We start from the raw sequence: 230,686 nt of genomic DNA, 5'->3' as shown, positions 1-230,686 counted from the left end.
CTGGTGCAAAAGATATTATTGCAGAGCGTATTTCTGATGATGCAGATTTGAGAAAAATGCTCAGAACAGAAACCGTAAAAAACGGATTTTTAACTGCAAAAGCAAGTGATGAAACAGCACAATCTGTATATGAAATGTATTATGATTTTAAAGAACCTATTAAAAAAGTAGCAGGACATAGAGTACTAGCAATTAATAGAGGAGAAAAAGAAGACTTTTTAACAGTAAAAATTGCTTTAGAAGACGAAAATGTTTTACTTCAAAAGCTAGCTTATAAAATTATTATAAAAAATAGCAATACAAGAGAAATATTACAAGAAGTTATAGCAGATAGTTATAAAAGACTGATTTCTCCTTCTTTAGAAAGAGAAATACGAAATGATATGACAGAACAAGCAGAAGAAAATGCAATAAAAGTGTTCCGTGAAAATTTAAAACAACTTTTATTACAACCTCCTATTAAAGATAAAGTAGTATTAGCATTAGACCCTGCTTTCAGGACAGGCTGTAAAATTGCTGTAATTGACCAAACAGGAAAAACATTAGATACTGCTGTTGTGTACCCTACAGCACCTCAAAAGAAAACAGAAGAAGCAAAAAACAAATTAAAAGATATGATTGAAAAATATCATGTAGATGTTATTGCTATAGGAAATGGTACTGCTTCCAGAGAGTCAGAAATTTTTGTAGCGGAAACATTGTTGAAGGCAATAGATAGAGCTGTTTTTTATGTTATTGTAAATGAAGCTGGAGCATCTGTATATTCTGCTTCTAAATTGGGAGCAGAAGAATTTCCTGAATTTGATGTTGCATTAAGAAGTGCAGTTTCTATAGGTCGCCGTTTGCAGGACCCTCTTGCAGAACTTGTTAAAATAGACCCTAAATCTATAGGTGTAGGACAATATCAGCACGATATGAACCAAAAAAGATTAGGAGAAGCATTAGGTGGTGTAGTAGAAAGCTGTGTAAATGCCGTTGGCGTAGATTTGAATACAGCTTCTCCTTCATTACTCTCTTATGTAGCAGGAGTAAGCAATGCTGTAGCAAAAAATATATTAAAATATAGAGAAGAAAACGGAAAATTTAAAACAAGAAAAGAGCTTTTAAAAGTACCAAAATTAGGACCAAAAGCATTTGAACAATGTGCAGGTTTTTTGAGAATACCAGAAAGTGAAACGGTTTTAGATAATACAGGAGTACATCCAGAAAGTTATAAAGCAGCAGAAGCACTTTTAAAAACAATAGGTTATACATTAGAAGATGTACAAAAAAAGAATGTCAAAAATATTTCTCAAAAAATATTTTCTAAAGAAAAAACAGCAGAAGAATTAGGTATTGGTGTACCTACATTAGAAGATATTATAAAAGAGTTAGAAAAACCAGGACGTGACCCTCGTGAGGAAATGCCTTTGCCAGTATTAAGAAGTGATGTTTTGTCTATGGAAGATTTAAAAACAGATATGGTATTAAAAGGAACAGTAAGAAATGTTATTGATTTTGGTGTTTTTGTAGATATTGGTGTACATCAAGATGGATTAGTACATATTTCAGAATTATCTGAAAAATATATTAAACACCCTCTAGAAGCAGTAAGTGTTGGAGACATTGTGCAGGTAAAAGTGCTTAATGTAGATATGGCTAAAAAAAGAATATCATTAACTATGAAAAATATACAACAATAAAATGAGGAGTATTATGAAATTTATACATTTATCAGATTTACATATTGGTAAAAAAGTAAATGAATTTTCTATGTTAGAAGACCAAAAATATATTTTTGAAAAAATTATTTCCATTATAGAACAGCAAAATGTAAATGGTGTGTGTATTGCGGGAGATATTTATGATAAATCAATACCACCAAAAGAAGCAGTACAAGTATTTGATGATTTTTTAACTAAAATAGCAAAAAAGAATATACCTGTATTTGTTATCAGTGGAAATCATGATGCAGCAGAGAGAATTGCTTTCGGAGCAGAATTAATGAAACAAAGTAGTGTTTATTTTTCCCCTGTATTTGACGGAAATGTCAATGAAATTATATTAAAAGATGAGTATGGTGAAATAGCAATATATATGCTACCATTTATAAAACCTGCTACAGTAAGACCCTTTTATAGTAATGTAGAAATTAACTCTTATAATGATGCTGTAAAGATAGTAATAGAGAATATGAATATCAATAAAAATAGAAGAAATATATTAATTGCTCATCAATTTGTAACAGGAGCGGAAAAAAGTAATTCAGAGGATATTTCTGTGGGAGAAATTGACAATGTAGATGCAGATGTTTTTAGTGATTTTGACTATGTTGCTTTGGGGCATATACATAAACCACAGTATGTAGGGCGTGAAACAATACGTTATTGTGGTACACCTTTAAAATATTCTTTTTCAGAAGTAAATCACAAAAAATCTGTTACAATAGTAACATTAAAACAAAAAAATAATGTTTCTATTGAAAAAATAGAGTTAATACCTCAAAGAGATATGTGTGAAATAGAAGGATATTATCAAGAAATTACTTCTTTATGTTATTATAAAAATATTAATGTACAAAATTATATGCACATTATATTGAAAGATGAACAAGATATTATAGATGCTATTGCAAAACTTCGAAGCATTTATCCCAATATTATGCGATTAGATTATAACAATAAAAGAACACAAAATAATCAAACAGTTCCTGTAACAGAAAATATAGAAAACAAAACACCTTTACAATTACTACAGCAGTTTTATGAAGCACAAAACAACTGTGCTATGACAGAACAACAAACAGTATTTTCTGCTCGCATTATGGAAAAAATATGGGAGGTGGAACTGTGAAGCCAGTAAAATTAACAATATCGGCTTTTGGACCTTATGCAGAGAAAGTGAATATTGATTTTGAGAAATTAGGAGAAAAAGGATTATATTTGATTACTGGAGATACAGGTGCAGGTAAAACAACTATATTTGACGCTATTACATTTGCTCTTTATGGTGAAGCTAGTGGTAATGTAAGAGAAGCAAATATGTTTCGCAGTAAATATGCTAAAGAGGACACCCCTACTTATGTAGAATTTACTTTTTTATATCAGAAAAAGCAATATCATATTTATAGAAATCCAGAATATATCAGAAAAAGAGAAAAAGGAGAAGGATTTACAACACAAAAAGCAGATGCAGTGTTGACATTTCCTGACGATAGAACACCTATTACAAAATCAAAAGAAGTTACAAAAGCAGTAATAGAGTTAATAGGAATTGACAGAAATCAATTTATACAAATTGCTATGATTGCACAGGGAGATTTTTTAAAATTACTTCTTTCTAAAACGGAAGAGCGTAGCAAAATATTTAGAGAAATATTTAATACAAAACCTTATTTTTTATTTCAAGAAAAAATAAAAGAGGAAGCAAATATTTTAAAACAACAATATGATGATATGAATAAAAATATTGTAAGATATGTAAAAAATATTTGCTGTAATGAGAAAGATGATTTTTATATTCCTTTAAGTAATTTACAGTCAAACAACACAATAGCTTCTATAGAAGAAGTGACTGATTTAGCACAAAAAATCATTATGAAACAACAAGAGGAGTTGACTGTTTTAAAAAATCATTTTGAAGAGATAGAAAACAAATTAGAAAAAGTAAATAAATTGTTAGGAAAAGCAGAAAATATTTCAAAAGCGAAAAAAGATATACAAAGAGCAAAAAATATATTAGAACAAAAACAGCCACTATTATATCAGTTAAAACAGAATGTAGAAATGGCTCAAATGCAATCACCAAAAATAGAGGAATTAGCAGTTATCATTGAAACAGAAAATAATAAATTAACAGATTATGATGAACTAGATAGATGGAATGATACAATAAATCAATACCACCAAAATATGAAAATATTAAAACAATATATAGAAAATGATACTTTAAAATTAAAGCAAATAGAACAAGTGCTATTCAATGAAAAACAAACAGTCAATGCACTAAAAGACATAGAAACAATACAGTCAAAGCTAGAAGCAGAAAAAAAAGAACTAGAAACCACAAGAGAAATTTATAGAGAAATTTTTAGTTCTATTAAAAAGTATGATACTACAATAAAGCAATTTCATATAGCACAGCAAAAATATGAAAAAACAGCATCAATTTGTGAAGACAAAAAACAGCAGTTAATTCTAATGGAAAGAGCATTTTTTGATGAACAAGCAGGAATATTAGCATCTAAATTGCAAAAAGGAAAAAAATGTCCTGTTTGTGGTTCTATAGAACACCCTGAAATTGCAAAAATGACTGAAAAAGCACCTAGTAGAGAAGAATTAGAAAATTTTAAAAATGATATTACGAATTTTGAAAAAGAAATGTCTTATTTTAGTATAAATGCAGGAGAAATAAAAGGAAGAGTAGAAACATTATACCAAAATATTGTAGTCAAATCAGAAAAAGTAATTGGAAAATGTCCTTTTTCAGATATTTCAATGATAATAGAACAAAAAGGAAAGCAAAGCACAGAACAAATTAATGCAATACAATGTCATATACAACAAATTAATGACGAAATAAAACAAAAAATTTCTTCAGAAAAAAGTATAGAACAAAATGAAAAAAAACAATTACAAATGACAGAAAAATTACAAAAAGCAGAAAGAGATAGTATTATTTTACAAAAAGAAATAGAAAATATTACTATACAAATAGCAAAGCTAAAAAGTAATTTAAAATATGAAAATAAAAAAGTTGCTTCTGCTAAAATTTTAGAAATGAAAAAAGAAAAAAGTGATATAGAGCAAAAAATACAGCAAACACAAATGGAATTTGAAAGTTGTACTGCATTAGTAGAACAACAAAAAATAGCAATAGACACATTAGAAAAACAAATTTCAAATGATATAGAATTAGATATAGAACAGTTACTTCAAAAACAAAAACAACTTACTATAGTAAAAAATGATACACAATATCATATAGATAATATAAATGTGCAATATACTTCTAATCAAAAAATACTTTATGAGATACAAAAATATGGTAATGAAATAGAAAAAATAGAAAAAGAGTATTATTTTGTAAAAAGCTTATCAGATACTGTAAATGGAAAAATTACAGGAAAAGATAAAATAATGCTGGAAACATATATACAAATGAACTATTTTGAAAGAATAATAGCAAAGGCAAATGTTAGATTTATGATAATGAGTAATGGCCAGTATGAATTAAAAAGAAAAGTAGATGCAGAAAATCGTGTTAGTCAAAGTGGTTTGGAATTAAATGTTATTGACCACTATAATGGTTCAGAACGTAGTGTAAAAACATTATCTGGAGGAGAAGCTTTTAAAGCTTCACTTTCTCTTGCATTGGGTCTTTCTGACGAAATACAATCATGTGCTGGAGGTATACAAATAGATGCTATGTTTATTGATGAAGGGTTTGGCTCTTTAGATGAAGAGTCGCTTAACCAAGCCATCAATGTACTTCATCATTTGACAGAAGGAAATAGAATAATAGGTATTATTTCTCATATTTCAGAAATAAAAGAGCGTATTGAAAAACAGATTGTTGTAAAAAAAGCAATGATAGGAGGCAGTTATATCACAATAGAAATATAAATGTTTTTTAACTAAATAAGGAGTATATTTTACTAATATTCCATAAAAAAATTATATAGCATCGTTTAAAATATCATATGTTTTTTGTAGAACTGTACAAATATTTAAAAATAAGAAGGATTTTTATAAAAAATGTCGAAATAAACTATATGGTTATATTCTGCTATTTGAATATTAACCACAATGTTGCTTATTTTAATATAATAAAATAATAAGCACAACAATTAAAATGAGGTGGTGCTTGTGCTGTATCCCCAAGAAATATTAGAGGAAGTACGGGTTCAAAACGATATTGTAGATGTCATATCAGAATATTTGCCATTAAAACAAAAAGGAACATCTTATTTTGGTCTTTGTCCATTCCACAATGAAAAAACACCTTCTTTTTCTGTCAGCAGTGAAAGACAATTTTATTATTGTTTTGGCTGTGGTGCAGCAGGAAATGTATATACTTTTATTATGCAGATGGAAAATGATACTTTTCCAGAAGCAGTAAAAAGGCTTGCAGATAGAGTACACATTACATTGCCTCAGCCACAATATACACAACAAGCAAAAGAACAAGAGATGCAAAGACAAAGACTTTTTGATTTACATAAAAAGGCAGGACGATTTTTTTATGAAAAATTGCATGAGCCTGTTGGAGAACAAGCAAGAGCATATTTACAACAACGTCAAATGAATAACAACATACAGAAAAAATTTGGTATAGGTTATGCACCAAAAGGACAACAAGAATTATATCAACATTTACAAAAACAAGGTTTTTCTCAACAAGAATTACAAAAAAGCGGATTAATAATAGAAAGAAAGGAACAAAAAGGATATTTTGACCGTTTTCGAAATCGCTTAATGTTTCCGATATTAGATATACAAGGTAGAGTAATTGGATTTGGAGGCAGAATATTGTCCAAAGGAGAACCAAAATACTTAAATTCTCCTGAAACACTTCTTTTTAATAAAAGCAGAAATTTATATGGCCTTAATTTTGCAAAAAATACAAGAAAAAGAGAAATAATATTAGTAGAAGGTTATATGGATATGATTTCTCTCTATCAAGCAGGTTTTAGAAATGTAGCAGCATCTTTAGGAACTGCATTTAATCAAGAACACGCAAAAGTATTAAAAAAGTATGCAGATAGTGTCATACTTCTTTATGACAGCGATGATGCAGGCACTGTAGCAGCACAAAGAGCAATTCCTATATTGACACAAAATGGCTTTCATGTGAAAGTGTTACAAGTCCCTAACGGAAAAGACCCTGATGAATTTATAAAACAAAATGGTGCACAAGCTTTTTCTCATTTATTGGCAAATGCTCAGCATTATATTACATTTCAAATACAATGTTTAAAAAAACAGTATGATTTCACACAAATACAGCAAAAAGTGGAATTTACAACACAAACAGCGAATATTTTAGCAAAATTAGATAACGATATTGAAAGAAATGTTTATACAAATGAAATTGCCAATATGACAGGAATTTCACAGCGAGCTATAGAAAATGAGATTATTAAAATAGTAAAAAAAGAAAATGAAGTGTTTGCACAAAATGCACAGCAAAAAAGAAAAACACAATATTATCAAAATAATAAAGATTTGATAACAAAATCATCAGGCATATTTGCTGCACAAAAAGATATTTTATTTTTATGTGCTTCTAATATACAAATTTACAACAAAGTAAAGACAATACTGTTAGCAGAAGATTTTGCAGAAGAAGTTTATAAAAGGGTTTATGAAAAAATAGATTTGCTTCATCAAAAAAGTGCTGTAGTATTTCCGGCGGAATTGGTCAATTATTTTGAGTTACCAGAAGAGCAAAAAATGGTGACAGAAATTTTTGCCGTTGCTTTGGAATATCAGTCTACAAAAGAAATAGAAAAAGCACTGACAGAAGAAGTCAAAGCTGTAAAAAAAGCCAGTTTGGATAAATTAGCTTCTCAAGCACAATCTGTTGAGCAAATTAAAAAGCTAATAGCAGAAAAAGGAAAACTAGACAGTTTGTATATTACAATAGCAGATGGTTAAAATACTAGAGAACAGAAAGGAAGGATCATATTGAAATCTGTCGATGAAAACACATTAATTACTCGATTGCGAGAACTAATTCAAATCGGCAAGAAGAAGAAAGGGGTACTGGAATACAAGGAAATTATGGATTACCTTGGTGATATAGACCTAGATTCAGACCGTATTGACAAAATATATGAATTTTTTGAAGCGAAGGGCATTGATGTGTTGAATACCATTGAGGCAGAAGATGAAATCGAAAAGGATTTGGATTTGACACTTCCTGAAGGTATCAACATTGATGACCCTGTTAGAATGTATTTAAAAGAAATCGGAAAAGTACCACTTTTGAGTGCAGAGGAAGAAATTGAATTAGCAAGGAAAATGGAAGATGGCGATGAATATGCCAAAAAGAAACTAGCAGAAGCCAATTTACGTCTTGTTGTAAGCATTGCAAAAAGGTATGTAGGGCGTGGTATGCTTTTTTTAGATTTAATTCAAGAAGGAAATTTAGGATTAATTAAAGCAGTAGAAAAGTTTGACTATCATAAAGGTTATAAATTTAGTACCTATGCTACATGGTGGATACGTCAAGCAATTACAAGAGCTATAGCTGACCAAGCCAGAACAATTAGAATACCTGTGCATATGGTAGAAACTATAAATAAATTAATTCGTATTTCAAGACAATTATTACAAGAATATGGTAGAGAACCAACTGCGGAAGAATTGGCAGTAGAAATGCAAATGCCAGAAGAAAAAGTGCGTGAAATTATGAAAATAGCACAAGAACCTGTGTCACTGGAAACACCTATTGGAGAAGAAGAAGACAGTCATTTAGGAGATTTTATACCTGATGATGATATTCCTGCTCCAGCAGAAGCTGCTGCATTTACATTACTTAAAGAACAGCTTATTGAAGTACTAGATACTTTAACAGATAGAGAAGAAAAGGTGTTACGTTTGCGTTTTGGTTTAGATGATGGACGTGCTAGAACATTAGAAGAAGTTGGCAAAGAATTTAATGTTACAAGAGAAAGAATTAGACAAATTGAAGCAAAGGCATTACGTAAATTAAGACATCCAAGTAGAAGCAAGAAGTTAAAGGATTATTTGGAATAAAGTGCATATAAGGTTTTGAGGGCATACACCCTTGAAACCTTTTTTCAATAATGGAAGAAGAGATGCCAGCATGAAACATCAAAAAATTTTTGCTATTATGATTATAGTTGTTTCTTTTATTATGATAGTTGTTTCTTTTAATATAAGACAACAAGCAGTTCAAATAGAAGAACAAACAACACAAGTGTCATCTAATATATTGTTAACAATATTAAAATATCAAAATATAGCAAATATACTGTGTGGTGTTGCAACAGTATTACTTTGTTTGTTGTTGTTTGCATTTGCTCATAAAATATTAAAAAAGCAACATAAGAGAGGTGAATAATGTTGGAATTGTCACGAAGACTGCGTTGTGTAGGAGATTTTGTAACACAAAAAACAGTAGCAGATATTGGAACAGACCACGCATATATTCCTATTTATTTACATAAAAAAGGAAAAGCAGAAAAAATAATTGCTTGCGATATTAATCAAAAACCTTTACAAAAAGCACAACAAAATATAAAAGCACATCATGCAGAAAATGTGATTGTAACTCGTTTAGGAAATGGATTACAGACTTTACAGCCAAATGAAGTAGATACAGTTATTATTTCAGGTATGGGAGGAATGCTTATAATAGAATTACTGAAGCAGTCAAAAGAGATAGTGGATACTGTAAAAGAATTTGTACTTTGTCCTCATTTAGATGTACCTGCTGTAAGAAAGTATTTACATTACATTGGCTATAGTATTGTAGATGAAAAAATGATACTAGAAGATGATATTTTTTATACAATATTAAGAGCAATAAAAGGAGAACAAAAATATAGTAAAGAAATAGAATATTTATTTGGTAAAATATTACTGGATAGTAAAGATACTGTTTTAAAACAATTTATTTTAAATGAAAAAAATCGTTTACAAAATATACAATTACAATTGTGTGATAAAAAAACACAACAGTCACAAAAAAGATTACAAGAGATTTTACAATATCAAAAATTAGTAGAGGAGGCGGAACAATGGCTGTATTGTGCAAAGAAATTATAGAACAAATAGAAACATTTGCACCACAATATTTAGCAGAACAATGGGACAATGTAGGATTGACAGTAGGAGATAAAAACAAAGAAGTTAAAAAAGTTTTGGTAGCATTAGATGTCATGACTCCTGTAATAGAAGAAGCTATTCATATTGGTGCAGATTTAATTGTAACACATCACCCTATGATATTGTTTCAAAAAATAAAGAATATACAATCAGATACCTCTTTAGGAAAAAAAATATATAATTTAATTAAAAATGACATTTCCGCTTATTGTGCTCATACCAATTTAGATATTGCTTTTGGCGGAACAAATGATGTTTTGGCAAATTTAGCAGGACTAGAAAACATAAAAATATTAAAAAATACAAATGCAGAACAATTAAAAAAAATAGTGGTGTATGTACCAAAGGAACATCAACAAACACTTCGAGAAGCAATATGTGATGCAGGAGCTGGTTTTATTGGAAACTATTCACATTGTACATTTTCATCAGAAGGAATAGGCACGTTTTTGCCATTGGAAGGTACAAAACCATATTTAGGAAAACCAGGACTATTAGAAAAAGTACAAGAGGTTAGATTGGAAACTATTGTGCCAAGTTCATTATTGCATACTGTTTTAAAAACTATAAAAAAAGTACACCCTTATGAAGAACCAGCATATGATATTTATGATGTGGAACAAAAAGGAAAACAATATGGTATAGGTAGAATTGGAACACTAAAAGAAAGTATGACATTTGAACAGTATAGTGTTTTTTTGAAAAAGCAGTTGTCATTAGACAGTATACGTATTGTGGGAGAAAAAAATAAAAATATTAAAACAGTTGCTCTCTGTACAGGAAGTGGCGTAGAATTTATGGAACAAGCCAAAATAATGGGAGCAGATGCTTATTTGACAGGTGATATTAAATTTCACGAAGCACAAAGAGCGATAGAAATGGGACTTTGTGTAGCAGATGTAACACATTATGCTAGTGAAGTTATTGTAGTACCTATATTAAAACAGTTTTTAGAACAAAAATCAAAGCAATATCATTGGGATATAGAAGTAATACAATCTTCTGTCAATGGACAGGTGTTTGAGCATATATCATAAAGGAGGGTTTATTATGTTGTCTATACAAGTATTAGGAAAAAATTTAGAAGTGCAAGAAGGAACTTCTTTTGAAACAATAGCAAAACAATTTCAAAGTGATTTTAAATTTCCCATATTATTAGCAAAACAAAATAACAAATTGATAGAGCTTTCTAATAAAATTCAACAAGGTGGAGAAGTAATATTTTATGATATTACTTGTATGGAAGGTATGAGAGTGTATCATAGAAGCGTTTCTTTTTTGATGATAAAAGCAGTAAAAGAAATGCTAGGGAAAAAAGCTTCTGTAGTGATAGAACACTCTTTACACAAAAGTTTATATTGCGAAATAAGAGAAAAAGATGTGCAAGTCAATCAAAAGTTTTTGGATACATTAACAGAAAAAATGAAAAGTTTGGTAGAAAAAGATATTCCTATTAATAAATATGCTTTTTATAGAGATGATGCTATAGAAAAGGTTAGGGAATTTGGTATGGAAAATAAAGCAAGATTGTTCCGTTTTAGACGTGCTTCTAATATTAACCTTTATGAAATGGATGGTGTTTATGACTATTTTTACGGCTATATGGTACCTTCTACAGGATATTTAAAAAGTTTTCAACTCATGCTATATGAAAATGGCTTTTTGATACGTTTTCCTGACAGAAAAAATCCTAATGAAATATTAAAGTTTACAGACCCTGAAAAAGTTTCTAGTGTTTTTATGGAGCAAATGAAATGGTGTTCTCTCATGAAAGTAAACAATGTTGCTGACTTGAATGAAGCAATTACAAATGGAAAATTTGGTGATTTGGTACGTATTAATGAAGCACTTCATGAAAAAAAAGTAGCAGAAATTGCGGATAAAATTTATCAAAAAAGAGATAAGGTAAAAGTAGTATTGATAGCAGGGCCTTCTTCTTCTGGAAAAACAACATTTGCGAATAGACTTTGTGTACAACTTCGTGTGTTGGGTATTATTCCTTACGCTATTTCATTGGACGATTATTTTATCAATAGAGAAGATGTTCCTATAGATGAATTTGGAAATAAAGATTTTGAAGATATTAATACGCTAGATTTAAAGTTGTTTAATGACCATATTACAAGAATGATAGCAGGGGAAACAGTAGAAATGCCTCACTATAATTTTGTGACAGGAAAAAGAGAGTATAATGGAAATTATATGACATTAGAAAAAGGTGGTATATTTGTAATAGAAGGTATACATGGGCTGAATGATTTATTGACAGCTTCTATTGCCACAGAAAATAAATTTAAAATATTTATTAGTGCTATGACACAATTAAATATTGATGACCATAATAGAATATCTACATCAGATAGCCGTTTGATACGTCGTATTGTAAGGGATAATCAATTTAGAGGTAGAGATGCTACTACTACTATTGCTGGTTGGGATTATGTTACAAGAGGAGAAGAAAAAAATATATTTCCTTTTCAAGAAAATGCAGATGCTATATTTAATTCAGCTACAATATATGAATTAAGTGTGTTAAAACAATATGCTGAGCCACTTTTGTTTAAAATAGAACAGTCACAAAGTGAATTTGTGGATGCCAAAAGATTAATTAAATTTTTAGATTATTTTTTAGGTGCAAATGGCGACGCTATACCAAATAATTCTATTATAAAAGAATTTTTGGGAGGTAGTTGCTTTAAAGTATGATAAAATAATAAAGAGCAGTATTTTTACTGCTCTTTTTATATTATGTATAAGTAATATCTTGCCTTTTTGCATTACGAACAGAGTAATTATTTATTTTTACAATATACCCACTAAGCTCCATATCATTTTTGTTTTGTTCACAACTATCTATATTTTGAACGCTTTCTATAATAAATTGATGAGAAGGAATAAGAAATCTTTTATTGTTAGGAGAATGTACATATTTTTGATAAAATAATTGTATCTCTGATATTGTACCAGACAAAACAAATAATGTTTTCCATTTATTACTATGTGCTTCGTAAAAATAGTCTATATTGATATTAGCAGGAGTAAAATTTTCTGAAGTACATACTGTCCATTCAATGACATCGCCAATTTTAAATTCTGTACCACAACACTGCATTTGCCAACTTTCATAAAATATAGTACAATATGCCATTTATTATTCCTCCCATAAAATGATAGCATTATTTTAGCACATATAATTACTTGCAACAACAAAATGTATTAACATAAATAAAATATAATAATTGACAAAAGTAAAATATATAACATATAATAAATAAGAGTAAGTTGAATGGTCGCATTTTTTTAAAAAAGTGAGGAAAGTCCGGGCTTCATAGAGCAGAGTGCCAGTTAACGGCTGGTGGAGGCGACTCTAAGGAAAGTGCAACAGAAATAAACCGCCTATATTATATAGGTAAGGGTGGAAAGGTGGAGTAAAAGCCCACCGCTTTGCTGGTAACAGCAAAGGCTATGTAAACCCCACTTGAAGCAAGGCGAAAGGAACAATAAAGAATGGCTCGTTCTGTTCCGTAAAAAAGCCGCATGATGATACTGGTGACAGTATACCAAGATAGATGACCATTCACGACAGAACCCGGCTTATAGACTTGCTCTAATAAACAAATTAAAAAACTGGCACATTTTTTGAAATGTGCCAGTTTTTTATATTTTTAAGAAAGTTGAAAACGTTTGATTTCTTTTTCCATTACTTTTGCTTGGGAAGAAAGTATATTTACGGCAGCGGAAGTTTCTTCTGCTGAAGCAGAGTTTGTAGATACTACAGAAGAAATTTGTTCAATGCCTATTGTAATTTGTGATATAGCATGAGATTGTTCTAATGACATTTTTGAAATTTCATTTAATTCTGCAATAATGGAGTTTGCTCCTACTACTACCTCATTCATAGCGGAAGCAGCTGTGTGAGCAATTTTTGTACTGTCTGCAACAGCATCTATTGTTTGTATAATTAATTGTGTTGTATTTTTAGCCGCTTCTGCACTTTTTCCTGCAAGATTTCGTACTTCATCTGCAACAACAGCAAATCCTTTTCCTGCTGTACCTGCTCTAGCCGCTTCTACTGCAGCATTTAAAGCAAGTATATTTGTTTGGAAAGCAATATCTTCAATTGTTTTAATGATTGCTTCAATTTGAGAAGAAAATTCATTAATATGTTGTATAGAATATAATACTTCCTTCATTTTTTTATCACTAACACTAATATGTTCTCCTACAGCAATAGCTTGCTGATTTGCATTTTCTGCTCTTTGTGCACTTGCTTCTACATGATGAGAAACGTCATTAAGAGAGGCAGCAAGTTGTTCTACTGCACTCGCTTGTTCTGTGGCACCTTGTGCTAAAGCAAGTGCATTATCTGCCATATGCATAGAGTTTTCTAATACTTTATCAGAAGAGTTTGAAACATGACTTAATGTAGTAGTTAAATTGGTTCTAATATCTAAAAGAGAGTCCTTAATTTTAGAAAATTCTCCTGTATAGTCATTTTGAAGAGAAAAAACAAGGTTACCTAATGAAATCTGACTTAATACACTTGCAATTTCATCTATATAAACAATATATTTTTTTAATTGTTCTACTGTTTTGGAAAAAGCAATAGAAACTTGACCAATTTCATCAGAAGAATGAGTATCCATTGTAATATTTAAATTACCTTCTGCAATAGACTGTGCTGCATTTCTTAATGACATCAAAGGCCTTATAATCATTTTAGAAAGTATGAAAACGCAAATAGCCATTATGATTAAACTAATAAAAAATGCTCCATCAATTTGTTTTGTAATGCTTTTATAAACGCTCATTGCTTCATCTTCAGGCATACAAGTTAATACCATAAAACCAGTATCACCAATTTCAGTTAAGGAACCATAATATTCTGTGTTGTCAATATTAAAAGTATAATCATCAAAAGCTGAATTTGCAACTGCAGATTTCATATCAGATGAAAAATCTGTTTCTGAGAAATTTTGATTTATATATGCACTATTTGGATGGTATAATATTGTTCCTGCTGGTCCCATGCAAACCAAAAAACCAGTATCTCCTACTATGTAGTTATCCATAATCTTAACAATACTTTCTAAACTCATATCAATAGCAGCGACGCCAATAACATTACTTGTATTTGTTTCTGTAATAGGAGAAGCAATTGTAACTACAATTTCACCTGTGTTAATATCTGTATAAGGCAATGTAATGAATGTTTTATTAGAAGTAACCGCTTCATACCAAGGTCTGGAAGCAATATCGTAATTAGGGCCTGTGACATAACCATCAGACATCATAAATTGAGATGAGTCAACGTCAGCGATAAAAACAGATAATACAGTATCAGAGTCTACTTGTTGTTGTTTTGTTACAGTTTGTTGGACAGAAGGAAATAAAGGTGCATCAACGAGAGCTGTATTTGGCAATGTTTGAATTAATAATTGTTCGATATTGCAATCTGCCGCAATGGTTTCTACTTTTGCGATATGCTGTGAAAAGAATTCGTTCGCTTCGTTGGAAACTGCAATAGCATCAGCGGATAATCGTTCTACTATAAGCCCTTGCGTAGATTTTCCAACAGAATTTGTAATAAACATACCCATTAATACGCATACAATAAGGTTTGGTAATAATATTCCCCCTAACATTTTAAAGTGCAAACTAATAAATTTTTTTTTCATTTTCATGATGTCCAACCCCTTCAATTTTATCCTTTCAATAAATAATATAATAATAAAATTATAAATAATATAATAACAAAATTATAACAAAAAACAATATATTTTTCAATATAATATAACAAAATCTCTAATATATTATCATAGAGATTATCAATATTGAATAACTGTTTTTTTATTAATACAAAAAGTGCTACATAAAATATAAAAACAATACCATAGTTATATAGTATTTTTTAGTTAATATACCACAAAAATATAGAAATATTGTAATGATAAATATTTAACAATATGTGAGTTTATACATTACTATAATACCACTCAAATCGTAAGAATTTTGTAATAACTCTATAGTAAAATTATGCTATAATTTGTTATAAAGTAAATAATATATGAAATACAAAGGAGAGTGTGTATAAAATGAAAAAGAAATTTTTTAAAACAATGCTAGTCTGTTTGGGAATATTGGCAAGCTGTTGCAGCACAATATTTGCTATGGAGAAGGCAGATGTAGATTTATATTATTTAGGCAGAAACACTAAATTGAATAATGCTATTTATATAGAAGATAATACTTATTTTATACCACTAAGAGAATGTGCAGAACAGATTGGTTATACAGTAGACTATACCCCTTCTGTCATTACATTGACAGACAAATTTGAGAAAAAAATAGAGTATCGTTTAGACATAAATACGATTTTTGTACATGGAAAACCAGCGGGTAAATTTGATATAAAAAATATAAATGGTGTATCTTATGTAAAACTGAATGATTTTTATGATTTAATGTCTATTGATATAAAAGAAATACAAAATAATAATAAAAAAGCATTACGAATTTCAAATAGCAGTAAAGTGTTTAAAAAGAATAATTTTTATGACAGTATTTCATTATTGAATGTAATAGAGAAAAATAAAAATGGTGTTATTTCTCCTATTAGTATGAAAATGTCATTAGCTATGATAGCAAATGGTACAACAGGACAAACACAACAGGAAATATTAAATACATTAGGATATTCTAATATAGAACAATGTAATCAATTTGTTTCAGAAGTATTAAACTGGACAGTAGAAGAAAGAAAGTCAGATTATATAGATTTAAACGATAATCAAGGTAGCATTTATTTTGCAAATAGCTTGTGGTATAACAACAATACACAAAATACAAAAAACACTATTTTTAATGAAAATTTTAACAATCGTATACAGTCTGTTTTTAAAGGAGTGGCGAATGTTGTCACACCAGATACAGCAGTAACAGTTATAAATAAATGGATAGAACAGCAAACAAATGGTATGTTAAAAAATATGATTTCAGATGCAAATTTTCAAACAGCTTTAATTAATACAACTTATTTTAAATGTAGCTGGGAAGAAGAATTTAAAAATGAAAATACTAAAAAAGACATTTTTTATAATATAGATAATACACAGTCAGAAACCGATTTTATAAACGGAACACCACATAATGAACCATATTACTGTGAGGTAAATGGTTGGCAAATGTTAGGTTTACCTTACAGTGACAAAAAATATACTATGTATTTATTTTTACCTGAAAAAGGAAAAGAATTAACACTTGATAATGATACTATAAACACATTATTGACTTTTCAAGAAAGACTAAAAGTAAAAGTGACTATGCCAAAATTTACTACAGAACAAAGCTATGACTTTAAAGATACACTAAAAGCAATGGGTATCAATGCAATGTTCCAAAATAGTGCAGATTTCAGTAATATGTATACAGAAGGAAATCAGATGTGTATATCAGATGTATTTCAAAAAACAAAAATTATAGTAAATGAACAAGGTACAGAAGCAGCAAGTGGTACAGTATCTACTGCCGGCAGGGGAATGAATATGGAACAACCAGTAGTATTTAAAGCAGACAGGCCTTTTATTTATATGATTACAGCACATACATATGATACAGAAGAAGTACTTTTTATAGGGCAATATGTTACAGCAAAACAATAATATAAAAGTATAAGGAGTATTATTTATGAGTGAATTTTTCGAATATAAATTTTTAGCAATGGAATATTTTTATAAATATGTTTGCGAAGAAGAATTTACTTATATACAAGCAGCAGCAAGGTGCTTTGTAGATTTTACTTTGCTATTATCAGAAAATACTGTAAAATCATTAGCTTTTTATAGTACCGTTTTAGTTCAGGTAACAAGATATATAAAAGAAGATATACGACAAGAAGTCAAGCAACTCTTTAAAAACGAATATAAAAGACTAATAGAACTATATACTTTTACTTTATTAAAAAATCTTTTATCAGAAAATGAAAGAGATTATATTGATGATGATATTGATTTTATTAAATATAAATTGGAATATTTTTGACATATAGAAAAAGGCTTTACTCCTGATATAGAGAAGCCTTTTTTTATATTTATTTTGGTTTATTTGAGTGAAGTAATTTTTCAACATCTACTGTTTCGCTTGCCTGATAAACTGCTTTGAGCAGTACAGCAAGTATAGGACCTATAATCATGCCCAAAAATCCAATACATTTTAGCCCAATATACATTGAAATTAATATCAATAAAGGGTGCAATCCTATTTGCGTGCCTAATATTTTAGGCTGCATAATTTGCCTCATAAAATTGACACAAAGATATATAATGATGTAGCCTACAGCAATAGAAGGTTTTCCTATCATTACAGAAATAACAGCACCTGGCCACAATATAAAGCCACTTCCAAAAAAGGGCAGAGCGTCAATCAAACTAATAATAACACTTAAAAGTAGTGCATAAGGAGAATGAAGCAATAGCAATCCTATAATACAGATAGCAAATGTATAAAACATTAATATACATTGTGTTTTGATATAACCTAATATAGAGTATTTTAACTGTTCTTTTGCCTGTTTGAACTGTCCTTCAAATAGTGTATGAAAATGTTTATGAAAGAAGGCAGAAATTAATGCCCTATCTTTTGTAAAAAAATATGCTGAAATTAGTGCCACAATAATAATCATAACAATATTTGGTATTGTTTTTAAAATATTAAAAGATTGACTTCCTCCGCTTTGTATGATAGAAGGTAAAACGCCTAAAATAGCATTCAAAGAGGAAGTCAAATAAGGACGTAAATCTACAGGAAAATGCTGCATAATAGTATCTACATCATAAGATATTTTTTGTATTGAAATTTGCAAATCTTTAATATAAACAGGTAAATTTTGATAAAAAAGCTGTGCTTCTGTATACAGTTTTTTCCACAAACCAAATACAATGATAGCAAAAAATCCTATCAAAAGTAATATAGATATAAAGCTGCCTATCCAGCGAGGAATACTTGCCTTTTTTTCTAAAAAATTAACAAATGGTACAAATAATAAACTAAATAGCCAACCTATAAAAAAAGGTGCTATAAATTGAAATAAATATTGAAAAAAGATATAAACAGAAAATATAGTAATCAATAATATACTAATATGTTTTAATAATATTTTGTTTTGATTTAAAAAATTTTTCATAATACGAGTACTCCTTTGTTTCATTGCCTTAGTACTTTATATATTGCTAAAATTTACACATAAATATGAAAACAAAATTTTGAGATTTATTTATGTATTATTTTGAAGGAATATGAAACATAGATTGCGGTAATGACAATATTAATATAGAGCCTATAGCAATTGCTGCTGCTAATTTTAAAGCTATAACACCTTGACCAAAACAATATAAAAGGTCATTACTCAATATACCCGACATAGCATTATAAATATTCATACCTGGTACAAGAGGCAATATACCTGCAATATGATACATTGTAGAAGGTTCTAAACGGATAGAAGAAAGAAAACGACATATAATTGTAACAACCAATGTTGCGAGAAATGTAGCAAGTACTTGTTGAGAAAGCATTTGATTTACAAAGAAATAAACTCCCCAACTAATACTTCCAGAGATACCACAAAAAGGTAATTCTTTTCTAGGAGCATTAAATATAATAGAAAATGCAACACAAGCAAAAAAAGCCATTATAATTTGAAATATAACTTCCATAAATTAGATACCTCCTAATATAGATAGTATATCATGATAAAATGTCAACACAATACCAACACCTCCTGCAATAGAAGTTGCAATTAAAAATGCTTCCATAATTTTAGAAGTACCACTTAAAAAATTAGACTCCATAATATCACGTATTGCATTTGTTAATGTAACACCTGGCAGTAATGTCATAATACTACCTACAATAATTAAGCTGTATTGATTACCTAGCCCCAAAATATAAAAAAGTACTGCAAAAATTGCAGTATATGCCCCTCCAAAAAGAGAACGCAAAAAATAAGGTACATTTTTTTGGGATAAAAAACTCATAAAAAGTCCCAATAAAATACCTGTAATAAAAGCACTAATACTATCTTCAATAGTACCTTTTAACATCAATGTAAAAGCACCAGAAGCAATGCCATAAGAAAGTATATTTAAAAAACCAGAAAAAAGTGGCTCATTATATATGGTATATAATTGTTGATAGGCTTCCTCAATAGGAATTTCTCCTGATGTAAAGCGTCGAGATAAATCATTAACACGGCATATTTTAGCAAAGTCAGTACTGCGAGAAGGTGCTTTTCTTGACATAGTAAGACAGCCAGAAAGAGGGCTATGAATACTTACTATTAGTACATTTGAAAATGTAATTGCTTCTGGGAGGTTTTCTCCTCCCATAGAAAGTATACGTTCCATGGTATCTTCTACTCTATGTGTTTCTGCACCAGCAGCTAACATAATTTCTCCTGCATCTAATGCTAAATTTAAAAGCATATTATCGTCCATAGTACATCTCCTTTTTATGTAATGATGTGGTGAAAGTACTGTATTGATACTATTTTCGCCATTTTAATACGATGTGTTTGTTAGTAAAGACATTATACTGCAATCAGAAGCAAAAAGAAATGACAGCATATTGTGAAATTTATTTTTTGTTAGAAATAGATAAATAAAACAAATAAAATAAATATAAAAAAGTAAATGTTGACAAAATATGTTTATCATACTATACTTGTATATAATAAAATAAATTCTGCTAGGGGGGCCTTTTATTGGCTGAGAAAGCATATTGCTTGACCCTTTGAACTTGACGTGGTTAGTACCAACGAAAGGAAGCAAATTGTCAATTATAAGGGCAAAAATAAACTTTCTTTTTTGGGAAGTTTTATTTTTTGTCTTTTTTTATTTATAAAAATGAAAAGAGGAGTTGTGAAAATGAAGCTATCAAAAATATTATATGAAAGTGTAGAAGAAATTTGGAAAAGCTATTTAGAACACCCTTTTGTAAAGCAGTTAGGAGAAGGAACGCTTTCTACGGATTTATTTCGCTTTTATATGGTACAAGATTATTTATATTTGTTGGAATATTCTAAAGTATTTGCATTAGGTGTCATAAAAAGCAAACAAGAGGAATTGATGAGAAAATTTGCTTCTATGGTACATAGTACATTGTATGGTGAAATGAGCATACATAAAATATATATGCAAAGACTTGGCATTTCAAAAGAAGAAATAAAAGAAGCAAAACAATCTCTTGCAAATCGCTCTTATACAAGCTATATGATGGAAGTAGCTTATAATGGTGATGTATTAGATGTTTTAATTGCGATATTGTCCTGTGCATGGAGTTATCAAGTAATAGGAGAACATCATGCAAACATACCAAATGCAACACAACACCCTCTTTATGGAGAATGGATAAAAGGATATTCTTCTGAACAGTATAGAAAAGATACACAAGAATTAATTGATTTAACAGATAAATTAGGAGAAGATATTTCACAGAAAAGAATAGAAGAATTGAAAACAATATTTATTAATTGTAGTCGTTATGAATATGCTTTTTGGGATATGTCCTATAAAAAGGAGTGTAAATTGTGCTAGAATTTCAAAATGTATTCTTTCAGTATGCACAAGAGGAACAGGTAATGATGGAAAATTTTAATTTTTCTGTAGATAATGGAGATTTTATTTCTATTATTGGAAAAAGTGGCTGTGGCAAAAGTACAATATTTCGTTTGATAAATGGCTTAGAAAGTCCACAAAAGGGACAGATACTGATTGATGGTAAACCTATACAACAAATAAAACAATATAGTGCTTTTATGCCTCAAAAAGATTTACTTTTTCCTTGGAACACTATTGAAAAAAATATCTGTTTACCTATGGAATTACAAAAAGTGCCTAAAAAAGAACAACAAAAAAAATGCTATGAAGTATTAAAAGAAATAGGACTTTTGGAATATGCTAATAAATATCCTAGAGAATTGTCTGGAGGAATGAAACAAAGAATTTCTTTTGCAAGAACATTATTAGCTGGAGCAGAAATGCTATTGTTAGATGAACCTTTTAGTGCATTAGATTATTTGACTCGTGTAGACATGCAAGAATGGCTTTTACAGCAATGGCTTCACTTTCATAAAACAATATTGTTTATTACACATGATGTAGAAGAAGCTATATTTTTATCAAAATTTGTATTTATTATAAAAGACAGCCCTTTTTGTTGTATGGAAAAAATACAAGTACCATTACAATATCCCAGAAAAAGAGAAGATTTAAAAAAAGTAGATATTGTAGAACTAAAAGAACAGCTTATCAAAAAATTAAGACAATAGGAGGGGAATAGACTATGAAAAAAAATATGCCTGCTTTGGCATTAGGCATTTTTATAATACTGTTTTGGCAATTTATTGCTATGAGTATTGGTGCAGCATACATATTGCCTTCCCCTTTGCAGATACTTTTAAAAATGTGGCAACTAAAGGAAATATTGTTGTTAGTACATTTGCCAGCAACAATGGGAGTTACTTTTTTAGGTTTGTTAATTTCTATTATATTAGGTATTTTTTTAGCTGTAATTATGGATAGTAATACCAATATTGAAAATGCTCTTTATCCAATCATTGTAGCATCTCAAACAATACCAACTACAGCAATTGCACCTCTTTTTGTACTTTGGTTTGGATATAGTATATGGAGTAAAGTACTTGTCACAATATTAATTACATTTTTCCCCATTACTATTACAGTATATGATGGTTTAAAATCTACCAAAAGAGAAATGGAAGAATTACTTATTACTTATGGTGCAAATAAAAAAGATATTTTTGTAAAATTAAAATTTCCTACAGCATTACCCTATTTTTTTTCCGCTATTAAAATGGCAATTCCTATGAGCATTATAGGTGCAGCAATTGCAGAATGGTTAGGAGCACAAAGCGGATTAGGTTATTTCAGTAAAAGAATGATGACACAGTTAGATGGTGCAGGAGTGTTTGCACCTGTGGTATTACTTTCATTTGTAGCAATGATAAGTGTTGCTATTGTAAATATGATAGAAAAAAAGTTAATTACATGGAGAAAGGAGATTTAAAAAATGAAAAAAAGAATAACAGCAATATTTTTAGTGGGTGTTATGATGCTAATGGCGGCTTGTAATACACAGCCTGCACAGCAAACAGAACAACAAACAGCACAATACAATGAGGATTTAGAAGAATTTGATATTGTATTAGACTGGTATCCTAATGCAATACACTCTTTTATTTATGTTGCTATGGCAAAGGGATATTATGCAGAAGAAGGACTTCATGTGAATGTAAGATTTCCTGCAAATACAAATGATGCACTTTCTTTAACAGCTGCAGGTAGAGCAGATATGGGTATTTATTATTTACATGATACTATTATAACAGTAGCAAATGAGAATATACCAGTAAAATCAGTAGGAGCTTTAGTACAATCTCCTTTGAATATTATATTATCATTAAAAGAGAAAAATATTTCTTCTCCAGCAGATTTACAAGGCAAAAAAGTAGGACATAGTGGTTCTGTAATATCAGAAGGTATGATAAAATCAAATTTAGAATATGTAGGAAAAAGTGGTAATGTAGAATTAGTAGATGTTGGATTTGATTTAATGTCTTCTATGACAACACAAAAAGTAGATGCAACAATAGGCTGTATGATAAACCATGAAGTACCTCAAATGGAACAAGAAGGTTTTGAAATACAATATTACTATCCAAATGAATATGGTGTACCAGATTATTATGAATTGGTATTGCTGGTAGGAAATGATACATTACAAAATAATAAAGAAAAAATACAGAAATTTTTAAGGGCATCTAAAAAAGGTTTTGAATACACAAAACAACATACAGAAGAAGCATTACAAATATTATTAGATAATCAAAATGAAGAAAATTTTCCACTAAAAAAAGAAGTAGAGCAGAAAAGTATGGAAATATTACTACCTGTTATGGAAACAGAAAACGCAGCATTTTTGTCACAAAATACTCAAGTATGGCAAAATAATATAGATTGGCTTAAAAAAGAAGGATTAATTCAAAATAATATTACACCAGAAGATATATTTGAAAACATAGAATAATACAAAAGAACCATCAGTTATACTGATGGTTCTTTTGTATCCCAATTTAATATTACATCAACAACATCTTGAGGTGTTTGTACAATAACATCTGCACCATACTTTTTAAATTCTTCTATTTCACCATAGCCATATAATACAGCTATTACTGTTACACCTGCTTTTTTTCCTCCTATAATATCATACATTCTGTCACCTACAAGTACAGCAGAATTTGCACTTACTTGAAGCTGTTCCAAAGCATAACAAACAACTTTTTCTTTGCTATCTCTTGTATTTGAATAATTTCCAGCAACACAATCAAAGTATTCAGACAAGCCAAAATGTTCTATAATTTGTTTTGCAAAATCTTCTGATTTTGATGTAGCTACAGCAAGTTTTTTGCCTCGTTTTTTGAGTTCAGAAAGCATTTCTTTTACTCCTTCAAAAACACTGTTTTGATACATTCCTTTTTCAGTATATTTTTGACGATAGTCTTGATAAGCCTTTTGTGCTGATTGTTGTGACATATGAAAAGTATTTATAAAAGTATCCATGAGAGGAGGGCCTAATACAAACTGTAAGTCATCAGGTGGTGTAATATTTTGTTTGTTTAATGCGTATTTTAATGTTTCAATAATGCCAGGTGCAGAGTCTGTTAATGTACCATCTAAATCAAATAATATTGCTGTTTTCATATAACTTTTCCTTTCTAAAGTATGAAAAAGAAAGAGATGTGATATTACATCTCTTTCTAGTTTATTTTATCAAAATTATTTTATTATAAAAGACGTTTTTCTAATTCTTCTTTTCTATCTTCAAATCCTGGTTTACCAAGAAGTGCAAACATATTCTTTTTGTATGCTTCTACACCTGGTTGGTCAAATGGATTGATGCCAATAAGATAACCGCTGATACCTACTGCTTTTTCAAAGAAGTATACAAGATAACCAAAGTTATAAGCGTCCATTTTATCTATTTCAACAATGATATTTGGTACTCCACCGTCCATATGAGCAAGTAATGTGCCATTAAATGCTTTGTTATTTACAAAGTGCATATCTTTACCAGCAACAAAGTTTAATCCATCTATATTTTCAGGGTCTTGCTGTATTGTAATATTAGATTTTGGCTCTTTGCTCCAGATAACAGTTTCAAACATAAAGTTGTTGCCATCTTGTATAAACTGACCAATAGAATGTAAATCCGTAGAGAAGTTAGCACTTGTAGGGAAAATCCCTTTTCCATCTTTTCCTTCGCTTTCTGCAAAGAGTTGTTTGTACCATTCTCCAAAAGATGTTAGATGTGGCTCATAGTTTGCAAGAATTTCAACATTTTTACCTTTGTTAAAGAAAATATTTCTGTAAGCTGCATATTGATAGCTTTCATTTTTTGTAATGTCATCAACACTGTATGCTTCACGAGCATCTGCAGCACCTTTCATAACAGCATCAATATCAATACCTGCTACTGCCATAGCAAAAAGACCAACTGGAGTTAATACAGTAAATCTTCCTCCTACATCATCAGGAATAACAAATGTTTCATAACCTTTTTCGTTACAAAGGTTTTTCAAAGCACCTCTTGCTCTGTCTGTTGTTGCAAAAATTCTTTCTTTTGCACCTTCTGCACCATATTTTTCTTCTAATTTTTGCTTGAAAATTCTAAAAGCGATTGCTGGTTCTGTTGTTGTACCAGATTTAGAAATTATATTTACAGAAAAATCTCTGTCACCCATAATATTCAATATATCATTGATATATGTAGAGCTAATATTATTACCTACAAAGTAAATGTCAGGTGTTTTTTTAGATTTATCTTCATTATAATATGGAGATTTAATAAAATCTAAAGCTGTTATTGTGCCAAGATAAGAGCCGCCAATACCAATTACAATCAGAACTTCGCTATTTTTTTGTACTTTTTCTGCGGCTTTTTTAATTCTAGCAAATTCTTCTTTGTCATAGTTTACAGGAAGGTCTATCCAACCTAAAAAATCATTTCCTGCACCTGTTCTGTTATGCAGTTGTTCATGGCAAGCCTTTACTAATGGTGCCATATATCCCAATTCATGTTCTCTTACAAAAGGTTTTACTCCTTGTAATTTTAATTTTACTGCCATTTGAAATTTCTCCTCTCTGTATTTTACTTACTGTAGTACAGTAATTTACAATATTTATTATACCATATTTTATATAAAATGGTACAACTTTATACAATAATTTTTTATGAATTGTTCCTTTTTTGTTATTTTGTTCCTTGTACTATGATTTCGTCAACAGGTTCTACTGTTGTTTTTTCACTAACAATTTCTTCTGAAACAATTTCATTGTTAACACGAATAATTTTTTTGGTTACTTCTTTTTGTCCATCTTTGCCTGCTTCTGTTACTTTTTGATAGCCTTTGTTTTTTGTAGCATCTTGTTGATATACTGTTTTTCTTTCTTGTACTTCTGTCAATACTACAGTTTCTTCTGTTCTTACAGAAACCATAGGTTCTTCTGCCATTACTTTGAGTTCCCAACCTACCATGATATTACCATTTGATGGTATTTTGTCTGTGTTCATTGCTTTCAATTCGTCTTGTGTCATATCAAATTGTGCAGCAATTTTATAAAGAGCATCTCCAGGTTGTACAGTATAGGTTTTTTCTACTTTAGTACCCTTTTGTAATGTTTGTACAGCATTTTCTTTTGCTACAATGACAGAAGGGTCTACATATTTTAATTGAACTTGTACATTTCCCTCAAAACTAGCTGTAATATCTCTTGTTTCATCTTCTGGAATATATTCTGATTGTACTTCTGTGAATACTTCATCTGCTACAGACTGATTTGCTACAATGATGACATCTTTTCCATCTACTGTAATTGCAGCAGCTTCTACTAAATAGGTTACTTTTTGTCTAAGCAAAGGAGCTAAAGAGTCCATTTGATAAATATCTTTTTCACGTGATTTTGATATATGAATTGGTTTTATTGTAATAGTTTCATTTATTTGTACATTTGCACCAACTTCCTGCACTAATTGTGCTGTGAGTGACTCTGTTAAAGATTCTGCTGTAATTGCTTTATCTTTTATAATTCCCATGCTTGTTTCTCCAATAAATACTTCTTTACCATTTTGACGAAATATAACAAGAAAAAGTAGCACAACAGCAAGTATACTAATAATAAGTGTCAGTAAACGACGATTTTTTGCAGGCATAACTCTTTTAGGTATTTTTTTACGTTTTACAGGCTTAATATTGTGTTGTGCATTATATTTTTGTCTGTAGGGAGATAACTTTTTTTTACTTTTTTTATTCGTTTTTTTAGGGGGTTCGTTTGGTATGGCTCGACCATAAGGTATACGCTCTTCCCTTTTTGGAAAATTTCCCTTAGAGTCCATTCACACACTCCTTTCTCTACAAATACATTTGACATATTATATTTCATTTTATGCTATCTATTGTACTAATGCAAGAAAAAAGGATAAAAAAAACAACGAAAAAAACAACAGATTGCGACATAATATTACAATATAAATATAACTTTATTATATACTAGTAATACCTCCGCCTTTTTGGGCGGAGGAAATTTACATTGTAGAATATCATCTGTTATATCCTTTTTTATACAAATATAGGAATATTTATTCGTTGTTCTTTTTTTGTAAAGCATCTAATATAAATTTTGTATGGTATTGAATATGTTTTTTTGCTAAATCTTCTCCTTCTACAGCATTTTTATTTTCAATAGCAGATAATATAGCTCTATGTTGTACAATAATATTTTCTATACCAGTATCTAATTTGACATGAGCCATACGATAACGATATAGTTGTATTTTTAAATTATTAAAGATTTGTATTAATCTTTCATTTTCTGTAGAAGCAAATATAATATCATGAAAACGTTCGTCTATACTTACCACTTTTTCAAGGTCATTTTCTTTAGCAAATTGTTCAAATTCTAGTTCTGCCTTTTTTAATTCTTCTAATATTTCAAAAGTCATTTTTTTGCAAGCAAGCTGTGTTGCTAGCCCTTCTAACACTTCCCTAATTTCTAATACATTAATGATATCTTTTTCACTCATATCTAATACTTGTGCTCCTTTTCTAGGAGTTAATTCTACAAGATTTTCTAATTCCAACATACGCAATGCTTCTCTGATAGGAGTACGACTTACACCAAGCTTTTCAGCTAATTGATTTTCCATAAGCCTTTCGCCAGGCTGTAATTTTTCTGTTAATATCGCATCTCTTAATGTATTAAATACAACATCTCTTAAAGGTAAATATTCGTTTGAATTGATGCTAAATTTGTAATCTATCATTTTTATCCTCTCCTTCTATGTTGCTTTTTGTTCCATATTTCTGTTACAAAAACATCTCTTAATGTAAATTCATTTTTTATTATTTTTTCTGCTTCTATAGCTTTTTGCTTATCTAAAAACAAACCAAATACAGTAGAACCACTACCACTCATGAGTGCTCCTGATGCCCCCAATGTCATCATTTTTTGTTTTAAAAGTGCAATTTCATGATATTTTGAAATGGTAACGGTTTCTAATACATTACAAAGAAGTTTTCCCATTTCAGTTATATTTTTTTGCTGCATTTGAGAAAGCATTTCTTCTGTATTAGGATGTTGTGTTATTTTGTCTAATTCTAAACTTTGATAAACAGATGCTGTAGAAATATTAATATTAGGTTTTGCTAATAAAACATAGCAAAAGGGACAGCCAGTTTTAATAGGCATTAATTTTTCTCCTATTCCTTCTGCAAGTGCTGTTCCTTGTAATATACAATAAGGAATATCAGCTCCTAATTGTAGAGATAATTTCATAAGCTTTTTTTTAGAAAGACCTATATTAAATAATTTATTGATACCTACCATAACTGCGGCACAATCTGCACTGCCTCCAGCTAATCCAGCAGCAACAGGTATTTTTTTGTTTAATTGTATAAATATGCCTTGTTGTATATGGAATGTATTTTTTAATAATTCTGCACCTTTATAAGCTAAATTTCTTTCATCAGTAGGAAGCCAATCCAAGTTACTTTTTACACGAATAACAGGCTTATCAATTTTTTTTATATATATGCTGTCATAAAGGGACAATGTCTGCATAATCATACGTACAGTATGATAACCATTTGACTGTTTTCCTGTAACATCTAGCGTTAAATTGATTTTTGCTCTTGCTTTTAGTCTAATTTCTTCCAAAATTGTCCCCTCCTATTTTATACTGTATACCACCTTATTACAATATTGTATATTAAAATATACAAACAGACAAGAAAAAAATACATAAAATTGTTTTATATTTTTTGGAAGAAGCAAAATAAAAAGACCACCATAATAATATGATAGTCTTTTTGTAAAATGCTGAAAATTAAATTTCTGCTAATTTTTTATCTACTGCTTCATCAAGTGCTTTAATTTTTGCATCTGCATCTGCAATGCTTGTACCTGTTACACCATAGTAGAATTTTAATTTTGGTTCTGTACCAGAAGGACGAACACAAATCCATGTACCATCTTCTAATGTGTAATGTAATACATCAGATACAGGAAGGGTATCTTCTTCTGTTTCGCCAGTTTTTATATTTTTAAATACTTTTGTTTTGTAATCTCTTGCCCATGTTACAGCAATGCCTGCAAATTCTGATGGAGTATTTTCTCTAAAAGTAGCCATAATTTTTTGTATTTTTTCAAGACCTTCAATACCTTTTAATGTCAAAGATTTAATGCCTTCTTTAGAGAAACCATATTTTTGATACATTGCTAAAAGACCATCATATAATGTCATACCTTTAGATTTATAATATGCTGCCATTTCACAAATTAAAAATGTTGCTGCAACAGCATCTTTATCTCTTGCATATGTACCAGGTAAAGAACCATAGCTTTCTTCAAAACCAAATACATATTGATATTCGTTGCTTTGCTCAAATTCTTTTATTTTTTCGCCAATATATTTAAAACCTGTTAATACATCAAATAATTTAACGCCATATTCTTTACAAATAGGACGAATGATTTCTGTAGAAACGATTGTTTTGATAACTGCACCATTTGCAGGTAATTTACCCTGTGCTTTTCTTTGAGAAAGAATATATTCTGTAAGTAATGCACCTGTCATATTTCCTGTTAGTACAATATAATCTCCTTTATCATCTTTTACAACAGCACCAACTCTATCAGCATCTGGGTCAGTACCAACAATAATATCTGCATTTTTCTCTTTTGCCAATTTAATAGCCAATGTAAATACATCTGGATTTTCTGGATTTGGATAGCCTACTGTTGGAAAGTTTCCATCTGGTTGTTCTTGTTCTTTTACAACATATACATTTTTAAATCCAGCTTCTTCTAAAGCACGACGTACAGGGACATTACCAGAACCATGTATCGGTGTATATACTACTTTAAAATCGTCACCTAATTGTTTTACTAAATCACTATTGAGTGCTTGTGCTTTGATATTTTCAATGAAAGCATCATCTACAGAGCTATCAATTACATTGTAAAGTTTTTTGGATTTTGCTTCTTCTAAACTAATTTTTTTGATGTCTTTATAATCAGTTACATTATTTACTTCTGTTATAATTTCGCCATCACGAGGTGCAGGTACTTGTCCACCATCTGACCAATATACTTTATAGCCATTGTATTCTGGAGGGTTATGGCTGGCTGTAATAACAACACCTGCTGTACAACCCAAATGACGTACTGCAAAAGAAAGCATTGGTACTGGACGAAGGGAAGGATAAATGTGAACAGGTATTCCATTTGCTGCCATAATTAAAGCAGTTGTTTCTGCAAATTCTGGTGACATATTTCTGGAGTCATAAGCAATGGCAACTCCTTTTTTTACTGTTTCTTCTCCCTGAGATACTATATAGTTTGCTAAACCTTGTGTTGCTTTTCCTACTGTATAGATGTTCATGCGATTTGTACCAGCACCAATAATACCTCTCAAACCAGCAGTACCAAATTCTAAATCTTTGTAAAAACGTTCTTTGATTTCTTTGTCATCTCCTGAAATTGATTGAAGTTCTTTTTTTGTTTCGGCATCAAAATAATCGTCCTCTAACCATTGAGCATACTTTTGTTTGTAATCCATTTTTGTTTCCTCCTCTTTTTTTCATTTTTTTCTATTGTGATTGGTTTTCCTCTGCTGTATTTTGTTCAGCCGTTAAATGAGATGTGACTGTAACAGCAGATTTATCCACAACAACCGTTTCTAATTGAGGTTTATATCCCTCTAATATCACATCTACAGTATAAACACCATAACGCACTTTCTGGTCAAATGGTGTTACACCTACTTCTTTGTCATTCCATACTATTGTAGCACCTTCTGGCACACTATGAAATGATATAATACCCTCTTGTATATCTTCTTCCATAAAAGCATCTACTGTTATGGAAGGTTCTGTCAATTCTATTGTTTGGCTCCAAGGCTTATATCCGTTTTTCAGTATTGTAATATCATATTTGCCCAAAGGCAACACAATAGGCTTTGACCCATTTGCTTCTGCTCCATTGATATATAATTTAAAGTCATATACATTAGCACGAATAATCACAACACCTGTTTTAGATTGTGCATTAGACAAATCATATACAAAATCTTCTCTAGGCACAACAAATATAGTGTCTTCAAAAGACTCTATATTGTCGCCTGTTACAGAAATATTATGTACACCTTCTGTAAGAGCTAAACTACCAAACCCTTCCAAAGCATATCTTTCTCTATTATCAACGGTTAAAACACCATTAACAATATCTTGTTCATTTTTTAATGTCATAGTTCCATGTGACTCTAGTACTTTAATAGACCATACTCTATCTCCTCGTCCCTGCATTGTAATAATATCACAGGCAGCAATACTTTGAGGAGGGATTTCTCCATCTTTATATAAAAATAAATTATCGTCAGTATAACGATATGTTTTCGGTTCTGTTCCATCTACAAATGTAATAGAAACTGTTTTTTGTTCGGTATTTACAGAAAGGCCACTTACTTCTTGTGCAGTCCAAGTATTTACAGAATAATGTATTTCTTGTGCAGTTTCACCATCTTCAGCCATTGTAACACAAATTAAATCCCCTCTTTGTATTTTGGTAACAGAAGATTGTTTTCTAATACGGTCAAGAAATTTTGTATCACTGTTTGTTTTTATAATATATTGTTCATCTGTATTAATATCATGTACAGATAATTCTCTGTTTGTAGCAACAGTACGTACCATAACATATCTCTTATCAGCTAGAGCCGCAGCTTGTTGTTGTTTTTGTCTTTCTATTTCTAGTCGAATTTCTCTCTGGTGCATACCCATTATCATATAACCTACCAGAAAAACAACAATTCCAACGGTAACAGAACAAAGCAATATGATTTTTAAACGTCTTTTTTCTGCTTGATATAAAGCAAAAGAAGTTTCTTCATCATAATACATATCATCATCATATTGAGTATATTGTTCTTCAGAATTAGTATCATCATCTTCAAAATTTTCAGTTTCAAAAGTGTCTAAATAGGCATTTTTATCTCCTAAATCATCATCATCATTTTTATTATTTTCTATTAAATGTGAAAATTTTCCTTTTTTAGTTGTGTCTGATTGTATGGCTTCTAAACGTTGTGTTTTATCTGTTGCTTCTGAAGCATTTTGCTGTATAGGAGTAATGGCTTTTGTTTGTTCCATATTTTCTTCTATATCAGCATCTGTATTATGTACCACAGATGTTTTTTCTGTTATATTTGTATCATTATTTTGTATGTTTTGTTTTTCTATTTCCGTTGTATTAATTTTTGAAGTTTGTTGTATAGTAACATCTGCTGTATCTGTTTTATTTGCAGAAAGTATTACACTACTGATTTCTACTGTTTTATCTGTATTTGTATCTGTATTATTGTTACATTGTGTTGTTTCAGTAATTTCTTTATTTGTAGAAAGAATAACACTATTAATTTCTACTGTTTTTTGTGTGTCAGATAATTTATTTATGTTTTCATCATCATTATTATCATTTATATTTTTTGTTTTTTCCATAGAGGCAGTTGAAGTTTTTGTTTTTTCCAATACAGTTTTTGTTTCTACTTTATCAAAATCTTCCCAAAACATAGGTGAAATGGCATCTGATTTTTGTTCTGTATTTGTACCATTTTCTGTATGATTTTGCTTTTGATTATTTTCCAAGTTTCATGACCTCCCACTGATTGGGAATTTACCTGTCCCTTACTTGCACAACATTATCATTGTACCAATTTTATTTTAGCTGTTTCAGTAAAAAAGTGCAAGAGAAAATTAGAGAAAATAAAATATAATGATAAATTTAGTCAAATTGATATTCAATATCATTAGTATACTCTAAATATTGTTGTTTTATTGCAGGAATATAATAAACATCATAATGACGCAAACCATCTCCTTCTATATGAGGTAACTGTACAAAAAATTTATAACAAGGCATATAAATGCTATCATAAATAGTATTTCGGTATACCAGTTCTGTTTTTACTATCGTCATATTTTGAGAGAAAGTATTAGACAGTGTAGAGGTATATTTTCCGCTATACAACAGTTGTTTTGCCTGTTCTGATGTAATAATAGCATATTCTCCTATTTTGTCAGAAAGGTCAGTTTTTTTGAATAAAGCAGAAGTAATTTCATTTTTTTCATTTGTAATAATACAAACATTATTGAAATGATAATTTAATAATTCCTGTTCTAGTGTATTTCCTTTCTCGTAGGCATATAATAAAAAATATTTTTTTCCTTCTATACTATAATCAAAATGAAGTGCTTTTTCGGCTTCTTTCCAACCGAAACAGTCTTTATAATTATCAATAAAATAAGAAATTATTTTTTCTGATTGTTCTTTGTTTTGCTGTGTGTTTTCAAAAGGCAATTTTATAGGCTTTTTAAATGTTATCAAAATAGTATTGTCATAAATATAGTTTTGAAATGAAATTTCTTTATTCTCAAGTTTTCCTTCTTCTGTACCATATTTAATAGTATAGTTATCAGTCACACCAAAATTTTGAGCAATTTCTTCTAAATACTTCATTTTATTCTTCATAATATTTATTTTATGTTCATAATTTTCTGCATTACTACTGTTTTTAAAATCCACATTATAAAAAACGGGAAGTGTTGTAATATCCCATTCTTCTTTCCAAGGACTTCCATTGTAAATTTCAGAAATGTCATATGCTAAATATCCTTCTGAAGCAGAATAAGTTGCATAATCTTCTACAGGTAATGTAGGTAATGATACTGTTTTTGTTTCTGTATTTTTCCATAAAAAAACAATATAAAAAGTAAACATACAACAAATTAATAATATGCTTATGCAAGCAATAAAATACTTTGTTTTAAAAATTTGTTTTAATTTTAACATATTAATTCCTCCTTTGTTATGTTAGACGAAACAATAACAAAATTGTATTCAAAAAAATAAAAAAATAGTAAATTTTTTTTAGTTCTTTTTTTATACTTTATACATACACTGTAAATAGGGTTTTACTATCTATATCAAAAGGGAGGCGATAGTATAAAATGCGTTTTCAGCAGTATCAATTTAAAAAAATTGTAGTACAGTGTCTAATAGGTTTTTTTGCTTGTTTTATACTATCAGCTTTTTTTGTAACAAAAAAAACATATTCTACATTGATACAAGAAGCAGTTCCTAATATAGCAGAAGTAAAAACCTCTGTACCTATGAATAAATTTTTTCAGCAAGACGATAGTAAAGATGAAAAAAATCCAGAACTAGTACAAGAAATTTCTGAAAATGTAATTGGATTTGATGATATTAGTTATCAAACTCCAGAAAATACCGCTTCCAAAACAACGACAAAAATTACACCAGAACTATTAAAACAAATGGAGAGTATAGATTTTTTAAAACAAAATTATTATTTAGTAGACTCCAGAACTGCTTTGCTTGATGGAGATATAAAACCAAAACAGTTTTTAGAAAAAGATTTTACTATTGATAATAGTGGACAAGAACCCAAAGTATTAATATTTCATACCCACTCTACAGAGGGTTTTATAGACAGTGATATGTCAAAAGATATGAGTGAAGGTATATGGGGAGTAGGAGAAGAATTAAAAAACATATTAGAAAAAAAATATGGTATTGCTGTACTACATGATACAGGACGATATGATATGGTAGATGGCAAAGGTCAAATATTAGGAGCGTATGAAAGAATGGAAACTCCTATACAAAAAATATTAAATGAAAATCCTAGTATACAAGTTGTTATTGATATGCACAGAGATGGTTTACCTGAAAATGTACATTTAGTGACAGAAATCAACGGCAAACAATGTGCTAAAATTATGTTTTTTAATGGTATGTGTCGCCTTAATAAAGATGGTGTGCCTCAGCCTACAGAAGGACTTAGCAATGAAAATTTAGAAGATAATTTAGCATTTAGTTTACAAATGCAGACAACAGCACAATCTCTTTTCCCAGATTTTACAAGAAGAATATATATTCATGCTTATCGTTATAGTTTACATATGAAACCTCGTTCTTTATTGATAGAAGTAGGTAGCCAAATGAATACAAAACAAGAGGCTATCAATGCTATGACACCTTTAGCAGAGGTTTTAGCAAGTGTGATACAGTAAAAGTAAGTCAAAACCACATTGTTTTATGGGTTTTGACTTGTTTTATTTTGTTTCTTTTTTAAAAATGGAATAGTAACAGAAATATTGATATTAATTTGATTTTCAGAAACAGAAATCCATTTCTTTTTTGTATTTTGTTGTTTTGTTATATATTTGTCTGCTGTAATATGTCCTGTTCTAAACACTGACAACAGCATTCCCATCATAGCAAAAAATACAATATTTACACTGTCACTTGTAGAAAAAAAGGGTATTCCTAAAGGATTATCTATTGTAAAAACTCCGCTGTTAGAAATAATATTCCATATACTTATGATAAAAAATGTTAATAATATTGCTGTGGCAGTCATAAAACCTAATTGACTTTTTTGTTTTTTTATCAATAAAAAACCTCTTACTATAAAAAAGAAGTATATTATTAGTATAGGTAGTAGTACAATACAGCCATAACAGTGCAGCAAATAAGCAGGAAAATATTCTATATACTGTTTTAAAAAATCAATGCCATCTATTAATAAACCATTTTTATTTTGTATAAAAATATAGTTACCTTCTCCTATGAAGCGACTGCCTTTTATATTACTTTGTAGTATTGTATGTATACTTTTAACATAATCATAAAAACTACTTCCTCTAAAGCTATAATCTACAGTATTTAACCACATCATAAATAATATAGCAACTATTGTTACAATACCAACAATTAACATAGCATAATACTTTTTGATAGCAAACCAATTTTTAGTAATACTAATAAGTATTAATAGTAAGCTGACTATAGAGACTATAATACAAGGTATTTTTAATAAATTACCATAACAAAAAAATAGTATTGGAAATATAGAGCAACAGCACCAAAATAGTGCATTGTAACTTTTTGCTCTACAGTGATACAATAATCCTACTAATATAATAGGAAAAATATATATCAATACAGGCAGTTTAATAGCAAAGTCATTATTTGATGTACCAAATACAATAAAATAAATATCTGTAAATGCTCCTATAACAATACCAGCCGGTTTTGTGAAATCTATTGACATAAAATAACCAGATTGCCATGTAAAACCATTAGTAAAAAACAATATTAAAGTATAAATGCTATAATATAATTTGCTATGATTTGCTAATATAGTAAAATCAATATGGTAAAATGCTATCATAATACCTATATAAATAAGTAGTATAATGCTATTTTGAAACAATGGTGCAGTATAAAATACTCCTTTCAAAAAGAAATAAGGTATTGCAAAATGGGCAATACAAAGCAAAGCAACAAAAAATATAATGCTCCATTCTAATTTAGGGCGATGTACTCTATCTAATTCTGTACCCACTAATACGGGGTCGCCCATTTGTTCAATGGCCTTTTGTATAGCAATTTCTTTTTTTATTCCCTGCTGTATCAAAGCATCTGTTTGGTCAGTAATGTGATTTTGCAGTTCTTGTTTAATAATATTATGAGATTTTTGAAAACGAATTTGTTCACAAACGGTATCTAAATAGTTTTTAATATCATTCAAGCAAATCTTCCCCCTTTTGGCAGTTTTGGCTTTTTGGGGCTTTTTTCAAATGTATGGTAATTGAAAATTCTTCTTTATTTCTTTTTAATTCAAACAAACCATTATTTTTATGTACTGTTTGAATACATTCTATTGCTTCATCACTTGTATATTTTCCTATTCTAAATACAGAAAGTAATATTCCCATTAATGCACAATATACTGTGTTAATAGTGCTCGCACTAGAAAAAAAGGGTAATTCTAAAGGATTTATGGTTATAAAATATCCACTTGTACAAACAATATTCCAAACTGCTATAACAGATATAGTCAAAAGTATAGCATATGCTGTCATAGAACCTAACTGACTTTTTTCTTTGTGAGCAAGTATAAAAGCTTTTACTATAAAAAATGTATATATTGCTAAAGACAATATAAAAACAATCCAACCAAAATAGTGTAAGGCATAATTTACAAAGTATTCGGTACCTAAATACTGTACAGTAGGTGTTAACTCTATAAATTTTCCGTCAGCTCCATAATAAGAAAATGAATTTCCTTCACCAAATAAAGCGGCCCCCTTGACATTATGTTGTAATGTATTTCTTATCCAATCCGTATTTATGTCTTTTATACTAATATATATTCTACTTATTCTATAAATAAACTCAGGTGATAAAAAACAAACAAACACACCAGATAATACCATAAGTACAAATAATATCAATAAGGCGTTGCGTTTATTTATAGAAAACCAGCCTTTACAAATGGCATATAATATTAATAAAAGGTTAATACCAGCAATTATAAAAGTAGCAGTTCCGTTTGCCATATGTATAGAAAAAAAAGCGGGCGGCAAAAAAGAAGCAGCACACAATAATATTGCACTATAAGATTTTCCCCTACAATCATATAGTAAACCAGTTAATATTACAGGGAAAAAATATATCAAAGGTGGTATCATAAAACCATATAAAAATATGCGACTTCTATACTGAATACCATATACTGGCCCATAAAAAAATAAAAATCCTATAAGTAATACATAACAAAAATAAATTTTAAAAGAACGATTTGCTAATACTGTAAAATCAATTTTATAAAATAATACAATAGTAATAGTACTTGTCAATATACCCATCACAGTTCTAAGTATTATTTTGGTAATAGGCATATTAAGTTCTGCATTTTGTGGTAATATTATCCATTTTAAAGCAAAACTAGCAAGTGAAAATAATATTACAAATACTATAAAACTCCATTTCATAGCAGGACGGTGCACTCTATCTAGTTCTGTACCAACTAATACAGGGTCGCCCATTTGCTCAATGGCTTTTTGCACAGCGATTTCTTTTTCAAATCCTTGTTGTATAAAAGCATCTGTTTGGTCAATGATATGATCTTGCAGTTCTTTTTTGACAAAATTATGAGCCTTTTGAAAATGAATTTGTTCACAAACAGTATCTAAATAACTCTTTATATTAGTAAGCAAATGTTGCACCTCCTTTCAATACTTTATCTACAGCAGTACTGTATTGTTTCCATTCTTGTTTTTTCTCTTTAAGATGCCCTTTCCCTTTTTTAGTAATGCTGTAATATTTTCTTTGTCTGCCACTTTCGCTATTTGCTTCATAAGATGTTACAAGTCCTTTTTCTTCCATAGCATGAAGCAAAGGATAAAGTGTACCTGCTCTTAATGAAAAAGTATCATCTGACTTTTTTGATAATTCTTCTATCATCATATAGCCATACATATCTTTTTCCTCTAATAATTTTAACAAAAGCATTGTAGTAGAGCCTGTTATTAAACTTTTATCTATTGCCATAATATTGCCTCCTATTATATATAGATTATCTATATATAATATATATTGGTTATCTATATATGTCAATACCATATTTGGCAATATTTAGACAATTATTTTATGATACTTCTCTTTCTTTTTCTATTTTTTCTATCATAGCAGTAATATTTTCATTTGCTGTAATTGCTGTTCCATCAATGCTATTATCAGTTTGTTTTGCCAATATATCCGCTTCTGCTTTCAATCTAATAACATCTTTTTGAGAATGCTGTTTTAAACGTAGTCCTATTAGTGCAGTTTTTCCTTCTATAATTACTGCAGCACTTTGTATTTCATCTAGCTGTAATAGTTTATTTTTAATTTCTTGTGCTCTTTGTGCTTTTGTTTTTTGTTGTTCTAATTCTGCTGCTTTGGCAATACGTATTTGAGAAATATTGTTTTGGAGTGTACGAGATTGACAACCACAAAGTAATGTAGTGAAGCAAAATAGTATAAGTAGTATTTTTTTCATATTTTTCCAGCCCCTTATTTTATTAATCATATTAAAATTAGTATGATGTCATTTTTATATTTTATAATCATAAAATTTTGGTATGCTTTTAAAATGTTATTCTGTTTTTGATAAAATTGTGGTATACTACATATACTTACTATAGCATTTTAGAATATACTATAGCATTGTAGTAAATATTTTATATTGGGAAAGGATTTGATAATTTATGAGAGAAAATGCAAAAAAACATTCTTACGAAAATACAAGAAGACATTACAGAGTGGCACAAAGAGAAATTTATGAAGACCCATATGAAGGTGTTTATGTCACAAAGGAAGAACAACAAAAATATTTCATTGTAACTGCTGGTTTAGTGTTACTTTCTTTTATAGGTGCTGTAGCAGTAATATTAAAAAAGAAATAAAAAAGTGATTGTGCTGCCTCTCTTTTTATGAAGGCAGCTATTTTTTTATGTAAAAAAGCAATAAAATAAATATTAGAAATATAATACTGATTACTTTTTTGTATGGAACACACTACTATATCATATAATATATAGAAAGGGTGTGTTTTTTTGGTAAAAAAAATATTTTCAATGGTTTTTATTTATATCATTGTTGCTATGATAATACTACCTGCACTGATTACATATTGCTCTAATCACTCTCAAAATAAGCAACAAACACAAGTACCACCACAACAACAAAATGAACAGGAAAAAGCAGAAATTGCTTCTCCTGAAATCATACGAACTTCTTCTGATTTTGAAGCATATATAAAAGGAGTAGTAGCGGCAGAAATGCCTGCGTTGTTCGAAACAGAAGCTCTTAAGGCACAGGCTGTTTCTGCTCGAACATATGCCGCAAGAAAAATGTATGAAAGCAATGCTAGTGTTGTGCCTTATGACATAGGACAAGCGTATATTACAATAGAAGAAATGGAACAAAAATGGGGAGAACATTTTACACAATATTATAATAAAATAAGCAATGCAGTAGAACAAACAAAAGGAGAGATTATGGTATATGAAAATGAACCAATATTAGCAGTATTTCATTCAGAAAGTGCAGGCAAAACAGAAGATGCTGAAAATGTATGGCAAAAACAAATTCCTTATTTAAAAAGTGTAGACAGCAGTTTAGATAAAAATGCTCCTGATTTTGAAAAAAGTGTTTGTTATACATTTGATGAAATAACAAGACGTTTTTCTAATACATACAAAGATTTTTCATTAGAAAACAATCAAATTAAAATACTAAGCCATACCCCTGCAGGATATGTAAAACAAATACAAATAGGCAACAAAACATTCACTGGCAGAGAGGTAAGAGAAATATTAAATTTACGCAGCAGCAATTTTATAGTGGACATACAAAACAATACCATAGTATTTACAACAAAAGGCTACGGTCATGGTGCTGGTATGAGTCAATATGGTGCAGAATTCATGGCAAGAGAGGGAAAAACATATCGTGAAATATTGCAACATTATTATACAGGGATTTCTTTTTCTAACTATGCACCTTCTATTTAAATTTGGCAAATACTATGAATAAAAAACAGTCTATTAGGGCAATACTATTGCTGGAGGTGTTACAAATGAACAAAAATTATTACCGTATACTGTGGGGTTGTCTTGCTGTTGTGGTAATTGCTGGAGGAATTTATTATTTTGCCAGCAGAAACAGTAACACAGAGCCATATACAACACCCCCTCAGACAACGGAACAAGCTAGGCATCAAACTGCACATCAAGTCATTGTAAACAATACACCAGCATTAGAAGAAGCAGTTGCACAAAGAGAAACAGAAATTTTAGAACAAACACAGCAACAAACTGCCGATGTGCCAGAACAAGAACAAAAACCATTAGAAACTGCTAATGCACAAACACAGCAAAATACAGAGCAAAATGTGACACAACAACAAAATACAGAACAAGCAAGTATTTTTGAAAATGAACCACTTTTTGCTATGCCTTTGGCAGGCAATATTGTAATGGATTATAGTGCAGACCATGCAATATATGATGCCACATTAGACCAATATCGCACAAATGACCATATTTCTATTGGTGCTAAAAAAGGAGAAGCAGTAAAAGCATCGGAAGATGGTACAGTAGAAAGTATTAAAACAGATGATGAAAGAGGTATTACTGTAGTAATTAACCATGATAACGGCTGGCAGACTACATACAGCCAATTACAAGAGGATGTAGTAGTCAAAGAGGGCGACAAAGTAAAAAAAGGACAAGAAATTGGTTTTGTAGCAGAGCCTACAAAATATAGTGTTGCATTAGGAGAACACGTAGATTTTTCTATTGCAAAAGATGGCATTAAAGTTGACCCTAAAAGTAATGTATCAGAATAAAAATACCATAAATAAACATCACTTATTACAACAGCATATTATCTATAATAGATAATATATAAAAAATACTCCCTATATAAAAAAGGTGTTCCAGAAGTTACGCCATAGCTTTGGAAACACCTTTTTTGTTATTCTTTTTTTTCATTTTGTTTTGTTACAATAGGCTTTCCATTTTCATCTAAAAGTGGTGTAATTCCGCCTACATTGCCAGAAGCCAGAAAAAGATAATTAATACCTGTTACAGTATCTACCCAAATTTCAGCATTATTAATGACACCTTGATTATAAACTTTTTTGAAACGTCCCATAAAAGCGTCCTCCTTATATTATAATGGCATTATTTTAGCACAGTATGGTACAGAATGACAATATACAGTAAAAACTGTTTTCTATTTACAAACGACAGCAATTTCTCTATAATAAAACATATCATTTTCAGACAAAGGAGGAAACAAAAAAATGATAAAACTTTATAATACTGGTGCATATTTATTAAATGGCAATGAAATTGTGGCAGATGATGAAAATGCTGCTGCAATATTAAAACAAAAATTGGGAAATGCTCCTTCTAAAGAACAAGCTTCTCAAAATACTATGGCTTATAATATACTAAAAAATCACAATACATCAGATAACATGGAGCATTTGAAAATTAAATTTGATAGAATGGCTTCTCATGATATTACTTATGTTGGCATTGTACAAACAGCTCGTGCAAGCGGTTTAGAAAAATTTCCTATGCCTTATGTATTGACAAACTGCCACAATTCTCTTTGTGCTGTAGGAGGTACTATAAACGAAGATGACCATTTATTTGGATTGTCTTGTGCTAAAAAATATGGTGGTATATATGTTCCAGCACATCAGGCAGTAATCCATCAATATATGAGGGAAATGATGAGCGGTGTAGGTAAAATGATATTAGGTTCAGATAGCCATACACGTTATGGTGCATTGGGTACTATGGCAATAGGAGAAGGTGGACCTGAATTAGTAAAACAACTTTTGTGTAAAACATATGATATTGACCGCCCACAAGTAGTAGGTGTTTATTTGACAGGAAAACCTATCGCTGGTGTAGGCCCTCAAGACGTTGCACTTGCTATTATTGGTGCTGTATTTGAAAAAGGCTATGTAAAAAATAAAATTATGGAATTTTTCGGAGATGGTGTTGAAAATATCAGTGTAGATTATAGAAATGGCATTGATGTTATGACAACAGAAACCACTTGTTTGTCTTCTGTATGGAAAACAGATGATAAAGTAAAACAATGGTATGCTTTGCACGGTAGAATAGAGGAATTTGCTTTACAGCAACCAGGAAATATTGCTTATTATGATGGTATGATAGAAGTAGATTTATCTAAAATACGCCCTATGATTGCTATGCCTTTCCACCCAAGTAATGTATATACTATAGAAGAATTAAACGCCAATTTAATGGACATATTAGACGAAGTAGAAAAAACAGGTGCAAAACAACTTGATAGTGATAAAATTACATTTACATTAAAAGACAAAGTAAAAAATGGTGCTTTATATGTAGAACAAGGTGTTATTGCTGGTTGTGCTGGTGGTACATATGAAAATATTTGTGATGCAAGAGATATATTAAAAGGACATTCTATTGGTACAGATGAATTTGCATTAAGTGTATATCCTTCTAGTCAGCCTGTATTTGTAAGCTTAGCGGAAAATGGAGCGATTGCAGATATTATGATTGCTGGTGCAACAGTACGTTCTGCTTTTTGTGGGCCTTGTTTTGGTGCAGGAGATGTGCCTGCAAATAACTGTTTAAGTATTCGTCATTCTACAAGAAACTTCCCTAACAGAGAAGGCTCTAAAATTACAAATGGACAAATTGCTTCTGTAGCTTTAATGGACGCTCGTTCTATTGCAGCAACAGCTATAAACAAAGGAAAATTGACACCTGCAACAGAAATTGATGTAAACTATACTAGACCAGAATACCATTTTAATGATGAAATTTACAAAAACCGTTGTTATTTTGGCTTTAATGCTCCTGATAGTACTACAGAATTAAAATTTGGCCCTAATATTACAGATTGGCCTGCTATGAGCAATTTAACAGAAAATATCGTATTGAAAGTGGTATCTGTTATTACAGACCCTGTTACAACAACAGATGAGTTAATTCCTTCTGGAGAAACCTCTTCTTATCGTTCCAATCCTTTAGGTTTGGCAGAATTTACATTATCCAGAAAAGACCCTACTTATGTAGGTCGTGCAAAAGAAGTACAAAAAGCAGAAAAAGCACGTATTGCGGGAGAAGCTCCTACACAAGTTTATGAAGAATTAAAAGAAGTATTTGCTACGATACAAAAACAATTTGACATTAGTGAAAAAGATACTGGTATTGGCTCCACTATTTACGCTGTAAAACCAGGTGATGGTTCTGCAAGAGAACAAGCTGCAAGTTGTCAAAAAGTATTAGGTGGCTGGGCAAATATTGCTAGCGAATATGCTACAAAACGTTATCGCTCTAATCTGATTAACTGGGGTATGCTTCCTTTATTGTTAGAACAAAAAGAATTGCCTTTTGAAAATGGTGATTATATATTTATACCAAATATACGTAATATCATTTTACAAAAACAATCAGAAGTAACTGCTTATGTTGTGGGAAAAGATATGAAACAGTTTACATTAAAATTAGGTGATTTGACAGATGACGAAAGGAAAATAATACTTTCTGGTTGTTTAATTAATTTCTATAAAGAAGCATAAACGACATATTTCTATAATACATTTTTTAGGAGGTTTATTATGTTTATTTTTAATTTAACTTATATCAAACCAATTTCAGATGTAGAACAGTTTTTGCAGGAACATATTCAATATTTAGAAAAATATTATACTAGCAAAAAATTTATTTGTTCTGGAAGAAAAGTTCCAAGAACAGGAGGCATTATTCTTTGTAATTGTGCTACAAAACAAGAAGCAGAACAAATTATAAAAGAAGACCCATTTTTTAAGGAACAAATTGCTGAGTATGAAATAATAGAGTTCATACCTTCTAAATCATTAGAATTATTTAAAACAATTATGGAAGAAACAAAATAATATAAGGGGGACTTTTTCACTTGTGAAAAGTCCCCCTTTATCATATTTCATTTTTTTAACTTCATAAGTGATTGTTCTATATCAGAATAACGTTTTACATTTATATTATATGCAATATGTTCTGCTTCAAGCATAGCTTTTATTGTTTCTTTATTGTATCGCTCTAATTCTACATCAAAATTTGTTGTATTTGTTATAGTATCCTCCCTATACATTTCATTTTATTGCTGTTATATCATTCTGATTGACATACCTCTAGCATCATTTTCACACCAATACGAAAGCCATAACAAAATGCTTCTTCTACTTCTGAATTGATTGTATCAAATTGTTCGTCTAAAATGACATTAAATTCTTCTTCAAACTCCCTTCCTATTTTTTCTATAAAATTCTCATAGTGTTTATATTGTTCTTTGTACAACTGTTTTTTCTTTTTTATTTCAGAACGACATTGTTCTATTGGTATCAAATTGCCATTGTAAAAATCTTTTAATAATTTTTCCATGGGTATTCTCCTCTTTATTAGATATTAAATTAGATATCAAATATCATATTATATTTTAAATATATAAAAATAAACACTATAAATATATAATGATATTAAAATGTAATATCATTATATACTATAGAGGTGAAATAATGTCTGAAAAATTTATTGTAACATCTAAAACTGTAAAATATAAAGAAGAACTATATGATATAATAACATTAAGAATGCCTAAAGAGATAAGGAAAGAATTTGATAAATTAGCAGGAGAAAGTGATTATTCCAGAAATCAGTTAATGTGTATGGCTTTACAATATGCACTAGATAATTTACAGTTTATTTCAAAAGATAAAGACAATGAGCAATAACAAAACAAATACAAACTACTTTAGAAAGTTAATCGCTTTTTGCAAGCTCAAACATTCATTTGAGCTTGTTTCTTATATTTTTTAATATGAAAATAAAACATTATAGCAATTATTGTAACAATACATTCTGTAGCTGCATAACAAAGCCATACACCTGTCATATTCCACAATGCAGAAAGTAAAAAAGCCATAGGAATAATTAATATAAGCCCTTTAAGTAATGATAATATATGTGCAGGTATTACATTTTCTGTAGAAGTAAAAAAGATACAAAATACAATATTCATTCCTGCAAATAGTGTTGCTGTAAAATATAATTTTAAGCCATAGACTGCTGTAGACTGCATTTGTAAATTATTTTCGCTATTAAATAATTGTACAATATTTTCTGAAAATATAAATACTGTGCTATAAATGACAATACTACTCAATATTACTGTAATTACAGCATATTTTAATATTTTTATAGTATTATGTTGCTCATTGCAAGCATAGTATTGGCTAAAAAGAGGTTGTATTCCTTGCTCTAGTCCAGAAAATACAGTAGTCATAACAAGCGATAAATTGGCTATTACACCATAAGCAGCAACACCTACATTTCCCTGCAATGAAAGTATTATTTTATTAAATGTTATCATAACAATACCATAAGAAATTTGTGCTACAAAAGAGGGAAATCCCATCAAAAAAATGACTTTTACATTATTGAAAAGCAGTTTTGTTTTTACAATATAAAATCCTTTTGTTTTTGAAGTATAATAATATGACAACAAAAGCATACTTACAATAGGAGAAAATCCTGTAGCAAGCACTGCACCAAATATTCCCATTCGAAATGGAAATATGAATATATAATCCATTATGATATTAAATAAACTGCCTGCCAGCATTGCTGCCATTGATAGTTGTGGCTTTCCATCATTTCTTACAAAACAAATCAGTACATTGTTACATAAAAAAGCAGGAGAAAACAAAAGTAATACTTTAACATAAGTGTTTGTCATAGCAAACACTGTTTCATCAGCACCTAAAAACAAACAGAGTTTTTGAGAAAAAAATATTCCTATAGATATAAATAATAAGGCTAATAGTATTGTAATATATATGGTGTTTGTAAATATAATATTTGCATTTTTATTGTCTTTTTGCCCTTTGCAAATGGCATATTTTGAAGCACCGCCCATACCTAAAAGCAATCCTGTACCATGTATAAAATTATATACTGGTATTGCTAAATTTAATGCAGTTAGTCCATTCGTGCCAAGTCCTTTTGATACAAAAAAGGTATCTGCAAGTATATAAACAGAAAGTCCTATCATACCCAATATACCAAAAAAGGTATAATTACAATATTGTTTTAATATACTATTTTTCCCTTCCATAGTTTTCCCTTCCTTTATTTGATTATTTGTGATAAAAAAACGCCAGTATTTTCTATCTTCTAAGGTCTAACGATAGAAAAACTGACGTAATTGTCTTTCACCCGACGGCGAATATATACTATTAATTTTAAAACTATTTTATCACAGTATCATTTTTAAATCAACTCTTTTTCTGTTATTTCATTACATTGTTTTAGTAATGTCATAAATTCCTGCCCTGTAATAGTTTCTTTTTCTAACAAAAATGCTGCAATGGTATGAAGTGCCTTTTGATTTTGCTCTAACAGTTCTATAGCTTTTTTATGGCATTGCTTTATAATACGTAATATTTCCTCATCTATTTCAGCAGAAGTTGTTTCAGCACAGTTTCGCACATTTCTACCGTCCAAATATTTGTTTTGTATGCTTTCCAGTGCCACCATATCAAATCTGTCACTCATACCATATTGTGCCACCATATTTCTAGCCAATTCTGTCGCTTTTTCAATGTCATTAGAAGCCCCTGTTGTAATATTATGGAATATGACTTCCTCTGCGGCTCTACCCGCTAAATAGGTTGTAATTTGGTCTAATATTTCCTGTTTATTCATTAAATATTTTTCTTCTTCTGGCATTTGCATGGTATAGCCTAATGCTCCCATTGTTCTAGGTACAATAGTAATTTTTTGTACAGGCTGTGTATTTTTTTGTAATGCCGTTGCTAAAGCGTGCCCTACTTCGTGGTATGCTACAATTTTTCTTTCGCTTTCTGTCATAATGCGGTCTTTTTTCTCTTGTCCTGCTATAATAATTTCTACTGCTTCCATAATGTCAGACTGTTCTACCATATTTTTGCCAAAACGTACTGCTCGCAATGCTGCCTCATTTACAATATTTGCCAAATCTGCACCTGCTGCGCCACTTGTACCTAATGCAATTTGGTGTAAATCTACATCATTGCTTAATTTTACATCTTTACTGTGTACTTTTAGTATGTCCTCTCTGCCTTTCAAATCAGGCTTGTCTACAATTACCCTTCTGTCAAAACGTCCTGGACGTAAAAGTGCCTTGTCTAATACTTCAGGTCTGTTTGTTGCTCCCAATATTACAACACCTTTAGAAGCGTCAAAGCCGTCCATTTCAGATAAAAGCTGATTGAGTGTTTGCTCTCTTTCGTCATTACCACCCATTTGATTGTCACGACTTTTCCCTATAGCATCAATTTCATCTATAAAAACAATACAAGGAGCATTTTCTAATGCCTGTTTAAACAAATCTCTTACACGAGAAGCTCCTACTCCCACAAACATCTCTACAAAATCAGAACCAGAAAGAGAATAAAAAGGAACATTGGCTTCTCCTGCAACTGCTTTTGCAAGCAATGTTTTACCTGTTCCTGGAGGGCCTACAAGTAATGCACCTTTTGGCAACTTTGCACCAATTTCTGTATATTTTTGAGGCTGATGCAAAAAATCCACAATTTCTCTGAGTGACTCTTTTGCTTCTTCCTGCCCTGCTACATCAGTAAATGTTACACCTGTTTCTTTTTGAGCATAAATTTTTGCTGTATTTTTACCAAAGCTCATAGGGCCACCCACGCCACCCATTTTTTTGCTTACAGAACGAAGTATCAGACCAGAAATGACATATATCAATAAAAATGGCAACGCCCAAGATGCTAAAAATGTAACAATAGGAGAGTTGTTTTGTACTTCTCTATATTGTGTTGCACCTGCTTGTATAATTCTATTTGTTAATTCTGGGTCATTTACAATACCTGTATAATATTGTTTTCCAATATTAGCATAAAATCCTGTATTGTTTGTATTTTGTTCTGCTTTTTCTGTAATCACTAAGCGGTCTGACTGTATTTCTACACTGTCTACTTGTTTATTATCTAGCATAGTTAAAAATTGTGTGTAAGTAATTTCTGTTGCTTTTCTCATTGTAATGGAAGATACAAAAATATTAAATATAGATGTAAATATTACAGCCATAATAATAAAACTAATAAGCACTTTAAAATCACTTTGATTTGAATTTTTTTGATTGTTGCTTGATGGCATAATTTTCCTCCTTGCTATAAAAGCATTATGTAACATCATACGAAAGTGTTTTATATTTGTCTGAAAAAGAGTAAGACATTGGAAATTTATCCAATGCCCTAATACAAAAAATGATAAAAAATACTTTCAAAAAATAATCCTACACCAAACCAAATAGGAGCATAATCCAAACGTATTAAACCATTTATGTGATATTTACTTTGGCTATAATCCCAAGGACAAACACCTGCAATTCTTTGTAATCCCCAACCAGAGGTATATTCTGCCATGTATATGCAAAGCATATAAATCCCTCCTCTCACCACTGGCGGAAATTCAGCTAAAAAAAGAAACAATGGTTGTAAAAATACAGCTGTACCATATATAGGAAACATCCAAAGAGAAGTTTGTCCCATAAGAGAGTAGTCTTTTTTTAACAGAGAATGAAGTCCTGTCCACAATATTTCCATAAACCAACCTAACATACCATATATAAAAAATCCTGTTATCATATAAAATAGTATGATGGAAATATATTATTTTTATACCTATATCAAATTGTAAAATATAACAAAAAGAGAAATCTTTTTACAGATTTCTCTTTTTTCATTTAAAAACTTAATTCGTCTACATCTAATGTTCCTACAGGTATAGAATTACCACATTTTGGACAAACAAGTACTTGTTCTTTTTCCATTGTTTCATCTTCTACTTGTACTTCCTGACCACATTCTGGACAAATAAAAGAATACAAATATTGTATTTGTTCCTCTTCATCGTCGCACGTCATATCATCAAAGTCGTCTACTTCTTCCATATAACTTTCTAACATAAAAGCCATATCGTCCAATACGTCTAATATGCCATGAAATATTTTGCCTTCTTTACTGTCTGAGGGATAGCCGCTGCCGTCACAAAGTCCTCGCAAATAGGTGATTTTTTTTTCAAAATATTCCATATTTCAGCCTCCCTTTGGGATAATTATGCTTCTTTTGCTCTACCTAAATATTCTCCTGTACGTGTATCAATTTTTATAATTTCATTTTGATTGATAAACAAAGGTACTTGTACTGTTGCACCTGTTTCTACTACAGCAGGTTTTGTTGCACCTTGAGCAGTATTGCCTGCAAAACCAGGTTCTGTATCTGTAATTTCTAATTCTACAAATAATGGTGGTTCAATACCGAATACTTGTCCTTCATAAGAAAGTATTTTTACCATTTCATTTTCTTTTACAAATTTTAATGTATCTCCTACATCTTGTGCATTAATAGCAATTTGGTCAAATGTTTCAGAATTCATAAAATGATATAAATCTCCGTCTGTATAAAGATATTGCATATCTTGTCTATCAATGTGTGCTCTAGGCATTTTTTCTGTAGGACGGAATGTTTTTTCTACAACACTACCTGTTTTTAAATTTTTAATTTTTGTACGAACAAAAGCGGCACCTTTGCCTGGTTTTACATGTTGAAATTCCAATATAATAAATATATCGCCTTCATATTCTATTGTTACACCGTTTCTAAATTCACCTGCTGAAATCATGTATTTTCCTCCTTGTCATTAAAAAAACAAACATATTATTATTTTACTGAAAAATGATAACTTTTTCAATAAAAAAATATAATTTTACAGCAAAATGTTAAAATATAAGCTGTTTGATTACTATATTTTAGTAACATTACTGTTCTGCTGCTGTTTTTTTAGTTGTTTAAAATAAATTTTCATTACTTGTTTTTCTAATCCTCTTTTTATTTTTGTAACAAATTGGTCGCGATTGCATATCGGTGCTGTCATAATACAATATAATCCTGCATTGTGTCCACACCACATATCTGTAAATACTTGGTCGCCTATCATTGCTGTTTCTATTTCTGTCAATTTCATAGCGGATATAGCTTTTCTTAATTTTTTGATACCAGGTTTTCCTGCTTTGTGTATGGCTAATACTTTTAGTTTTTGATTAAATATTTTAACTCTTTTTTTATTGTTGTTAGAAAGTATGCAAATGCGAAACCCCTGTTTTTTAAGCATTTGAAACAACTCAACAATATTTTCATCTGGTTCTGCTACATCATAAGGAGCAATTGTATTATCAATATCAAATACAAGTCCTTTAATTCCTTTTTTTTTCAATTCATTTAAAGGCAATTCATAAACAGACGGAATATAAATATCTGGAAATATAGTATTTAAAATAGACAACATAGTTGTTTCCTCTATTCTTATAGTTTAATGATGGTCACAACATTCGTGTCCGTCTTGTTGATGATGAGTACATTCTGTATCTGGATTACCCATTTTTTCACCACTTAAATATTTTACAATCATATCATCTGCTGTTCCAGAAACACCAGGGATTAATTCAATTCTTTTTTCACGAAGTGCATTTTTTGCACCGCTTCCAATGTTACCACATATTACGACATTTACAGAATGTACTGTTAAAAAATCTGCTAATGCTTCATGTCCAGAACCGTCTGTAGAAACAAATTCTTTGTTTTTGATTAATTCTGACTCTACTTCATAAATAGTAAATTCTGGTGTGTGTCCAAAGTGTTGATAAACCATACCGTTTTCTGATGGTATTGCAATTCTCATTATTTATTCCTCCTCCTAATTTGCTTCACATACAAATTACTATACACGATTGATATTGTAAAACAAACAATATAGCTTGTCAAATCAAATACAGAATAAAAATGTACATTTGTATATTTTTTGATATAATTGTAAAATACTATACTTTAAAAAAATAAAAAGGAGCAAATAAAATTATGGACGAAAGAATTAAAACATTAGCAAAACAATTAGTACATCATTCCTGTCAATTGCAAAAAGGAGAAAAAGTACTTATCAGTTGTAATGGTGTACACCCTATTCCTCTTGTAAAGGCACTTATAAAAGAAATTTATGCTGTAGAGGCTATTCCTTTTGTAGAATTAAACACAAACAGCATAGAAAGAGAGTTGTTATTAGGTGCAACAGCAGAACAACAGAAATTGATGGCAGAAGTAGACTGTATGAAAATGAAACAAATGGATGCTTACATTGGCATACGTGGAGAAGACAATTTAGCAGAGCAATCAGATGTTCCTAGTGATAAGCTTTCCCTTCATACAAGATTATATTCAAGTCCTGTACATCATGACATTAGAGTACCTCATACAAAATGGGTAGTATTACGTTATCCTACTAATTCTATGGCACAGTCTGCTCATACCAGTTTAGAAGCATTTGAAGATTTTTATTTTAATGTCTGCAATTTGAACTATGAAAAAATGTCAAATGCTATGGATAGTTTAGTAGAATTGATGAATAAAACAGACAAAGTCAGAATTGTAGCAAAAGATACTGATTTGACATTTTCTATTAAAGACATTCCTGCTGTAAAATGTGCTGGAAGATGTAACATTCCTGACGGAGAGGTATATACAGCACCTGTTAAAAATTCAGTCAATGGTACTATCACATATAATACACCTTCAGAGTATAACAGTTTTACATTTCAAAATGTAAAGCTTACATTTCAAAATGGTAAAATTGTAGATTTTGATGGAAATGACAAACAACGTCTTGAAAAAATATTCCACACAGATGAAGGAGCGAAATATATAGGAGAGTTCGCTATAGGAGTCAATCCTTATATTACAAAACCTATGACAAATATACTTTTTGATGAAAAAATTAGGGGCAGTATCCATTTTACACCAGGTAACTGCTATGATGATGCACCAAATGGCAATAAATCTGCTATACATTGGGATTTGGTACTGATTATGACACCAGAGTATGGTGGAGGTGAAATTTATTTTGATGATGTTTTAATTAGAAAAGATGGTATATTTGTATTACCAGAATTAGAAGTGTTAAATCCAGAAAATTTAAAATAAATAATAGTATAAAGCCTTGAGTATAGTATTCTCAAGGCTTTTTATAATACTATTCATTATTATGATAATAGTATTGTATTAATTTCTTTTTGGTATTATGTTTTATTTTTCCGTTTGTTTTGTGTTGATAATTTTGACGTCGCCAATTCTTTTTTTGAGTAGCATTGTTTGGGCTTATATCAGAAAAATAATAAACTTCATATGGTGTTTGAGGTCTATTATTGCAATAATAACAATTTTCATCACCACAAACATCATCAAGCCATTCGTTACATAGTATGCAACATTTTGCATCATATTCATATACTTGCCAAACTGTTTTTTGACTACATTTAGGACACTTTGTATTTAAATAGTAAGCTATTTGTTCCCATTGTATTTTTTTTTTCGATATTTCAAAGCATTTTTTCTATTTCTCATAATTATCTTTCTCTAATTTTAGTCACTTGGTTACTACTGTTTATAGTTAATTCTACATCGATATTGCCTTCGTCATCATTATAATCGTCTAAGTCATCTAAGTCATCACATTTTCCAGCATCAATATCTACATTACTTTTACATTTATAAGTAGTTTTTCCAGAGTCAAATTTTACTGTAATTTTATTGCTGCCAACATCAGTTAATTCACCTTTAGCTTTTGATACATAGCCTTTTACTTTTGTGACCTCGTCACTTTTTACAGTCACTTCTACTTCTACTGTTTTACCATCATCTACTGCTTTTTCTAATTCTTTTATGCTATCAATGGTATCTTCGCCATCATCAATATCAAAATCTGTATCACTTGTTGTAGTATAAGATTTGCTTCCTACAGTCATTTTTTTGCCACTGACACTTTTTACAGTACCACTTCCACTTTTACTACTACTAGAAGATTTTGATTTGATTTCTATTCTTTCTACATAATCGTCATCATCTTTATCAATGTCTACTTCTGCTGTAAATGTATCATCTTTGTCTGCATCATTGATTTTATCAATCGCTTTTTCCAATGTAGAAGAACCACCATCAAGTTTTACAGTAACGTCTTTTTCTCTAATTTTATATTCTGTACCATTATCAAATAAAATTCTTGTTTTAGTCAATTTTTTAATAGTACCTGAGTCTTCATAGCTTTTTTCTTTTGTTTTTGCTACAATTTTAGAAACATCTCCTCTAGAATCCAATGTCAATTCTACTTCAATATTATCTACATCTTTATCGTCAAATTCTTCTATTAAGTCCTTTACTTTTTTACTTTTACCATTGATTGTAACATCAACATCTCCTGCTAAATAATATGGCTGACCTTTTACAACACGAATTTCATCTCTTGTAATATTAGCAAGTTGTCCTTTTAATACTTGGTCTTTTACTTCTTCTTTTTTAGGTGCTGTAGTATTTATTACCATTTTTGTAATACGAGAACCATTGTATGTAATTGTTACACTTGTACCTACAGCAACATCATCAAAATTACCCGCTGTACCATCTTGATATGTTGTAGGTACACTACTATCACCTAAATAACCCATTACTTGAGAGCCATTGTAAAGAGCTAACATTTTGTTGCTTCCTGTTACTTGCATTTGTTCTATTTGTGCTGTAAAAGTACCTGTTGTTGGTGCTTCTGGAACAGTAGGTATAGTAGGAGATGTTGTTGAAGAAGAACCTCCTGCTGATGTATTAGGTGTTGTTGGTGTGTTAGGTGTTGATGTATTAGGTGTTGATGTATTAGGTGTAGTAGTTGTTGTATTTTCCGCTGGTTTTGTTACACTTTTAAGTACATCATTGCTTTTTGTCATCATAACAGCCATTTCTGCTCTATTGATTTTATTTTTAGGATTAAAATTACCTAAATCATCTCCGGAAAGTATACTTTTTTCAGAAAGTAATGCAATATAAGCAACTTTGTCTGATGAAATTGCACTGTTATCACCAAATTTTGTAGTAGTACTGTTTGCATTAACACTATTATCTACAGAAGCAATTGCTTTTCCTATCATACCTGCTACTTGCTCTCTTGTGGCTTGTACACTTGTTGTACCAGACATAAATGTTTTTACTTCTGCCTCTGTAGTGATATTTGTTTCTAAGCAATAAGATACACTAGTGTATGCCCATTCAGGAATATTTGCTGCTGTTAATGCACTGTTCCATTTTGTAGGTAAATCTGTTTTGTTTTCTAAATGGTTTGTTGCTTTTAATAAATTGTAAACAAGTTGTGCTGTTTCTACCAATGTAACAGGGTCTTTTGCACGAAATATCATTTTACCATCAATATTTTCTCCTACCATTAACTGGCTATCTGCTACTTGATTGATATATGTTTCTACACCTGGCCAAGGTACATTATTAATATCAGAAAAATTTGCACCAAAACTAACTGTTGTTACAGAAAGTGTCATAGCACCTGCCAACAGAAAACTTATATATTTTTTCATTGTACAACCTCCTATATAAATATCATTTTAATATAGAATTTATGTAATTTTAACATAAATTTAATATTATTTTTATGTTTATTATAACAGGATTTCAATGTTTTGTCATTGTTAAATAAACAAAAAAAGTTTTCAAATTTATTACAATTTTGTAATATAAAACAAAAACATTGTCAAAGGCATAAAATTGCTATTTTGTGTTATTTTCAGTATAATGTTTGTACAGACTATCATATAAAGGAGATGATGTATTTTGAAAGCGTTGATAACAGGTGCAACATCTGGTATAGGCAGAGATTTTGCTGTATTATTAAGTCAAAAGGGATATGATTTAATTATCGCTTCAAGAGATACAAAAAAAATGAAACAGGTACAAAAAAAATTATATACTAATGTACAAATAATTACAGTAGATTTATCTTGTGAAAAAGACTGCTATAAATTGTATGATATGGTGAAAGAGCAAGATATTGATATAGTAATAAATAATGCAGGTTTTGGTGCATTTGGGCAGTTTTGTAATATTCCTTTACAAAAAGAGCTCAATATGATTGATTTGAATATAAAAGCAGTGCATATACTAACAAAATTATTTATACAATATTTTAAACAAAAAGACAAAGGCTATATTATGAATGTTTCATCTTCTGCAGCATTTTTAGCAGGGCCTCTCATGGCAACATATTATGCTACAAAATCTTATGTACTTCGTTTAACAGAAGCGGTTTATAAAGAACTACAAAAACAAAACAGCAATATTAAAATATCTGTACTTTGTCCAGGGCCAGTAAATACTGCATTTAATGAAAGGGCAAATGTGTCATTTAGTTTAAAAGGCATGAAAAGTAAAACAGTAGCAAAATATGCACTGAAAAAAATGTTCGAGGGAAAAATGATTATTATACCAGGCATCACTATGAAAATAACACATATAGTAGAGCGATTTTTACCAGAAAAATTATTGTTAAGTTGTGCTTATCATTTTCAAAATAAGAAAGGATAATTAATATGTCAAAAATAGTAGTATTAGCGGAAAAGCCTTCTGTAGCAAAAGAAATAGCTAGAGTGCTTAAATGTACTAAAGTGGCTGGAGGATATATAGAAGGAGCCCAATATATTGTAACATGGGCATTAGGGCATTTAGTAACATTAGTAGAGCCAGAATATTATGGAGAACAATATAAACAGTGGTCTATGGAAACATTGCCTATTATGCCTGATAATATGAAATTAAAAGTCATACCTCAAACAGCAAAGCAGTTTGGTATTGTTAAAAAGTTACTTTTGAGTAAAGAAGTATCTTCTATTATCATTGCAACAGACTCTGGCAGAGAAGGAGAACTTGTTGCAAGATGGATATTGGAAAAGGTAGGGGTAAAAAAGCCTATCAAAAGACTTTGGATTTCTTCTCAGACAGATAAAGCAATCAAACAAGGTTTTTCTAATTTAAAAGATGGAAAACAGTATTTGTCATTGTATCGCTGTGCACAAGCCAGAGCAGAAGCAGATTGGCTAGTGGGACTAAATGTGACAAGAGCATTAACTTGTAAATATAATGCACAACTTTCAGCAGGACGTGTACAAACACCTACATTAGCTATGATTGTACAAAGAGAACAGCAAATCAAAAAATTTGTTCCTAAAGACTATTATATTGTAAGGGCAGATTTAGGCAAATTTTTTGTGACATATCAAAATGATAAAAAACAAACGAATATTTTTGAGAAACAAAAAGCAAAAGAAATTGCAGAAAGTATAAAGAATAAAAAATTTGTGGTAAAACAAATTAGCAAAACAAAAAAAGTAACCCATCCTCCTATGCTTTATGATTTAACAGAGTTACAAAGAGATGCTAACAGATATTATGATATGTCAGCAAAAGAAACATTAAATACTATGCAAAATTTATATGAAAAGCACAAAGCACTCACATACCCCAGAACAGACTCTCGCTATTTGACAGATGATATTGTACCAACATTGGTAGAAAGATTAAAGGCAGTATCAAAAGGAGATTTTGTACCTTTTGTATCACATATTATAAAAAATAAACAAGCCATTTCAAAACATTGTATCAATAACAGTAAAGTAACAGAGCATCATGCTATTATACCTACAGAACAAAGTGCTAATATGATTTCTATGACTACAGCAGAAAAAAGAATATATATGCTTGTAGTAAAAAGATTTCTAACTTGTTTTTATAACAATTATGTATATGAAAAAATAAAAGCAATATTGGAATGTGATAATAAAATATTTACAGCATCAGGTAGCGTTATAATTGAAAAAGGTTGGAAAGAAATTACAGAAAACACATCAGAACAGGAAGAAGAACAACAAAATTTGCCTGCATTACAACAAGGAGATAGTTTTGTATGTCAAACAGTGCAGCTCAAACAGTTACAAACAACACCTCCTTCTAGATATACAGAGGCGACACTTCTTTCTGCTATGGAAAATCCTTCTGCTTATTTAAAAGATAACACAATGAAGGAATATATAGAAGGAGGACTTGGCACACCTGCAACAAGAGCAGATATTATTGAAAAGTTATTTTCTTCTTTTTATATTGAAAAAAAGGGAAATGCCCTTTATCCTACTTCAAAAGGAATACAGCTTGTTAACTTAGCACCTTCTGATTTAAAAGAACCGCTTTTGACAGCAAAATGGGAAAAAGAATTAGAAGCTATAAGCAAAGGAAAACAACAAAAAAAGGAATTTATGGAAAATATAAAACAATATACACATACACTTATCAAAGAGGTTAAAGACAACACAGAGCAATATAAACATGACAATATTACTAGAACAAAATGTTCTGTGTGTGGTAAGCCTATGCTTGCAGTAAATGGTAAAAAGGGTAAAATGCTTATTTGTCAAGATAGAGAATGCGGACAGCGTATTCATATTAGTATGGCAACAAATATGAGATGCCCTACTTGCCATAAGAAAATGGAATTATTTGGAGAAGGCGACAAAAAAACATATGTTTGTGTATGTGGGTTTAGAGAAAAAGCAGATACATTGCATAAAAAAATTTCAGAACAAAAAGGAGCTTCTAAAAATACTGTACAAAATTATATGAGAAATCAAAAAAAGGCAGAAAAAGAGGAGAAAAAAGAATTGAGTGCTTTTGGTAAGGCATTGCTAGAAGCATTAAGGGAGGAATAATGTGAATTTAAAACAACGATACAAAGGAAATAAAAAATGGGTATTGTTTTTTATAGAATTAATAGAAAAATATCAACATGATAATGTAGCAAAATCTGCCGCAGCATTAACATATTACATGATATTTGCACTATTTCCTTTTTTGCTTTTTGTGAGTACATTGTTAGGTTTTTTAAATATTCCTTTGGTATCTTTGTCTGGACATTTGTCACAATTTTTACCAGAAGATATGATAATGCTTTTAAATGTATGTATTGTACAAGTGACAGAAAATAGAAGCAGTACTGTATTGGCATTTTCATTTATTTTTGCTCTTTGGTTTCCTTTGAGAGCAATCAATGCTATTATGGACGCAATTAATATTGCATATAGAGGAAAGCCTCGAAAGTCACCTTTAAAACAGAAATTATTTACATTTGTTTATATGATAGTGGTTATGTTATTTATTATTGTTGCACTTTTTATTGTAGTAATAGGAGAAAATGTATTGCAGTGGGCAGGAAATTATTTACCTTTTTCAATACCAATACAACTAATAACACTTTGGAGCAAACTACGTTTTTTACCTTTGACAATAATATTATTTTGTGTATTATCATCACTATATTATGCTTCTCCAAATGAAAGACCAAAAAGAAAATATGTATTTTCAGGGGCATTTATGGCTTTAATTAGCTGGCTTGTATTTTCTATTGCTTTTGCATATTATGTAGATAATATGGCAAATTATTCTGTAGTATATGGTTCTATTGGTGCGATTATAGTGCTTTTGATGTGGTTTTATTTTAGTGCGATTGTTATATTGATGGGAGCAGAATGGAATGATGCTTTGTTGTCTGTATATGGAAAATAAATGACAGAGTGAAACGTTGGTAATGAAAGGAGAAAAAATGAAAATACTACTTACTGCATTAAATGCAAAATATATACACACAGCATTGGCATTATATTGTTTAAAAGCCTATGCAAAAGAGTTTCAACAACATATAGTAATAGAAGAATATACCATAAATCATCAAGAAGATTTTATACTACAGCAGATTTACAGACAGCAACCAGATGTAGTTTGTTTTTCATGTTATTTATGGAATATTAGTCAAATAAGTAGAATTGTAGACAATTTAAAAAAAATATTGCCTCATGTTATGATTATACTGGGAGGAGCAGAAGTGTCTTATGAGCCAGAACAGACATTACAACAAATACCTGCAGATATTATAATAAGAGGAGAAGGGGAAGCAACATTTTATGAAATTATAAAAGGACTTATTACAAATACACTTTCATTAGAAAATATAGATGGCATTACATACAGAAAAGGAAATACCATTATTAGTAATGCAAACAGAGCAGCCATTGCTTTAGATGATTTGCCTTTTGTTTATGATGATATAAAACCATTCCAGCATAGAATACTGTATTATGAAACACAAAGAGGCTGCCCTTACAACTGTCAATATTGTTTATCTTCTATTGAAAAAGGTGTTCGTTTTTTATCAAAAAAAAGAGTGGAAAAAGATTTACAATTCTTTTTAGATAATTATGTTACACAAGTAAAATTTGTTGATAGAACATTTAATGCAAATGCAGAACACGCTAATTACATTTGGAGTTATTTAATAGAGCATGATAATGGTGTTACCAATTTTCATATGGAAATTACAGCAGACATATTGCAGCAAGAGAGTTTACAAATATTAAAAAAAGCAAGAAAAGGACTTTTTCAATTTGAAATTGGTGTACAATCTACAAATACCAAAACAATACAAGCAATACAAAGAAATACCAGTTTTGAAAAATTAAAAGCAGTAGTAAAACAAATTAAAAATTATGGTAATATTCATCAACATTTGGATTTAATTGCAGGACTACCTTATGAAGATTATGCTTCTTTTCGTAATTCTTTTAATGATGTGTATATGCTACAGCCGGAACAATTTCAACTAGGATTTTTAAAACTTTTAAAAGGTTCTGGACTAAGAAAAGATGCAGAAAAATATGGCATTGTTTATAGAAAAGATGCTGTTTATGAAGTATTATATACAAAAGAGTTAAAATGTGATGATATTTTTAGACTAAAACAAATAGAGGATATGGTAGAAACTTATTATAACAGTGGAAAGGCTTGTAAAACAATAGAATATGCAATTTCTTTTTTTGAAACACCTTTTGATTTTTATGAAGCATTAGGGGATTATTGGATAGAAAAGCGTTATAATGAAATGCAGCATAGTAAAATAGAATTATATACAATACTTTATCATTTTGTTTGTGATACAGAATGTACTGCACAACATAAAGATATATTCAAAGAATATTTAAAATTAGATATTTTTATGAATGATAATGTCAAAACGCTGCCTGACTGGCTGATAGAAGAAGAACAAGAAAAGCAAAAACGCTGGGAGTATTACAATAATACAGCATTGATAAAACACAAGGCAGTACATTTGTCAGAACAAACACCAAAACAACTTTCTAAACGTTGTCATATTTGTTTTTTAGAGTATGATATTTTTTCAGAAAGCAAATACAAAAAACAAATAGTAATACTTTTTGATTATGGTAAAAGAGATATTTTAACTAAAAAATATCATTATTATCAGTTAGTGTAATAAAAAGGGGAAGATTTTTTTATGGAAGAGAAAATAAATGCAATATTAACACTTTTAGATGAACATTATGGCATTGTAAAATGCCATTTAAATTATCAAACAGATTGGCAGCTACTCATTGCTACAATATTAAGTGCACAATGTACAGATGATAGAGTAAATGAAGTAACAAAAGTATTATTTCAAAAATATGCTACATTAAAGGACTTTGCTGAGGCAGATTTAGAAGAGCTAAAACAAGATATTCATTCTATAGGATTTTATAATAATAAAGCAAGAAATATTATTTCGTGTTGTCAAAGGCTTTTGACGGTATATGGTGGTGTTGTGCCAAGTAATATAGAAGAACTGATTACATTAGCAGGAGTAGGAAGAAAAACAGCAAATGTAGTAAGAGGAAATATTTATAATATTCCTAGTGTAGTGGTAGATACCCATGTCAAAAGAGTTTCTAATCTTTTAGGGTTAACAGAAAACACCGACCCTGCCAAAATAGAACAGGATTTAATGAAAATTTTGCCTCAAGACCATTGGATAAGATATAATACACAGATTATTACACATGGCAGAAAAATATGTATTGCAAGGCGTCCGAAATGTCAAGAATGTTTTTTATATAACTATTGTGATAACAGAAAATAAATTTTAATAGCATAAAATATAAACTACTTTATAGTGTTATATTATATAGTTGCTGAAAAATAGTATGATTTTACTACCGTTTTTCAGCATTTTTTTATTAAATTTATTATTGCAAAAATAATTAAACCGCTCTATAATGAGAAAATCGAATTTAAGGGAGTGGAAAAATATGAAAGATATGACACAAAAGGCAGTTTTTAAAATGTCTGTGCCTATATTTATAGAATTACTTTTACAGCTTTTGGTAGGTAATGTAGACCAAATTATGATAAGCCGCTATTCACAAGCTTCTGTTGCAGCAATAGGTAATGGCAATCAAATTATGAATATTGTTATTATTGTATTAAATGTAACAAGTGTAGCAAGCACAATACTGATTTCTCAATATTTAGGAGCACAGAATAGACGAAAAATTGCAGAAACTTGTAATGTTTCTCTTTTAATGATTGCAGTATTTAGTGTATTTGCAACACTTTTTATTACATTTGGACATACCATGATATTTACATGGATTAGAATACCACAGGAAATATTGCAGGAAGCGGGTAATTATTTAAGCATTGTAGGATTGTTTATTATTGTGCAAGGTATTTATATTACATTTGCAGCAATATTAAGAAGTTTTGGATTTATGAAACAAGTGATGTATGTTTCTGTTGTAATGAATGTTATAAATATTGCAGGAAATGCAGTATTAATAAATGGCTTATTTGGATTGCCTCAGCTTGGTATAATAGGAGCAGCAATTTCAACAGATATTAGTAAATTGATAGGACTTGTAATATTATATAGACTATTCCGTAAAAATATCAATATACAACTATCACCTAAAATATTAAAACCATTTCCAACACAAACATTTCATAGTTTGTTGCATATTGCTGTGCCTTCTGGAGGAGAAGAACTTTCCTACAATTTGTCACAAGTTTGTATACTAAAACTTATCAATCTGTTTGGTACAGCAGTAATTGCTACAAAAGTGTATTGTAGTATTTTAGCAAATGTAGCTTATGTATATTCTATAGCACTTTCACAAGCAACGCAAATTATGGTAAGTTATTTGATAGGTGCAGGAGAATTTGAAAAAGTAAAAAAACGTGTTTGGACAACACTGATTTATTCTATGGTGATTGCAGTAGGTATTACAGCAATATTGTATTTGAATGCAGAAAATATATTTCATATTTTTACAAAAGATGCACAAATTATTGCTTTAGGTAAAAAAATATTGTTTATAGAGTTGTTTTTAGAAATGGGTAGAACAGTTAATATATTAATGACAAAATGTCTTACAGCTATGGGTGATGTGATATTCCCTGTAGTAATAGGCATCATATTTATGTGGCTTGTTGCTGTAATGGGAGGATATTATTTAGGAGTATATAAAGGTATGGGGCTTGTTGGCATATGGATTGCTATGGCAATAGATGAATGTGCTAGGGGTGCATTGTTTGTAATACGTTTGTTTTCAGTCTGAAAGATGGAAGTGTAAAATGGTGCAAACATCTCATCAGGCAAAATTAGCATAATATTTATTATAATAAAATAAAAAGAAGTATAGTAATAAGTTGTTACTGTACTTCTTTTTTTATTAATGTTGTGTATAAACTTGTTCATTATTATAGTATATTCTCTGTAATATTTATCTCTATAATAAATGTTGTTAATATTTCATATAAAATCATTTCTGTTAAAATTTTAATGTCCTTTTTTCTTTTGTTTCTTTTTTTGCTGTTTTGCTTCAAACTGCTGTTGTTGCAGTAATTTTTTTTGTATATTGTATTTTTTTTTGTTTTCTGTTTTTAACAATTCTCTTTGTTGCTGCAATGCTTGCTGTGATTTTGTGCTAATACCTTTTTGTTTTGTTTGTTTTCTGATGCTTCTTTGCAGTCTTTTATAATTTTGTATTATTTTTATTTTTTGTTGTGTTTGAAGCGATTTTGTAAAGCGAAGTGATTGAAAATGAGTATTTATAAACTGCATTATTTCTATATCTTTTGGTTCTGCTCCAAAAATAATAATAGCAACAGAAAGGTTATTTTTTTCTTCTCTTTCATAAATACCTTTCCAAAAAGGTGCTTCAAAAAACACAGTAAATGTAGCTTTCATATGGTTCTTCCTCCTTATAATAAACAAAGGAAGGACGACCTGTGTGCAATATGCACAGGTGAGGAAGGCTACTGACAATCATATTATGACTGCACAGGGACTACCAACCCTGTTGTGTTTTTACCTTTGCAAATGATATTATTTTTTCTTTTTTTGTATTTCAATATGTTGACGACAACCCATAGAAATACAATTTGTATCTATTTTATATTGCAATTTTAGACTTTTTATTAATGTATTTTGCCTAAATATTGGTTTACCATGTCCCATATAAATTGCTGTAGCATCACTTTGACATATATTGTAAAAACTGTGTTCCATGTCTAATTTATTGTGATAAATACAAGGTTTTAATAAAGGGCTTATGTGCATCATAGCATCTCCTACAAAAAATTCTTTGTTTGGTGTCCAGACGCCTATAGAACCATCTGTATGTCCAGAAAGTGCAAATATTCTTCCTTTTACACCAAATTCTTCTAAACGTTGACCATGTGTTAAAAAAACATCTGGCTCAAAAAAAGCTACTGGTTTTTGATGTTTAACTTTTTGACACATTACAATTCCTAAAGGTGTAAGTGCAGACATTTTTTGTGCAGAAGGTTGTTGTATAAGTATTTGGTCTTTTTGGTGCATAGCAATAGGAATATGCAGTTTTTTAGAAATATATTTTGCACAAGCAATATGATCAGCATGACCATGTGTGATAAGAAGCATTGTAATATTTTTATGTTTTATTGTTTCAAAAAGTGTATTTGCATAGCGTTCTGGACAAGTATCAATCAGTATTGCATATTTTTCTCCAGAAAGCACATAACAGTTGTTTATACCAAATGTAAACAATTCTACCAATTACAACACTTCCTTTCTTTACAATAGCTAGTATTCAGTGTTATGATTTTGATATTGTAGTGCTGCCAATACCACCATTTCTAATGGTATCTACATTGTCATCTATTGTAATACCATATTCTACAAAAATACCTTGCATAAAACTATTTTGTTTTGAAATGACAACTGTTTTGTTTTCGTTGCTGTCATTTGTAATTTTAGCAAAAATATGTCCCTCATTATCAGAAAAATAATAATCGCTGTCTATAATACCTACAGTATTGTTTAATTGAAGGCGATATTTAAAACCTAAACCACTGCGAGGATAACATTTTAATACCCAACCCTCATCAATTTGTACTCTAATACCAGTAGGTATTTTGATTGTTTGCTGAGGGGAAAGTGTAATATCAATAGGTGCAAAAAAATCATATCCAGCAGAACCTTTTGTAGCACGGCAAGGCAAAAGCAACTGTTTATAAATTTGCTCACATTCTTTTTGTGTTGATTGTGGAAATTCCTCCTGCCAGTCTTTTATAAATTGTGAAAAACTTACTTTTTCAAATTTTGCTATTTTTTTCATAACAGTCCTCCTAAAAATATGAGTGTTAAAAGAATAAAAAGACTAAAAAATGTTGTATTAAAATATTTAACATTTTAATATTACTTTTTGTTGTTTTAGAGATTGTTGTACATCTATCACTCTTTGATTAGAACTACCTTTCCAATGTAGCTGAGGGTCTGCCAGTTCTTCTATGAATTTTCCGTCTACAAGTACATCAATATTTTTCATTACTTCTAATTGTTTGACTTCTTCCCATAAATATCCTGTATAACACCATATTGTTTTTTGGCAAAAATATTTTTTAATTTTATTTACCAAAGTGGTGATTTCTTTTCTGTTATCTGGAAAAAGAGGATCGCCTCCGCTTAATGTAATACCACTAATATATTGCTGTTGTAGTTGTTCAAATAGTTCCTGTTCTGCACTTTCATCAAAAAGTAAACCTTCTTTTGCGTCCCATGTAATGGTATTATGACAGTTTTTACAGTGATGATTGCAACCAGATACCCAAAGCACCACTCTCAAGCCATCACCATTTAACATATCATCTTTTGTAATGTTATGATAATTCATATCACATACTTTTCCTTTCTGCAATTTCAGCCATTTTGGCATCATTTAATCTGGTATCACCTTTTACTCTAGAGTAAGATAAATAACCGTTCATTCTGTCAATTTTGGTTAAATTTTTGCTACCACATTTTGGACAAATATCCATTTCTAATTCTTGATGTCCACAGTCATCACAATAAGCAAGAGATAAATTGACCCCTTCATAAAATCCCATATCCATAGCACGTCTTACTAATGCCTTTATAGCATCTAAATTATAGTCAATAGGATATTTAACATATTGTATTTTTCCGCCATTTGACAAATTCCAAAAACGATATTCTAAATTTTGTTTTTGTATAGGAGAAATGTTTTCTGTAACATGACAATGAAAACCATTACTAACATATTCTTTGTCAGAAACATTTTCTATAATACCATATTTTTTACGGAACTGTGTTACCTGTAATCCACATAAATTTTCTGCTGGTGTAGCATATATAGCATATAAATTACCATCTTCTTTTTTATATTCTTCTACTTTTTTGTTTATGTATGTTAATACTTCTAGTGCAAATTCTCCGTCTTGTACTAGAGATTTTCCATTATGTAATTGTTGTAATTCATTTAATGCTGTAATGCCAAATGAAGCAGTTGCTGTTTTCATAATAGGTTTGATTTTGTCATGTATACCTAAATGTCCTCCATAAAAACCACCTTCACAATAGGCAAGAGGATTTGTTGATGCTCTCATTTCTCCCAAATAGGCATATGTTCTGATGTGAAGTTGACGTATTAAATTTAGATAATAGTCAAGTACTTCATAAAAATTACGACTTTCTTGTTTTGACTTGGCATATATCATAGGTAAATGTAAACTTACTACGCCGATATTCCATCTGCCTACAAATACAGGCTTATCATTTTCATCAGCTGGGTTCATGCCTCCTCTTTCATACCAAGGGGATAAAAATGCCCTACAACCCATAGGACTTATAATTTCGCCATATTTTTTATATATTCCAGCAACATAGCCTTCACCAGTTAAACTCAACCAATCAGGATACATTGTTTTACTAGAGCAAGCAATACCTGCTTCAAAAACGTCTTCTAAAGGCTTTGCTACACCATGTAAATTTTCATCATATAAAAATACAATTTTAGGAAAAAGTACAGGTTTTTTACATTCTTTTTTGCCTTGCCCATTTTTACGTACATTTAGCATAGTAATAGATGCCATTTTAGCAAAACGACCAGTACCTGTACCCATTGTCATAGTAATAAAAGGGTAATCGCCACGACTAGAAGCAACGGTGTTAAATTTATATTCCCAACCTTGAAATCCCTGCTCAAAATCTACTAAAACATCTTTAAGTGCTTCTTTGTCTGCTACTTCTTCATTTAAGCCTAATTCTATATATCTATCATAAAATTTTTTATAGCTTTTTTCAGCATAAGGTTCTAAAAGTAAATCTACAGAAGGTACTGTAAAACCACCATATTGCTGACTTGCAGCACTAAGTACAATATCTCCTATCACATCAAATGCAACATTAAGTGTTTTAGGTTCGTTATACCAAAGATTACCCATTTCAAAGCCACCTGACAAAACACTTTTGACATCAAATAAACAACAGTTCATAGTATCCCTTCTTGCAGACATATCATGTATATAAATATAACCATCTCTGCAAGCTTGCAGTTCTTCTGTTGTCATAAAAAATTTTTGATATAATTCTTTGTTAAGCTGATTAAATATTAAACTTCTTTTTGTAGATACTAAAGCACTATCTGTATTACTGTTTTCTTTGTCCCCTATATACATTATGGATTGACTCTTTTTGTAGACTTCATCAAGCATTTGTACAAAGTCCTGTTTGTAATTACGATAATCTCTATAACTTTTTGCTACAACAGTATTTCTAGCTTCTAATGCTCCTTCTACAATGTTGTGCATTTCGCTAATATGTATCCCTTCTTTTCCTAAAGACTTCGCTTTTTCTTCTACAAAATTGCATATAAAATTTAAGTCTTCTTCTGTGAATTTAACAAGTGCTCTGTAAGCAGATTTGTTTACAGCTACTACTACTTTTTGTACATTAAATGCTTCTTTGGTATTGTCTTTTTTTATGACATACATAGCATAAACCTCCTTGATAAACAATATAAGCATTATTTTTATTGCAAATAAAACACAATATAAAGTGTTCTTTGATATATAACAATACCACATATTGTATCAATGTGCAATATATCACAATTATTCTATTTTTAATGAAAAACACAACACTTGCCTAATTTAAGCGAAGTGAAGTGTTTTAAAATTTTTTTATTAAATTAAAATATTTTTTTGTTTTAATATTTTACATAAAAGGATTTGTTTTTCTTTCATATTCTAATGTAGTAGAAGGGCCATGTCCAGGATATACAGTATAATCTCCTTCTAAATTTTTCAGTCTTTTTAATGAAGCCATCATAGCAGTAGGGTCGCCTGTAGGAAAATCTACTCTACCACAAGAACCTAAAAATAATGTATCACCAGACAATATAGCATTTTCTATCATAAAACAAATACTGCCTTCTGTATGTCCTGGTGTTTCAAGTACTTTAAATTCTAAATCTCCTACTGTGATAATATCTCCTTCTTTTACCCAGACATCAGCAGTTAAACATAGAGGTTTGTAAGACATATTAGAAGCATTTAATACAGGGTCAGAAAGTAATGCAGCTTCTTTTTGACAAGCATATATTTTACAGCCATATTTTTGCTGTACTTCTTCCACTGCACCAATATGGTCAAAATGTCCATGTGTTAAAAGTATATGGCTAGGTTTTAAATTGTTTTTTGAAATGTAGTTATAAAGTTCTGTAGTGTTGCCATCACAGTCTACAATGGCACAGTTGCCTTTTTCATCAGATACTACATAGCAGTTTGTACCAATAGAACCCATTTCAAATGTTTGAATAGTCATGTTATTACTCCTTTATCATTAAAAAATTTTATATATTTGATTTTGCTGTAATTTGATTTACAGTTAGCTTTAATACAACAGTTGCTTTTATTCTTTCTGGCTGAAAACAAACTTCTTTATTTGTGTATTGTTTCATAATAATAGAAAAAGCTTGTACTTTTTGTTCTTCTGACAATTTTTGTAAATATCCTGTGCCACATACACTTTGATATTTCATAGTATAATCACAGGCTTTTTGTCCTTCTACTAATGTGTGTTTACAGTCCATTTCAAATGCAACAGCATTGTTTTGCTCTAATAAAGCCATTTTTTTGCCTGCATCTGCTCCATGAAAATAAAGTGTAAATACACCATTTTCGAATGTTGCACCAAAATTTAGAGGCACAATATAAGGAAAATCTTTGTCAAAAAAGGCAATACGACATACATCACATTTTTTTATAATTTCATATATTTGTTCTGGCTGTGTAATTTCTCTTTCTTTCCTTCTCATTGTTACACACTCCTATTATTTAATATGGTTAAGCATTTTTTAAATATTCATCAATAGATTTTGCAGCTTTTTTGCCTGCACCCATAGCAAGTATTACGGTTGCAGCACCTGTTACAGCATCACCGCCTGCATAAATGCCTTGCCTTGTTGTTTCATTAGTATCTTCATTTACTATCAAACAACCTTTTTTGTTTGTTTCTAGCCCTTCTGTAGTACTTCTAATAAGAGGGTTAGGAGAAGTTCCTATTGACATTACAACAGTATCTACATCTAAAACATAATTAGAACCTTCTACTGCTATAGGTCTTCTTCTTCCACTAGCGTCAGGCTCTCCCAGTTCCATTACCTGACATTCTATACCGCAAACTTTTCCTGTGCCATCATTTAATATTTTAACAGGATTTCTTAAAAAATGAAATGCAATGCCTTCTTCTTTGGCGTGGTGGATTTCTTCCAAACGAGCAGGCATTTCTACCTCAGAACGGCGATATACAATATATACGTGTTCTGCTCCTAATCTTTTAGCACATCTTGCAGCGTCCATAGCGACATTGCCACCACCTACAACTGCAACTGCTTTACTCTTTTTAATAGGTGTATCATATTGTTCGATATAAGATTTCATTAAATTAATACGTGTTAAGTATTCATTTGCAGAATACACTCCCACAAGTGCCTCTCCTTCTATGCCCATAAAAGAAGGTAGTCCTGCACCAGAACCAATAAAAATAGCATGAAAATCCATATCTTCTAATAATTCATCTATAGAAAGTACTTTACCAATTACCATATTTGTCATAACATTGACACCCATAGCAGAAAGTTTGTCAATTTCTTTTTGTACAATTGCTTTAGGAAGCCTAAATTCTGGTATGCCGTATACTAAAACACCTCCAGCAGTGTGAAATGCTTCAAATATAGTTACATCATAGCCTAATTTTGCTAAATCCCCTGCACAAGCAAGTCCAGAAGGTCCAGAACCTATTATTGCTACTTTTTTGCCATTAGAAGCTGGTTTTTGAGGCATGATATTGCCATGATGTTCCATATACCAATCTGCTACAAATCTTTCTAGTCTACCTATAGCAACAGGCTCTCCCTTTACTCCTCTAACACATTTTGCTTCGCATTGACTTTCTTGAGGACATACTCTACCACATACTGCAGGAAGTGCATTTGTAGTAGTAATCACTTCGTATGCTTTTAAAAATTCCCCTTTTGCTACTTCTGCAATAAATTCTGGTATTCTAACATTGACAGGACAACCACTAACACAAGGTTTATGTTTGCAATTTAAACAGCGTTGTGCTTCTTCTATAGCCATTTGTTCCGTATAACCAAGTGCAACTTCTTCAAAATTTTTATTTCTAATGTCTGGTGCTTGTTCAGGCATTTTCATTTTTGTTGTATTCATATTAGGCATTGCTAATATCCCCCTTTTACTATCAAAACATATATTATATTTATCGTTTTTCGCCAGTCAAACGGCAAATATGTGTTTGTGCTTCTTCTGCTTCTCTCTCTTTATAAATAGAATTTCTATTCATTAATTCATCAAAATCTACTTTGTGACCGTCAAAATCAGGGCCATCTACACAAGCAAATTTTATTTTTCCGCCTACTGTAACACGACAGCCACCACACATACCAGTACCATCAATCATAATAGGATTAAGGCTTACAATGGTTTTGATGTCGTATGGTTTTGTGGCAATACTTACAAATTTCATCATAGGAATAGGCCCTATTGCAATCACTGCATCATAATTGTTTCCTGCTTCTATGAGTGATTTTAATTTATCTGTTACAAATCCTTTTTCGCCGTAAGAACCATCATCTGTAGTCAAATAATAATTTGTACTAACTGCTTTCATTTCATCTTCTAATATGACAATATCTTTGTTTCTAAAGCCTACAATAACATCTACTTCTACACCCATTTTATGCAAAGCTTTTGCTTGAGGATAAGCAATAGCACAACCAACACCACCGCCTATTACTGCTACTTTTTTAAAGTTTTCATAGTCTGTTGCAACACCTAACGGCCCTACAAAATCAGTAATACTTTCTCCCTCTTTTTTTGCACCTAATAATTTTGTAGATAATCCTACTTTTTGAAATATTACTGTTACAGTACCTTTTTCTCTATCATAGTCTGCAATAGTTAAAGGTACTCTTTCACTGTATTCATCTACTCTAAATATGATAAACTGACCTGCTTTTGCTTTTTTTGCTACAAAAGGTGCTTCAATTTCAAGCATTGTTACTGCTTCATTCAGTTCCTTTTTTGAAACAATTTTAAACATATACCCATCTCCTTTTTTATTTAAACACTTGTATGTATTGTTTTTTGAAAGAAATTTGTTACAATTATACCATAAACATTACATTTATCAACTGTCAATATTGATAGAAATTTAGGAGGAAAACAATTTGAAATATACATTAGAGGATTTCAAAAAAATTATAGCACACCTACGTGCAGAAGACGGTTGTCCTTGGGACAAAGTACAAACACATCAAACATTAAAAGTAGCAATGTTAGAAGAAGCTTATGAAGCTGTAGACGCTATAGAAAAAAATGATATACAAAATTTAAAAGAAGAATTAGGAGATGTGCTTTTGCAAGTAGTATTTCATGCTCAAATAGAAGAAGAGAAAGGAAATTTTGATTTGTCTGATGTCATTACAGCAATCAGTGAAAAAATGATAACAAGACACCCTCATATATTTGCAAAAGAAAAAGTAAATACACCCCAAGAAGTGTTACAAAATTGGGAACAAATCAAAAACAAAGAAAAAAATTATAAAACACAAGCAGAAAGTATGAAAAATATTGCAGATGCTTTGCCAGCACTTATTAAAGCTCAAAAAATACAAAAAAAAGCAAAACAAGCAGGCTTTTATTTTGAAACGATAGAGCAATCTATTGAAAATGTACAGAAACAACTTCAAAAATTTGAACATTCTTTTACAAAATCACAGCAATGCCAACAAAAAGAACTTGGTAATTTACTACTTGCATTAGTAAATGTTTCAACATTTTTAGAAATAAATCCAGAGTTTGCCTTGACAAAAGCTGTTAAAAAGTTTATAAATAGATTTGAGTGTGTCGAGCAGTATGCTCTGATGGACAACAGAAGTCTTTCTGACATGACTCTGGAGGAGTTGGAACTGTTTTGGTTGCAGGCGAAGCACAGCAAAAGTCCAACAGAAGAATAACTTTTTTATAAGGAGGACAAAATATGAATAAATCCGATTTAGTTGCAGCAATGGCTGAAAAAGCAGAAATGAGTAAAAAAGATGCTGAAAAAGCATTGAAAGCATTTGAGGAAGTTGTTACAAACGAATTAGCACAAGATGGTAAAGTACAATTAGTTGGATTTGGTACATTTGAAGTAGTAGAAAGAGCTGCAAGAGAAGGCAGAAATCCAAAAACAGGAGAACCAATGCCTATTCCAGCATCAAAAGCACCAAGATTTAAAGCAGGTAAAGCTTTAAAAGACGCAATTAATAAAGAATAAAGCACAGTATTATTACAGTATTTTTATACTGCGTTAAAAATAAATCTACACAATTACTGTGTAGATTTTTTTATCGCTGTAAACAATATATTAAATAAAGAGGTGGAAAATATGAGAGTAGACAAGTTTTTAAAAGTATCTCGTATCATTAAAAGAAGAACAATAGCAAATGAAGCATGTGATGCAGGACGTGTAACAATAAATGGAAAAGTGGTAAAAGCTGGTGCTGATGTAAAAATAGGTGATATAATAGAAATTAAATTTGGCAGTCGTATCACAAAAGTAGAAGTACTTAATTTAAATGAAGCAATTAAAAAAGAAGATGCTTCTGCTATGTATAAAAGTTTGTAATATTGTTCTGAAATGACATCTCTGTCCATATAATGAAACAAAGACAGAAGGCTAAAATACCTTTTTTGGAGCAAATATCAAAAGTATTGTAACTTTAAGGTAGTATTATTATGTCTTTGTATTTTATTTTTGGAGGGGATTGTTTTGGCAGAAGGAACAAAAAAGGATACACGACATAAATTGACGCTGGAAGACAGAGAAAGAATGAGCATTACTGGTGTATTAGATGTATTATCTTTTGACGAAGAAAGCATTATAGCAGAAACAGAAAAAGGTATGCTTATATTGCGAGGAAATAATATTCATGTGGGCAAACTTAATTTAGATGAAGGAGAAGTTAGCATTGATGGTGCAATAGATAGCATAGAATATAGTGAAAATGGTATAACAAAAACAAAAAACAGTTTTTTAAACCGTATTTTTAAATAATAAGGGGGAAAATAATATGATACTTTCTCTCAATGAACAAGCAAAACTGTTTTTATGTATTACAATAGTAGGTGCTTTGATTGCAGCTGTATATGATGGATTACGTATTTTTAGAAAAATGATACCACATAATATGATATTAATACAATTAGAAGATGCTTTTTATTGGTTGGGCATGGCATTTTTACTCTTTTTTATGCTTTTACAAAAAAATCATGGTGAAATTCGTTTTTTTGTTATCATAGGGGCTTTTTTAGGAATGATACTGTATTTTTTGACAATAAGTCCCATTGTTAACAAAATTTCTGACAAAATTGTTGTAATAATTCACAAAATAATTATCACTTTTATTACAATACTGTTAACACCTTTTAGGCTTGTTTATATGTTAGTACGTAAACCTGTACAAAAAACAGATACATTTCTACGCAAAAAAATGAAAAAAGTGTTGCAATTTTGTAAAGGATATGTAAAAATAAAGAAAAGAAATATTCGTAGAAATGTAAAAATATTGTTTCATAAGAAATAGAAGAAGCAAAAAAGGGAACTGTCTTTTGTACAAAAGGAGAATTTTATTATGAAAAAAGCCATAAAAGCAGCAAAAAGAAGACGACCTTTTGACAGAACAATTGTATTATTTTTTATGGTATTGTTTTTTATTGCTATTTCAGTAGGTATAGCAAGTCAGCTAAGTATGTATGGAAAATATAAACAAGAAGCAGAAGAAATTTTAGTACAGATACAACAGGAGCAGCAAAAAAACGCTGAATATATTAGAGAAAAAGAATATTATAACAGCGATGCCTACATTGAAAAAGTAGCAAGACAACAGCTAGGTCTTGTTATGCCAAATGAAATACTTTATGTAAATAATTCAAAAAATTAAAATAATGTCAAAAAAAGTATTGACAAATATAAAATTGCCCTTTATAATAGGTCAAGTAGCAAACAAATAAAAAGAAAATAGTTGATGTGGCGGAGTAGCTCAGTTGGCTAGAGCACGCGGTTCATACCCGCGGTGTCAGGGGTTCAAATCCCTTCTCCGCTATTACTTTTTCTATATGAGGCCCGTTGGTCAAGCGGTCAAGACGCGGCCCTCTCACGGCTGAAACAAGGGTTCGATTCCCTTACGGGTCAGCAAATAATTAAAAGTAAATACTATTACTGTTTTAAGGGAGTTTAGCTCAGCTGGGAGAGCATCTGCCTTACAAGCAGAGGGTCACAGGTTCGAGCCCTGTAACTCCCATAATGAAGAATGTACAAATAATGTGTACATTCTTTTTGTTTTTTCTTTTTTATATGATATATTAAAAATGTATTTGTTCTTTCAATATTATTTTTAGCATATCGTAAATAAAAAACATAGTTAAGGAGAATTCTTATGGAAGTTATGACAATTTTTTTAATTGCACTTAGTTTAGCAATGGACGCTTTTGCAGTTTCTATTGCTAATGGAGTATCTGTTACACATTTTTCCAGAAAAGAGGCATTAAAACAAGGCATTTATTTTGGCTTATTTCAATTTTTAATGCCTTTACTGGGTTGGGTTTTAGGAATTAGTATTAAAAATGCTATGGAAGCAATAGACCATTGGATTACTTTTTTTCTGCTTGCATTGATAGGAGGCAGTATGATATGGGAAAGTTTAAAACAAGAGGAACAAAAAAATATAACAGTATTGACAAATAAAAATTTAGTGTTACAAGCAATTGCAACAAGTATTGACGCACTTGCAATAGGTGTTAGTTTTGCTATATTGCAGGTTAATATTGTATTTGCTTCTGTTATAATAGGTGCTGTTGCATTTATTTTGAGTTACATAGGTGGTATGTTAGGGAAACATTTAGGAGAGTTTTTACAAAAAAAAGCTTCTATAGCAGGGGGAATTGTATTAATTGTAGTAGGATTTAAAATATTATTGGAGCATATGCAAATGATTTGAATACTAAAATAATTGATTAACAATACTATATTACTGTTTATTGCTATAAAAAAGTAATATAAACTCATTATTGCATATCAAAAATAGATATGTTAGTATGATAAAATGACGAAATATGCTAAAATATGGTTTAGTCACAGTGTAGGGCATTTGCTCTTTATATTATAAATAATTTGTAAAGGAGGAATACTTATGAATAAACAAAATGATAATGAAAACCCACTAGGCATAGAGCCTGTTTCGAAATTATTGAGAAGCTTTGCTGTGCCTTCTGTAGTATCTTTTTTGGTAAACAATTTATACAATATTGTGGACCAAGTATTTATAGGACAAGGAGTAGGTTATCAGGGAAATGCAGCAACAACAGTTGCCTTTCCTATTGTAACAATTGCCTTAGCACTTTCTATGCTTGTAGGGGCGGGGGGAAGTGCTTATGCGTCTATCCGTTTGGGAGAGGGTAGATTTGATATAGCAGAAAAAGTATTAGGCAATATGATGACAATATTGATTGTATTAGGTCTCATCGTTTGTGGTATAGGTTTTTGTTTTTTTGAGCCTATGTTGAGGCTTTTTGGTGCAACAGATACCATTATGCAGTATGCAAAAGATTATGCTAGTATTATATTGATAGGTATGCCGTTTATGATGGTAGGTGCAGGGCTTTCCAATATGGCACGTACAGATGGTAGCCCTAAAATGGCTATGATGAGTATGATGGTAGGTGCAATATTAAATACTATATTAGACCCTATTTATATATTTGTACTGCATTGGGGCGTAAAAGGTGCTGCTATTGCTACAATTACATCACAAATATTATCTTCTGTTGTATTAGTATTTTATTTTAAAACAAGAAGTAGAATGCGTTTGAAAAAACAGTATTTCAAGCCTGAATTAAAATTAGTATTTGATTTTTGTTCATTAGGTGTATCTAGTTTTATTGTACAAGTTGCAAATACTATGCTTCAGGTAATATTAAACAATTCTCTGGTACATTATGGAAATGCCTGTGCTGTAGGAGGAGATGTAGCATTAAGTGCTATGGGTATTGTTTTAAAAGTCAGTGCGATATTGATAGGTATTAATATTGGTCTTAGTGTAGGAGCACAGCCTATTGTAGGTTTTAATTATGGTGCGAAAAAACCTCAAAGAATAAAAGATACTTATTTGCTTACTGTTAAAGTTGCAACTGCTTTTTCTATAGTAGGCTGGGCAGGCTGTGTATTTTTTCCGAAATATCTTTTGATGATATTTGGTTCAGGTGATGTAACATTTATGACATTTGCTATAAAAAGTATGAGAGTGTTTATGTTTGGTATATTTATATCTGGTATACAAATTATATCAACAGGTTATTTTCAAGCAACAGGACAAGCATTAAAAGCCTCTATACTTTCTATGCTTCGTCAAGTAATATTGTTGATACCGCTTATATTATTATTCCCTCTGTTTTGGGGATTAGATGGTATATTAGTGGCAGGCCCTGTAGCAGATATTGCATCAGGTGCTATAGTGTCATTTTTCATATTGAAAGAAATGAAAAAGTTGAATGAATGGATAAAAGAGTAACAGGAGAATTTTATATTGTAGTATGGGTATTGTGTTTGGTTTTGCAAAAAAGGAGATGGCGATGTGGCATTAGCAGTAGTTGGACAGCTTACAACAATGGTATTGTTGATGATAGTAGGTTTTTTATTAAGTAAAACAGGATATTTAAAAGACACAAAAGGACTTTCTATTGTATTAACAAAAGTAGCAGTACCTGCAAATATGATAGTGTTGCTCCAGAGAGAATATTCTCATGAAATATTAATAGGATTTTTAAAAACTGGCGGCGGAACGCTTTTAATGTGTTTATTAGGAACTGTTATATTTTTTATTGTAGGAAAATGTTTAAAAATGGACTTTCCACAACTTGGACTTTTTGCAGGAGGTGGCGTTTACAGCAATGTAATATTTATGGGACAACCTCTTGTTACAGCGATGTTTGGAGCAGAGGGATTAATATTTTGTGTTGCTGTAATGTTTGCAAGTAATGTTTATTTATTTACTGCTTGTTCTGTATTGTTTTCTTATAAATGTGGCACAGCAAAACCTCCAGCTAAAATGGTAAAAGATGCCTTTTTCAATTTGATTTGTTTTTCTGCAATAATAGGTGTTGTGCTTTTTGTCAATTCTATATCATTGCCTGAACCCCTTTATAATGCTTTAAATTATGCTTCTATTACAACAGTTTGTTTATCTATGATTGTAATAGGTTCTCTTTTGGCAGCAGCAAAAGTAAAACAAGTTCTTCAAGATAAAAGTGTATATATATTTAGCTTTTTTACACTTATTGTAATGCCTGTAATAACAAAGTTGTTAATGGGAATGTTTTTAGATGGCATTGCATTAGGAGTTATTGTAATACTAATGGCAACACCAGCTGCTGCAGCACTGCCTTCTTTTGCAGGAGGATATGGAAATGATGAAAAAAGAGCATCAGAGTATGTATTTGTATCAACAGTGCTTTCTGTAATTACATTGCCTCTTACAGCAAAATTTTTATGCTAAAAGGTTATCATATGATTAAAATAACAAAAAACATTGAAAAAGAAATAGCAAGTTTTTTGAAAGAAGCAGTTATAGTTTTAGCAAAATATGATATTGCTGCATTTATAGACAAATTTGACAGTAGCTGTGTAAAACAAAGTGAAATTTATATGATATTACGTTATGGAAATCAAAAACAGAAACCCGTATATATTGATGTACCTTATGAAATGACACATACTGATGCACTAAAAATAATACAAACACAATATGGCTGTATGGCATATTTTGACCTTTTTACTTATGGTATGAAAAATGGGATTACTTTAGAAATACAATTTATAACAGATAGTGATATGTTTTATGTTATATTAGAAAATATATCTTTCTGTCAATGGCATAGAATAGTAAAACAGAAAAAGAAAAGAATATAAATTGTATTTCATAATGACAAACCTCTTTTTATTGTTTATAATGATATAAAACAATAACAATAAAAGGAGGTTTTTTTATGGAATTTTTAGACAGTATGATTTTTGCTGCACCAATATTAGGTATAATAGCACTAATATTTGCTTTTACATTAGCATCAAAAATTAGCAAGCAAGAAGAAGGTACAGAACGTATGCAAGAAATTGCACTTGCTATAAGAGATGGTGCAAATGCCTTTTTGAAAGCAGAATATAAAATACTAGTAATATTTGTATTGATATTATTTGTGTTGATATGTTTTGGTATAGGTATTACAACAGCAGTTTGTTTTGCAGTAGGAGCATTGTTTTCTACATTAGCTGGCTATTTTGGAATGAATGTAGCTACAAAAGCAAATGTTCGTACAGCAAATGGTGCAAAAACAGGTGGCATGAATAAAGCACTTTCTACAGCGTTTTCAGGTGGTGCTGTAATGGGTATGTCTGTGGTAGGATTAGGTTTGTTTGGTGTAAGTATTGTGTATATTATTACAAAAGATGTAGCTGTGTTATCTGGATTTAGTTTAGGTGCTTCTTCTATTGCATTGTTTGGACGTGTGGGTGGAGGTATTTATACAAAGGCGGCTGACGTTGGTGCAGACTTAGTAGGTAAAGTAGAGGCAGGCATACCAGAAGATGACCCTCGTAATCCTGCTGTTATTGCAGACAATGTAGGTGATAATGTAGGTGATGTAGCAGGTATGGGAGCAGACTTGTTTGAGTCTTATGTTGGCTCTATTGTTTCTGCCGTGACATTAGGTATTGTGTATTTTAGTGCAGAAGGGGCATTGTTTCCATTAGTACTTTCTGCTTGTGGCATATTGGCTTCTATTATTGCTACGTTTTTTGTACGTGGAGGAAATAACAATCCTCAAAAGGCGTTAACAATGGGTTCTTATGTTTCCGCAGCACTTGTTGTAGTAGGTTCTTTGGTGTTAAGTAATATGCTTTTTGGTAATATGAAAGCAGCTATTGCAGTAATAGCAGGCTTAGCGGTAGGACTTTTAATTGGTAGAATTACAGAAGTATATACTTCATCAGATTATAATTTTGTCAAAAAAATAGCAGACCAGGCAGAAACAGGTCCTGCAACAGCAATTATAAGCGGTTTGGCAGTAGGTATGCAGTCCACAGCAATACCAGTAATATTAATATGTATAGGTATTTTTGCAGCATATAGCGTAAGTGGATTGTATGGTATTGCATTAGCAGCAGTAGGTATGCTTTCAACTACAGGTATTACTGTTGCAGTAGATGCTTATGGTCCTATAGCAGATAATGCAGGTGGTATTGCAGAAATGAGTGGATTAGAACATAGTGTTAGAGAAATTACAGATAAATTAGATGCAGTAGGAAATACAACGGCAGCTATGGGAAAAGGTTTCGCTATAGGTTCTGCAGCATTGACAGCATTAGCATTGTTTGTTTCTTATGCAGAAGCAGTTTCATTAAGTAGCATTTCTATATTAGAACCTAGAGTTATTATGGGTCTGTTTATAGGTGGTATGCTTCCATTTTTGTTTTCTGCTTTTACAATGGAGTCTGTGGGAAAAGCAGCATTCCAAATGATTGAAGAAGTAAGAAGACAATTCCGTACTATACCAGGTATTATGGAAGGTACAGCAAAACCAGACTATAAAAAATGTGTTGAAATTTCTACTACAGCAGCATTAAAAGAAATGCTTGTACCAGGTATTATGGCAGTAGTAGTACCATTGATTGTAGGTGTTTTTCTAGGAACTGGGGCATTAGGTGGTTTGCTTGCTGGGGCACTTGTAACAGGTGTTATGATGGCAATATTTATGTCTAATGCAGGAGGAAGCTGGGATAATGCTAAAAAATATATTGAAGAAGGAAGTCATGGCGGAAAAGGTAGTGATGCTCATAAAGCAGCAGTTGTAGGTGATACTGTAGGTGACCCATTTAAAGATACTTCTGGCCCTTCTATTAATATTTTGATTAAATTGATGACAATTGTAGCATTAGTATTTGCACCTTTGTTTTTAAACATTGGAAGTTTGTTGTAATAAAAAAACAACCACCAGTTTTCTGGTGGTTGTTTTTTAACAAGCAAAGCATTTTGAAAGAAGTGTAATTGCTTTGTTTTCAATCATTGTTTCGCCATGTTCTATAAGATAATATTTGGAAAGCTGAACAGACATATGTTTTTTAGCATATTCTCCTAATATTAATTCCAGTTCTTCTGCTTTGTTTTCATCTCCATCTTGTTTTATCTGCAATACAATAAAATATCTATCATACATTTTATATAGAGAGCTAGCATCATGATAAGTATCAGCAACACGCAAACTAAAATCAATGACATCATCTAATTTTGAGAAAGAATAAATTAAAATATCACTGTTTTTATCTGCTTCTCCTTCTTGAAACACAAGAGGTTTTCTTTTAAAACGATGTAAATCTTTTTGTTGAGAGAGCATTTTTGCACTAAATCCCTCAGAATTTTTGGAATCCATTTTTGTTACAATAATCATAATACCATCTAATCCTACTGGCACAGCTTCTACCATGAGAGGCGTATTTTCTGATATAAAATCATATTCTTCCAGAGCTTTTTCCATAATATCATGAAAAAGTGCTTGTGTTTTTTCAGAAGGCATTGTTAAATCTTCTAATTTAATATCACGTTCTGTTAAATCAGCTTCTGTCAGTATTAGTTTGATTTGGCTCTCATTTATTTTTTCTATTTTCAATTTAATCACATCCTTATGAAATACATTTACTAGAACACAAATAATATTATACATATATATCATAGCACATTTTTTTATATTATACAAATATTATGCAGTAATTGTTACACAAATGTGAAATATAAGATAAAAACAATATATGTAATGTTATGAGTAAAAAGGATTATGTTGTTATTTTTATTTTCTTAGTAAAGTATAATCAATATTGATGTTAAAGTAAAGAGGATAATTCATACAGAAAAATAATACTTTTTTGTAAAAAATGTATAGTATTAACAATATATAATATTTAAATTTTTTTAAAAAATAGTAATATTGGACATATTTTGATAAAAATGATTTTAAGAATTGATGTCAAAAGAGAGGTATTAGTTGACACTTATGTTTGTAATGGTTAAAATGATAATGACAATATATGCTTAAAAAACAGAAAGTATTTAAAAAAACGATACTTTTATGTTAATATGTATATGATATAGCTTTTTTATTTGGCACGATAACAAATAAAGTGGAGGATAATAATGGAAAAGGAAAATTATAATAACGGATACAATCAAGACAATACAGAACCAAAGTTATATGATGATTTGCCAAAAGAAATTGTGGATATGCTTATGGAAACACATCCCCTTATGGGAAAAAATGAACAAGTAGATACTGCATCAACGCATTATGCAAAAACAAACACACAAAATAATGATACAAACTATGTAGATTGGAGTGGAGGAAACGTAGAACCATCAGAAGAAACAATGATAGGCAGAAGAACGCGTCGTTATGCACAAGAAGATGGTGACCAACAATATACTATGAGATTTCAGACAATACAGTCTGAAAATGATATACAAGAAGGAATGTATCATACACAAATGGTATATGATAATCAAGAAGGAATGTATCATACACAAAGAATAGATTTTTCACCGCAATATTCACCACATCAGCAGCAATATGATAATGATTATGACAATACTTATCAGCAGCAGCCCGAATATTATAACGAAGTATCTCAAAATACAAATTATAATACATATCAAGATGCTTACCAAAATTCTTATCAAGGAGGATACCAACAAGAACAACAAACACAAAGTGGATATGAAAATAGAGAGCAAAAATCTTATGATATACCACAACCAACAGAAAGAAAAGGCCCTTTGATGCAAGAAATTGAAATCACATTACCTTCTCATGGTACAAGAGAAGAGAACATCGATATGAGAGAAAACAGAAGAAATCGCCATAGTAATTATAATGATTACGATTTAACCAGAGGGGCGAAACAAATGGATTTAGATGAATTGTACAGCGATGATTATGATGATGAAGAAAGTATTTCTTTTCGTCCAGGCAAAAAGCTTAGTGTTGTATTTTCTATCATTGTAATTGTTTTGATAGGCTTTTTGGGATTTCGTTGTATTTCATTGAGTAGTAAACTTAGAGAGGCACAAAAAACGATTGCAGAACAAGAAGATTTAAGTACAAGATATGAAACGTTGGAAATGGATAAATTAAAATTAGAAGAAGAAATAAAAACATTAAAAGGAGGCGGCACAACACCAACAGCAGAAGGGGAGAATACGCAACAAAATAATGAAGAAAATAGTAACAATAGTGAAGCAAATGGAGATGACCCAGGAAATTTTGACTGGTATACTGTAACAGAAAGTGATAATTCATGGTGGACGTTAGCACAAAGATTTTATGGTGATGGTACACAATATACCAGAATATTAGAAGCAAATGGAAAAACAGAAAATGATTATTTAAAGGCAGGAGATAAGCTAAAAATACCGAAAAAGTAAATAAAATATTTTACAAATGAAAAGACCACAGCTATGAAGGGATATTATACCCACAATACAATATAGAATGGAGAACTGATATGGGGCAAGAAGATTTTGAAAAAAAAACCTTGATAGAATTACAACAAATAGGAAAAGAAATTGGATTAAAGTCTATCACAAAATTTCGTAAGAATGAATTGATTGAACAAATACAATTATATAAAGAACAACAGAAAAAAACAGAGCAAAATTCTATAATTAAAAATATTACAACATATGGGTTTGAAATGAAACAAGACAAACAAAATGAATTGCTTATAGAGCAAAAAGAAGCATTGCAAGAACAAAGAGAAGTATTGCAAGAGCAAAAAGAAACATTGCAGGAACAAAAAGAAGTGCAACAGGAACAAAAAGAAAAAATGTTGCAATGTTTAGAAAATGCTCCTATAGGAGAGGGTATATTAGAAGTAATGCCTGATGGTTATGGATTTTTGAGAGCAGAAAACTTTTTGAGAGGTAGTGGAGATATTTATATTTCACAATCTCAAATAAAACGATTTAATTTAAAAACAGGAGATGCTGTAAGAGGTAATATGCGTCTGGCAAGAGAAAATGAAAAATATAATGCTTTACTTTATGTTAAAACAGTAAATGGGGACTCTCCTCAAAAAGCAGTAAATAGGCCTTCATTTGAAGATTTAACGCCTATTTATCCAGAAGAAAAATTAAAATTAGAAACAGGTAGAACAGCATTTTCTGGTAGACTCATTGATTTGATTGCTCCTATAGGAAAAGGACAAAGAGGCATTATTGTTGCACCTCCTAAAGTAGGAAAAACAGTACTTTTGACACAATTAGCAAATGCTATAACTAAAAATCATAAAGAGGTACATTTGATATTTTTGCTTATAGATGAAAGACCAGAAGAAGTAACAGATATACAACGTTCTATTACAGGAGAAAATGTTGATATTGTATATTCTACATTTGATGAAGAGCCAGAACATCATAAAAGAGTAGCAGAAATGGTATTAGAAAGAGCTAAAAGAATGGTAGAACAAGGAAAAGACTTAATTATATTGTTAGATAGTATTACGAGGCTTTCCAGAGCATATAATTTAATCATTCCTCCTAGTGGAAGAACACTTTCGGGAGGACTTGACCCTTCTGCACTTTATATGCCTAAAAGATTTTTTGGAGCAGCGAGAAATATTGAAGATGGTGGCAGTTTGACTATATTGGCCACAGCATTAGTAGATACAGGAAGCAAAATGGATGATGTAATATTTGAAGAGTTTAAAGGTACAGGCAATATGGAGTTAGTTTTAGACAGAAGATTAGCGGAAAGACGTATTTTTCCAGCAGTAGATATTAACCGTTCTGGTACAAGAAGAGAAGAAAAACTTTTGACAAAGCAAGAAATGGATTGCATTTATATGCTCAGAAAAGTAACAAGCAATATGCCTACAGTAGATGTAACAGAAAGTGTTTTAGAGTGGCTGAAAAAAACAGCAGATAATAATGAATTTATAGGAAGATTACCTATATTTGAAAAGACATTAAACACGAAAACAGAGAAATAATATCAGTGTATCAAAAATATAAAAATGTTGTATTTGTATGCTGATTTTGTAAAAGAAATATATTGCAAAATCATAAAAACTGTGATATACTGCTAGCGTTGTCTTTAAATAATGTAAATTATTGATCAACAGAAAGAGGTGAATGGTAATGAGAGAAGGAATACATCCTAAATACAATCAGGTGACAGTAAAATGTAACTGTGGAAATGAATTTGTAACAGGCTCTACAAAAGAAGAAATCAGAGTTGAGGTTTGTTCAAAATGCCACCCATTTTATACAGGCAGCCAAAAATTATTGCTTGAAGCAGGCGGTAGAGTAGAAAAATTTAACAAAAAATATGGCAGAAAATAATATAAAATGTCAAAAGGGTGGGGTGGTTATCATATCCCGCCTTTTTTATATAGAAAAATTTGTATAATATAATAAAAATTATAGAAAGAAGCTGATAGATTGAAAAAAACAAGTATTGGTGGTCAAGCAGTAATTGAAGGCGTTATGATGAGAGGAAAAACGATATATGCTATGGCAGTACGTAATCCAGAAGGTGGAATTACATTAGAAGAGCAAAACTGTACAGGACTTTCTAAAAAATATAAATTATTTACATTACCAATATTTAGAGGTATGGCAGCATTTGTGGACTCTCTTGTAACAGGTACTAAAATTATGATGCGTTCTGCTGAAATCGCAGGAGAGGCCATTATGGAAGAGGAAGAACCTTCTAAATTTGAAAAATGGGTAATGGATAAATTTGGCGATAAAATGAATGACATTGTTATTTACATTAGTGTATTTTTGTCTATTGTAATGAGTGTAGTATTGTTTTTTATGTTACCAGTTTGGCTAGGAGGATTTTTTAAAACAGTGATACCTACATGGGGATTAGGCATTGTAGAAGGTTTAATTCGTATTAGTATATTTTTAGTATATATATTTGCTATATCCAAAATGAAAGAAATACAAAGGGTATTTCAATATCATGGAGCAGAGCATAAAACAATAAATTGTTTTGAGAAAGAATTACCTTTAACAGTGGAAAATGTAAAAACTTGCACTAGACTGCATAAAAGATGTGGTACAAGTTTTTTGCTTATTGTAATGGTTATTAGTATGATAGTGTTATTTTTTGTACAAACAGATAATATTGCATTACGTTTAATAAGTCGTATTGTGCTAGTACCTTTTATAGCAGGTATTTCTTATGAAGTAATAAAATGGGCAGGCAATTCTGATAATAAATTAGTAGCAATGGTAAGTTACCCAGGACTTTGTTTACAAAAAATTACAACAAGTGAACCAGATGGCAGTCAAATTGAAACTGCTATTGCAGCAATGAAAAAAGTGCTTGAAGTAGAAGGTGATGACAGCCAAAAAATAGAGGAAATGAAAAAATGAATATAGAACAAGCATTACTTTTAGGAAAAAAGGAATTAAAGCAATGTGGTATAGAAAGCTATAGTTTGGATACCGAATTGCTTTTGATGAAAGTAACTTCATTTACAAAAGTACAACTTTATACTCATAATGATGTTATATTGACATCAGAGCAACAAAAACAATATTTTTGTAATTTAGAGCAAAGAAAACAAGGAAAACCTATAGCATATATTACAGGTATTTGTGAATTTATGGCATTACCTTTTGTAGTGAATGATAGTGTTTTAATTCCTAGAGCAGATACAGAAGTATTAGTAGAAACAGTATTACAATATCATAATAAAGAGCATTTTAAAAAAGTAATAGATGTTTGTACAGGAACAGGTTGTATTGCTGTAAGTTTGGCAAAGTATAGTAGTATGAAATTATGTGGCGTTGATATTAGTGCTGCAGCGTTGCATACAGCACAAAAAAATGCAATAAATAATGACGTTTGTATAGAATGGTTTCAAAGTAATTTGTTTGAAACAGTACCTGATAGTTGGCTATATAATGTAGATGCTATTGTTTCTAATCCGCCTTATATTGCTACAGAACAAATACAAACACTTATGAAATCTGTAAAAGAATTTGAACCTCATATAGCACTAGATGGAGGAAAAGATGGGCTTTATTTTTATAGAGAAATTGTAAAACAGTCAAAAAAATTTTTAAAAAAAGGTGGCTATTTGTTTTTTGAAATTGGCTGTGAACAAGCACATGATGTTTGTGAAATATTAAGACAATATAAATTTGAAAATATTCAAGTATACCAAGACTTAGCAGCATTAGATAGAGTAATATCTGCAGTCAATAAAATATAGTGTAATGATAAAATCAATTTGTAATAAGGGAGAATAATATGTTAGAGAAATTAGCAGAAATTGAGGCAAAATATATTGATTTGTCTGAACAAGTAAATGACCCTGATGTCATTGCCAATCAAACAGAATGGCAAAAGCGTATGAAAGAATATAGTGATTTAACACCTATTATAGAAAATTATAGGCAATACAAAAAAATAGAACAAGAGATACAGGACAATTTGGAACTTTTGAATGAAAAATTAGAAGAAGATATGAAAGAATTAGTAAAGCAGGAATTGTCTGAAAACAAACAAAATATAGAACAGTTGAAAAAAGAATTAACATTATTACTTTTGCCTAAAGACCCTAATGACCATAAAAACGTCATTGTGGAAATTAGAGGAGGTGCTGGAGGAGATGAAGCAGCACTTTTTGCAGGGGATTTATTTCGTATGTATAGCCGCTATGCAGAACGTCGCCATTGGAAAACAGAAATTATGAATAGTAATGAGAGTGATTTAGGTGGTTTTAAAGAAATTTCATTTATGATACAAGGTCAAGGGGCATATTCTCGTTTAAAATATGAAAGTGGTGTGCATAGAGTACAAAGAATTCCTTCTACAGAAAGTAGTGGCAGAATACACACTTCTACTGTTACAGTGGCGGTGTTACCAGAGGCGGAAGAAGTAGATGTCAATTTGAATATGAATGATGTGCGTATTGATGTATTTCGTTCTTCAGGAAATGGTGGCCAGTGTGTTAATACAACAGACTCAGCAGTAAGAGTGACACATATCCCTACAGGCATTGTTGTATCTTGTCAAAATGAAAAATCTCAAATTAAAAATAAAGCACAAGCACTAAAAGTACTTTATGCTCGTTTGTATGAAATGGAGCAAGCAAAACATGATGCAGAAATTTCAGCAGATAGACGTTCTCAGGTAGGAACAGGTGACAGAAGCGAAAGAATAAGAACATATAATTTTCCTCAAGGACGTGTTACAGATCATAGAGTAAGCTTGACACTTCATAGATTAGATGGTGTATTAGATGGAGATTTAGATGAAATTATGAATACACTTATTACAACAGACCAAGCGAAAAAATTACAAATGAGCTGATAAAAATATTGATAAAATCATATTTTTGTATGAAAAAAGGGAAGTGACCATTTATGAAAGAATTAGCAGATTTGTTTTTATCATTTTGCCGTATAGGTGGTTTTACATTTGGCGGCGGTTATGCCATGTTGCCTATGATACAAAAAGAAATCGTAGAGCAGAGAAAATGGGCAACAGAAGAAGAGGTAATGGATTATTTTGCTATAGGGCAGTGTACACCAGGCGTTATTGCAGTAAATACTGCAACATTTATAGGGTATAAAAGGAAAGGTATATTAGGAGGAATTGCAGCAACAGCAGGTGTTGTATTTCCTTCTATTATTATCGTAACAATTATTGCAGCATTTTTAAATAATTTTGCAGAAATTGCTGTAGTACAAAATGCACTAGGAGCAATTCGTACTGTAGTAGGTGTATTAATACTTAATGCTGTTATTCGTATGTGGAAAAAGACATCAATAGATAAAATTTGTATTGCTATTACAGTGATTGCATTTATTGCATCATTTCTATTTGATGTTTCTCCTATTATTGTAGTAGTAATTGGAGGAGGAATAGGACTGTTTTTGAAAGGTGGTAAAAAAGTATGATGGAAATGCTGATACTTTTTGGAGAATTTTTTAAAACAGGTCTTTTTGCTATAGGGGGAGGACTGGCTACACTTCCTTTTTTGTATGATATGGCAGATAAATATGATTGGTTTACAAAAGATATGATTGCGGATATGATTGCAATATCAGAGTCTACTCCTGGCCCTATGGGTATTAATATGGCAACTTATACAGGATTTCAAAATATGGGGTTTTTGGGGGGGATTATTGCAACAGTGGGACTTGTAATGCCTTCTGTAATTATTATTATATGGGTTTCTAAATTTTTAGAAAAATTTAGAAATAATGTGTATGTAGAGAAAGTGTTTACTACATTACGTCCTACTGTAACAGGATTGATAGCATCTGCAGGTTTTGCTGTGTTGGCACAAGCATTATTTCGTTTAGAAATAATACAAAATGGTGATTTTGACTGGATGAATTTAATAAAGTTTAAAGAGTGTATATTATTTATTGTGTTTTTTGTGCTTATGAATAAGTTTGATAAACACCCTATATTTTATATTGCTTTGGCAGCTGTAGTTGGTATTATATTCCATTTTTGAAAAAGTAAAAAATAAATTAGAAAGAGAAAATGTTTAAAAAAAAGTGCATTGACAATAGTGTTAATGCACTTTTTTGTTTTACAATATTTGACACATTATTACTATAGTGATATACTGAAATAAATTATTATAAAAGGGAGAGAAAAGACATGATAATAAAAAAGTTTTTTGTGGTATTGTGTAGTATGTTAGTAGTATGGAACATACCTGTATTTGCACATGACATTACAGAAAAAGAAATACAAGACTATCGCTCAGGAACGAATTATGCACCAGAACAAAAAGATATAGAAGTTAGAAATGGAATAGTTACATTTTATAGTAGAAGAAATGCTACTATGCTAGGATATGATATTGTACCACAATTAAGTATATCTTTGGAAGAAAGTGAAAAAGGAGTATTAAAAGATGGTGACATATTGTATTTTGAGATAAGCAAAGAAGCAAATAGCTATGTTGAAAGTAGTAATTTGCATATAGAAACAAAAGGACTTATAGCAAAAGAAGTCTTGACAGAAAGAAAACAAAATCAGTTTGCGGTTGCTATTTCAAGAAGCGATGAAAATGAAAAGGGATTTATTAGAATAAATTTTGATGCAGAAGTAAAAGGAATTTCAAATAATGAAAAAGAAAATTTACCAGTGTTTTCATTGTGGCTGAATACAAACAGTTCGAAACAAAATAATTTATTTTCAAATGAAAATAGCGAAAATATACTTTTGATTGATGATTTTTTAAAAGTATGGAGTACAGAAAAATCTGAACAAGTAATACAAGAAAATAGACAAAGAGCATTAGAAATACAGCTTCCTACTATGATATTTTATGTAGGAGAAAGTAATATGAAGTGGTGGGACAGTATAAAGCAATTAACACAACCTGTTTACATCAATTCTGCAGGTACAGCAATGTTATGTTTTGATGATTTTATAAATATAGCAAAGCAGCTAGAAGATATTGGTGTAACAGTTTTACAACAGAATAATCAATATTATATTACAGCAGGAAAAAATCAATATGTCATAGATATAGAAAACTGCTGTATACAAAAACAACAAGGAGAAATCATACAAAATGCTTTAGAACAAAAAGAAGGGGTATATTATATTAGTTTGAGAGAAATGGCCGATTTGTTTGGTAAAGGGGAAGATATTTATTGGCACAGATGGGATAAAACAATACATATTAAATAAGGAGGGAAGCGTATGAAAATAAAAAAAGTATTAGTAGTGTTGTGTAGTGCTGTAATATTATGTAATATACCAACATTTGCACAAGAGCAAAATGTAACATGGCAATATACACAGCCGCCACAGTATGTTACAAAAGAAGTAGAAGCTAGAAATGGTACAATATCATTTACAACAAGATGTGAAAAACATAGAATAGATTGCAGATGTTCTCCTGAATTGGATATTAGTATAAAAGAAAGTAATGTAGGGATATTACAAGATGGTGATATACTCTATTTTGAAACAAGTAAATATCATGACAAGTATTTTAAAAGCGTTGCATATGAATTTGTAACAAAAGGTATAACAGTAAAAGAAGTAAAGCTGCCTGAAGAAAATGAAAATTGTTTTGCAATGCGTATATCCAGAACAAATAAAAATGAATTGGCACAAATTGATGTAAGGCTTGGAGTAGATTTGAGAGGCGAAAACTATAGAGAGGAGTATTTTATTCCGTTTTCACTTTATTTAGATACAGATAAAACAAAAGAACATAATTTGTTTTCTGGAGAAAAAAACATATTGTTGAATGAGCAATTTTTAGTACTTACAAGTTATGAATATGAAAAGGAACAAAAAGAAAAAGAAAGAAAACAAATATTTGAAAAAGCATTTCCTAATATAATATTTACACCTGAATGTAATAATATGGTGTGGAATAAGGAACAAGTGTCATTAAAACATAATGTTTATATCAATCAAAATGGTGTAGCAATGCTTTCATTAAATGATTTTATAGATATAGTTGATAAATTAAATCAAATAAATGGTATTGATAAAATAATACTAAAACAAAGTGAAAAAGGATATGCAGTTGCAAGGGGAATGTATGTATGTGGCATATCATTATATGATTTTTCTTTTAATCAAAATGGAGTTATTAGAAAAGATATTACAATAGAAAATCAAAATGATATATATTATATTAGTTTGAGGGCAGTAGCAGAAATATTTGATTGTGATATTGTTTGGAATGATGATAGTAAAAACATATCAATGGGAGTAAATATTTAAAATGGAGGAATAGCAATGATAAAAATAAAAAGAATATTGGTAGCATTGTGCAGTGTTATGCTATTTTGGAGTATAACAGTGTTTGCTGAGCAACAAAATACAGAACAATACACAGAAAAACAAGTTTCTATTAGAAATGGAACACTTACTTTTATGGTAAAAAACGAAGAACATAAAAAAGATTGTAGATGTTACCCAACAATGGATATTATAATAAAAGAGGACAAGGCAGGCACATTAAAAGATGGCGATGTAATATATTTTGAAACAAGCAGACAAGGCGAAATTTATTGCCAAAATGAATATTTACATATAGAAACAAAAGGACTTTCTGCGGAAGAAGTAGGAAAGGAAGAAATACCACAAAAAAAAGAAAATGAATTTGCTGTACGTATTTCCAGAAAAAATACAAATGAACCAGCAGAAATTAAAATATATAGTGATATTTATGTAGGCAGACAATGTGACATAGGTACTATATTTTCATTGCAGTTAAATACAGACAGAACAAAGAAAAATAATTTATTTTCAGGTATAGAAGAACAAAATATTATATTAAATGAGCAGTTTTTAAAAATAGTGCCTTTTTCTACAGGAATTGAATTAATAGGGCAATTTCCAACACTTTCATTTACTGCAAACAAAAATGCTATGTTTTGGAATGGAGCAGAGGTGCAACTAAAACACAATGTTTTTATAAATGAAAAAGGTATAGCAATGATTTCTTTTGACGATTATATGGAATTATCAGAAAAGTTGTATCACATTGGTTTTGAAAAAATGAAAGAGGAAGATAATATAAAAGTACATAACAAATTGCTAGAATATATAAAACAGCATAGAGTGGAAGACAATATCGAAACTACAACATTGTTTCAAACTGTTTTAGATAAAAAAGAGGACATATATTATGTTAGTTTAAGAACAGTAGCAATGATATGGAATAGACAAAATAATGTTACTTGGAATAATGCTACAAAAGCAATCACAATAAAATAAATTTTTGGCATAAATCAAAATATTTAGAATATACTATAACACCATTTGTATGGGAGGTTATGGTATATGCAATGTTGGTTACTATTTTCAGTGGCATTTTTTATATTTATAATATTTTTTTGGAAGCGTTTTTCATATTTTATAGGATTTTTTGATGGATTATTTTTAGCGTTTATGTGTTTTTGCTTTTTACCTGTAGCATTAGAAGGAGAATATTTTTGGACAAATTCTATATTGCTTGTACTAGGAGTATTAGGAGGCTCGTTATTAGAACAAAAAACGAATAATTTTTATTATAATACAAAGAGATATGCTTTACTGCATGGTATTGTATTTTTTACAGCAGTATTGTGTTTACAATGTATTAATATAGAACAAAATATGCTTTCTTTTTTACTTTCGCTATTGAGTGGACTATTTTTGTTAATTGCTTGTGGTGGAATACTACCAGAAGAATATAATGGAAAACAAAAAATGAAACTAGCAATTTTAGGAGTAACAGGCTTTTTAATTGGCATATTGCTGATTTTTCCCATAGCATAGCATTGTAATATGAACAAAATAAACAGTATAAAAGTAAAAATATGGAAAATAAAAATAAAGTTTCTGTTGATAATGTAAATATTTGTTATTAGATATTTGCAATGTTACAGAACATCTGTTATAGTAGAAATGGTAGTATATTTTACTATGAAGGTGTTTATGATATGGGAGGTCAGAGATGAGTTACACAAATTTAAGTAAAGAGGAAATCAAACAAGAAATTATTAGCAATGTAAAAAGTCTTTATAGAAAAAAAATGGAAGACGCTACTCCACAAGAAATCTATCAAGCTGCAGTTTTTGCTATAAAAGATATTATTACGGATAAATGGATAAAAACGCACGATGAATATAAAAAGAAAGGTGTTAAAATAGTATATTATCTTTCTATGGAATTTTTGATGGGACGTTTTTTAGGAAATGCTGTAATGAATTTAATGATGCATGATGAAATTAAAGAAGCATTTGACGAATTAGGAATTGATTATAATTTAATTGAAGATATGGAACCAGACCCAGGATTAGGAAATGGTGGTTTAGGACGTTTAGCAGCGTGCTTTTTGGACTCTCTTTCTACACTACATCTTCCAGCCTATGGTTGTGGTATTCGTTATCATTATGGCATATTTGAACAGAGAATTGAAAACGGTTATCAAGTGGAAGTACCTGACAACTGGTTAGAACATGGTGACCCATGGTCTATTAGAAGAAATGAATATGCTGTAGAAGTAAAATTTGGTGGTTATGTTAGAGCAGTAGAAAAAGGTGATGGTAATTATAGATTTGTACAAGAAGGCTATCAATCTGTTATAGCAGTACCATATGATTATCCAGTATTAGGATATGGCAATAATACAGTAAATACATTACGCTTATGGGACGCAAAACCAAAGAATGAATTAGATTTACGTTCTTTTAATCAAGGAGATTATCAAAAAGCATTGGCAGAACAAAATCTTGCTACTACATTAACAGAAGTATTGTATCCAGCAGATGAACATTATTCAGGAAAAGAACTTCGTTTAAAACAACAATATTTCTTTATTTCTGCAACAGTGCAAAGAGCAATTAATAAGTATAAAGAAGACCATAAAGATTTTAGTAAATTACCAGAAAAAATTGCATTCCAATTAAACGATACACACCCAGCAGTTGCAGTTGCAGAGTTAATGCGTGTATTAGTAGATGATAATGATGTATCATGGGACGAAGCGTGGGCTATGACAAGAAAAATTTGTGCCTATACAAATCATACAATTATGTCAGAAGCATTAGAAAAATGGCCAATAGAATTATTTAGCCGTTTGCTGCCACGTATTTATCAAATTGTAGAAGAAATCAATAAGAGATATTGTGCAGCATTGATAGAGCGTTTTGGAAATGACCCTCAAAAAATAAGAGATATGGCAATTATAGCAGATGGTCAAATTAGAATGGCATACCTTGCAATAGTAGGAAGCCATTCTGTAAATGGTGTTGCAGCATTGCATACAGAAATATTGAAAAAACAGGAATTAAAAAATTTCTATGATATTTATCCTGAAAAATTTAATAATAAAACAAATGGTATTACACAAAGAAGATGGTTGGGTCATGCAAATAAAAAATTAGCTGATTTAATTACAGAAAAAATAGGTAATGACTGGATAACAGATTTATCGAAATTGGAAAAATTACTTCCTTATGCGGAAGACAAAAAATTCCAAAAAGAATTTATGGCAATTAAGAAAGAAAATAAAATTGCACTTGCAAAATATATTAAAGACCATAAAGGAATTGAAATCAATCCAGACTCTATATTTGATATACAAGTAAAACGTTTACATGAATATAAAAGACAACTTTTAAATATATTCCATGTCATTGGATTGTATAATCAATTAAAAGTAAATCCAGGACTAGATATTACACCAAGAACATTTATATTTGGTGCAAAATCAGCGGCAGGCTATCACAGAGCAAAATTAATTATCAAATTTATTAACAGTGTAGCAGATGTAATAAACAATGATACTTCTATTAAAGGCAAAATTAAAGTAGTATTTATGGAAAACTATAGAGTATCTCTTGCTGAAAAATTGATACCAGCAGCAGATGTTAGTGAGCAAATTTCTACAGCAAGTAAAGAAGCATCTGGTACAGGTAACATGAAATTTATGCTCAATGGTGCATTGACAATAGGTACAATGGACGGAGCAAATGTAGAAATTTATGAAGAAGTAGGAAAAGAGAATATATTTGTATTTGGTATGTCAGCAGATGAAGTGATTGCAAAATATAAAGATGGTTCTTATGACCCATGGGCAATATATAATATCAATCAAGATGTACGTATGATATTAACAAAATTAATTGATGGTACATTTGACAGCAACCCAGATTTATTCCGTGAACTGTATGACTCTTTGTTAAATGGCTGTGGCAATAGACCAGATGAATATTTTATATTAGAAGACTATGCTGATTATGCAAGAGCACAACAGGAAGTAGATAAAGCATATAAAAATCAATCAGAATGGGCGAAAAAAGCAATTATTAATGTGGCAAAGAGTGGTAAATTTTCTAGTGATAGAACAATACAACAATATGCAGATGAAATATGGAATTTAAAACCGTTAGAAATTGAATTATAATGAATAGATAAACAAAGCTGTCGATTACTCGACAGCTTTTTCTATGTTGGGACAAAAATTACAATATCACACTAGTAATATACTTTATAGTATGATAGAATATTAAAATAGTAATTAAAAAATAGGAGGGATAATTCATGAAGAAATTTTTAAAAAATGTAATGGAAATATCACTAATAGTATGTATGGTATTTTCTGCAACAGCTTGTAGTAAACAAGAAATGTCAAATGCAACACCAGAAGAAGTAATAAAGGCAGCAGTACAAAAAATGGAACAAGTAGACAGTTTTGAGAGCGAAACGGTTATTGATGAACAAATGAGTATGGGTGAAGAAAGCGATAGTTCTAAAATGATTGTTAATACTATTTCATTTCGAAATCCTATAAAAACAAAAATAGAAACGATAATGGAAAATAGACAGGAAATACAAACAATAGAAATGTATATTGATAAAACAGAAGGTAGTGCTAAATTGTATAGTAATACTGAAGGACGCTGGTATCAAAGAACACTTACTGAAGAAGAATTACAAGGATTTCTTTCAGAGGGAGACGTAACACAGTATTTAGGTGCTGTAACAAAATTAGAAAATGTAGCTACAGAACAGGTAAATAACAAAAATACCACAAAATATAGTGGTATGATTGTAGGAGAAGATATTAAAAAAATAGGCGATGGCGAAATGCTAGAGGGTGCTATCATCAATACAGATATGACAGAACAACAATTGTATGAGCAAATAGGAGATGTTCCTGTTTTTATATACATTGATGAACAAGGCTATCCTGTTAAATTTGAAATAGATTTAAAAAATATGATGCAAACAGTATGGGATATTTCAAGACAAAATATTTCATCAGAATATGAAATATTTAATGATATGACCATTGATACTATGACAATGACAATCACATATCAAAACATTAATAATGCTAAAGACTTTGAAATACCACAACAAGCAAAAGAAGCAAAACAAAAGTAAAAGATATATTTTATTAACAAAAAATTATTTGCTTTTATAAAAATTTTTTTACATATTTTATATTAAATTTAAAAATAATGCTGACAAAATAAGGTTTAATGTGTTAAAATGAAGCATAAAAATAGTATGAAAAAAATAATAGGGAGGAGTAAAAATGAAGTTTTATAACAAATTGATTTATTTCGCTATGGCAATAGTTATGATGTGTTCTATGGCTGCTTGTAGTGGTGGTAATGGTGATAATGAAGGAGGGGAAGTTTCACAACAAGAAAGTGCAGCACTTACACCTGAAGAAATTGTAAAAGCGGCAGAAGAAAAAATGCAGGAAGCAACAAGTGTAGAGTCCAATATGACTATGGATATGGTTATGACAGCAGAGGGGCAAACTGTAAATATGAAAACAAATATGGATATGATTTCTTTTACAGAACCTATGAAATTAAAAATGGATATGGCTATAGATATGGGAGAGCAATTAGGTGGAACTCAAATGATGCAATTTTATGCTGACGAAACAGATGGTAATATGACAATGTATATAAATATGATGGATACATGGTATAAACAAGTTGTGTCAGAAGAGCAATTAGCACAGTATAATACAAAGGAAAATTTGTCTACATATTTAGATAGTTCTACAAATGTTACAGAAGTAGCAACAGAGCAAGTAAATGGTGAAGATGCAACAAAATATGATGGTGTGATTACAGGAAGTCAAATAAGTGAAGTATTAAAAGCATCAGGTGCATTAGATGATTTAGAACCTATGTTTGCTGGTACAGACTTAGACGCATCAACTCTTTATGAAGATTTACCAGATATTAAAATGAGTATATGGATAAATGCAGAACAATATCCTGTAAAATATGAAATGGATATGACAACTATGATGCAGGGTTTAATGGATAAAGTGATAGCAATTAGCCAGCAAGAACAACAAGATTTATCTATTCCATTTACTGTTGATACTATGAAAATTTCTATGACAAATAAAAACTTCAATAATGCAGCAGATTTTGAAATTCCAGAAGAAGCAAAAAATGCTATACAAATGCAATAAAGGTAATAAAAAACTGCTGAATTATCAGCAGTTTTTTATTTCATAGTAAAAAGCTGTGAATATAGTATTTAATAGTTCATATAATGTAGTATGAATATTTCGTTTTCTTTTTTTATATGTCATAATGGCTTTTAACAATAAAAAATAATCAAAAGAAAAGAGGTTATATATCTTGAATAAGTCAATTAAACGTTCCATTTTTTTACGTGTATTTATTATTTTGATAGCTGTAATTATAAGTGGAACAGTTACTGTTGGATGTTTTGAAAAAGTAAAAAAATCAAGTGAAAGAGAACAAATAATTATTACATTAAATAATGCCGTTTTAACAGCACAAACAGCCCATTTTCAGTGGTTGGAGAGTTTAGATTCTTCTTTAAATTTTGGAGATGAATTTACTGGCAGTTTAGATTGTAAAACTTGTGGTTTAGGAAAATTACTTTATGATACAGATCGTACAAATTGGCCAGAAAATGTTTCATCAAAATTAGAGAGTTTAAAAAATATACATGAAAAAATACATACTTCTGCAGTAGAAATATTATCTATAAAAGATACAGATTATGAAAAAGCAAAAGAAATTTATACAGACCAAACAAAACAGTATGTTTTAGGACTTTCTAGTCAAATGAATGAAATTATTGAAATTATAAATGAAATACTACAAGAAAGTGAAGACAGTATTACAAGATTGGCAAATTTTTCTACAATGTGTACAGTAGTAGTAATATTACTTGTATTTATAACAGTATTAATACTATTTAGATATAACATAAAAAGTATTGTAAATCCTATTTTAATTATTACAGATGCTAGTAAAAAACTATCAGAAGGAAGATTAGATTTTGAAATACCTTATACATCTAATAACGAAATTGGAATATTGGCAGATACGTTAAATTTTTCAGTAAAAGAACTTAAAAATTATGTAAAAGAAATAAGATATTCTATGGAGATGATGGCAGAAGGACACTTGAATGTTGTATCAGAATATGAATTTAGAGGAGAATTTAAGGAAATTCAAAATTCTATAATAGAATTTCAAGGTGTTTTGTCTAATATAGTAAAAAATATACAAAAAGCAGGTATGTTAGTTGCAAATGAGTCAGAAAAAGTATCAACTGGTGCACAGATACTTTCACAAGGTGCCACAGAGCAAGCGAGTTCTGTAGAAGAATTAGTTGCAACAACAGAAGATATTCGTAACCATGTAGAAACAAATGAAAAGAGTACAAAAGTAGCAAATGGACAGGTAACAGATGTTACAACAGTAATATTAAACTGTAATGACCAAATGAAAAATATGATTAGTGCTATGGAAAACATTAATGCTAGTTCTAGCGAAATCAGTAAAATTATTAAGACAATAGAAGATATTGCATTCCAAACGAATATATTAGCATTGAATGCAGCAGTAGAAGCAGCAAGAGCGGGTACAGCAGGAAAAGGTTTTGCAGTAGTTGCTGATGAAGTGCGTAGTTTAGCAAGTAAAAGTGCAGAAGCAGCAAAGAATACTACAACATTGATTGAAACTTCTATTAAAGCAGTAAAAAATGGTACAGAAATTGCAGGAGAAACAGCAAATTTACTTTCTTCTGTAGTAGAAGGTTCAAAAAGTATTGCAGCAGTGGTAGATAAAATTGCATCTGATTTTGCATGGCAAGCAGAAGCTATTGCACAAGTAACAGAAGGAATTAGTCAAGTTTCCAGTGTAGTACACACCAATACAGCAACAGCAGAAGAGAATGCTGCATCTAGCCAAGAACTTTCTGCACAAGCACAAACATTAAGAGATTTAATTTCTAAATTCAAATTAACAGAACAGGAAATGAATACAGAAAGTTACGACAATATTAACATCAACAATAATACTTATTATGATGATAGTAGTAATTTTAAACCAAACTATGATAACAGCCATATTACTGTAGAAGAAAATTTTGATAAATATTAAAATGGAATATACAAAAAGGTGAAATATATGATAAAAAAGTATAAACAATATACGCCTATTGTAGGAAAAGATAGTTATATCTTTCCACAAGCAGTTTTGTTAGGTAATATAGAGATGGGTGAGAATTGTATTGTATATCCTAATGTAGTGATAAGAGGAGAAGACAATAAGGTAAGTATAGGAGATAATACAAATATACAAGAAAATAGTTGTATTCATACAGAAATTGGCATAGATGTCAATATTGGAAAAAATGTAACAATAGGACATAATGCTATTGTACATGGTTGTACTATAGCAGATGATTGTATTATTGGTATGGGAGCAATTGTACAGAATGGTGTCGTTATAGAAAAAAATTGTATTATAGGTGCAGGTGCTATAGTACCACAGAATATGATTGTACCAGAAGGACATATAGCATATGGTGTACCAGCAAAAATTATAAGAAAATTGAAAAAAGAAGATTATGAAGAAATAAAAGAGTCTACAGAAGAATACCAACAATATAGAAAACAACTTTTAAATGAATAAAATAAAAAAAGCCTTGAGCATTTGCTCAAGGCTTTTTTATTATATTTTTTCAACACCAAGTGTTACTTTTTCACCATTGATATTCCATTCTTTTACATGAGTACCACCTTTACCAGAAATAATTTCTTGTGCAAGTACATCTGTTTTGATGTCATTATTTGCTATAACTTCAGCAACTTTTGCACTACCATCATGATATACTTTGATTTTATCCATTACTTCAAAGTTTGCTTCTTTTCTCATTGTTTGTATTTTACTTGTAATTTCTCTTACAAAACCTTCTTCAATAAGTTCTGGTGTTAAGTTAGTATCAATTACTACAGTAACATCATTGTTTTTGGAAGTAACAAAACCATCTTTTTGTGCTGTATCTACTAATACATCATCTTGTTCTAATATAACTTGCTCATTATCAATAGTAAGTGTTGCCTTACCATCTGCTTTTAGTGTGTCCATAAATGCAGTACCATCTACTGCCTTTAATGCTTCTCCAATTTTTGGAACAAGTTTGCCATATTTTTTACCTAATGTTCTAAGCTGTGGCTTAAATGTATATGTGGTAAAGCCTTCTACATCTTGTGTAAATGTTACAGTTTTGATATTAAGTTCTTCTTTAATAATTGCTTGATAGTCTTCAGATAGTTCCTGTTCAGCTTTTACATACATTACAGACATAGGCTGACGGTTTTTGATATTTGCAGCATTTCTTGCAGCACGACCTTCTACAACTACTTTTAATACCAAATCCATATTATTTTCTAAGTCTTTATCTACCCATTCAGCATGATATTCTGGCCAATCGCATAAATGAACACTTTCTTTTGCAGTTTCATCTACATTTTTAACAATATTGTTGTAAATTTCTTCTGCTATAAATGGTGTAAATGGTGCTGTTAATTTTGCCATAGTTACTAAAACGGTATAAAGTGTCATATAAGCATTGATTTTGTCTTGAGGCATATCTTTTCCCCAGAAACGTTCTCTGCTTCTTCTGACATACCAGTTGCTCAAATCGTCAACAAATTCTGCCATTGCTCTGGCTGGCTCTGTAATTTTATAGCTTTCAAGGCTTTCGTCAACAAACTTATTTAATGTTTGCAATTTAGAAAGTATCCATTTGTCCATAGCAGACAATTTATCATATTCTAATTTATATTTTGTTGGATTGAACTGGTCAATTTCTGCATAAAGTACATAGAAAGCATATGTGTTCCAAAGAGTACCCATATATTTTCTTTGCATTTCGTTTACAGCTTCTTCATAATAACGGCTAGGTAACCAAGGAGCACTATTTGCATAGAAATACCAACGAACAGCATCAGCACCTTGTTTATTTAATGCGTCCCAAGGGTCAACAACATTGCCTTTGTGCTTACTCATTTTTTGTCCGTCTTTGTCTTGTACGTGTCCTAATACAATACAGTTTTTGAAAGAAGATTTGTCAAAAAGTAATGTACTTACTGCAAGTAATGTATAGAACCAGCCTCTTGTTTGGTCAACTGCTTCACTGATAAAGTCTGCAGGGAAGTTTGTATCAAACAATTCTTTATTTTCAAATGGGTAATGGAATTGTGCAAAAGGCATACTTCCGCTGTCAAACCAACAGTCAATTACTTCTGGTACTCTTTTCATAAGTTTACCACATTTTGAACAAGTGATGTGTACTGCATCAATAAAAGGTTTGTGTAATTCTATGTCTTCAGGGCAATCTGGTGACAATTCTTTTAATTCTGTAATACTGCCTATTGTATGCCTATGACCACATTCACATTCCCAAATAGGAAGTGGTGTACCCCAGTATCTTTCACGGCTTAATCCCCAGTCAATAACATTTTCTAAGAAATTTCCAAAACGTCCTTCTTTAATGTTGTCTGGATACCAGTTGATTGTTCTATTATTTGCTACTAAATTATCTCTTAATGCTGTCATTTTGATAAACCATGTACTTCTAGCATAATAAATCAATGGTGTATCACATCTCCAGCAGAAAGGATAGTTGTGTTCAAAAGGTATTGCAGCAAATAATGCACCACTTTGTTTTAAATAATCCAATACAAGAGGGTCAGCATCTTTTACAAATTTACCTGCAAAAGGGCCTGTTTCTTGTGTCATAAAACCTTGATTGTCTACATATTGACGAAATACAATGTCATATTTTTGACATACACGAGCATCGTCTTCACCAAATGCACCAGCAGAGTGAACGATACCAGTACCATCTGTTAATGTAACATAGTCATCACAAGTTACATAAAATCCTTTAGGGTCAGAAGGAATAAATTCAAATAAAGACTCATATCTCATATATTCCAATTCTTTACCTGTTTTGGTTTCTACCACTTCATAATTGCCTTCTCCTAATATATCATCTAAAAGAGCAGATGCTAGTATGAAATATTCGTCTTTATATTTTACTTTAGCATATTCATCTTTTGCATTTACTGTTAATGCAACGTTAGAAGGTAATGTCCATGGTGTAGTTGTCCAAGCAAGGAAATATTCGTTTTCTGTGCCTTCTACCTTAAATTTTGCAATACAAGATGTTTCTTTGACATCTTTGTAACCTTGTGCAACTTCGTGGCTAGAAAGTGCTGTACCACAGCGAGGGCAGTAAGGTACAACTTTGTGACCTTTATAAAGAAGGCCTTTGTCCCAAATTTGTTTTAAAGCCCACCATTCTGACTCAATATAGTCATTGTGATAAGTAACATAAGGGTTATCCATATCAGCCCAGAAGCCAACACGGTCACTCATTTCTCTCCATTCGCCTTCATATTTCCAAACGCTTTCTTTACATTTAGAAATAAAAGGTTCAATACCATATTCTTCAATTTGTGGTTTACCACTAATATTAAGAGATTTTTCAACTTCTAATTCTACAGGAAGACCATGTGTGTCCCAGCCTGCTTTTCTCAATACTTTGTATCCCTTCATTGTTTTATAACGAGGAATTAAGTCTTTTACAGCACGTGTGATAATATGACCAATATGTGGCTTACCGTTTGCTGTTGGAGGGCCATCATAAAAAGTAAAAACAGGGCAGCCCTCTCTGGAAGCATTGCTTTTTTCAAAAATGTTATTTTCTTTCCAAAATTTTTGGACTTCTACTTCACGCTCAACAAAATTGAGGTTAGTAGACACTTTGTCATACATAAAAAATCCTCCTTTAATTTTACTAGGTTCTGTTAATTTAATATAAAAATATATCATTTGTAATTATAATTGGAAAAGTAAAATTTTTCCAAAAAGTTTGCTAGCATTATTTAAATCATTTTAACACAACAGAGCCTTTTGCTATAAATTATTATATCATACTGTAAATAAAATAAAAAAGCCTTTTCTCCAAAACAGGACAAAAAGACTTATTATACCACCTGATTGATATTCCTAGTAAGGAATTGTTTGATGCACATAACAAACATTATGCTTTCCATAACGGGGAAAACCGTCGAAACTTACTGAGCAAAGAGCTGTTCGGTCTGCCACTCCAGGGGGATATTCAAAACTTTTTACTTGTATTGTCTTTCAGCAAATGACAATTCTCTGTATACATTTCAAAAAGCCAACTGTCCCTTTCACAGTGTTTTCTATATTTGCAAGTATTATACAATGGCTTTTATTTTTTGTAAAGCACTTTTTAGACAGCAAAATATATTTTATATAAAAAAATGCGAAATTTGTTTGATTTTACTAAAAAAAAGTGTATAATAGTATATGTTAACTATTATAATATTGTTTTTTGTATATTTTTGTAATATACAAATAAAAAAAGGAGAGTAGATTTCTCGTGGAAAAAAATGATTTAACACTTTTAACAGATTTATATCAACTTACTATGATGCAAGGATATTATGAAAAAGGACTAGGAAACAAAATAGTGGTATTTGACTTATTTTACAGAAAAAATCCTAGTGGAAATGGTTATGCTATAGCGGCAGGATTGGAACAAGCAATAGAGTACATCAATCAATTACAATTCTCAAAACAAGATATTGACTATTTAAAAAGTTTGAATATTTTTTCAGAAGATTTTATTGATTATTTAAAACAATTTCGTTTTACGGGTGAAATCTATGCTATACCAGAAGGTACCGTTGTATTTCCTCACGAGCCTTTAATGCGTGTGAAAGCTCCTATAATGGAAGCACAATTAATTGAAACGGCACTTTTAAATATTATAAATCATCAAAGCTTAATAGCTACAAAGGCATCTCGTGTAGTTTGGGCAGCACAAGGTGACCCCGTTATGGAGTTTGGATTAAGAAGGGCTCAAGGGCCTGATGCAGGTACTTATGGTGCAAGAGCAGCTGTAATAGGTGGCTGCTGTGGTACAAGTAATGTTTTAACAGGAAAATTATTTGATGTACCAGTGAAGGGAACACACGCCCATAGCTGGGTAATGAGTTTTCCTGATGAATTGACAGCATTTCGTAAATATGCAGAATTGTTTCCAAATGCTTGTACATTGCTTGTAGATACTTATAATACATTAGAATCTGGTGTGCCTAATGCAATAAAGGTGTTCCAAGAAATGAAAGACAAAGGTATTGAACTGAAAAATTATGGTATTCGTTTAGATAGTGGTGACTTGTCTTATTTATCTAAACAAGCAAAAAAAATGTTGGAAGATGCAGGATTTGAAGATGCAGTGATTAGTGCTTCTAGTGACTTAGATGAATATTTGATTGCTAATTTAAAATTACAAGGTGCAAAAATTGGTTTGTGGGGTGTAGGAACAAAATTGATTACAAGTGATGACTGCCCTGCATTTGGTGGAGTATATAAATTGGCAGCAGAAAGTGACGAAAATGGTAATTTTATACCTAAAATAAAACTTTCAAATAATGTAGAAAAAGTAACAAATCCAGGAATTAAAAAAATATTCCGTGTTTATGACAAAAACACAGGAAAAATTAAAGCAGATGTCATTGCTTTAGAAGAAGAAACTGTTGACGAAACAAAAGTATTGACATTGTTTGACGACAGTGCAAAATGGAAAAGAATGACATTACAACCAGGTACTTATACTGTAAGAGAGCTTTTAGTACCTATATTTGAAAATGGAAAATGTGTTTATCAATCTCCAAAAGTAATGGATATGCAGACATATTGTAACAAAGAAAAAGATACACTTTGGGAAGAACACAAAAGAAATAAAAATCCTCATATTGTGCCTGTAGATTTGTCTGAAAAATTAAGTGCATTGAAATCAAAATTGATAGAAGAAATGACAGTAAAATAATAACAGAATTGCCCTCTTGATAGAGGGCATTATTTATTGATAGCTTTTGTAGCATTTACGAAAATTTTGTTCATTTTCAATAAAATATATATTGCAAAATATTTCAAATAACCAGTATTCTAATGTTTCTACAATTTCTTTTTTACTGCGTGATGTAAATTGAAGTAAAGGAAATTCCCAATTACTATTTAATATTGCTACTAGCTGAAAATGACCAGAAGGGTCACCATCTGGATACCAGCCTAAATCAATAATTAATTTTTGCTGTTCTACTTTTTTGTTGATTTTACGTTTCAAATACTTTTCTATTTGTAATATATCTTGTACAAACATAATAAGCCATTTATCATCATTTTTGTCTAGTTCTTCAGGCTCTATATTCATTAGCTGATGTTGTACAATTGTCCAACATTGTGGAATTCTGAAAGGTTGTAAATTTTTCCAATAGGATATACTCATTAAAATACTCCTTTATAAAATTTATAAATACGTTTTATTATAGCATTTGATTTGTAATAGTATCAAGTTATGTTTTAATATTATTTTAGTATAGAATGATATTTTATTATACATTTGGATTATTGCACAAATATAACATTTGTAGTAGAATAACAATCAAATTAATAAAGCAGCAAAGAGGAGAAAATGTTATGAGGGAAATATTGAAACAAAGCAAAAGAATAGTAGTAAAAGTAGGTACTTCTACGCTGACATATGAAAATGGGCGTTTAAATTTAAAGTGCATTGAGCGTATGGCTTGGGTGTTATCTGATTTAGTAAATCAAGGAAAAGAAGTAGTGCTTGTCACATCTGGAGCGATTGGTGTAGGAGCGACACGTCTTTCTTTTGCACAAAGACCAAAAGAAATTAAAAAGAAACAAGCAGCAGCAGCAGTAGGACAAGCAGTTTTGATACAAATTTATCAAAATTTTTTTAAAGAATATAATCAAGCGATTGCACAAATATTACTTACAAAAGAAGAAATTGAAAATGAACAAAGGCGTACCAATACATTAAATACACTTCATACACTTTTAGAATTGGGTATTGTACCTATTATCAATGCAAATGATACAATTTCTACTTATGAAATTGAATTTAGTGACAATGACAATCTTTCTGCTATGGTAGCGGATATGATAGAAGCAGATTTGTTGATATTGCTTACAGATATTGATGGACTTTATGATAAAGACCCTAAAACAAATACAGATGCAAAAAGAATTTCTTTTGTACCAGAAGTAACAGCACAAATACACAAAATGGCAGGACAAAAAGGTTCTAAATTTAGTGTAGGAGGTATGGAAACAAAAGTACAGGCAGCAGAACTTTGTCAAAAAGCAGGTGTCAATATGATAGTAGCATTGGGAGATGACCCTACAGTAGTACATAAAATTATAGAAGGTGAAGATGTAGGAACTTTTTTTAAAGCTAGAAAGGGATAATATATGGATAAAAAAATAATTAGAAAAAATATGCTTGAAATAAGAAATCGTTTTTCTCAGCAACAAAGAAAGCAAAAAAGTGCTATGATATGGCAACATTTTATGCAAACAAGTCAATATCATAAAGCAGATATTATATTTACTTATGTTTCAATGAACACAGAGGTTGAAACAACACCTTTTTTTGAAAAAATTTGGAAAGATGGAAAAAAAATAGCTGTTCCTATTACAGAAAAAAATAGACAAATGAGTTTTGTATATTTGAATAAATTGGAAGAACTAACAGAACTACAATGGGGAATACCAGAACCAAATAAAGAAAAAAGTGTTTTGGCAGAACCAACACAAAAAAGTCTTTTTGTAGTGCCTGCACTTGCTGTAGATAAAATGGGTAATCGTATTGGTTATGGTGGTGGCTATTATGATACTTATTTTTCAAAATATCAATATGGTTTAAAAATGGGATTTATATTTTCTGCACAACAATTAGAAAAAATAGAAGCTTTAGTAGTAACAGATATTGCATTAGATGGTGTAGTAACAGAAAAAGGAATATTGTTATATTAAGGAGTGTAAAATTATGAGTGAACTATTAGAAATGGGAAAAAAGGCAAAGCAGGCAGCCATTACATTGTCAACATTACCTACGCCAGTAAAAAATGTTGTACTTTTGAAAAGTGCTGAGGCACTCATAGAAGGTATGGATAAAATATTGTTAGCAAATCAAAAAGATGTAGAAGCAGCAAAAGTAGCAGGTGTAAGAAGTGCCTTTATTGATAGATTGACATTAACAGAACAAAGAATACTTTCTATGGCAGAAGGATTGCGTCAAGTAGCATCATTTGATGACCCTGTAGGGGAAGTTACATTTATGAAAACACTTGACAATGGCCTGATTATAGGACAAAAAAGAGTAGCTATGGGAGTAATAGGCATTATATTTGAAGCACGTCCTAATGTGACAGCAGATGCTTTTGGACTTTGTTTAAAAGCAGGAAGTGCTGTAATATTGAGAGGAGGCAAAGAAGCAATAGGCTCTAACAAAATTATTGTAGAGATATTCCAACAAACACTTCAAAAACAAGGATTACCTAAAGAATGTGTACAAATTGTAAAAGATACTAGTAGAGAAACTGCAAATGAAATGATGCGTTTGAATGGCTATTTAGATGTGCTTATACCAAGAGGTGGAGCGGGATTGATAAAGAATGTAGTAGAAAATAGTACTGTTCCAGTGATACAAACAGGTATAGGAAATTGTCATATTTATGTAGATGAAAGTGCAGATTTGCAAAAAGCAGCCAATATTGTAATCAATGCCAAAACACAAAGACCAGGTGTGTGTAATGCTTGCGAAAGTCTGTTAGTACATAAAAATATTGCACAAAAATTTATGCCAGAAATTGGCAAAGCATTACAGTCTAAAAATGTAGAAATTAGAGGAGATAATTCTACTATGGAATTAGTAGAAGGTGCAGTTTTAGCAACAGAACAGGATTGGGCAACAGAGTATGAAGATTATATTATTTCTGCAAAAGTAGTTGAAAATATTGATGAAGCCATTGAACATATCAGAAAGTATACTACAGGACATTCTGAAGCCATTGTAACAGAAAATTATACCAATGCACAAAGATTTTTAAATGAAATTGATGCAGCAGCAGTTTATGTAAATGCTTCTACAAGGTTTACAGATGGAGGACAGTTTGGTTTTGGTGCAGAAATAGGGATTAGTACACAAAAGCTTCATGCAAGAGGTCCTATGGGATTAAAAGAATTGACAACTACAAAATATATTATATATGGTAATGGCCAAATTAGAGAATAAAATAGTCCCCTTGTAAATACATATTTATGTGTATTTGCAAGGGGACTTTTATTTAATCTATATGTAATACTTGATATTGCCCACAACTGTTTATAGCATTTTCAATCAAATGATTATCTATATTGTTGTCAACAAATACTTCAATATATTCTTGATGTAGTTCATTATTTTGGAATGTTATATTTGTTACAGATGTTATTTTTTTTAATGACTGTTTTATTTTGGCATAGTCTGTATCAGAACAAATTCCGTTAATATATACTGCTTTATAATCCAAACGCTCAATTTTAAATATTACAGGCCTTGTGCCATCAGAACAACAGGCAATCATTACTCTTTCGTCATTCATCCAGCCTCTCATAATAGAGCCACCTTGTAATGCTGTATAGATGTATCTACTTATGGCGTCCCATGCTTCTGAACAATGAGGAAAACGATTTCCTCCTGCTGTAGTATGTTGTGAAGTGACACTTTGTTTTAATGTATTTAATCCCATATGCCAAAAATCGTCTGCACTACCATATCTTTCAAATATAAATTCATCTCCTATGTTATAACAAGGACACATACCTGAATTAGGGTTTGCACAGTATTTTGATTGTAATTCTGGATATAATTTTTTGTCTATTACAGTCACTTTTACTTTATGCTGCATAATTTTTCCTCCTTATCAAATATTATAGTGTTTTTTTAAAATAGATGACGTCATTCATAGGGTTGTTGTAATAAGGTTCACACTGTTGAAAGCCTATTTTTTGATATAAATAAATAGCGGATTGCAAAGGTGCAAGTGTATCAAGAACCATTTCAGTATATCCTGACTGTTTTGCTAATTCTATAATTTTTTGTATCAACTGTTCTCCTAATTTCATACCCTTGTATTCTGGTTTGACATAAAGCCTTTTCATTTCACATCGTTTTGAGGAATGTTTATGATAAGCAATCATTCCAATTACTTTTTCTTTTTCAATAGCAACAAGCAATTCTCCTTCTGGTGGTGTATATTTTTTAGAAGGGTCTTTTAATTCTTCTGTAATATTTTGAAATGTCAAATCTCTATCTAACATTTGTGTATATTCTGTAATGAGATTACGTACTTCATTGATATAGTTTTTTCCATCTGTAATTAGCATAGTGTATACCTCCTATATTTTATTATATAGTATGTTAATAGCAATAACAAGTAAATGATAAAGTTTGGTATTGACAATATAATATTGTTTTGATATGATAAATGTAATATTTTAAAAAAGGAGTTGACAGTGTGATAATTACATTTTCTTGCAGATAATAATTGTATTATGAAAAGAAGGGCTTTATTTATTGAGCCTTGCTTTTGTTGTATACAGCAGGAAAATGACACGTTAACTCAGTAAAATAACATGACATGAATATTATATTTTTGTATGGACATTGTTATCTCTTGAGCATTTTCTCAAGAGATTTTTTTTGTGTTTTTTTGCTGCTGTAAAGTATTTTTGATGTAAGGAGGAGATAGTAATGTCTTTGATACAAATTTCTCATTTAACATTTGGATACGATGGTAGCTATGATGTCATATTTGACGATGTTTCATTACAGTTAGATACAGATTGGAAATTAGGTTTTACAGGAAGAAATGGCAGAGGAAAAACTACTTTTTTAAAATTGCTTTTAGGAGAGTACGAATATAGAGGAAACATTACAGCTTCTGTAGCATTTGATTATTTTCCTTTTGATGTGTCACAAAAACAAAGAAATACTATTGAAATAATAGAAGAAATTGCACCAGAATGTGAGTATTGGCAAATCAAAAAAGAACTGTCATTGTTAGAAGTAGAGGAAGATGTGTTGTGGAGAGCATTTGATAGTTTGAGCAATGGAGAACAGACAAAGGTGCTTTTAGCAGTATTATTTTTAAGAGAAAATCATTTTTTGCTTATTGATGAGCCTACAAACCATTTAGATAGTTTAGGACGAAAAACAGTAAGTAACTATTTAAAAAGTAAAAAGGGATTTTTGATAGTTAGTCATGATAGGCAGTTTTTAGATGATGTTATAGACCATATACTTTCTATTAATAAACAAAATATTGATTTGCAAAAAGGCAATTTCAGCACTTGGCAGCAAAATAAACAAAGACAAGATGTTTTTGAGCTAACAGAAAATGAAAAATTAAAAAGAGAAATTAAAACATTAACAGCAGCAGCAAAAAAAACAGCAGATTGGTCTAATAAAGTGGAAAAAACAAAAAAGATAGGTAGAGATAGTTCTGGTATAAAACCTGATAAGGGACATATAGGTCATAAAGCAGCAAAGATGATGAAACGTTCTCTATCCATTACCAACAGAAAAGAAAAAGCAATACAACAAAAATCAAAATTACTTCAAAATGTAGAGAAAGAAGAAAACTTAAAATTGTCCCCTTTACAGTATCATAAACAGACACTACTAGAGTGTAAAAATGTGTCATTGTATTATGGGCAAAAAAAAGTATTTGAACCTGTTAGCTTTTCTATACAAAAGGGCGATAGAATAGCATTACAAGGAAAAAATGGCACAGGAAAAACAAGTCTTTTAAAATGGATATTAGGAGAACAAATTGCTTTTGAGGGAGAAATGCAAAAAGGAAGTGGATTAAATATTTCTTATGTTAGTCAAGATACAAGTGTTTTAAAAGGCACATTACAACAGTATGCAGAAAAGGAAGATATAGAGTATAGTCTATTTTTAGGGATATTAAGAAAACTTGGTTTTTCAAGAGAACAGTTTGATAAAAAAATAGAAGATTTTAGTGGAGGACAAAAAAAGAAGGTACTTTTGTCAAAAAGCCTTTGTCAAAAAGCCCATTTGTATATATGGGATGAACCTCTTAATTTTATAGATGTACTTTCTCGTATACAAATAGAAACGCTTCTTTTGCAATATCAGCCTACTATGTTGTTTGTAGAACATGATGCTGCTTTTACACAAAAAATAGCAAATAAATTTGTAGAATTAAAATCATAAACTTTATATCATAATGTTTAAGTTTATGAAATATAGGTCGATATATTTTATAAAATATTTGGTGTATAAAGTGACATAAAAATGTAGCAAATATAGTACAATAGGAAAGGGGAATACTAATGGCGATTACAGTAATTGGAAATTATCAAAGTAATTTGTATCAAAATCCATATGTTTCAAACAAAAGTCAAGTAACAGAAAAATCAGAGCTAGAAAATACAAAAAGTAGTAATGTTTCTGATTATTCTGATTATCTGTCTAAAAAATATAATTGTGTAAAAAATGGAAGTGTAACAATATCAGGAGCATATTTAAAAGAATGTGCAAAAAATAGTGAAAAAGCGAAAGAATTAGAACAAAATCTTTCTTTTTATAATGAAAGTTGTAGAAGTGGTTATATAAATGCAAAATCAAATGCAACTGCTATAGGTGCAAAATTAGTAGATTATTCAGAAAGTTGGAGTATTGATAGTACAGGAAATATAACAATGATAGCTTCTACAACAGTTACTTCAGGTAATGATGTAAAAGGGTGGAAAGAACTGAAAGAAGAACAAACAAAACGATTAGAAAATAAAAAAGTACAACAGAAAAAAGAAGAAGCAATAAAACAGAAAAAACAACAACAAAACAAAATAAAAGAAATTCATGCTATAAAAGCAAAAAATAAAAATAATACAAGAAATATTAATTTAATAATATAAATAATAGAAACCAACAGAATAAAAAAGGGCATAAGCCCTTTTTTATTCGTCATAATTATAATGGAATTGTCCTGTTTCTTGTGTTCTATCATAATCTTCTTGTGCCTTTTTGATAAATTCATAGTCACCTTGTTTTTCTGGTGGAATATAAGCTTTACCTGGCTGACGTTGTCTTAAATTGAATTTTTCCATTTCTGCTTTAAGTAAATCTGCATTTGTCTGCATTTCTTTACTGGAATTTGCAGAATTTTTACTAATATCAACATTGCTTGATGTTTCTCTCATAATACCTGCAATATTTGCTCTGATATCTTCTATACATTCTAACTGTGTAGCAGAAGATATAGATTCCTCTTGTATAATAGAAGTAATATTATTGATTTCACCTACAATTGTTTCAAACATAGTTAATGCTTCTACAGAAATTTTACTTCCCATGACTGCTTTATCAATAGTATTTTGAATTAATGTTTTACTTTCATCTGCAGCTACAGTACTTTTTAAAGCTAGCTGTCTTACTTCGTTTGCTACAACAGCAAACCCTTTTCCAGCTTCTCCTGCTCTTGCAGCTTCCACAGAAGCATTTAATGCAAGTATACTCGTTTGGAAAGCAATATCATCTATTGTTTTAATAACTTGTGAAACTTTTTGTGATGCTAATTTCATTTCTTCTACAGAGCCCGCAAGCACATTCATTTTTTCATTACTTTCTTGTGCATTTGTTTTAATAATATCAGAAATAGAAGAAGCTTCTGCCATATGTTCTGAGCTTTTGCTTATCAAATCTGCAGCGTTGTTAATAGAAGAAGATAATTCATTTACTGTTTGTGCCTGTACATGAGCACTTTCTGCTAATTGATGACTAACGTTTGCGATGTAAGTAGAACCTTCTGCTACTTTATGTGCTACCCTTAATATTTCTGAAAAAAGTGCATCGTTGCTTTGTACCATTCTATATAAATTTTTTCCTAAAGTATCTTTACTAGAACGAATATCAACAAAAACAGTCATATCACCATCTGCAACACGTTTTACGACTCTAACATTTTCTTGTATACTGTTTGCAAGTTGCTTAAAAGAATCAATCATAATAGCAATTTCATTATTTTCATCAATATCACCATAATCAAAATTGAAATCTAGTGTATCAGCACCTTCTGAAAGCTCTTTTGACCATGCAGCTATAGAAGTCATAGGAGCTGATATTTTTGTAGAAGTAGAATTTGCTAAATATGCACTTACAACAATAGCAATTACTGTTAATATTAATATAAAAATAATAGAAATCAAAAGAAGCATACTTAGTGCATCTGCAGCTTCTTGTGCTATAAAAGTATATCTGTTAGCAATTCCTCTTAAGTTATCAATCAATGTATTCACTTTTGGTTCATATGATGTAATAAATTCATCGTACTTTTCTAATCTTTGTTCTGCATTTAAAGTATTGACATCACTAGCAAAAGCATGTATTTCAGCGTGTACTTCTTTAATGAGTTTAATTCTGCTTGCAATTTCATTATCTGTAATTTTTGCTTCATTTTCTGAGAGCCATGTGCCAAATGAACAAGTATTTGGGTCAAGATTTCCTTCAAATCTTTCTCCTGTATGCAAAGCATTTGTTAATTTTAATACCCAATCATAGTGAGCAGAAACCATATCTTTTGAAATATTTTCTGAAGTATAACTTTCAGAAACAACTTTGTATCTGCCGTATATTAAAGCTTGAAAGGCAAATAACACTACCACTACAAGTACTGTAATAGATGTTATCATTAAATAACCCTTCAGTATTTGGTATTTTGTTGTTCCTTTAGTACTTTTTTTTGTTTGCTTTTGTACAATTTCTGCGTTTTCCATGTTTTCGTCATTTTGATTTTTAAACAATGTTATCTCCCCCATCATAGTACATTTTATTTTTATTATATTATATTACTTTATTAATGTAACATCAACGAATTAAAAAATAAATAATATATTTTGAAAAATAATGTTTTTTGCAATGAATAACTATATTATTAGTTTGCCTTAAAAGGTATACTTTTTGAAGAAATAGATTTTTTCCACCTTTTGTAAATTTTCAAAAATTTTTTTGAACAATTTAAACAAATCCTATTGTAGTAAAGATATAAAAATTAGTATAAATGTATCTTTATAAAAGCATGGTAAACTTTGTCAAAAAGTATACCTTTTGATAGAATTAATGTTAATTAAATACATAAATTTATCTATTTTTAAATACTTTTTTATTTAATTTTTAAAATTTTGTACTTTTGTAATTATGTATAGAAGTGGATATTGCAAACACTTCTCTTGTACTTAGAAATTTTGTATTGTCTATAATAAAAGTTTGTTCTCCCTTTCTGTAAATAAAAATATTGTGCATTTTATTTATTCCATTTGTCTGTATAAATTACTTTGTTTGCAAATCCTATGTTATGTCCTAAATCATTTATAATATAGCTATATATTGATTTTTTAGCAATCTTTTCATTTGTATTAAGGAACTATTTTTTTGTCAAAATAGATACATTTTATTATAAAAGGGTTTCTATTTACTAATATTACTCTTTTTAAAAAATATAAAGGAGCATTGATATTATAATTTCATTAATAACAGACTTTTGTTTTTCTGCTGGTACTAATTTTAATTCTAAAATATTAATTTCTACTTTTTTATTAGTATAATCTCTTGTCAACCCCCTTAAATTTTCTAAACTTAGATACCCTTTTAGTACAGATATTTTTAAAAATATGCCACTACTCTGTATTTGATAAATATATCCATTGCTGACTAGACTAATATAGAAATTGCTTTACGAATAGTTGTTCTACTGACTTGATGTTGATTTATTAAGTCTTCTTTAAATGTAGGTAATTTTTTTATTTGATTGTATTTTTTTTGCTAATATATTACTTTATAATTCCTGTAATATTTTTCTATATTTTATACTCAAAAAAATTACCTCGTTGCTAAAATCTCTCAATTTTCATTATAACAAATAACGCAAATAATTACAAACACTTTCTTATTTTTAAATAAAAACAATACTTTAGTTGTAATTTTCTGTAAAAATTTGCTTTTAAAAAATATTGTACACATTTTAATGCTCTTTTACAATCATAGTTAAGAGGTGATGTAATATGAAACTGTTTCGAATTGGTGTTATTGTTGCGGTAATGCTTTTATGTATTCCAAGAAAAGTACAAGCCTTTGAAAATACATTCTGTTCATTTCATTATTTTCATTGTATAATAATGGATATGAAATATAGGTATGATACAATACAACAAGAAAAGGAAGTAAATGAATATGGAACAAATTGTATTTGCAACAAAAAATAGTGGAAAAATAAAAGAAGTAAAACAGATATTGTTAGATTTGCCTTTTGAAATTGTTTCTATGTATGACATAGGAATTACAGTAGATGTTGTAGAAGATGGTAAAACATTTGAAGAAAATGCTATAAAAAAAGCTTCTGAAATTTCAAAAGTATCTGGCAAAATTACACTTGCAGATGACTCTGGTTTGGAAATTGATTTTTTAGATAAAAAACCTGGAGTTTATTCTGCACGATATTTAGGAGAGAATACTCCTTATATTGAAAAAAATAATCATATACTGCATTTAATGAAAGATGTGCCTGAAAAACAAAGAACAGCAAGATTTGTATGTGCTATTGCGGCAGCATTTCCTAATGGAAAAGTGCTTACTGCCATAGATACTATAGAAGGTAGTATTGCACATAAAATACAGGGAGAAAATGGCTTTGGCTATGACCCTATATTTTTTGTGCCAGAACTAGGCAAAACAACAGCACAATTACCTCCAGAACAAAAAAATGCTATTAGTCATAGGGGTAAAGCACTCCAAAAAATGAAACAATTATTAATGCAACAGGAGGAGATGAAACAGTGAAATTATTGGTTCTCAGTGATACACATGGCTATTTAGCAAATGCCAGAGATGTGCTTAATCGTATTGGTAAATATATGAATGGTGTTATTCATTTGGGTGACCATGCTTGTGATGCAACAGATTTACAAACAGAATATCCCGATTTACCTTTTTACATTGTAAGAGGAAATAATGACTTTGGTGATAAAGCTCCTAATAAATTAATGCTGACAATACATGGAAAAAAATTACTTTTAACACATGGACATATGCAGCAGGTGTATTGGAGTTATGATACAATATCTTATTGGGCAGAACAAGAGGGAGCAGATGCAGTGCTTTTTGGACATACACATAGTCCTGTAAATGACAATAAAGGACGCGTAATGCTATTTAATCCTGGTAGCATTTCCCTTCCTAGAGGTGTTCCACAACCTACATTTGGTGTATTAGAAATTGCTCAAAATGGTATGTTTTATGGCTCTATAATGGAATATATTGACTCTCAGACATTTTTAAGAAAAGGCTGATTGTATAAAAAGTATTCATATGTTTTTCAGTATGAATACTTTTTTTAAAAAATTTAAAAAAAAGTATTGACTTTGTGTTTAAAATATGGCATAATGTTTTTCGTTGATTATAGTATTTATTTTGCGGGTGTAGTTCAATGGTAGAATGTCAGCCTTCCAAGCTGAACACGTGAGTTCGATTCTCATCACCCGCTTTTATTCTTTCTGGATCAGTAGCTCAGTTGGATAGAGCAACGGCCTTCTAAGCCGTGGGTCGGGGGTTCGAATCCCTCCTGGTTCATTTTTATGCGGGTGTAGTTCAATGGTAGAACGTCAGCCTTCCAAGCTGAACACGTGAGTTCGATTCTCATCACCCGCTTTCTTTTTTTTGGATCAGTAGCTCAGTTGGATAGAGCAACGGCCTTCTAAGCCGTGGGTCGGGGGTTCGAATCCCTCCTGGTTCACTTTTATGAAATATTAAATAAGTACCTATTGTCTAAAAAACAGTAGGTACTTACTAATATAGTATAATAAATACTTGTGCGGATATGGCGGAACTGGCAGACGCGCTGGACTTAGAATCCAGTCCGAGAGGGTGCAGGTTCGATTCCTGTTATCCGCATATTTTACCCCTTGAATACTCAAGGGGATTTTTTATTATTGTTATTAAAATAATAAATAAAAAAAACACATTGTCATAAAAACAATGTGTTTTTTGATGTGAGCAAGAAGATTCGAACTCCCGGCCTTCTGATCCGTAGTCAGACGCTCTATCCAGCTGAGCTATGCTCACAAAATATTTAAAATAAAGACAAGAGTTATAATACAATAAATTAAAATATTTGTCAATACTTTTTTAATAAAAAATAATAGAAGTACTATATTGTACTTTAATATGGAAAAACTACTTGAATTGTAGTGATAAAGAAAAGCTTTACATTTATTTTAAATTAATTTAACATAATAAAAAGCTATTTGTTTAAAATAGATAAAAAAACAATGCTGTTACAAAATATTATGTTTATTGTTTTTTAAAACTATAATAAAGTGATGTTTTTGTGTTTATTCGTTGAAAAATAGTAGGAGAGTGAAAATGAGTTCAATTATAAAAGGAATTAGAGATGTTTTCAGTAAAAGAATTGTAATAGGACATATATTGTCCATAGTATTAATTTGTTATTGTTCTATCAAAATAGCAGAAACAGTAATGTCATTAAATTTGTCAGCAACAGAAGAAGAATTATTATTTTTTCAGGAAAATTTAGAAAATTATCCATTTTTATTTTGGCTGAATTGCTTACCTATATTTTTACTGATACTACTTTTTTATTTTATTACAAACCATACACTTTTTAGTATAGTATTGTGGGGGGGTACTTTTTATAGTCTTGCTTTTGCAAACAGTATGAAAATAGAAATGAGACAAGACCCTGTACTTCCTTCAGATATTAAATTAATAAGAGAAGTGATGGGAATTATAGAAGGCTTTGATGTAGTGACATTGGAGGAAATACAATCAAAAATACGTTTGTTTTTATTGGTGTTATTGCTTGTGCTACTACTATCTCAAAATAAAAAGATGCGTACAAAAATTAGAATAGGTGGTATTGTTGTAGTAATGATTGTAGGTATTGTTGTAAATCATATGTACTATGCTAATGAAAGAGAATATATTAAATATCCTGTTTTAGGAAATATTTATTTTTCAGTAAATCAATATAATTCAAAAGGTTTTGTATATTGTTTTTTTCATAATGTCAATAGCATGAAAATTAAAAAGCCAAATGGCTACAACGAAATGCAGTATGCTCAATTAGAACAGCCACCTGCTATCAATGAAAAACAAACAGAAAATTTACCTAACATTATTATGATAATGGGTGAAGCTTATTCTGATTTAAGTATAAACAAACATATTGATTTTTCTAATTATGTTGACCCTATGAAAACATATAAAGAAATTATAAGTCAAGAAGATACTATAGCAGGACATATTGTAGTACCAAATTTTGGAGGAGGTACTTCTGATACAGAATATGATGTGCTTACAGCTTGTCCTACAAGATATTTGAATAATACCTCTCCATCTTATGATTTTGTTAGAAAAAAATTCGATGCTTTGCCAAGAAGGCTATCACAAATTGGTTATGATACATTAGCTATACACCCTGGCTATTTTTGGTTTTATAATCGCTATAATGTTTATCCTTATTTTGGTTTTGATAATTTTATACATCTGTCTTCATTTGACCCACATGGGCAAAGTAAAGGAGGCTATATTAGTGAACAGGCAACAATAGATACAATATTATATACATTAAAGGAACATATACAACAAAGCGACAAGCCACTTTTTTCATTTACAGTTACAATACAAAATCATGGACCTTATCAAGACAAATATAATGAAACAGAACAAAATTTTGATACAGATATTTTTTTAACTTCAAAAGAAAAAAATATGCTTTACAATTATTTTAACGGTGTAAAAGATGCAGATGAAGAAATTGAAAAATTAGTAACAGAATTAGATAGATTAGATGAACCTGTTGTGTTAATATATTTTGGTGACCATTTGCCAGGATTTGCCAACGGAATGGACTTTTTTGAAATATTGGATTATGACATTGATATAGAAGGAACAACAAAACAGAAACTTGCTATTTATGAAACACCATATTTTATTTGGCAAAATGAAAGTGCTAAAAGTAGTACTAAAATATTGGAAAACAAACAAAAAATAGCACTACCAAAACAAAATATTATAAGTGCTCATTGTTTAGGAGCTATGACAATGGAATTATTAGGACTAGAAGGGCTTTCTCCGCTGTATGACTATGTAAATAATATGAGAAAAGAGATACCTGTTATTACACAAGGTGCTTATATAGAAGGAAACGGAAAATATAAAGAAGAAGTTACACAAGGAGAAAGTATAAAAATAGATTATTTAGCAGGTTGGCAATATTATAAATTATTTGACCAAAAAATAAAATAAAAAGTTTAAAGCTGTTACAACAACTGTTATAACTGTAAAATCAAAACTATTTAACAATTTTCTTAATATTTTATATCATAACAATGTTTTTTTTAAAAAATATTGTATTGTATTTTGAACTTTGCTATAATAAAAAACAGTAAATTGCAATATAAAGCATTTTATGCAGGAGTGGCTTATATTGTAAATGAGTGGGTGTAAAGTAATTGGTATAGTATATAGGAGAATTGTTGTGAATGGAACAAGAATGAAAAGATACGAATATAAAAAGAAAAAAAGAAGAAAAAAATTATTTTTTTCTTTGTTGTTGCTTGTTGTTATGGTATGTTTGGGGGCTGTAGGATTTCGTATGGCATTAAGAAAAGATGGCATTGCAAAAGACCATACAAAAAAAGCAATCAATCCAGAACCAGTAAAAGTAGAACAGTTAACGAAACAAGAAATATCAGAACCTGCAAAACCAATCAATGTAGCAGTATTTGGTGTAGATAATGATGGTTTTAGAACAGATGTCAATTTTGTAGTTTCGTTTAATGAAGATACTAAAAAAATACAGTTTGTATCTGTTCCAAGAGATACTCGTGTAGTAATGACAGATGATATGATAGCCTCTTTAGAACAAAGAAAAAAATTTGTTCCTTATAGAAATGGTGTAAAAGGGCAATGTAAATTGACAGAAGTACATGCTTATGCAGGAGAGGAATACAGAAATGAATTTTCTGTAACTATGTTAGAGAATTTATTGGGAATTGATATAGATTATTTTGTAAAAATAGATTTAGATGCTTTTCATGACATTGTAGATGCAGTAGGTGGTGTAGATATGGAGGTAGAACAACGACTGTATTATAATGACCCTTATCAAAATTTATATATTGATTTACAGCCTGGTTATCAGCATCTTGATGGAGATAAAGCAGAACAACTTGTGCGTTTTAGAGAAGGATATGCTCAAAAAGATTTAAAAAGAATACAAGTACAGCAGGACTTTATGAAGGCACTTTTGGAGAAAGTGAGTTCTACATCAACAATACTGAGTAATCTGCCAAGTATTGCACAGGTACTTTGGGAGAACATAGAAACAGATGCAACACTAAAAGATGTTTTAAAATATGCAAAATATATTAAAGATATTGATATAAATAGTATTACTATGGAAACGATACCTGGAACAGGTGGTGCATATTTTGACCATGATGAACAAGGTACAAAAGAGCTAGTAGATAGAGTATTTTATGGTGTTGAAGACGAACAGCAAACACAAGAAAATAGTGAAACGAAAGAGAATGATGAAGCTGAGGAAAATACAGAAATAGAACAATATAGCGAAAAAGAACAAGAGCAAAAAAGTGACAATGAGCAACAGAGAATATTGTATAATAATGAACAGTAATAAAAGTAGTCAATTCTGTAAAACACAAAAATAAAGGTGGAGAAAAATGGGTAAAAGAATGGATAGGTATGCCAACAAAAAAAGAGGAAGACAAGAGTCTTTTTCTCAAAGAGGTATGCCAAAACAAAAGCAGAAAAAAAAGCCTGGGTTAATTGCTACATTTTTTAAAATTGTATTTACTACATTACTTATTTTTTGTATTGGAGCAGGCGGTGCTGCATTTGCTTATTACAAAATAACAGGAGGATTTCCTACAGCAAAGCAACAAGCACAAGATAAACCAGTTTCTAGTAATGCAAAAGATACCAGTTTTTTAGACGCCTTGAAAAAAAAGAACTTAAAAATTAATGTAGCAGTGTTTGGAGTAGATGGTGATGGTACAAGAACAGATGTTATGTTTGTAGTACATTTTGATAGTGAAAAACAAATGACAAATTTAGTATCTATGCCTAGAGATACTAGAGTAAAATTTGCACCAGATGTTGTAAATTATATGGAAAAACAAAATAAATACTATCAATCACCTACAAAATTGAATGCTGTACACGCTTATGCAGGTAAAGAAGATGGCCCTGAGGTGCTTGTAAAACAATTAGAGCATATGTTAGGAGTAGAAATAGACCATTATGTAAAAGTAGATTTGAATGCTTTTAGAAAAATTGTAGATACTGTTGGTGGTGTAGAAGTAGATGTTCCTCAAAATATGTACTATGAAGACCCTTACCAAGATTTGTATATCAATTTGAAAAAAGGGAAACAAGTATTAGATGGAGATAAAGCGGAACAACTTGTACGTTTTAGACATTATCCTATGGGAGATATTGCTCGTGTAGAAGTACAACAGCAGTTTTTAAAAGCATTTGCACAAAAAGTAATGAGTAGTGATAGTATTATCAAAAACATACCAAACTATATTAAAATGGTTTATTCTGATGTAGAAACAGATGTTACATTGTCAGATGCTTTAAAATATGTAAATTATATCAATTCAGTAGATGCTTCTAAAATTAAAATGGAAACATTGCCAGGTGTACCACAAGATATAAATGGAATTTCTTATTATATTTATGATGAAGAAGATACGAAAGAAATGGTAAATAGAATATTCTATGGTATTGGATTAGAAGAAGATACAGAACAGATAGGTGATAGTAAAGAGTATAATATAGAAGTTGCAAATGGAGGATATACACAAGGACTAGCAGGTAGAGTAAGTGAAAAATTAAAATCAGATGGATATACTATTACAGAAGTTTCTACTTATACAGGTGGAAAAGAAGAACATACTCGTATTATAATAAAAGAGGCAGGTATTGGGCAAGATTTAAAAGATTATTTTGTAGATGCAAAAATAGAAATGGACGATGGCTCTTTGCCTGATGGTATAGACATTAAAATTATTATTGGTACAGGACAAACAGATATAAATGATTAAATAGAAAAAAAACTGTTTACTTTTTTTGTAAACAGTTTTTTATATTTGTTAGATGTAAATAATATACAGTCTGTCAAAAAAACTCATTTTGCGTAAAAAGCAAGGGGTATGGGGAGTGCACTCCCCATACTAATCCGCAAGGCGAGCTTTGCCTGCCTGAGGAAAACAGCGAGTTTCAAGGCTTTTAAGCCTATGGAACAAGCTGTTTATACTTCTATTTAAACAAGTCGAAAACTGTTTTCGACTTAGCGTGTCGACTTTATCGACACGCTGTAATATATTCATTTTTTAATCATACAATCATTATAGAAAAACTTGACCGTTTTCATTGCATTTGTTACAATTTTTTAAGTTAATGAAATAAAAAGAAAGGAAGGCTTTCTTTATGAAAGAAAAGAAAATAGTAATGCCTAAAATTGGTATGAGAATGATAAAATCAGCAGTAGCTGTTTTAATTTGTTTTTTTGTTCATACTATAAGAGGAGCAAAAGGTGACCCATTTTATTCTGTAATTGCTGCAATACTTTGTATGCAGCCTCAAGTAGAAAATAGCAGAAAAGTAGCATGGAATAGAGTATTAGGCACTCTTGTAGGAGCATTTGTAGGTAGTATTGTTTTGGCAATAGAACAAAACTGTATTCCTTATGATTGGTTTTTACTAAAGTATGTTATTATATCTTTTTCTATTATTCCCACAATATATATTACGCTTTTGTTAAAAAAGCCTACAGCATCTTATTTGTCTTGTGTAGTACTTATGAGTATTACCATTGTACATGATACAAATACAAGTTTATTTTATTTTGTGTTTAACAGAGTATTAGAAACAATTATAGGTATATTAGTGTCACTATGTGTCAATAGAATACAATTACCTAGAAGACATGAAAAAGATATGCTTCTTGTAACAGGGTTAGATGGTTCTCTTTTAGGAGAAGATGGAAAAATGGGAGCTTATACCAATATAGAATTGAATTATTTAATTGCAGATGGTGCAAATATTACTATAGCTACAGAAAGGACACCAGCATCATTATTATCTGTATTAGGAGATGTGAAATTAAAATTACCTGTTATTGCTATGGACGGAGCAGTATTGTTTGATACTAATGAAAAGAGATATTTGTCTTGTCAGGCGATACCGCTAGAAATTGTAAAAAAAATGTGTAAAATATTTGAGCAAATGGGAAAACATTATTTTGTTAATTTGGTATTAGAGGATGCATTACTTATATTTTATGGTACATTTCATAATGATGTAGAAGCAAAACTATATTTAGATATGAGAAAATCACCTTATAGAAATTATGTTTATGGAGAATTTCCGGAAGATGGTGATGTTGTTTATTTTCTTTTAGTAGATACTATAGAAAATATTGATATTATAGAAAAGGAATTAAAACAACAGCAATATGGTGAAGAATTGCTTTTTTTGAGAGATAGTTCTGAAACACCAGAAGATTATTGTCATTTAAAAATATATCATAAAAATGCTACAAAACAATTTATGGTAGAAACATTAAAGCAACGTTTAGGTATTACAAAAACAGTAGCATTTGGTAGTAACAAAAATGATATACAGATGCTGAAGTCAGCAGATTTAAGTATTGCTATGAAAAATTCTATACAACAGGCAAAAGAAGTATCTGACTATGTTTTAAAAAGGCAAGATTTAGACAGTGTTGCAAAAACAATGCGAAAAATTTACGAACCTTTAATTTGGAAAAAGGGATTGCAAAAACCTAATAAAAAAAGTACATTGTTATAAAAGGAGTATTTTATGGAAGAATATTTTAAGAGAACAGAATTGTTACTTGGCAAAAATGGAATGGAAAAATTGTATCATTCAAAAGTAGCTGTGTTTGGTATAGGGGGAGTAGGCTCTTTTGCAACAGAAGCACTAGCAAGGAGTGGTATAGGACATTTAACATTGATAGATGGAGATGTTGTAAATGAAACCAATATTAATCGTCAATTAATTGCTACAACGGAAACAATAGGAAAATATAAAACAGATGTGATGAAAAAAGAATACAACAAATCAATGCTAATGCAGTAGTAGAAGAGCATAGATGTTTTTATAGTGCAGAAAATATTAATTTAATCAATTTTTTTGCATACGATTATATTATAGACGCTATTGATATGGTTTCTTCTAAATTGCTTTTAATTGAACAGTCAAAAAAAGCAAATGTTGCAGTAATAAGTTGTATGGGGGCAGGTAATAAATTAGATGCAACAAAATTTGAAGTAGCAGATATTAGTAAAACGAGCGTGTGTCCACTGGCGAAAATAATGAGAAAGGAATTAAAAAATAGAAAAATAGAAAATGTAAAAGTGGTTTATTCTAAAGAAGCAGCAATAAAGATACAAAAATCGAATGAAAATATACCAAAAGGAAAACATCAAATAGTAGGAAGTGTTTCTTTTGTGCCTTCTGTAGCAGGATTGTTGTTGGCAGGAGAAGTTATAAAAGATATTGCTGGTGTTTGATTTATTTTGTAATGATAAAATGAGTAAATGCTTTCTATATAAGTATGTTCTATGATTGTCCTTTTATAATTTATATTACTAGTAATAGAATATATAGTACGAATTATTTACTTATCTGTACTATTATACAATGTAATTTTTTTCATGCTTTGCATGAAAAACCATTCGTACTTTGACATTACAGTTTCTCCTACATTATTGCGTAATGTTTGGTCGAAACTTTCATAAACGTCAAAGCTACTCATTAATAATGAAATATAAAAAGAAAGAAGTATTTGTAGTATAGAAAAATCTTATATTTTTTTTAAATATATAAAAATAACTTGAATTACAATAGTATTTCCTATAAAATGTGAATATCACAGCAAACAAATATTAAGGAGGAAAACTATGAATTTTTGTAAAAAAGTAATAACATTGATTTCTATGGTAGTAGTTGCTTTTGCTTTTTCATCTTGTGGTGATAAAGCAGTAACACAAGTCAAATCAGCAACACCACAAGAAACTATTACAAAAGTTTTAGAAAATTTAAAACAAGTAAAAAGTATGAAAAGTGTAATTACAACACAATCAAATATGACAGCAGGGGAGTCTGTTTCTGAAGTTTCTACGCAGACAGAAGTCACAGCAGTATATAGTCCTTTAAATATGAAAATTGTGAGCAAAAGCAGTTTACCATCTAGTAATGAACTTGTAACATATGTTGATGAAGCAAATGGCATGGCTACCACATATATGGAATATGCGGGACAATGGATGAAACAGTCATTAGAGCCTAATATTGTACTAGAATCTTTAAAAATGTATGATACTAAACAGAATGCTATATTGCTTTTAGAGAGTGCTGCAGATTGGCAGCAAACAGAAACAAATGATACATTTGATGTACTTCAAGGAGTGTTACCAGCAGGTATATTAGCAGAGGTAGTAGAAAATACAAAAGCATTACAAATGACAGGTATGGCAGGATTAACAGAAGAATATTATAAAGGTGTTTTAGATACAACAATTACTGTAACAGTAGACAAGCAGACATTACTGCCTACTAGTTATACTGTTGATTTGTCAAATACATTAGAAACACTTATGAATAATGTCAGTAGTACATTTGGCGGAGGCACAGAAGGTAATGAGCCTGTCAAAACAGTAGTAAATGAATATACATTGACAGTAGATTGCAGTGATATAAATGAAACGAAAAAAATAGAAATTCCAAAAGAAACATTGGATAGTGCTATTGATTTTGAAAGACAAATTGAAAATGCTTCTATTTCAGAAGACATACCTGTAGGAGAAAATGGCGAAGAATTGGCTGTGGAATAAACAATTAAAAATAACAAAAGTTCGATTTCTATAAATAGAAGTCGGGCTTTTTGCTTGTCGAAAAGAAATATAAATTGTAAAATAAAAAGGAGAATATTATGATAAGTGCACAAGAAGTTACATTACAATATGGAGGAAGGGTACTTTTTAAAGATGTCAATGTAAATTTTACAAAAGGGAACTGTTATGGCTTAATTGGTGCAAACGGTACAGGAAAATCCACATTTTTAAAAGTATTATCTGGAGATATTGAGCCAAATAGTGGTTCTATATTTGTAACACCAGGAGAAAGAATGGCTGTTTTAAAACAAGACCACTTTATGTTTGATGAATTTGAAGTAGTCAAAACAGTATTATATGGACATAAAAGATTGTATGAAATTATGGAAGAAAAAGAGAAACTGTATGCGAAAGAAAATTTTAGTGATGAAGACGGCATTAAAGTTTCAGAATTAGAAGCAGAATTTGCAGAATTAGATGGTTGGACAGCAGAATCTGATGCAGAAATATTGTTGAATGGTTTAGGTATTACAAATGAATTACATTATGTCAAAATGAAAGAATTGACAGGTAATCAAAAAGTAAAAGTGCTTTTAGCACAGGCATTATTTGGAAATCCTGATATATTGCTTTTGGACGAGCCTACAAACCACTTAGATATTGCTTCTATAAAATGGCTGGAAGATTTTTTAATGAATTTTGAAAATACTGTTGTAGTAGTGTCACATGACAGACATTTTTTAAATAAAATTTGTACACATATTGCAGATATTGACTATGGAAAAATTACAATGTATGTAGGTAATTATGATTTTTGGTATGGCTATACACAAATGACACAAAAGCAACTGAAAGACCAAAACAAAAGAACAGAACAAAAAATGAAAGAATTGCAGGAATTTATACAAAGATTTAGTGCGAATGCTTCTAAATCAAAACAAGCGACTTCTCGTAAAAAATTATTAGACAATTTACAAATGGATACCATAAAACCATCTTCTAGACGTTATCCTTTTGCTAGTTTTAAACAAGATAGAGAAGTTGGAAATGATTTACTAGAAGTTAATGGAATTTCAAAAACGATTGATGGTAAAAAGGTATTAAATAATGTAAGTTTTTTGATTTCACCAAATGATAAAGTTGCTTTTGTAGGAACAGATGAGATTGCTAGAACAACATTATTTCAGATATTGATGGGAGAATTAGAACCAGATGAGGGCAGTTTTAAATGGGGAGTTACCACATCTACAGCATATTTCCCAAAAGATAATTCAAAATATTTTGATGAATGCGAAGATACATTAATTGACTGGCTTCGTCCTTATGCAAAAGAAGGAGAACAATATGATGCTGATATTAGGGGCTGGTTGGGTAGAATGTTGTTTTCAGGAGAAGAAGCACTCAAAAAGGCAAAAGTGCTTTCTGGAGGCGAAAAAGTGCGTTGTATGCTTTGTAAAATGATGATTTCTGGTGCGAATGTGTTAGTGTTAGATGAGCCTACAAACCATTTAGATTTGGAAGCAATTACAGCATTAAATGAGGGATTGATAGACTATAAGGGTACATTGCTTTTTGATTCTCATGATCATCAGTTTGTACATACCATAGCCAATAGAATAATAGAAATATTGCCTAATGGTATTATTGATAGAAGAGAAACATATGATGAGTATTTAGAAAATGAAGATGTTAGTATGATGAGAGAAAAACTTAGTTAATGTTATGGCATAGCATTTTTTAATGAATATAAAAATAAAGGAGTAATGTGTATGGAAACAAAAGATGCAATTTATGGAAGAAGAAGTGTAAGAAAGTATACTGATAAACCAGTATCTGATGAGGACTTAATGGAAGTGATAAATGCAGGACTTATGGCACCATCAGGCATTAATTTGCAACCTTGGTATTTTGTAGTAGTAAAAAGTGAAGAAAAATTAAAAGAATTGGCACAAATTACAGGACAGGTGTTTGGAAAATTTAAACCTGTTTTGGATAACCGTTTTTCAAAAAATCCAGAAGCAATAGAAGAAACAAAAGAGTTTTTGAATAGTATGGGTGGTGCAAAAGTTTGCATATTAGTATTTCTTTTAAAAGATAATTATGAAGATTTTACAACAGTAGTAGAAGGCACTTCTGCCGCAATACAGAATATGTGTCTTATGGCATATGATAAAGGCTTAGCAACTTGCTGGCTGACAGCAGCATTAAGAGTAGGCATAGGAGAAGAACTCCGCCAAAAATTTGCACCAGATAAGGGGCAGTATTTGGCAATGCTTACTCTAGGATATCCTGCAATTTCTCCTAAAATGCCACCAAGACGAGATGGAAGATATATCATTATATAAAAACAGTCAAAGACATTGCGAGAATTTATTGCAATGTCTTTGTTACAATGTAGTACATTTAAAAACATTCTTTTAACATTTGCACAGCATATCGAAAACCTCTTATAAAACTTTGCTTTTGCATAATATATTGTGTATCAGATATTAAATCAAATAAAGTTACAATATTTGTTTCATCTAAAGAAGTTTGATTATGTAGCATTGTGTCAATTTTAGCCATTGTTTCATGTAATTCTTTATAAGTTGTAGAGCTTTTGTTTTCATCTGATAAATTATCATATATATGTTCTAATATCATAAAAAAACCCCCCCTATTATAAATTTTATATTTTAAAAAAGTCACAAAATGTTATAATTTTATTCTTTTTTAATTACTTCATTGTAAACCGTTTCTACACCTTTTTCTATCACTTCTGTTCTAGAAATGTGAAGAGAATTAGAACATTGTTTTAATTGATAGGCTGTTTTTTCGCTAATTCTTAATTGTAAACTAATATTTTTAGGTGTTTCTCCTTTTAATGGTCTGCCTATTTTAGGCACTGCTATCACCTCTCTTTTGCGATGGCAAAATTATAATATATTTTTGTGAAAAAGTCAATTATTTTTTCACAATTTATAAAAATATACATTTATTTGTCACAATAAAAAGAGTTGTGGAAAATAAAGGTAGTGATTTAAAAATGTTATGTTAACAGTTATAAAACGTATGGAAAGCCATTTATAAAACTTTACTTTTGTAGATTACATTATGTTGTGTGATTTTATTAAATAAAATCATAATATTTGTTTTATTTAATAAAAATTTTAGATATAAAATATTATTGATTTTTAAATTTTTTTATACTTTAACAAACTATTTTGATATTCTAAAAAATATCATATAGTTGTTTTAATGCCATGAAAAAATCTGTATTTAATGAAATTGGTATTTGCTGAAAGAAACATTGTAGTATATAATATTTTTCCTATTTTAGCCACATTATCACATTATTTGATAGTGTAGAATGTCGTAATATATGTGTATACAAAAATAATGTATATTTCTAAAAAAATAAAGCACTTACTTTATATTGTAAGTGCTTTGTTTATATTATTTTAATTTAAAAGAGCTTTTTAGTGATACAATGCGATTAAATACCATATGATCTTTTGTAGTATTTTTGGTATCTACACAAAAATAACCATTTCTCATAAATTGAAATTTGTCGCCTGGTTTTGCTTCTGCAATAGAATGTTCTACATAACAATTTTCTATAATTTCTAGTGAATTAGGGTTCATAATCATTTCGCCGTATTCGCTATCTGGATTATCTAACATCATATAGTCATACAACCTTGCTGTTGTTTGAATACAATGGTCAGCACTTACCCAATGTAATGTACCTTTTACTTTTCTGCCAGTGAAGCCACTGCCGCTTTTTGTTTCAGGGTCATAAGTACAATGTACTTCTGTAATATTACCGTTTTCATCTTTTATAACATCAGTACAAGTTACAAAATAAGCACCTTTTAAACGTACTTCTTTTCCTGGTGCTAATCTGAAAAACTTTTTGACAGGTTCTTCCATAAAGTCCTCTTGCTCAATATAAAGTGTTTTGGTAAAGGGAACTTGTCTTGTACCAAGTGCTTCATTTTCTGGATTGTTTTCTATATCCATCAATTCAATTTGTCCTTCTGGATAATTTGTGATTACTAATTTTAATGGGTGGAGTATTGCCATAACAACTTTTGATTTTGATTTTAAATCATCTCTAATACAATATTCTAGCAAACCACTATCTACAACACTATTTGCTTTTGAAACACCTATTCTTTCACAAAAATCTCTTATAGCTTCTGGAGTAAATCCTCTACGACGTAAGCCAGATATAGTTGGCATACGAGGGTCGTCCCAACCGTCAACAAGCCCTTCTTCTACTAATGCTCTCAATTTTCTTTTACTCATAACAGTGTTTGTTAATCCTAGCCTTGCAAATTCAATTTGTCTAGGAGGATTTGTAGTATATCCTGCTTCTTTTACTACCCAGTCATAAAGAGGTCTGTGGTCTTCAAATTCCATAGTACAAATAGAATGTGTAATGCCTTCAATAGCATCTTCTAATGGGTGAGCAAAGTCATACATAGGATAAATGCACCATTCATCTCCTGTAGTATGATGTGTTGCGTGAGCAATTCTATATAATACAGGGTCCCTCATGTTAATGTTAGGAGAAGACATATCAATTTTTGCTCTTAATGTTTTAGCACCATCTGGAAATTCTCCTGCTCTCATTCTTTGGAATAAATCTAAATTTTCCTCTACGCTTCTATTACGATAAGGACTTTCCTTTCCAGGTGAATTTAGTGTTCCTCTATATTGTCTAATTTCTTCTGCATTTAAGTCACATACAAAAGCTTTGCCTTCTTTGATAAGTTTTAAAGCAACTTCATAATATTTTTCAAAATAGCTAGAAGCAAAATATAATCTGTCTTCCCAATCAAATCCTAGCCATTTTACATCTTCTTTAATAGAGTCAATATATTCTGTATCTTCTTTGGTAGGGTTTGTATCATCAAAACGTAAATTGCACTTTCCACCATAAAGTTGTGCTAAACCAAAATTTAAACAAATAGATTTTGCGTGGCCAATATGAAGATAACCATTCGGTTCTGGTGGGAAACGTGTGTGTATTTTATTTAATTTTCCTTCTAAATCTTCTTGAATATAATTATGTATAAAATTTCCTGTGCTACTCAAACTATTTTCTTTTTTTTCTTCCATAAAAAATTACCTCCCGTGTTTTTATCAATTCAATGTGTTATGATTATCATACCCATTTATTTCCATTTTAAACACAAATTTTATATTTTATTATAATATAGCATTTTGTATAAAACAATACTCAATGTCTATATTTGTTGAAAAATAGTGTATTTTCTGTTAACCAATTTCTGAAATGTTTATCTACAATTTGTACACCACTATCATTTAAGTGAGCATCATCTCTGAAGTTGTCGTTTGTGAGCATTGAAGTCTGTTGATTGACAATATTGTAGTCAATGTAGTTTGCACCGACTTGTTTTGCTAATGCTGCTAATTTAGCATGAATATTATCATAATTTTTGATATAATCCATAGAAACTAGTGCGATAGGTGCTGTAACTAAAACTAATTCACTCCCTTTTTGTTTACATAATTCTGCAATTTTTTTAACATAACCTGATTGTGTATCGTCCATTTGCCAATGTTTACCATCTAAGCCTTTAAATTGATTTGTTTGGTCATATTCTCCTGGTAACATACCCATATTACAGTATACGTAACCTTTTGAACGATAATATTCTTCACCTTTTTGATATTCTACTTTTTTCTTTTGTAAACCATATTTTTGTTCTATATTTTTGGTCATTTCATTTGCTTCATAAGCAAAAAAATCTTGCTGAAATCTCATAGGTAATAAATAATATTTTATTTTTTCTGCTAAAGGAAATACATTTTTGATATAGTCTTTTTTTAATGCTTCATTTTGAAGTACTTCAAAAAAAGAATTTGCTTGTTTCATTTCAAAAGTATCGTCTAAAACGTCCCAATAAATTTCTAATACTACTACATCAGGTGTTTGTGTATTGTAAATTTCCTGTAATTCATAATAGCTTGTATCTAAATGCTGTAAGGGTGTACCCATTTGATAGCTAGATATATTAAAATAACTATCAAAATTTTCAGGGTCAAATGTACAATAGGAGTGAGAAGAACCTATAAATACCATATTTAGACTATTGTGAGGTAAAGCATAAAAATCTTCAAAACGTTTTTGTGTAAAGGCATTTATAATGTTGTGGCTTGCAGCCTTTTGATAGAGAAATCCTATTTGCTGAAATATTATGATAACACATAAGGCATATAATAATATACCTGTGAAAAATCTAAAATTGGAAATAACTCTTTTTTTCATGTATAAACTCCTTTGTTAATTAAGACTTTTTTTATATTGCTAAAATTGAAAATAAATAAATTCTCCTGAATTATAAAATACACCTGTGGAAAGTATCCAAACAGTTAGAAATATATAAAAAGCCAAACGTAAAATACAATTTGTTTTTTCTATACCAACAATTACAAAATCTTTTGCTGTAAACACTTCTAACAAAATCAAAAATAGTATAGATAATATTACAATAGTTAATTCGAACAAATTAATACCCATACTTGTAATAATTTCATAAATATATTGTGCATTTGTCCATTGTTGTATGTTATCAAAAATATGTTGGAATATATAAATAGCATCTGAAATTGTATTTGCTCGGAATATAATTAAGCTGGCACAAAAAAGCAGAAATGTAAAAACAATACTAAAAAAGTTCCAAATAATGTTATTATTCAAATGCAATAATTTTTTAATATGTTTTCTAATATTTTCTGTTAGTATGCCTATAACTAAATAGATACCGTGCATAGCACCCCATAATGCAAATGTCCAGTTTGCTCCATGCCATATACCGCTTACAAAAAATGTAATAAATAAATTGAAACATTTTCGCAATTTTCCTTTTCTATTACCACCTAAAGGAATATAAATATAATCCATAAACCAAGTAGATAATGAAATATGCCATCTCCTCCAAAGTTCTTTTATACTTTTAGATAAATAAGGTTTTTCAAAATTGTGCATTAAATCAAAACCTAATACTTTAGCACTACCAAAAGCAATATCAGAATATCCGCTAAAATCACAATATATTTGAAATGCAAATAATATTGTAGCAAATACAAAATAAAAACCACTATAACTTTGTGCTGCATTATATATTGTGTTTACAGCAGTGGAAACTCTGTCAGCAATAACAATTTTTTTAAAAAATCCCCATAACATCCATTTTAATCCTAATAATACATTTTCTTTTTGAAAGCTATGTTTTTTGTAAAATTGAGGTAGTAAGTTGCGACTTCTTTCAATAGGCCCTGCTACAAGCTGTGGGAAAAATGTAATAAAAAGAGAAAATATACCATAATGTCTTATAGGTTTGATTTGCTTTCTGTAGACATCTATGCTATATGCTGTAGCTTGGAAAGTATAAAATGAAATTCCCATAGGTAGTATAATGTCAAAATTCTTTGCAGGATAATGCTCTAAAAAAAATTGTGATTTTAAAATTGCCGCCTCTGTACCTAAATCTCTGTAATACCACAGTATTGCTTTAGAAATAATATTCATAAAACTTTCATTTAAAAATACAGCATATTTAAATAAAAAAAGTAAACCAAAATTAATAAAGAGTGTGATAAATAGATACCTTTTTCTTTTGATAGCGTTTTTTTGATTATACATAGCTATAGAAAAAATATAATTTATAAATGTAGAAAATACAATAAGTAATATAAATATCAATTCTTTTGGTCGCCAGCAAATATAAAAATAGTAGCTTGCAATCAAAAGAAGTACCCAGCGAAATCTATGTGGTGAAAGATAATATAGTACCACAACAATAATAAAAAATAATATAAAATGAAAAGAGTTAAATAACATATGACACCTCTATTGTTTCAATGAATTCAGTATATTTTGTGCTTCTTTTTTTAGATAAGGCATATTTGTTTCAGAAAGTACAGATTGAAGTATTTGCTGTGATGATATAATTTCTCCATCTGCAATTTTTTCTCTAGCCCATATTACTTCAACAGCCTGTTTTTGTAATGGTTTTGCATTTTTATCATTTATAACATTTTCTAAATAAGTAAAAGCTTGTTGTCTTTTGTTTTGAGCAAAATACCATAAGGCAAATGTTTCAGAAAAACTGTTTTTTAAATAAGGGTATTGTAATCCTTTTTGTAGTAAATTTTGATGTAATTCCATAATCACACAAGCTTTTTTGATTTCACCAGACCAAAAATAATTTAGAGCAATGTTGTGATAAAGTAGCATTTGCCCCATTTTGTTAATAGCATGAACATCAATCTGTTCTAGATAATGATTTGATTTTTTAAATTCTCCTTTTACAGTATAGCCTGTAGATAAATTGATAGTAAGTATTGATTTTAAATAATCATTATCAGTATTTTCTAAAAGTTGCGTCATACCTGTAATATATTGTTGTATATTACCCTTGTACATTTGCTGTAATAATAGTTCCATTTTATGATTAAGTAAATTTCGTTTTCTTATTTGATAAGGTATTACTATCATAATAAATACAATATAAGAAATAAATAATGTTGTAAATAATGTATTTTTAGATAAATGAAATATTTTTCCTATTATAAACATCAATATGCCTAATAATATGCCAAAAAAGAATATTCTAGCAATTGTATTTTTTAAATTCATAGATGCCTCCAAATTTAGATATATGTTAAAGACTATTTTACCACAGACCTACTTTTCATACAAACTGAAAATAATAATATTTGTTTTTGATTGTAATATTTTGTAATTCATTGTAAAATAAAATTTATTAAAAAATGTAGAAAGGGCAAAATAATATGATAGCGTTACTAATACATGATACAAAAGAGTTTATGAATTTGTTGTTAAAGCAAAAAAGTTTTGATGATTTTTATATGAGGCAGATAGATATTACTACATTTACACTTTTTCAAATTGATGGTAAAAGAAATAAACAATATTATTCTTTAGCAGAGCAAGAACTAATCAAAGATAACTATTGTTTTTGGGAAGAAATAAGACCTTATGCTTTTCAAATAGTAAAAGGCCAAAAATTGCCTAAAAGTATTAAAATTGTGTTTTCTCTACCTAAAAATAAAGCAGATGCTGTAAGCAGTACACCAGCAACATTTTTTTTAAATATAATTTTTGAACAAAATACATTGATGTGTACTACTGGTTGTTCTTTAAAAACGTTTTCCATGGATAAAACAGTAGAATATGATTGGGATAATTGGGTAATAGCATTTTTTCACGAATTAAAAATAGCAGTTACAAAACAGTGATAAAATGAAGAATTTCAAAAAAAATATCAGCACTCGTATGAAGTGAGTGCTAATTTTTTATTGACATTTTTATTTTCAGTGTTAAAATATTTTTTAAAGAGTAAATACAAAAATTATTTTTTTGAAAATACAAGGAGGAAATATAACATGGAAAAAGGCAATCTTTCTATTAACAGTGAGAATTTTTTACCTATTATTAAAAAATGGCTTTATACAGATAAAGACATTTTTATAAGAGAATTAGTTTCAAATGGCTGTGATGCTGTTACAAAATTGAAAAAACTGTGTTCTATGGGAGAAACAGATATTGCAGAAGATGAAAAATTCGAAATCAATGTAACATTAGATGAGCAAGCGAAAACACTTTCTATTACAGATAACGGCATAGGTATGACAGCTGAGGAAATTAAAAAATATATTAATCAAATTGCATTTTCTGGAGCGACAGATTTTTTAAAACAGTTTGAAGAAAAAACTGGAGAAGACAATGAAATTATTGGACACTTTGGCTTAGGATTTTATTCTGCATTTATGGTAGCAGATAAAGTAGAAATTGACACATTGTCTTATCAAAATGGTGCAGAAGCTGCAAAATGGATTTGTACAGGCGGTATTGATTATGAAATGGAAAAGGGTACAAGAACAAAAAGAGGTACTACTATTACATTGTATTTAGGAGAAGATGGTAAGGAATTTTTAGAAGAAAGTACACTATATAGTGCTTTGAAGAAATATTGTTCTTTTATGCCTGTACCAATATTTATACACATTACAAAAGAGGAAGAAGAACAAAAAGAAGAAGAAAAAGCAGAGGAAAACAGCAATGTAATACACGTTTCTCCAGAGGAGGCAGAAAATATTACTTCTGCAGAAGATGCTAAAAAATTGCAACAAGAGCAAAAAAAGGAAGAGCCAAAACCATTAAATGAAACCAATCCTCTTTGGCAAAGACAGCCTAAAGACTGTACAGAAGAAGAATACAAAGCATTTTATCATCAAGTATTTATGGATATGAATGACCCTCTTTTTTGGATACATTTGAATATGGATTATCCTTTCAGACTGAAAGGCATATTGTATTTTCCTAAATTAGTACAACAAATGGATATTACAGATGGCGAAATTAAATTATATTCTAATCAAGTGTATATTGCAGATAATATCAAAGAAGTTGTTCCTGAATTTCTGTTGTTGTTAAAAGGTATTATGGATTGTCCAGATTTGCCTTTGAATGTTTCCAGAAGTGCTTTGCAAAATGATGGTTATGCACAAAAAATGTCAAATTATATTACTAAAAAAGTAGCAGATAAATTAAACCATCTTTTCAAAAATGAAAGAGAGCAATATGAAAGTTTCTGGGACAACATAAGTATATTTATTAAATTTGGCTGTATGAGAGAGGAAAAACTGTATGATAAAATTAAAGATAGCATATTGTTAAAAACAACAGATAATGTTTATGAAACAGTAAGTGAATACTTAGAAAAAAATAAACAAAAACACGAAAATAAAATATTCTTTGTTTCTGATGAAAATCAGCAAGCACAATATATTCGTTTGTTTAAAGAGCAAGGATTAGAGGCAGCAATACTTTCTACTCCTATTGATAAACCATTTGTATCATTTTTGGAATATAAAAATGCTGGTGTAAAAGTACAAAGAATTGATGCAGATATTAGTGACACATTGCAACAAAAAGAAGAACAAAAAGATGAAGAAACGAAAAAAGCAGAACAAACACAAAATGAAGAATTACAAAATCTATTTAGAGGCATATTAAATAGTGAAACACTCAAAGTAAAAGCAGAACCATTAAAAGCAGAAAAAGTTTCTGGTATGATAGTATTGACAGAAGAATCTCGTAGAATGCTTGAAATGAAAGAAGCATATGGAGAAAATGAACAAATGAAAATGCTTTTTGCAACAGCACAACCAGATGAAACATTAGTGTTAAACAGTAATAACAATTTAGTGAAATTAATATGTAAATGGAAAGGTAATGCAGATAAAAAAGAGAATTTGGATTTGATTTGTAAACAAGTATATGATTTGGCATTAATGAGTCATAAATCACTTTCTTCAGAAGAAATGACAGCATTTATTGATAGAAGTAATTTACTTTTAGAAAAATTAGCTTCTTTTGAAGATTAAGAGCATTTAAAACAAAACTTTAGGTTTTTGTATAAAACCTTTACACCTCCTATATTCGATGATATACTACAAATATATCAATTTTAGGAGGTTTTTTTTATGGAAAAAATATATCAAGGCAAAACAAAAGATGTATACAAATTAGATAATGGCAATTTCCAACTTGTATTTAAAGATGATGTGACAGGAGAAAATGGTGTTTTTGACCCAGGTGCGAATACAGTAGGACTTTCTATAGAAGGTATTGGCAAAGAGAATTTAAAAACAAGTGTTTATTTTTTTGAAATATTAAAAAAAGCAGGTATAAAAACACATTATGTTAATGCTGATGTAGATGCTTCTACAATGGAAGTGTTACCAGCAAAAGTATTCGGCAAAGGTTTAGAAATTATTTGTCGCTTTAAAGCAACAGGAAGCTTTATACGTCGCTATGGTAATTACATAGAAGACGGTACACCTTTAGATGCTTATGTAGAAGTAACTTGTAAAGACGATGGTAGAGGTGACCCACTTATTACAAAAGAAGGTTTACAAGCATTAGACATTATGACATCAGCACAGTTTGATGCTATTGTAGCAGAAACAAAACAAATTTGTACTATTATAAAAGATACACTTGTTCAAAAAGAATTAGACCTTTATGATATTAAATTAGAATTTGGCTATTATGGTGATGAAGTTATATTGATTGATGAAATTGCTTCTGGCAACATGAGAGTATATAAAAATGGTAGTATTGTAGACCCTATTGATTTAACAAAAATGATATTGGCATGATACTATGAATGAAAATCAAAAGTATATTTGTAATGTAAAAATAGAAGATATTATTTGGAATAGGCTTACAACGGCATATGTCAGAGCAACAGAATTTCCAAAATATTTCAGTACCATAGAGCATATGGAAAATAAAAAAGAGGTAAAAACAGCACTTGAAGAGATATTGAGAAATATAGAACATCAAAGCACATTGTGGAGAGCAACACCTTTTGCTATGATATTTTTAAAACGTATATTTCAAAAAGCAGTTTTACAAATGGATAAAAACGACATTGCATATGATATAGTAAAAGAACTGTTACGTTTTTTTAAATTAATTGCAGAAATTTTCCATGAAACAGAACAATATGGAGTAGAACAAAATGTTGAGCCTTTACCCTATTTTGTAGATATGCTGAAAGAAAAATATTTATTTCCTGAAGAATGTGATGATGAGGAAGAGGAAGAAACGTTTTGGGAAGAAGATATTGAAAATTGTTCTGATCAATTAGCTTATAGTTTTTACTATTATTCCTATCAGGTACTTTTAAATTGTGGGGAAATACTAGAAAATATCAATGATATTGCTTTAAAGGAACAAGCAAATAAATTGCAAAAATTGTTATATTAATAAATAAAAGCCCTTACTTTGTTGAGGTAAGGGCTTTTAGATATTCAATAAATAATTTTAAATTTTGTTTCTTTGTGAAATCTTTTTTGGTTAGTTCTGCTTTGTTATAATATTCAAAGATATAAAATTATAATTAGATATGTTTGCAATTTCTTCTTCACTTTCAAAAGTTCATTTAAAAAGTATTGAAAGTAATTCTATAATACTAATATAAACATATTTCATATAATGCCTATTATTTAAAAATATTCTTATTCTATTAATCTAATAAATCCTCATATTGAACATTTAAAACTTTTGCCAATGCTTTTAGTTCTATATCTGTAACAAATCTTTTACCATCTTCTATTCTTTGTATTGCGTTTTTATCCACATCTAGTCCAGCAATTTGCAACATATCTGCTAACTTTTTTTGAGAAGTTTTTGTAGCAAGTTGTTTTCTAAAAAATCTTATTTTAGTACCACAAATATTATTTCGTCCATTTGCTTTATTTTTATACATTATCATTTCACCTTTAATTTTAGAAATTAGCATTGTCTTTTTAAAATTATATGATATAATATGAACATAAATGACATTTAGTGAATGTTTTTATTAAGCTAATAGATAATGAAAAATTTAATGAGGGGAAATAATGTGCAAAAAAATTAAAATATAGAAGAAAAAAGAAATTTATAGAACAGGAATTAGAAATACCTTATTTATTTGAAGAAAAGTTCGGACTAAATGAAGTACAATATGAATTGATGTGTTATTTATCTGAGCAGTTAATGGATTTGGAAGGTATACCACCATTTGATGTAAAAAAACATTGGGAAGAATTTCAAAGGGATTATTTACTAAAAGTAGAGAAATTGTTAGAAAAACAAAGTGAAGAATAGTAAAGGAGGCATTTATGAAAATATATGGCATAGAAATGGAAGAAATTTATGAAAAGAAAAAAGTCAGAATTTTCTGTAGAAGAAATGAAACAAATGCTATAACAAATATTAAATAAAACGTATAAAAATACTACAAAGGAACAAAAAAGTTTCAAAGTATTGTTCCTAGAAAGGGAAAAGTACATACTTTTGAAGAATTTGCAGAACTTTATATGCAATGTATGATAGAAAATGATAAAACCTTGTTTTTATAAAACAAGGTCTTACTATATTTACAAGAAAAATTTTTATATTTCTATTTTTTGTATGCTATGAAAGCCTCTTTTATCTGGTATAGCACGTAATACAAAATCAAATTGGTTAGGTGTTGTGGCTAAATAAAAATCTTTTTCAGGGCATTGTATTTGATTTTGGGGATTGAAAAAACGTTCTCCCTCTAAATGACGCAATGCACAAAGCTTTTGTTGTAAAGGGTAATTTTCTCCTAATAAAAGACTTTTGATATATTCTGCACAATACGTATCTTCTTCAGTAGGAGAAAGTGCAGCTTTACCCATACAAACAAGGCTTACTACAGAAGCATTTTGTTGTTTGATATATTTCGAAATAGCAAGGGCATTTACAAAACTTCCTGTCAATATTTCATCAGCATAACAAGCATTTGCAATGCCTTGTGTACCTGCACTTGTAGTATGCACTACTGTTTTGCCTGTAAAATCAATATTCTCAATATTGGCAGGAGAATTGCCATAGTCAAAGCCTTTTAACATAATTTCGTTTCTTTCTCCTGCTAAAATATAGTCAGGATATTGTTTTTTGAGTGCATATGCTATATTTTGTTCTCCTACGGCAAATAATTGCTTAGCACCGTTTGCTATAAAAAAACATTCTGTAGTAAATGCTCTAAATACATCTATTATTACAGCGATGCCCTTTGCTTTTTTTGCTCCTTCTAATTGTTGTAGTATTTGTATTTGCAATGTTATCAGCCTTTCTGTATGTCATTTAAAAAACTTTGTGCGTCAAAATCTGCTTTTAAATCTAAATAATCAGAAATGGTCTGTCCCAAATCTGCAAATGTATTGCGTATACCTAAATTGACATTTTGTTTTATGTTTTTACCATAAATAAGCAATGGAACGTATTCTCTGCTGTGGTCTGTGCTAGGTGTAGTAGGGTCACAACCATGGTCAGCAGTAATGAAAAGTATATCTTGAGGTTTTAAATTGTCAATAATTTCAGGTAGTTTTTGGTCAAAATAAAGTAGTGCATTTTTATAACCTTCTATATCATTGCGGTGACCATAAACCATATCATAATCTACTAAATTAGTAAACAATATTCCTTCAAAATCTTTTTGAATATATTGTATTGTTTTTTCAACACCATCTGCATTATTTGTAGTATGGTCTGTTATAGTCATACCTCTATGCTCAAATATATCTTCTATTTTTCCTATAGCAACAACAGTTTGACATTTTTGTTTTGCTAAATCTAATATTGTTGTACCAGTAGGAGGAAGTGAAAAATCTTTTCTGTTTTTTGTTCTGGTAAAATTGCCTTTTTCTCCTATAAAGGGACGAGCAATTACTCTAGCTACTCCCCATTCTCCTGTAAGTAGTTGTCTTGCTTTTTGACAAATTTCATACAGTTTTGAAACAGAAATAACATTTTCATGTGCTGCAATTTGAAATACACTATCTGCAGAAGTATATATAATGGGATAACCTGTTTTGATATGTTCCTCACCAAGTTGTTTTATAATTTCTGTACCAGAACAAGCATAATTTCCTAGTATTTTTGTACCAATTTGTTTTTCAAATGCTTCAATTAATTCTTTAGGAAAACCATTTTTTGTAAATGTAGGGAAGGGTGTTTTTGTAATGACACCTGTCATTTCCCAATGTCCTGTTGTAGTGTCTTTTCCAATAGACTTTTCTGCCATTTTAGCAAAACAACCTTTAGGTGTTTGTACTTTTCCTAGTAAATGAATATCTTTTCCTTCTATATTTGCTAGTCCTAATGCACACATATTTTTTAAATCCATATCAGGCATTGCTTTTTTGATATTAACAAGCGTATTACTGCCTTCATCGCCATATTGTGCAGCATCAGGCAATTCTCCAATGCCTACACTATCTAATACAATAATAATTGCTCTTTTCATATAATTCCCTCCTTTTATGAAACATAAAATTGTAGCATTTTTTTACTATACTATTTCCATTTCTAGTATTTGTGCAATAGAAACTGCTTGTTCTGCATTTATTTTCATTCCTCTTACTTCTTCAAAAGTATCTGAAACAGTAATTGCTTGTATATCACAACTTGAAAAATCAATTCCTTTTAACATTGTTTTGAAAAAATCTGCTTTTTGAAAATTAACATATTCTAATATTATATTTTTAAATGTCACTTTATGAAAAAAAGCATATTTCATGTTACACTTTTGAATATGACATTTTTCCCACAATGTATTTGAAAAATTAGTATAAGCAAAACTACATTTTTGGAAATTGCTTTTTTTGATACAAGCCCCTACAAAAATACTACCTTTGCTATAAATACTATTTGTAATGAGGGTTTGTTTAAAATAAGTTTTAGCAAAACAGCAGTCATAGAAATGACAATTTATTATTTCACATTTTGTAAAACAACATTCTGAAAAATCACAGTTGATAAATGTACAGCAATCAAATACAATATTTTGAAAGTCAAATTTTGTTAAATTGTTGTCTTGTATGTTTTGTGCTTCAAATGTTATATTTTTTAAATATTTTTCATTTTGTTCTAAACAATGTTGTATACATTCTTTCCACATAACAAACTGCCTTTCTATGAAATAATATCTAATATCAATGGTGTACTAATAGGAGGAGTATCTGCTATAGTTACAGCATATTGAAGCAATTCTAATGCAGATTGACATTTTTGTTCATTACTGCTATATATTTCTGCTATTACTTCGCCTTTTTGTACGCTATCTCCTATTCTTTTTTTCATTATAATACCTGCACCAAAATCAATACTATCTGTTTTTTGTTTTCTACCTGCACCTGTCTGCTGTGATGCTCTACCTATGGTTTCTGTATCCATAGCAGAAATATAACCTTGTTGTTGTGCTTTTAAACACAATTTGAAATCAGAAAGAGCTAATATACTATAGTCATATATAATATTGCTGTCGCCATATTGCTGTTTTAAGAGTTCTTCAAATTTTAAAAGTCCTTTTCCATTTTCGATATTTTGTAAAAGCAATTGCTTTCCTTGCTGTACTGTTTGTACTTTATTTGCCTGTAAAAGCATATATGCCCCTAATGTTATAGAAACTTCCAACAAATCTCCTTTTACATTTCCTTTTAATGTTTCTATTGCTTCTATGACTTCTAAACGATTGCCTATGTTGTTGCCTAAAGGTTGTGACATACTACTAATTACAACAGTTACTTTTCTACCTACATGACGTCCCATATCTGCCATACATTTACCTAATTGCTGTGCTTGTTCTAGAGTTTTCATAAATGCACCATTTCCACATTTTACATCAAGTACAATACCATCTGCACCAGAAGCTATTTTTTTTGACATAATGCTGGAGGCAATAAGAGGAATACTTTCTACTGTTGCTGTTACATCTCTAAGGGCATATAATTTTTGGTCAGCAGGTGTTAAATTTTTACTTTGTCCCATAATAACTATATTGCTTTGTTTTGCCCACTGTAATGCTTGTTTTTGTGTCACTTCTGTTTGAAAGTGAGGAATACTTTCTAATTTGTCTATTGTTCCACCTGAAAAACCTAATCCTCTGCCACTCATTTTTACCACTGGTACACCAACAGAAGCTACAAGAGGTGCTAATATTAATGTAGTGGTGTCTGCAACACCTCCTGTGCTATGTTTATCTGTTTTAAATCCTTCTATATTTGATAAGTCTAACATTTCTCCAGATTTTGCCATAGCAAGTGTTAGCTGTGCTGTTTCTTCTATGTCAAGAGATTGAAAGTAAACTGCCATTAAAAAAGAAGAAATTTGATAATCTGGTATAGTACTCTCTGTTACACCTTTTACAAAATATTCTATTTGTTGTTTTGTAAGTTTTTGCCCGTTTCTTTTTTTGAGTAGTATGTCTAAAAAATCCATATATTTTCTCCTTTATTGTTTGTTTTGATACATTTGACTATAAAGCTGTGATTTTCTATCTTGTTTGAGAGGAAACTCTTTTCTATATTCTGTTACAATATTGGCATCAATATCTCCAACTACAAGCATTTGATTACTTTGTTTTGCCATTGCTACTATTTTTCCGTAAGGGTCTATTATCATACTATCTCCACTATATTCTAAACCGTCGCCACTTCCGCAACGATTGATGCCTAATATATAACACTGATTTTCTATAGCTCTCGCTTTTAAAAGTGAAATCCAATGGCATCTTCTAGGTGTGGGCCAGTTTGCAATGACAGTAATGACATAACTTTTTTCAGAACATACTTGGAAAATTTCTGGAAAACGTAAATCATAACAAATAAGAGGAGAAAAAGTAATGTCATCAATAGTATAATATGTAATATGTTCTCCGCCACTATAAAATTTTGACTCTGTACCATAAGAAAAAGGGTGTATTTTGGTATAATCTGCAATCAATTCTCCCTTTTTATTGATTACCATACAATGGTTTTCTGATTTTTCCCCATTTTTGATAATCATTCCAAAGCAAATAGTTATATCATATTGTTGTGCTTTTTGTTTAAAAAATGCTATTGTTTCAGAATTTTCAATAACTTCACCAAGTTTTTCAGTGTTCATAGAAAAACCTGTTAATGTCATTTCTGGGAAAAGTATCATATCCACATATTGTTTTTTTGCCTGTTCTATCAAAGTACTGCATTGTTTTTTATTTTCTTGTTTATTTTCCCATACAATATTTAATTGTGCTAAAGCAACTTTCATGCCTTATTTACCCCCTTTATACAAATTATAGATAATAGTATTTTACAGTAAAATACAAAAAGAAACAACTGTAACAGTATGTTATTTTATGGTAGTCAAAATAATTTTACTATGCTATAATATAGTGCAAAATAGATAAGGAGGAATAAAATTGAAATTAATATCTTGGAATGTAAATGGTATTCGTGCTGCTATGGGCAAGGGGTTTATAGATTATTTTAATAGTGCAAATGCAGATTTGTTTTCATTGCAGGAAACAAAGTTACAAAAAGGACAAATTACGTTAGATTTACCAGAATATTATCAATATTGGAACTATGCTGAAAAAAAAGGTTATTCGGGTACTGCTGTGTTTACAAAAAAAGAACCTATTACTGTATCATATGGTATAGGAATACCAGAACACGACAAAGAAGGCCGTGTGATTACATTAGAATTTGAAAATTTTTATTATATTACAGTATATACTCCTAATTCCCAGCCAAAACAAGCACGTTTAGCCTATCGTATGCAATGGGAGGAAGCGATACTTGCTTATTTAAAAAATTTAGATAGCAAAAAGCCTATTGTATATTGTGGTGATTTAAATGTGGCACATAATGAAATTGATTTAAAAAATCCTAAATCAAATAGAAAAAATCCAGGATTTACAGATGAAGAAAGACAAAAAATGACGCTATTGCTTCAAAATGGTTTTGTAGATACTTTCCGACATTTTTATCCTGATTTAAAAGATGCCTATACTTGGTGGAGTTATAGAGCAAATGCTAGAGCAAATAATTCAGGCTGGAGAATTGACTATTATATTGTATCTGAAAGACTGACGCCTTATTTAAAAGGAGCAGAGATACACAGCAATATATTAGGTTCTGACCATTGCCCCGTAGCATTGGAAATAGAATGGTAAAAGTAGGTGATATTGTGGAAAGAAAATGTATACGCTGTGATGAAAATATGATATTGAATTGCAATTTAAAAGTTTATGAGGGCGGAGGAGCTCTTTTTGCACATAGACCGATTTATTCTATATACAGAGAAACAACAGGCTGGGGAAAAGATGAAGATATTAAAATTGCAGTTTGTCCGAAATGCGGTTATGTAGAGCCTTATGTACAATTTCCAGAAAAATTATTGTAATTGTTTTTTATTTATAAGGGGGAATAGTATGGAAAGAAAATGTATACGCTGTGGTGAAAGTATGATATTAAATTGTCAATTAAGCCTTTCAGAAGGAGTAGGCAGTATTTATAAAAAAAGACATGACTATTATATTCATAAAGGAGAAACACTGACACAAAATAGGCTGCCAATAGCTATAGCAGTTTGTCCAGAATGTGGTTATGTAGAACCTTATGTCCAGTACCCTAAAAAATTATTGCAATAGTTGACAAAACACAAAAAATATTATATTATAGTCATATATTAATATCAGAATATAGAAAATTTGGTGATAATTATGACAAAAAGTACAAAAACAAAATTAAAATTACTAGCTATTGCAATACTAATAATGACAATTACAATATTATCTTCTTTACCTATGCCTTTCAAATACTTTTTGCTTTTTATTGTTACTGTAATGTCTGAAATGGATAGATTTCCAAAATATGTTACAGAAATAAAACAAACAAAACAAATTGCAGATAAAAAGAAATTAATACTTGATATATTTAGTATATTAATTTGGTTTTGGGTTATTAGTAGTGTTTTAAGACAGGATATTATTACTGTACTTCCTCCACCTAATTAATGTACAGAAATAAATTAAATGAAACAAAATAGCTTGTACTTTGTTTTAATAAAGTTTTATAGTCAAAAATTATTTTTGTATTGCTCTTATAAATTAGTACATTGAAAATCATTTTTATAAAAAAAGTGATTTTCTTTTTTTGCAGAAATGTAAAAATATTTTGAAAAATTTCAAGGGCTTATTTTTGTGTAGTATTCAAAAAATAGATATGGTATGATAAAAGAGAGTATTGTTGCTGTGGAGAAAAGTAAAGAGGGAAAAAATAATGATTAAAGTATTTTTGGTAGAAGATGAAGTAATTATTAGACATGGTATTAGAGATAATATTAATTGGGAAGAAAACGGATTTTCATTTGTAGGAGAAGCTGGAGATGGAGAATATGCTTATCCTATGATATTAAAAACAGAACCAGATATATTGATTACAGATGTTAAAATGCCTTTTATGGACGGCTTGGAATTAAGCCGACTTGTAAAAAAAGCATTACCTGAAACCAAAATTATTATATTAAGTGGATACAATGAATTTGACTATGCTAAAGAAGCCATTAAAATTGGTATAAGTGATTATTTGTTAAAACCAATTACTTCAGCAAATTTAATTGAAGCATTAAAAAAAGTAGCTGATGTTATAATAGAAGAAAGAGAAAAAAGCAAATTATTGGAAAGGTATTTTGTAAGTTATGAAAAATATACAGAATTTTTAGACAAAACAGATTATAGTGGTGTAGATAGAAAACTAATAGAAGATTTTTTAAAATTGGGTTCTTTGGAAGAATGTAGTTCTTTTATAGAGGAATATTTTGCAGCAGTAGGAGAGCATAATTATAAATCTCTTTTACTTAGGCAATATATGACAATGGATATATTTTATTGTGTGCAGGAATTTTTAAAAGAGATTAAAATAAAATCAGAAAATGTCCCAGAAGAAAAAAAGGATATTAAATTACTACCTAAAAGTATAGATACTGTAGAAAGTACTAAAAATTATTTAAAAGAGCTTTTTTCATTTGCATTACAAATGAGAGATAATGTTTCCAATGATAGATATAGCGATTTAATAGAAGATGCTAAAAAATATATTTCAAATCATTTTCAAGAAATTAAATAAAATTGCTTTTCATATAGGTATTAGTGCTAGTTATTTTAGTTCTATATTTAAACAAAAAACAGGACAGTCTTTTGTGGAATATCTCACAAAAACACGTATGGAAAAAGCGTGTGAGTTGCTTAAATGTACTACACTAAGGACAGCAGAGATTGGAGAACAGGTAGGTTATCATGACCCTCACTATTTTAGTACAACATTTAAAAGAGTTATAGGACAATCGCCTAAAGAATTTAAAAACGACAGTACAAATCAGCAGGAGAAATAGAATATGGCAAAAATGAAAAAAGCATTTACACTAAAAATAAGATTGATATTATTGATATTAGTGATTATATTACCATTAACGGCTATTGTAGCAGGTATATTAGGTATGATAAGAAATTATTCCTATTCTTACAATAAAATTATGGCAAATTTAAAAGTAGCAAATGAGTATAATACTGTATTTAAAGAACAGATGGAATATACTATGTATAGGGTAATGATAGGACTTATTAATGCGGACGAATTTCAAGCAGGAGATATGAAAGAGGGTCAGACAGAATATGCTATGATATTAAAAAACCCTTTAAATTTAATACAAAAAGCAAAAATGGATTTTAGATATGTTATTAAAAGAGAACCAGATAGTTATAGTGATATAAAAATAAATGGTATATTATCTTGTTTAGAGTCTTTAGAAACAGCTGTTCAGAAAATGATAGAAAATTCAAAACAAGCAGGTACTTATGATGAAAATAAAGCAATATGGGAAAATGATATACAAGGACTTTGTTCTATGATACAAGACTATGTAAATGAATATATACATTATGAAATATTAAATATGGAAGAACTACAAAATGAATTAGAACAACAAACAAAGAAAATTGTGAAAGTATTTGTAACATTACTTATGTGTATACTTGCGATAGGCATTATATTATCTATTATTATTACAAAATCTGTAACAAAACCTATTGATGATATGAAAAAAACTGCAGAAAAATTAGGACAAGGAGAATTACAAGCAAGAGCAACATTGGGAAATTTAGAGGAAATCAATATATTGTCAAGAACATTTAATAAAATGAGTGATGAAATTGCAGTACTTATGGAAAAAACAAAACAAGAACAAAAAAATCTTAGACTTGCAGAATTGAAATTACATCAAGAGCAAATTAATCCTCACTTTTTATATAATACATTAGACTCCATTGTATGGATGGCAGAAGGAGGAAATAATAAGCAAGTAGTGGAAATGACAACAGATTTGAGTGACTTTTTTAGAACAATATTGTCAAATGGTAATGACTTTATCACAATAGAAGAAGAAGAAAGCCATATCAGAAGTTATTTAAAAATACAAAAAATAAGATATGAAGATGTACTTGACTATGAAATACAAATAGCAGAAGAAATGAAACAAAAAACGGTACTTAAAATGATATTGCAACCTATAGTAGAAAATGCACTTTATCATGGCATTAAAAATAAAAGAGGAGGAGGTATTATTATAGTAAAAGGATATGTGGAAAAATGTAATATTGTATTTGAAGTAAAAGATAATGGTATTGGTATGGAGGAAAAAACACTTGAAAGTTTACGCAAAAAATTAGAAGGAAACAATAGTACTATGGAAGTCAAACAAAAGGGTGGCTTTGGTATGAATAATGTAGCAAAAAGAATATCAATGTATTATGGTGGAAATTCTAGTATTGCTGTTTATTCTCAAAAAAATGAAGGTACTTGTGTAAAAATAATATTAGGAAATATCAAAAAATAAAATGTATTGTAGAAATTGTATACATATAAAATAATATAATAAAATATAATAGTATATTTATAATAAAAAAGAGAAAATTTTTTAAAAATTTTTGAAGAACAAAATAAAGGCAATCTAAAAATATTAAACGTTTTTTTAAAAATATCAAACATTTTTAATAAAAATAACTGTAATGGTATGAAATATTTATAAAATAATCAACTTTTTTTAAAAGATGGTCTGTTTCAAAATCCTTGTTCGTATATTATAATAAATACATAAATAAAAACGAAAGTAATAAAATTTATTTTAAGGGGGAAATAAAATTATGAAGAAAAAAGTGTTATCAATTATTGCTATGCTTGCTATGACGGTTTCTATGGCAGCTTGTGGTGGCGGTGAAGCACCAGCTCCAGCTCCAACAGATGGAGAAGGAGGAGAAGAAGTTTCCAGTGATGCAGGAGATTTGATTACAGTAGGTTATGCACAAGTTGGTGCAGAGTCTGACTGGAGAACAGCAAATACAGAATCATTCAAATCCACTTTCACAGAAGAAAACGGATATAAACTGATATTTGATGATGCACAACAAAAACAAGAAAATCAAATTAAAGCAATCCGTTCTTTTATACAACAAGATGTTGATTACATAGTAGTTGCACCAGTTGTAGAAACAGGTTGGGAAACTGTATTAGAAGAAGCAAAAGAGGCAGGCATTCCTGTAATACTTTCTGACCGTATGATGCAAGTATCTGATGATGAATTGTATGTTGCATGGGTTGGCGGAAACTTTGTAAAAGAAGGCGAAACTTGTGGAGAATGGTTAGCTGATTACTTAGAAGCACAAGGACGTGGCAGTGAAGAAATTAATATGGTAACAATACAAGGTACTATCGGTGCGTCTGCACAGGTTGGACGTACAGAAGGATTTGGCAATATTTTAGCACAACATGACAACTGGAAAATGCTTGATATGCAATCTGGTGAATTTACACAGGCAAAAGGACAGGAAGTTATGGAGTCTTTCTTAAAGAGCTATGATGATATTGATGTAGTTATATGTGAAAACGATAACGAAGCATTTGGTGCTATTGATGCTATCAAAGCAGCAGGAAAAACTTGCGGACCTAACGGCGACATTATTGTAATTGGCTTTGACTCTGTAAAAGCAGCTTTTGAATCTATGATAGCTGGTGACTTAAATGCAACATTTGAATGTAATCCACTTCATGGTCCTCGTGTAGCTGAAATTATTCAAAAATTGGAAGCTGGAGAAAGTGTTGAAAAAATACAATATGTAGACGAAGCATATTTTGACACAAGCATGGACTTAGAAACAATATTACCTGATAGAGCATACTAATTTATAGTAGTAGCCCAGTATTGATTTCAAAAATCAGAAAGTGTGGGGTCGGAGTTTGGCTCCAACTCTGCACTTTCTTTTTGTTTACAAAAAAATCAACAGAAAAATGGTAAAAATGGTAAAAAAAGGGGGGTTACTTTTATGGAAAACAATTCTGTTTTAGAAATGAGAGGCATTTATAAAACATTTCCTGGCGTAAAAGCACTTCAAAATGTAGACTTTACACTCAAAAAAGGAGAAATTCATGCTTTAATGGGAGAAAATGGTGCAGGTAAATCTACACTGATAAAAGTTTTGACAGGAGTAGAAGAATTTGAAACAGGTCAAATTATGATTGATGGAAATGATAAACCAATTATCAATCATAGTCCACAGGAAGCACAAAACAATGGTATTAGTACAGTATATCAAGAAGTTAATCTTTGTCCTAATCTTTCTGTAGCAGAAAATCTTTTTATAGGCAGAGAGCCAAAAAAAGGTGGTTTGATAGACTGGAAAACAATGAACAAAAGAGCAAGTGATTTACTAAGTAGTTTAGACATTAATGCAGACGTTACAAAAACAATAGATAATTATTCTATTGCCATACAACAAATGATTGCTATAGCAAGGGCAGTAGATATGTCTGCAAAAGTTTTGATACTAGATGAACCAACATCATCATTAGATGATAGTGAAGTGGAAAAATTATTTCAACTTATGACAAAACTCAAAAATGAAGGTGTAGGAATTATATTTGTAACACACTTTTTAGAGCAAGTGTATGCTGTTTGTGATAAAATTACAGTATTGAGGAACGGACAATTAGTAGGAGAATTTACAACAGCAGAATTACCACGTGTACAGCTTGTAGCTAAAATGATGGGAAAAGATTTTGATGATTTGGCATCTATCAAAGGAGATAATCAAAAACAATTTAGTGAAAATCCAGAAGATATTACAATTAAAGCGGTAGGACTTGGAAAGAACGGATATATTAAACCATTTGATTTGGTAATACATAAAGGAGAAGTTGTAGGATTTACAGGGCTTTTAGGTTCTGGACGTTCTGAAACAGTTCGTCTTTTATATGGCGCAGAAAAAGCAGATACAGGAGAGCTTTTAGTAAAAGGACAAAAAGTTATAGCAAAACATCCATTAACTTCTATGAATGCAGGTATGGCATATTTGCCAGAAGACCGTAAAAATGAAGGCATTATTGCAGACCTTTCTGTAAGGGAAAATTTAATATTGGCATTGCAAGCAAAAAGAGGTATATTCCATTTATTGAGCAGAAAGCAGCAAGAAGAATATACGGATAAATATATTAAAATGCTTCAAGTGAAAACAGCAAGTAGAGAAACTACAATTAAATCTCTTTCGGGAGGTAATCAACAAAAAGTAATTATAGGAAGATGGCTTTTGACAAATCCTGACTTTTTGATATTAGACGAGCCTACAAGAGGTATTGACATTGGTACAAAAACAGAAATACAAAAATTAGTGTTACAATTAGCAGAAGAAGGTATGGCAGTTGTATTTATATCCTCTGAAATTGAAGAAATGCTTAGAACTTGTGACCGTATGGTTGTTATGAGAGATGGTGCAAAAGTAGGAGAATTATATGGAGAGGATATGAACCAATCAACAATTATGTCTACCATAGCAGGGGGGCATTAAATATGAATAGTGAAAAAATGAAAAAAATAACATCTCAAAGATTATTTTTACCTATATTCTGTCTTATATTAGTACTTTTGGTAAATGTTGTAACAACACCAAACTTTTTTTCTATATCTATTAGAGATGGTGTATTATATGGTTATATTATAGACATTATAAATAGAGCCTCTGAACTTGTAATATTGGCCATAGGTATGACATTAGTAGTATCTGCTTCTGCAGGAACAGATATTTCAGTAGGTGCAATTATGGCAGTAAGTGCTGCTGTTTGTTGTAATTTATTAAGTGGTGGAGAAAGAGCGGTAACAGAATATGCAAGTCCATTAATGTTAGGATTTTTAGCAGCAATAGTAGTAGGAGTTTTGATAGGCTGTTTTAATGGCTTTTTAGTAGCAAAACTAAATATACAGCCTATGGTTGCAACATTAATAATGTTTACAGCAGGACGTGGTATTGCACAGCTGATTACAGATGGGCAAATTACATATGTTCGTGTAGATAGTTATAGATTATTAGGAGCATCTTTTCCAGGAATACCAATACCAACACCTTTTATAGTGGCAGTAATAATGGTAGTGTTTACAACACTTTTATTAAGTAAAACCGCATTAGGTATGTATATACAATCTGTTGGTATTAACAAAAAAGCATCTAGTTTTATTGGTATTAAATCTATATTTATTATATTTTTAACTTACGCATACTGTGGTTTTTGTTCTGGACTTTCTGGTTTGATTGCATCTAGCCGTATTTATTCCGCAGATGCTAACAACATTGGTTTAAATATGGAATTAGACGCTATATTAGCAGTAGCAATAGGTGGAAATTCATTAGGTGGCGGTAAATTTTCAATAGCAGGTTCTGTAATAGGTGCTTATACCATACAGGCACTTACTACAACACTTTATGCTATGCACGTTTCCTCTGACCAAGTACCAGTATATAAAGCAATTGTTGTTGTTATTATTGTAGCATTGCAATCACCAGGATTTGCAAGATGGAGAAAAAATTTAGCAAAAAAGAAAAGTATAAACATTACTCAAAAGGAGGCGGCTTAATATGAAAAATAAAAAACAATTAAATCAAACGACCTTCCTTTTAATGATTACAATAGTATTATTTTTTGTAATGTATGGTATTGGTTGTGTATTGTTTAATGCACAAGGCTTTTCTAAAACACAAAACTTTTTAAATTTATTTATATCAAATGCAGGTTTGATAGTAATAGGCATTGGTATGACAGTAGTTATGATTACAGGTGGCATTGATATTAGTGTGGGTTCTTTTGTAGCTATGGGCTGTATGATGCTTGCTTATATGATGGAAAAGGGAAATATTGGTGCAGTTCCTGCAGTACTTATTGTATTGGTAACAGGTATTGTGTTTGGCTTAGTACAAGGATTTTTAGTTGCTTATATGGATATACAGCCGTTTATTGTAACACTTGCAGGTATGTTTTTTGCAAGAGGTATGACAGCAATTATATCAAAAGATATGATTAGTATTACAAACCAAACATTTATGGCATGGGCAAAATTAAGAATATATTTACCATTTGGAGGATATTACAATAAAAAAGGTGTTTTGATACAGCCATACATTTATCCAACAGTAGTAATAGCGATATTACTTTTGATAGCAGCATTTATAATGCTTAAATATACAAAATTTGGAAGAAGTATTTATGCTGTAGGTGGTAATGAACAGTCTGCACTGATGTTAGGATTAAATGTTAGAAAAGTAAAATTAAAAGCATATGTATTAGATGGCTTTTTGTGTGGTGTAGGTAGTATATTGTTCTGTCTAAATACATTAGGCGGTTTCGTAGAACAAGCGAAAGGTTTTGAAATGGACGCAATTGCATCTTCTGTTATAGGCGGTACACTTTTGACTGGTGGTGTAGGAAATGTTATAGGTACATTGTTTGGTGTATTGATAAAAGCAACCATTGAAGCATTTATTACATTTCAAGGAACACTTTCTTCTTGGTGGACACGTATTACTATTGCGGCATTGTTATGCTTCTTTATAGTATTGCAATCTGTTTTGTCCATGATGAAAACAAAAAAACAATAAATAAAAAATGAAAGTTTTAAATGAATTTATATTTGAATATGTAGGAGGTATTGTATATGAAAAAATATCAATTTTGGTTTTGTACTGGTTCTCAAGATTTGTATGGTGATGAATGTTTAGAACACGTGGCACAACATTCTAAAATTATTGTAGAAGAATTAAATAAGAGTGGAAATTTACCATTTGAAGTAATTTGGAAACCTACTTTAATTACAAATGAAGTGATTAGAAAAACATTTAATGAAGCAAATGCAGATGAAAACTGTGCAGGTGTGATTACATGGATGCACACATTTTCACCAGCAAAAAGCTGGATATTAGGATTACAGGAATATAGAAAACCTCTTTGTCATTTGCATACACAGTTTAACAGAGAAATTCCTTATGATGCGATTGACATGGACTTTATGAATGAAAATCAATCTGCACATGGCGGAAGAGAATACGGGCATATTGTAAGCCGTATGGGCATTGAAAGAAAAGTAATTGTCGGTTATTGGGCTGATGAAGCAGTACAAAAACAATTAGCAAGTTGGATGAGAACAGCAATCGGTGTTATGGAGTCCTCTCATATCAGAGTAATGAGAATAGCAGATAATATGAGAAATGTTGCTGTAACAGAAGGCGATAAAGTAGAAGCACAAATTAAATTTGGTTGGGAAGTAGACGCTTATCCAGTAAATGAAATTGTAGAGGCTGTAAATGCTGTATCAAAATCAGATACAGATACATTAGTAGAAGAATATTATGACAAATATGATATTCTTTTAGAAGGTAGAGAAGAAAAAGAATTTAGAGAACACGTAGCAGTACAGGCACAAATTGAAATTGGATTTGAAAGATTTTTAAAAGAAAAAGATTACCATGCTATTGTGACACATTTTGGAGATTTGGGAGGATTAAAACAACTTCCGGGATTGGCAATACAGCGACTGATGGAAAAAGGTTACGGTTTTGGTGCTGAGGGCGACTGGAAAACGGCTGCAATGGTACGTCTTATGAAAATTATGGCACAAGGTACAAAAAATGAAAAAGGCACTACATTTTTTGAAGACTATACATATAATTTAGTAAAAGGTAGAGAGGGAATATTACAAGCACATATGTTAGAAATTTGTCCTAGTATTGCAGATGGCAAAATTGCTATAAAAGAATGTCCTCTTAGTATGGGAAATAGAGAGGACCCTGCAAGATTGGTATTTACAGCAAAAGAAGGACATGGTGTTGCAACTTCTTTGATTGATTTAGGTGACAGATTTCGTTTTATTATAAATGATGTAGAAGTAAAAAAAGCAGAAAAAGATATGCCAAAATTACCAGTTGCTACAGCATTTTGGACACCAGAACCAAATCTTGAAATTGGTGCAGCAGCTTGGATTTATGCAGGCGGAGCACATCATACAGCATTTTCTTATGACTTAACAGCAGAGCAAATGGGAGATTGGGCAGCTTGTATGGGTATTGAGGCAGTTTATATTGACAAAAATACTAATATTCGTCAATTTAGAAATGAATTGAAATGGAATGATATGTATTATAAATTCCGCTGATGAGGGGGAAATCATATGAAAAAAGAAAGTATATTACAAGGCAATACTGCACTAGGTATTGAATTTGGTTCTACTAGAATAAAAGCAGTGCTAATAGATGAAACAAAATCACCTATAGCACAAGGTAGCTATGAATGGGAAAATCGTATTGAAAATAATATTTGGACATATCATATAGAAGATATTATAACTGGTTTACAACATTGCTATAGTGATTTATCAGAAAATGTAAAAAAAGAATATGGTGTTGTACTGAAAACAGTAGGTAGTATAGGCATTAGTGCTATGATGCACGGCTATATGGCTTTTGATAAAAAAGGTGAATTGTTAGTACCTTTTAGGACATGGAGAAATACCATAACACAACAAGCAGCAGAAAAGTTAACAAAACTATTTGATTATAATATTCCACAAAGATGGAGTATAGCACATTTATATCAAGCTATATTAAATGAAGAAACACACGTTTCACAAATTAACTTTTTAACCACATTAGCAGGCTTTATACATTTTAAACTTACAGGCAAAAAAGTGCTAGGTGTGGGCGATGCTTCGGGTATGTTTCCTATAGATTGCACTACAGGTACCTATTATGAAAGTATGATAAAACAGTTTGATGAGCTAATAGCAAATAAAAATTATAACTGGAAATTAAAACAGATATTGCCAGAAGTGCTTTCAGCAGGAGAAAATGCAGGTATATTAACAGAAGAAGGTGCGAAACTGTTAGATGTTAGTGGCAACTTGCAGGAAGGTATTCCTCTTTGTCCTCCAGAGGGAGATGCAGGAACAGGTATGACTGCTACAAATAGTGTTGCTGTTAGAACAGGTAATGTTTCCGCTGGTACATCTGTATTTGCTATGGTTGTTTTAGAAAAAGAACTTTCAAAAGTATATCCAGAAATTGATCTAGTTACTACACCAACAGGACATTTAGTAGGTATGGTACACTGTAATAATTGTACTTCTGACTTAAATGCTTGGGTAAATTTGTTTCAAGAATATAGTGAAGCAATGGGATTAAAAGCAGATAAAAATGATATTTTTGCCACATTATATAATAAAGCATTACAAGGTGATGTAGATTGTGGAGGATTGCTTTCTTACTGCTATTTGTCAGGAGAACCTATTACAGATTTTGAAGAAGGTAGGCCACTTTTTGCAAGAATGGCAAATAGTAAATTTAATTTAGCAAACTTTATGAGAACACATTTATATAGTTCTTTGGCTACATTAAAAATAGGATTAGATATATTGTTTAAACAAGAAGGTGTTACATTAGATACTATTATGGGACATGGTGGACTATTTAAAACAAAAGGAGTAGGTCAAAAAGTAATGGCAGCAGCAGCTTCTGTACCAGTTTCTGTTATGGAAACAGCAGGGGAAGGCGGTGCATGGGGTATTGCTTTATTGGCAGACTATATGAAACAAAAACAAAATGACCAAACATTAGAGCAGTATTTAAATGATAAAGTATTCTGTGGAGGAGAAGCAGTTACAATAGCACCTTCTCAAGAGGATAGTGAAGGATTTGACAAATTTATAGCATTGTATCAAAAGGGGCTTACTATAGAAAAAGCAGCAGTTGAGTTTATGAAATAATAAAGGGGGAGAACATATTATGTTAGAACAACTAAAAAAAGAAGTTTATGAAGCGAATATGCTTTTACCCCAATATGGTCTTGTTACATTTACATGGGGAAATGTTTCAGCAGTGGATAGAGAAAAAGGTGTGTTTATCATAAAACCATCTGGTGTAGAATATGATAAAATGACAGTAGATGATATGGTAGTTGTAGATTTAAAAGGAAATCAAATAGAAGGAAAATTAAATCCTTCTTCAGATACAAAAACGCATTTAGTATTATACAATAGATTTCCTAATATAGGCGGAATTGTACATACGCATAGTACATGGGCAACTTCTTGGGCACAGTCTGGAAGAGCAATACCTTGCTATGGTACAACACACGCAGATTATATGTATGGAGAAATTCCTTGTGCCAGAAATTTAACATCAAGAGAAATTGAACAAGATTATGAATATAATACAGGTGTGTTGATAGCAGATTTATTTGATAAAAAAGAATTAGACCCAAAAGCAATGCCTTGTGTACTTTGTAAAAATCATGGGCCTTTTGCTTGGGGAAAAAATGCTTTTGATGCAGTACATAATGCTGTTGTGTTGGAGGAAGTAGCAAAAATGGCTGCACAATGTGAATGGATAAACAATAATGTAAAACCTGCACCACATTATTTACAACAAAAGCATTATATGAGAAAACATGGCCCTAATGCGTATTATGGACAGGGAAAATAAAAAAATAAATAGTAAAAAAGACAACAAATTTTTAAAATTTGTTGTCTTTTTTGTTTCATAAAAAATATGTAATATTATTCTTTTACTGTTTCTAACTTAAATACAACAGGTCTTAATCCATCATTGCAAGTACAAATTGCTACACCTGGTTTTTTTACCCATACTCCACCATAAATAAGTTCATTTTCTGCACCATGTGCTAAAGCAAATACATATTGAAAAAGTCCTTTCCAAGCTTCATCACAAAGTCCCTCAGGTTTTTCATATTCTGTAATAAATTCTTGTCCTTCTTCCAGCATAGGACAGGAAGTAAAACCTTCTACAGCATATTCTTTTACTAAATCTTCATTTAATGTTTTTCTTAATACTGTTATTTTTACTTTTTTCATTGCTTTTTCCTCCTTAATTATAATATTGTATATAGTGTAACATCAATATGATACTATTTCAAGGTAAAAAACATTAAAATTTAGTATAATTGCATAAAATTTTATATTTTAAAAAATAAAATTTGGTAAAAATGTGTTATAAAAGTAATGCTGTAGGAGTAGTAGATACATTATTATGACATATTTATTAAGTTTTATATAAATAGTACGATGATAACTATATACTATAAATAAACAATGAAAGAAGGAAAAACTATGGTAAAAGAGATATTGTTATTAGGAGATACACAATTATATGAAGTAAGTGAAGAAGTAAACAAAGAAGAAGATTTAACAGAACTGATACAAAATTTGAAAGATACATTACTAGATTACAGAAAAAAATATAATGCAGGTCGTGCCATTGCAGCACCGCAAATAGGTGTGAAAAAAAGAGTAATCTATTTTTATACAGACAAAGAAATTGTATTTGTTAATCCAGTGTTGACATTTCCAGACAATGAAAAAATGAAAGTATTAGATGATTGTATGTCATTTCCTAATTTGCTTGTAAAGGTGATGAGATATAAAAGGTGTACCATTACATATATGACGCCAACGTGGAAGCAGAAAAAAATAGAACTAGAGGGGGATTTATCAGAACTTTTACAGCATGAATATGACCATTTAGATGGTATATTAGCGACAATGAAAGCAATAGATAATAAATCATTTTATTGCAAAAAATAGCTAATAGTGCAATAAAAAGTAATTTATTACTGTTATTGTTAAGTTTTGTATCATTATTCCGATATTAAATATATGTAATAAAGTAAAAAATGAAAGGGGCAATGACAGATGAGAGTTGATTTTTCAGCAGTACAAACAAACCAAATTTTTAAAAATGCACATATCTCAAGCAATGAAAAACAAAGTGGTGTAGCAAAACAAAAGCCAATAAAACAAGATAGCGTATCTATCAGCAAAAAAGGAAAAACTGCTAATGTGATAAAAGGACTTCAAAAACAAAAACAGGCATTAATGCAAAGAAAAAGTGAAGTCAGAGCGAAGGCACTAGAAGAAGGTAAAAGTGCACAAGAAGTAAATACATTGATAGAAACTTATGATATGCAAATTAAAAATATAGATGCACAAATTGCAAAAATACAAACAGAAGAAGCAGAAAAAACAACAAAACCAAAAGAATATGATAAAAATACACCAAAAACAAAAGAACAAGCAGAAAAGCAAAAACTTGCTTCATTGACAGAGCTTTCTGTAAATGCAGAACAGGCAGATACAATGTATTCTGTAAAAAATAGTGTTGACAGAGAAGCTAGAACATTGTCTTCAGAGATTGCAATGGACAAAAGCTATAATTTAGGACAAGACTTTATTGATAAAAAAGAAGAAAAGCTTTCTAAACTAGAACAAAAATCACAACAATTAATGCAAGACGTCAGCGAAAAATTGACAGAAGTACAACAAATTGCTAAAGACAATATAGAAGCAGAAAAAAATGTTGTTGAAGAAGAGCAAAAAACAGCAATAGAAAAAATACAACAACAAACACAGGAAACAGAACAGACAGAAAAAGAATAATAATCAAAAAAGGTATTTGTAAATTTTATAGTACAAATACCCTTTTTATGATATAAAATATTTAGTTGTCTTCTTTTAAATAAAATACCAATTCGCTCATTTCAATACGATATAGTTGAAAGAAATGTTTTAAAATATTAATTTTATGTTGTGTACTTGTATTTACAAAAACATATATATTACTGCTTATGGCACAATACCCTTTTTTTTGAAGTGGCTTTTTACTTCTAGAAACATAGAGAGAAAGTTGTTTGTTTTGTTTATCTTCTGCCAATTGATTTAATATTGTTTTATCTGTTTCATGAAGCATAATAAGTACTTTTTGAAAAAAGTCAGTCCAGTTTTTTACACTTTGTTCTACACCTTGAAATTGAAATTTGAATATATTTTTTCCTGTAAAACAGTAATCATCTTCTAATGTATAAGCAGTCAGAAATTGCTGAGGTGACTGATAATTTGATTTAGGAAAAGCCCAAAGTTGTAAAGCTAATTTTTTCAATTCTTCATTTCTTTGTTCTAATTCCTGTAATGTCCATTTTTGCTTTTGTGCAATCATTTGGTTCATACGGAAACCACTGTTTTTTAGTCCAATTTCTTCCATATCTCTTTTTTGTTGAAATATTTTGTTACTATAGTAAGAATTATAAGCAGTTAATGTTAAATTAGCAAGTCTATGTAACCATACTTGATGGATTACTTCCCAGTCCTGTCCTAAAGCAGCTTTCCATTCAGGCGTTAATTGCTGAGGCATAATGTGTTCTATAGAACAGCTACCTGTTTCAAGCATTTCGTATATATTTTTGCTCTCTAAGTGATTTCCATTTTCTAATCTTTCTAAAATATATTGTTTTGATTTATTTGACATAGCATATATATTTTTTACTGTTAAACATTCTAAAAACATGGTATCTGTAGGAAACTGTGTTCTTTCTTTTTTGTTTTCTAATATATATTTTAGTTTTTCAACATATTGTTGTTTCGTTCCATCTAGTGCTGTAATTTCTTTATCCAATGCAATAAATATTTTGTTGAGTGCATTAGTAGGTAAGTCACATATCATTCTACGAAATAAGTAACTTTCTATGTATCTAAGCAATTCTACAACTTCTGCTTCTGTAATAATACCCTCTGTCCATATATGAAATATTTCTAAAAAAAATGGTATTGCTACAGTAAAATCTAGTTTTTTCCATCTCTTTAAAACATCATTAATATTTTTAGAATAAGTTTTTGCACAAGTTAATTTTTCATACCATTGTGCATATTGTTGCATATCTTTCAGTACTTGTTCTATATCTCCATCAGCTTTTTGTTCTGTATATTCTTTAAATGCAGTATATACTTTTTTAATAGCAGGTATTTTTTGCTGTTTAACACTTAAATAATGACGTAGAAAATCACTTAAATGATATTTGGTGTGTTCTTCAATAACGCTCCAATATTTTTTATAATAAATTGTTTGCTTTTGGGGAGGTATTCCCATAAAGACATAATTTCTTATTTTATCCCCTTCTTCTAATTCTAATCCTGTAGAATTAAGACTTTCAAATATTAATTGAGGATTGTCATTATGATTTAAACTGATGTCAATAATAATAATACGACGTATGCTTTCAAATAACTGGTCCGCAGAAAGTTCTCCCCATTTTATTTTATCTTTAAAAAAAGCATAATTTGCTGTAATATCAGAACTTTCAATAGCTTCTTTTTTGGTGTCAAAAAGTGTTTGAAATGCTTGTTTGTCTTCTTGAATAGGCTTTAATTTTATTTTTGTTTCTTCTGGTTGATATTTGTCAATTAAATATTCTTCATAAATTTTTTGTGCTAATTTGCTATCTTTTGATACAACAGTACCTTTTTTTAATAAATTATATAATGCCAACAATATAATAGATATTGTTGTAAGCCTTTGTTGTCCATCAATAATAACATATTCTTGTGCATAACTATCAGGATTGTAAAAAGAAACAATACTACCTAAAAAATGATTTTCTCTATTCATTGTAATCACTTTTACTAAATCATCATAGAGCCTTTGACATTGAGGTATTTTCCAAGCATAATTTCTTTGATATACAGGAATGACGAAACGTTTGTCAGTACCTCCTAAAAATCGTATTAGATATTTCGCATCTCCATGCACAATATCACCACCTTCGTTACTCTATTATATAAAAAAAATGTCGTAATTACAATCATTGTGCTAAGAGTGTGAATAAAATCAATTTTTATTGTTTTTTGTAAGATAGAAAAAACATAAAATAATACCAATACTACCAGCTAAAAGTGCAGGAATAAACAATTTAGTGTAATTTACAGGTGCATAATCGTATTGTCCTGTGACAATGTAACGATATAATATATAATTTAAACTTAATGTGGTGCTTCTAAGCATATTTTCAAATGTTGCTATAAGTATGGCGATTGCTAAAAATAATAGTCCGCTGCATAAAATTAAATTCATTTTTCTGTTATGTGCATTGATGCGTGATAAATCTTCTAATGTAATTTGTGTGTTTTGCTGTTGTTCCATTTGCTGTTGCTCTTTTTTCAATAATAATTCTTGTAATGATATTTGAAATAGTTCTGAAATAGTTACAATACTTTCTATATCTGGTAAACTATTTCCTTTTTCCCATTTTGATAATGTTTGACGAGAGATATTTAATTTTTCTGCTAATTGTTCTTGTGTTATACCAGAAAGTTTTCTTAATTCACAAATTTTGTTTCCTAAATCCATAACTATTCTCCTTTCTTTTGTTGTTTTTATCATAGCAAAATTTTTATAAAAAAGAAAGCAATGATATATTACATTAGTGCTATAACTGTTTACAAAAGACGATTTTTGTATAAAAAAGTAGTAAATAATAGTAAAAATTTGAAATTATATTCTATTGGTGCTATAATAAATTTAATATTGTAATAAAAAAGGGAAAAAATACATCAATTATAATTTTGCTACACTTTTTAAAACAATATTTACAAAAAAAGTTGTGTTGCTATCATAATAAAAAGTCTTTTTATGTAGGAGGAAAAGGGGCATGAAAATAGTAAAAACATTGCTTGCTTTATTGCTTTGTATACTATATACTACAGCAGTGTTTGGGGCAGTAATGGATAGGGAACAGTTTTTTGATTTAGGAAATGGTGATACTGTAGCAAGAATAGAAATTATAGAAAAGGCGACAGGAAATATTGTAAATATAGTAAAACAGGAGGAACTAAATAAGACATATGAAATATTAAAAAAAATGAAATTTGGTAAAATTATGACATATGATGCTTATCAAAGGGACAATAGTATAGGTACAAGCGATTATAGCATGAATTTTTATCAAAAAAATAATGTTGTAAAACAATTAGAAATTACACAAGACAAAATATATACAAATAAATGGGTATTATTTCCACAACAAATGCCAAATGACTTTTATTATTTTGCAAAATACATGATACTAACAAAACAAAATTATAAAAAAACTTTTACAGAAGAAGACTTTTATCAAAATAATATACTTTGGAAAGATAATGCTATTATATTTACAAAAAATCAGCCATATTATGAACAAAACAATGGTGTTATGGCAGAATTTAAAACATTAAATACTGTTTTAGATACTAATGCAGTATATAATATTACCTCTCAAACAGTAATAATAAATGGACAAAAGAAATTTCTTTTTGGACAACAAAAAGATGATGTAGTGTATATATCAGTAGAACAGTTTTCAAAATTATTAGGTTATACTACAGCATGGGATAATACGCTAAAAATATTGACGATACAACAGCCTAAAAATCATAATGAAAGATGGGAAAAATTGAGAGGAATTCCTGAAGTTTATGGAAATATTAAAACAATATTTGAAGATATGTCATTTGAAAAATTTTTAAATATACAACAACAACCTCTTACAAAAGTAAGTATTAAAAATGAAAAAACAAATTATACTACAACTATTACAGAGCAAAAGGAACTAGAAAAAATATATGACATATTGTGTAATACTACAATATATCAAATTGAAAAGCAAAATATACAAGCAGATGAGCCTATTTATCGCTATGCTGTTACATTATATCAAAATGAAAAAGCAGTCAAAACATTTTTTATGACTTCAGAAAATGTAATGAAAGACGATATATATCGTGTAAGTGTTAGTACAGCATTTTTTGATTATATTTATAAAACAAATGAAACTGCTTATGCAAAAGCAGTATTATATCAGTGGAAAGTAATATAAAAAATAAAAAGACCTTGAGATAAATTATAAAAGACCTCAAGTTCTTTTTAATGTTTTATTAAAGTTGTTTACAAAGCGTTACAATTTCTTTTGTGGCTTGCGTAATATCTTTTTGAGCAAATATTGCAGAAACTACAGCAACACCATCTATACCACTACCTTTTAATTGTAATATATTTTTGGTGTTGATACCACCTATTGCTACAACAGGTATACAAACCGCATTACAAATTTGTTGTAATGTTTCAAATGAAACTTCGCTTGCATCTAATTTTGTAGAGGTAGAAAAAACTGCTCCTACTCCTAAATAATCTGCCCCTTGTTTTTGTGCTAATATAGCTTGTTCAACTGTCTGTACAGAAACGCCTATGATTTTATTTTGTCCTAATTTTTGACGAACTTTTCCTGCCTCCATATCTTTTTGACCTACATGAACACCATCAGCATCTACAGCAATGGCAATGTCTACATTATCATTTATTATAAAAGGAATGTTATATTTATCTGTTATTTTTTTTAATGCTACTGCTTGTTTTAAAAAGTCATCATAACACAAATTTTTTTCTCTTAACTGTAAAAATGTTACACCACCTTTTATTGCTTTTTCAGCTTGTTGTTCTAATGTTTGACCATTTAGCCAACTGCGGTCTGTTACAGCATAAACAAGCATTTTTTTACGTTCTATATTCAATTTTACTACCTCCTATCAATGCAACATCATCTAATGTACTTAGTGCATCTATTAAGTGCATACGAAAACTAGAAGTGCCAGAAATTTCTTTTTGTACTTTTGCAAAAGCAATTTCACCGCAATACCCCATAGCACAAATTGCAGCAACAGTTGATTGCAATATATTTTTGGTGTTTGCAGTACAATAAGCAGCAATTATTGCAGTTAACATACAGCCTGTACCAGTAATTTTAGATAGAATAGGGTGACCATTTCGTATAATATATGCTGTTTTATCATCTGTTACAATATCAATCGCTCCTGTAATAGCAATGATAGCACCTGTTTTTTGACTTAATTTTTGAGCAAATGTAATTACCTCGTCAATATTTTGTTCTGTTACAGTGTCGCTTATGTCTGCATCAACACCTTTTGTTGTGCCACTTCCCTGATATACTGTTTTGATTTCTGAAATATTCCCTCTAATTACACTAAATTTTACTTCTTGTAATAAACGCATTGTTGTTTGAGTACGTAGCTTTGTAGCTCCTGCTCCAACAGGGTCAAGTATAACAATATGACCTAATTCATTTGCTTTTTTTCCTGCTAATATCATGGAGTTTACTGTTCTGGCATTTAATGTGCCTATGTTTATGACAGTGCCTTTACAAATAGATGTCATTTCTTCAGCTTCTTTTTCGTCGTCCGCCATAATGGGAGAAGCACCACAGGCAAGCAAGACATTTGCAACATCATTTACTGTTACATAATTTGTAATACAATGTATAAGAGGAGTTTGTTCTCTTACATTAGATATAACATTTTGCAGCATAAAAAAGACCTCCAATATCATTAATTTGTTACTATATGCTAAAAAGCATAGCATAAAAAAAATGACATTGCAATGAAAAGCATAAAGTATTATATCAGTTTTAAATAGTATTTTTATTTTGGCAAAGTGCAAAAAGTTGTTTTGAAACAATAGCAGTATGTGTATTATGTACAACAATCCAATTTTTGGGGGGTACAGAAACAACTTTATTTGATTTATAACTGATTTTATTTTCTTTATTTTGCACCATATCACCAATATATACAGCGTTATGTAGTATATTTCTTATAGTAGAAGCAGACCATACACCTTCACTTTTGATACCCTTTCTACCTATATCTTTGTTTTGCATAGCATTATATTGTGAGGGAGTAGGTATTTTTTGATTTGTAAGAAATTTAGCAATAGAAGAATAGGATTTTTTTTCAAAAGCATACTGTTCAAATATAAAATGTACAATAGGGGCAGTAGTGCTATCTATAATGAGTTTATGTTTGTCTAAAGGAGATTTTTGATAGCCATAAGGAGCATAATTACCTAAATATTGTCCTTGCATTTGTTTTTGACGAAATACTTTTTTGATATTTTGAGATAATTCTTCACAATACCATTCATTTACAAGGGCATTGATTTGACGTGTTTTTTTGTTTTGATTGTCATAAGTATCTGCTTTGTCTACTATAGTAATAAAACGAATACCCCAAATAGGAAATATGTAATGTAGATATTTTTCAGCAGTTGTCATACTTCTTGTAAATCTAGATTGTGTTTTACAAAGTATAATAGAAAATAATCCTTTTTGAGCATATTGCAGCATACGTTTAAATGCAGGACGATTATCATCTAATCCAGAGTAATTTTCATCATAATAAATATCAAATATAGACCAATTATTTTGATGAGCATATTGTGTCAAAAGTAATATTTGATTTTGTATACTTTCACTTTGATTTTTTTTATTGTATTCGTTTGAAATGCGGCAGTAAATTGCAACTTTTTCTGACATAATATCACCATTTTAATAATATTATTTTAATATATTCTATAAAAAATAAAATATGAGAATTATATTATAAAAAAAGCTCTCAACAATTTACTATAATTTTAGTTGTTGAGAGCTTTAAAATTAATTTTCGTTTTCTAGTTTTGAAATACCGATTTGTATTCTATTTAGACTTTCTTGTTTTCCTAATATATCTGCTAATTCCATAGCACCGCCTGGTGAAGTAGGTTCTCCAGAAAGTGCTGTTCTGACAGGCCATAAAAGTTGACCATTTTTGATACCCAATTTTTGTACTAAATCCATAAGAGTATCATGTATAGCATTTTCTGTCCAATCAGATAAATTTTCGAGTACAGGTAATGCTTCTTTTAAACTAGAAAGAGCAATTTCTTTTGTTGTTTTCATTTTTTTGTGAATATATAATTCTGTACTATATTCTGGTAAATTGTCAAAAAAATCAACCAATCGTGGGATATCATTTAATGTTTCTAAACGTTTTTGAAGTAGTAAAGCGATTTTTTTCAAATCTAATGCAGTATTTTTGATAACTTCTTTTAAACGATTTTCGGCTAAAATATAGAAGTCATCAGGTTTCATATTTTTGATATATTCTCCATTAAGCCATGTCAATTTTTTTATATCAAATATAGAAGGAGATTTGCTTAGTCCTTCTATAGTAAAAGCTTTTTCCAATTCTGAAAGTGAAAATATTTCTGTATTGTCAGAAGGACTCCAGCCTAAAAGAGCAATATAATTGACAATAGCTTCTACTAAATAACCTTCTTTTACTAAATCTTCAAAAGATTTGTCGCCATGACGCTTTGAAAGTTTGTTATGAGCATCTCTCATTACAGCAGGCAGATGCACATAAACAGGTGCTTCCCAACCAAAAGCTTCATAAAGAAGGTTATATTTTGGTGTAGAAGAAAGATATTCGCTTCCTCTTACTACATGAGTAATTTTCATTAGATGGTCGTCAACAACATTGGCAAAATTGTAAGTAGGATAGCCGTCTGCTTTCATAAGTATTTGGTCGTCAAGTTCTTCATTTTCAACAGTAATATCACCATATACTACATCATGAAATGTTGTTGTACCTTCTGTAGGCATTTTTTGCCTAATTACAAAAGGAATACCTGCATCTAAATTTTGTTGTATTTGTTCAGCAGAAAGTCCTAAACAGTGACGGTCATATTTAGCAAAAGCATCGCCTTTTTCATTACTTGATTTTAAAGAGGAAAGACGCTCTTTAGAACAAAAACAGTAATAAGCTTGTCCTTTTTTTATCAATTCTTTAGCATAATCCATATATAGTCCCATACGTTCGCTTTGTATATAAGGGCCATATTCTCCTCCTATATCTGGGCCTTCGTCATGTTTTAGTCCTGTCATTTTTAACGTGTTGTAAATAACATCTGTTGCACCATCTACCAAACGCTCTTGGTCAGTATCTTCTATGCGTAATATAAATTTTCCATTTTGAGATTTTGCAATTAAATACTCATATAGTGCTGTTCTTAAATTGCCTATGTGCATATAACCTGTAGGACTTGGAGCAAATCTTGTTCTAATTTCCATTTAAATTTCTTCCTTTCTAAATAACATTACCATATTAGTTTATACGTTTCTATGTATATTGTAAAGAGAAAAACGAATACATTATAATCAGTTTTTTATATTGTAATACTTATACTATGAGGTATTAGCTATATAAAAAAGTCATATACTGATATAAAAAACTAAAGGAGTGTCGTTTTTATGAAGGTATTTTCTCTAAAAATGGAAAATTTAAGTATATTTGTATTGCTTATGATAATTGTGTCAGGACTATATTTTACAATACAAAAACAAAATGTAGTAGAAACAATGTTACCTGTTAATGCTAAAGTTGTAATATTAGATGCAGGTCATGGAGGTTGGGACCCTGGTAAAACAGGCACACAAGGGGATAATGAAAAGAATATCAATTTACAAATTGCCCAAAAATTAAAACAGTATTTAGAACAAGGAGGAGCAGTTGTATATATGACAAGAGATAGCGATGAAGCATTAGGACAAAAAAAGGGGGAAGATATGAAAGAAAGAAAACGTATTGCAAATGAAAGTGAGGGAGATATATTTGTGAGCATACATCAGAATGCTTTTCCAAAGGGAAGTGCAAAAGGAGCACAAGTATTTTACCATAAACAATCAGAGGAGGGAAAAAAGTTAGCAGAAGAAATACAAAAATCTCTTAAAAAATATGTAGATAATGAAAACACTAGAGAAATAAAAGAAAATACAAATTATTACATACTCAAAAAAACAGAATTACCTTCAGCACTTGTAGAATGTGGATTTTTATCTAATGCAGACGAAGAGAAAAAATTAAATACAGAAGAATATCAACAAAAAGTGGCATGGGCGATATATGTGGGTATTATGAATTATTTTGAGCAACACGATATTCAAAATGTATAATGATGTGTTTGATAAGTATACAAATTTTTAGTAATGTGTTTATTTTCCGTTAAGAAAGCGTTAAGAAAACGTTAAGAAAATAAAAAAAATTTATCTATTTATTTCACTAACAATAAAAAAGTTCAGTCAAATAGAAAAATAAAATAAAATATTGTAAATAAAATAAATTTTATTACTGCTTGTATGACATGATAACATAGTAAAATGAAATTGCTTAAAAATCAAGGAGTATAAAACATTTTCAAAAATACGATATTACTTCAAAATTAACATTATTTTTGAAGTAATGACGTCAAAATAGAAAAAATCAATAATAAAAAATGCAAAATAATTTTATTATTGTTCATTTTGTATGTTATAAACTATAAAATGAACAAAAAATTATGCTTGCAAAATCAAAAAAGACAATTAAAATAATAATTAGTTATAATATTTTGGACATTTGATACAGATAACATACGAACAGATGAAAGGAGTTATAAAAAATTACATAAAAATGATAGTAAATTTGCACTATAGTATTTACGAATACTGTGTGTTTGCTGATTTCGCTATAATTGATTTATTTCTATTATAATCAAAGTACTGTATGAAATGTTTTCAAAATAAAACTAATTTGAATAATGCAATTATAATGAAAAGGGGGAAATACTTATGGCAATACTACAAAGTATTTATGACGTACTCTGGGGTCTTCCTATGTTGGTACTTTTGGTAGGAACACACTTATTTTTAACATTCCGTACAAGATTTATACAGATAAGTACATTTAAAGCAATTAAATTGTCGGTTACACCTGATGCAGAAGCAAGTGGTGACGTTAGTTCTTTTGCAGCACTTGCAACAGCACTTGCAGCAACAATTGGTACTGGTAATATCGTTGGTGTAGCAACAGCGATTGCGGCAGGTGGTCCTGGTGCAGTATTTTGGTGTTGGTTAACAGGTTTATTTGGTATGGCAACAAAATATGGCGAAGGTCTTTTGGCAGTAAAATACAGAGTAAAAACAGCTGACGGTATGATGTTGGGTGGTCCTATGTATGCTCTGGAAAATGGTTTAAAACAAAAATGGCTTGGTGTAGCATTTGCAGTATTTGCAGGTATTGCTTGTTTTGGTATTGGTAATATGACACAAGGTAACTCCATTTCTACAATGGTACAAAGTAACTTTGGAGTATCTCCAGTTATTACAGGTGCTGTTTTAACAATAGGTACTGGCTGCGTTATACTTGGTGGTGTACAATCTATTGCAAAAGTTTGTGAAAAATTAGTTCCTTTGATGGCTGGACTTTATATTCTTGGCTGTATTATTATCTGTATTATTAATGGTCCTTATATGGGCAAAGCAGTTGCATTAATTGTAAGTAGTGCATTTACAAAACAAGCTATTGCTGGCGGTCTCATGGGCGGCGGTATTTCAGTAGCACTTCGTGCTGGTGTATCTCGTGGTTTGTTTACAAATGAGTCTGGTTTAGGTTCTGCTCCTATCGCAGACGCAGCAGCTCAAACAAGAAATCCTGTTCGTCAAGCATTGGTTTCTATGTCTGGTGTATTTTGGGATACTATAGTTGTTTGTGCTATGACAGGTCTTGTACTTGTTTCTACAATTATTAAAGAACCTGAAGCAGCAATTAACCCTGCAACAGGTAGCTTATTTACAGGCGGAGATTTAACAACACACGCATTTGCTGCTATTGGAGGTATTGGACCTATTGTATTAACAGTTGGTTTGATAACATTTGCATGGTCAACAATACTTGGCTGGTCATACTATGGTGAAAAATGTTGGGAATATCTTTTAGGTAAAAAAGCACTTATGCCTTTTAGAATAGTTTGGACAGGTATAGTATTTGTAGGTTGTGTAACAGCTCTTGACTTGGTATGGCTGATTGCCGATATATTAAATGGTTTGATGGCATGGCCAAACTGTATTGCATTGTTAGGATTGAGCGGTGTTATTGTTTCTGAAACAAAAAAATATCTTTGGGATGATAATATGGACGCATTCTCCGATGATGAAATTAAAATAATTGATAATAAATAATAATATTCCTTTTTATAAAAAAGACTCTATTTCTGTTGAAATAGAGTCTTTTGCTATGTTATAAATTATGCACTATAAAATTAGACTTTTTTTAATAACGGTTAAGAATTTATTAAGTATTTATTCATAAAATGGACATATTTTTCCATTATACTGATTTCAGAAGTTAAGAGAAAACAAACAAGCACCCCTCTCTAGCTTCTGAAACAACCGTATCTCCCAGCCCCAAGGGAGATACGCCCCCCTTAATGAAATGATATGTAAAGAAGGCATATAAAAATGACAAAAAAGAAATTAGAGATATTAGAAATTTGTACTGGCGAAATTGTAGATATGAATATTGTACAAATGAAAAAAGAAAAAATACAAAAAAATAAAAAAATGTTTTTTGGTGAAATAATTAAAAATTGCTTTGTATCGGCTTTTCTTAAAGCCGAATGACTATATATTTCGAAAAGTTTGACAATATGACAGGCTCTCCTCCTCACACTTAGAGCACTGTCAACATAATTATTACCCCCCTCTCTTGCGGCTGATGAACCCCTCATCAGCCGTTTTTATATGGTGTTTTTAAACTTTATTACTGCATATACTGCTATAAAGGGGGAATTGTTATGGGAATATATAAAGTCATTAAAATTAAACTGCCTAAATTTAATTTATTACAAAAAAACAATAAAACAAAAATAAAAAAGAATATTCCAAAAAGAAATATCAAAAATCAAAAAAATATTTTAAAAAAACCAAATTACTCTACTAAACATAAAAACAAAAATAGTTTTTCATATTATACTATGAAAACAATACCTAAAAAGCATAAAAAAGAAATACATTTCAGTAAAATGAAATTAAAATATGTTATAATTGGACTGTTTCTGACATTGATATTGATAAAAGGTATTATAGTATTACATCATTATAGTGAACAAAAACAAGTACAAAATACAGATGCAGTAGTAGAAACAAAAACAAATTTTTTTGTAAAAGAAAGTTTGCCTTATTAGCATCAATACAATGTTTTATGCAAATATTTACTTTGTTTATGTTGCTGTGGTATAATCATATCATATTGTAAATTAAAGTAAATAGAAAGGAGAAGATTTATGTCTTCTACAGCACAAAAAAATATTAGAAATTTTTGCATTGTTGCCCATATAGACCATGGTAAATCTACATTAGCAGATAGACTAATACAAAAAACAGGATTGTTAACAGAAAGAGAAATGCAGGAGCAAGTGCTTGATAATATGGATTTAGAAAGAGAAAGAGGTATTACAATAAAAGCACAAGCAGTGCGTTTAGTATATAAAGCAAGTGATGGAGAGGAATATGTATTTAATTTAATTGATACACCAGGTCATGTTGACTTCAATTATGAAGTTTCAAGAAGTTTAGCAGCTTGTGAGGGTGCATTGTTGATTGTAGATGCCGCACAAGGCATTGAAGCACAAACATTAGCAAATGTGTATTTAGCTTTAGATAATGATTTAGAGATATTACCTATAATTAATAAAATTGATTTGCCTAGTGCTAATCCAGAATTAGCAAAACAGGAAATTGAGGATATTATAGGAATATTTGCACAAGATGCTCCTATGATTTCTGCAAAAAATGGTTTAAATGTAGAGCAAGTGTTAGAAAAAATTGTAACAGATATACCAGCACCTTCTGGTGATAGAGATGCCCCTTTAAAAGCGTTGGTGTTTGACTCTGTGTATGACCAATATAAAGGTGTTATTGTTATTATGAGAGTGTTTGATGGTGCTATAAAAAAAGGTACAAAAGTAAAAATGATGGCAACAGAAAAAGAATTTGATGTAATAGAAGTAGGTGTGTTTGGAGCAGGAAGATTTATACCAACAGATGTATTAGAAGCGGGTATGGTAGGCTATTTTACAGCAAGTATTAAAAATGTAGCAGATACTCGTGTAGGAGATACTGTCACAGAAGCGGACAACCCTACAGCAGAAGCATTACCAGGATATAAAAAAGTAAACCCTATGGTGTATTGTGGATTGTTTCCAGCAGATGGTGCAAAATATCCTGATTTGAGAGAAGCACTTGAAAAATTGCAACTTAATGATGCTGCATTATTTTTTGAACCTGAAACATCGGTAGCATTGGGATTTGGTTTTAGATGTGGATTTTTAGGATTACTTCATTTAGAAATTGTGCAGGAGAGATTGGAAAGAGAATATAATTTAGATTTGGTAACAACAGCACCAAGTGTTATTTATAAATTATTTTTAACAGATGGTACAGAAATAGAAATATCAAATCCAAGTAATATGCCAGACCCTGCTAAAATAGAACATATGGAAGAACCTATTGTAAAAGCAGAAATTATGCTTCCTAAAGAATATATAGGTGCAATTATGAAATTGTGTCAGCAAAGACGAGGAGAATATATTAGTACAGAATATTTAGATGAAACTAGAGCAATGTTACTGTATGAAATGCCTTTAAATGAAATTATATATGACTTTTTTGATGTGCTGAAATCTAGAAGTAGGGGCTATGCTTCATTTGATTATAATTTGATAGGATATAAACAAAGCGAACTTGTAAAATTAGATATATTGGTAAATAGAGAAGTTGTAGATGCACTTTCTTTTATTGTTCATAAATCTACTTCTGTAGAAAGAGGTAGAAAAATATGTGAAAAACTTAAAAAAGAAATTCCTAGACAACTTTTTGAAATACCAATACAAGCAGGTATAGGTAGTAAAATTGTAGCAAGAGAAACTGTTAGTGCTATGAGAAAAGACGTTTTAGCAAAATGCTATGGTGGTGACATAAGTAGAAAGAGAAAACTGCTTGAAAAACAAAAAGAAGGTAAAAAGAGAATGAGGCAAATAGGAAATGTGGAAGTACCTCAGCAGGCATTTATGAGTGTATTGAAATTGGAAGAAGAATAAAATCAATTTTTATTTAAAAAAGTAGAATGAATATAAAACATTCTACTTTTTTGTTTATAAAAATAATTTATTGCTTCTGTTAATAGTATAATATAAATTTTAAAAATATACAAGACTTGTATTGATTATATTAAAACTGTAAAATAGCACTATTAAAAAAGGAGGGGTAAATATGAATAAAACATCAGTATGTAATAACAAAAAAATTTTTTATCATGGTACAAAAGCTGACTTAAAAAAAGGAGATTTGATTAAAGCAGGTTATCACTCTAATTATGGAAGTAGAAAAAAAGCAAATTTTGTATATTTTTCTGCTACTATGGACGCAGCAATTTGGGGAGCAGAACTGGCACAAGGGGATACATTAGGCAGAATTTATATAATAGAGCCTACAGGTGATTTTGAAGATGACCCTAATTTGACTGATAAAAAATTTAAGGGAAATCCTACAAAATCTTATCGCAGTAAATATCCTTTATGTGTAGTAGATGAAATTTTGCATTGGCAGGGACATAGTAAAGATATGCTTGAACAAATGTATAAAAATTTAGAGGAACTAAAAAAACAGGGAATTGAAGCAATAAATGATTAATAAAGTAAAAAAGTAACAGATTTTTGACGATTAGTGTATAAAAATCTGTCACTAGTATTATAATTAAAATAATTGACATATAAAGTAGATAGAGATATAATTTATGTAATAGTAATTTAGAAAGGGGAGATATTTTACTATGTTTGATGTTGATATGCTATCTACTGTTTTTAAAAATATAGATGCAGATGCTGCAAGTTTCTTGTTGGATATAGTAAATCCAGATATTGCATTCATTATTTCTCGTTTTGAGAATATCAGCGTTGTTACAGTAATGATATTGTTTTTACTATTGGGTATGTGGAAAACATTTGAAAAGGCAGGGAAACCTGGTTTTATTGCTTTGATACCATTATATAATTGTTATAAATTGTATCAAATTGCTTTTGGAAGTGGCTGGTTTTTTCTACTTGGTATGATACCGCTTGCGAATATTATTGTAAGAGTTGTATTTGGTGCAAAACTTGCGGAGGCGTTTGGAAAAAATGAAGTATTTGGAGCAATATTATCCTATTTTCCTTTTATTTTTTATATGATATTAGGATTTGGAAAATCTAATTGTGTAATACAAAGAAATAAAGCAGAAAAAGAGAAAGATTTTGATGAATTAAGTACATAAAAATGAATTACTAATATTATAAGCAAAGTACTTGACATATGCAATAGACAAATATATACTAAGGTAGACAATGTGTGCTAAAATTAAGGGGAGGAATTTTGTTATGACAAGCAGTGACGTTGGTTTTATTATTTTTGATATGGCACTTACAGGTGTCATAATTGCATATTTTGTATTTACAATAGCAGGTATATGGAAAACATTTGAAAAAGCAGGAGAACCTGGTTGGGCATCCATTGTGCCATTTATGAATTTGTATAAACTATGTAAAATAGGTTTTGGTGTTGGCTGGCTATTTTTAGTTAGTTTTGTACCAGTTGTAAATTTTATTTTGAATATTATACTTGGTATAAAAATGGCACAAGCATTTGGTAGAGGTGTATTGTTTGGATTAGGAATAGCATTTTTGCCTGGAATATTTTACATGATATTAGGCTTTGGTAGTGCTACCTATCAGGGACAAACAAATGTAATAAATAAAATATAAAAACTAAAATTACATATTATTTTGTAAAAATAAATAGAAATTTACCAAAAAAAGGAATGAAAAATTCCTTTTTTTGTTTCAAAAAATTTTAGTTGAAGTGATATGTGGTATTGAAGTATAATAATAGAAATATAGTAAATAAATAGCACAAAAGAGAGGAGCACCAAAATGAAGCAATTTTTTGGAAACAGCCACCGAGGAGATTTAAAAGAAGCGGCAAAAGGATTGCATGAACCATCATTTATTATGTTATTGTCCAATCAGAAGCAGTTTGATGCTCACGTAAAAGAATTGGAACATATGTATCCCCGAGTACCAAGTATTGGTTGTATTGGTATGAGTTACAGTAGAGCTGTAGAAGAAACAGGTGTTGGTATTATTGCATTTTATGATGGCATAAAGGTTGCAACAAATGTACTTGAAAAAGTATCTATAATGCCTGTAAGATATATTGAAAGATTGCAAAGGGATATAAAAGAAGTCAATGCGGATAAAAAAGATACTATTTGTATTGATTTTTGTTCTGGAAATGATGCTTGTGTATTAACTACAATGTGTACTGTTTTAAAACCTTTGGGCATCTCTCTTGTAGGGGGAACAGGTGACGCTGGAAAAGTATCTGTAGATGGTAAAGTTTACGAAGACAGTGTAGCATATGCTTTGATTAAAAATCAAAATGGAAGGGTGAAAGCATATAAAGAAAATATTTATAGAAAAATGAAAAATTATAGATTTATTGCTTCTAAAACAGATAAATCAAAGTATATACTAGGAGCATTAAATGGGCGTCCAGCCAAAAAGGTATACCAAGATATACTTCATGTTACAGAGCAACAAATATTGACACAAACATTTAAAAATCCTTTTGGTAAAATAAATGGAGATGAAACTTGTATTGTGTCTATTAAAGATGTACAAGGGGAAGCATTGGCATGTTTTAGGCAAGTAAATGACTCTGATGTACTTGTACTATTAGAATTAGGGGATTATAAAGCGATTGTAAAAGAAACTATACAAACCATACAAAATGACTTTAAAAAACCATCTGCTGTATTTTCTGTTAATTGTTTGTTTCGATATAAATTATTTAGTCAAAGCAATTATATGAAACAATATTTGAATGATATGTCTATATTAGGTAGTCATGCTGGTTTTATAGGATATGGAGAACATTATAACAATCAATTTGTAAATCAGTCTATGTCGTGTGTTGTATTTGAATAGAGGGGTGAAAATATGTTTTTGAAAAGAAAACAAAAAATAAAAAATAGTGATATAGAACAAAAACAACAAATAGGAAAAAAATCATATCCAATACTTCATATTATAAAAAGTTTACAAAATTATCAAAAGGATTTAGTACAAAAAGAAGTTTCTTCTCTCTTTGAGCTGAATATGGTAAGTCGTTCTTTTGATGAAGTTTTAGAGGAAGCAGGGCAATTTCAAACAAAACTGCAAAATTTTGAACAAAATTTTTATCGTATCAGTCAAGCGTCTGATGGTTTTATATCAGTAAAAGGGGATATTTCAAATTCTGTAGTGGAGGCAGAAGGAGAAGTTGAAGTTTTAAAAAATATATCTATGAGTCTAGAAACAAATTTTGGAGAAATGGACGCTATATTCACTCGTTTGCAGCAGGATATGGAAAAAATAGAACAATGTATGGAAAAAATAGAGTCTATAGCAGACCAAACAAATATATTAGCTATCAATGCTTCTATTGAAGCAGCTAGAGCAGGAGAACAAGGAAAAGGCTTTGCTGTGGTAGCAACAGAAGTCAGAAAACTAGCAGATGGAATTAAAACACTGGCAACAGATGTAGATGCTAGTGTAAAAGCAGTAGAAAATGGTACAAAAGAATTAAATGAAAATATTAAAATATCTCAACAGACATTGATGGAAGGAACAGGAAAAGTACAAAAAACATATGAAACATTTGATAAAATTACACAGGCCGCAGAAGGAGCTACTTCTGTACAATCAGATATTTCAATGGTAATAGAAGAGTCACAGACAGCATTGACAACAGTATGTAGTTTTTTTGATAAAATAAATGAACGTTATCAAGATGTACAAGAGCATATTAAAATAGCAAGCAATTTAGGTACAACAAAAAGTGCTATATTTGAAGATGTAGATAATTTGTTATCACAAATTCCTCCTATTGTAGAAGACTAAAAAAAGAAAATACAAAATATAAAAAATCCCCTCTAAACAGCATAATATTGTTTAGAGGGGGTATAAAATAAATAATGAAATGGGTTAGCAAAGTTAGTTTTTATCTATCTGTAATATAATATCTGTGGAAGTAGCATCTAAATTATTTTCCCATAGATATTTTTTGGTTTCATTTACAATAACGCCACTCAAAAGAAGCAATGACACTAAATTAGGAAATGCCATACAAGCATTTAATGTATCAGCAATATTCCAAACAAGGTCAAGTGCTGTAACACAGCCTATAAATACAACAATTACCCAAACTACTCTAAAAGGAAATACAGCTTTTTTACCTGCTAAATATTCCCAAGCTCTTTCACCATAATAAGACCAGCCAAGTATAGTAGACCAAGCAAATGTAATTAATCCTATCGTTAATACAACAGGTCCAACACCTGGAATAGCATTAAATGCGGCAGATGTTAAATTGCCACCAGAAAGACCTTCTAAACTAGCAGGGTCTTTTATAATGCTTGAAACAAGTACAATACCTGTTAAAGCACAAACAATAACCGTATCCCAAAATGTACCTGTCATACCAACTAATGCCTGACGAACAGGGTTTCTAGTCTGAGCTGCAGCAGCAGCAATAGGAGCAGAACCTAAACCAGACTCATTTGAAAATAAACCTCTTGCAATACCATAACGAGCGGCTGTAATTACTGTTGCACCAACAAAACCGCCTCCCATAGCACGTGCTGAAAAAGCACTTGAAAAAATTTCTTTTAATGCAGGTACAATATAAGAATGATTGATAAAAATAATAACAATACAACCAATAATATAGAAAAATGCCATTAAAGGTACTAATTTTTCACAAACTTTTGCAATAGATTTTACGCCACCTATCACAACAACTCCTGTTAATATCATTAAAATAAGTCCTGTAACAATAGGAGATACACCAAAAGTATCTTGTACCATAACGGAAATAGAATTACCTTGTGTCATGTTGCCAATACCAAAAGCAGCGATACCTGCTAAAAGAGCAAATACAATACCAAGTACTCTACCAAATAGTTTTCCATAGTGTTCACCAACGCCCAATTCTAAAGCATACATGGGGCCACCTAACATAGAACCGTCATTTGTTTTTACTCTATATTTTACAGCAAGTAATGCTTCACCGTATTTTGTAGCAATACCAACAACACCTGTTAACCAACACCATAATACTGCACCAGGCCCTCCAGCAGCAACTGCTGTTGCAACACCTACAATATTACCTGTGCCAATTGTTGCAGCAAGTGCTGTAGTAAGAGCACCAAATTGACTAATATCACCTTCTGCAGCACTGTCTTTTGTAACAGAAAGTTTAATTGCTTTAAAAATATGTAATTGTATTACTCTTGTTCTAATTGTTAAAAAAAGATGTGTTCCAAATAATAATATCAACATTACTGGACCCCATACCCAACCATTGACAATACTTACATAACCATTTAATGTTTCTGCGAATTCTGTCATAAATATTCCTCCCTTAATATGATACGATATGATTTTATTTTATACTACCTCCTTTTTTAAAATTTGTTTTTGTAGTATGATAAAGATACTAAAACAAATCAAACAAAAAATCAAGGCGTTTTTTATGCACATTTTATTGTGTTTCATGCACGATAACAGTATTTTGAATAAACAATAGTTTAGTGAATATATTATGAAAAAAAGAATTGTAAAAAAAAGGATATGTTTTTTTAATAAAAATATTTGTATATTAATATTGTGATATATACTAAAAAGGAGTGAATTTTAAATAATATCTCATTAAAAAGTAGTATAAAAATACAATTATTGGTATGTGTTAAAAATATTAATAAAGTGTAAAAAAAGAAAATGAACATATTTTCAAAAAAAAGTAATATATTTATTTTTCTAATATTTTGGTAGATGTATCTTTTTTTGATACAATAATGTTTTTGAATATAAAATGCTGTCTAATAAAGTGGAAAAAAGTGTTTGTATGAAATTTTTTGACTGAGCCATACTAACAGTGCAATGAAAATAACACTTAAAAATCATATTAAAAAAGGATTTGTGTTGTTTTGATTGCAATATAAAAATTTATATTTGTAATTATAGGGAGGTAACAATTATGGCGACAAGTAGAAACAGAAAAGCAGTACCAGAAGCAAGGGCGGCATTAGAACAGTTTAAATATGAAGTAGCGAGTGAAATTGGTGTACCATTAAAAAAAGGATATAATGGTGATTTAACATCTGCACAAAATGGATATGTAGGCGGATATATGGTTAAAAAAATGATTGAAGCACAAGAAAAGAAAATGGCTGGAAAACAATAACAATGATGAAACGGGGCGAAATGCCCCGTTTTTATATGCAAAATTATTTATAAATGGTAATAAATACTAAAAAAGTAGAGAATGTTTTACATTTGGTTTTTTGTTTGTTACATTTTTCTTTCAAATACATAAAATGAGTTGTAAATTTTGACCAATCGTTGTATTCTTATCATATAAATAGTAAAAGGTATCATGTCCATTTCATAAAATATTGTATCAAAAATGACAGAAAAAAATGGTAATTTTTAATGCAGTATCATACTGTATATTTAAAAGGGTTTTATAAAACTCTTGTGTTAAAATTTAGTATAGAAAAGGGGGTTATTTTATTATGAAAAGGACAAAGAAAAGTTATTTATCATCATTTATGGCCATGATACTTTTTGCTAGCACAATGACAATATCATCGGTACCTACTGTAACAGCACTTGCTGCAACAGATACTAATGGTCATTGGGCAGAAAGCACCATAAATAAATGGACAGCAAGTGGACATATCAGCGGATATCCAGATGGCACTTTTAGACCTAATAATGCTATAAGTCGTGCAGAGTTTGTTACATTAGCAAATAAAGCATTTAGCTACAATGTACCTACAAGTATTTCTTTTAAAGATTTAGATACATCACATTGGGCATATAGCGAAATACAAAAAGGTGTTTCTGCAGGATATATTAAAGGAGATGCAGCAGGTACATTTCGTCCAGGTGCAGCCGTAACAAGACAAGAAGCTGCTGTTATGATGGCACAAATTAAAAAATTGCAACAAAATGCCAATAGTGCATTGAGTTATACAGATTATAATTCTATTGCAAACTGGGCAAAGCCATATGTAGGAGCGGTTTCTAATGTCAAAATTATGCAAGGTTTTCCAAATGGTGCATTTAGACCACAAACATCTATGACAAGAGCAGAAGCTGTTACAGCATTAGAAAATGCTATATTTGCACCAACGCAGTCTTCTAATGGCTCATCATCTTCTACAAAACCAGATTATAATACAAACACAAACACAAATACAAATATAAATTCTGGTTCTTCAAATTCGAATTCAAATTCTTCTAGTTCTTCAAGCTCTGCTTCTGATTATACATTAGAAGATAGTTCATTGAGAAATAGAACAATAGATGGTAATTTGATAATATCTAGTTCATTGGGTAGTAAAGATGTTACATTGAATGGTGTAACAGTAAAAGGCACTGTAAAAATACAAGGCGGTAGTACTATAAAAGCACAGTCTTGTGATTTTAATAAAGTAGAAATGGATAAGAGCGGTGTCACACTTAATGCAAGTAATAATACAAAAATTAGAAATTTAGAATATTTGCAAAGGGGAAAAATAGAAGGTTCTGGATATGAAAATGTGTATGTACAAGACAGTAGTTTATCAGAAGCAACTGTTGATGCTACAGTAAAATATTTAGAATTGGATACAGATGCAAATTTAAAATTGTACAAAAATGCAGATGTTGCTACATTGGAAGTAACATCAAATGCAAAAGATGGTGAAGTCACATTTACAAGTGGTGCAGAAGTAGATGATATGACAATACGAGGAAGAATACGCATTTATGGTAAAGGCGACATCAATGATATGACAACATATGTAAGTGGTATTCGTTCTAGTGTAAAACCAGATAGAGTAACTACAAGAGGAGATGGAGAAAAACCATCTTATACCAGTGGAGAAAGTGGAAGTTCTTCTTCAAATAATGGCTCTGACTATGACGATTTAACATTAGACCGTGAAGATAGAAAATATGATGCAGATGGAGAAAGATACCATAATGTATCTATTGAAGCAGACGGTGTTACATTAAGAGATGCCATTGTATATAATCGCTTGACAATTACAAGAGATGTAGAAGATGGCGAGGTTATATTAGATGATGTTAGAGTACGTGGTGATGTTTATATTTATGGTGGCGGCGAAAACTCTGTTATATTCCGCAACTGTGATATACAAGGCGACATTATAAGCTATAAAGATACAGATGATAGCAGATATGGAGATGAGCCTGTTGCATTAGAATTTGAAGATGGTACTGATGTAGATGGCGACATCAAAGTAAGAGGCGACACCATTATTAGAGCCGAAAGTGATATTAAATTAGATAATATCATAGTAGATAGAAAATTAAGTGAAGATTTGATTATTGATGCAAAAGTAAATACATTAAAATTAGTTGGAGATTGTGATGTTAGAATAACAGGCAGAAGTAAAATTGATAAAGTAGACATCAATTCTAATAGAGATATTACGCTTCGCATGGAAACTGGCAGTTATATCAATTTGATAGACTCTAATTCTGATTTGACAATAAGAGGAAATGGTACTGTAAAAACAATTAGAACAAGTAAAACTGTTACAACAGACAGCGGTATTGTAAATGATGACCAAACATCAACATTTGTTGCAGTAACAGATATATTAGGTATTCCAAGTATACAATCCTCTTATAGCTTGACATTATCTCCTAGCGTACAACCAACAAATGCTTCTTATCAAACTGTAAAATGGAGTATAGATAGTGGATTAAATACAGCAGGAGCAAGTATTTCTGATGATAGAGTGTTAACTGCAACAAAAGATGGTCAAGTACGCTTGCTTGCAACAATAGATAATGGTAAAGCCATTGGTACAGCATATACAAAGAGCTTTACAGTAACATTCTCTTATGGTAGTGGTACAGTGACACCACCAGAACCATCTACACCAGTAACAGTAAACAAAATTACAAAGAGTGATAATAGAACAAGCTATAAAGCAAATGATACAATAGAATTATTTGCAGATATTAAAGGTGGTACATTAGGAACAGATAAAGTAATATGGGAGTCATCAGATACAAGCTATGTTACTGTAACACCAGATAATACAGATAGTACAAAAGCAACAGCAAAAGTATTAAAAACAGATAATAGCGGTGCAAAAGACATTACAATTACAGCAAAAGTAGGAAATACAACACCTGCTTCTATTGTCATAAAAGTGCAAGCAGAAGGGACAATAGATACTACTAAAACAACAATAAGTAGAATTACAATAACAGGAAATAATGGTGCAAATGTTAATGCAGCACAAAATAGAAATGTATTTACTGCAACAGCAACGTTGAATAGAGAGTTACAAGAAGGGGAAAGTATAGAGTGGTCATTTGGTGGAACTATAGCGAATACTGTAGCAACAATACTACCAAGTACAACTACAAATACAGATCCAAAAATAAAAACAGCTACAATAACTATTGGAGAAAGTGCACAAACAAATTCTGAGCAAGAATTAACAATACAAGCACGAGTAATTAATGGTAACCCTGTTATATTTACAGCATCACAAAAAATTAAAATTGCAGCAACTGAAGGCTCAACAAATCCACCAGCAACAACAGCAGCAGGTTTAGATAATATAACAGCAACTCCAGAAACTATAAATCTAAATGATCAAGATAAAACATCAAAATTATCAGTAGGTATCACTAATGTAAGTGATACAACAGGATATAGTGTAGATTGGAGTGTAAATAATGCAAATGCGACACTTCCAACTACAAAAAATACAACTTTTGATAGTGAAAAAAATACAGAAATAACATTAACAGCAGTATCAGAAGGAAAAGTAATTGTAACAGCAACATTAAAGAAAGATGGAGTAGCAGTAACACCAGAAGTTAAAAAAACAAAGGAAATTACAATTACAAACATTCCACCAGCAGATGGTGTAACTTTAAGTGCCATAACAGTAGACCCAGAAAAATTAGTTGCTGGTGCTCAGAATGCAGGAGTAGCGTCTGTAAGTATTTCTGAGACTGTAGAGAATACAGATGATTATAGTGTATATTGGGAGATAAGTAGTAAAGATGGAACGCCGGGATGGTTTGATTTACCTAATTTACCTGATTTACCTGAAAGCCCTACAGGTGCACATTCTATAACTACACAGTTTGGTAATGGTGCGTCGGCACAGCATACAACAACGGCATCATTTACAACAAATCTACAAGAAAGCTCGGAAAAAGTAGAAAAAAAAGGAACGCTAAGTATAAAAGCAACATTAAAGAAAGATGGCAAAACAGTAGGTACATCAGTTGTAAAAGAGATTGAAGTTGATGCACCACAAATGAGTGAAATAACAGCAGATTTAGACAGTATTATATATCCAGATGGTACTCCAACAGCACTATCAGTAAATCTAACTGGTATAAACGAAAAGGATATAGGGGATTATAGTGTAAAATGGGGTGTAGGACATGGAATGGTAACCTTAGTAAATGGTAAACAAGATGAAGCAGATGAAGCTTATATGCTTACACCTTTTGCTAAGGATGATACTGGTAAAATAGTGTCTAGTCAGGCAGTAAGGCAATCAGGTCCAGGAGAAGTGACAATAAATGCAACATTGCTTTATGACAAAAAACCTCTTGGGATATCAATGTCTTCAGAAAAAACCTTGACAGCAATTCCAGCAGTATCCCATGTAGAATTCAATTATGTAACAGTAGGTACAAGTGGTAATACAGTAGATGTTGGTCCAGCATGTAGTATTACATTAGGTACACCATATGATTTAAGTGGAGCAACAGTTGAATCAGGAGGATTAGCACGAGACATTACATGGAAAGTAGATGATGAAGCATTAAAAGTTGAAGGAATGAATTACAGCATAAATAATAATAAATTAACCGTTACTGTAGATATGACTAATGAAACACAAGTTACTATCCCAGAGAATGTAGTAGTTGTAGGGGAAGTAGCACATGGAGTAGGATATAATCAACCATTTGTGGCAAAATTCCGTATTCCTATTGCAAAACCAGAAACACTAACAGCTGATAATATCGTTTTAGTAAAAGATAATGCAATAGTAGGAGTAACTGATACAATTAGTTTATCATCTACTGATAGTACTCCAATTACTGTAAAAGCATTTTTGCAGCCAAAATTTGAAAACAAAAGTTTGACAGTAGAAAGCAGTGATGATGCTGTATTTACAGTTAGTAATGAAAATCCTACTGCTCCAGGAGAGTATACTTTAGAAGCAGTAGCAGTAGGAAATGCTACATTAAAAATAAGTGTTGCAGGTGATGCTAATACAAAAAAAGAATATGCTGTTAAAGTACAAAATGACGCAGCACCATCTACATTCAGTGCTAGGCAGGCAGCTCCTAACAAAATGACAGCAGCACCAAAAGTACAACCGGTTAGCGAAAAGCCATATGTGATTGATATTACATTGCCTACACAAGAGTGTGAAGTAGGTAAAAATTTCGATTTAAGCCAAGCACAATTACAGTCAACAGGCAAAAATAATTTCAATATTAGCTGGATTGTAGGCAGAGGTTATGCTGATATGCCAGATGATACTACTGTATGTATGGATAGAACAGGCAGCGTTGTTATGACAGCGGTTGTTGTGGGCGGTAAAGCTGATGGCGATGTTTATACAAAGGATTTTGAAATTACATTTGTAGAACCAAAATCAGAACCAGTTACAGAAGTACCAGTACAAAAAGAAGAAGTTCCAGTAGTACCAGAACAGAAAGAAGAAACTCCAGAAGTACCAGTACAAAAAGAGGAAACTCCAGAAGTGCCAGCACAGAAAGAAGAAACTCCAGAAGTACCAGTACAAAAAGAAGAAACTCCAGAAGTACCAGTACAAAAAGAGGAAACTCCAGAAGTGCCAGCACAGAAAGAAGAAACTCCAGAAGTACCAGTACAAAAAGAAGAAACTCCAGAAGTACCAGTACAAAAAGAGGAAACTCCAGAAGTGCCAGTACAAAAAGAGGAAACTCCAGAAGTACCAGTACAAAAAGAGGAAACTCCAGAAGTGCCAGTACAAAAAGAGGAAACTCCAGAAGTACCAGTACAAAAAGAGGAAACTCCAGAAGTGCCAGTACAAAAAGAGGAAACTCCAGTAGTACCAGAACAAAAAGAAGAAATACCAGTTGTTACAGTGCAGCCAGAGGATACTCCAACAGTTCCAACACAGCCAGCAGGTACTCAAACAACTCCAGCTGTACCAGCAATACCAGAAGATAAGAGTATTGTGATAAGCACAAAAGGCGAACTTATGACAAATAATGAAATATTGTTGTATGCTAAAAATGCCGATGGTACAGGTACAAATTATCAAAATGCAGTATGGTCTATTGTAAAAGACGATGGAACAAATTCTGTAATTGAGAAAAATGTGCTTGTTGCAAAAAATACAGGTACTGTTGTTATAAAAGTGACTATAGGACACGGTATTCCAAGAATTAGAACAAAAGTAATTGAAATTGCACAATAAAAAATGAAAAAGTCTGTCGGTTTTTCCGACAGATTTTTTTTGTAAAAAAATAAGTGCAATTATATTATAGTGTAATAATATGGATTTTAATGATATTGTATGTTTTTAGTATTGCACTTTTAACAGAAAAAGGCTATAATTTGAAAATACACAAAGAAAGGGAAAAAAAATATGAATGAAAAAAATTTTGTGCAACTGGGTATTTCTCCAGCATTGCAAAAGGGGCTTAACAGTATAGGTATTACTATACCTACACAAATACAACAACAGACAATCCCCCCTATATTAAAAGGTACTGATGTAATAGCACGTTCTGAAACAGGTTCGGGAAAAACATTTGCGTATTTACTTCCTTTAATTCAAAATATAGATTTAGAATTGAGAAAAACACAAATTATAGTAATTACACCAACACATGAATTAGCATCTCAAGTGCAAAAACAAATAGAATTGATTTGTGAAGCATCAGAAATACCTGTAAAAAGTGCTTTGATAATAGGCAGTGCTAGTATGACAAGACAAATAGAAAAATTAAAACAAAAACCACATATTGTAGTAGGCTCAGCAGGACGTATATTGTATTTTATACAACATAAAAAAATTACAGCACATACTGTAAAAACCATTGTATTAGATGAAGGTGACAGGCTTTTAGATGATTTGAATAGAGATAGTGTAAAAGCTGTAATCAAAACAACACTGAAACAAAGACAGTTAATTATATTATCAGCAACGATTACACAACAAACAATACAAAAAGCAAATGAAATAATGAAACCAGATGCTATAAATATTACTATGCAAAATACCAGTGTACCAAAAGAAATATCACATAATTATATTGTGGCAGAAAGAAGACAAAAATTTGTTATGTTGAGAAAAATACTCTCAGCAGAAAAACCTCAAAAGGCTATTGTATTTTTGAATAATGCAGAAAATATTGCTGTAACAGTGGATAAACTTTGTTATCATGGATTAAAAGCAGATGGTATTTATGGAAAAGCCTATAAAACAGAAAGACAATATGCTATAGAAAAATTTAGACAAGGAAATATTGATATATTAGTATCTTCTGACATTGGAGCGAGAGGGCTAGATATAGAAGGTGTTACACATATTATCAATATAGATATACCAGAAGAACCTTCTTACTATTTACACAGAGCTGGCAGAACGGGCAGAAAAGGCCAAAAAGGAAAAGTGATTTCTATTGTAACACCTTATGAAGTAAAATGGATAAAAAAATATCAAAAAACATGGAATATTTCATTTGAACAAAAAGAAATGTCATTTGGAAATTTAATAGATAGCACTAATGTAAAAAAACAAATATCGTATACTAAAAATTTAAAAAACACCAAAAAACAATATATCAAAAAAAATAAAGGAGGTAATCATTATGAATGAAAAAAAATGCAGCTGTGGACATGAACACGACGAGGAATTAGAACTAGAAACAATGACACTAACATTAGATGACGATACTGAAGTAGAGTGTGGTATATTAGGTGTTTTTGAGGTAGAAGGAATAGAACAAAAAGAATATATTGCACTTTTACCATTAGATGGAGAAGAAGTATATTTGTATGAATATAGAGAAAATGGAGAAGAAATTGAATTAGATGTCATTGAAGAAGATGAAGAATTTGAAAAAGTGTCAAATGCCTTTTATGATTTGTATGAAGAAGAATAAAAAAATTGTTAGCAATAAAAGTGGGGAATATTTTTCCCCACTCCATTGCTTTTTTTATATCAATAATACTGTTTATATGAGAAAATATCTCAATATAATATAATGAGGTGAGAAAAGTGAAATTAAAACAGATTGTGACAGTTTTGTTTGTAACAGTATTTTTCTGTACCCCTATTAGAGCTGAACAAAACAAAAAATGGTATGAAGACAATAGATTAGTTGCTCATGCTTTGGGAGCAATAGAAGATAAAAAAGAAACAAATTCTAAAGAAGCTTTTATTCACTCTTGGGAAAATGGTTATAAAGTAATGGAAGCTGATTTTAGTTTTACAAGTGATGGTATTTTAGTAGTAAGACATGATTTTGACCAAGATTCTTATTATAATTTAGAACAAAAAGTAAATGGTTCTACAGAAATGAATAGCAGTCGTTTTAGTAATGAAAAAATTAATTTCCGCTATACTCCTATTACAGCAACACAAATTTTAGCATTATTAGCAGAATATGAAGATGTTTATTTGATTACTGATACAAAATATACTGATACACAAAAAATACAAAAAGAGTTTACAGATATTGTGAATGCAGCTAAAGCAATGGGTAGAGAAGATATATTAAATAGAGTAGTGGTACAGATATATAATACAGAAATGTTAGATACTGTAAAACAAATATATCCTTTTACAAATTGGATATATACACTGTATCAGACACCTAACCCTAATTATGATGATATTGCAACATTCTGTGCTAATAATGGTATTGATGTTGTTACAATCAATTATGAAATAGTGAAAAAAGAAAATATACAAAAATTGACTGCAAAAGGAATTAGAGTATATGCTCATACTGTAAATAGAATGTTAGATTTTAAAATGATGCTGGAAGCAGGCTGTTATGGTATTTATACTGATTACATAAAACCTTATGATTTAGACATTGTAAATATGAAAAAAACACCTTTTTGGTCTGGAAGAATACTAGTCAATCAAAAAGAAATGGCTGTCAATTTTAATACTATTATGGGAAAGGATTATATTAGACTGAGAGATTTTGCAAGTGTTGTTTCAGATACAGAAGCACAGTTTGAAATAAAATATGATAGTAAAACGAATACAGTAAATATTATAAAAGGTGGTGTATATACTTCTATAGGAAATGAAATGCTTCTAGATAATAGTGAGAAATATATTACTAAAAAAAGTAACTATCGTATTGCAGTAGATGGTACAGCTGTAGAAGCACAATGTTATACTATAGATGGCGATTTGTATTTTGATATAGAGCAGCTTGCTCAAATATTGGGTATGACTGCACAAAAGAAACAAGATGGAAAGGGATATATTGTAGCAACAATAACATAAAAAATATTGACAAATAAATAAAACAATAGTATACTATAACAAAATATAGTAAAAACAATGTATATTGTTTTTATTATTATAAATGTTGCTAGGGGTGCCAATGTGGTATTGGCTGAGAATAAAACGAATGTTTTGTACCCTTAAACCTGAACTAGATAATGCTAGCGGAGGGAAGCGGTTTAGTGCAAAATAGGCATAGCAAATAAAGAATGTTTGTTATGCTTTTTTTATTTGAAGCATTTCCCTAGTATAATTTATTTTTACTATATTGTTTGTATTATAATAATTTAGAAAAGGAGAGTATGTTTATGAAAACAAAGAAATTAACAATATCTGCATTACTTATTGCAATAGGTGCTTTGGCAGGGCAACTCATTTATATTCCTATAGGAGCATCAAAATGTTTCCCTGTACAACATACTATTAATGTCCTTTCAGCAGTATTATTAGGGCCATGGTATGGTGTGATAAATGCCTTTTGTATATCTCTTTTGAGGAATTTTATGGGAACAGGTTCTTTAATGGCTTTTCCTGGAAGTATGGTAGGAGCATTATTAGCAGGGCAAATGTATCGTTTGACTAAAAATAATTATATTACTGCATTTGGTGAAATATTTGGTACAGCAATATTAGGCGGATTTTTAGCAGTACCTATAGCAGTATTTATAATGGGTAATGCAGTAGGAGCTTTTGCATATGTTATACCATTTTTAATTAGCACAATGGGAGGAAGTATTATCGCTTTGTTAATATTGCAATCAAATACTTTTGTATCTATAGCTAAAAAGATAGTGGAAGAATAGGGAGGAAAATAAATTATGAAACACGTTTTAACCATTGCAGGAAGTGATACTTGTGGAGGAGCAGGCATACAAGCAGACATTAAAACATTTTCTGCATTGGGTACATATGGTATGAGTGTTATTACAGCAGTTACAGTACAAAATACACAAGGCGTTTTTGACTGTCAAGATATTACACCAGAAATTATAAAAAAACAAATAGATGCTATATTTACAGATATTGAAGTAAGTGCAGTGAAAATAGGTATGGTTTCTAAAATTGAAACGATAAAAGCCATTGCAGAAAAATTAAAACAATATCATGTAAAAAATGTGGTAGTAGACCCTGTTATGATTTCTAAAAGCGGATTTGATTTAATGAAACCAGAGGCAAAACAAACGCTAATTGAAGAATTAATTCCTCTTGCTGATATTGTAACACCTAATTTACCTGAAGCGGAAGTAATAACAGGTATTTCTATAAAGAACTTAAAAGATATGGAAAAGGCAGCAAAAATAATATGTAATATGGGAGCAAAAAATGTACTAATAAAAGGTGGGCATTTGGAAAATGACGCTACTGATGTTTTTTTTGATGGCAAAGAGTGTGTATATTTAGAAGCAAAAAGAATACAAACAAAAAATACACATGGTACAGGCTGCACACTTTCTTCTGCTATAGCAGCAAATTTAGCAAAAGGAAATACAGCAGAACAATCTGTAAAAAATGCCAAAAAATATATTATAACTGCAATAGAACATTCTTTAAATATTGGAAAAGGTGTAGGACCTACAAATCACTTTTATGAATTATATCAAAAAGCAGCAATACAAATAGATTAAAAAGATAAAAAAAGACATCTTAAATAAAATAAGGTGTCTTAGCGTGTTGATAAAGTCGACACGCTAAGTCGAAAACAGGTTTTCGACTTGTTTAAATAGAAGTATAAACAGCTTGTTCCATCGGCTTAAAAGCCTTGAAACTCGCTGTTTTCCTCAGGCGAGCAAAGCTCGCCTTGTGGATTAGAATGGGGAGTTGCACTCCCCATACCCCTTGCTTTTTACGGCAAAATGAGTTTTTTTGACAGACAGAGACATCTTAAATAAAATAAGGTGTCTTTTTTGTACTTTAAAAATATTGTCAAAAAACAATGTTTTATGTTATAGTATTAAAAAATATAATATGGAGGGAAGTTTGTGAGTAAAGAAGAAGAACAAAAAAGAAGGCAACAATATTATAGACAAATGCCACAAATGGATAAAAATAGACAACAGATGGATAGACAACTATCGCAAATGAACTATAGACAATCTGTACATACGAATAAAGCTAGACAACCTCAGCAAATGGGAATGAATAGACAATCTCAACGAATGGGAATGAACAGGCAACCTCAGCAAATGGGAATGAACAGACAATCTCAGCAAATGAATATAGATAGGCAACCTCAACAAATAGGCAGTAATAAGCAATCAGCACAGCTGGGAAGAAGAACACAAAGAAAACAAAACCAACATAGATTAAGAAAAATATTTATTAGAACATTTTTGATTGTATTTTTTGTATTATTTTTAGGAACGGGAGGAGTGTTTGCAGCATTTAAGTATTATACAAAAGATTTAAAAAGAGAAACAATAGATGAAACAGTATTACAAGTAAATGAAGAAAAGAAAATACAATCTGTAGAAATGAAAATTAAAAATATTGCTGTATTTGGTGTAGACTCCAGAAATGGAGAAGATGCAGGAAATTCTGATGCAATTATGATAGTATCTATAGATGGTAATAAAGGAAAGATTAAAATGGTTTCTATTGCAAGAGATACTTATGTGAATTTACCTAATTATGGAAAAACAAAAATAACACATGCCTATTCCTATGGAGGACCAGAATTAGCTATAGCAACATTAAATGAAAATTTTGGTATGGATATTACAGACTATGTTACAGTCAATTTTGAACAATTGGCAGAAATTATAGAACACATGGGTGGTATTGATGTAGAACTAAATGAAGCAGAAAGACAAGAACTTAATAAATATGTTGCACCAGGTGTAGAAAAAATACAACAAACGGGTGCGGTACATCTTAATGGAGAGCAAGCAGTAAGTTATTCCAGAATTAGGAAATGTGATAGTGACGATATGAGAACAAGCAGACAAAGAAAAGTAATGATGTGTTTGTTTGAAAAATTAAAAGAAATAAGTCCTTTTCAGTATCCTTTTTATGTCAAAATACTTATGCCTATGATGGAAACTTCTATGATAGATTCAGAAATATTGCAATTAGCACCTGTTGCTATGAATAAAAATTTGGTACTAGAACAAGACAGTTTTCCAAATGATTATATACAAACAGATGGCTATAAAACAAAAACAGAAGTAGAAGGTGTTGAATTGTGGGTATATCATTATGATTTACAAGAAGCCACAAATATGCTTCAAAAATTTATATATGATGATATACCGTTTGACCAGCAATAAATCTATAATAAAATCTGCCGTCTTTATTAAAAAAGATGGCAGAAATATTTTATTTTTAAGTTTTTTAAAAAGAACAATCACCATAATATCTAAAAATGACTTGACAAATAAAATAAAAAAAGTATAATGAATATCATTAAGTAACGAATAAAAAAGGCAATGAAAAGAAGAGTATGCTTTGAAAAAATCAACAGAGAGTTCTACAATGCTGAAAGGGAACGGTTTGGAAAAAGCAGAACATGGTCTTGGAGCTGCATACTGAAAGCATATTTTATGTAAGTAGGCTATGACGGGAACGCCCGTAACAGCGTTAGAGTGTCAGTTTTTTTTAACTCGCACTTGATGAGGCTCTTATTGTGAGATAAGAGCAAAATAGGGTGGTAACACGAAGCTATGCTCTCGTCCCTATGGAATGTTTTTCCTAGGGAGAGAGTTTTTTTGTGGTTTGATGAGAAAAATAAAAGAATTTTTTGACGATAATAGTATTTAATAAAACAGTAGTATCGTTATTTGAGGTGGTAGCATATGGAACAGCAAGATGTAATTATTGAACTAAGAGAAATGAGTAAATCATTTAAAGTAAAAAATGGTGTAGTACACGCACTGGATAAAATTGATTTAAAAATTAATAGAGGAGAAATATTTGGTATCATAGGTATGAGTGGTGCAGGCAAAAGTACATTAGTAAGATGTATCAATTTGTTGGAAAGACCTACAGAGGGACAAGTGCTATTTGACGGTCAGGACTTAACAGTGTTAAAACCTGCGGATTTAAGACAAGCAAGACGCTCTATGGGAATGATATTCCAGCAGTTTAATCTTTTAATGCAAAAAACTGCACTAGAAAATGTTTGTTTTCCTCTTGAAATTTCTGGTGTAAAAAAAGAAGAAGCTAAAAAAAGAGCAGAAGAATTACTTGAAATTGTAGGATTAGAAGAAAGAAAAAATTCTTATCCTTCACAACTTTCAGGAGGACAAAAACAAAGAGTAGCAATAGCAAGAGCATTGACGACAAACCCCAAAGTATTACTTTGTGATGAAGCAACCAGTGCATTAGACCCTAATACCACAAGAAGTATATTAAAATTATTAAAAGATATAAATAAAAGATTGGGTATTACTGTTGTAATTATAACACATGAAATGAGTGTGATAGAAGAAATTTGTCAGAGAGTGGCAATTATAGACAGCAGTAAAATTGCAGAAATAGGTACAGTAGAAAAAATATTTACTGCCCCAAAATCTAATATAGGAAAACAACTTGTATATAGTGAAAGCAAACCCAAAACACAATTTGATGATACCAATAAAAAATATTGTAGAATTGTATTTGAAGGAGAAACTTCTTTTAAACCAATATTAGCAAATATGATATTAGAATGTAACGATGTTGTAAATATTATGTATGCTAACACTAGAAACATAGACGGGCAGGCATATGGACAAATGATTGTACAGTTACCCCCAGATGATAAAACAGCAAAAAAAATGATAGCATATTTGGAAACACAAGATGTAAATTTTGAACAGTTGTCAGAATTAATTTGATATAGTATATTAAGAAAGGAGAAAGTGACATAGTATGTTTAAAGAGGGCATGTTGCAAGTGCTGGGCGTTGGAATATATGAAACATTATATATGACATTGATTTCTACATTGATGTCTTATGTGATAGGGCTTCCTTTAGGGCTGGCACTTGTATCAACAGATAAAGAAGGATATTTTATTATTCCATTTTTTAATATAAAAATACCTATTATATGGTTCAATAAATTATTAGGCTTTGTAGTAAATATATTGCGTTCTGTTCCATTTTTGATATTATTAATTGCAGTAATGCCTGTTACAAGGGCAATTGTGGGCACTACAATAGGTTCTAAAGCAACCATTGTGCCTTTGGTAATTGCAGCAGCACCTTTTATAGCACGTATGGTAGAGTCTTCTCTTAAAGAAGTAGATAGAGGCGTTATTGAGGCAGCAGAGTCTATGGGAGCATCTCCTTTTCAAATTATGTTTAAAGTACTTCTACCAGAAGCAAGACCTTCTCTTTTAGTAGGGGCAGCCATTTCTATTACAACAATATTAGGTTATTCTGCTATGGCAGGTATTGTAGGCGGTGGCGGATTGGGTGCTATTGCTATGAACTATGGTTATTACAGATATCAGCAAGATATTATGTTTATAACAGTCATACTTCTTGTAGTAATTGTACAAATTATGCAGGAAGTAGGCATGAAAATCGCTACAATGAGCGATAAAAGATTATAAAATGCTTTTAAGGGAGGAAAAAAGAAATGAAAAAAAGAGTATTCGCATTATTGTTAGGTAGTGTATTAGCAGCAGGAGTATTTTCAGGCTGTAGTAGTACAACATCAGAACCAGCACCAACAGATGACCAACAACAAACAGAAGGAGAAGCACCATCACAAACAGAAGGAGAAACAGTTTCTATTAAAGTAGGAGCATCTCCAGCACCTCATGCAGAAATATTAAGACAGGCACAAGAAGCTTTAGCAGCAGAAGGCATTGATATGGAAGTCATAGAATTTTCAGATTATGTACAACCAAATACAGCATTAGAAAGTGGAGAATTAGATGCAAATTATTTCCAACATGAGCCATATTTGATTTCTTTTAATGAAGAACAAGGCACACATTTGGTATCTATAGGAAATGTACATTATGAACCTATGGGTATTTATGGTGGAAAAACAACTTCTTTAACAGATGTTCCAGATGGTGCAAAAGTTGCTGTGCCAAATGATACAACAAATGAAGCAAGAGCGTTACTTTTGTTAGAAGCGAATGGTCTTTTGACAATTAATGCAGATGCAGGTATTAAAGCAACAAAATTAGATATATTGGAAAATCCTCACAATTTAGAAATTATTGAGATGGAAGCAGCACAATTGCCACGTTCTTTACAAGATGTAGATTTAGCTGTTATCAATGGTAACTATGCTGTAGGTGCAGGATTGAATGTTAGTGATGCTTTAGCAAAAGAAGAAAAAGACTCACTTGGTGCACAAACATATCCTAATATTATTGCAGTAAAAGAAGGAAATGAAAGCAGACCAGAACTTCAAAAATTGGTAGAAGCATTGAGAAGCGATGAAACAAAAGATTTTATTGCAGAAAAATATCAAGGTGCAGTAGAGCCTATTGAATAATAAAATGAAAAAAGACGAGAAAGTAGTTGTTTCTCGTCTCAGCGTGTCGATAAAGTCGACACGCTAAGTCGAAAACAGGTTTTCGACTTGTTTAAATAATAGAAGTATAAACAGCGAGTTCCATCGGCTTAAAAGCCTTGAAACTCGCTGTTTTCCTCAGGCGGGCAAAGCTCGCCTTGCGGATTAGAATGGGGAGTTGCACTCCCCATACCCCTTGCTTTTTACGGCAAAATGAGTTTTTTTGACAGACTGAGACGAGAAAGTAGTTGTTTCTCGTCTTTTTTGATTTCGAAAAATAGTATAAATATATTACTTAATTTATTTGTATGATATTATAAATAAAGATATAATAAATAGTATAGTTTTTTGCAAAAAATATTTATATAGCACAGATGTTGCTTGTTCAATTTTTGACAGAATGTGGGAGAGAGAATGTATTGCATATATGGTATAAAACGGTTATAATAAAGAAACAGCATTGCTGTAATATAGAAAACTAGGAGTGAATACATATGCTAAAACCAGTGGCAGATTTATTGGTATTGACTATGATAGCAGGAAATGTGCCTGCAACAGAATTGCCACAAGATAGTACAATACCAGTTGTGTCAGAAAATAGCGTAGCAGAAGAAGAACCATTTATTATAATAGAAGAACCTATGCAAGAATTAACACCAGCAGAAGCTATTCCACAACCAGAAGAACAAATGCCTCAAGAACGTAATTTTGATTATGACATAGCATCTTATACTACAAAATATACAGGAGCAGATACTAACAATAGAAATTATAATATGCACCTTGCTTCAGACTCTATTAATGGTATTATATTAGAGCCAGGAGAAAGTTTTTCTTATAATGATGTCATACTAAAAAATAGCCATAATGGTAAAGATTATAAAGAAGCAGGCATTTATTCAAATGGTAAAGCAGCTACAGGAATAGGAGGAGGAATTTGTCAAATATCTTCCACATTATATCAGGCAGCATTGTATTCTGGTATGACAATTACAGAAAGAAAAAATCATTCTCTACCTGTGGCTTATATGCCTAAGGGTACAGATGCTACAGCATCTTGGGGTAGTATTGATTTTAAATTTAGAAATGATTTAAATGTACCAGTAAAAATAGAGTCTGTTATGCAAAATGGTAAGTTAAAAGTAAGATTTTTGTCAACAGAAAATCCAAATGTAGGTAATATTAAAATAGATGTTATCCACCAAGCAGATGGAGCGTATGTTTTAAAAAGAATAAGAGCAGACGGTACTGTAGACTATACTGCAATGAGCAGATATGGAAATTAATGAATTTATTTTGATGAAAAAGTAGGCAGCTTATAACTAGCCTACTTTTTGTAATTGACAATAAATATATTACACAATTTTATGATATAATCAAATGTAAAAAAAGGAGAGAAAAAAATGTTAGATATTTGTTTATTAGGAACGGGAGGTATGATGCCTATGCCTAACCGTTTTTTAACAGCTATGTTAGCAAGATTAAATGGTAGATTACTTTTGATAGACTGTGGAGAAGGTACACAAGTAAGTATGAAATTGTTGGGGTGGGGATTTAAAACAATAGATGTCATTTGTTTTACACATTTTCATGCAGACCATATTTCAGGATTACCAGGAATACTTTTGACAATAGGAAATGCAGGACGTACAGAACCTCTAACGCTTATAGGAGGAGAAGGATTACAATATGTAGTAGAAGGGCTAAAAAGAATTGCACCAGAATTGCCTTTCCCATTAGAATATATAGAATTAAAAGAGCATGGCCCTAATACTATTGAAGTAAATGGATTTCGTATTTCTTATGTATTGGCTGACCATAGGGTACGTTGTTATGCATATAGAATTGATGTACTTAGAAAAGGAAAATTTGATTTAGAAAGAGCACAACAACAAAATATACCAAAACAAATATGGTCGAAATTACAAAAACAAGGCAGTGTAGTGTGGCAAGGAAAACAATATCATGCTGATATGGTAATGGGAGTAGAAAGAAAAGGTATTTCTGTAGTATACTGTACAGATAGCCGACCAGTGGACAGGCTAATTCCTTTTGCAAAACAAACGGATTTATTTATTTGTGAAGGAATGTATGGAGAAGAAGAAAAAAAGAAAAAAGCAATTGAAAAGAAACATATGATTTTTTCAGAAGCAGCAATGTTAGCAAAACAAGCAAATGTGTCACGTTTATGGTTAACGCATTTTAGCCCTGCACTTTCAGAACCTGAATTGTATTTACAAAATGCTTCAAAATATTTTGAAGGAGCGGAATTAGGAGAAGAAAGAAAAACGATTTCACTTTACTTTACAGAAGAGTAAATGTATAGATTGCAGTTAAAAGTGTATCATGGTAAAATAATAAAAAGTAATACTAAAAAACAAATAAAGTATTTTTTCGTATTTTATAGTAATATGGCATAACATTGATGTATGATGTGATAAAACAGTGTACTGTTTTGAAAAGAGGAAACAATGTGAAGAATGTAGAAGATTATGAATTGATAAAGCAGTCTATTTCTGGTGACCAGTATGCTTTTGCACAGTTATTAAAAAGATATAAAAATCTTGTGTATTCTGTGGTATTGCGTATGGTAAATGATGTAGAACAAGCCAATGACTTAGCACAGGAAATTTTTATAAAATTATATAAAAATTTGGATAAATATCAACCAGAATATAAATTTTCTACATGGCTGATACGCATTAGCACAAATCATGTCATTGACTATCATAGAAAAAGAAAACAAGAAACAGTTAGTATAGAAGAAATTTCTTATGAATTAACAAATGATATGACACCAGAAAAACAATATGTAAAAAAAGAAGAAATAAAACAATTAGAATGTGCCATAAAAACATTACCAGATTTATATAAAATTCCTATTGTATTATATCATCAACAGGGGTTAAAGTATCAAGAAATAGCAGATACAATAGGAGAACCTTTGTCTAAAGTAAAAAACAGAATATTCAGAGGGAGGAAAATGATTAAGGAGAACTTAGAAAAAGGAAAAGGTGAGGGTATATGAAATGTTGTGATGCGGAAAAATATATTATGAAGTATATGGATAGTGAAATAACAAAAAAAGAAGCAGAAGAATTAAACCAGCATATACAACAATGTCAAAAATGTAAAGAAAGTTTTTTATTTTATGATAATATGCTACAAGTATTTGAACAAATGTCCTTATATGAAGCACCAGAAGACTTTGAAAGTAATGTAATGATGCAGATACAAGCATTAGAAAAAATAGAACAAAGAAGTTATGTCAATAATAGAATATTAGGACATATTTGGAGTGTTTTTACAGTACTTTTTGGAACAGGTGCGATATTGGTATTTTATAAACAACCTATTATACAAGCACTTGAAAAAAATGATATTTTAAAGCAATGGGTAAAAAATATAATGCCTATTGAGCAAAATATATCACAGCAGGGGCAAGTGCTTGAAGACATTACAGAAAATGTGATATTATGGATAGATAAAGTATTAGTAAATGGCTTTGGCGTATTACTTTTGTTGCTTTGTATTGTTTGTGCAGTACAATATGTAATATTAAAAAGAAAAAAACAAACAGATAGGATACAACATAAATGAATAAAATGAAAAAATTGAATTTATTTTTAATTTATGTCACAGTAGTAATTGGTATTACGTTGTTGAGAATTTCTAGAGGATACCCTAAAGAATTGGTACAGTTTTTAAGCAGTTTTGTAGAATTAACAGAAAATATTATAGGTTATTTCGGATTAACGAAATTGTTTGATATATTGCATAGTTTTTCTATAAAATGGATATTGTTTTGTATAGGCAGTATACAAATTGCTGTAGGATTTTTAATATTATTTTTGTTCCGAAATATATGGGAACAAGGAGCAATGATACTTTTAAAAAAGAGCGATGAAGTGTTAAAAGCAGGCATTTGTTTGTATGTTATGCTATTTGCAGTAATAGTAATGTTTGTTTATTCTGTAGTAGGATTGCCTATAGGAGCGATATTGCTTTTGTTAAGGCATATCGCAGTAGTATTTGGACGTATTCCTATTGCGATATTTTTGGGCTATTTGCTTTTACAGCAGTTTCAGATAAAAGGAGAAACATATTTATATTATATTATAGGTAGTTTTGTAATGCTTTTGTTTGAAAATGTATATTTGATAGGAAGTGCTTTTTTGTTTTTTGTATTTCCTGTAATAGCATTAGGAGTAGATATGCTTTTGATAGTATATTATTTTGTATATAAATGTAGTTTTACAGTAGAATGGGAACAACAGAAACAAAAATTTGACAGGAATAAAATGAGAAATGTAATAAAGGGGGAAAAGTAATATGGAGGAACAGCTGATACTTGCTATAGAAAGTTCTTGTGATGAAACAGCAGCAGCAGTTATAAAAAATGGTAGAAATGTATTGTCAAATATTATTTCATCACAGATTGCATTACATACAGTATATGGTGGTGTAGTACCAGAAATTGCTTCTAGAAAACATATTGAAGCAATAGATAATGTGATTGTGGAAGCAATAAAACAGGCAAATGTAACATTGCAAGATATTGATGCTGTTGCGGTAACATATGGTCCTGGATTGGTGGGGGCATTGCTTGTGGGGCTGTCAGAGGCCAAAGCACTTGCTTTTGCACTGAAAAAGCCATTGATAGGTGTGCATCATATAGAGGGACATATCTGTGCCAATTATATAGAAAATGAAGAATTTAAACCCCCTTTTGTATCTTTGGTAGTTTCAGGAGGACATACACATATTGTATTTGTTCCAGAGTACGGAAAATATGAAATTATGGGAAAAACGAGAGATGATGCTGTAGGAGAGGCATATGATAAAGTAGCAAGAGCAATAGGAATGGGATATCCTGGAGGGCCTAAAATAGATGAAGCAGCTAAAAAAGGCAATTCTCAGGCTATTGATTTTCCAAGAGTATTTTTGGAAGAAAATAGTTATGATTTTAGTTTTAGTGGTTTAAAATCTGCTGTGCTAAATTATATCAATAAAGCAAATATGACAGGAGAAAAAATTGTATCAGAAGATGTTGCAGCAAGTTTTCAAGCAGCAGTAATAGATGTTTTGGTACAAAAAACGCTCAAAGCAGTAAAACAAAAAGGTGTTTATACTATTGCATTGGCTGGAGGAGTTGCCTCTAATAGTGCATTAAGACAAACAATGAAACAAGAATGTGATAAAAAAGGCTATACACTTCATATACCAGAACCTATATATTGTACAGATAATGCAGCAATGATAGGTTGTGCAGCTTATTATGAATATCAAAAAGGGGTAAGAGATGCTTTTGATTTGAATGCAAACCCTAGTTTGAAATTGGGAGAGAGATAACATGGTAGTGTTAGTGACAGGTTCTTCCAGAGGTATCGGAAAAGCAATCGCCTATGCTTTTGGTAAAAAAGGATATAAAGTAGTGTTAAATGGAAGTAAAAATAAAACAGCATTAGAACAAACAAAAACAGAATTTTTAAAACAAAATATTGATTGTATTGCTGTTTTGGCAGATGTTTCAAAATATGAGCAATGTCAAATGCTTTTTGATGAAATACAAAAAGTATATGGTGGTGTAGACATATTGATAAATAATGCAGGAATTTCTCATATTGCACTGTTTTCAGATATGACACCACAACAATGGAAAAATGTATTATCTGTGAATTTAGAAAGTGTACTAAATTGTACCCATATTGCATTAAAACATATGCTACACTGTCATAAAGGTAGTATTATCAATATTTCTTCTATATGGGGACAAAGGGGAGCATCTTGCGAAGCAGTATATTCTGCATCAAAGGGTGGTGTAGATGCTTTTACAAAAGCTATGTCAAAAGAATTAGGCCCTTCTGGCATTAGAGTAAATGCAATAAGTTGCGGTGTAATAGATACGGAAATGAATGATTGTTTTGACGAACAAGAAAAACAAATGCTTATAGAAGAAATATCACTTATGAGAATGGGAAAAACAAGAGAAGTAGCTAATTTGGCAGTCTTTTTGGCAGAGGAAAGTGCCTCTTTTGTTACAGGACAAATTATAGTAATAGATGGTGGTATGTTGTAAAAAAACGAGATTGGAGTATTTTACCAATCTCGTTTTTTTATGCTATTTATATTGATACAATATTTGATATGTGTTGTAGTAATGTATCCATTTCGGTATCTGTACCAATTGTAATACGTAAATGGTTGTTAATACGAGGTAAATTGAAATAACGTATAAATATGTTTTCTGATTTTAGTGTTTCAAAAATATGTTTTGCTGGTATGGTGCTATGTGTAACAAACAAAAAATTAGATTGGCTAGGAAATACATAAAAGCCCATATTTTGAAGTTCTTTTGTACAGCGTTGTCTTGTTGCCATAATTTTTTGGCAAGTTTCATGAAAATATTGTTCATCTAATATAGAAGCAGCACCTACTTCTATAGCGATACTATCCATAGTATAAGAATTATAAGAATTTTTGACTGCTTCTAACGTTTGTATCAATTTTTCATTTCCCATAGCCATACCAATACGCATACCTGCAAGAGAACGAGATTTTGAAAAAGTATGTATAATAAGAAGGTTTTGATATTTTTCTAATAATTCTATACAAGAATAAGCACCAAAATCAACATAGGCTTCATCAATCATTACAATAGAATTTTGATTTTGTTCTAAAAGTTGTATGATGTCCTCTTTAGATTGCCCTATACCTGTAGGAGCATTAGGATTTGGTAATATAATACCACCATTTTCTCTATTGTAGTCAGAGATATTAATATGAAACTGTTCATCTAAAGGTATTGTTTGATAGTCTATTTTTAAAAGAGAACACCAAACAGGGTAAAAAGAGTAAGTAATATCTGGAAATAGTATAGGTTTTTTAGAGTTAAAACAAGCCATAAAAGCAAATGCAATAACCTCATCAGAACCATTTCCTACAAAAATTTGACTTTCTCTCAATTTAAAATGTTTGGCAATCGCTTCTTTTAATTTAGAAGCGGTGGCACTAGGATAAATACGCAAGCGGTTTGCATCTATATTTTTTAATGCTTCTATTGCCTTAGGCGAAGGAGGATAAGGATTTTCATTTGCATTTAATTTAATAATATTTTGATTTTTGGATTGTTCTCCAGGAATATAGGGTTCTATTTGACGAAGATTTTTTTCCCAATTTGACATAAATAATCACCTCATTATTATTTTGTAATAGTGTGTTATTGCTGTATTTTGCTATTTTCATTATTTTCTGCATTTATTTCATTATTTTCTGTATTTATTTTATTACTTTCTACTACTGTACGAGCAGTTATATTTTTATGAAGTAAAGGTAAATATAATCCTTTTTTTACTATTTTTTTAGGCAATATAGAAATGTTTTTGACTGCTTTGACACCTACAGAAAGAGGACGTTTTGGAAAATATTCATGTGTTGTTTCTGCATGATAATCAGATATCGTTTTTTGATATAATTGTTCCATATGTTCAGCAAATGCTTCTACAGACAATAGTTCCATTTTGGTAAGTGAAGCATCAGAAAGTCTTTTTTGAAGAGAAGGCGTATTTAAAAGCATATAAAGTTTTTCTGTTAAATCTTCTTCTGTTTCAAAAAGTAATCCTGTTTTATTGTTATCTACAATATTTTCAATACATTCATCTCTTTTTGCTACTACAGGGATACCTCCAGCCATAGCTTCTGCAAATGTTAAACCTTGTGTTTCTGATACAGAGGCACTACAAAATACTGTACCAATTTGATAATATTTTCCAATTTCTGACCAAGGTTTTGCTCCTATAAAAAGAACTTTGTGTGCAATATCTAGTTCTTTGGCTAATTGCTCTAAATTTTCTCTTTCAGGACCATCTCCTACAATAACCATACGAGCTTGAGGTATTTTTTGAAATAGTGTAGGTAAAGCACGTAATATTACATCAATACTTTTTTCTTTTGCTACACGTCCTAATGATAATATAACTGGTGTATCTGGTTCTAATCCTAATGAAGATTTCAATGCTATAGTATCTTCATAACAAAAATTTTTTTTAGCAAATAATGCTGTATCAATGCCTGTAGGTATTACTTCAATAGGTTTTGTAACACCATATTCTTCTAAAAAATGTTTTGCTTTTTCTGTAGGAGCAACAACAGTAGTTGCACTATTACAAAAGAGTTTGCTAAATTCTTTTGCCATAGTAGGCGTAACAATATAACCATTAGCAATATAGTGAACATAGTCTTCATACATAGTATGATATGTATGTACCATAGGTATTTTTTTTACAGAGGAAAGTAATTTCCCAAATATACCTAGTGGGAACTCTGTTTGTGTATGCACAATATCTAAATGTAAATGTGATATTTGATTTAATGCACGAGGAGAATAAATCAAACCTACACGGTAATTGCGAAGTAGCATAAAAGGCAAACTAGGCATAGCAATTACATATTCATCTTTTTGTTGTTGTGTTGTTTTAGGGTCTTTTGGTGTAAAAATGTAAACTTGATGTCCTCTGGCTCTTAATGCACCAGCTAGCGTATGAACAGAGGTAGCAACACCATTAATTTGTGGAAAATAAGTGTCTGTAAATAAACCAATATTCATAATATAAAAACCTCCTAATTGTGAGTTATAAAATTGCGAAATAAACTAATGGCATTTTAATATAAAAAAAGGAAGTTGACAACTGTTATAAAAATAAAGTAAGAAAAATTTAAGCTGAAATAAAATTGAAAAATGTTGATAGACATAGTATAAATATGAGTATTATATTGTTTTGAAATACTTTAAGTAATTGACATAAAATAATTTGTTTTGATTTTATTGACAGTTTGTATTGTGGTATTATACTATAATTGAATTATAAAAAAGGTAATAGAAGTAAATAAGGGAGAATAATATGGATTTTAATATACAACAGCAAAAAGCGATAAAACATCATAAAGGAGCAATGTTAGTACTAGCAGGACCAGGAAGTGGAAAAACTACAGTAATTATATATAGAATAAAATACCTTATAGAACAACATAATGTAGCACCAGAAAAAATACTTGTTGTAACTTATACCAAAGCAGCGGCAACAGAAATGCAACAACGTTTTTTAAAATTAAATGTTATAGGAGGAGATAAAGTTATATTTGGTACATTTCACAATATCTTTTTTAGAATATTGAGAAAGGCATATCATTATAGATTAGAGCAAATAATGAGCGAAGATGAAAAGTGGAATTTTTTTAAAAAATTAATAATAGAGTCCGAAATAGAAACAAATGATATAGAAGAATATGTCAAAGATTTATTGGGAGAAATATCACTAATGAAAAATGAATTGTTATCATTAAAACAATATCAGCCTATCAATTTTGAAACAGAGTTGTTTCAATTTTTTGTAAAAAAATATGAAAGATATAAAGCATATAAAAATAAAATTGATTTTGATGATATGCTTACACAGTGTTATGAATATTTAACACTAGAGGAACAAGCTAGAAAATATTGGCAACAACGTTTTGAATATATATTATTAGACGAATATCAAGATATTAACCAAGCACAAAATGCTTGTATTAGTATGTTGGCAGAACCTCAAAATAATATTTTTGCAGTAGGAGATGATGACCAAAGTATTTATTGTTTTAGAGGAGCAAGACCAGAATTTTTATTGCAGTTTCCTCAAAAATATGAAAACAGTGAAAAAGTTATATTGTCTGTAAATTATCGTTCTACAGAAAAAATTATAAAATTATCAGAAAAAATCATTTGTCATAATAAAAAACGTTTTGCAAAAAATATGTATGGAGAAAGAGGAGAAGGAGAAAAAATTATATTTTTTACAGAAAAAGATGCTTATCAAGAAGCAGAAAGAATTGCCTATTTGCTGATGAAATTAAGAAAAAAAGGTATACACTATTCTGAAATGGCAGTAATATATAGAACAAATATACAGGGAGGCATTATTGCAGGAGCATTAACACAAAAAGGTATACCATTTATATTAAAAGATAAAGGTTCTAATTTATATAGCCACTGGATTACAAAAGATTTGACTTCATATTTAATTTTAGCAGAAGATATTTATAATAATGCAGAATTTCGTCGTATTGTAAATAAGCCTAAAAGATACATTAGTAGAGAACTTTTGGAACAGACAGAAAAAAGTGATTTTCCACTTTTAAAAGCATTGTATGCGTCCCCACATTTGAGAAAATATCAAGCACAGTATTTACAAGATTTAGAAGCTCATTTAATACAAATAAAAAAGAGAAAACCGTTGGAAGCATTAAAATATATTAGGAATATTGTAGGGTATGATGACTATTTAAAACAATATGCTAGTTTTAGAAAGGCAAGCTTAGAGGGATATTTAGAAATTGCAGAAGAAATTACACAATTTGCGAGTGTTGCAGAAGATACAGAAAGCTTTTTAAATAAATTAAAAGAAATGGAAAATGAAATGATACAAAAAAACAAAAGAAGTAATATGGAACAAATACAAGGTGTAACACTTTCTACTATGCACTCTGCAAAAGGGCTAGAATTTGAAGCAGTGTTTGTGCCTAGCATTGTAGAGGAAATAATACCACATAAAAAAAGTGAAACATCAGAACAAATAGAAGAAGAACGTAGATTGTTTTATGTTGCTGTAACAAGAGCAAAAAGTATATTATATTTGTCTGAAATAACAAAAAGACATGATAAAAAAACGAAACGCTCTTGTTTTTTAAAAGAATTGGGATTATAACAAAATATTATTTTTATTTATTGATACTATAGAAATATATTAATAATAAAAGTGTAAGAAAAAATTAGTATTTATATTTTTTGGAAATTGATATAATAGTGACAGTAAATAAACAAGGGAGGTTGTAATAATATGAAAATAAATAAAAGAGAGCAAAGAAAAAGACGTATCGCAGCAATTGTTGCTATATTACTTGTAATTGCTATGGTATTGAGCTTAATTGCACCAATATTTTCTGCTAGAGCAATGGCAGCACCAGCAGTAGCAGTAGATACTGCTTCAACTATTTTAAATGATGATACAATACAAAATGATGCAGCACTTTCTGAAAAACAAAAAAAAGAAAGAGAAGTTGGTATAAATGATTTTTCTGCCAATATTTTAATTGGATTTGAACAGCAATTTATTGTAGGAAAAGTAGTCCCTGTTAGTGCTGTTATGGTAAATAATAGTAATGATTTTAAAGGAGAATTTCAAATAAAAATATACTCCACTATAGGCAATAGTAATAATGGAGGAAGATATTCTATTTTTTATCAACCTTTGGAACTTTCAAAAGGGGCAATAAAACAGATTTATTTATCTGTACCAATACAGACAATACAAAAAGATTTTGAAATAACATTAGTAAATGAAAAAAATCAAATTGTATATAGAAAATATGTTAGTGCTCAGCCATTAGACCCTGCAACAATATTAATAGGAGTACTTAGTGAAAGACCAGCAGATATGGCATATTTGTCAGCACTTCATTTTGCACAGCAACAAGATTATACAGGAGAATATACAAAAACAGTGTATTTAAATAACGAAACATTTCCAAGTGAGCAATCTGTTATCAATCATTTTAAAGTAATTGTGATAGACGATTTTGACACAAAGTCGTTGTCAGAAAAGCAAAAGCAAGCACTTTTACAATGGATACAACAGGGAGGTATTTGTGTTATTGGTACAGGAGTAAATGCTTCCAAAACAATGAGTGGATTACAAAATATTGTATCTATTACAAGTGAGAGTACTGTACAAAAAAATATTATATTAGCAGGGCAGAGTGTAAGAGCTGATGTAGCGGAATTGAATTTATTAGGAATAGAGGACATACAAACAGATATTTTTGAAAATGCTTCATTGCTAGCAATAGGAAATGGAGCAGTGATACTATATGATATATCATTATCATTAGAGCCTGTAATTAGTACAGCAGGCTTTGTAAATGAAATAAAAAGTTACTGCGAGTATGTTGATGAAGAGTTGATGAAAGTAGAATATGCAGACAGTTATAATTATAATCCTATGTCTTATATTGCACAAAGATTTCCAGAGCTAAAAGAAAATAGTATTTATATTATATTGTTTGCTGTAATAATTTATGTCATTGTAATAGGCCCTATATTGTATATTGTACTAAAAAGAAAAGATAAAAGAGAATTCGCTTGGATAGCAATACCAGCTATTTCTGCAATATTTATGCTGATTATATTTGTGTTAAGTATAAATAGTCAGTATAAAAGTGGCTTAATTAATATTGTGTCTGCTACAAAAATAGAACAAGGACAAAATATAGCTAAAACAGAAATATATGGTTGTGCAAAATCAAATAAAAAAGGAACTGTTGTATTGAGTGCAGAAAAAGCAATGAATTTGTCAGTAGCTTCTGAAGACAGATGGAATTATTATGAAGAGGCAAAAGATATTTATTTGAATAAAGTATTGATAGGAGATAAAACAGAAATTACATATTTTAATAAGGGCAGTTGGAATAACAATGAATTTGAAATGCAAACTGTAACAGATATGGGTGGTACTGTAGTATGTGACGTTAAAATGGAAGGAGAAAAATTAGTTGGTACAATTACAAATAATACTAATAGAAATTTTAAAGATATATTATTTGTAGTAGGAAAAAGAATTATAAAAATAGATAGTCTAAAAATAGGAGAAAGCATCAATATTAACGAGGAAATTGTAGACAAGCAAATAACAAATTTATCAAGTGCAGTATGGGAAATATTTAGAGATGTGTATGATAGAACAAAATTAAATAAAAAAATAAAATCAGGAGAAATGACAAGACAAGACGCTTATCGTATAATGAGAGAAGGAGATTTAGTACAGGACTATGTAAATTGGAATGAGGCAGAAATGCGATTAGTAAATGAGGGAGATATGAAGGTATATCTGTATGCTTTTGATGAAGAGGGAATATTACCTGAACCTATTAATATCAATGGAGAGAGTGCATTAGAAAATACATTAAATTTGTATATTATGGAATATAGCGTATATTTGTCAGAAGCAGAAATGTTTGAAATACCTTACGGTGTATTGTCTGGTATTGTGCTTTTAGAAGAAAGTGCAGATGGCATAAATGATTATAGAGATAATAGTATTTATGCAGAAACAGCATCAGAAGCAGTATGGACATTTGGCATACCTGCAAATACACAAATAGAAAGTGTACAGTTCCGCTCATTAAATGATACAGGAAACTTTTATCAAGCACCAGAAATATATAATGCGGCAACAGAACAGTGGGAAGCATTGAGCAGTGACCCATATAACGATATTTCAAATTATATATGGATAACAGAAGATTATCCAAATGGCTGCATAAAAGTAAAATATTTTGTACAAAAAGAAACAGAAGTCAGATACCCAGAAATGAAAATAAAGGGGGCAGGGCAAAATGTTAGAAATTAAACATCTTATGAAAAAATATGGAAAATTTACCGCAGTAGATGACTTAAATTTGACAGTACCAGAAAGTAGTATATTTGGATTTGTAGGACCAAATGGTGCGGGAAAAACAACTACAATGAAAATTATGTCAGGACTTTTGAAAGCAACAGATGGAAGTGTTATAATTGATGGTGTAGATGTTACCAAAAATCCTAAAGCATTGAAAGAACATATAGGATATATGCCAGACTTTTTTGGTGTGTATGATGACTTAAAAGTGTCAGAATATATGGATTTTTATGCAGGAACTTATTATATACCTTATGAACAAAGAGAAAGTTTGATAAATAATTTGTTAGAAATTGTGGACCTTTCTCATAAAAAAGATACATATGTAGATAGTCTATCAAGAGGTATGAAACAAAGACTATGTTTAGCAAGAAGCTTAATACATGACCCCAAATTGCTAATATTAGATGAACCTGCTTCTGGACTTGACCCAAGGGCAAGAGTAGAAATGAAAGAAGTATTAAAGCAACTCCAGATAATGGGAAAAACAATTATTATTAGTTCTCATATATTGCCAGAACTTGCCGAAATGTGTACAGAAGTAGGTATTATAGATAAAGGGCATATTGTTGTACAAGGAACAGTACAGGAAATTATGAAACAAATGACAAAAGTAAGAAGAATACAAATACGCCCTCTGGAAAATATGACTGCTCTTATGAAATTGTTAGAAGAACAACCGCTTGTAGAAGATATAATTGAAAATACATTTGATATAGAATTTTCTTATCAAGGGGAAGACAAAGAATTAGCAGAGCTTTTAAAACAAATTGTACTAGCAGATATTGCAATAATATATTTTAAAGAAAAAGAAGGAAATTTGGAAGAAATATTTATGCAGGTAACAGGAGGCGAACAAAAATGATGATGAACCCTGTATTGCGTCGAGAAACAAAAACAACACTAAGAAGTTGGAAAATGTTTGCAATATTGACAGTGTATGTTGCTATAGTAGCACTAGGAGCAATACTGTTTTTATATGGTACAATGTTTAATTCTTACAATTATTCATTTGACCCAGAACAAATGACATATATGTATGTTGTACTTTGTGCTATGCAAATGGGATTGATGCTTTTGGCAGCTCCAGCTATGACAGCAGGCTGTATCAGTGGAGAAAGAGAAAGGCAAACATTAGATTTACTTTTGATGACAAAAATGTCATCGCTATCTATTGTAATAGGAAAATTGATGTCTTCTATTGCAACACTTGTATTAATTATGATAGCAACATTACCTGTTTTTGCTATAGCATTCTATTTTGGTGGTGTTACAATTATTTCTTTGTTAGTAATGATGCTTTATATTATGATAACGACTTGCATGGCTTGTTCTATTTCTATATTTTTTTCTTGCATATTTAAAAAGACAGTAGTATCTATTGTTGTAGTATATTTGCTTATAGGAGGAGTATTTTGTTTTGGAACACTGATAGCAGTTTTTTTGCAGCAAAGTTTACATTGGACAATGTACCAAACATCCCCAAGTTTGGCATTTCCATTAACAATACTTTCTGCAAATCCGGGTGTAGGATTTTTTTCATTGATAGATAATCAATTAGGGACAAATGTAGCATCTGATTTATTTTATCGCTATGCTAGCCAAAATACTACAATAAATACAATAGTGCAGCATTATTGGATAGTAAATACTGTGTTTAATATTGTAGTTTCATTTTTGTTTGTGTTGTTGTCAGCACATTTTATCAACCCAGTAAGAAATAAAAAATAAAAAAAGTAAATACAGAAGTAAAAAAAGAGAGGAGAGAACAATATGGAACAGCTACAAAAAAGACTTTTGAAATTAAAAATAAAATTAATGTGGGAGTTGTGGCTGAAAATATTTTTAAAATTTGTAATAGTAGGTACAGCAATTTCAGTTATATATGTTTTAATTTCAAAATGGAAATATTTATTTGATGATAATATATTTTTTATAATCATTGTGTTAGCTGTTTTATTTTGTTCTTTTATTGTTACATATTTAAAACGTATTACGTGGAAAAAAACAGCACAAATTGCGGATAAATTAGGATATAAGGAACGTTTTATTACAGCATTGGAATTATTGGAACAAAAAAGAGAATATACAAAAATAGAAAAACTGGTAATAGAAGATGCTCTGCAGAAAGCACAACAACAGGATATTTCAAAAAAATATAAATTAACTATTTCTAAAAAAGAAATACAAATATTGGCAGTACTATTTGTGGCATTGTTTGGTACAAATATTATTACTACTCCACAACAAAAACAAGCAGAACAGTATGCAGCAGCACAGCTAAAAAAAATAGAACAAGTAAAAAGTGATATTAATAAAGAACAAGAAATAAAAGAAGATGCTTTAAAAGCATTTAATAAAGAAATGAATACGCTAACAAAAAATTTAAAAAAAGCACAAACAGTAGAAGAAAGTAAAAGAATAGTAGAACAAGCACAACAAGCAGTAAAAGCACTTGAAAAAGAAAATATGTCAGAAGATTTAAAAAAAGTATCAGAAAAGCTTTCTCAAAATGAGAAAACAAAAGAATTAGCGAATGCACTAGAAACAGGAGATACAAAAGCCATTCGTACACAAATGGACACGTTGCTGTCTGAAATGGAAGAATTGCCTCAGGAAGTATTAGAAAAAATTGCACAGGCATTAGAAGATATAGGAGAAGTAAATGATGAAGAATTAGCAGAATTGCTTAAAAATTTGTCACAACAGCTTTCTAGTGGTAATATGGCACAGGCAATTACACAAGGACAAGCATTAAAAGGAAAATTAGCATCATTAGCAAATGAGAATACTGATTTTATACAAAATATGGAAAACTTAAATCAAGCATTGGCTGAAAATGCTTCTTCTAAAACAGAACAGTCAGGACAATCAGGACAGCAAGGAGATGGACAAGGGCAGGGACAAGGAGAAGGAGAACAAAGCGGAAGCGGTCAAGGTGGTCAAGGACAAGGTAGCGGTGAAGGTATGAACAGTGGTCAAGGTAGAGGAAATGGACATCAAGAAACAGAAAAAATATATACTAGAAAAGCGGAGAATATGGCAGGATACCAAACACAACTGCAAGGACAGCAAAATGAACAAGGACAAACAAATATTACAAGAGAGCAGACAATAGGAGAAAGAGGACAAAGTTTGCCTTATGAACAAGTATATCAGTCTTACCGAAATGATGCTTTAAAAGATATTGAAAATAGTGACGTACCTTATGGTATGAGAGAATTGGTTTCTGAATACTTTTCAACATTAGAACAATAAGGAGGGTGTAATCAATGCGTTTTTTTCAGCCGTTAGGACTTTTGGCGTTAATAGGAGTTCCTATTATTGTTTTGATGTATTTGATGAAACAAAAGTATAAAGAACAGCAAGTATCTAGTTTGTTTTTATGGAAAAGAGCAGAAAGCTATAGTATGGCACAAAAACCTTTTCAAAAATTAAAAAAGAATTTATTAATGTTTTTGCAGATAATTGCTGTTATATTGTTAGCTGTAGCGCTGGCTAATCCTTATATTATGGGAATAAGTGAAACAAGTCATATTGTATTTGGACTAGATTGCTCTTTGAGTATGCAGGCAAAAGATGAACAGGAGGGCAAAAGTCGCTTAGAACAGGCAAAACAGCAAATGAAAAATCAAATAGAACAGTCACCTCCTAATGGTATGTTTAGTATTGTGCTTTTACAAGATACACCAATAATATTATCTAGTAACAGTACAGATAAAAGAACATTGTTAAATCAAATAGAAACTATTCAGCCTACAAATGGAGGAGTAAACTGGCAAAATAGCAGAGAGTTGTTACAACTAGCAGGGGCAGAAAACGGTCAAATTTGTATTTTTACAGACCAGTTACAACCAACATTACAAGATTTAGATATAGAACAAAATATATTAGGAAAAAATAGTCAAAATACTGCAATTACATTGCTTTCTCATAGTCAAGGAGAAAACGGTTTTCAAGCACTTGTAAAAGTGAGCTATTTTGGAGAAGGAGAAATTACTAAAACAGTTAATTTATTTTGTGATGGAAAGGCATTTGATAGAAAAGAAATTACAATACAAGGCGGAAATAGCAAAGATGTAATATTTACAGGTATTTCGCAACAGACAACAGCATTAACAGCAACATTGACACCAGAAGATGTCTTAATAGCAGATGATAGAGCCTATGATGGAGCATTTTCTCAAACAAAAAAGAAAGTGCTTTTAGTAACAGACCAAAATATATTTTTAGAAAAAGTATATAGCCTTTTGCCTGAAGTAGAACTTTATAAAACAGATACAGAACATATTGAAGTATTGAAGGGATATTCACTATATATATTTGATGGCGTTGTACCAGAAGTTTTACCAGAAGATGGTTATTATATATTTTGGAATTTACCTAATGATAACAATATATTGCCTTTAGGAACAGAAAGAAATATAACAGCACAAGCAACTACACAAGGATATGGCAATATGACATTTTCAGAAACATTAAAATTTGATATTGAAAAAGCAAAATCATTTTCTGTACCAATTTGGGCATCTCCTATATTAGAAGCAGATGGAAAAGCTATTGCTATAGCAGGAGAACAAAATGGTGTCAAAATGGCAGTATTTGCATTTGACATTCATAATACAGATTTGCCACTACAAAAAGAATTTCCTATATTAATATATAATTTACAAAATTGGTTTTTTGAACAGAGTGCACAAAAATCTTTGAAGGGTATAGAGTCTGGGCAAACAATAGAAATTTCACTTTTACCAGAAACAAAAGAGGCTTTTATACAGTTTCCAAATGGACAAACTACAAAAATAGCACCTCCTTTTCCTCCAGAAACTTTTACAGATACACAACAAACAGGCATTTATACACTCATACAAAAAGACCAATTACAACAACAAACAACAAATACATTTGCTGTTAATGCGAAAACAGCAGGAGAGTCTGATTTGATGCAGCAATATCAAATAAGAGAACAAACACAAACACAGCAAAATAATGCCCAAAAAACAATAAAAGTAGGAAAAAGTATTCAAAATATTGTAATATTTGTGTTACTTTTACTTCTGCTGTTAGAATGGAGAGTGAATTGCAATGAACGTTAGTGTAATGAAACCTTATTGTATATTGTTTTTTGTTATAGTAGTGCTGTTGTTGTATGTGATTGCAAAAAAAGGAAATATAAAAAATACATTTAGCCATAGATTTTTTATATTTATGAGAAGCATAGTCGCTCTTTTGCTTATACTAGCATTGTGTGATATTAGTATACAAACCACTTCTCAAAAGGTAACAACAATATTTGCAGTAGATTTGTCTGATAGTACAAAACAGTCACAACAAAATATCAAAACATTTTTAAAACAGGCAGAAAGTGCAAGAAGTGAAAAAGATAACATTGGATTGTTATGCTTTGGTGGTGATGCTGTGTTAGAACAGTCCCCTATGAGTAATGTACCTTTTCCTCAAAATTTTTTGTCTTATGTACAAAAAAATGCAACAAATATTAGTAGTGTATTAAATTTAGCAAATGCAGTAATACCAGAAAAAACAAGAAAAAGAATTGTATTACTTTCTGATGGCATTGAAACAGTAGGAGATGGTTATGCACAGTCAAAATTGTTGCAAGCACAAGGCATTACAATAGATGTATTTCCATTACAAACAAAAGAACAACCAGAGGTACAGCTTTCTGCACTTCAAGTTTCTAATTTGATAAATAAAAATACAGAATATGATGTTACATTGCAAATAAGTAGTAATATAGATACACAAGCAAATGTAAAATTGTTTAAAGGAAATAGTTTAATTGCTAATGAACAAATTGCAGTAGTAAAAGGAGAAAGTAATATTGTATTTTCTGATAAAACAGAAAATGGTGGAAGTATATTGTATAGAGCAGAATTGTCAGCACAGCAAGATACGATTTCTCAAAATAATAAAGCCTATGCTTACTGCTATATTACAGATGTTGCACAAATATTGCTGATAGAACAGTATGATAGTGGAAATGTATGGGAGGACTTTTTACAAAACAGTCAAGTAAATGTGACAAAAATAGCAATAGAAAATGCACCTGTTATAGTGGAACAATTAAATCAGTATGATGCAGTAGTATTGTCAGATGTTTCAGAAGAAAGTATGCCAAATGGATTTTTAGACGCTCTAGAAAGTTATGTTAAAACAACAGGAGGAGGGCTTCTTGTAACAGGAGGAGAAAACTCATTTGCATTAGGCGGTTATTATAAAACAAAACTAGAGGAAATACTGCCGGTAGAAATGGAATTAAAAACAGAAGGACAAAATAATAGTTTAGGTATGGTAATGGTAATAGACCGCTCTGGAAGTATGGACGGAGGAGAATATGGTGTTTCAAAAATTGAAATGGCAAAAGAGGCCTGTATAAGAAGTCTAAGCAGTTTTATGCCTGGGGATTGTATAGGTGTTATAGCATTTGATGATATAGCACAATGGGCAGTACCTTTTCAAACAGTGCAAGATAATATAACAGATATTCGCATGGGTATAGGTAGTATACAACCTGGAGGAGGTACTAGCATATTGCCTGGACTCAACGCAGCCTATGATGTGCTGAAAGATGCTAATACAAAACAAAAGCATATTATACTTTTAACAGACGGTCAGGCAGAACAATCAGGATATGATAGTTTATTAGAAAGAATGAATACAAATGGTATTACATTATCTACTGTAGCAGTAGGAACGGGAGCTGATACTGCATTATTAAAAAGACTTTCAGAACAAGGTGGAGGAAGATATTACTTTACAAATGAATTTAGTGATTTACCTGAAATTTTTGCGAAAGAAACATTACTTGCAGGAAAAGAATATATAAACAATAGAACATTTTATCCAAAACAAAAAAATGCTTCTGCAATTATGGCTGATATTAGTAGTGTAGCAACATTAGAAGGATATATTGGTACAACAGCAAAACCAAGAGCAGATGTTGTATTAGAGAGCGATAAACAAGAACCTATACTTGCTACATGGCAGTATGGTTTGGGAAGAACAGCTGTTTGGACAAGTGATGTTAGTGGAAAATGGAGTAAAAACTGGCTAGCTTCTCAACAAGGGCGACAAATATTACAAAATAGTATTTCTTGGATAATGAAAAAACAAAGTAGTAAAGATATTACAGCATCAGCAGTAATAGAAGGAGAAAAAAGTCTTTTGACTGTTACAATGGCATATGATGAAAGTGTTTCAGAAGTAGAAGGGACTGTTGTTTCAAATGACAATAAGACATACAATGTGATACTGAATAGAACAGCACCAAATGTATATGTAGGAACTATGGATACTATAGCAGAAGGTGGATATATATTAAATTTACAAATAACAAATACAAAGGGAGAAACAGATAGTGTAAATACAGGTTTTGCTATTGCTTACCCTAAGGAATATGACAGACGAAATTGGGGAAAGGGAGAGGTTCTTTTAAATAGAATAGCAGAAGCAACAGGAGGACGTGTACTGACAAATGGAGAAGAAGTATTTACACAAAAACCTCAAGCAGTATCCGAAAGTAAAAGCTTAACAAATTTGTTTTTAATACTAGCATTAATTGTATTTTTGTTAGATGTCTTTTTCAGAAGATTTTACATAGTAACACAAAAATTAGAAAATATATTGAAAAATCTAAAAAAGGAGAAAAAGCAAACAGTACCACAACAAACAGTACAATATAATAATTTTGAAAAGGAAATGAAACAGGCACAAAAAAGACAACAAAAAAAAGAAAAAAATCAAAAGGAACAACAGCAAAATAATAATATGGCGACACAACTAGCAGAAGCAAAGAAAAAAAGGAAAAGATAAATAGAAAGAGAAGCAGTATAAAACTGCTTTTTTTTCGCCATTATATTACAGAAAAAGGATTTTATTTGTTGTATATTGTCCAATTTTATCGGTTTATAATAATTTATAACTTTGTAAAGAAAATTTAATATATTTGACACCATATTTCAACATTGCTCCGCTATTATAGAATAATATGCTATCATTATTTGAAAATATATTTAAAAAGTATATTTTAAGCATATGGATAGAAATAAGGAAAGTATTTATAATGAGGGAAAGGGGGAAGCCAACTGTGTCACAACAGCATAACAGTCGTAGTAATCATAACAATCATAATAGTCGCAACAATTATAATAATCATGCTACTTACAAAAACCATAATGTTTCTCAAAAGAGAACACAGAAAAGGACAGAAAGAAGAAAAAAAGCAAAAAGAAAAATATTTTTTGTTGGAATATTAGCAGTTGGTATGATTGTAGGAGGAAGTGTATTCGCTTATGGCCAATACATGAAAAACAAAATGGAGGAAGCTGTAAATATAAATACAATTTATAGTGGTATTTCTGTTAATGGTGTAGATGTTTCAGGAAAAACAAAAGAGGAAGCATTACAACAGCTACAGCAAGAGGCAGATGTACATTTAGGCAGCCAGAAAATTACAATACAACAACAAGATAAAACTTGGGAAATTCCATTTTCTGATTTAGATGTAAAATATGATATAGAAGCATCTGTAGAACAAGCGTGGGAAATTGGAAGAACAGGAGAATTGAAAGATAGATATAAAATAGTAACAGATGTTGCACAAAATAAAGAAAACATTACTATATCTTATACACATGATAATCAAAAAGTAGTAGAGAGATTACAACAAATTGCTACAGAATTTAATGTTGATGCACAAGATAGTACGATTACAAGAAAAAATGGTGCTTTTCAAATTACAGAAGAACAAAAAGGTTATGCTTTAGATGTAGATAAAACAGTACCTAAAGTAGAGGAATTACTGGAACAGAATACAGGAGGTATTGTAGAACCAGAAATTACTGTAACGGAACCTAAAGTGACAAAAGCGGACAATGAAAAAGTAACAGATTTGATAGGAACATATAGTACAACATATTCAGCAAATGCAGCAGGAAGAAATGAAAATCTTCGTGTAGGCTGTGCTAATATAGATGGTACTGTAATAGCACCAGGAGATGTATTTTCTATGAATGTGGGACTTGGCCCTCAAACTTATGCCAATGGCTATAAAGATGCAGGAGTATATGTAAATGGTAAAGTAGAGCAAGGAGTTGCAGGAGGCGTTTGTCAGGTAACATCAACATTGTATAATGCAGTAATATTAGCAGAATTAGAAGTAGTAGAAAGGTATCCTCATTCTATGACAGTAGGATATGTGCCATTGGGTAGAGATGCCGCAGTAGCAGGAGATTATAAAGATTTAAAATTTAGAAATGATACAGAATATCCTGTTTATTTAGAGGCTTATGCAAGAGATGGAAAAGTGGTATGTAATTTATATGGACACGAAATACATGATGCAGGACACAAAGTTGATTTTGAAATGGTATTTGATGGAACAATACCAAAACCTGCAGAAAAAATAACAAAAGATGCTTCAAAACCAGAAGGATATAGACAAGTAACCTATACTGGAAAAACAGGTAGTAAAGTCAGCACTTATAAAATTATTATGGAAAATGGAAAACAGATTAGTAAAGAATGGTTTTCTAGTTCCACATATAGAGCAACAGCGGACGAAGTAACTGTTGGTACAAAAAAGGCAGAAGTAGCACCAGAACCAGAACAGAAACCAACAGAAACGATAGAAACACCAGAAACGCCTGCAACAGATGTAACAGAAACACAAGAAAATACAAATAATGAACAACAAGAACAAGCAGATAGTACACCAGTTGGTGCAGAATAAAAAACAAGCGTGTCAATTTATGCGACACGCTTTTGTATTTTAATTACTATTTTGCTAGAACAATTAGAAATAAGTACAATTATATATAATAAAAAATAATATACCATATAAAATTATGTTATTTTAGCAAAACTATAGTAATAAAGAAGTAATGACTAAAAATGATATGAAATGTTCATTAAATTAAAGGAGAAAATAGTAATGATGCAATGTTTAATAGTAGCTTTAGGGGGCGGCATAGGTGCAATGTTTCGCTATATGATAGGAAAAATAAATTTACCATTTGAAATAGCATTTCCTGTTACAACATTATGTATCAACATTATAGGAGCATTTATAATAGGGCTTGTAGTAAGTGGAGCAATGAAGTATACTGTATCAGAAACTGTAGTATTATTTTTAAAAACAGGGCTTTGTGGAGGTTTTACAACATTTTCAACATTTTCGCTAGAAAGTGTTACATTAATAGAACAAAAAAATGTTGTTATGGCATTTTGTTACATTGCAAGTAGTATATTGTGTTGCATAATAGGAGTATGGTTAGGAAAAAGAGTATTTTTATAACAAGGAGGAATATTATGGAAATTGGAAAAATACCACCAGAAATATTAAATCGTATTGTATTAAATCCTATAAATCATTTTGCTGTAAAAAGAAAAGATGTATTTTTAAGACCTAAAACAGGAGAAGACTGTTCTGCTATTACATTTGGAGAAGAACTTTGTGTAGTATCAGCAGACCCTATCACAGGAGCAGAGCAGGATATAGGATATATTGCAGTACACATTAATTGTAATGATATTGCATCAAGCGGAGCAGAAGTTGTAGGAATACTTTTGACAATATTGTTACCAGAAAAAAGTACAGAGGCAACATTGTCTGACATTATGGAAGGGGCATATGAAGCAGCAAAAGAAATAGGTATTGAAATATTAGGAGGACATACAGAAGTAACATCTGCTGTGAACAAGCCTATAGTATCTGCTGCAGTAATAGGTAGAACAGATAAAAATAATTTTATTGCAACAGGAGGTGCAAAAGTAGGACAAGATGTTATTATGACAAAATGTGCAGGTTTGGAAGGAACTGTAATATTAGCAAAACAGTATGAGGAAATATTGTCAGACAATATAGAGAAAAATTTAATTGAAAAAGCAAAGAAAATGAGAGGATTTTTGTCTGTAGTAAAAGAAAGTAATATTGCTAAAAATTTGGGAGCAACTGCAATGCACGATGTTACAGAGGGAGGAATATTAGGTGCAGTTTGGGAAATAGCAGATTGTTCTAACACAGGTATTATAGTGGAATTGGATAAAATACCAGTAAAGGAAGAAACAAAAGCAATTTGTCGAGTAGCACAAATTAGTCCATATGAATTGATTTCAAGTGGAAGTTTGATTATTACTGCTTTTGAAGGAGAAAAAATTGTAAAAGCATTACAACAACAAAATATTGAATGTGCTATTATAGGGAGTATTACAGAAAAAGAAAAACAAATTATAAAAAATGGAAAAATTCAACAATTAAATCAACCTAAAAGTGATGCTTTATATGCTGTAAAATTTGAATAATATAATAAAGAGAATGGTGATAATGTGAAAAAAACAGTGTTAAAAAAGTTGCGACATAATCCCCAACTTGTTCTAGAAGCTGCAAAATGGTTTTCAGAAAAGTGGGATATCCCTAAACAGGAATATGAGAATAGTATGAAACAATGTATTTGTCAAAAAAGTATAATACCACAATGGTATGTTATGATGAATGAATATAATGAAATAATAGCAGGTGCAGGAGTAATAGAAAATGATTTTCATGAATATAAACATTTAAAACCAAATTTATGTGCTTTGTTTGTAGAGGAAGAATATAGAAAAAAGGGCATTGCAAAATGTATATTAGATTTTGTGATAGAAGATATAAAAAATATGGGTATTAAAAAATTATATTTGGTAACAGACTACACAGCATTTTATGAGAGATGTGGCTGGAATTTTCTTTGTATGGTAAAAGATGAACAAGAAATATTGGAAAGAATGTATGTATTTCATATAGTATAAATTTTGAAGAAAAAACTTCAAAAATAAAAAAAATGAAATAAAAATATACTATTTATTTGTTTTTATTGCTAAAAAAAGATAAATATTTCACAACTTTGTAATTTATTTTATTCATAGCCACTAGTTTTAAATAGATAAAAAGTATTTTAATAAGTAATGAAATAATAATAAAACAATATTTTTATAAATTTTGATAAAAAAAATAGTACTGTATACTATTTAAAAATATAAAAAATAAATATTTTTCGTCAAAATCATATTTATCTATTGCTTTTTATAGTATTTTATTGTATGATATTTCTATAAGAAAAAAGAGTGTTGAAAAAATAACACTTTTCTGCAAAAAGAAATAAAGTAATAAAATAAAATGCAACAAAAGCAAAACAAAACAGTATCTATGTGATAATTTTATGTATTGAAAGGATTGATTTGCAATGAGAAATTTTATCGCAAAACACGTTGAAGAAATGCCACCTTCTGGTATTAGAAAATTTTTTGATGTTGCTGCAACAATGGAAGATGTTGTTTCATTAGGTGTTGGAGAACCAGATTTTAAAACTCCAGAACACGTTAGACAGGCTGCAATCGACTCTTTAAAAGAAGGTAAAACAAGATATTCTTCTAATCAAGGTATGCCTGAATTAAGAAAAGTAATTTCTGATTATCTTGACAGAAGATTTCATACAAAATATGACCCAGCTGACCAAATTCTTTGTACAATAGGTGCTTCTGAAGCAATTGATATTGCATTAAGAACAATTATTGAACCAGGCGACGAAATTCTTGTTGTAGAACCTTCTTATGTTTCCTACAAACCAAGTATTACATTGCAGGGTGGTGTACCTGTTGTTTTAACAACAAAAGTAGAAAATGAATTTAGATTGACAGCAGAAGAATTAGAAGCTGCTATCACACCTAAAACAAAAGCATTGATTTTCCCATATCCAAATAACCCTACAGGTGGTATTATGGAAAAAGCAGATTTAGAAAAAATTGCTCCTGTTTTAATTAAACATGACATACTTGTTATTAGTGATGAAATTTATGCAGAACTTACTTATGGCGGTTTAGACCACGTTTCTATTGCTTCCATTCCTGGAATGTATGAAAGAACAATCGTATTGAATGGCTTTGCAAAATCTTTTGCTATGACAGGCTGGAGATTAGGCTATGCAGCAGGCCCTAAAGATTTAATATTAGCTATGAATAAAGTTCATGCTTATGTTATTATGTGTGCTCCTACAATGAGCCAGTATGCAGGTATTGAAGCATTAAAAGACCCTGTACAATGCGATAAAGACGTAGCAGAAATGAGAGCATCTTATGATGAAAGAAGAAAATACTTAATCGGTGAATTTAATAGATTAGGTATGACTTGCTTTGAACCAAAGGGTGCATTCTATGTATTCCCATCTATACAGTTAACAGGTTTGACATCTGCTGAATTCTGTGACAAAATGTTATTTGAAGGTAAAGTAGCGGTTGTTCCAGGTACAGCATTTGGTGACTGTGGTGAAGGATTTATTAGAATTTCTTATGCTTACTCTATGGACGAATTGAAATTTGCTATAAGCAAAATCGAAGCGTTCTTAAAACAAATTGGAAAATTATAATAATTCATTTCTTTTTTTACTTCTTATAAATAAGGACATACCTTTCGGTATGTCCTTATTTGAATTAAAATATTGAAAATAAAGAAATAGCTTTTTTGTAATGATTACATTAATTTTTTAATTTGTTCAATAGACAAACCTGTTGCTTTTGATATGATATTAATATCTTTAACATCTAGCATAGCAAGTAGGTTTTTAGCAATTTCAATTTGTTTTTCTTCTTTTCCTTCTTCTTTTCCTTCTTTTCTTCCTTCTTCTTTTCCTTCTTTTCTTCCTTCTTTTCTTCCTTCTTTTCTTCCTTCTTTTCTTCCTTCTTCTCTTCCTTCTTCTCTTCCTTCTTCTCTTCCTTCTTCTCTTGCTTCTTCTTTCCAAATTTTTTTTGCAGTATCCATATCAAATTCTGTAAATAGCATATTTATCACCTCGCTTGCATTTTCTTGTAAAAATTCTTTCATTATGTTTTCATTGATACAAATTTTTACAGCATTAATAATAGCATCATTCAATTTTAAGCCTTTTTCTAAATAAGTTTTTACAACTGATATAAAATAGCTATATTCTTTTAAATATTGACATTGTTGCATAATAGTATGGTTTTTCTCATAGTTAATATTGATAACTTTTATGTTTAATTCCAGTTCTGGAGGGTTTTGTGCTACTAGAAAGGCATCTGATAGTTTTAGTGTTTTTTCTTTAGGATAGTTTCTAGTGCCATTATATAATACATAACAATGAGGAGTTGGTATTTTCTGTAAAGTACTTCTATAAATAATATTTCTGTCAATCAATTTTTCGTATTCTCTGGCAATATAAAGTAAACAACGTAAAGGCATATTATTATTAATAGTACTTTGATGCTCTATGAGAAGTATAAATTTGTTATCTATGGTAAAGCAAATATCATTTTTTTGGTTCATAAAAAGTACATCTTCTAATGTAATGATGTTTACTTCAGTTTCTTCTCCATAATTGGTATTTTCTAAAGCATTGTAAAGTAATCGAAGTTTTTGCTCATCTGAAAAATATCGTGTAAAAACAGAGTCCTTGTATTTCTTATTTGTGTTCATTGTTTCACCTCTTATTGTTATTATATAAAAAAAGTACTATCATTGCAATGATTATAAGAAATATAGAATTTATAAAAGTAAAAATATAAAAGAGAAAAAAAGGAATGTCTAGAATGAGTAGATTTATTAGTGTTTTCCATTAAAATTTTAAAAAGCTTGCGAAAGTTTGAAAGCAGAGCTTTCAAGATTTTTTACTCCAAATGTGCTTTTGAAGGAGAGGAAGGAAGCGATAAAGAAACTTTTCACAAGTGAAAAAAAGTTTTTCTTTTTTTAATAGGTTTAAAAAATATATAAAATTTATTAAAAAATATTATCATCTTCAAAATGTTCCATAATATCTTCAACATTACAATGTAGAATGTTACAAAGTCTGTCTATTGTGTTCACTTCTATATTTTTATTATGGCGTAATCTATCTAATTGAGAACGATTTATATTGTGTTTTGTATAAAGGTCATATTGTGTAATTCCTTTTTCTTTCATAGTTATCCATAAACGGTCATATTTTATCATTTTTATTCCTACTTTTTTCAAAATAATACTTGCATTTTATTAATTATCCTTGTAAAATTGATTTAATAATAGTGTTCGTATAATGACACTATTTATTGAATGAGTTATAATAAAAAATAGATAAAATATATTTTTGAAAGGAATATTATTATGAAAACTATATTAGAATTATTTTCACAAGACGAAATAAAAGTTAATTCGAGAAGCTATGAATATAGCAAAGAGCATTTAAAAATATATGAAAGGTTAGAAGAATTAGAAAAAATGATAATAGAAAAATTAGATGATGAAGGGCAAAAATTATTTGATGAGTATAATAATATAACAAGTGACTTACGAGGTATTATCAGAACAGAGGAATTTATATATGGCTATCAATTAGGTAGTTTAATGATGATAGATGTTTATTCTGTTTTTTATTCTCCAGCATTTAATGAATAGAAAGGTATGGTTTTATGGACAAAAAAGAGCTAGCAATTTGTGACGAATGTGGAAGTGAATTTTTAAAAGAAAGTTCTCATATGATAAATTTATGTCCTGAATGTGCACATTATTTATATGGTTATACAAATTGTAAGCACATTTTTGAAAATGGAAAATGTATTTATTGTTATTGGAATGGAAGCGAAAGCAATTATATAAAATGGTTGAAAAATAACTAAATTGAATAGTATAAGGGGAAACTTTTTTCACTTATGAAAAGTTTCCCCAGACAAAATATAAATTTATTCTATGGTATGGAACAAAAATCTATTATCAACAATTTCTGTTGTTAATTTTTGTTCGTCTATTAAATAAGACAAATAGGAACGTATAGTACTACCTACCAGAACATACTGGCTTGCGTCCATTACTAATTTATAATGGTCAAATACTTTTTTGAGCAATTCTTCTGCTGTAGAAGGTGTTTTACAAAGTGATAGCAAGAGTTCTATAATTTCATAAATTTTTTTTCTATTTATTTCTGCAAGTGCAGCAATATTTTCTGTAGTTTCTGTATGAGCAGGTATATACAGTTTTCCTTGTAATGTGCTAATATAATCTAATGTTTCCAAATATTTTCTAACATCATATATAAATGAAATATGATATTTATTTAATATTGCTTCACTAGAAACACAATCTGCTAAAAAATAAATGTCGTCAGGTGTTTTAAAGCCAATCATATCCCAAAAATGTCCAGGTAAATAGAGTATTTCAAAACCTTCAGGTAAACAAGCATTTTTAATATTTTGTGTTTGACTTGGCTGTGCCATAAGAAATTTATGACGTAAAGCAGCAAAAGGATAACCGCCATAAAGAAAAGAAGGCTCTAGTATAGTATTTTCTGTTACTATATTTTCCATAGGTGTAGAATAGATGGTACAATGAAAACGTTTTTGTAAAAATTGGTTGCCTCCAATATGGTCTGCATTAGAATGTGTGTTTAATATTGCTTTTAAATTCCAGTTTTTTTCCTCTAATATTTTTTTGATTTTTCTGCCTGCATCTTTATCATTTCCGCTATCAATAATATAAACACCGTCTGTATCTTCATAAACGCCTATTTTTGCAGGACATTCTATATAATAGGTATGTTCTGCTACTTGAACTAATTCGTACAAAAATATCATATCCTTTCAAAATAGAAAACCCTATGAACAAATTCACAGGGTTTTTATTATTATAAAAAATTATTTCATAGAGTCAGTAGCACCGAGTACGTCTTTGATTTTCATTTCAACCAATTCTTGAATTAATTTTCTTGCATCACCACAGTAACCTCTTGGGTCAAATGCTTCTGGTTTTTCGCCGAAGCTCTTTCTAATAGCTGCTGTCATAGCAAGTCTTAAATCAGTATCCATGTTAATTTTGCAAACTGCTTTAGAAGCTGCTTTACGAAGCATTTCATTAGGAACGCCTTTTGCACCGGCAATTTTTCCGCCGTATTTGTTACAAGTTTCAACAGAAGACTCGTCAACAGCAGATGCACCATGGAGTACAATAGGGAAATTGTGTATACCAGCTGCTTCTAATTTTTCTGTGATAGTGTCTAAACGGTCAAAATCTAATTTTGCTTCTCCAGCAAATTTATAAGCACCATGACTTGTACCAATTGCAATAGCAAGAGAGTCAACACCAGTACGTTTTACAAAATCAACAGCTTGGTCTGGGTCTGTGTATGTTGCATTAGCAGCATCAACTTTTACATCGTCTTCTACACCAGCTAATTTACCTAATTCAGCCTCTACTACAACACCATGAGAATGAGCAAAGTCAACAACTTCTTTTGTTTTTGCTACATTTTCTTCATAATCATAGTGAGAACCGTCAAACATAACAGATGTAAATCCAGCTGCGATACATTCTTTTACTGTTTCGATGTCTGGGCCATGGTCTAAATGTAAAGCAATATCAATGCCTGTTTCTTGTACGGCAGCATCAACCATTGCTTTTAAGTAAAGAGGACCAGCATATTTTAAAGCACTTTTGGAAACCTGCAATATAACAGCAGAATTTTGTGCTTTTGCAGCATTTACAACACCTTGTATAATTTCCATATTGTTGATGTTGAATGCACCTACTGCATAATGTCCCTCAAAAGCCTTTTCAAACATTTTTTTTGTTGTAACTAAAGCCATTTAAAACACCTCTCTCTTTTTATTTAAAAAATTTTGAATAAAATACCTTCTACTAAATTATAATACAGCATTTTGTTTGTGACAAGAGTTTTTAGCATTTTTTATAAAAATATGATATACTTTAACAGGAGGAGATGAAGCATGGACTATTTTATTATAGTAGCATTAATAACGATAGTAGATAATTTAACGAAAAAAATGGTATGCAAAAATATAAAAGTGGGAGAGAAAAAAGAAATTGTAAAAAAACGGCTTTATTTCTGGCACATAAAAAATAAAGGTGCAGCATATAATAGTTTTGAAGGTCATATAAAAGCAATAAAATGTGTTTCTGTAATTAGTATGATTTATTGTGCTTTTCAGATAGGTAAAAGTAATAAAATCAATAGCATTGCTTGTAGTTTATTATTAGGTGGAGGATTAGGAAATTTTATAGAAAGGGTAAAATATGGAGAAGTAACAGATTTTATTTATATTAATAATCAAAAAAAATATAAAAATGTTTTTATGAATAAAATAATTCAAAAAAGTACGCCAATATTTAATGTAGCAGATGTTTTTGTGGCATTAGGAGCAACCATATTTATTCTTTCAGCAATATTACAAAAAGAAAAATAAAATTTTATATCACTTAGGTATTGTCATATTGAAAAAAACATACTATAATATATACTGTAAAACAAATAACTACAATATATTTTAAATTCCTGAAGTGTTCGACACTCCTGCCGTATTTGAACCTACATGACTTAAACGGGATTCCTATATGCAAAAGATATGCCAGGCCTCAACATAATTCCCTTTGGGCAGAGGAAGGCAGAGTCTTTGCTGCGGTTGCCCACCTGGCGTAGGCTAGGTGTCAAGAGGTGGGAACCGGCATTTTGGGATTAAAATTTTGTACTCTATTATCTTTTTAGATAATAGAGTATTTTTTTGTTCTTAGTAAAAATGTTTATTTATCATCAAATTCTAAAAATTTGGCTGGTGAAATGTGAAAAACATCTGCAATAGTAAATAATGTTTTTAATGAAATTGGTTGGACAACATTTGGTGTTTCAATTTGAGATAAAGAATTAACACTTAGATTTATTTTTTCAGCTAATTCTTCCAAAGTAATATCATTCTTTTTACGATAATATGCAATTTTTAGCCCAATTTGAATATACCTATTGTCATATTTATCCATACAATTTTCCTCCTATCAATCATCATCAAATTCTAAAAATTTAGATGGCGGAACATGAAAAATATCCGCTATAGTAAATAATGTTTTTAATGAGATTGGTTGAGCAACACTTGGTGTTTCAATTTGAGATAAATAGCCAACACTCAAATCTATTTTTTCAGCTAGCTGTTCTTGAGTAAAACCATTCTTTTTGCGATAGTATGCAATTTTTAATCCAATTTGAATATATCTACTGTCATATTTATCCATGTAATTCACCTCTTTTTTATTTTATATGATTGACTTTAAGAGGTGAATAATATACTATATATATTATTATATATGTAATATATAGATAAATATCTTACGTATTGAAAACAATAAATATATTTTGTGTTGCACTTACTAAAATCTCATAAATATAATAATACATTAAAAATAATATTTGTACAGTGTTAAAAGCAAATTGTAACTATTTATAAATATATATAAGGGGGATTTTAATGTTAATGAAATTTAGCGAAAGATTAAAAGAATTAAGAAAAGAAAAAGGATTTACACAAAAAGCACTTGCAAGGCGTTTAAATTATGGTTATACAACAATCGCTAATTATGAAAGAGGAATAAATAGACCTAAATTTGAAGATTTAATTAAAATAGCCGATGTTCTTGATACTTCTATAGATTATTTGTTAGGAGTTTCTGATATTCGTTATGAAATGACACCATATAAAATGATAGAAAAAAAGATATTAAAAACAGCAATACAAAATGATATAAATTTGGTAGCTATGGATAGATTGATTATATGGTTTGTATATCAAACATTAAAAAAGAATTATTCAGATGAAATACAGAAAAATAACTTGCATAATGATAAAGAAGCCATGAAAAATATAATGCAATCCGTAGAAAAAAAGTGTTGTGTAGAATTTTCAGAAAGATTTTACTATTTTATAAGAAATGACTTGATTAGAGATGCTGTAATGTCACAAATATGAAGTATAAAAAGACCTTTCATATAGAAAGGTCTTTTTTATTAGGAATAAATTTATTCTTTTGGAATAAAATGATAAAAATGGTACAAGTCTTTGCAAAAGAGGAAGGAGAATAAAAACATGAAAAAAACAACTCTTTTATTTTGTATTGCTATGCTTTTATTAGGAGGCTGCAAAAGAGAAAATGTACAATCTAGAGAACAGCCTATGCAGTCGCCCAAAACAGGTACATTACTGCAAATAGAAGGGGCAAATGTGGGGAGATTTGGAGATGATGTCCCTGTAACAAGAGGAGAAATGGCGAAAATGATAGCATTATCATTTTATACACCAGAAGAAATAGCAGAAATGAAAAATAATATTCAATTCAATGATGTGAGTGTGGAAGATTGGTATTATCCCTATATTAATGCAGCTGTAATAGCTGGCTATCTTTCAGGAGAGGGAGAAAGCTTTTTACCAGAAGAAAATGTGACACTAGAACAAACACAATTTTTAATCAATCGATTAAATCCAGATAATGAAACAAAAATTACAATAAATGATGAAAATAAAAATAAAGCAGTAGCATATAGTCTATGGTTAGAGTTGTTTCAAGAAGCATTAAAAGGCAGAAGAGCAGAAGATAGTTTATACT

212 protein-coding genes, 9 tRNA genes, 2 other RNA genes, 1 pseudogene, 2 riboswitches and 1 other annotated feature (2 of these 227 cut by a window edge) are annotated in these 230,686 nt (G+C 30.3%); of the genes and pseudogenes, 151 read left to right on the top strand and 73 right to left on the bottom strand.

Annotation, left to right across the window (positions count from 1 at the left end; translation table 11 throughout):
- From C820_RS01970 to C820_RS01930, 9 genes are all read left to right on the top strand, one after another.
- Positions 1 to 1,682, top strand: the 3' portion of a protein-coding gene (locus tag C820_RS01970) for a Tex family protein (protein ID WP_004035803.1). The gene continues 472 nt to the left of window position 1, outside the view; only the last 1,682 of its 2,154 coding nucleotides appear in the window; its start codon lies off the left edge, out of view; its stop codon occupies positions 1,680 to 1,682.
- Positions 1,683 to 1,695: 13 nt separating this feature from the next.
- Positions 1,696 to 2,832, top strand: coding sequence for an exonuclease SbcCD subunit D (locus C820_RS01965; protein ID WP_004035808.1), 1,137 nt, complete (start codon positions 1,696 to 1,698; stop codon positions 2,830 to 2,832).
- Positions 2,829 to 5,603, top strand: coding sequence for an AAA family ATPase (locus C820_RS01960; protein WP_004035809.1), 2,775 nt, complete (start codon positions 2,829 to 2,831; stop codon positions 5,601 to 5,603). The genes C820_RS01965 and C820_RS01960 overlap by 4 nt, the downstream gene beginning before the upstream one ends.
- Positions 5,604 to 5,846: 243 nt before the next feature.
- Positions 5,847 to 7,637 carry a DNA primase gene (gene dnaG, locus C820_RS01955; RefSeq protein WP_004035812.1) on the top strand — a complete coding sequence of 597 codons (1,791 nt, stop codon included), beginning with the start codon at positions 5,847 to 5,849 and terminating at the stop codon, positions 7,635 to 7,637.
- Between the two features lie 57 nt (positions 7,638 to 7,694).
- Positions 7,695 to 8,741, top strand: coding sequence for an RNA polymerase sigma factor RpoD (gene rpoD, locus C820_RS01950; protein WP_035296439.1), 1,047 nt, complete (start codon positions 7,695 to 7,697; stop codon positions 8,739 to 8,741).
- 70 nt (positions 8,742 to 8,811) lie between these two features.
- Complete coding sequence (locus C820_RS01945; RefSeq protein ID WP_004035815.1) at positions 8,812 to 9,069, top strand: hypothetical protein; 258 nt, start codon at positions 8,812 to 8,814, stop codon at positions 9,067 to 9,069.
- Positions 9,069 to 9,776 (top strand): tRNA (adenine(22)-N(1))-methyltransferase, encoded by a 708-nt coding sequence (locus C820_RS01940; RefSeq protein WP_004035817.1) that lies wholly within the window; start codon positions 9,069 to 9,071, stop codon positions 9,774 to 9,776. Before C820_RS01945 ends, C820_RS01940 begins: the two co-directional genes overlap by 1 nt.
- A complete protein-coding gene (locus tag C820_RS01935) occupies positions 9,749 to 10,873 on the top strand; it encodes a Nif3-like dinuclear metal center hexameric protein (RefSeq protein WP_004035818.1) in 1,125 nt (374 codons plus the stop codon). Before C820_RS01940 ends, C820_RS01935 begins: the two co-directional genes overlap by 28 nt.
- Positions 10,874 to 10,886: 13 nt before the next feature.
- Positions 10,887 to 12,542 carry a nucleoside kinase gene (locus C820_RS01930; protein ID WP_004035819.1) on the top strand — a complete coding sequence of 552 codons (1,656 nt, stop codon included), beginning with the start codon at positions 10,887 to 10,889 and terminating at the stop codon, positions 12,540 to 12,542.
- Between the two features lie 40 nt (positions 12,543 to 12,582).
- On the opposite strand, the gene C820_RS01925 is transcribed toward C820_RS01930, so the two are convergent.
- Positions 12,583 to 12,984 carry a DUF6578 domain-containing protein gene (locus C820_RS01925; RefSeq protein WP_004035820.1) on the bottom strand — a complete coding sequence of 134 codons (402 nt, stop codon included), beginning with the start codon at positions 12,982 to 12,984 and terminating at the stop codon, positions 12,583 to 12,585.
- 126 nt (positions 12,985 to 13,110) lie between these two features.
- On the opposite strand from C820_RS01925, the gene rnpB reads away from it, so the two are divergent.
- Positions 13,111 to 13,449, top strand: an RNA gene (gene rnpB, locus C820_RS01920) — RNase P RNA component class A.
- Between the two features lie 52 nt (positions 13,450 to 13,501).
- Here rnpB and C820_RS01915 read toward each other — a convergent pair.
- Complete coding sequence (locus tag C820_RS01915; protein WP_051057754.1) at positions 13,502 to 15,520, bottom strand: methyl-accepting chemotaxis protein; 2,019 nt, start codon at positions 15,518 to 15,520, stop codon at positions 13,502 to 13,504.
- Between the two features lie 411 nt (positions 15,521 to 15,931).
- Here C820_RS01915 and C820_RS01910 point away from each other — a divergent pair, with 411 nt between their 5' ends.
- Positions 15,932 to 17,497, top strand: coding sequence for a serpin family protein (locus tag C820_RS01910; protein WP_004035822.1), 1,566 nt, complete (start codon positions 15,932 to 15,934; stop codon positions 17,495 to 17,497).
- 25 nt (positions 17,498 to 17,522) lie between these two features.
- Positions 17,523 to 17,876, top strand: coding sequence for a hypothetical protein (locus C820_RS01905; protein ID WP_004035823.1), 354 nt, complete (start codon positions 17,523 to 17,525; stop codon positions 17,874 to 17,876).
- A 49-nt stretch (positions 17,877 to 17,925) separates the two neighbouring features.
- Here the strand turns inward: C820_RS01905 and ytvI are convergent, their stop codons facing one another.
- From ytvI to C820_RS01890, 3 genes are all read right to left on the bottom strand, one after another.
- A complete protein-coding gene (ytvI, locus tag C820_RS01900; RefSeq protein ID WP_004035825.1) occupies positions 17,926 to 19,017 on the bottom strand; it encodes a sporulation integral membrane protein YtvI in 1,092 nt (363 codons plus the stop codon).
- A 97-nt stretch (positions 19,018 to 19,114) separates the two neighbouring features.
- A complete protein-coding gene (locus C820_RS01895; protein WP_004035826.1) occupies positions 19,115 to 19,549 on the bottom strand; it encodes a threonine/serine exporter family protein in 435 nt (144 codons plus the stop codon).
- A gap of 3 nt (positions 19,550 to 19,552) precedes the next feature.
- Positions 19,553 to 20,329 carry a threonine/serine exporter family protein gene (locus C820_RS01890; protein ID WP_004035832.1) on the bottom strand — a complete coding sequence of 259 codons (777 nt, stop codon included), beginning with the start codon at positions 20,327 to 20,329 and terminating at the stop codon, positions 19,553 to 19,555.
- Positions 20,330 to 20,571: 242 nt separating this feature from the next.
- Positions 20,572 to 20,674, top strand: a riboswitch (TPP riboswitch).
- 84 nt (positions 20,675 to 20,758) lie between these two features.
- Here C820_RS01890 and tenA point away from each other — a divergent pair.
- The 4 genes from tenA to C820_RS01870 are packed head-to-tail and all read left to right on the top strand — an operon-like array spanning position 20,759 to position 23,939.
- Positions 20,759 to 21,427, top strand: coding sequence for a thiaminase II (gene tenA, locus C820_RS01885; protein WP_004035833.1), 669 nt, complete (start codon positions 20,759 to 20,761; stop codon positions 21,425 to 21,427).
- Positions 21,421 to 22,161, top strand: a complete 741-nt coding sequence (locus tag C820_RS01880; protein WP_004035843.1) for an ABC transporter ATP-binding protein — start codon at positions 21,421 to 21,423, stop codon at positions 22,159 to 22,161. The genes tenA and C820_RS01880 overlap by 7 nt, the downstream gene beginning before the upstream one ends.
- A gap of 14 nt (positions 22,162 to 22,175) precedes the next feature.
- On the top strand, positions 22,176 to 22,919 hold the full coding sequence (locus C820_RS01875; protein WP_004035844.1) for an ABC transporter permease: 744 nt from the start codon (positions 22,176 to 22,178) through the stop codon (positions 22,917 to 22,919).
- A 3-nt stretch (positions 22,920 to 22,922) separates the two neighbouring features.
- Positions 22,923 to 23,939, top strand: coding sequence for an ABC transporter substrate-binding protein (locus C820_RS01870; RefSeq protein WP_004035845.1), 1,017 nt, complete (start codon positions 22,923 to 22,925; stop codon positions 23,937 to 23,939).
- Positions 23,940 to 23,956: 17 nt separating this feature from the next.
- Here the strand turns inward: C820_RS01870 and C820_RS01865 are convergent, their stop codons facing one another.
- The 8 genes from C820_RS01865 to C820_RS01830 all read right to left on the bottom strand — a co-directional run bounded on the left by C820_RS01865 (position 23,957) and on the right by C820_RS01830 (position 34,318).
- Complete coding sequence (locus C820_RS01865; RefSeq protein ID WP_004035846.1) at positions 23,957 to 24,616, bottom strand: HAD-IA family hydrolase; 660 nt, start codon at positions 24,614 to 24,616, stop codon at positions 23,957 to 23,959.
- 83 nt (positions 24,617 to 24,699) lie between these two features.
- The gene (locus C820_RS01860; protein ID WP_004035847.1) at positions 24,700 to 26,040 is read right to left on the bottom strand and encodes a glucose-6-phosphate isomerase; all 1,341 of its coding nucleotides are present in this window, start codon (positions 26,038 to 26,040) and stop codon (positions 24,700 to 24,702) included.
- A gap of 125 nt (positions 26,041 to 26,165) precedes the next feature.
- Positions 26,166 to 27,308 (bottom strand): G5 domain-containing protein, encoded by a 1,143-nt coding sequence (locus C820_RS01855; protein WP_004035849.1) that lies wholly within the window; start codon positions 27,306 to 27,308, stop codon positions 26,166 to 26,168.
- Positions 27,309 to 27,551: 243 nt separating this feature from the next.
- Positions 27,552 to 28,235, bottom strand: coding sequence for a GntR family transcriptional regulator (locus C820_RS01850; RefSeq protein ID WP_004035851.1), 684 nt, complete (start codon positions 28,233 to 28,235; stop codon positions 27,552 to 27,554).
- Between the two features lie 2 nt (positions 28,236 to 28,237).
- Positions 28,238 to 29,128 (bottom strand): 4-(cytidine 5'-diphospho)-2-C-methyl-D-erythritol kinase, encoded by an 891-nt coding sequence (ispE, locus tag C820_RS01845; protein WP_004035852.1) that lies wholly within the window; start codon positions 29,126 to 29,128, stop codon positions 28,238 to 28,240.
- A 169-nt stretch (positions 29,129 to 29,297) separates the two neighbouring features.
- Complete coding sequence (locus tag C820_RS01840; RefSeq protein ID WP_004035853.1) at positions 29,298 to 31,031, bottom strand: phospho-sugar mutase; 1,734 nt, start codon at positions 31,029 to 31,031, stop codon at positions 29,298 to 29,300.
- A gap of 31 nt (positions 31,032 to 31,062) precedes the next feature.
- On the bottom strand, positions 31,063 to 33,114 hold the full coding sequence (locus C820_RS01835; protein ID WP_004035854.1) for a PEGA domain-containing protein: 2,052 nt from the start codon (positions 33,112 to 33,114) through the stop codon (positions 31,063 to 31,065).
- A gap of 136 nt (positions 33,115 to 33,250) precedes the next feature.
- Entirely contained in the window at positions 33,251 to 34,318 is a 1,068-nt protein-coding gene (locus C820_RS01830; protein WP_004035855.1) for a hypothetical protein, read from the bottom strand.
- A gap of 158 nt (positions 34,319 to 34,476) precedes the next feature.
- Here C820_RS01830 and spoIIP point away from each other — a divergent pair, with 158 nt between their 5' ends.
- On the top strand, positions 34,477 to 35,562 hold the full coding sequence (gene spoIIP, locus C820_RS01825) for a stage II sporulation protein P (RefSeq protein ID WP_004035860.1): 1,086 nt from the start codon (positions 34,477 to 34,479) through the stop codon (positions 35,560 to 35,562).
- Positions 35,563 to 35,585: 23 nt separating this feature from the next.
- Here the strand turns inward: spoIIP and C820_RS01820 are convergent, their stop codons facing one another.
- From C820_RS01820 to C820_RS01805, 4 genes are all read right to left on the bottom strand, one after another.
- Entirely contained in the window at positions 35,586 to 37,085 is a 1,500-nt protein-coding gene (locus tag C820_RS01820) for a permease prefix domain 1-containing protein (protein ID WP_004035861.1), read from the bottom strand.
- Complete coding sequence (locus tag C820_RS01815) at positions 37,078 to 38,556, bottom strand: permease prefix domain 1-containing protein (RefSeq protein WP_004035863.1); 1,479 nt, start codon at positions 38,554 to 38,556, stop codon at positions 37,078 to 37,080. Before C820_RS01815 ends, C820_RS01820 begins: the two co-directional genes overlap by 8 nt.
- Complete coding sequence (locus C820_RS01810) at positions 38,546 to 38,890, bottom strand: PadR family transcriptional regulator (protein ID WP_004035866.1); 345 nt, start codon at positions 38,888 to 38,890, stop codon at positions 38,546 to 38,548. The genes C820_RS01815 and C820_RS01810 overlap by 11 nt, the downstream gene beginning before the upstream one ends.
- A 97-nt stretch (positions 38,891 to 38,987) precedes the next feature.
- Positions 38,988 to 39,380, bottom strand: a complete 393-nt coding sequence (locus C820_RS01805; RefSeq protein ID WP_004035868.1) for a YhcN/YlaJ family sporulation lipoprotein — start codon at positions 39,378 to 39,380, stop codon at positions 38,988 to 38,990.
- A 208-nt stretch (positions 39,381 to 39,588) separates the two neighbouring features.
- Here C820_RS01805 and C820_RS01800 point away from each other — a divergent pair, with 208 nt between their 5' ends.
- The 3 genes from C820_RS01800 to C820_RS01790 all read left to right on the top strand — a co-directional run bounded on the left by C820_RS01800 (position 39,589) and on the right by C820_RS01790 (position 41,732).
- Positions 39,589 to 39,786, top strand: a complete 198-nt coding sequence (locus C820_RS01800; protein ID WP_004035870.1) for a hypothetical protein — start codon at positions 39,589 to 39,591, stop codon at positions 39,784 to 39,786.
- 150 nt (positions 39,787 to 39,936) lie between these two features.
- Positions 39,937 to 40,896, top strand: coding sequence for a stage II sporulation protein D (gene spoIID, locus C820_RS01795; RefSeq protein ID WP_004035872.1), 960 nt, complete (start codon positions 39,937 to 39,939; stop codon positions 40,894 to 40,896).
- Between the two features lie 65 nt (positions 40,897 to 40,961).
- The gene (locus C820_RS01790) at positions 40,962 to 41,732 is read left to right on the top strand and encodes a M23 family metallopeptidase (RefSeq protein ID WP_004035873.1); all 771 of its coding nucleotides are present in this window, start codon (positions 40,962 to 40,964) and stop codon (positions 41,730 to 41,732) included.
- Positions 41,733 to 41,860: 128 nt separating this feature from the next.
- On the opposite strand, the gene C820_RS01785 is transcribed toward C820_RS01790, so the two are convergent.
- The gene (locus tag C820_RS01785; RefSeq protein WP_004035874.1) at positions 41,861 to 42,040 is read right to left on the bottom strand and encodes a DUF6440 family protein; all 180 of its coding nucleotides are present in this window, start codon (positions 42,038 to 42,040) and stop codon (positions 41,861 to 41,863) included.
- 151 nt (positions 42,041 to 42,191) lie between these two features.
- Here C820_RS01785 and C820_RS01780 point away from each other — a divergent pair, with 151 nt between their 5' ends.
- Together C820_RS01780 and C820_RS01775 are read left to right on the top strand one after the other, a co-directional pair.
- The gene (locus tag C820_RS01780; protein WP_004035875.1) at positions 42,192 to 44,480 is read left to right on the top strand and encodes a hydratase; all 2,289 of its coding nucleotides are present in this window, start codon (positions 42,192 to 42,194) and stop codon (positions 44,478 to 44,480) included.
- 39 nt (positions 44,481 to 44,519) lie between these two features.
- Positions 44,520 to 44,816 (top strand): YciI family protein, encoded by a 297-nt coding sequence (locus tag C820_RS01775; protein WP_004035876.1) that lies wholly within the window; start codon positions 44,520 to 44,522, stop codon positions 44,814 to 44,816.
- Between the two features lie 47 nt (positions 44,817 to 44,863).
- On the opposite strand, the gene C820_RS01770 is transcribed toward C820_RS01775, so the two are convergent.
- Both C820_RS01770 and C820_RS01765 read right to left on the bottom strand, forming a co-directional pair.
- Entirely contained in the window at positions 44,864 to 45,031 is a 168-nt protein-coding gene (locus C820_RS01770) for a hypothetical protein (protein WP_004035877.1), read from the bottom strand.
- A 20-nt stretch (positions 45,032 to 45,051) separates the two neighbouring features.
- On the bottom strand, positions 45,052 to 45,321 hold the full coding sequence (locus C820_RS01765) for a DUF6809 family protein (RefSeq protein WP_004035878.1): 270 nt from the start codon (positions 45,319 to 45,321) through the stop codon (positions 45,052 to 45,054).
- 134 nt (positions 45,322 to 45,455) lie between these two features.
- On the opposite strand from C820_RS01765, the gene C820_RS01760 reads away from it, so the two are divergent.
- A complete protein-coding gene (locus C820_RS01760; RefSeq protein ID WP_004035879.1) occupies positions 45,456 to 45,671 on the top strand; it encodes a hypothetical protein in 216 nt (71 codons plus the stop codon).
- Positions 45,672 to 45,718: 47 nt separating this feature from the next.
- Here C820_RS01760 and C820_RS01755 read toward each other — a convergent pair whose 3' ends face one another.
- The 7 genes from C820_RS01755 to C820_RS01725 form a co-directional block, all read right to left on the bottom strand.
- On the bottom strand, positions 45,719 to 47,053 hold the full coding sequence (locus C820_RS01755; protein ID WP_004035880.1) for an MATE family efflux transporter: 1,335 nt from the start codon (positions 47,051 to 47,053) through the stop codon (positions 45,719 to 45,721).
- A gap of 155 nt (positions 47,054 to 47,208) precedes the next feature.
- Complete coding sequence (gene ftsH, locus C820_RS01750) at positions 47,209 to 49,098, bottom strand: ATP-dependent zinc metalloprotease FtsH (protein ID WP_004035884.1); 1,890 nt, start codon at positions 49,096 to 49,098, stop codon at positions 47,209 to 47,211.
- Positions 49,099 to 49,196: 98 nt separating this feature from the next.
- A complete protein-coding gene (locus C820_RS01745; protein WP_004035886.1) occupies positions 49,197 to 49,589 on the bottom strand; it encodes a putative ABC transporter permease in 393 nt (130 codons plus the stop codon).
- 98 nt (positions 49,590 to 49,687) lie between these two features.
- Complete coding sequence (locus C820_RS01740; RefSeq protein ID WP_004035888.1) at positions 49,688 to 50,035, bottom strand: CD1247 N-terminal domain-containing protein; 348 nt, start codon at positions 50,033 to 50,035, stop codon at positions 49,688 to 49,690.
- Positions 50,036 to 50,058: 23 nt separating this feature from the next.
- Positions 50,059 to 50,625: an elongation factor P gene (efp, locus tag C820_RS01735; RefSeq protein ID WP_004035890.1), complete on the bottom strand. Its 567-nt coding sequence runs from the start codon at positions 50,623 to 50,625 to the stop codon at positions 50,059 to 50,061.
- Between the two features lie 120 nt (positions 50,626 to 50,745).
- A complete protein-coding gene (locus C820_RS01730; protein ID WP_004035899.1) occupies positions 50,746 to 51,288 on the bottom strand; it encodes a YqeG family HAD IIIA-type phosphatase in 543 nt (180 codons plus the stop codon).
- Positions 51,289 to 51,312: 24 nt separating this feature from the next.
- Positions 51,313 to 51,681, bottom strand: a complete 369-nt coding sequence (locus C820_RS01725) for a NifB/NifX family molybdenum-iron cluster-binding protein (protein ID WP_004035906.1) — start codon at positions 51,679 to 51,681, stop codon at positions 51,313 to 51,315.
- Between the two features lie 173 nt (positions 51,682 to 51,854).
- Here C820_RS01725 and C820_RS01720 point away from each other — a divergent pair, with 173 nt between their 5' ends.
- Positions 51,855 to 52,973 (top strand): aminopeptidase, encoded by a 1,119-nt coding sequence (locus tag C820_RS01720; RefSeq protein WP_180313409.1) that lies wholly within the window; start codon positions 51,855 to 51,857, stop codon positions 52,971 to 52,973.
- A 422-nt stretch (positions 52,974 to 53,395) separates the two neighbouring features.
- Here the strand turns inward: C820_RS01720 and C820_RS01715 are convergent, their stop codons facing one another.
- Positions 53,396 to 55,399 (bottom strand): S-layer homology domain-containing protein, encoded by a 2,004-nt coding sequence (locus C820_RS01715; protein ID WP_004035910.1) that lies wholly within the window; start codon positions 55,397 to 55,399, stop codon positions 53,396 to 53,398.
- A 253-nt stretch (positions 55,400 to 55,652) separates the two neighbouring features.
- Between C820_RS01715 and C820_RS01710 the strand changes: the two genes are divergently transcribed.
- The 6 genes from C820_RS01710 to C820_RS01685 all read left to right on the top strand — a co-directional run bounded on the left by C820_RS01710 (position 55,653) and on the right by C820_RS01685 (position 63,307).
- Positions 55,653 to 56,402, top strand: coding sequence for an SDR family NAD(P)-dependent oxidoreductase (locus C820_RS01710; protein WP_004035912.1), 750 nt, complete (start codon positions 55,653 to 55,655; stop codon positions 56,400 to 56,402).
- A 5-nt stretch (positions 56,403 to 56,407) separates the two neighbouring features.
- Positions 56,408 to 58,573, top strand: coding sequence for a DNA topoisomerase III (locus C820_RS01705; protein WP_004035914.1), 2,166 nt, complete (start codon positions 56,408 to 56,410; stop codon positions 58,571 to 58,573).
- A gap of 1 nt (position 58,574) precedes the next feature.
- On the top strand, positions 58,575 to 59,426 hold the full coding sequence (locus C820_RS01700; RefSeq protein ID WP_004035915.1) for a YihY/virulence factor BrkB family protein: 852 nt from the start codon (positions 58,575 to 58,577) through the stop codon (positions 59,424 to 59,426).
- A gap of 37 nt (positions 59,427 to 59,463) precedes the next feature.
- A complete protein-coding gene (locus C820_RS01695; RefSeq protein WP_004035917.1) occupies positions 59,464 to 61,188 on the top strand; it encodes a B12-binding domain-containing radical SAM protein in 1,725 nt (574 codons plus the stop codon).
- 21 nt (positions 61,189 to 61,209) lie between these two features.
- Positions 61,210 to 61,830: an endonuclease III gene (gene nth / locus C820_RS01690; protein ID WP_004035919.1), complete on the top strand. Its 621-nt coding sequence runs from the start codon at positions 61,210 to 61,212 to the stop codon at positions 61,828 to 61,830.
- A gap of 169 nt (positions 61,831 to 61,999) precedes the next feature.
- Positions 62,000 to 63,307, top strand: a complete 1,308-nt coding sequence (locus tag C820_RS01685; protein WP_004035921.1) for an MATE family efflux transporter — start codon at positions 62,000 to 62,002, stop codon at positions 63,305 to 63,307.
- A gap of 221 nt (positions 63,308 to 63,528) precedes the next feature.
- Here the strand turns inward: C820_RS01685 and C820_RS01680 are convergent, their stop codons facing one another.
- From C820_RS01680 to C820_RS01640, 9 genes are all read right to left on the bottom strand, one after another.
- Positions 63,529 to 63,939, bottom strand: coding sequence for a YjdF family protein (locus tag C820_RS01680; protein WP_004035923.1), 411 nt, complete (start codon positions 63,937 to 63,939; stop codon positions 63,529 to 63,531).
- Positions 63,940 to 64,077: 138 nt separating this feature from the next.
- On the bottom strand, positions 64,078 to 64,788 hold the full coding sequence (locus C820_RS01675; protein ID WP_004035924.1) for an MBL fold metallo-hydrolase: 711 nt from the start codon (positions 64,786 to 64,788) through the stop codon (positions 64,078 to 64,080).
- A gap of 40 nt (positions 64,789 to 64,828) precedes the next feature.
- Positions 64,829 to 65,350 carry a dCTP deaminase/dUTPase family protein gene (locus C820_RS01670; RefSeq protein WP_004035926.1) on the bottom strand — a complete coding sequence of 174 codons (522 nt, stop codon included), beginning with the start codon at positions 65,348 to 65,350 and terminating at the stop codon, positions 64,829 to 64,831.
- Positions 65,351 to 65,416: 66 nt separating this feature from the next.
- Positions 65,417 to 65,950, bottom strand: a complete 534-nt coding sequence (nrdG, locus tag C820_RS01665) for an anaerobic ribonucleoside-triphosphate reductase activating protein (RefSeq protein ID WP_353477517.1) — start codon at positions 65,948 to 65,950, stop codon at positions 65,417 to 65,419.
- Positions 65,907 to 68,024, bottom strand: a complete 2,118-nt coding sequence (nrdD, locus tag C820_RS01660) for an anaerobic ribonucleoside-triphosphate reductase (protein WP_004035928.1) — start codon at positions 68,022 to 68,024, stop codon at positions 65,907 to 65,909. The genes nrdG and nrdD overlap by 44 nt, the downstream gene beginning before the upstream one ends.
- Before the next feature lie 223 nt (positions 68,025 to 68,247).
- Positions 68,248 to 68,856 (bottom strand): MBL fold metallo-hydrolase, encoded by a 609-nt coding sequence (locus C820_RS01655; protein ID WP_004035929.1) that lies wholly within the window; start codon positions 68,854 to 68,856, stop codon positions 68,248 to 68,250.
- Positions 68,857 to 68,884: 28 nt separating this feature from the next.
- Positions 68,885 to 69,349: a pyridoxamine 5'-phosphate oxidase family protein gene (locus C820_RS01650; RefSeq protein ID WP_004035930.1), complete on the bottom strand. Its 465-nt coding sequence runs from the start codon at positions 69,347 to 69,349 to the stop codon at positions 68,885 to 68,887.
- A gap of 28 nt (positions 69,350 to 69,377) precedes the next feature.
- A complete protein-coding gene (gene gltA, locus C820_RS01645) occupies positions 69,378 to 70,772 on the bottom strand; it encodes an NADPH-dependent glutamate synthase (protein WP_004035931.1) in 1,395 nt (464 codons plus the stop codon).
- Between the two features lie 40 nt (positions 70,773 to 70,812).
- Positions 70,813 to 71,655: a sulfide/dihydroorotate dehydrogenase-like FAD/NAD-binding protein gene (locus tag C820_RS01640; protein ID WP_004035932.1), complete on the bottom strand. Its 843-nt coding sequence runs from the start codon at positions 71,653 to 71,655 to the stop codon at positions 70,813 to 70,815.
- 127 nt (positions 71,656 to 71,782) lie between these two features.
- Between C820_RS01640 and mazG the strand changes: the two genes are divergently transcribed.
- The 14 genes from mazG (at position 71,783) to C820_RS01570 (ending at position 80,624) form a co-directional block, all read left to right on the top strand.
- On the top strand, positions 71,783 to 72,571 hold the full coding sequence (gene mazG, locus C820_RS01635; protein ID WP_004035933.1) for a nucleoside triphosphate pyrophosphohydrolase: 789 nt from the start codon (positions 71,783 to 71,785) through the stop codon (positions 72,569 to 72,571).
- 23 nt (positions 72,572 to 72,594) lie between these two features.
- Entirely contained in the window at positions 72,595 to 72,873 is a 279-nt protein-coding gene (gene hbs, locus C820_RS01630) for a non-specific DNA-binding protein Hbs (RefSeq protein WP_004035934.1), read from the top strand.
- Positions 72,874 to 72,984: 111 nt separating this feature from the next.
- Positions 72,985 to 73,224: an RNA-binding S4 domain-containing protein gene (locus tag C820_RS01625; protein ID WP_004035935.1), complete on the top strand. Its 240-nt coding sequence runs from the start codon at positions 72,985 to 72,987 to the stop codon at positions 73,222 to 73,224.
- A 144-nt stretch (positions 73,225 to 73,368) separates the two neighbouring features.
- Positions 73,369 to 73,653, top strand: a complete 285-nt coding sequence (yabP, locus tag C820_RS01620; protein ID WP_004035936.1) for a sporulation protein YabP — start codon at positions 73,369 to 73,371, stop codon at positions 73,651 to 73,653.
- Between the two features lie 16 nt (positions 73,654 to 73,669).
- The gene (gene yabQ / locus C820_RS01615) at positions 73,670 to 74,182 is read left to right on the top strand and encodes a spore cortex biosynthesis protein YabQ (RefSeq protein ID WP_004035937.1); all 513 of its coding nucleotides are present in this window, start codon (positions 73,670 to 73,672) and stop codon (positions 74,180 to 74,182) included.
- Positions 74,183 to 74,230: 48 nt separating this feature from the next.
- On the top strand, positions 74,231 to 74,539 hold the full coding sequence (locus tag C820_RS01610) for an FtsB family cell division protein (RefSeq protein ID WP_004035939.1): 309 nt from the start codon (positions 74,231 to 74,233) through the stop codon (positions 74,537 to 74,539).
- A gap of 88 nt (positions 74,540 to 74,627) precedes the next feature.
- A tRNA-Met gene (locus tag C820_RS01605) sits at positions 74,628 to 74,701 on the top strand.
- 17 nt (positions 74,702 to 74,718) lie between these two features.
- Positions 74,719 to 74,790, top strand: a tRNA-Glu gene (locus C820_RS01600).
- A 36-nt stretch (positions 74,791 to 74,826) separates the two neighbouring features.
- Positions 74,827 to 74,899, top strand: a tRNA-Val gene (locus tag C820_RS01595).
- A gap of 135 nt (positions 74,900 to 75,034) precedes the next feature.
- Positions 75,035 to 75,595 (top strand): manganese efflux pump MntP, encoded by a 561-nt coding sequence (locus tag C820_RS01590; RefSeq protein ID WP_004035940.1) that lies wholly within the window; start codon positions 75,035 to 75,037, stop codon positions 75,593 to 75,595.
- A 192-nt stretch (positions 75,596 to 75,787) separates the two neighbouring features.
- Positions 75,788 to 77,164 carry an MATE family efflux transporter gene (locus C820_RS01585; protein ID WP_004035941.1) on the top strand — a complete coding sequence of 459 codons (1,377 nt, stop codon included), beginning with the start codon at positions 75,788 to 75,790 and terminating at the stop codon, positions 77,162 to 77,164.
- A gap of 63 nt (positions 77,165 to 77,227) precedes the next feature.
- A complete protein-coding gene (locus tag C820_RS01580; protein WP_004035942.1) occupies positions 77,228 to 78,148 on the top strand; it encodes an AEC family transporter in 921 nt (306 codons plus the stop codon).
- A gap of 11 nt (positions 78,149 to 78,159) precedes the next feature.
- On the top strand, positions 78,160 to 78,561 hold the full coding sequence (locus C820_RS01575) for a hypothetical protein (RefSeq protein WP_004035943.1): 402 nt from the start codon (positions 78,160 to 78,162) through the stop codon (positions 78,559 to 78,561).
- Positions 78,562 to 78,638: 77 nt separating this feature from the next.
- Positions 78,639 to 80,624, top strand: coding sequence for a sodium-translocating pyrophosphatase (locus C820_RS01570; protein ID WP_004035950.1), 1,986 nt, complete (start codon positions 78,639 to 78,641; stop codon positions 80,622 to 80,624).
- 36 nt (positions 80,625 to 80,660) lie between these two features.
- Here the strand turns inward: C820_RS01570 and C820_RS01565 are convergent, their stop codons facing one another.
- Positions 80,661 to 81,311 carry an adaptor protein MecA gene (locus C820_RS01565; protein ID WP_035296152.1) on the bottom strand — a complete coding sequence of 217 codons (651 nt, stop codon included), beginning with the start codon at positions 81,309 to 81,311 and terminating at the stop codon, positions 80,661 to 80,663.
- A gap of 521 nt (positions 81,312 to 81,832) precedes the next feature.
- Between C820_RS01565 and C820_RS01560 the strand changes: the two genes are divergently transcribed.
- The 17 genes from C820_RS01560 (at position 81,833) to C820_RS01480 (ending at position 100,132) form a co-directional block, all read left to right on the top strand.
- Positions 81,833 to 83,116: a LysM peptidoglycan-binding domain-containing protein gene (locus C820_RS01560; protein WP_004035954.1), complete on the top strand. Its 1,284-nt coding sequence runs from the start codon at positions 81,833 to 81,835 to the stop codon at positions 83,114 to 83,116.
- An 80-nt stretch (positions 83,117 to 83,196) separates the two neighbouring features.
- Positions 83,197 to 84,681: a transcription termination factor Rho gene (gene rho / locus C820_RS01555; RefSeq protein WP_004035956.1), complete on the top strand. Its 1,485-nt coding sequence runs from the start codon at positions 83,197 to 83,199 to the stop codon at positions 84,679 to 84,681.
- Positions 84,682 to 84,829: 148 nt separating this feature from the next.
- Complete coding sequence (gene rpmE / locus C820_RS01550; RefSeq protein WP_004035957.1) at positions 84,830 to 85,033, top strand: 50S ribosomal protein L31; 204 nt, start codon at positions 84,830 to 84,832, stop codon at positions 85,031 to 85,033.
- A 99-nt stretch (positions 85,034 to 85,132) separates the two neighbouring features.
- Positions 85,133 to 86,077 carry a DUF1385 domain-containing protein gene (locus C820_RS01545; RefSeq protein WP_004035959.1) on the top strand — a complete coding sequence of 315 codons (945 nt, stop codon included), beginning with the start codon at positions 85,133 to 85,135 and terminating at the stop codon, positions 86,075 to 86,077.
- On the top strand, positions 86,074 to 86,922 hold the full coding sequence (gene prmC, locus C820_RS01540; protein WP_004035961.1) for a peptide chain release factor N(5)-glutamine methyltransferase: 849 nt from the start codon (positions 86,074 to 86,076) through the stop codon (positions 86,920 to 86,922). Before C820_RS01545 ends, prmC begins: the two co-directional genes overlap by 4 nt.
- 38 nt (positions 86,923 to 86,960) lie before the next feature.
- A complete protein-coding gene (gene prfA / locus C820_RS01535; RefSeq protein ID WP_004035963.1) occupies positions 86,961 to 88,025 on the top strand; it encodes a peptide chain release factor 1 in 1,065 nt (354 codons plus the stop codon).
- A gap of 53 nt (positions 88,026 to 88,078) precedes the next feature.
- Entirely contained in the window at positions 88,079 to 88,615 is a 537-nt protein-coding gene (locus C820_RS01530) for a chromate transporter (RefSeq protein WP_004035964.1), read from the top strand.
- A complete protein-coding gene (locus C820_RS01525) occupies positions 88,615 to 89,181 on the top strand; it encodes a chromate transporter (protein WP_035296461.1) in 567 nt (188 codons plus the stop codon). The genes C820_RS01530 and C820_RS01525 overlap by 1 nt, the downstream gene beginning before the upstream one ends.
- Positions 89,182 to 89,330: 149 nt before the next feature.
- Positions 89,331 to 90,374 carry a hypothetical protein gene (locus C820_RS01520; RefSeq protein WP_004035966.1) on the top strand — a complete coding sequence of 348 codons (1,044 nt, stop codon included), beginning with the start codon at positions 89,331 to 89,333 and terminating at the stop codon, positions 90,372 to 90,374.
- A 12-nt stretch (positions 90,375 to 90,386) separates the two neighbouring features.
- A complete protein-coding gene (locus C820_RS01515; RefSeq protein ID WP_004035967.1) occupies positions 90,387 to 91,427 on the top strand; it encodes a hypothetical protein in 1,041 nt (346 codons plus the stop codon).
- A 15-nt stretch (positions 91,428 to 91,442) separates the two neighbouring features.
- Entirely contained in the window at positions 91,443 to 92,426 is a 984-nt protein-coding gene (locus C820_RS01510) for a hypothetical protein (RefSeq protein ID WP_004035968.1), read from the top strand.
- Between the two features lie 66 nt (positions 92,427 to 92,492).
- Positions 92,493 to 92,969 (top strand): hypothetical protein, encoded by a 477-nt coding sequence (locus C820_RS01505; protein WP_004035969.1) that lies wholly within the window; start codon positions 92,493 to 92,495, stop codon positions 92,967 to 92,969.
- A 178-nt stretch (positions 92,970 to 93,147) separates the two neighbouring features.
- Entirely contained in the window at positions 93,148 to 95,601 is a 2,454-nt protein-coding gene (locus C820_RS01500) for a glycogen/starch/alpha-glucan phosphorylase (protein ID WP_004035970.1), read from the top strand.
- A 137-nt stretch (positions 95,602 to 95,738) separates the two neighbouring features.
- Entirely contained in the window at positions 95,739 to 96,584 is an 846-nt protein-coding gene (locus tag C820_RS01495) for a DUF6612 family protein (protein ID WP_004035971.1), read from the top strand.
- 154 nt (positions 96,585 to 96,738) lie between these two features.
- Positions 96,739 to 97,644 carry an SCO4651 family lipoprotein gene (locus C820_RS01490; RefSeq protein ID WP_004035972.1) on the top strand — a complete coding sequence of 302 codons (906 nt, stop codon included), beginning with the start codon at positions 96,739 to 96,741 and terminating at the stop codon, positions 97,642 to 97,644.
- A gap of 172 nt (positions 97,645 to 97,816) precedes the next feature.
- A complete protein-coding gene (locus tag C820_RS01485; RefSeq protein ID WP_004035973.1) occupies positions 97,817 to 99,598 on the top strand; it encodes a methyl-accepting chemotaxis protein in 1,782 nt (593 codons plus the stop codon).
- 27 nt (positions 99,599 to 99,625) lie between these two features.
- A complete protein-coding gene (locus C820_RS01480; RefSeq protein ID WP_004035974.1) occupies positions 99,626 to 100,132 on the top strand; it encodes a gamma carbonic anhydrase family protein in 507 nt (168 codons plus the stop codon).
- 39 nt (positions 100,133 to 100,171) lie between these two features.
- On the opposite strand, the gene ileS is transcribed toward C820_RS01480, so the two are convergent.
- A complete protein-coding gene (gene ileS, locus C820_RS01475; RefSeq protein ID WP_004035976.1) occupies positions 100,172 to 103,285 on the bottom strand; it encodes an isoleucine--tRNA ligase in 3,114 nt (1,037 codons plus the stop codon).
- 634 nt (positions 103,286 to 103,919) lie between these two features.
- On the opposite strand from ileS, the gene C820_RS01470 reads away from it, so the two are divergent.
- A complete protein-coding gene (locus C820_RS01470; RefSeq protein WP_004035978.1) occupies positions 103,920 to 105,374 on the top strand; it encodes a nicotinate phosphoribosyltransferase in 1,455 nt (484 codons plus the stop codon).
- 33 nt (positions 105,375 to 105,407) lie between these two features.
- Here C820_RS01470 and C820_RS01465 read toward each other — a convergent pair whose 3' ends face one another.
- Entirely contained in the window at positions 105,408 to 105,833 is a 426-nt protein-coding gene (locus C820_RS01465) for a hypothetical protein (protein WP_004035980.1), read from the bottom strand.
- A 191-nt stretch (positions 105,834 to 106,024) separates the two neighbouring features.
- Between C820_RS01465 and proB the strand changes: the two genes are divergently transcribed.
- Genes proB through C820_RS01450 form a run of 3 tightly spaced genes read left to right on the top strand, consistent with a single transcriptional unit; the run spans position 106,025 to position 108,647 of the window.
- Positions 106,025 to 106,819, top strand: coding sequence for a glutamate 5-kinase (gene proB, locus C820_RS01460; RefSeq protein ID WP_004035981.1), 795 nt, complete (start codon positions 106,025 to 106,027; stop codon positions 106,817 to 106,819).
- A gap of 3 nt (positions 106,820 to 106,822) precedes the next feature.
- On the top strand, positions 106,823 to 107,386 hold the full coding sequence (locus C820_RS01455) for a 5-formyltetrahydrofolate cyclo-ligase (RefSeq protein WP_004035983.1): 564 nt from the start codon (positions 106,823 to 106,825) through the stop codon (positions 107,384 to 107,386).
- 13 nt (positions 107,387 to 107,399) lie between these two features.
- The gene (locus C820_RS01450; protein WP_004035985.1) at positions 107,400 to 108,647 is read left to right on the top strand and encodes a glutamate-5-semialdehyde dehydrogenase; all 1,248 of its coding nucleotides are present in this window, start codon (positions 107,400 to 107,402) and stop codon (positions 108,645 to 108,647) included.
- A gap of 52 nt (positions 108,648 to 108,699) precedes the next feature.
- On the opposite strand, the gene C820_RS01445 is transcribed toward C820_RS01450, so the two are convergent.
- Complete coding sequence (locus tag C820_RS01445; protein WP_004035987.1) at positions 108,700 to 109,302, bottom strand: TIGR04076 family protein; 603 nt, start codon at positions 109,300 to 109,302, stop codon at positions 108,700 to 108,702.
- Between the two features lie 22 nt (positions 109,303 to 109,324).
- On the bottom strand, positions 109,325 to 109,780 hold the full coding sequence (locus C820_RS01440) for a GNAT family N-acetyltransferase (RefSeq protein WP_004035988.1): 456 nt from the start codon (positions 109,778 to 109,780) through the stop codon (positions 109,325 to 109,327).
- Positions 109,781 to 110,147: 367 nt separating this feature from the next.
- On the opposite strand from C820_RS01440, the gene abc-f reads away from it, so the two are divergent.
- Positions 110,148 to 111,635 carry a ribosomal protection-like ABC-F family protein gene (abc-f, locus tag C820_RS01435; protein WP_004035992.1) on the top strand — a complete coding sequence of 496 codons (1,488 nt, stop codon included), beginning with the start codon at positions 110,148 to 110,150 and terminating at the stop codon, positions 111,633 to 111,635.
- A 119-nt stretch (positions 111,636 to 111,754) separates the two neighbouring features.
- Positions 111,755 to 112,339 (top strand): hypothetical protein, encoded by a 585-nt coding sequence (locus C820_RS01430; RefSeq protein ID WP_004035994.1) that lies wholly within the window; start codon positions 111,755 to 111,757, stop codon positions 112,337 to 112,339.
- 42 nt (positions 112,340 to 112,381) lie between these two features.
- On the opposite strand, the gene C820_RS01425 is transcribed toward C820_RS01430, so the two are convergent.
- Both C820_RS01425 and C820_RS14465 read right to left on the bottom strand, forming a co-directional pair.
- On the bottom strand, positions 112,382 to 114,223 hold the full coding sequence (locus tag C820_RS01425; protein ID WP_004035996.1) for a methyl-accepting chemotaxis protein: 1,842 nt from the start codon (positions 114,221 to 114,223) through the stop codon (positions 112,382 to 112,384).
- A 686-nt stretch (positions 114,224 to 114,909) separates the two neighbouring features.
- Positions 114,910 to 115,035: a hypothetical protein gene (locus C820_RS14465; protein WP_279282598.1), complete on the bottom strand. Its 126-nt coding sequence runs from the start codon at positions 115,033 to 115,035 to the stop codon at positions 114,910 to 114,912.
- Positions 115,036 to 115,480: 445 nt separating this feature from the next.
- Here C820_RS14465 and C820_RS01420 point away from each other — a divergent pair, with 445 nt between their 5' ends.
- The 8 genes from C820_RS01420 to C820_RS01385 all read left to right on the top strand — a co-directional run bounded on the left by C820_RS01420 (position 115,481) and on the right by C820_RS01385 (position 117,365).
- The gene (locus C820_RS01420) at positions 115,481 to 115,681 is read left to right on the top strand and encodes a hypothetical protein (RefSeq protein ID WP_004035999.1); all 201 of its coding nucleotides are present in this window, start codon (positions 115,481 to 115,483) and stop codon (positions 115,679 to 115,681) included.
- Positions 115,650 to 116,255 carry an XTP/dITP diphosphatase gene (locus C820_RS01415; protein ID WP_035296160.1) on the top strand — a complete coding sequence of 202 codons (606 nt, stop codon included), beginning with the start codon at positions 115,650 to 115,652 and terminating at the stop codon, positions 116,253 to 116,255. The genes C820_RS01420 and C820_RS01415 overlap by 32 nt, the downstream gene beginning before the upstream one ends.
- Entirely contained in the window at positions 116,252 to 116,764 is a 513-nt protein-coding gene (locus tag C820_RS01410; protein ID WP_004036002.1) for a metallophosphoesterase, read from the top strand. The genes C820_RS01415 and C820_RS01410 overlap by 4 nt, the downstream gene beginning before the upstream one ends.
- A 123-nt stretch (positions 116,765 to 116,887) precedes the next feature.
- A tRNA-Gly gene (locus C820_RS01405) sits at positions 116,888 to 116,958 on the top strand.
- Between the two features lie 12 nt (positions 116,959 to 116,970).
- Positions 116,971 to 117,044 (top strand) — tRNA-Arg (locus tag C820_RS01400).
- 7 nt (positions 117,045 to 117,051) lie between these two features.
- Positions 117,052 to 117,122 (top strand) — tRNA-Gly (locus C820_RS01395).
- A gap of 11 nt (positions 117,123 to 117,133) precedes the next feature.
- Positions 117,134 to 117,207 (top strand) — tRNA-Arg (locus tag C820_RS01390).
- A 78-nt stretch (positions 117,208 to 117,285) separates the two neighbouring features.
- Positions 117,286 to 117,365 (top strand) — tRNA-Leu (locus C820_RS01385).
- Between the two features lie 97 nt (positions 117,366 to 117,462).
- Here C820_RS01385 and C820_RS01380 read toward each other — a convergent pair.
- A tRNA-Arg gene (locus tag C820_RS01380) sits at positions 117,463 to 117,536 on the bottom strand.
- A gap of 300 nt (positions 117,537 to 117,836) precedes the next feature.
- Between C820_RS01380 and C820_RS01375 the strand changes: the two genes are divergently transcribed.
- From C820_RS01375 to C820_RS01340, 8 genes and pseudogenes are all read left to right on the top strand, one after another.
- Entirely contained in the window at positions 117,837 to 119,741 is a 1,905-nt protein-coding gene (locus C820_RS01375; RefSeq protein WP_004036003.1) for an LTA synthase family protein, read from the top strand.
- A gap of 232 nt (positions 119,742 to 119,973) precedes the next feature.
- Positions 119,974 to 121,134 (top strand): LCP family protein, encoded by a 1,161-nt coding sequence (locus tag C820_RS01370; protein WP_035296163.1) that lies wholly within the window; start codon positions 119,974 to 119,976, stop codon positions 121,132 to 121,134.
- A 46-nt stretch (positions 121,135 to 121,180) separates the two neighbouring features.
- A complete protein-coding gene (locus C820_RS01365; protein ID WP_004036005.1) occupies positions 121,181 to 122,569 on the top strand; it encodes an LCP family protein in 1,389 nt (462 codons plus the stop codon).
- A 385-nt stretch (positions 122,570 to 122,954) separates the two neighbouring features.
- Positions 122,955 to 124,337, top strand: coding sequence for an HAD hydrolase family protein (locus C820_RS01360; RefSeq protein ID WP_004036006.1), 1,383 nt, complete (start codon positions 122,955 to 122,957; stop codon positions 124,335 to 124,337).
- A 12-nt stretch (positions 124,338 to 124,349) separates the two neighbouring features.
- A pseudogene (locus C820_RS01355) lies at positions 124,350 to 125,062 on the top strand (tRNA threonylcarbamoyladenosine dehydratase).
- Between the two features lie 390 nt (positions 125,063 to 125,452).
- On the top strand, positions 125,453 to 126,385 hold the full coding sequence (locus C820_RS01350) for a DUF6612 family protein (RefSeq protein WP_004036009.1): 933 nt from the start codon (positions 125,453 to 125,455) through the stop codon (positions 126,383 to 126,385).
- A 98-nt stretch (positions 126,386 to 126,483) separates the two neighbouring features.
- Entirely contained in the window at positions 126,484 to 128,103 is a 1,620-nt protein-coding gene (locus tag C820_RS01345; protein WP_004036011.1) for an ABC-F family ATP-binding cassette domain-containing protein, read from the top strand.
- Positions 128,104 to 128,154: 51 nt separating this feature from the next.
- Positions 128,155 to 128,730, top strand: a complete 576-nt coding sequence (locus C820_RS01340) for a nitroreductase family protein (protein WP_004036012.1) — start codon at positions 128,155 to 128,157, stop codon at positions 128,728 to 128,730.
- A 58-nt stretch (positions 128,731 to 128,788) separates the two neighbouring features.
- Here C820_RS01340 and C820_RS01335 read toward each other — a convergent pair whose 3' ends face one another.
- The 6 genes from C820_RS01335 to C820_RS01310 all read right to left on the bottom strand — a co-directional run bounded on the left by C820_RS01335 (position 128,789) and on the right by C820_RS01310 (position 135,038).
- Positions 128,789 to 129,028 (bottom strand): DUF6809 family protein, encoded by a 240-nt coding sequence (locus tag C820_RS01335; RefSeq protein ID WP_004036014.1) that lies wholly within the window; start codon positions 129,026 to 129,028, stop codon positions 128,789 to 128,791.
- A 59-nt stretch (positions 129,029 to 129,087) separates the two neighbouring features.
- On the bottom strand, positions 129,088 to 129,270 hold the full coding sequence (locus C820_RS01330; RefSeq protein WP_004036015.1) for a hypothetical protein: 183 nt from the start codon (positions 129,268 to 129,270) through the stop codon (positions 129,088 to 129,090).
- A 550-nt stretch (positions 129,271 to 129,820) separates the two neighbouring features.
- The gene (locus C820_RS01325; RefSeq protein WP_004036016.1) at positions 129,821 to 131,491 is read right to left on the bottom strand and encodes a glutamine--tRNA ligase/YqeY domain fusion protein; all 1,671 of its coding nucleotides are present in this window, start codon (positions 131,489 to 131,491) and stop codon (positions 129,821 to 129,823) included.
- A 121-nt stretch (positions 131,492 to 131,612) separates the two neighbouring features.
- The gene (locus tag C820_RS01320; RefSeq protein ID WP_004036017.1) at positions 131,613 to 132,665 is read right to left on the bottom strand and encodes an SGNH/GDSL hydrolase family protein; all 1,053 of its coding nucleotides are present in this window, start codon (positions 132,663 to 132,665) and stop codon (positions 131,613 to 131,615) included.
- Positions 132,666 to 132,704: 39 nt separating this feature from the next.
- On the bottom strand, positions 132,705 to 134,240 hold the full coding sequence (locus tag C820_RS01315; protein WP_004036018.1) for an MBOAT family O-acyltransferase: 1,536 nt from the start codon (positions 134,238 to 134,240) through the stop codon (positions 132,705 to 132,707).
- Between the two features lie 9 nt (positions 134,241 to 134,249).
- A complete protein-coding gene (locus tag C820_RS01310; RefSeq protein WP_004036019.1) occupies positions 134,250 to 135,038 on the bottom strand; it encodes a hypothetical protein in 789 nt (262 codons plus the stop codon).
- Positions 135,039 to 135,193: 155 nt separating this feature from the next.
- Here C820_RS01310 and C820_RS01305 point away from each other — a divergent pair, with 155 nt between their 5' ends.
- The 4 genes from C820_RS01305 to C820_RS01290 all read left to right on the top strand — a co-directional run bounded on the left by C820_RS01305 (position 135,194) and on the right by C820_RS01290 (position 139,202).
- A complete protein-coding gene (locus C820_RS01305) occupies positions 135,194 to 135,661 on the top strand; it encodes a DUF5721 family protein (RefSeq protein ID WP_004036020.1) in 468 nt (155 codons plus the stop codon).
- 147 nt (positions 135,662 to 135,808) lie between these two features.
- The gene (gene htpG / locus C820_RS01300) at positions 135,809 to 137,812 is read left to right on the top strand and encodes a molecular chaperone HtpG (RefSeq protein WP_004036026.1); all 2,004 of its coding nucleotides are present in this window, start codon (positions 135,809 to 135,811) and stop codon (positions 137,810 to 137,812) included.
- Positions 137,813 to 137,911: 99 nt separating this feature from the next.
- On the top strand, positions 137,912 to 138,589 hold the full coding sequence (locus C820_RS01295) for a phosphoribosylaminoimidazolesuccinocarboxamide synthase (RefSeq protein WP_004036028.1): 678 nt from the start codon (positions 137,912 to 137,914) through the stop codon (positions 138,587 to 138,589).
- Positions 138,590 to 138,593: 4 nt separating this feature from the next.
- Complete coding sequence (locus C820_RS01290) at positions 138,594 to 139,202, top strand: hypothetical protein (protein WP_004036030.1); 609 nt, start codon at positions 138,594 to 138,596, stop codon at positions 139,200 to 139,202.
- A 259-nt stretch (positions 139,203 to 139,461) separates the two neighbouring features.
- Here the strand turns inward: C820_RS01290 and C820_RS01285 are convergent, their stop codons facing one another.
- Positions 139,462 to 139,704: a helix-turn-helix domain-containing protein gene (locus C820_RS01285; protein ID WP_004036032.1), complete on the bottom strand. Its 243-nt coding sequence runs from the start codon at positions 139,702 to 139,704 to the stop codon at positions 139,462 to 139,464.
- A 242-nt stretch (positions 139,705 to 139,946) separates the two neighbouring features.
- On the opposite strand from C820_RS01285, the gene C820_RS01280 reads away from it, so the two are divergent.
- Positions 139,947 to 140,084, top strand: coding sequence for a hypothetical protein (locus tag C820_RS01280; protein WP_156801413.1), 138 nt, complete (start codon positions 139,947 to 139,949; stop codon positions 140,082 to 140,084).
- Between the two features lie 287 nt (positions 140,085 to 140,371).
- Here the strand turns inward: C820_RS01280 and C820_RS01275 are convergent, their stop codons facing one another.
- The 5 genes from C820_RS01275 to C820_RS01255 are packed head-to-tail and all read right to left on the bottom strand — an operon-like array spanning position 140,372 to position 145,034.
- On the bottom strand, positions 140,372 to 141,064 hold the full coding sequence (locus C820_RS01275) for a 2-phosphosulfolactate phosphatase (RefSeq protein ID WP_004036040.1): 693 nt from the start codon (positions 141,062 to 141,064) through the stop codon (positions 140,372 to 140,374).
- Positions 141,065 to 141,069: 5 nt separating this feature from the next.
- A complete protein-coding gene (locus tag C820_RS01270) occupies positions 141,070 to 142,251 on the bottom strand; it encodes a phosphopentomutase (protein ID WP_004036042.1) in 1,182 nt (393 codons plus the stop codon).
- A 45-nt stretch (positions 142,252 to 142,296) separates the two neighbouring features.
- Positions 142,297 to 142,905 (bottom strand): pentapeptide repeat-containing protein, encoded by a 609-nt coding sequence (locus tag C820_RS01265; RefSeq protein ID WP_004036044.1) that lies wholly within the window; start codon positions 142,903 to 142,905, stop codon positions 142,297 to 142,299.
- 14 nt (positions 142,906 to 142,919) lie between these two features.
- Positions 142,920 to 144,224 (bottom strand): thymidine phosphorylase, encoded by a 1,305-nt coding sequence (locus C820_RS01260; RefSeq protein WP_004036046.1) that lies wholly within the window; start codon positions 144,222 to 144,224, stop codon positions 142,920 to 142,922.
- A 12-nt stretch (positions 144,225 to 144,236) separates the two neighbouring features.
- The gene (locus C820_RS01255) at positions 144,237 to 145,034 is read right to left on the bottom strand and encodes a carbon-nitrogen family hydrolase (RefSeq protein WP_004036047.1); all 798 of its coding nucleotides are present in this window, start codon (positions 145,032 to 145,034) and stop codon (positions 144,237 to 144,239) included.
- A gap of 151 nt (positions 145,035 to 145,185) precedes the next feature.
- Here C820_RS01255 and C820_RS01250 point away from each other — a divergent pair, with 151 nt between their 5' ends.
- The 14 genes from C820_RS01250 to C820_RS01190 all read left to right on the top strand — a co-directional run bounded on the left by C820_RS01250 (position 145,186) and on the right by C820_RS01190 (position 158,613).
- Positions 145,186 to 145,941: an exodeoxyribonuclease III gene (locus C820_RS01250; protein ID WP_004036049.1), complete on the top strand. Its 756-nt coding sequence runs from the start codon at positions 145,186 to 145,188 to the stop codon at positions 145,939 to 145,941.
- A 14-nt stretch (positions 145,942 to 145,955) separates the two neighbouring features.
- Positions 145,956 to 146,171, top strand: coding sequence for a hypothetical protein (locus C820_RS01245; protein WP_156801414.1), 216 nt, complete (start codon positions 145,956 to 145,958; stop codon positions 146,169 to 146,171).
- 28 nt (positions 146,172 to 146,199) lie between these two features.
- Positions 146,200 to 146,418: a hypothetical protein gene (locus C820_RS01240; protein ID WP_004036053.1), complete on the top strand. Its 219-nt coding sequence runs from the start codon at positions 146,200 to 146,202 to the stop codon at positions 146,416 to 146,418.
- Between the two features lie 72 nt (positions 146,419 to 146,490).
- Positions 146,491 to 146,784, top strand: a complete 294-nt coding sequence (locus C820_RS01235) for a hypothetical protein (protein WP_004036054.1) — start codon at positions 146,491 to 146,493, stop codon at positions 146,782 to 146,784.
- Between the two features lie 265 nt (positions 146,785 to 147,049).
- Positions 147,050 to 147,895 carry a response regulator gene (locus C820_RS01230; protein ID WP_004036055.1) on the top strand — a complete coding sequence of 282 codons (846 nt, stop codon included), beginning with the start codon at positions 147,050 to 147,052 and terminating at the stop codon, positions 147,893 to 147,895.
- Entirely contained in the window at positions 147,852 to 148,160 is a 309-nt protein-coding gene (locus C820_RS14510) for a helix-turn-helix domain-containing protein (RefSeq protein WP_004036056.1), read from the top strand. The genes C820_RS01230 and C820_RS14510 overlap by 44 nt, the downstream gene beginning before the upstream one ends.
- Before the next feature lie 3 nt (positions 148,161 to 148,163).
- Entirely contained in the window at positions 148,164 to 149,660 is a 1,497-nt protein-coding gene (locus tag C820_RS01225) for a sensor histidine kinase (protein WP_004036057.1), read from the top strand.
- A gap of 307 nt (positions 149,661 to 149,967) precedes the next feature.
- A complete protein-coding gene (locus C820_RS01220) occupies positions 149,968 to 151,002 on the top strand; it encodes an ABC transporter substrate-binding protein (protein WP_004036058.1) in 1,035 nt (344 codons plus the stop codon).
- A 141-nt stretch (positions 151,003 to 151,143) separates the two neighbouring features.
- Positions 151,144 to 152,661 carry a sugar ABC transporter ATP-binding protein gene (locus C820_RS01215; RefSeq protein WP_004036059.1) on the top strand — a complete coding sequence of 506 codons (1,518 nt, stop codon included), beginning with the start codon at positions 151,144 to 151,146 and terminating at the stop codon, positions 152,659 to 152,661.
- A 2-nt stretch (positions 152,662 to 152,663) separates the two neighbouring features.
- Entirely contained in the window at positions 152,664 to 153,722 is a 1,059-nt protein-coding gene (locus C820_RS01210) for an ABC transporter permease (protein ID WP_004036060.1), read from the top strand.
- A 1-nt stretch (position 153,723) separates the two neighbouring features.
- Complete coding sequence (locus C820_RS01205; RefSeq protein ID WP_004036061.1) at positions 153,724 to 154,740, top strand: ABC transporter permease subunit; 1,017 nt, start codon at positions 153,724 to 153,726, stop codon at positions 154,738 to 154,740.
- 56 nt (positions 154,741 to 154,796) lie between these two features.
- Positions 154,797 to 156,290 (top strand): L-arabinose isomerase, encoded by a 1,494-nt coding sequence (gene araA, locus C820_RS01200; RefSeq protein ID WP_004036063.1) that lies wholly within the window; start codon positions 154,797 to 154,799, stop codon positions 156,288 to 156,290.
- A 15-nt stretch (positions 156,291 to 156,305) separates the two neighbouring features.
- Positions 156,306 to 157,895: a xylulokinase gene (locus tag C820_RS01195; RefSeq protein WP_004036065.1), complete on the top strand. Its 1,590-nt coding sequence runs from the start codon at positions 156,306 to 156,308 to the stop codon at positions 157,893 to 157,895.
- Between the two features lie 19 nt (positions 157,896 to 157,914).
- Complete coding sequence (locus tag C820_RS01190; protein WP_004036067.1) at positions 157,915 to 158,613, top strand: L-ribulose-5-phosphate 4-epimerase; 699 nt, start codon at positions 157,915 to 157,917, stop codon at positions 158,611 to 158,613.
- A 74-nt stretch (positions 158,614 to 158,687) separates the two neighbouring features.
- Here the strand turns inward: C820_RS01190 and C820_RS01185 are convergent, their stop codons facing one another.
- The gene (locus tag C820_RS01185; RefSeq protein ID WP_004036068.1) at positions 158,688 to 159,002 is read right to left on the bottom strand and encodes a TIGR04076 family protein; all 315 of its coding nucleotides are present in this window, start codon (positions 159,000 to 159,002) and stop codon (positions 158,688 to 158,690) included.
- 255 nt (positions 159,003 to 159,257) lie between these two features.
- Here C820_RS01185 and C820_RS01180 point away from each other — a divergent pair, with 255 nt between their 5' ends.
- On the top strand, positions 159,258 to 159,731 hold the full coding sequence (locus C820_RS01180) for a peptide deformylase (RefSeq protein ID WP_004036070.1): 474 nt from the start codon (positions 159,258 to 159,260) through the stop codon (positions 159,729 to 159,731).
- A gap of 108 nt (positions 159,732 to 159,839) precedes the next feature.
- A complete protein-coding gene (locus C820_RS01175; protein WP_004036072.1) occupies positions 159,840 to 160,583 on the top strand; it encodes a hypothetical protein in 744 nt (247 codons plus the stop codon).
- Positions 160,584 to 160,644: 61 nt separating this feature from the next.
- On the opposite strand, the gene C820_RS01170 is transcribed toward C820_RS01175, so the two are convergent.
- Both C820_RS01170 and C820_RS01165 read right to left on the bottom strand, forming a co-directional pair.
- Positions 160,645 to 162,726: a DUF262 domain-containing protein gene (locus C820_RS01170; RefSeq protein WP_004036073.1), complete on the bottom strand. Its 2,082-nt coding sequence runs from the start codon at positions 162,724 to 162,726 to the stop codon at positions 160,645 to 160,647.
- 78 nt (positions 162,727 to 162,804) lie between these two features.
- Complete coding sequence (locus tag C820_RS01165; RefSeq protein WP_004036074.1) at positions 162,805 to 163,323, bottom strand: helix-turn-helix domain-containing protein; 519 nt, start codon at positions 163,321 to 163,323, stop codon at positions 162,805 to 162,807.
- Positions 163,324 to 163,624: 301 nt separating this feature from the next.
- Between C820_RS01165 and C820_RS01160 the strand changes: the two genes are divergently transcribed.
- Positions 163,625 to 164,827: a hypothetical protein gene (locus C820_RS01160; protein ID WP_004036075.1), complete on the top strand. Its 1,203-nt coding sequence runs from the start codon at positions 163,625 to 163,627 to the stop codon at positions 164,825 to 164,827.
- A gap of 58 nt (positions 164,828 to 164,885) precedes the next feature.
- Here the strand turns inward: C820_RS01160 and thiE are convergent, their stop codons facing one another.
- From thiE to gltX, 4 genes are all read right to left on the bottom strand, one after another.
- Entirely contained in the window at positions 164,886 to 165,518 is a 633-nt protein-coding gene (gene thiE / locus C820_RS01155; protein ID WP_004036076.1) for a thiamine phosphate synthase, read from the bottom strand.
- A complete protein-coding gene (thiM, locus tag C820_RS01150) occupies positions 165,502 to 166,329 on the bottom strand; it encodes a hydroxyethylthiazole kinase (RefSeq protein ID WP_004036077.1) in 828 nt (275 codons plus the stop codon). Before thiM ends, thiE begins: the two co-directional genes overlap by 17 nt.
- 100 nt (positions 166,330 to 166,429) lie before the next feature.
- Positions 166,430 to 167,335: a recombinase family protein gene (locus C820_RS01145; RefSeq protein ID WP_004036078.1), complete on the bottom strand. Its 906-nt coding sequence runs from the start codon at positions 167,333 to 167,335 to the stop codon at positions 166,430 to 166,432.
- A gap of 120 nt (positions 167,336 to 167,455) precedes the next feature.
- Complete coding sequence (gene gltX, locus C820_RS01140; protein WP_004036080.1) at positions 167,456 to 168,910, bottom strand: glutamate--tRNA ligase; 1,455 nt, start codon at positions 168,908 to 168,910, stop codon at positions 167,456 to 167,458.
- A gap of 180 nt (positions 168,911 to 169,090) precedes the next feature.
- Here gltX and cwlD point away from each other — a divergent pair, with 180 nt between their 5' ends.
- The 10 genes from cwlD (at position 169,091) to C820_RS01090 (ending at position 178,629) form a co-directional block, all read left to right on the top strand.
- Positions 169,091 to 169,792, top strand: a complete 702-nt coding sequence (gene cwlD / locus C820_RS01135; protein WP_004036082.1) for an N-acetylmuramoyl-L-alanine amidase CwlD — start codon at positions 169,091 to 169,093, stop codon at positions 169,790 to 169,792.
- A gap of 654 nt (positions 169,793 to 170,446) precedes the next feature.
- Entirely contained in the window at positions 170,447 to 171,835 is a 1,389-nt protein-coding gene (locus C820_RS01130; RefSeq protein WP_004036083.1) for an alanine/glycine:cation symporter family protein, read from the top strand.
- Between the two features lie 279 nt (positions 171,836 to 172,114).
- Positions 172,115 to 172,276 carry a hypothetical protein gene (locus tag C820_RS01125; protein WP_004036085.1) on the top strand — a complete coding sequence of 54 codons (162 nt, stop codon included), beginning with the start codon at positions 172,115 to 172,117 and terminating at the stop codon, positions 172,274 to 172,276.
- 173 nt (positions 172,277 to 172,449) lie between these two features.
- Entirely contained in the window at positions 172,450 to 172,839 is a 390-nt protein-coding gene (locus C820_RS01120) for a hypothetical protein (protein WP_004036087.1), read from the top strand.
- 99 nt (positions 172,840 to 172,938) lie between these two features.
- Positions 172,939 to 174,753: a translation elongation factor 4 gene (lepA, locus tag C820_RS01115; protein ID WP_004036089.1), complete on the top strand. Its 1,815-nt coding sequence runs from the start codon at positions 172,939 to 172,941 to the stop codon at positions 174,751 to 174,753.
- A 172-nt stretch (positions 174,754 to 174,925) separates the two neighbouring features.
- Positions 174,926 to 175,345 carry an NAD(+)--rifampin ADP-ribosyltransferase gene (gene arr, locus C820_RS01110; protein WP_004036091.1) on the top strand — a complete coding sequence of 140 codons (420 nt, stop codon included), beginning with the start codon at positions 174,926 to 174,928 and terminating at the stop codon, positions 175,343 to 175,345.
- Positions 175,346 to 175,484: 139 nt separating this feature from the next.
- Positions 175,485 to 175,964, top strand: coding sequence for a DUF5684 domain-containing protein (locus tag C820_RS01105; RefSeq protein ID WP_004036093.1), 480 nt, complete (start codon positions 175,485 to 175,487; stop codon positions 175,962 to 175,964).
- A 103-nt stretch (positions 175,965 to 176,067) separates the two neighbouring features.
- Entirely contained in the window at positions 176,068 to 176,451 is a 384-nt protein-coding gene (locus C820_RS01100) for a DUF5684 domain-containing protein (RefSeq protein WP_004036096.1), read from the top strand.
- Between the two features lie 168 nt (positions 176,452 to 176,619).
- Complete coding sequence (locus C820_RS01095) at positions 176,620 to 177,675, top strand: FIST N-terminal domain-containing protein (protein ID WP_004036098.1); 1,056 nt, start codon at positions 176,620 to 176,622, stop codon at positions 177,673 to 177,675.
- Between the two features lie 12 nt (positions 177,676 to 177,687).
- The gene (locus C820_RS01090; RefSeq protein ID WP_004036099.1) at positions 177,688 to 178,629 is read left to right on the top strand and encodes a methyl-accepting chemotaxis protein; all 942 of its coding nucleotides are present in this window, start codon (positions 177,688 to 177,690) and stop codon (positions 178,627 to 178,629) included.
- A gap of 93 nt (positions 178,630 to 178,722) precedes the next feature.
- On the opposite strand, the gene C820_RS01085 is transcribed toward C820_RS01090, so the two are convergent.
- Positions 178,723 to 180,138, bottom strand: a complete 1,416-nt coding sequence (locus tag C820_RS01085) for an alanine/glycine:cation symporter family protein (RefSeq protein WP_004036110.1) — start codon at positions 180,136 to 180,138, stop codon at positions 178,723 to 178,725.
- A gap of 628 nt (positions 180,139 to 180,766) precedes the next feature.
- Here C820_RS01085 and C820_RS01080 point away from each other — a divergent pair.
- From C820_RS01080 to ymfI, 18 genes are all read left to right on the top strand, one after another.
- The gene (locus C820_RS01080; protein WP_004036111.1) at positions 180,767 to 180,973 is read left to right on the top strand and encodes an alpha/beta-type small acid-soluble spore protein; all 207 of its coding nucleotides are present in this window, start codon (positions 180,767 to 180,769) and stop codon (positions 180,971 to 180,973) included.
- A gap of 331 nt (positions 180,974 to 181,304) precedes the next feature.
- Positions 181,305 to 187,262: an S-layer homology domain-containing protein gene (locus C820_RS01075; protein WP_162213061.1), complete on the top strand. Its 5,958-nt coding sequence runs from the start codon at positions 181,305 to 181,307 to the stop codon at positions 187,260 to 187,262.
- A gap of 171 nt (positions 187,263 to 187,433) precedes the next feature.
- Complete coding sequence (locus C820_RS01070; protein ID WP_004036121.1) at positions 187,434 to 188,669, top strand: DEAD/DEAH box helicase; 1,236 nt, start codon at positions 187,434 to 187,436, stop codon at positions 188,667 to 188,669.
- Entirely contained in the window at positions 188,662 to 188,955 is a 294-nt protein-coding gene (locus C820_RS01065) for a DUF1292 domain-containing protein (protein ID WP_004036123.1), read from the top strand. The genes C820_RS01070 and C820_RS01065 overlap by 8 nt, the downstream gene beginning before the upstream one ends.
- Positions 188,956 to 189,071: 116 nt before the next feature.
- Positions 189,072 to 190,319, top strand: coding sequence for a phosphatidylinositol-specific phospholipase C/glycerophosphodiester phosphodiesterase family protein (locus C820_RS01060; RefSeq protein ID WP_004036125.1), 1,248 nt, complete (start codon positions 189,072 to 189,074; stop codon positions 190,317 to 190,319).
- A gap of 80 nt (positions 190,320 to 190,399) precedes the next feature.
- Positions 190,400 to 190,509: riboswitch (TPP riboswitch) on the top strand.
- 118 nt (positions 190,510 to 190,627) lie between these two features.
- The gene (gene thiW, locus C820_RS01055) at positions 190,628 to 191,122 is read left to right on the top strand and encodes an energy coupling factor transporter S component ThiW (RefSeq protein WP_004036127.1); all 495 of its coding nucleotides are present in this window, start codon (positions 190,628 to 190,630) and stop codon (positions 191,120 to 191,122) included.
- Between the two features lie 15 nt (positions 191,123 to 191,137).
- On the top strand, positions 191,138 to 191,944 hold the full coding sequence (gene thiD / locus C820_RS01050) for a bifunctional hydroxymethylpyrimidine kinase/phosphomethylpyrimidine kinase (RefSeq protein ID WP_004036129.1): 807 nt from the start codon (positions 191,138 to 191,140) through the stop codon (positions 191,942 to 191,944).
- A 354-nt stretch (positions 191,945 to 192,298) separates the two neighbouring features.
- Positions 192,299 to 193,585, top strand: coding sequence for an LCP family protein (locus C820_RS01045; protein ID WP_004036131.1), 1,287 nt, complete (start codon positions 192,299 to 192,301; stop codon positions 193,583 to 193,585).
- A gap of 150 nt (positions 193,586 to 193,735) precedes the next feature.
- Positions 193,736 to 193,995: a binding site (T-box leader), on the top strand.
- Positions 193,996 to 194,110: 115 nt separating this feature from the next.
- Entirely contained in the window at positions 194,111 to 195,133 is a 1,023-nt protein-coding gene (locus tag C820_RS01040; protein WP_004036133.1) for a methionine ABC transporter ATP-binding protein, read from the top strand.
- A gap of 34 nt (positions 195,134 to 195,167) precedes the next feature.
- Positions 195,168 to 195,854, top strand: a complete 687-nt coding sequence (locus C820_RS01035; protein WP_004036135.1) for a methionine ABC transporter permease — start codon at positions 195,168 to 195,170, stop codon at positions 195,852 to 195,854.
- A 26-nt stretch (positions 195,855 to 195,880) separates the two neighbouring features.
- Complete coding sequence (locus tag C820_RS01030; RefSeq protein WP_004036137.1) at positions 195,881 to 196,756, top strand: MetQ/NlpA family ABC transporter substrate-binding protein; 876 nt, start codon at positions 195,881 to 195,883, stop codon at positions 196,754 to 196,756.
- Between the two features lie 512 nt (positions 196,757 to 197,268).
- Positions 197,269 to 198,060, top strand: a complete 792-nt coding sequence (locus C820_RS01025; protein ID WP_004036139.1) for a VanW family protein — start codon at positions 197,269 to 197,271, stop codon at positions 198,058 to 198,060.
- 117 nt (positions 198,061 to 198,177) lie between these two features.
- Positions 198,178 to 199,092, top strand: coding sequence for a ribonuclease Z (locus C820_RS01020; protein ID WP_004036141.1), 915 nt, complete (start codon positions 198,178 to 198,180; stop codon positions 199,090 to 199,092).
- Between the two features lie 155 nt (positions 199,093 to 199,247).
- On the top strand, positions 199,248 to 199,802 hold the full coding sequence (locus tag C820_RS01015) for an RNA polymerase sigma factor (protein ID WP_004036143.1): 555 nt from the start codon (positions 199,248 to 199,250) through the stop codon (positions 199,800 to 199,802).
- Positions 199,799 to 200,374, top strand: coding sequence for an anti-sigma factor family protein (locus tag C820_RS01010; RefSeq protein ID WP_004036145.1), 576 nt, complete (start codon positions 199,799 to 199,801; stop codon positions 200,372 to 200,374). Before C820_RS01015 ends, C820_RS01010 begins: the two co-directional genes overlap by 4 nt.
- A complete protein-coding gene (locus tag C820_RS01005) occupies positions 200,371 to 201,105 on the top strand; it encodes a hypothetical protein (protein WP_004036147.1) in 735 nt (244 codons plus the stop codon). Before C820_RS01010 ends, C820_RS01005 begins: the two co-directional genes overlap by 4 nt.
- Position 201,106: 1 nt before the next feature.
- Complete coding sequence (gene tsaD, locus C820_RS01000) at positions 201,107 to 202,126, top strand: tRNA (adenosine(37)-N6)-threonylcarbamoyltransferase complex transferase subunit TsaD (RefSeq protein ID WP_004036149.1); 1,020 nt, start codon at positions 201,107 to 201,109, stop codon at positions 202,124 to 202,126.
- Between the two features lies 1 nt (position 202,127).
- Positions 202,128 to 202,853 carry an elongation factor P 5-aminopentanone reductase gene (ymfI, locus tag C820_RS00995; protein ID WP_004036151.1) on the top strand — a complete coding sequence of 242 codons (726 nt, stop codon included), beginning with the start codon at positions 202,128 to 202,130 and terminating at the stop codon, positions 202,851 to 202,853.
- A gap of 46 nt (positions 202,854 to 202,899) precedes the next feature.
- On the opposite strand, the gene hisC is transcribed toward ymfI, so the two are convergent.
- Together hisC and C820_RS00985 are read right to left on the bottom strand one after the other, a co-directional pair.
- A complete protein-coding gene (gene hisC, locus C820_RS00990) occupies positions 202,900 to 203,958 on the bottom strand; it encodes a histidinol-phosphate transaminase (protein WP_004036153.1) in 1,059 nt (352 codons plus the stop codon).
- Positions 203,959 to 203,993: 35 nt separating this feature from the next.
- A complete protein-coding gene (locus C820_RS00985) occupies positions 203,994 to 205,379 on the bottom strand; it encodes a glycosyltransferase family 4 protein (RefSeq protein WP_004036155.1) in 1,386 nt (461 codons plus the stop codon).
- 295 nt (positions 205,380 to 205,674) lie between these two features.
- On the opposite strand from C820_RS00985, the gene C820_RS00980 reads away from it, so the two are divergent.
- The 12 genes from C820_RS00980 to C820_RS00925 all read left to right on the top strand — a co-directional run bounded on the left by C820_RS00980 (position 205,675) and on the right by C820_RS00925 (position 223,685).
- On the top strand, positions 205,675 to 207,516 hold the full coding sequence (locus tag C820_RS00980; RefSeq protein ID WP_004036157.1) for an ATP-dependent helicase: 1,842 nt from the start codon (positions 205,675 to 205,677) through the stop codon (positions 207,514 to 207,516).
- Between the two features lie 132 nt (positions 207,517 to 207,648).
- Positions 207,649 to 210,216 (top strand): DUF8725 domain-containing protein, encoded by a 2,568-nt coding sequence (locus tag C820_RS00975; RefSeq protein WP_004036159.1) that lies wholly within the window; start codon positions 207,649 to 207,651, stop codon positions 210,214 to 210,216.
- Positions 210,203 to 211,129 (top strand): ABC transporter ATP-binding protein, encoded by a 927-nt coding sequence (locus tag C820_RS00970; RefSeq protein ID WP_004036161.1) that lies wholly within the window; start codon positions 210,203 to 210,205, stop codon positions 211,127 to 211,129. The genes C820_RS00975 and C820_RS00970 overlap by 14 nt, the downstream gene beginning before the upstream one ends.
- Positions 211,126 to 211,995, top strand: a complete 870-nt coding sequence (locus tag C820_RS00965) for an ABC transporter permease (protein WP_004036162.1) — start codon at positions 211,126 to 211,128, stop codon at positions 211,993 to 211,995. Before C820_RS00970 ends, C820_RS00965 begins: the two co-directional genes overlap by 4 nt.
- A 42-nt stretch (positions 211,996 to 212,037) precedes the next feature.
- Complete coding sequence (locus C820_RS00960) at positions 212,038 to 213,522, top strand: DUF8809 domain-containing protein (protein WP_004036164.1); 1,485 nt, start codon at positions 212,038 to 212,040, stop codon at positions 213,520 to 213,522.
- A gap of 14 nt (positions 213,523 to 213,536) precedes the next feature.
- Complete coding sequence (locus C820_RS00955) at positions 213,537 to 215,360, top strand: vWA domain-containing protein (RefSeq protein ID WP_004036166.1); 1,824 nt, start codon at positions 213,537 to 213,539, stop codon at positions 215,358 to 215,360.
- Positions 215,350 to 218,097, top strand: coding sequence for a VWA domain-containing protein (locus C820_RS00950; protein ID WP_004036167.1), 2,748 nt, complete (start codon positions 215,350 to 215,352; stop codon positions 218,095 to 218,097). Before C820_RS00955 ends, C820_RS00950 begins: the two co-directional genes overlap by 11 nt.
- Positions 218,098 to 218,371: 274 nt before the next feature.
- Entirely contained in the window at positions 218,372 to 220,015 is a 1,644-nt protein-coding gene (locus C820_RS00945; protein WP_004036169.1) for a VanW family protein, read from the top strand.
- A 201-nt stretch (positions 220,016 to 220,216) separates the two neighbouring features.
- Positions 220,217 to 220,579 (top strand): fluoride efflux transporter CrcB, encoded by a 363-nt coding sequence (crcB, locus tag C820_RS00940; RefSeq protein ID WP_004036171.1) that lies wholly within the window; start codon positions 220,217 to 220,219, stop codon positions 220,577 to 220,579.
- Between the two features lie 14 nt (positions 220,580 to 220,593).
- Positions 220,594 to 221,586 carry an AIR synthase family protein gene (locus C820_RS00935; RefSeq protein WP_004036172.1) on the top strand — a complete coding sequence of 331 codons (993 nt, stop codon included), beginning with the start codon at positions 220,594 to 220,596 and terminating at the stop codon, positions 221,584 to 221,586.
- A gap of 24 nt (positions 221,587 to 221,610) precedes the next feature.
- A complete protein-coding gene (locus C820_RS00930) occupies positions 221,611 to 222,072 on the top strand; it encodes a GNAT family N-acetyltransferase (RefSeq protein WP_004036173.1) in 462 nt (153 codons plus the stop codon).
- 434 nt (positions 222,073 to 222,506) lie between these two features.
- Positions 222,507 to 223,685, top strand: a complete 1,179-nt coding sequence (locus tag C820_RS00925) for a pyridoxal phosphate-dependent aminotransferase (RefSeq protein ID WP_004036174.1) — start codon at positions 222,507 to 222,509, stop codon at positions 223,683 to 223,685.
- Between the two features lie 104 nt (positions 223,686 to 223,789).
- Here the strand turns inward: C820_RS00925 and C820_RS00920 are convergent, their stop codons facing one another.
- Together C820_RS00920 and C820_RS00915 are read right to left on the bottom strand one after the other, a co-directional pair.
- Positions 223,790 to 224,752, bottom strand: coding sequence for an RpnC/YadD family protein (locus C820_RS00920; protein WP_004036175.1), 963 nt, complete (start codon positions 224,750 to 224,752; stop codon positions 223,790 to 223,792).
- Between the two features lie 300 nt (positions 224,753 to 225,052).
- The gene (locus tag C820_RS00915; protein ID WP_004036176.1) at positions 225,053 to 225,265 is read right to left on the bottom strand and encodes a helix-turn-helix domain-containing protein; all 213 of its coding nucleotides are present in this window, start codon (positions 225,263 to 225,265) and stop codon (positions 225,053 to 225,055) included.
- A 150-nt stretch (positions 225,266 to 225,415) separates the two neighbouring features.
- Between C820_RS00915 and C820_RS00910 the strand changes: the two genes are divergently transcribed.
- Together C820_RS00910 and C820_RS00905 are read left to right on the top strand one after the other, a co-directional pair.
- Positions 225,416 to 225,706: a DUF6809 family protein gene (locus C820_RS00910; protein ID WP_004036177.1), complete on the top strand. Its 291-nt coding sequence runs from the start codon at positions 225,416 to 225,418 to the stop codon at positions 225,704 to 225,706.
- 14 nt (positions 225,707 to 225,720) lie between these two features.
- Positions 225,721 to 225,927: a hypothetical protein gene (locus C820_RS00905; protein ID WP_004036178.1), complete on the top strand. Its 207-nt coding sequence runs from the start codon at positions 225,721 to 225,723 to the stop codon at positions 225,925 to 225,927.
- Between the two features lie 63 nt (positions 225,928 to 225,990).
- Here the strand turns inward: C820_RS00905 and C820_RS00900 are convergent, their stop codons facing one another.
- On the bottom strand, positions 225,991 to 226,878 hold the full coding sequence (locus tag C820_RS00900; RefSeq protein WP_502799859.1) for an MBL fold metallo-hydrolase: 888 nt from the start codon (positions 226,876 to 226,878) through the stop codon (positions 225,991 to 225,993).
- 60 nt (positions 226,879 to 226,938) lie between these two features.
- Positions 226,939 to 227,886: a class II fructose-bisphosphate aldolase gene (locus C820_RS00895; RefSeq protein ID WP_004036181.1), complete on the bottom strand. Its 948-nt coding sequence runs from the start codon at positions 227,884 to 227,886 to the stop codon at positions 226,939 to 226,941.
- Between the two features lie 141 nt (positions 227,887 to 228,027).
- On the opposite strand from C820_RS00895, the gene lspA reads away from it, so the two are divergent.
- Positions 228,028 to 228,504 (top strand): signal peptidase II, encoded by a 477-nt coding sequence (lspA, locus tag C820_RS00890; RefSeq protein WP_004036182.1) that lies wholly within the window; start codon positions 228,028 to 228,030, stop codon positions 228,502 to 228,504.
- An 83-nt stretch (positions 228,505 to 228,587) separates the two neighbouring features.
- Positions 228,588 to 228,778, top strand: a non-coding RNA gene (ssrS, locus tag C820_RS00885) — 6S RNA.
- A 60-nt stretch (positions 228,779 to 228,838) separates the two neighbouring features.
- Here the strand turns inward: ssrS and C820_RS00880 are convergent.
- Together C820_RS00880 and C820_RS00875 are read right to left on the bottom strand one after the other, a co-directional pair.
- The gene (locus C820_RS00880; RefSeq protein ID WP_004036183.1) at positions 228,839 to 229,072 is read right to left on the bottom strand and encodes a helix-turn-helix domain-containing protein; all 234 of its coding nucleotides are present in this window, start codon (positions 229,070 to 229,072) and stop codon (positions 228,839 to 228,841) included.
- A gap of 15 nt (positions 229,073 to 229,087) precedes the next feature.
- Positions 229,088 to 229,321 (bottom strand): helix-turn-helix domain-containing protein, encoded by a 234-nt coding sequence (locus tag C820_RS00875; protein WP_004036184.1) that lies wholly within the window; start codon positions 229,319 to 229,321, stop codon positions 229,088 to 229,090.
- A 233-nt stretch (positions 229,322 to 229,554) separates the two neighbouring features.
- On the opposite strand from C820_RS00875, the gene C820_RS00870 reads away from it, so the two are divergent.
- On the top strand, positions 229,555 to 230,052 hold the full coding sequence (locus C820_RS00870; RefSeq protein ID WP_004036185.1) for a helix-turn-helix domain-containing protein: 498 nt from the start codon (positions 229,555 to 229,557) through the stop codon (positions 230,050 to 230,052).
- A 117-nt stretch (positions 230,053 to 230,169) separates the two neighbouring features.
- Positions 230,170 to 230,686, top strand: partial view of a SpoIID/LytB domain-containing protein gene (locus C820_RS00865; protein ID WP_004036186.1) — the 5' portion only. The gene runs 1,925 nt beyond the window's last position; the window shows 517 of its 2,442 coding nt (coding positions 1-517); its start codon is at positions 230,170 to 230,172; its stop codon lies beyond the right edge, outside the window.

Source organism: Clostridium sp. MD294 (genome assembly GCF_000364165.2).
GTDB lineage: Bacteria > Bacillota > Clostridia > Lachnospirales > Anaerotignaceae > Coprocola.
Note: the sequence above shows the minus strand (reverse complement) of the source record. Positions and strands in the feature narration are given on the sequence as shown.

Excerpts from the sequence above, each read along its gene's own strand:
- C820_RS01670 (WP_004035926.1), bottom strand. The coding sequence starts at position 65,350 with ATGAAAAAAATAGCAAAATTTGAAAAAGTAAGTTTTTCACAATTTATA.
- tenA (WP_004035833.1), top strand. The coding sequence starts at position 20,759 with ATGAAGCTATCAAAAATATTATATGAAAGTGTAGAAGAAATTTGGAAA.
- C820_RS00925 (WP_004036174.1), top strand. The coding sequence starts at position 222,507 with ATGAGAAATTTTATCGCAAAACACGTTGAAGAAATGCCACCTTCTGGT.
- C820_RS01040 (WP_004036133.1), top strand. The coding sequence starts at position 194,111 with ATGGAACAGCAAGATGTAATTATTGAACTAAGAGAAATGAGTAAATCA.
- C820_RS01085 (WP_004036110.1), bottom strand. The coding sequence starts at position 180,138 with ATGACAGAATTCGCAGAAACATTAAATGGTTATGTAAGTATTGTCAAT.
- nth (WP_004035919.1), top strand. The coding sequence starts at position 61,210 with ATGGAAGAGAAAATAAATGCAATATTAACACTTTTAGATGAACATTAT.
- C820_RS01650 (WP_004035930.1), bottom strand. The coding sequence starts at position 69,349 with ATGAGAAGGAAAGAAAGAGAAATTACACAGCCAGAACAAATATATGAA.
- C820_RS01145 (WP_004036078.1), bottom strand. The coding sequence starts at position 167,335 with ATGTCAGAAAAAGTTGCAATTTACTGCCGCATTTCAAACGAATACAAT.
- C820_RS01255 (WP_004036047.1), bottom strand. The coding sequence starts at position 145,034 with ATGAAAGTTGCTTTAGCACAATTAAATATTGTATGGGAAAATAAACAA.
- C820_RS01930 (WP_004035819.1), top strand. The coding sequence starts at position 10,887 with ATGTTGTCTATACAAGTATTAGGAAAAAATTTAGAAGTGCAAGAAGGA.
- C820_RS01935 (WP_004035818.1), top strand. The coding sequence starts at position 9,749 with ATGGCTGTATTGTGCAAAGAAATTATAGAACAAATAGAAACATTTGCA.
- C820_RS01125 (WP_004036085.1), top strand. The coding sequence starts at position 172,115 with ATGACAAAAAAGAAATTAGAGATATTAGAAATTTGTACTGGCGAAATT.
- C820_RS01830 (WP_004035855.1), bottom strand. The coding sequence starts at position 34,318 with ATGTTAAAATTAAAACAAATTTTTAAAACAAAGTATTTTATTGCTTGC.
- hisC (WP_004036153.1), bottom strand. The coding sequence starts at position 203,958 with ATGTCAAATTGGGAAAAAAATCTTCGTCAAATAGAACCCTATATTCCT.
- C820_RS01855 (WP_004035849.1), bottom strand. The coding sequence starts at position 27,308 with ATGGACTCTAAGGGAAATTTTCCAAAAAGGGAAGAGCGTATACCTTAT.
- C820_RS00910 (WP_004036177.1), top strand. The coding sequence starts at position 225,416 with ATGAAAACTATATTAGAATTATTTTCACAAGACGAAATAAAAGTTAAT.
- C820_RS01655 (WP_004035929.1), bottom strand. The coding sequence starts at position 68,856 with ATGACTATTCAAACATTTGAAATGGGTTCTATTGGTACAAACTGCTAT.
- hbs (WP_004035934.1), top strand. The coding sequence starts at position 72,595 with ATGAATAAATCCGATTTAGTTGCAGCAATGGCTGAAAAAGCAGAAATG.
- abc-f (WP_004035992.1), top strand. The coding sequence starts at position 110,148 with ATGTCTTTGATACAAATTTCTCATTTAACATTTGGATACGATGGTAGC.
- C820_RS01730 (WP_004035899.1), bottom strand. The coding sequence starts at position 51,288 with ATGTTGTCTATTTTAAATACTATATTTCCAGATATTTATATTCCGTCT.
- C820_RS01185 (WP_004036068.1), bottom strand. The coding sequence starts at position 159,002 with ATGAAAAAAGTAAAAATAACAGTATTAAGAAAAACATTAAATGAAGAT.
- C820_RS01285 (WP_004036032.1), bottom strand. The coding sequence starts at position 139,704 with ATGTATAAAAATAAAGCAAATGGACGAAATAATATTTGTGGTACTAAA.
- C820_RS01585 (WP_004035941.1), top strand. The coding sequence starts at position 75,788 with ATGAATAAACAAAATGATAATGAAAACCCACTAGGCATAGAGCCTGTT.
- C820_RS01760 (WP_004035879.1), top strand. The coding sequence starts at position 45,456 with ATGTCTGAAAAATTTATTGTAACATCTAAAACTGTAAAATATAAAGAA.
- C820_RS01575 (WP_004035943.1), top strand. The coding sequence starts at position 78,160 with ATGATTAAAATAACAAAAAACATTGAAAAAGAAATAGCAAGTTTTTTG.
- tsaD (WP_004036149.1), top strand. The coding sequence starts at position 201,107 with ATGGAGGAACAGCTGATACTTGCTATAGAAAGTTCTTGTGATGAAACA.
- efp (WP_004035890.1), bottom strand. The coding sequence starts at position 50,625 with ATGATTTCAGCAGGTGAATTTAGAAACGGTGTAACAATAGAATATGAA.
- C820_RS01755 (WP_004035880.1), bottom strand. The coding sequence starts at position 47,053 with ATGGAAGGGAAAAATAGTATATTAAAACAATATTGTAATTATACCTTT.
- ymfI (WP_004036151.1), top strand. The coding sequence starts at position 202,128 with ATGGTAGTGTTAGTGACAGGTTCTTCCAGAGGTATCGGAAAAGCAATC.
- C820_RS01160 (WP_004036075.1), top strand. The coding sequence starts at position 163,625 with ATGAAAATAGTAAAAACATTGCTTGCTTTATTGCTTTGTATACTATAT.
- C820_RS01020 (WP_004036141.1), top strand. The coding sequence starts at position 198,178 with ATGTTAGATATTTGTTTATTAGGAACGGGAGGTATGATGCCTATGCCT.
- C820_RS01875 (WP_004035844.1), top strand. The coding sequence starts at position 22,176 with ATGAAAAAAAATATGCCTGCTTTGGCATTAGGCATTTTTATAATACTG.
- C820_RS01590 (WP_004035940.1), top strand. The coding sequence starts at position 75,035 with ATGGAAGTTATGACAATTTTTTTAATTGCACTTAGTTTAGCAATGGAC.
- C820_RS01105 (WP_004036093.1), top strand. The coding sequence starts at position 175,485 with ATGTTTGATGTTGATATGCTATCTACTGTTTTTAAAAATATAGATGCA.
- C820_RS01495 (WP_004035971.1), top strand. The coding sequence starts at position 95,739 with ATGAAGAAATTTTTAAAAAATGTAATGGAAATATCACTAATAGTATGT.
- C820_RS01765 (WP_004035878.1), bottom strand. The coding sequence starts at position 45,321 with ATGGAAAAATTATTAAAAGATTTTTACAATGGCAATTTGATACCAATA.
- C820_RS01305 (WP_004036020.1), top strand. The coding sequence starts at position 135,194 with ATGATAGCGTTACTAATACATGATACAAAAGAGTTTATGAATTTGTTG.
- thiM (WP_004036077.1), bottom strand. The coding sequence starts at position 166,329 with ATGCTGCAAAATGTTATATCTAATGTAAGAGAACAAACTCCTCTTATA.
- C820_RS01220 (WP_004036058.1), top strand. The coding sequence starts at position 149,968 with ATGAAGAAAAAAGTGTTATCAATTATTGCTATGCTTGCTATGACGGTT.
- C820_RS01570 (WP_004035950.1), top strand. The coding sequence starts at position 78,639 with ATGGAATTTTTAGACAGTATGATTTTTGCTGCACCAATATTAGGTATA.
- lspA (WP_004036182.1), top strand. The coding sequence starts at position 228,028 with ATGGACTATTTTATTATAGTAGCATTAATAACGATAGTAGATAATTTA.
- C820_RS01715 (WP_004035910.1), bottom strand. The coding sequence starts at position 55,399 with ATGAAAAAATATATAAGTTTTCTGTTGGCAGGTGCTATGACACTTTCT.
- C820_RS01705 (WP_004035914.1), top strand. The coding sequence starts at position 56,408 with ATGTCAAAAATAGTAGTATTAGCGGAAAAGCCTTCTGTAGCAAAAGAA.
- C820_RS01805 (WP_004035868.1), bottom strand. The coding sequence starts at position 39,380 with ATGAAAAAAATACTACTTATACTATTTTGCTTCACTACATTACTTTGT.
- C820_RS01450 (WP_004035985.1), top strand. The coding sequence starts at position 107,400 with ATGAGTGAACTATTAGAAATGGGAAAAAAGGCAAAGCAGGCAGCCATT.
- C820_RS01100 (WP_004036096.1), top strand. The coding sequence starts at position 176,068 with ATGACAAGCAGTGACGTTGGTTTTATTATTTTTGATATGGCACTTACA.
- C820_RS01260 (WP_004036046.1), bottom strand. The coding sequence starts at position 144,224 with ATGGATTTTTTAGACATACTACTCAAAAAAAGAAACGGGCAAAAACTT.
- C820_RS01195 (WP_004036065.1), top strand. The coding sequence starts at position 156,306 with ATGAAAAAAGAAAGTATATTACAAGGCAATACTGCACTAGGTATTGAA.
- C820_RS01130 (WP_004036083.1), top strand. The coding sequence starts at position 170,447 with ATGGCAATACTACAAAGTATTTATGACGTACTCTGGGGTCTTCCTATG.
- C820_RS01240 (WP_004036053.1), top strand. The coding sequence starts at position 146,200 with ATGGAAAGAAAATGTATACGCTGTGGTGAAAGTATGATATTAAATTGT.
- C820_RS00880 (WP_004036183.1), bottom strand. The coding sequence starts at position 229,072 with ATGGATAAATATGACAATAGGTATATTCAAATTGGGCTAAAAATTGCA.
- C820_RS01505 (WP_004035969.1), top strand. The coding sequence starts at position 92,493 with ATGCAATGTTGGTTACTATTTTCAGTGGCATTTTTTATATTTATAATA.
- C820_RS01480 (WP_004035974.1), top strand. The coding sequence starts at position 99,626 with ATGATAAAAAAGTATAAACAATATACGCCTATTGTAGGAAAAGATAGT.
- C820_RS01430 (WP_004035994.1), top strand. The coding sequence starts at position 111,755 with ATGGCGATTACAGTAATTGGAAATTATCAAAGTAATTTGTATCAAAAT.
- C820_RS01850 (WP_004035851.1), bottom strand. The coding sequence starts at position 28,235 with ATGATAGATTACAAATTTAGCATCAATTCAAACGAATATTTACCTTTA.
- C820_RS01005 (WP_004036147.1), top strand. The coding sequence starts at position 200,371 with ATGAATAAAATGAAAAAATTGAATTTATTTTTAATTTATGTCACAGTA.
- C820_RS01915 (WP_051057754.1), bottom strand. The coding sequence starts at position 15,520 with ATGAAAATGAAAAAAAAATTTATTAGTTTGCACTTTAAAATGTTAGGG.
- C820_RS01025 (WP_004036139.1), top strand. The coding sequence starts at position 197,269 with ATGCTAAAACCAGTGGCAGATTTATTGGTATTGACTATGATAGCAGGA.
- C820_RS00965 (WP_004036162.1), top strand. The coding sequence starts at position 211,126 with ATGATGATGAACCCTGTATTGCGTCGAGAAACAAAAACAACACTAAGA.
- C820_RS01490 (WP_004035972.1), top strand. The coding sequence starts at position 96,739 with ATGAAGTTTTATAACAAATTGATTTATTTCGCTATGGCAATAGTTATG.
- C820_RS01610 (WP_004035939.1), top strand. The coding sequence starts at position 74,231 with ATGAAAAAAGCCATAAAAGCAGCAAAAAGAAGACGACCTTTTGACAGA.
- C820_RS01230 (WP_004036055.1), top strand. The coding sequence starts at position 147,050 with ATGATTAAAGTATTTTTGGTAGAAGATGAAGTAATTATTAGACATGGT.
- C820_RS00935 (WP_004036172.1), top strand. The coding sequence starts at position 220,594 with ATGGAAATTGGAAAAATACCACCAGAAATATTAAATCGTATTGTATTA.
- C820_RS01695 (WP_004035917.1), top strand. The coding sequence starts at position 59,464 with ATGAAAATACTACTTACTGCATTAAATGCAAAATATATACACACAGCA.
- C820_RS01940 (WP_004035817.1), top strand. The coding sequence starts at position 9,069 with ATGTTGGAATTGTCACGAAGACTGCGTTGTGTAGGAGATTTTGTAACA.
- C820_RS00985 (WP_004036155.1), bottom strand. The coding sequence starts at position 205,379 with ATGAATATTGGTTTATTTACAGACACTTATTTTCCACAAATTAATGGT.
- C820_RS14510 (WP_004036056.1), top strand. The coding sequence starts at position 147,852 with ATGCTAAAAAATATATTTCAAATCATTTTCAAGAAATTAAATAAAATT.
- C820_RS01445 (WP_004035987.1), bottom strand. The coding sequence starts at position 109,302 with ATGCAGCATAAAGTAAAAGTGACTGTAATAGACAAAAAATTATATCCA.
- C820_RS01530 (WP_004035964.1), top strand. The coding sequence starts at position 88,079 with ATGAAAGAATTAGCAGATTTGTTTTTATCATTTTGCCGTATAGGTGGT.
- rpmE (WP_004035957.1), top strand. The coding sequence starts at position 84,830 with ATGAGAGAAGGAATACATCCTAAATACAATCAGGTGACAGTAAAATGT.
- C820_RS01800 (WP_004035870.1), top strand. The coding sequence starts at position 39,589 with ATGAGAGAAAATGCAAAAAAACATTCTTACGAAAATACAAGAAGACAT.
- C820_RS01165 (WP_004036074.1), bottom strand. The coding sequence starts at position 163,323 with ATGGATTTAGGAAACAAAATTTGTGAATTAAGAAAACTTTCTGGTATA.
- C820_RS01500 (WP_004035970.1), top strand. The coding sequence starts at position 93,148 with ATGAGTTACACAAATTTAAGTAAAGAGGAAATCAAACAAGAAATTATT.
- C820_RS01070 (WP_004036121.1), top strand. The coding sequence starts at position 187,434 with ATGAATGAAAAAAATTTTGTGCAACTGGGTATTTCTCCAGCATTGCAA.
- C820_RS01465 (WP_004035980.1), bottom strand. The coding sequence starts at position 105,833 with ATGAGTATATCCTATTGGAAAAATTTACAACCTTTCAGAATTCCACAA.
- C820_RS00875 (WP_004036184.1), bottom strand. The coding sequence starts at position 229,321 with ATGGATAAATATGACAGTAGATATATTCAAATTGGATTAAAAATTGCA.
- cwlD (WP_004036082.1), top strand. The coding sequence starts at position 169,091 with ATGAAGGTATTTTCTCTAAAAATGGAAAATTTAAGTATATTTGTATTG.
- C820_RS01180 (WP_004036070.1), top strand. The coding sequence starts at position 159,258 with ATGGTAAAAGAGATATTGTTATTAGGAGATACACAATTATATGAAGTA.
- C820_RS01965 (WP_004035808.1), top strand. The coding sequence starts at position 1,696 with ATGAAATTTATACATTTATCAGATTTACATATTGGTAAAAAAGTAAAT.
- C820_RS01925 (WP_004035820.1), bottom strand. The coding sequence starts at position 12,984 with ATGGCATATTGTACTATATTTTATGAAAGTTGGCAAATGCAGTGTTGT.
- C820_RS01510 (WP_004035968.1), top strand. The coding sequence starts at position 91,443 with ATGATAAAAATAAAAAGAATATTGGTAGCATTGTGCAGTGTTATGCTA.
- crcB (WP_004036171.1), top strand. The coding sequence starts at position 220,217 with ATGATGCAATGTTTAATAGTAGCTTTAGGGGGCGGCATAGGTGCAATG.
- prfA (WP_004035963.1), top strand. The coding sequence starts at position 86,961 with ATGTTAGAGAAATTAGCAGAAATTGAGGCAAAATATATTGATTTGTCT.
- C820_RS01455 (WP_004035983.1), top strand. The coding sequence starts at position 106,823 with ATGGATAAAAAAATAATTAGAAAAAATATGCTTGAAATAAGAAATCGT.
- C820_RS01010 (WP_004036145.1), top strand. The coding sequence starts at position 199,799 with ATGAAATGTTGTGATGCGGAAAAATATATTATGAAGTATATGGATAGT.
- C820_RS01270 (WP_004036042.1), bottom strand. The coding sequence starts at position 142,251 with ATGAAAAGAGCAATTATTATTGTATTAGATAGTGTAGGCATTGGAGAA.
- thiD (WP_004036129.1), top strand. The coding sequence starts at position 191,138 with ATGAAACACGTTTTAACCATTGCAGGAAGTGATACTTGTGGAGGAGCA.
- C820_RS01075 (WP_162213061.1), top strand. The coding sequence starts at position 181,305 with ATGAAAAGGACAAAGAAAAGTTATTTATCATCATTTATGGCCATGATA.
- C820_RS01560 (WP_004035954.1), top strand. The coding sequence starts at position 81,833 with ATGGAAAAGGAAAATTATAATAACGGATACAATCAAGACAATACAGAA.
- nrdG (WP_353477517.1), bottom strand. The coding sequence starts at position 65,950 with ATGATGCCAAAATGGCTGAAATTGCAGAAAGGAAAAGTATGTGATATG.
- C820_RS00915 (WP_004036176.1), bottom strand. The coding sequence starts at position 225,265 with ATGATAAAATATGACCGTTTATGGATAACTATGAAAGAAAAAGGAATT.
- C820_RS01780 (WP_004035875.1), top strand. The coding sequence starts at position 42,192 with ATGATAAAACTTTATAATACTGGTGCATATTTATTAAATGGCAATGAA.
- C820_RS01340 (WP_004036012.1), top strand. The coding sequence starts at position 128,155 with ATGGAAACAAAAGATGCAATTTATGGAAGAAGAAGTGTAAGAAAGTAT.
- lepA (WP_004036089.1), top strand. The coding sequence starts at position 172,939 with ATGTCTTCTACAGCACAAAAAAATATTAGAAATTTTTGCATTGTTGCC.
- C820_RS01640 (WP_004035932.1), bottom strand. The coding sequence starts at position 71,655 with ATGTTTAAAATTGTTTCAAAAAAGGAACTGAATGAAGCAGTAACAATG.
- C820_RS01775 (WP_004035876.1), top strand. The coding sequence starts at position 44,520 with ATGTTTATTTTTAATTTAACTTATATCAAACCAATTTCAGATGTAGAA.
- C820_RS01420 (WP_004035999.1), top strand. The coding sequence starts at position 115,481 with ATGAAACTGTTTCGAATTGGTGTTATTGTTGCGGTAATGCTTTTATGT.
- ileS (WP_004035976.1), bottom strand. The coding sequence starts at position 103,285 with ATGTATGACAAAGTGTCTACTAACCTCAATTTTGTTGAGCGTGAAGTA.
- C820_RS00905 (WP_004036178.1), top strand. The coding sequence starts at position 225,721 with ATGGACAAAAAAGAGCTAGCAATTTGTGACGAATGTGGAAGTGAATTT.
- C820_RS01325 (WP_004036016.1), bottom strand. The coding sequence starts at position 131,491 with ATGGAAGAAAAAAAAGAAAATAGTTTGAGTAGCACAGGAAATTTTATA.
- C820_RS00970 (WP_004036161.1), top strand. The coding sequence starts at position 210,203 with ATGTTAGAAATTAAACATCTTATGAAAAAATATGGAAAATTTACCGCA.
- C820_RS01035 (WP_004036135.1), top strand. The coding sequence starts at position 195,168 with ATGTTTAAAGAGGGCATGTTGCAAGTGCTGGGCGTTGGAATATATGAA.
- C820_RS01520 (WP_004035966.1), top strand. The coding sequence starts at position 89,331 with ATGATAATAAAAAAGTTTTTTGTGGTATTGTGTAGTATGTTAGTAGTA.
- C820_RS01315 (WP_004036018.1), bottom strand. The coding sequence starts at position 134,240 with ATGTTATTTAACTCTTTTCATTTTATATTATTTTTTATTATTGTTGTG.
- proB (WP_004035981.1), top strand. The coding sequence starts at position 106,025 with ATGAGGGAAATATTGAAACAAAGCAAAAGAATAGTAGTAAAAGTAGGT.
- ftsH (WP_004035884.1), bottom strand. The coding sequence starts at position 49,098 with ATGCCATCAAGCAACAATCAAAAAAATTCAAATCAAAGTGATTTTAAA.
- C820_RS01515 (WP_004035967.1), top strand. The coding sequence starts at position 90,387 with ATGAAAATAAAAAAAGTATTAGTAGTGTTGTGTAGTGCTGTAATATTA.
- C820_RS01190 (WP_004036067.1), top strand. The coding sequence starts at position 157,915 with ATGTTAGAACAACTAAAAAAAGAAGTTTATGAAGCGAATATGCTTTTA.
- C820_RS01350 (WP_004036009.1), top strand. The coding sequence starts at position 125,453 with ATGAATTTTTGTAAAAAAGTAATAACATTGATTTCTATGGTAGTAGTT.
- C820_RS01890 (WP_004035832.1), bottom strand. The coding sequence starts at position 20,329 with ATGGACGATAATATGCTTTTAAATTTAGCATTAGATGCAGGAGAAATT.
- C820_RS00920 (WP_004036175.1), bottom strand. The coding sequence starts at position 224,752 with ATGAACACAAATAAGAAATACAAGGACTCTGTTTTTACACGATATTTT.
- gltX (WP_004036080.1), bottom strand. The coding sequence starts at position 168,910 with ATGGAAATTAGAACAAGATTTGCTCCAAGTCCTACAGGTTATATGCAC.
- C820_RS01745 (WP_004035886.1), bottom strand. The coding sequence starts at position 49,589 with ATGATAACAGGATTTTTTATATATGGTATGTTAGGTTGGTTTATGGAA.
- C820_RS00895 (WP_004036181.1), bottom strand. The coding sequence starts at position 227,886 with ATGGCTTTAGTTACAACAAAAAAAATGTTTGAAAAGGCTTTTGAGGGA.
- C820_RS01030 (WP_004036137.1), top strand. The coding sequence starts at position 195,881 with ATGAAAAAAAGAGTATTCGCATTATTGTTAGGTAGTGTATTAGCAGCA.
- C820_RS01860 (WP_004035847.1), bottom strand. The coding sequence starts at position 26,040 with ATGGCAGTAAAATTAAAATTACAAGGAGTAAAACCTTTTGTAAGAGAA.
- C820_RS01895 (WP_004035826.1), bottom strand. The coding sequence starts at position 19,549 with ATGGAAGTTATATTTCAAATTATAATGGCTTTTTTTGCTTGTGTTGCA.
- C820_RS00975 (WP_004036159.1), top strand. The coding sequence starts at position 207,649 with ATGAAAATAAATAAAAGAGAGCAAAGAAAAAGACGTATCGCAGCAATT.
- C820_RS01175 (WP_004036072.1), top strand. The coding sequence starts at position 159,840 with ATGAGAGTTGATTTTTCAGCAGTACAAACAAACCAAATTTTTAAAAAT.
- htpG (WP_004036026.1), top strand. The coding sequence starts at position 135,809 with ATGGAAAAAGGCAATCTTTCTATTAACAGTGAGAATTTTTTACCTATT.
- C820_RS01080 (WP_004036111.1), top strand. The coding sequence starts at position 180,767 with ATGGCGACAAGTAGAAACAGAAAAGCAGTACCAGAAGCAAGGGCGGCA.
- C820_RS00950 (WP_004036167.1), top strand. The coding sequence starts at position 215,350 with ATGAACGTTAGTGTAATGAAACCTTATTGTATATTGTTTTTTGTTATA.
- C820_RS01770 (WP_004035877.1), bottom strand. The coding sequence starts at position 45,031 with ATGTATAGGGAGGATACTATAACAAATACAACAAATTTTGATGTAGAA.
- C820_RS00900 (WP_502799859.1), bottom strand. The coding sequence starts at position 226,878 with ATGATATTTTTGTACGAATTAGTTCAAGTAGCAGAACATACCTATTAT.
- C820_RS01740 (WP_004035888.1), bottom strand. The coding sequence starts at position 50,035 with ATGGAATATTTTGAAAAAAAAATCACCTATTTGCGAGGACTTTGTGAC.
- C820_RS01295 (WP_004036028.1), top strand. The coding sequence starts at position 137,912 with ATGGAAAAAATATATCAAGGCAAAACAAAAGATGTATACAAATTAGAT.
- C820_RS01120 (WP_004036087.1), top strand. The coding sequence starts at position 172,450 with ATGGGAATATATAAAGTCATTAAAATTAAACTGCCTAAATTTAATTTA.
- C820_RS01910 (WP_004035822.1), top strand. The coding sequence starts at position 15,932 with ATGAAAAAGAAATTTTTTAAAACAATGCTAGTCTGTTTGGGAATATTG.
- thiW (WP_004036127.1), top strand. The coding sequence starts at position 190,628 with ATGAAAACAAAGAAATTAACAATATCTGCATTACTTATTGCAATAGGT.
- C820_RS01310 (WP_004036019.1), bottom strand. The coding sequence starts at position 135,038 with ATGAATTTAAAAAATACAATTGCTAGAATATTCTTTTTTGGCATATTA.
- C820_RS01235 (WP_004036054.1), top strand. The coding sequence starts at position 146,491 with ATGACAAAAAGTACAAAAACAAAATTAAAATTACTAGCTATTGCAATA.
- gltA (WP_004035931.1), bottom strand. The coding sequence starts at position 70,772 with ATGCCTAATATGAATACAACAAAAATGAAAATGCCTGAACAAGCACCA.
- C820_RS01685 (WP_004035921.1), top strand. The coding sequence starts at position 62,000 with ATGAAAGATATGACACAAAAGGCAGTTTTTAAAATGTCTGTGCCTATA.
- C820_RS00870 (WP_004036185.1), top strand. The coding sequence starts at position 229,555 with ATGTTAATGAAATTTAGCGAAAGATTAAAAGAATTAAGAAAAGAAAAA.
- C820_RS01415 (WP_035296160.1), top strand. The coding sequence starts at position 115,650 with ATGGAACAAATTGTATTTGCAACAAAAAATAGTGGAAAAATAAAAGAA.
- C820_RS01785 (WP_004035874.1), bottom strand. The coding sequence starts at position 42,040 with ATGGGACGTTTCAAAAAAGTTTATAATCAAGGTGTCATTAATAATGCT.
- yabQ (WP_004035937.1), top strand. The coding sequence starts at position 73,670 with ATGATACTTTCTCTCAATGAACAAGCAAAACTGTTTTTATGTATTACA.
- C820_RS01625 (WP_004035935.1), top strand. The coding sequence starts at position 72,985 with ATGAGAGTAGACAAGTTTTTAAAAGTATCTCGTATCATTAAAAGAAGA.
- C820_RS01365 (WP_004036005.1), top strand. The coding sequence starts at position 121,181 with ATGGGTAAAAGAATGGATAGGTATGCCAACAAAAAAAGAGGAAGACAA.
- ytvI (WP_004035825.1), bottom strand. The coding sequence starts at position 19,017 with ATGAAAAATTTTTTAAATCAAAACAAAATATTATTAAAACATATTAGT.
- C820_RS01205 (WP_004036061.1), top strand. The coding sequence starts at position 153,724 with ATGAAAAATAAAAAACAATTAAATCAAACGACCTTCCTTTTAATGATT.
- C820_RS01840 (WP_004035853.1), bottom strand. The coding sequence starts at position 31,031 with ATGGATTACAAACAAAAGTATGCTCAATGGTTAGAGGACGATTATTTT.
- C820_RS01680 (WP_004035923.1), bottom strand. The coding sequence starts at position 63,939 with ATGAAAGCTACATTTACTGTGTTTTTTGAAGCACCTTTTTGGAAAGGT.
- C820_RS01810 (WP_004035866.1), bottom strand. The coding sequence starts at position 38,890 with ATGGCAATAGATAAAAGTTTAATAACAGGCTCTACTACAATGCTTTTG.
- C820_RS01215 (WP_004036059.1), top strand. The coding sequence starts at position 151,144 with ATGGAAAACAATTCTGTTTTAGAAATGAGAGGCATTTATAAAACATTT.
- C820_RS01335 (WP_004036014.1), bottom strand. The coding sequence starts at position 129,028 with ATGATATTAGAACATATATATGATAATTTATCAGATGAAAACAAAAGC.
- C820_RS01440 (WP_004035988.1), bottom strand. The coding sequence starts at position 109,780 with ATGCTAATTACAGATGGAAAAAACTATATCAATGAAGTACGTAATCTC.
- nrdD (WP_004035928.1), bottom strand. The coding sequence starts at position 68,024 with ATGTATGTCATAAAAAAAGACAATACCAAAGAAGCATTTAATGTACAA.
- C820_RS01905 (WP_004035823.1), top strand. The coding sequence starts at position 17,523 with ATGAGTGAATTTTTCGAATATAAATTTTTAGCAATGGAATATTTTTAT.
- C820_RS00980 (WP_004036157.1), top strand. The coding sequence starts at position 205,675 with ATGGATTTTAATATACAACAGCAAAAAGCGATAAAACATCATAAAGGA.
- C820_RS01865 (WP_004035846.1), bottom strand. The coding sequence starts at position 24,616 with ATGAAAACAGCAATATTATTTGATTTAGATGGTACATTAACAGACTCT.
- rho (WP_004035956.1), top strand. The coding sequence starts at position 83,197 with ATGGGGCAAGAAGATTTTGAAAAAAAAACCTTGATAGAATTACAACAA.
- C820_RS01870 (WP_004035845.1), top strand. The coding sequence starts at position 22,923 with ATGAAAAAAAGAATAACAGCAATATTTTTAGTGGGTGTTATGATGCTA.
- C820_RS01945 (WP_004035815.1), top strand. The coding sequence starts at position 8,812 with ATGAAACATCAAAAAATTTTTGCTATTATGATTATAGTTGTTTCTTTT.
- C820_RS01790 (WP_004035873.1), top strand. The coding sequence starts at position 40,962 with ATGAACAAAAATTATTACCGTATACTGTGGGGTTGTCTTGCTGTTGTG.
- spoIIP (WP_004035860.1), top strand. The coding sequence starts at position 34,477 with ATGCGTTTTCAGCAGTATCAATTTAAAAAAATTGTAGTACAGTGTCTA.
- C820_RS01095 (WP_004036098.1), top strand. The coding sequence starts at position 176,620 with ATGAAGCAATTTTTTGGAAACAGCCACCGAGGAGATTTAAAAGAAGCG.
- C820_RS01090 (WP_004036099.1), top strand. The coding sequence starts at position 177,688 with ATGTTTTTGAAAAGAAAACAAAAAATAAAAAATAGTGATATAGAACAA.
- C820_RS01225 (WP_004036057.1), top strand. The coding sequence starts at position 148,164 with ATGGCAAAAATGAAAAAAGCATTTACACTAAAAATAAGATTGATATTA.
- C820_RS01375 (WP_004036003.1), top strand. The coding sequence starts at position 117,837 with ATGAGTTCAATTATAAAAGGAATTAGAGATGTTTTCAGTAAAAGAATT.
- C820_RS00955 (WP_004036166.1), top strand. The coding sequence starts at position 213,537 with ATGCGTTTTTTTCAGCCGTTAGGACTTTTGGCGTTAATAGGAGTTCCT.
- C820_RS01360 (WP_004036006.1), top strand. The coding sequence starts at position 122,955 with ATGAAAGAAAAGAAAATAGTAATGCCTAAAATTGGTATGAGAATGATA.
- C820_RS01065 (WP_004036123.1), top strand. The coding sequence starts at position 188,662 with ATGAATGAAAAAAAATGCAGCTGTGGACATGAACACGACGAGGAATTA.
- C820_RS01725 (WP_004035906.1), bottom strand. The coding sequence starts at position 51,681 with ATGAGAATTGCAATACCATCAGAAAACGGTATGGTTTATCAACACTTT.
- araA (WP_004036063.1), top strand. The coding sequence starts at position 154,797 with ATGAAAAAATATCAATTTTGGTTTTGTACTGGTTCTCAAGATTTGTAT.
- C820_RS01345 (WP_004036011.1), top strand. The coding sequence starts at position 126,484 with ATGATAAGTGCACAAGAAGTTACATTACAATATGGAGGAAGGGTACTT.
- prmC (WP_004035961.1), top strand. The coding sequence starts at position 86,074 with ATGAATATAGAACAAGCATTACTTTTAGGAAAAAAGGAATTAAAGCAA.
- C820_RS00960 (WP_004036164.1), top strand. The coding sequence starts at position 212,038 with ATGGAACAGCTACAAAAAAGACTTTTGAAATTAAAAATAAAATTAATG.
- C820_RS01210 (WP_004036060.1), top strand. The coding sequence starts at position 152,664 with ATGAATAGTGAAAAAATGAAAAAAATAACATCTCAAAGATTATTTTTA.
- C820_RS01265 (WP_004036044.1), bottom strand. The coding sequence starts at position 142,905 with ATGTGGAAAGAATGTATACAACATTGTTTAGAACAAAATGAAAAATAT.
- C820_RS01525 (WP_035296461.1), top strand. The coding sequence starts at position 88,615 with ATGGAAATGCTGATACTTTTTGGAGAATTTTTTAAAACAGGTCTTTTT.
- C820_RS01290 (WP_004036030.1), top strand. The coding sequence starts at position 138,594 with ATGAATGAAAATCAAAAGTATATTTGTAATGTAAAAATAGAAGATATT.
- arr (WP_004036091.1), top strand. The coding sequence starts at position 174,926 with ATGAATAAAACATCAGTATGTAATAACAAAAAAATTTTTTATCATGGT.
- C820_RS01320 (WP_004036017.1), bottom strand. The coding sequence starts at position 132,665 with ATGAAAAAAAGAGTTATTTCCAATTTTAGATTTTTCACAGGTATATTA.